At 36.9% G+C, this 230,686-nt stretch carries 195 protein-coding genes, 2 tRNA genes and 1 pseudogene (2 of these 198 cut by a window edge); 104 read left to right on the top strand and 94 right to left on the bottom strand.

Going from position 1 to position 230,686, the window contains the following annotated elements:
* The 5 genes from P176_RS19160 to panC all read right to left on the bottom strand — a co-directional run.
* Nucleotides 1–134, bottom strand: the 5' portion of a protein-coding gene (locus P176_RS19160; RefSeq protein ID WP_051605432.1) for an alpha/beta hydrolase. It extends 1,042 nt beyond the left edge of the window; 134 of the gene's 1,176 nt are visible here — the first part of the coding sequence; it begins with the start codon at nt 132–134; the stop codon falls past the left edge of the window.
* Between the two features lie 90 nt (nt 135–224).
* Nucleotides 225–1,361, bottom strand: coding sequence for an alpha/beta hydrolase (locus tag P176_RS0108200; RefSeq protein ID WP_026754253.1), 1,137 nt, complete (start codon nt 1,359–1,361; stop codon nt 225–227).
* 38 nt (nt 1,362–1,399) lie between these two features.
* Nucleotides 1,400–2,353: a lysylphosphatidylglycerol synthase transmembrane domain-containing protein gene (locus P176_RS0108195; protein ID WP_026754252.1), complete on the bottom strand. Its 954-nt coding sequence runs from the start codon at nt 2,351–2,353 to the stop codon at nt 1,400–1,402.
* Between the two features lie 4 nt (nt 2,354–2,357).
* On the bottom strand, nt 2,358–2,708 hold the full coding sequence (gene panD, locus P176_RS0108190) for an aspartate 1-decarboxylase (protein ID WP_026754251.1): 351 nt from the start codon (nt 2,706–2,708) through the stop codon (nt 2,358–2,360).
* Nucleotides 2,709–2,721: 13 nt separating this feature from the next.
* The gene (gene panC, locus P176_RS0108185) at nt 2,722–3,573 is read right to left on the bottom strand and encodes a pantoate--beta-alanine ligase (protein WP_026754250.1); all 852 of its coding nucleotides are present in this window, start codon (nt 3,571–3,573) and stop codon (nt 2,722–2,724) included.
* Between the two features lie 201 nt (nt 3,574–3,774).
* Between panC and P176_RS0108180 the strand changes: the two genes are divergently transcribed.
* The 7 genes from P176_RS0108180 (at nt 3,775) to P176_RS0108150 (ending at nt 14,787) form a co-directional block, all read left to right on the top strand.
* Nucleotides 3,775–4,584: a glycogen/starch synthase gene (locus tag P176_RS0108180; protein ID WP_026754249.1), complete on the top strand. Its 810-nt coding sequence runs from the start codon at nt 3,775–3,777 to the stop codon at nt 4,582–4,584.
* Between the two features lie 14 nt (nt 4,585–4,598).
* A complete protein-coding gene (locus tag P176_RS0108175) occupies nt 4,599–6,245 on the top strand; it encodes a DUF4270 domain-containing protein (protein WP_026754248.1) in 1,647 nt (548 codons plus the stop codon).
* Nucleotides 6,246–6,251: 6 nt separating this feature from the next.
* The gene (gene glmS / locus P176_RS0108170; RefSeq protein ID WP_026754247.1) at nt 6,252–8,099 is read left to right on the top strand and encodes a glutamine--fructose-6-phosphate transaminase (isomerizing); all 1,848 of its coding nucleotides are present in this window, start codon (nt 6,252–6,254) and stop codon (nt 8,097–8,099) included.
* A gap of 198 nt (nt 8,100–8,297) precedes the next feature.
* Nucleotides 8,298–11,045, top strand: a complete 2,748-nt coding sequence (locus tag P176_RS0108165) for a TonB-dependent receptor domain-containing protein (RefSeq protein WP_026754246.1) — start codon at nt 8,298–8,300, stop codon at nt 11,043–11,045.
* Between the two features lie 20 nt (nt 11,046–11,065).
* Nucleotides 11,066–12,712 carry a lipase gene (locus P176_RS0108160; protein ID WP_026754245.1) on the top strand — a complete coding sequence of 549 codons (1,647 nt, stop codon included), beginning with the start codon at nt 11,066–11,068 and terminating at the stop codon, nt 12,710–12,712.
* A 198-nt stretch (nt 12,713–12,910) separates the two neighbouring features.
* Complete coding sequence (atpD, locus tag P176_RS0108155; RefSeq protein ID WP_026754244.1) at nt 12,911–14,419, top strand: F0F1 ATP synthase subunit beta; 1,509 nt, start codon at nt 12,911–12,913, stop codon at nt 14,417–14,419.
* A gap of 74 nt (nt 14,420–14,493) precedes the next feature.
* Nucleotides 14,494–14,787: a F0F1 ATP synthase subunit epsilon gene (locus P176_RS0108150; protein WP_026754243.1), complete on the top strand. Its 294-nt coding sequence runs from the start codon at nt 14,494–14,496 to the stop codon at nt 14,785–14,787.
* A gap of 88 nt (nt 14,788–14,875) precedes the next feature.
* On the opposite strand, the gene P176_RS0108145 is transcribed toward P176_RS0108150, so the two are convergent.
* Nucleotides 14,876–15,082: a helix-turn-helix transcriptional regulator gene (locus P176_RS0108145; protein WP_026754242.1), complete on the bottom strand. Its 207-nt coding sequence runs from the start codon at nt 15,080–15,082 to the stop codon at nt 14,876–14,878.
* A gap of 2 nt (nt 15,083–15,084) precedes the next feature.
* Nucleotides 15,085–15,594: a DUF2975 domain-containing protein gene (locus P176_RS0108140; RefSeq protein ID WP_026754241.1), complete on the bottom strand. Its 510-nt coding sequence runs from the start codon at nt 15,592–15,594 to the stop codon at nt 15,085–15,087.
* Nucleotides 15,595–15,820: 226 nt separating this feature from the next.
* Here P176_RS0108140 and P176_RS0108135 point away from each other — a divergent pair, with 226 nt between their 5' ends.
* The 7 genes from P176_RS0108135 (at nt 15,821) to P176_RS0108105 (ending at nt 20,548) form a co-directional block, all read left to right on the top strand.
* The gene (locus tag P176_RS0108135; protein WP_026754240.1) at nt 15,821–16,348 is read left to right on the top strand and encodes a hypothetical protein; all 528 of its coding nucleotides are present in this window, start codon (nt 15,821–15,823) and stop codon (nt 16,346–16,348) included.
* Nucleotides 16,349–16,401: 53 nt separating this feature from the next.
* Nucleotides 16,402–17,628, top strand: a complete 1,227-nt coding sequence (locus tag P176_RS0108130; RefSeq protein WP_026754239.1) for an aminotransferase class I/II-fold pyridoxal phosphate-dependent enzyme — start codon at nt 16,402–16,404, stop codon at nt 17,626–17,628.
* Nucleotides 17,612–18,046, top strand: coding sequence for a DUF2007 domain-containing protein (locus tag P176_RS0108125; RefSeq protein ID WP_026754238.1), 435 nt, complete (start codon nt 17,612–17,614; stop codon nt 18,044–18,046). Before P176_RS0108130 ends, P176_RS0108125 begins: the two co-directional genes overlap by 17 nt.
* A 24-nt stretch (nt 18,047–18,070) precedes the next feature.
* The gene (bioD, locus tag P176_RS0108120) at nt 18,071–18,679 is read left to right on the top strand and encodes a dethiobiotin synthase (RefSeq protein ID WP_026754237.1); all 609 of its coding nucleotides are present in this window, start codon (nt 18,071–18,073) and stop codon (nt 18,677–18,679) included.
* Between the two features lie 16 nt (nt 18,680–18,695).
* The gene (locus tag P176_RS0108115; protein WP_026754236.1) at nt 18,696–19,013 is read left to right on the top strand and encodes a DUF3784 domain-containing protein; all 318 of its coding nucleotides are present in this window, start codon (nt 18,696–18,698) and stop codon (nt 19,011–19,013) included.
* Between the two features lie 126 nt (nt 19,014–19,139).
* A complete protein-coding gene (locus P176_RS0108110; protein ID WP_026754235.1) occupies nt 19,140–20,003 on the top strand; it encodes a cupin-like domain-containing protein in 864 nt (287 codons plus the stop codon).
* Nucleotides 20,004–20,056: 53 nt separating this feature from the next.
* Nucleotides 20,057–20,548 carry a DUF6646 family protein gene (locus P176_RS0108105; protein ID WP_026754234.1) on the top strand — a complete coding sequence of 164 codons (492 nt, stop codon included), beginning with the start codon at nt 20,057–20,059 and terminating at the stop codon, nt 20,546–20,548.
* Nucleotides 20,549–20,610: 62 nt separating this feature from the next.
* Here the strand turns inward: P176_RS0108105 and P176_RS0108100 are convergent, their stop codons facing one another.
* Entirely contained in the window at nt 20,611–21,084 is a 474-nt protein-coding gene (locus P176_RS0108100; RefSeq protein ID WP_026754233.1) for a regulatory protein RecX, read from the bottom strand.
* Nucleotides 21,085–21,200: 116 nt separating this feature from the next.
* On the opposite strand from P176_RS0108100, the gene P176_RS0108095 reads away from it, so the two are divergent.
* The 4 genes from P176_RS0108095 (at nt 21,201) to P176_RS0108080 (ending at nt 34,538) form a co-directional block, all read left to right on the top strand.
* Nucleotides 21,201–26,672: a GEVED domain-containing protein gene (locus tag P176_RS0108095; RefSeq protein ID WP_026754232.1), complete on the top strand. Its 5,472-nt coding sequence runs from the start codon at nt 21,201–21,203 to the stop codon at nt 26,670–26,672.
* Nucleotides 26,673–26,979: 307 nt separating this feature from the next.
* Nucleotides 26,980–29,553, top strand: coding sequence for a T9SS type A sorting domain-containing protein (locus tag P176_RS0108090; RefSeq protein ID WP_026754231.1), 2,574 nt, complete (start codon nt 26,980–26,982; stop codon nt 29,551–29,553).
* Between the two features lie 425 nt (nt 29,554–29,978).
* The gene (locus P176_RS0108085) at nt 29,979–32,285 is read left to right on the top strand and encodes a T9SS type A sorting domain-containing protein (RefSeq protein ID WP_026754230.1); all 2,307 of its coding nucleotides are present in this window, start codon (nt 29,979–29,981) and stop codon (nt 32,283–32,285) included.
* Nucleotides 32,286–32,681: 396 nt separating this feature from the next.
* Nucleotides 32,682–34,538: a T9SS type A sorting domain-containing protein gene (locus tag P176_RS0108080; RefSeq protein WP_026754229.1), complete on the top strand. Its 1,857-nt coding sequence runs from the start codon at nt 32,682–32,684 to the stop codon at nt 34,536–34,538.
* Nucleotides 34,539–34,946: 408 nt separating this feature from the next.
* Here P176_RS0108080 and P176_RS0108075 read toward each other — a convergent pair whose 3' ends face one another.
* The 4 genes from P176_RS0108075 to gdhA all read right to left on the bottom strand — a co-directional run bounded on the left by P176_RS0108075 (nt 34,947) and on the right by gdhA (nt 41,951).
* A complete protein-coding gene (locus P176_RS0108075; RefSeq protein ID WP_026754228.1) occupies nt 34,947–37,358 on the bottom strand; it encodes a TonB-dependent receptor domain-containing protein in 2,412 nt (803 codons plus the stop codon).
* Nucleotides 37,359–37,375: 17 nt separating this feature from the next.
* Nucleotides 37,376–38,095 (bottom strand): DNA repair protein RecO, encoded by a 720-nt coding sequence (gene recO, locus P176_RS0108070; RefSeq protein ID WP_026754227.1) that lies wholly within the window; start codon nt 38,093–38,095, stop codon nt 37,376–37,378.
* 15 nt (nt 38,096–38,110) lie between these two features.
* On the bottom strand, nt 38,111–40,477 hold the full coding sequence (locus P176_RS0108065) for an ABC transporter substrate-binding protein (protein WP_037348824.1): 2,367 nt from the start codon (nt 40,475–40,477) through the stop codon (nt 38,111–38,113).
* 130 nt (nt 40,478–40,607) lie between these two features.
* Nucleotides 40,608–41,951 carry an NADP-specific glutamate dehydrogenase gene (gdhA, locus tag P176_RS0108060; protein ID WP_026754225.1) on the bottom strand — a complete coding sequence of 448 codons (1,344 nt, stop codon included), beginning with the start codon at nt 41,949–41,951 and terminating at the stop codon, nt 40,608–40,610.
* A 229-nt stretch (nt 41,952–42,180) separates the two neighbouring features.
* On the opposite strand from gdhA, the gene P176_RS0108055 reads away from it, so the two are divergent.
* Nucleotides 42,181–43,002 (top strand): hypothetical protein, encoded by an 822-nt coding sequence (locus P176_RS0108055; RefSeq protein WP_051605431.1) that lies wholly within the window; start codon nt 42,181–42,183, stop codon nt 43,000–43,002.
* A gap of 76 nt (nt 43,003–43,078) precedes the next feature.
* On the opposite strand, the gene P176_RS0108050 is transcribed toward P176_RS0108055, so the two are convergent.
* The gene (locus P176_RS0108050) at nt 43,079–44,218 is read right to left on the bottom strand and encodes a cystathionine gamma-synthase (RefSeq protein WP_026754223.1); all 1,140 of its coding nucleotides are present in this window, start codon (nt 44,216–44,218) and stop codon (nt 43,079–43,081) included.
* A gap of 144 nt (nt 44,219–44,362) precedes the next feature.
* Here P176_RS0108050 and P176_RS0108045 point away from each other — a divergent pair, with 144 nt between their 5' ends.
* A complete protein-coding gene (locus P176_RS0108045; RefSeq protein WP_026754222.1) occupies nt 44,363–45,085 on the top strand; it encodes a DUF3298 and DUF4163 domain-containing protein in 723 nt (240 codons plus the stop codon).
* A gap of 29 nt (nt 45,086–45,114) precedes the next feature.
* Here P176_RS0108045 and P176_RS0108040 read toward each other — a convergent pair whose 3' ends face one another.
* The gene (locus tag P176_RS0108040; protein WP_026754221.1) at nt 45,115–46,383 is read right to left on the bottom strand and encodes a sodium:proton antiporter; all 1,269 of its coding nucleotides are present in this window, start codon (nt 46,381–46,383) and stop codon (nt 45,115–45,117) included.
* A gap of 5 nt (nt 46,384–46,388) precedes the next feature.
* Nucleotides 46,389–46,844: a DinB family protein gene (locus tag P176_RS0108035; RefSeq protein ID WP_026754220.1), complete on the bottom strand. Its 456-nt coding sequence runs from the start codon at nt 46,842–46,844 to the stop codon at nt 46,389–46,391.
* A 100-nt stretch (nt 46,845–46,944) separates the two neighbouring features.
* Between P176_RS0108035 and P176_RS0108030 the strand changes: the two genes are divergently transcribed.
* The gene (locus P176_RS0108030) at nt 46,945–47,304 is read left to right on the top strand and encodes an arsenate reductase family protein (RefSeq protein ID WP_026754219.1); all 360 of its coding nucleotides are present in this window, start codon (nt 46,945–46,947) and stop codon (nt 47,302–47,304) included.
* Complete coding sequence (locus P176_RS0108025; protein ID WP_026754218.1) at nt 47,297–48,190, top strand: DMT family transporter; 894 nt, start codon at nt 47,297–47,299, stop codon at nt 48,188–48,190. The genes P176_RS0108030 and P176_RS0108025 overlap by 8 nt, the downstream gene beginning before the upstream one ends.
* On the opposite strand, the gene P176_RS0108020 is transcribed toward P176_RS0108025, so the two are convergent.
* On the bottom strand, nt 48,182–48,658 hold the full coding sequence (locus tag P176_RS0108020) for a thioesterase family protein (protein ID WP_026754217.1): 477 nt from the start codon (nt 48,656–48,658) through the stop codon (nt 48,182–48,184). The two genes, P176_RS0108025 and P176_RS0108020, sit on opposite strands and share 9 nt — an antisense overlap.
* Nucleotides 48,659–48,771: 113 nt before the next feature.
* Between P176_RS0108020 and P176_RS0108015 the strand changes: the two genes are divergently transcribed.
* From P176_RS0108015 to P176_RS0108000, 4 genes are all read left to right on the top strand, one after another.
* Nucleotides 48,772–49,629, top strand: coding sequence for a YicC/YloC family endoribonuclease (locus P176_RS0108015; RefSeq protein WP_026754216.1), 858 nt, complete (start codon nt 48,772–48,774; stop codon nt 49,627–49,629).
* Nucleotides 49,630–49,708: 79 nt separating this feature from the next.
* Complete coding sequence (gmk, locus tag P176_RS0108010) at nt 49,709–50,281, top strand: guanylate kinase (protein WP_026754215.1); 573 nt, start codon at nt 49,709–49,711, stop codon at nt 50,279–50,281.
* A 2-nt stretch (nt 50,282–50,283) separates the two neighbouring features.
* On the top strand, nt 50,284–50,862 hold the full coding sequence (nadD, locus tag P176_RS0108005; protein WP_026754214.1) for a nicotinate (nicotinamide) nucleotide adenylyltransferase: 579 nt from the start codon (nt 50,284–50,286) through the stop codon (nt 50,860–50,862).
* 90 nt (nt 50,863–50,952) lie between these two features.
* A complete protein-coding gene (locus tag P176_RS0108000; RefSeq protein WP_026754213.1) occupies nt 50,953–51,291 on the top strand; it encodes a hypothetical protein in 339 nt (112 codons plus the stop codon).
* Here the strand turns inward: P176_RS0108000 and P176_RS0107995 are convergent.
* The gene (locus P176_RS0107995) at nt 51,288–51,647 is read right to left on the bottom strand and encodes a YraN family protein (protein WP_026754212.1); all 360 of its coding nucleotides are present in this window, start codon (nt 51,645–51,647) and stop codon (nt 51,288–51,290) included. The two genes, P176_RS0108000 and P176_RS0107995, sit on opposite strands and share 4 nt — an antisense overlap.
* Nucleotides 51,648–51,872: 225 nt before the next feature.
* Between P176_RS0107995 and P176_RS0107990 the strand changes: the two genes are divergently transcribed.
* Complete coding sequence (locus P176_RS0107990; protein WP_026754211.1) at nt 51,873–52,175, top strand: hypothetical protein; 303 nt, start codon at nt 51,873–51,875, stop codon at nt 52,173–52,175.
* A complete protein-coding gene (locus tag P176_RS0107985; protein WP_026754210.1) occupies nt 52,172–52,525 on the top strand; it encodes a hypothetical protein in 354 nt (117 codons plus the stop codon). Before P176_RS0107990 ends, P176_RS0107985 begins: the two co-directional genes overlap by 4 nt.
* Here P176_RS0107985 and P176_RS0107980 read toward each other — a convergent pair.
* Nucleotides 52,517–53,530, bottom strand: coding sequence for an LD-carboxypeptidase (locus P176_RS0107980; RefSeq protein WP_051605429.1), 1,014 nt, complete (start codon nt 53,528–53,530; stop codon nt 52,517–52,519). The genes P176_RS0107985 and P176_RS0107980 overlap by 9 nt on opposite strands.
* Before the next feature lie 36 nt (nt 53,531–53,566).
* A complete protein-coding gene (locus P176_RS0107975; protein ID WP_037348822.1) occupies nt 53,567–54,199 on the bottom strand; it encodes a hypothetical protein in 633 nt (210 codons plus the stop codon).
* Nucleotides 54,200–54,279: 80 nt separating this feature from the next.
* Between P176_RS0107975 and metG the strand changes: the two genes are divergently transcribed.
* The 10 genes from metG to P176_RS0107915 all read left to right on the top strand — a co-directional run bounded on the left by metG (nt 54,280) and on the right by P176_RS0107915 (nt 66,460).
* Nucleotides 54,280–56,346 (top strand): methionine--tRNA ligase, encoded by a 2,067-nt coding sequence (metG, locus tag P176_RS0107970; RefSeq protein WP_026754207.1) that lies wholly within the window; start codon nt 54,280–54,282, stop codon nt 56,344–56,346.
* A gap of 19 nt (nt 56,347–56,365) precedes the next feature.
* Nucleotides 56,366–56,827, top strand: coding sequence for a hypothetical protein (locus P176_RS0107965; RefSeq protein ID WP_037348820.1), 462 nt, complete (start codon nt 56,366–56,368; stop codon nt 56,825–56,827).
* A 155-nt stretch (nt 56,828–56,982) separates the two neighbouring features.
* Nucleotides 56,983–60,384 carry an isoleucine--tRNA ligase gene (ileS, locus tag P176_RS0107960; RefSeq protein WP_026754205.1) on the top strand — a complete coding sequence of 1,134 codons (3,402 nt, stop codon included), beginning with the start codon at nt 56,983–56,985 and terminating at the stop codon, nt 60,382–60,384.
* Nucleotides 60,385–60,389: 5 nt separating this feature from the next.
* On the top strand, nt 60,390–60,773 hold the full coding sequence (locus P176_RS0107955) for a TraR/DksA C4-type zinc finger protein (protein WP_026754204.1): 384 nt from the start codon (nt 60,390–60,392) through the stop codon (nt 60,771–60,773).
* Between the two features lie 113 nt (nt 60,774–60,886).
* Entirely contained in the window at nt 60,887–61,540 is a 654-nt protein-coding gene (locus tag P176_RS0107950; protein ID WP_026754203.1) for a lipoprotein signal peptidase, read from the top strand.
* A 916-nt stretch (nt 61,541–62,456) separates the two neighbouring features.
* Nucleotides 62,457–63,749: a hypothetical protein gene (locus P176_RS0107935; protein ID WP_156032988.1), complete on the top strand. Its 1,293-nt coding sequence runs from the start codon at nt 62,457–62,459 to the stop codon at nt 63,747–63,749.
* Nucleotides 63,750–63,914: 165 nt separating this feature from the next.
* Entirely contained in the window at nt 63,915–64,193 is a 279-nt protein-coding gene (locus P176_RS20375; protein WP_156032986.1) for a hypothetical protein, read from the top strand.
* A 282-nt stretch (nt 64,194–64,475) separates the two neighbouring features.
* Complete coding sequence (locus P176_RS0107925) at nt 64,476–65,129, top strand: hypothetical protein (protein WP_026754199.1); 654 nt, start codon at nt 64,476–64,478, stop codon at nt 65,127–65,129.
* Nucleotides 65,120–65,749, top strand: a complete 630-nt coding sequence (locus P176_RS0107920; protein WP_156032984.1) for a hypothetical protein — start codon at nt 65,120–65,122, stop codon at nt 65,747–65,749. Before P176_RS0107925 ends, P176_RS0107920 begins: the two co-directional genes overlap by 10 nt.
* Nucleotides 65,750–65,995: 246 nt before the next feature.
* Nucleotides 65,996–66,460: a hypothetical protein gene (locus P176_RS0107915; RefSeq protein WP_156032982.1), complete on the top strand. Its 465-nt coding sequence runs from the start codon at nt 65,996–65,998 to the stop codon at nt 66,458–66,460.
* Between the two features lie 99 nt (nt 66,461–66,559).
* Here P176_RS0107915 and P176_RS0107910 read toward each other — a convergent pair whose 3' ends face one another.
* The 4 genes from P176_RS0107910 to P176_RS0107895 all read right to left on the bottom strand — a co-directional run bounded on the left by P176_RS0107910 (nt 66,560) and on the right by P176_RS0107895 (nt 69,621).
* Nucleotides 66,560–67,129, bottom strand: a complete 570-nt coding sequence (locus P176_RS0107910) for a 5-formyltetrahydrofolate cyclo-ligase (RefSeq protein ID WP_026754196.1) — start codon at nt 67,127–67,129, stop codon at nt 66,560–66,562.
* Nucleotides 67,098–68,108, bottom strand: a complete 1,011-nt coding sequence (locus tag P176_RS0107905) for a succinylglutamate desuccinylase/aspartoacylase family protein (protein ID WP_026754195.1) — start codon at nt 68,106–68,108, stop codon at nt 67,098–67,100. The genes P176_RS0107910 and P176_RS0107905 overlap by 32 nt, the downstream gene beginning before the upstream one ends.
* A 172-nt stretch (nt 68,109–68,280) precedes the next feature.
* A complete protein-coding gene (gene rimK / locus P176_RS0107900) occupies nt 68,281–69,153 on the bottom strand; it encodes a 30S ribosomal protein S6--L-glutamate ligase (protein ID WP_026754194.1) in 873 nt (290 codons plus the stop codon).
* 3 nt (nt 69,154–69,156) lie between these two features.
* Nucleotides 69,157–69,621, bottom strand: a complete 465-nt coding sequence (locus P176_RS0107895; RefSeq protein ID WP_026754193.1) for a RimK/LysX family protein — start codon at nt 69,619–69,621, stop codon at nt 69,157–69,159.
* Between the two features lie 116 nt (nt 69,622–69,737).
* Here P176_RS0107895 and uvrC point away from each other — a divergent pair, with 116 nt between their 5' ends.
* The 10 genes from uvrC (at nt 69,738) to P176_RS0107845 (ending at nt 85,792) form a co-directional block, all read left to right on the top strand.
* On the top strand, nt 69,738–71,531 hold the full coding sequence (uvrC, locus tag P176_RS0107890) for an excinuclease ABC subunit UvrC (RefSeq protein WP_026754192.1): 1,794 nt from the start codon (nt 69,738–69,740) through the stop codon (nt 71,529–71,531).
* A complete protein-coding gene (locus P176_RS0107885) occupies nt 71,528–73,762 on the top strand; it encodes a patatin-like phospholipase family protein (RefSeq protein ID WP_026754191.1) in 2,235 nt (744 codons plus the stop codon). Before uvrC ends, P176_RS0107885 begins: the two co-directional genes overlap by 4 nt.
* A 136-nt stretch (nt 73,763–73,898) precedes the next feature.
* Complete coding sequence (locus P176_RS0107880; RefSeq protein WP_026754190.1) at nt 73,899–75,059, top strand: homogentisate 1,2-dioxygenase; 1,161 nt, start codon at nt 73,899–73,901, stop codon at nt 75,057–75,059.
* A 181-nt stretch (nt 75,060–75,240) separates the two neighbouring features.
* Nucleotides 75,241–76,401 carry a 4-hydroxyphenylpyruvate dioxygenase gene (gene hppD, locus P176_RS0107875; RefSeq protein WP_026754189.1) on the top strand — a complete coding sequence of 387 codons (1,161 nt, stop codon included), beginning with the start codon at nt 75,241–75,243 and terminating at the stop codon, nt 76,399–76,401.
* A 307-nt stretch (nt 76,402–76,708) separates the two neighbouring features.
* A complete protein-coding gene (locus P176_RS0107870; RefSeq protein ID WP_026754188.1) occupies nt 76,709–77,488 on the top strand; it encodes a DUF3108 domain-containing protein in 780 nt (259 codons plus the stop codon).
* Between the two features lie 9 nt (nt 77,489–77,497).
* Nucleotides 77,498–78,430: a tryptophan 2,3-dioxygenase family protein gene (locus P176_RS0107865; protein WP_026754187.1), complete on the top strand. Its 933-nt coding sequence runs from the start codon at nt 77,498–77,500 to the stop codon at nt 78,428–78,430.
* A 19-nt stretch (nt 78,431–78,449) separates the two neighbouring features.
* Entirely contained in the window at nt 78,450–79,733 is a 1,284-nt protein-coding gene (locus P176_RS0107860; RefSeq protein ID WP_037349208.1) for a peptidoglycan DD-metalloendopeptidase family protein, read from the top strand.
* Nucleotides 79,733–81,385, top strand: coding sequence for a glucose-6-phosphate isomerase (gene pgi / locus P176_RS0107855; RefSeq protein ID WP_026754185.1), 1,653 nt, complete (start codon nt 79,733–79,735; stop codon nt 81,383–81,385). Before P176_RS0107860 ends, pgi begins: the two co-directional genes overlap by 1 nt.
* Before the next feature lie 153 nt (nt 81,386–81,538).
* A complete protein-coding gene (locus P176_RS0107850; protein WP_026754184.1) occupies nt 81,539–84,082 on the top strand; it encodes a carboxypeptidase-like regulatory domain-containing protein in 2,544 nt (847 codons plus the stop codon).
* 12 nt (nt 84,083–84,094) lie between these two features.
* Nucleotides 84,095–85,792, top strand: a complete 1,698-nt coding sequence (locus tag P176_RS0107845; RefSeq protein ID WP_026754183.1) for a choice-of-anchor J domain-containing protein — start codon at nt 84,095–84,097, stop codon at nt 85,790–85,792.
* 75 nt (nt 85,793–85,867) lie between these two features.
* Here the strand turns inward: P176_RS0107845 and gldD are convergent, their stop codons facing one another.
* From gldD to mutY, 4 genes are all read right to left on the bottom strand, one after another.
* On the bottom strand, nt 85,868–86,449 hold the full coding sequence (gene gldD / locus P176_RS0107840; RefSeq protein WP_026754182.1) for a gliding motility lipoprotein GldD: 582 nt from the start codon (nt 86,447–86,449) through the stop codon (nt 85,868–85,870).
* An 87-nt stretch (nt 86,450–86,536) separates the two neighbouring features.
* The gene (locus P176_RS0107835; RefSeq protein WP_026754181.1) at nt 86,537–87,847 is read right to left on the bottom strand and encodes a gliding motility-associated protein GldE; all 1,311 of its coding nucleotides are present in this window, start codon (nt 87,845–87,847) and stop codon (nt 86,537–86,539) included.
* A gap of 23 nt (nt 87,848–87,870) precedes the next feature.
* Nucleotides 87,871–88,329, bottom strand: a complete 459-nt coding sequence (locus P176_RS0107830) for a single-stranded DNA-binding protein (protein WP_026754180.1) — start codon at nt 88,327–88,329, stop codon at nt 87,871–87,873.
* A 74-nt stretch (nt 88,330–88,403) separates the two neighbouring features.
* Nucleotides 88,404–89,450: an A/G-specific adenine glycosylase gene (gene mutY, locus P176_RS0107825; protein ID WP_026754179.1), complete on the bottom strand. Its 1,047-nt coding sequence runs from the start codon at nt 89,448–89,450 to the stop codon at nt 88,404–88,406.
* A 135-nt stretch (nt 89,451–89,585) separates the two neighbouring features.
* Between mutY and P176_RS0107820 the strand changes: the two genes are divergently transcribed.
* Nucleotides 89,586–89,876: an HU family DNA-binding protein gene (locus P176_RS0107820; protein ID WP_026754178.1), complete on the top strand. Its 291-nt coding sequence runs from the start codon at nt 89,586–89,588 to the stop codon at nt 89,874–89,876.
* A 362-nt stretch (nt 89,877–90,238) separates the two neighbouring features.
* Nucleotides 90,239–91,783, top strand: a complete 1,545-nt coding sequence (locus P176_RS0107815) for a ribonuclease E/G (RefSeq protein ID WP_026754177.1) — start codon at nt 90,239–90,241, stop codon at nt 91,781–91,783.
* Between the two features lie 91 nt (nt 91,784–91,874).
* Here P176_RS0107815 and P176_RS0107810 read toward each other — a convergent pair whose 3' ends face one another.
* The 3 genes from P176_RS0107810 to P176_RS0107800 all read right to left on the bottom strand — a co-directional run bounded on the left by P176_RS0107810 (nt 91,875) and on the right by P176_RS0107800 (nt 94,846).
* Complete coding sequence (locus P176_RS0107810) at nt 91,875–92,912, bottom strand: aldo/keto reductase (protein ID WP_026754176.1); 1,038 nt, start codon at nt 92,910–92,912, stop codon at nt 91,875–91,877.
* Nucleotides 92,913–93,083: 171 nt separating this feature from the next.
* Nucleotides 93,084–94,043, bottom strand: a complete 960-nt coding sequence (locus P176_RS0107805; RefSeq protein ID WP_026754175.1) for an OmpA family protein — start codon at nt 94,041–94,043, stop codon at nt 93,084–93,086.
* Between the two features lie 32 nt (nt 94,044–94,075).
* Nucleotides 94,076–94,846 (bottom strand): exodeoxyribonuclease III, encoded by a 771-nt coding sequence (locus tag P176_RS0107800; protein WP_026754174.1) that lies wholly within the window; start codon nt 94,844–94,846, stop codon nt 94,076–94,078.
* A 245-nt stretch (nt 94,847–95,091) separates the two neighbouring features.
* On the opposite strand from P176_RS0107800, the gene P176_RS0107795 reads away from it, so the two are divergent.
* From P176_RS0107795 to P176_RS0107770, 5 genes and pseudogenes are all read left to right on the top strand, one after another.
* Nucleotides 95,092–98,502 carry a hypothetical protein gene (locus P176_RS0107795; protein ID WP_026754173.1) on the top strand — a complete coding sequence of 1,137 codons (3,411 nt, stop codon included), beginning with the start codon at nt 95,092–95,094 and terminating at the stop codon, nt 98,500–98,502.
* A gap of 105 nt (nt 98,503–98,607) precedes the next feature.
* The gene (locus P176_RS0107790) at nt 98,608–99,156 is read left to right on the top strand and encodes a DUF3575 domain-containing protein (protein WP_026754172.1); all 549 of its coding nucleotides are present in this window, start codon (nt 98,608–98,610) and stop codon (nt 99,154–99,156) included.
* A 154-nt stretch (nt 99,157–99,310) separates the two neighbouring features.
* Nucleotides 99,311–99,700, top strand: a complete 390-nt coding sequence (locus P176_RS0107780; protein ID WP_026754170.1) for a hypothetical protein — start codon at nt 99,311–99,313, stop codon at nt 99,698–99,700.
* Nucleotides 99,701–99,777: 77 nt separating this feature from the next.
* Nucleotides 99,778–104,091: pseudogene (locus tag P176_RS19155) on the top strand (CusA/CzcA family heavy metal efflux RND transporter).
* Nucleotides 104,092–104,093: 2 nt separating this feature from the next.
* Nucleotides 104,094–105,239, top strand: a complete 1,146-nt coding sequence (locus P176_RS0107770) for an efflux RND transporter periplasmic adaptor subunit (protein ID WP_026754169.1) — start codon at nt 104,094–104,096, stop codon at nt 105,237–105,239.
* Between the two features lie 55 nt (nt 105,240–105,294).
* On the opposite strand, the gene P176_RS0107765 is transcribed toward P176_RS0107770, so the two are convergent.
* On the bottom strand, nt 105,295–106,833 hold the full coding sequence (locus tag P176_RS0107765) for a glycine--tRNA ligase (protein WP_026754168.1): 1,539 nt from the start codon (nt 106,831–106,833) through the stop codon (nt 105,295–105,297).
* Between the two features lie 65 nt (nt 106,834–106,898).
* Nucleotides 106,899–107,783 (bottom strand): hypothetical protein, encoded by an 885-nt coding sequence (locus P176_RS0107760; RefSeq protein WP_026754167.1) that lies wholly within the window; start codon nt 107,781–107,783, stop codon nt 106,899–106,901.
* Nucleotides 107,784–107,957: 174 nt separating this feature from the next.
* Here P176_RS0107760 and P176_RS0107755 point away from each other — a divergent pair, with 174 nt between their 5' ends.
* Complete coding sequence (locus P176_RS0107755) at nt 107,958–108,533, top strand: ComF family protein (protein WP_369793763.1); 576 nt, start codon at nt 107,958–107,960, stop codon at nt 108,531–108,533.
* A 144-nt stretch (nt 108,534–108,677) separates the two neighbouring features.
* Nucleotides 108,678–110,234: an Ig-like domain-containing protein gene (locus P176_RS0107750; RefSeq protein ID WP_231481211.1), complete on the top strand. Its 1,557-nt coding sequence runs from the start codon at nt 108,678–108,680 to the stop codon at nt 110,232–110,234.
* Here P176_RS0107750 and P176_RS0107745 read toward each other — a convergent pair.
* The 3 genes from P176_RS0107745 to P176_RS19150 all read right to left on the bottom strand — a co-directional run bounded on the left by P176_RS0107745 (nt 110,221) and on the right by P176_RS19150 (nt 112,108).
* Nucleotides 110,221–111,000 carry an amidohydrolase gene (locus tag P176_RS0107745; protein WP_026754164.1) on the bottom strand — a complete coding sequence of 260 codons (780 nt, stop codon included), beginning with the start codon at nt 110,998–111,000 and terminating at the stop codon, nt 110,221–110,223. The genes P176_RS0107750 and P176_RS0107745 overlap by 14 nt on opposite strands.
* Before the next feature lie 15 nt (nt 111,001–111,015).
* Nucleotides 111,016–111,558 (bottom strand): hypothetical protein, encoded by a 543-nt coding sequence (locus P176_RS0107740; RefSeq protein ID WP_156032980.1) that lies wholly within the window; start codon nt 111,556–111,558, stop codon nt 111,016–111,018.
* A gap of 79 nt (nt 111,559–111,637) precedes the next feature.
* Complete coding sequence (locus tag P176_RS19150; protein ID WP_037348811.1) at nt 111,638–112,108, bottom strand: very short patch repair endonuclease; 471 nt, start codon at nt 112,106–112,108, stop codon at nt 111,638–111,640.
* Between the two features lie 220 nt (nt 112,109–112,328).
* Here P176_RS19150 and P176_RS0107730 point away from each other — a divergent pair, with 220 nt between their 5' ends.
* Together P176_RS0107730 and P176_RS0107725 are read left to right on the top strand one after the other, a co-directional pair.
* On the top strand, nt 112,329–115,169 hold the full coding sequence (locus tag P176_RS0107730) for a TonB-dependent receptor (RefSeq protein ID WP_026754162.1): 2,841 nt from the start codon (nt 112,329–112,331) through the stop codon (nt 115,167–115,169).
* Nucleotides 115,147–116,175, top strand: a complete 1,029-nt coding sequence (locus tag P176_RS0107725) for a phytase (RefSeq protein WP_026754161.1) — start codon at nt 115,147–115,149, stop codon at nt 116,173–116,175. Before P176_RS0107730 ends, P176_RS0107725 begins: the two co-directional genes overlap by 23 nt.
* Before the next feature lie 106 nt (nt 116,176–116,281).
* On the opposite strand, the gene ahcY is transcribed toward P176_RS0107725, so the two are convergent.
* Nucleotides 116,282–117,598 carry an adenosylhomocysteinase gene (ahcY, locus tag P176_RS0107720; RefSeq protein ID WP_026754160.1) on the bottom strand — a complete coding sequence of 439 codons (1,317 nt, stop codon included), beginning with the start codon at nt 117,596–117,598 and terminating at the stop codon, nt 116,282–116,284.
* 81 nt (nt 117,599–117,679) lie between these two features.
* On the opposite strand from ahcY, the gene P176_RS0107715 reads away from it, so the two are divergent.
* The 9 genes from P176_RS0107715 to P176_RS0107675 all read left to right on the top strand — a co-directional run bounded on the left by P176_RS0107715 (nt 117,680) and on the right by P176_RS0107675 (nt 125,924).
* On the top strand, nt 117,680–118,309 hold the full coding sequence (locus P176_RS0107715) for a 4'-phosphopantetheinyl transferase superfamily protein (protein WP_026754159.1): 630 nt from the start codon (nt 117,680–117,682) through the stop codon (nt 118,307–118,309).
* A 15-nt stretch (nt 118,310–118,324) separates the two neighbouring features.
* Nucleotides 118,325–119,062, top strand: coding sequence for a geranylgeranylglyceryl/heptaprenylglyceryl phosphate synthase (locus tag P176_RS0107710; protein ID WP_026754158.1), 738 nt, complete (start codon nt 118,325–118,327; stop codon nt 119,060–119,062).
* Between the two features lie 51 nt (nt 119,063–119,113).
* Nucleotides 119,114–119,374, top strand: coding sequence for a thiamine-binding protein (locus P176_RS0107705; protein WP_026754157.1), 261 nt, complete (start codon nt 119,114–119,116; stop codon nt 119,372–119,374).
* On the top strand, nt 119,358–119,999 hold the full coding sequence (gene pnuC, locus P176_RS0107700; RefSeq protein WP_026754156.1) for a nicotinamide riboside transporter PnuC: 642 nt from the start codon (nt 119,358–119,360) through the stop codon (nt 119,997–119,999). The genes P176_RS0107705 and pnuC overlap by 17 nt, the downstream gene beginning before the upstream one ends.
* On the top strand, nt 119,951–120,526 hold the full coding sequence (locus P176_RS0107695) for an AAA family ATPase (protein ID WP_026754155.1): 576 nt from the start codon (nt 119,951–119,953) through the stop codon (nt 120,524–120,526). Before pnuC ends, P176_RS0107695 begins: the two co-directional genes overlap by 49 nt.
* Nucleotides 120,523–122,079: a DUF4301 family protein gene (locus P176_RS0107690; protein WP_026754154.1), complete on the top strand. Its 1,557-nt coding sequence runs from the start codon at nt 120,523–120,525 to the stop codon at nt 122,077–122,079. The genes P176_RS0107695 and P176_RS0107690 overlap by 4 nt, the downstream gene beginning before the upstream one ends.
* Nucleotide 122,080: 1 nt before the next feature.
* Nucleotides 122,081–122,488: an alternative ribosome rescue aminoacyl-tRNA hydrolase ArfB gene (arfB, locus tag P176_RS0107685; RefSeq protein WP_026754153.1), complete on the top strand. Its 408-nt coding sequence runs from the start codon at nt 122,081–122,083 to the stop codon at nt 122,486–122,488.
* Nucleotides 122,489–122,839: 351 nt separating this feature from the next.
* Complete coding sequence (locus P176_RS0107680) at nt 122,840–125,281, top strand: TonB-dependent receptor (protein ID WP_081820690.1); 2,442 nt, start codon at nt 122,840–122,842, stop codon at nt 125,279–125,281.
* 154 nt (nt 125,282–125,435) lie between these two features.
* Entirely contained in the window at nt 125,436–125,924 is a 489-nt protein-coding gene (locus P176_RS0107675; protein ID WP_026754151.1) for a hypothetical protein, read from the top strand.
* 48 nt (nt 125,925–125,972) lie between these two features.
* Here P176_RS0107675 and P176_RS0107670 read toward each other — a convergent pair whose 3' ends face one another.
* Nucleotides 125,973–126,395: a hypothetical protein gene (locus tag P176_RS0107670; RefSeq protein WP_026754150.1), complete on the bottom strand. Its 423-nt coding sequence runs from the start codon at nt 126,393–126,395 to the stop codon at nt 125,973–125,975.
* A 194-nt stretch (nt 126,396–126,589) separates the two neighbouring features.
* Here P176_RS0107670 and greA point away from each other — a divergent pair, with 194 nt between their 5' ends.
* Together greA and P176_RS0107660 are read left to right on the top strand one after the other, a co-directional pair.
* On the top strand, nt 126,590–127,063 hold the full coding sequence (gene greA, locus P176_RS0107665; RefSeq protein WP_026754149.1) for a transcription elongation factor GreA: 474 nt from the start codon (nt 126,590–126,592) through the stop codon (nt 127,061–127,063).
* Between the two features lie 159 nt (nt 127,064–127,222).
* Nucleotides 127,223–127,612, top strand: a complete 390-nt coding sequence (locus P176_RS0107660) for an HIT family protein (protein WP_026754148.1) — start codon at nt 127,223–127,225, stop codon at nt 127,610–127,612.
* Between the two features lie 6 nt (nt 127,613–127,618).
* On the opposite strand, the gene P176_RS0107655 is transcribed toward P176_RS0107660, so the two are convergent.
* Both P176_RS0107655 and P176_RS0107650 read right to left on the bottom strand, forming a co-directional pair.
* Complete coding sequence (locus P176_RS0107655) at nt 127,619–127,972, bottom strand: hypothetical protein (protein WP_026754147.1); 354 nt, start codon at nt 127,970–127,972, stop codon at nt 127,619–127,621.
* Between the two features lie 80 nt (nt 127,973–128,052).
* Nucleotides 128,053–129,258, bottom strand: coding sequence for a HAMP domain-containing sensor histidine kinase (locus tag P176_RS0107650; RefSeq protein ID WP_026754146.1), 1,206 nt, complete (start codon nt 129,256–129,258; stop codon nt 128,053–128,055).
* 178 nt (nt 129,259–129,436) lie between these two features.
* Here P176_RS0107650 and P176_RS0107645 point away from each other — a divergent pair, with 178 nt between their 5' ends.
* On the top strand, nt 129,437–130,306 hold the full coding sequence (locus tag P176_RS0107645) for a flavin reductase family protein (protein ID WP_026754145.1): 870 nt from the start codon (nt 129,437–129,439) through the stop codon (nt 130,304–130,306).
* A 38-nt stretch (nt 130,307–130,344) separates the two neighbouring features.
* Complete coding sequence (locus tag P176_RS0107640) at nt 130,345–130,719, top strand: DUF3127 domain-containing protein (protein WP_026754144.1); 375 nt, start codon at nt 130,345–130,347, stop codon at nt 130,717–130,719.
* A gap of 48 nt (nt 130,720–130,767) precedes the next feature.
* Here the strand turns inward: P176_RS0107640 and P176_RS0107635 are convergent, their stop codons facing one another.
* The 6 genes from P176_RS0107635 to P176_RS19985 all read right to left on the bottom strand — a co-directional run bounded on the left by P176_RS0107635 (nt 130,768) and on the right by P176_RS19985 (nt 138,982).
* The gene (locus tag P176_RS0107635; protein ID WP_026754143.1) at nt 130,768–131,097 is read right to left on the bottom strand and encodes a DUF4286 family protein; all 330 of its coding nucleotides are present in this window, start codon (nt 131,095–131,097) and stop codon (nt 130,768–130,770) included.
* Nucleotides 131,098–131,153: 56 nt separating this feature from the next.
* Nucleotides 131,154–132,929, bottom strand: coding sequence for a tetratricopeptide repeat protein (locus P176_RS0107630; protein ID WP_026754142.1), 1,776 nt, complete (start codon nt 132,927–132,929; stop codon nt 131,154–131,156).
* 441 nt (nt 132,930–133,370) lie between these two features.
* Complete coding sequence (serS, locus tag P176_RS0107625; RefSeq protein ID WP_026754141.1) at nt 133,371–134,639, bottom strand: serine--tRNA ligase; 1,269 nt, start codon at nt 134,637–134,639, stop codon at nt 133,371–133,373.
* A 51-nt stretch (nt 134,640–134,690) separates the two neighbouring features.
* The gene (locus tag P176_RS0107620) at nt 134,691–136,013 is read right to left on the bottom strand and encodes an HTTM domain-containing protein (RefSeq protein WP_026754140.1); all 1,323 of its coding nucleotides are present in this window, start codon (nt 136,011–136,013) and stop codon (nt 134,691–134,693) included.
* Nucleotides 136,006–136,938, bottom strand: coding sequence for a bifunctional riboflavin kinase/FAD synthetase (locus tag P176_RS19145; RefSeq protein WP_051605428.1), 933 nt, complete (start codon nt 136,936–136,938; stop codon nt 136,006–136,008). Before P176_RS19145 ends, P176_RS0107620 begins: the two co-directional genes overlap by 8 nt.
* Before the next feature lie 91 nt (nt 136,939–137,029).
* On the bottom strand, nt 137,030–138,982 hold the full coding sequence (locus P176_RS19985; protein ID WP_026754139.1) for a M43 family zinc metalloprotease: 1,953 nt from the start codon (nt 138,980–138,982) through the stop codon (nt 137,030–137,032).
* A gap of 405 nt (nt 138,983–139,387) precedes the next feature.
* On the opposite strand from P176_RS19985, the gene P176_RS20815 reads away from it, so the two are divergent.
* Nucleotides 139,388–139,450 carry a hypothetical protein gene (locus tag P176_RS20815; protein ID WP_156033225.1) on the top strand — a complete coding sequence of 21 codons (63 nt, stop codon included), beginning with the start codon at nt 139,388–139,390 and terminating at the stop codon, nt 139,448–139,450.
* A 57-nt stretch (nt 139,451–139,507) separates the two neighbouring features.
* Here P176_RS20815 and pth read toward each other — a convergent pair whose 3' ends face one another.
* The 3 genes from pth to P176_RS0107595 all read right to left on the bottom strand — a co-directional run bounded on the left by pth (nt 139,508) and on the right by P176_RS0107595 (nt 141,881).
* The gene (gene pth / locus P176_RS0107605; RefSeq protein WP_156032978.1) at nt 139,508–140,074 is read right to left on the bottom strand and encodes an aminoacyl-tRNA hydrolase; all 567 of its coding nucleotides are present in this window, start codon (nt 140,072–140,074) and stop codon (nt 139,508–139,510) included.
* Between the two features lie 177 nt (nt 140,075–140,251).
* A complete protein-coding gene (locus tag P176_RS0107600) occupies nt 140,252–140,914 on the bottom strand; it encodes a 50S ribosomal protein L25/general stress protein Ctc (protein WP_026754137.1) in 663 nt (220 codons plus the stop codon).
* 25 nt (nt 140,915–140,939) lie between these two features.
* Nucleotides 140,940–141,881, bottom strand: a complete 942-nt coding sequence (locus tag P176_RS0107595) for a ribose-phosphate pyrophosphokinase (protein ID WP_026754136.1) — start codon at nt 141,879–141,881, stop codon at nt 140,940–140,942.
* A 143-nt stretch (nt 141,882–142,024) separates the two neighbouring features.
* On the opposite strand from P176_RS0107595, the gene P176_RS0107590 reads away from it, so the two are divergent.
* Nucleotides 142,025–142,104, top strand: a tRNA-Leu gene (locus P176_RS0107590).
* Nucleotides 142,105–142,262: 158 nt separating this feature from the next.
* Here P176_RS0107590 and P176_RS0107585 read toward each other — a convergent pair.
* The 5 genes from P176_RS0107585 to P176_RS0107565 form a co-directional block, all read right to left on the bottom strand.
* Nucleotides 142,263–144,227 (bottom strand): DUF3857 domain-containing protein, encoded by a 1,965-nt coding sequence (locus P176_RS0107585; protein ID WP_026754135.1) that lies wholly within the window; start codon nt 144,225–144,227, stop codon nt 142,263–142,265.
* Nucleotides 144,228–144,230: 3 nt separating this feature from the next.
* Nucleotides 144,231–146,168 (bottom strand): DUF3857 domain-containing protein, encoded by a 1,938-nt coding sequence (locus tag P176_RS0107580; RefSeq protein ID WP_037349203.1) that lies wholly within the window; start codon nt 146,166–146,168, stop codon nt 144,231–144,233.
* The gene (locus P176_RS0107575) at nt 146,152–149,427 is read right to left on the bottom strand and encodes a tetratricopeptide repeat protein (protein WP_026754133.1); all 3,276 of its coding nucleotides are present in this window, start codon (nt 149,425–149,427) and stop codon (nt 146,152–146,154) included. Before P176_RS0107575 ends, P176_RS0107580 begins: the two co-directional genes overlap by 17 nt.
* Nucleotides 149,428–149,781: 354 nt before the next feature.
* Nucleotides 149,782–151,170: an exonuclease domain-containing protein gene (locus P176_RS19135; protein WP_051605427.1), complete on the bottom strand. Its 1,389-nt coding sequence runs from the start codon at nt 151,168–151,170 to the stop codon at nt 149,782–149,784.
* 45 nt (nt 151,171–151,215) lie between these two features.
* Nucleotides 151,216–151,986 carry a LexA family transcriptional regulator gene (locus P176_RS0107565; protein ID WP_026754132.1) on the bottom strand — a complete coding sequence of 257 codons (771 nt, stop codon included), beginning with the start codon at nt 151,984–151,986 and terminating at the stop codon, nt 151,216–151,218.
* 181 nt (nt 151,987–152,167) lie between these two features.
* Between P176_RS0107565 and P176_RS19130 the strand changes: the two genes are divergently transcribed.
* The 5 genes from P176_RS19130 (at nt 152,168) to P176_RS0107540 (ending at nt 159,407) form a co-directional block, all read left to right on the top strand.
* Nucleotides 152,168–155,236, top strand: coding sequence for a DNA polymerase III subunit alpha (locus tag P176_RS19130; protein WP_081820689.1), 3,069 nt, complete (start codon nt 152,168–152,170; stop codon nt 155,234–155,236).
* Between the two features lie 54 nt (nt 155,237–155,290).
* Nucleotides 155,291–156,508, top strand: a complete 1,218-nt coding sequence (gene dinB / locus P176_RS0107555) for a DNA polymerase IV (RefSeq protein WP_026754131.1) — start codon at nt 155,291–155,293, stop codon at nt 156,506–156,508.
* 68 nt (nt 156,509–156,576) lie between these two features.
* Nucleotides 156,577–157,167, top strand: a complete 591-nt coding sequence (locus P176_RS0107550) for a HupE/UreJ family protein (RefSeq protein ID WP_037348807.1) — start codon at nt 156,577–156,579, stop codon at nt 157,165–157,167.
* A gap of 170 nt (nt 157,168–157,337) precedes the next feature.
* Nucleotides 157,338–157,769 (top strand): dCMP deaminase family protein, encoded by a 432-nt coding sequence (locus P176_RS0107545; protein WP_026754129.1) that lies wholly within the window; start codon nt 157,338–157,340, stop codon nt 157,767–157,769.
* Nucleotides 157,770–159,407, top strand: coding sequence for a S41 family peptidase (locus P176_RS0107540; RefSeq protein ID WP_026754128.1), 1,638 nt, complete (start codon nt 157,770–157,772; stop codon nt 159,405–159,407).
* Between the two features lie 60 nt (nt 159,408–159,467).
* Here P176_RS0107540 and P176_RS0107535 read toward each other — a convergent pair whose 3' ends face one another.
* Nucleotides 159,468–160,229, bottom strand: a complete 762-nt coding sequence (locus tag P176_RS0107535) for an SDR family oxidoreductase (RefSeq protein ID WP_026754127.1) — start codon at nt 160,227–160,229, stop codon at nt 159,468–159,470.
* A gap of 35 nt (nt 160,230–160,264) precedes the next feature.
* Entirely contained in the window at nt 160,265–160,867 is a 603-nt protein-coding gene (locus P176_RS0107530) for an FAD-dependent oxidoreductase (RefSeq protein WP_026754126.1), read from the bottom strand.
* Between the two features lie 140 nt (nt 160,868–161,007).
* Here P176_RS0107530 and P176_RS0107525 point away from each other — a divergent pair, with 140 nt between their 5' ends.
* Nucleotides 161,008–164,061: a CHAT domain-containing protein gene (locus tag P176_RS0107525; RefSeq protein ID WP_026754125.1), complete on the top strand. Its 3,054-nt coding sequence runs from the start codon at nt 161,008–161,010 to the stop codon at nt 164,059–164,061.
* A 28-nt stretch (nt 164,062–164,089) separates the two neighbouring features.
* Here the strand turns inward: P176_RS0107525 and P176_RS0107520 are convergent, their stop codons facing one another.
* From P176_RS0107520 to P176_RS0107490, 7 genes are all read right to left on the bottom strand, one after another.
* On the bottom strand, nt 164,090–164,653 hold the full coding sequence (locus tag P176_RS0107520) for a hypothetical protein (protein ID WP_026754124.1): 564 nt from the start codon (nt 164,651–164,653) through the stop codon (nt 164,090–164,092).
* 12 nt (nt 164,654–164,665) lie between these two features.
* Nucleotides 164,666–165,343: a hypothetical protein gene (locus P176_RS0107515; RefSeq protein WP_026754123.1), complete on the bottom strand. Its 678-nt coding sequence runs from the start codon at nt 165,341–165,343 to the stop codon at nt 164,666–164,668.
* Nucleotides 165,344–165,380: 37 nt separating this feature from the next.
* On the bottom strand, nt 165,381–166,310 hold the full coding sequence (locus P176_RS0107510) for an RHS repeat protein (RefSeq protein ID WP_026754122.1): 930 nt from the start codon (nt 166,308–166,310) through the stop codon (nt 165,381–165,383).
* A 31-nt stretch (nt 166,311–166,341) separates the two neighbouring features.
* Nucleotides 166,342–167,937, bottom strand: a complete 1,596-nt coding sequence (locus tag P176_RS0107505; RefSeq protein ID WP_026754121.1) for a T9SS type A sorting domain-containing protein — start codon at nt 167,935–167,937, stop codon at nt 166,342–166,344.
* Nucleotides 167,938–167,974: 37 nt separating this feature from the next.
* Complete coding sequence (locus tag P176_RS0107500) at nt 167,975–169,015, bottom strand: hypothetical protein (protein WP_026754120.1); 1,041 nt, start codon at nt 169,013–169,015, stop codon at nt 167,975–167,977.
* A 64-nt stretch (nt 169,016–169,079) separates the two neighbouring features.
* Nucleotides 169,080–169,787, bottom strand: coding sequence for an anti-sigma factor (locus P176_RS0107495; protein WP_026754119.1), 708 nt, complete (start codon nt 169,785–169,787; stop codon nt 169,080–169,082).
* A gap of 1 nt (nt 169,788) precedes the next feature.
* Nucleotides 169,789–170,328 (bottom strand): RNA polymerase sigma factor, encoded by a 540-nt coding sequence (locus tag P176_RS0107490; protein WP_026754118.1) that lies wholly within the window; start codon nt 170,326–170,328, stop codon nt 169,789–169,791.
* A gap of 148 nt (nt 170,329–170,476) precedes the next feature.
* On the opposite strand from P176_RS0107490, the gene P176_RS0107485 reads away from it, so the two are divergent.
* Nucleotides 170,477–170,959: a DUF6252 family protein gene (locus P176_RS0107485; protein ID WP_026754117.1), complete on the top strand. Its 483-nt coding sequence runs from the start codon at nt 170,477–170,479 to the stop codon at nt 170,957–170,959.
* A 17-nt stretch (nt 170,960–170,976) separates the two neighbouring features.
* Entirely contained in the window at nt 170,977–171,444 is a 468-nt protein-coding gene (locus P176_RS0107480) for a hypothetical protein (RefSeq protein ID WP_156032976.1), read from the top strand.
* A gap of 87 nt (nt 171,445–171,531) precedes the next feature.
* Here P176_RS0107480 and P176_RS0107475 read toward each other — a convergent pair whose 3' ends face one another.
* Nucleotides 171,532–171,738 (bottom strand): hypothetical protein, encoded by a 207-nt coding sequence (locus P176_RS0107475; RefSeq protein WP_026754115.1) that lies wholly within the window; start codon nt 171,736–171,738, stop codon nt 171,532–171,534.
* A 10-nt stretch (nt 171,739–171,748) separates the two neighbouring features.
* Nucleotides 171,749–172,336, bottom strand: coding sequence for a MarC family protein (locus tag P176_RS0107470; RefSeq protein WP_026754114.1), 588 nt, complete (start codon nt 172,334–172,336; stop codon nt 171,749–171,751).
* Nucleotides 172,337–172,448: 112 nt separating this feature from the next.
* Here P176_RS0107470 and P176_RS0107465 point away from each other — a divergent pair, with 112 nt between their 5' ends.
* From P176_RS0107465 to P176_RS0107455, 3 genes are all read left to right on the top strand, one after another.
* On the top strand, nt 172,449–173,015 hold the full coding sequence (locus P176_RS0107465) for a DUF3109 family protein (RefSeq protein ID WP_026754113.1): 567 nt from the start codon (nt 172,449–172,451) through the stop codon (nt 173,013–173,015).
* Between the two features lie 486 nt (nt 173,016–173,501).
* A complete protein-coding gene (locus P176_RS0107460; protein ID WP_026754112.1) occupies nt 173,502–174,482 on the top strand; it encodes a ribonucleotide-diphosphate reductase subunit beta in 981 nt (326 codons plus the stop codon).
* 236 nt (nt 174,483–174,718) lie between these two features.
* Nucleotides 174,719–177,214: a ribonucleoside-diphosphate reductase subunit alpha gene (locus tag P176_RS0107455; protein ID WP_026754111.1), complete on the top strand. Its 2,496-nt coding sequence runs from the start codon at nt 174,719–174,721 to the stop codon at nt 177,212–177,214.
* Nucleotides 177,215–177,302: 88 nt separating this feature from the next.
* On the opposite strand, the gene P176_RS0107450 is transcribed toward P176_RS0107455, so the two are convergent.
* The gene (locus P176_RS0107450) at nt 177,303–177,965 is read right to left on the bottom strand and encodes an outer membrane beta-barrel protein (protein WP_026754110.1); all 663 of its coding nucleotides are present in this window, start codon (nt 177,963–177,965) and stop codon (nt 177,303–177,305) included.
* Nucleotides 177,966–178,025: 60 nt separating this feature from the next.
* Here P176_RS0107450 and P176_RS0107445 point away from each other — a divergent pair, with 60 nt between their 5' ends.
* Together P176_RS0107445 and P176_RS19125 are read left to right on the top strand one after the other, a co-directional pair.
* Complete coding sequence (locus tag P176_RS0107445) at nt 178,026–178,811, top strand: hypothetical protein (RefSeq protein ID WP_026754109.1); 786 nt, start codon at nt 178,026–178,028, stop codon at nt 178,809–178,811.
* A 146-nt stretch (nt 178,812–178,957) separates the two neighbouring features.
* Complete coding sequence (locus P176_RS19125; protein ID WP_051605425.1) at nt 178,958–179,473, top strand: RDD family protein; 516 nt, start codon at nt 178,958–178,960, stop codon at nt 179,471–179,473.
* 49 nt (nt 179,474–179,522) lie between these two features.
* Here the strand turns inward: P176_RS19125 and P176_RS19120 are convergent, their stop codons facing one another.
* Nucleotides 179,523–181,817 (bottom strand): inorganic phosphate transporter, encoded by a 2,295-nt coding sequence (locus tag P176_RS19120; RefSeq protein ID WP_037348800.1) that lies wholly within the window; start codon nt 181,815–181,817, stop codon nt 179,523–179,525.
* A gap of 297 nt (nt 181,818–182,114) precedes the next feature.
* Here P176_RS19120 and P176_RS0107430 point away from each other — a divergent pair, with 297 nt between their 5' ends.
* On the top strand, nt 182,115–182,477 hold the full coding sequence (locus tag P176_RS0107430; protein ID WP_026754108.1) for a toxin-antitoxin system YwqK family antitoxin: 363 nt from the start codon (nt 182,115–182,117) through the stop codon (nt 182,475–182,477).
* Nucleotides 182,478–182,554: 77 nt separating this feature from the next.
* Here P176_RS0107430 and P176_RS0107425 read toward each other — a convergent pair whose 3' ends face one another.
* Nucleotides 182,555–183,757 carry a hypothetical protein gene (locus tag P176_RS0107425; protein ID WP_026754107.1) on the bottom strand — a complete coding sequence of 401 codons (1,203 nt, stop codon included), beginning with the start codon at nt 183,755–183,757 and terminating at the stop codon, nt 182,555–182,557.
* A 42-nt stretch (nt 183,758–183,799) separates the two neighbouring features.
* The gene (locus P176_RS0107420; RefSeq protein WP_026754106.1) at nt 183,800–186,637 is read right to left on the bottom strand and encodes a TonB-dependent receptor; all 2,838 of its coding nucleotides are present in this window, start codon (nt 186,635–186,637) and stop codon (nt 183,800–183,802) included.
* A 180-nt stretch (nt 186,638–186,817) separates the two neighbouring features.
* On the opposite strand from P176_RS0107420, the gene P176_RS0107415 reads away from it, so the two are divergent.
* Together P176_RS0107415 and P176_RS20365 are read left to right on the top strand one after the other, a co-directional pair.
* Nucleotides 186,818–188,161: a deoxyguanosinetriphosphate triphosphohydrolase gene (locus tag P176_RS0107415; protein ID WP_026754105.1), complete on the top strand. Its 1,344-nt coding sequence runs from the start codon at nt 186,818–186,820 to the stop codon at nt 188,159–188,161.
* A 103-nt stretch (nt 188,162–188,264) separates the two neighbouring features.
* Nucleotides 188,265–188,438: a hypothetical protein gene (locus P176_RS20365; protein WP_156032974.1), complete on the top strand. Its 174-nt coding sequence runs from the start codon at nt 188,265–188,267 to the stop codon at nt 188,436–188,438.
* Here P176_RS20365 and dxs read toward each other — a convergent pair.
* Nucleotides 188,429–190,204 (bottom strand): 1-deoxy-D-xylulose-5-phosphate synthase, encoded by a 1,776-nt coding sequence (gene dxs, locus P176_RS0107405; RefSeq protein WP_026754104.1) that lies wholly within the window; start codon nt 190,202–190,204, stop codon nt 188,429–188,431. The two genes, P176_RS20365 and dxs, sit on opposite strands and share 10 nt — an antisense overlap.
* A gap of 41 nt (nt 190,205–190,245) precedes the next feature.
* Here dxs and P176_RS0107400 point away from each other — a divergent pair, with 41 nt between their 5' ends.
* Nucleotides 190,246–190,695, top strand: coding sequence for a nucleoside deaminase (locus P176_RS0107400; protein WP_026754103.1), 450 nt, complete (start codon nt 190,246–190,248; stop codon nt 190,693–190,695).
* Nucleotides 190,696–190,709: 14 nt separating this feature from the next.
* Nucleotides 190,710–191,162: a protease complex subunit PrcB family protein gene (locus tag P176_RS0107395; RefSeq protein WP_026754102.1), complete on the top strand. Its 453-nt coding sequence runs from the start codon at nt 190,710–190,712 to the stop codon at nt 191,160–191,162.
* 140 nt (nt 191,163–191,302) lie between these two features.
* Here P176_RS0107395 and P176_RS0107390 read toward each other — a convergent pair whose 3' ends face one another.
* The 10 genes from P176_RS0107390 to P176_RS0107345 form a co-directional block, all read right to left on the bottom strand.
* Nucleotides 191,303–191,494 carry a cold-shock protein gene (locus P176_RS0107390; RefSeq protein ID WP_026754101.1) on the bottom strand — a complete coding sequence of 64 codons (192 nt, stop codon included), beginning with the start codon at nt 191,492–191,494 and terminating at the stop codon, nt 191,303–191,305.
* Between the two features lie 181 nt (nt 191,495–191,675).
* Entirely contained in the window at nt 191,676–191,915 is a 240-nt protein-coding gene (locus P176_RS0107385) for a hypothetical protein (RefSeq protein WP_026754100.1), read from the bottom strand.
* 10 nt (nt 191,916–191,925) lie between these two features.
* Nucleotides 191,926–193,713, bottom strand: a complete 1,788-nt coding sequence (locus P176_RS0107380) for a chloride channel protein (protein ID WP_037348797.1) — start codon at nt 193,711–193,713, stop codon at nt 191,926–191,928.
* Nucleotides 193,706–194,545 (bottom strand): tetratricopeptide repeat protein, encoded by an 840-nt coding sequence (locus tag P176_RS0107375; RefSeq protein ID WP_231481207.1) that lies wholly within the window; start codon nt 194,543–194,545, stop codon nt 193,706–193,708. Before P176_RS0107375 ends, P176_RS0107380 begins: the two co-directional genes overlap by 8 nt.
* A complete protein-coding gene (locus tag P176_RS0107370; RefSeq protein WP_026754097.1) occupies nt 194,496–195,047 on the bottom strand; it encodes a hypothetical protein in 552 nt (183 codons plus the stop codon). The genes P176_RS0107375 and P176_RS0107370 overlap by 50 nt, the downstream gene beginning before the upstream one ends.
* A 46-nt stretch (nt 195,048–195,093) precedes the next feature.
* Nucleotides 195,094–196,848 carry an aspartate--tRNA ligase gene (gene aspS, locus P176_RS0107365; protein ID WP_026754096.1) on the bottom strand — a complete coding sequence of 585 codons (1,755 nt, stop codon included), beginning with the start codon at nt 196,846–196,848 and terminating at the stop codon, nt 195,094–195,096.
* Between the two features lie 79 nt (nt 196,849–196,927).
* A complete protein-coding gene (locus P176_RS0107360; RefSeq protein WP_026754095.1) occupies nt 196,928–200,467 on the bottom strand; it encodes an efflux RND transporter permease subunit in 3,540 nt (1,179 codons plus the stop codon).
* Nucleotides 200,457–201,650, bottom strand: coding sequence for an efflux RND transporter periplasmic adaptor subunit (locus P176_RS0107355; protein WP_026754094.1), 1,194 nt, complete (start codon nt 201,648–201,650; stop codon nt 200,457–200,459). The genes P176_RS0107360 and P176_RS0107355 overlap by 11 nt, the downstream gene beginning before the upstream one ends.
* Before the next feature lie 13 nt (nt 201,651–201,663).
* Nucleotides 201,664–203,010, bottom strand: coding sequence for a TolC family protein (locus tag P176_RS0107350; RefSeq protein ID WP_026754093.1), 1,347 nt, complete (start codon nt 203,008–203,010; stop codon nt 201,664–201,666).
* 9 nt (nt 203,011–203,019) lie between these two features.
* Nucleotides 203,020–203,628 carry a TetR/AcrR family transcriptional regulator gene (locus P176_RS0107345; protein WP_026754092.1) on the bottom strand — a complete coding sequence of 203 codons (609 nt, stop codon included), beginning with the start codon at nt 203,626–203,628 and terminating at the stop codon, nt 203,020–203,022.
* Between the two features lie 167 nt (nt 203,629–203,795).
* On the opposite strand from P176_RS0107345, the gene P176_RS0107340 reads away from it, so the two are divergent.
* Both P176_RS0107340 and P176_RS0107335 read left to right on the top strand, forming a co-directional pair.
* Complete coding sequence (locus P176_RS0107340) at nt 203,796–204,770, top strand: polyprenyl synthetase family protein (RefSeq protein ID WP_026754091.1); 975 nt, start codon at nt 203,796–203,798, stop codon at nt 204,768–204,770.
* Entirely contained in the window at nt 204,770–205,120 is a 351-nt protein-coding gene (locus P176_RS0107335; protein ID WP_026754090.1) for a hypothetical protein, read from the top strand. Before P176_RS0107340 ends, P176_RS0107335 begins: the two co-directional genes overlap by 1 nt.
* A 2-nt stretch (nt 205,121–205,122) precedes the next feature.
* Here P176_RS0107335 and P176_RS0107330 read toward each other — a convergent pair whose 3' ends face one another.
* Entirely contained in the window at nt 205,123–205,656 is a 534-nt protein-coding gene (locus P176_RS0107330; RefSeq protein WP_037349196.1) for a hypothetical protein, read from the bottom strand.
* Nucleotides 205,657–205,771: 115 nt separating this feature from the next.
* Between P176_RS0107330 and P176_RS0107325 the strand changes: the two genes are divergently transcribed.
* Nucleotides 205,772–208,546: a 2-oxoglutarate dehydrogenase E1 component gene (locus P176_RS0107325; protein WP_026754088.1), complete on the top strand. Its 2,775-nt coding sequence runs from the start codon at nt 205,772–205,774 to the stop codon at nt 208,544–208,546.
* A 91-nt stretch (nt 208,547–208,637) separates the two neighbouring features.
* Nucleotides 208,638–209,912 carry a 2-oxoglutarate dehydrogenase complex dihydrolipoyllysine-residue succinyltransferase gene (gene odhB / locus P176_RS0107320; RefSeq protein WP_026754087.1) on the top strand — a complete coding sequence of 425 codons (1,275 nt, stop codon included), beginning with the start codon at nt 208,638–208,640 and terminating at the stop codon, nt 209,910–209,912.
* Nucleotides 209,913–210,587: 675 nt separating this feature from the next.
* Here the strand turns inward: odhB and P176_RS0107310 are convergent.
* Both P176_RS0107310 and P176_RS0107305 read right to left on the bottom strand, forming a co-directional pair.
* Complete coding sequence (locus tag P176_RS0107310) at nt 210,588–211,226, bottom strand: response regulator transcription factor (protein ID WP_026754086.1); 639 nt, start codon at nt 211,224–211,226, stop codon at nt 210,588–210,590.
* A 68-nt stretch (nt 211,227–211,294) separates the two neighbouring features.
* Nucleotides 211,295–211,738 (bottom strand): retropepsin-like aspartic protease, encoded by a 444-nt coding sequence (locus P176_RS0107305; RefSeq protein ID WP_026754085.1) that lies wholly within the window; start codon nt 211,736–211,738, stop codon nt 211,295–211,297.
* Between the two features lie 172 nt (nt 211,739–211,910).
* Here P176_RS0107305 and P176_RS0107300 point away from each other — a divergent pair, with 172 nt between their 5' ends.
* The 8 genes from P176_RS0107300 to P176_RS0107260 all read left to right on the top strand — a co-directional run bounded on the left by P176_RS0107300 (nt 211,911) and on the right by P176_RS0107260 (nt 217,909).
* Nucleotides 211,911–212,678, top strand: a complete 768-nt coding sequence (locus tag P176_RS0107300) for a TatD family hydrolase (RefSeq protein WP_026754084.1) — start codon at nt 211,911–211,913, stop codon at nt 212,676–212,678.
* A 1-nt stretch (nt 212,679) separates the two neighbouring features.
* On the top strand, nt 212,680–213,711 hold the full coding sequence (locus P176_RS0107295) for an asparaginase (RefSeq protein ID WP_026754083.1): 1,032 nt from the start codon (nt 212,680–212,682) through the stop codon (nt 213,709–213,711).
* Between the two features lie 59 nt (nt 213,712–213,770).
* Nucleotides 213,771–213,858, top strand: a tRNA-Ser gene (locus tag P176_RS0107290).
* An 814-nt stretch (nt 213,859–214,672) separates the two neighbouring features.
* Entirely contained in the window at nt 214,673–215,476 is an 804-nt protein-coding gene (locus P176_RS0107280; protein ID WP_026754082.1) for a MotA/TolQ/ExbB proton channel family protein, read from the top strand.
* Nucleotides 215,477–215,521: 45 nt separating this feature from the next.
* Entirely contained in the window at nt 215,522–215,965 is a 444-nt protein-coding gene (locus P176_RS0107275; RefSeq protein ID WP_026754081.1) for a hypothetical protein, read from the top strand.
* A gap of 11 nt (nt 215,966–215,976) precedes the next feature.
* On the top strand, nt 215,977–216,582 hold the full coding sequence (locus P176_RS0107270) for a biopolymer transporter ExbD (RefSeq protein WP_026754080.1): 606 nt from the start codon (nt 215,977–215,979) through the stop codon (nt 216,580–216,582).
* A gap of 16 nt (nt 216,583–216,598) precedes the next feature.
* Nucleotides 216,599–217,081 carry a biopolymer transporter ExbD gene (locus P176_RS0107265; RefSeq protein WP_026754079.1) on the top strand — a complete coding sequence of 161 codons (483 nt, stop codon included), beginning with the start codon at nt 216,599–216,601 and terminating at the stop codon, nt 217,079–217,081.
* A gap of 99 nt (nt 217,082–217,180) precedes the next feature.
* Nucleotides 217,181–217,909: a porin family protein gene (locus P176_RS0107260; RefSeq protein ID WP_026754078.1), complete on the top strand. Its 729-nt coding sequence runs from the start codon at nt 217,181–217,183 to the stop codon at nt 217,907–217,909.
* Nucleotides 217,910–217,911: 2 nt separating this feature from the next.
* On the opposite strand, the gene P176_RS0107255 is transcribed toward P176_RS0107260, so the two are convergent.
* The 12 genes from P176_RS0107255 to P176_RS0107200 form a co-directional block, all read right to left on the bottom strand.
* Nucleotides 217,912–218,517: a hypothetical protein gene (locus P176_RS0107255; protein ID WP_026754077.1), complete on the bottom strand. Its 606-nt coding sequence runs from the start codon at nt 218,515–218,517 to the stop codon at nt 217,912–217,914.
* On the bottom strand, nt 218,517–219,983 hold the full coding sequence (rpoN, locus tag P176_RS0107250) for an RNA polymerase factor sigma-54 (protein WP_026754076.1): 1,467 nt from the start codon (nt 219,981–219,983) through the stop codon (nt 218,517–218,519). Before rpoN ends, P176_RS0107255 begins: the two co-directional genes overlap by 1 nt.
* A gap of 220 nt (nt 219,984–220,203) precedes the next feature.
* Nucleotides 220,204–221,634: an asparagine--tRNA ligase gene (asnS, locus tag P176_RS0107245; protein ID WP_156032972.1), complete on the bottom strand. Its 1,431-nt coding sequence runs from the start codon at nt 221,632–221,634 to the stop codon at nt 220,204–220,206.
* 29 nt (nt 221,635–221,663) lie between these two features.
* Nucleotides 221,664–224,069 (bottom strand): RND family transporter, encoded by a 2,406-nt coding sequence (locus tag P176_RS0107240; RefSeq protein WP_026754074.1) that lies wholly within the window; start codon nt 224,067–224,069, stop codon nt 221,664–221,666.
* A 72-nt stretch (nt 224,070–224,141) separates the two neighbouring features.
* Nucleotides 224,142–225,422, bottom strand: coding sequence for a hypothetical protein (locus tag P176_RS0107235; protein WP_026754073.1), 1,281 nt, complete (start codon nt 225,420–225,422; stop codon nt 224,142–224,144).
* 65 nt (nt 225,423–225,487) lie between these two features.
* A complete protein-coding gene (gene frr / locus P176_RS0107230; RefSeq protein WP_026754072.1) occupies nt 225,488–226,045 on the bottom strand; it encodes a ribosome recycling factor in 558 nt (185 codons plus the stop codon).
* Nucleotides 226,046–226,107: 62 nt separating this feature from the next.
* The gene (gene pyrH / locus P176_RS0107225; protein ID WP_026754071.1) at nt 226,108–226,815 is read right to left on the bottom strand and encodes a UMP kinase; all 708 of its coding nucleotides are present in this window, start codon (nt 226,813–226,815) and stop codon (nt 226,108–226,110) included.
* Nucleotides 226,816–226,948: 133 nt separating this feature from the next.
* A complete protein-coding gene (gene tsf, locus P176_RS0107220) occupies nt 226,949–227,914 on the bottom strand; it encodes a translation elongation factor Ts (protein ID WP_026754070.1) in 966 nt (321 codons plus the stop codon).
* A 113-nt stretch (nt 227,915–228,027) separates the two neighbouring features.
* The gene (rpsB, locus tag P176_RS0107215; RefSeq protein ID WP_026754069.1) at nt 228,028–228,849 is read right to left on the bottom strand and encodes a 30S ribosomal protein S2; all 822 of its coding nucleotides are present in this window, start codon (nt 228,847–228,849) and stop codon (nt 228,028–228,030) included.
* Between the two features lie 217 nt (nt 228,850–229,066).
* Nucleotides 229,067–229,453, bottom strand: coding sequence for a 30S ribosomal protein S9 (rpsI, locus tag P176_RS0107210; RefSeq protein WP_026754068.1), 387 nt, complete (start codon nt 229,451–229,453; stop codon nt 229,067–229,069).
* Entirely contained in the window at nt 229,453–229,908 is a 456-nt protein-coding gene (gene rplM / locus P176_RS0107205) for a 50S ribosomal protein L13 (RefSeq protein ID WP_026754067.1), read from the bottom strand. The genes rpsI and rplM overlap by 1 nt, the downstream gene beginning before the upstream one ends.
* Before the next feature lie 224 nt (nt 229,909–230,132).
* Nucleotides 230,133–230,686: the 3' portion of a ferritin-like domain-containing protein gene (locus tag P176_RS0107200; RefSeq protein WP_026754066.1), read on the bottom strand. The gene runs 265 nt beyond the window's last position; 554 of the gene's 819 nt are visible here — the last part of the coding sequence; the start codon falls outside the window, past its right edge; the stop codon is at nt 230,133–230,135.

The following is a 230,686-nucleotide window of genomic DNA, read 5'->3' as shown; positions in this document are numbered from 1 at the left end:
TAGTTTTCTGGAAGTTTGATCTTTAACTCGCGAGTAGAGTTAAGCTTTCGAGATTCGAATTGCTCACGTTTGATTTGAGAGCTTACAGCGCCACAGACCAAAAGCGAGAATGCAAAAAGTAGTACTTTTTTCATTTTCAAGTAGGTTTAGAATTGGGACTGTAAAGATAATAAAAGTAAGTTTAAATGCTAATTTTTTCGACGAAATGTAAAAAGTCGTAAGTTTTACTCCTTAAGATCATAGATTTTATCCAGCAACATGTCTTTATTTATAAATTCTGACTCTTGAAGTAAAAGCCCAGACTGATATTTTTGCAAGGCTTTCTTGATGTTGCCATCCATTTCGTAATAAAGACCGTTGTAGTAAGCGCTTATCATTGAATCAGAATATTCTTTGTCAGCTAATCTAGCTAGGTCTTTCATGGCGTCTAAATCCCCTTTTTTTCGAGCGGCTGCAGATATGGCTCGAATATCATTTTCAACCACTTTTTTCTCAAAGCCATAGAAGAATTCAATGTCTTCATATTTTTTCATAAGGTATTCATAAGGACTACCTTCATAAGTGAGGATCTTATCATTATATTCTTGTCTATTGATAGGCTTATATAAACCGAAGATTTCATTAATAGCTTTCGGAATGCCAAGTCCAACTAAGGAGTAGTGGTCTGCATCTTGAAAATTATCAAATCTGTAGTGAAGTTTAGGATTCTCAATCCCTTTTAAATTATTATCAAGTGCCGTTATACTTTCTTTTAATTGATCTACATCATTATCTCCAGTGGCCAAGTAATAAAATGTGTCTTCAGGTACAGATGATAAGCGTTCAGACAAACGGTTGGCCATTTCTGGCGATAAGTCGGGGCTTAAAGCTATATACCCACGAAAGAGTGGTTTTTCCTTAAACAAATAGTAGTTTAAAAAATTGGCGCTTTGATCGTGACCTATTACAATTCTGAAATTTGAGGTCAGATAACGTTCGTTCATATAAGGGATCACCTCCATACTTATAAATTCAAAGAAAAGGGCGCCTTCATCTGAAGGAAAATACGTCTCTCCACTATAAGAAAGATCGCTATCTCTAGTTTCGCTCTGATTGATTCCTACCACAATTGATTTTGGCATGTCGCCCCAATACGAATGGTAATCAACGTTACCTATTATAGGCTCAAACATGTAGTCGCCATCCATAACAACGATTAAAGGGTAAAGAATGTCTCCCTCTGGATCATAATTGCGGGGCAATTGAATTTTTATCTCTCTAGATGCTCCTAGTTTAGAAGACTCTATTGTTTCATATATAACTTGAGAATAAAATGTGCTCGACGTAAGGATTGCGGCAAAGAGGCATATTAACCTGTTCATGGCTGTAGGCATTTAGTTAATGACGGCAAGTTAAAAAATTATTTGATGCTATTATAAATGGGTAGGTAAATTAAAGATAGTCCTCCAAGAATAATAACCATTACCGTTTGTGAAGACCAGAGAATCCACCCCATAGCAATACTTGGATCTTCTGGAATATAAAATAGAGCAAAGGCGGCATAAACCGCAAGAGGGTAAGAACCAATACCTCCGTTAGTTGCGGCAATACTGAAACTAGCTGAAATGAAACCTATTAAAATAGCTGCCAATGGTAAGTTTGAAGTTTCAGGAAGTGCAAATGTAGTAACGTAAAACATCGCTACATACATTGTCCAGATAAATAACGTGTGAAAAATGAAAGCCCATTTGTGCTTCATTTTAAATATACTTAACATGCCTTCCATCAGGCCTTTGAAAAGTACCCGAAGTTTTGTGGCGATTTTCGATTGACTTTTTCTAATAAATATCAAAAATAAGCAGGTGATGATGATTAACACAAATACACCAATCAATAGATTAAGAGTATTAAATCGTCCTGTAAAAAACTGATAAATAAAATCAAACTCCAAAAAAAGAGTGAAACCAATAATACCCAGTAAAACCAACATGTCTGCCATGCGCTCAGAAACGATAGTACCAAACCCTTTTTCAAAAGGCACACCTTCATAATTGGTTAAAATTGTGGCTCGTGTAATTTCTCCAGCTCTGGGAATGGTATAATTTACCAAATAGGTGGCAAATACAGCCATCACACTATTAGGAAAGCGTAGGGAGTACCCTAAAGGCTCTATCATGAATTTCCAACGATAGGCTCTCGAAAGGTGGCTTAGTAGGCCAAAAAACAAGCCTAAAGCTATATAGCTATAATCAGCGTCTTTAAAATACCCTATTAAATTGCTTAAGGAAACTTTTGAAAGTGAATACCAAACCAAAATAACACCCAATAATAAAGGAATCGTTATTTTTAGGAGTTTAGAGCGCTTATTTCCCAAGATGTTAGTTTAGGAGATTTGTAGATTCTTCTGGGAAGACCAATGCAGGTTTGAAAGTCTTAGCCTCTTCCAAGTCCATAAAGGCATAGGTAATTAAAATGAGAATATCTCCAACAGCTACCTTTCGCGCTGCAGCACCATTTAGAGTGATTTCTCCACTCTTACGAGGACCAGGAATACAATAAGTTTCTAGGCGTTCACCATTGTTATTGTTGACTATTTGTACTTTTTCACCTTGAATAATATTAGCGGCTTCCATTAGATCTTCATCAATGGTAATGCTGCCTATATAATTAAGATCAGCGCCAGTACATTTTACTCTGTGAATTTTTGATTTTACGACTTGAATCTGCATACAGCAAAGATAATTAATTTAATGCGATGTTATCTATAAGTCTAACCTCGCCGGCATAAACGGCAATAAATGCGCGATATGACTTGTTTGTTGATTTTTGTTTAATAGTCTTAAGAGTTTCTGCGTCTGCAATTAAAAAATACTCTAAGGTGAGTAATTCATGGTTTTCAAATTGCTCTTGCATCCAATCTGTTATCTCTTTAGCACTATTTGTGCCAAACTTTGCTTTGGCAGCATTCAGGGTTTTATATATAAATGGTGCTGCAGCGCGTTGTGCTTTTGACAGGCGCTCATTGCGTGAACTCATAGCTAAGCCATCATCTGCTCTAAAAATGTCGCAGCCAATGACCTTGACTCCAAGGTCGTGTTTGCTCACTAGTTTTTTTAGAATCATTAATTGTTGGTAGTCTTTTTTGCCAAAATACGCCCTATCTGGTTTAACAATCTCAAAGAGACGCTTAACAACTGTACCTACCCCGTCAAAATGTCCTGGTCTAAAACGACCTTCCATTTCATGCTCGAGTCCATCAAAATCAAAATGTTCAGAAGCAATCTTTTCGCCATAAATATCAGATGCACGTGGGGAGTAAACTATAATTCTATCCTCTGAAATAGTTTGTAATAGGGAAACATCTTTTTCTAAAGTTCTGGGATATTTCTCGAGATCTTCGTTGTTGTTAAACTGGGTAGGATTCACAAAAATGCTAACTACAACATAGGTATTGTCTTGCAACCCCTCTAAGATCAATGAAGAATGTCCGTCGTGCAATGCACCCATTGTGGGAACAAAGCCAAGACTTAAACCCTTGCGTTTTAGCTCGTCCAAATAGGTGGTGAGCTCTCGTTTATTATCAAATACAATCATGCACTAACAAAAGTTTAACAGCGTGCAAACTTAAGATTTTACTGGCAATCTGCATAAAATTTTGTAATTTTGCATGTTTTTTATCTCGAATTCAAGGGATAATGAATAAAACCGTAAATCGATAAAAGGGATTGGTTCAAACGCCAATTTTGTTTTTTTAGACCGATTTGGAAGTTTACTAATTTGAATAAACCTTAAATAATGAAAGATAAGAGAATATTGTATGTGTCGTCAGAAGTTGTACCCTATTTGCCAGAGACTGAAATCTCTTCCATGTCTTTTGAGGCTCCAAAGATGGTGAACAAACAAGGCGGACAAATACGAATATTTATGCCTCGCTACGGAAATATCAATGAGCGAAGACATCAGCTTCATGAGGTTATTCGCCTCTCGGGTATTAATTTGGTGATTAATGATTTAGATATGCCTTTGATCATCAAAGTCGCCTCTATTCCGAAGGAAAGAATCCAAGTGTATTTTATTGATAATGAAGAATATTTCAAAAGAAAAGCGACCCTTACCGATGAGGATGGTAAACTTTTTGCCGATAATGATGAGCGCGCTATTTTCTTTGCAAAAGGTGTTATAGAAACAGTTAAAAAGTTGAATTGGGCACCAGATATTATTCATGTCAATGGATGGCTAGCAGCATTGTTGCCGCTTTATCTAAAAGAGTTCTATAAAAACGAACCTTTGTTTACAGAAAGTAAAATTGTAACTTCTGTATACAATCAAAGCTTCGAAGGCACGTTAGATAAGAACATGATTAAGAAAATTCAATTTGATAATTTAGATGAGGAGAGCATCAAGCCCTTAGAGAATCCTACCTATAATAATTTAATGAAAGTGGCGATCAATAATTCTGATGCCATAATTAAGGGTTCTGCTGAGCTTCCTAAAGAATTGGAAGATCATTTAAATGCTATAGAGCAACCTGTTCTTGAATACCTACCTATTGATGATTTTGCAGATCAATACACCGAATTTTACAACACCAAAGTACTTAATTAGTTAATTGCCCTCTAATGAAAAACTTAACGAAAGCTGGGAGAAACCTAGCGTTGATAGCCCTTGTTATTACTAGTTTTATAGCTTGTGATAAGGATTTTGCAGATATTGAATCTGATATCATCAATAACGAGAATGCAACACATTTTAATACAGCTTCACAGAAATATGAGGTCATTGCAAAAACAAAAGCCTTAGGGCCAGTTCAAACTAATGGTTTGCCAATTAACTCATTAGGCATCTATAATGATCCAAATTTCGGGCAAACTACGGCTACTATCGTTGCTCAGTTAAGATCGTCTACGTTAGATCCTGATTTTGGTGAAAGTACTGAGTTGGATTCAGTTGTGTTAACCATACCCTATTTTAGTACAGCCACTGAAGTTACAGCCGATGGTGAAACACTCTATGATTTAGATTCTGTCTATGGAACCGGTCCAATTAAGCTTTCTATATTTGAAAATAACTATTTCTTGCGCGATTTCAATCCATCTTCAGAAGATGTTTCTGAGCAGCAACTATATTATGCAAATAGATCTACAGGAATCGATAATATAAATACGCCTCAACTTGAGGGTACCCCAATTCTTCAATTGGAGGATGAGGAAGAAAACATTAATATAGTTGATCTTGATGCTTTTGTGCCAAGTGAAAGTCAAATAAAGCTTAAAGACAATGAGGACGTTATTTCAAGAATTGCACCTGCTTTGAGATTAAAACTTGAAAAATCATTTTGGCAACAAAAAATATTAGACAAGGAGGGTGAACCTGAATTGAGCAATCAGAATAATTTCAATAATTATTTTCGTGGAATTTATTTTAAAGTAGAAGAAGTTAATGGCAGTTCAGGAAATATGTCATTGTTAAATCTAGCAGCATCAGGGGCTAATATCACGCTTTACTATACTAGAGCAAATTCTATTGTAGGAGGAGATCCTGTCAACTCAACGTACGTGCTAAACTTTTCAGGCAAGCGCGTTAACTTTTTTGATAATGATTTTACGATACCAGATTCCAACGACGATGATGGTGATGAAATATTGCTTCTAAAGGGCCAACAAGGTGCTATTGCAGAGGTAAGTCTTTTTAATGGGGAAACCGCTGTTGGTGATAATGCATTTGAGGACTTTAAGGAGTTTTTTTCGGAAAGAAATCCTGACGGTTCTTTTCTGAAAAGTAAAAGATTGATCAATGAGGCGAATCTCGTTTTTTATGTAAATCAAGACCTTGTAAATGGCAATGAGCCTGACCGTTTGTATTTATATGATGTTACAAATAACAGGCCATTAGTAGACTATACTTTTGACAACGCAAATACAACGTTTCCTAGATTTTCAAGAACCAATCATTTAGGTCTTTTGCAAAGAGAGACAAGTACAGATGAGGGTATTAAATATAAAATGCGCATTACGGAACATTTGAACAATTTAATACTGAATGATTCTACAAATGTTAAATTGGGTATTGCCGTTTCAGCAAATATAAATTTAGAAAGTAGCTTTTTACCTTTAGATGTACTCACAAATAATGATGAGGATGCTAAGAGAGTACCTATCAGCTCGGTTGTATATCCGAAGAGCACCATACTCTACGGTAACAATACAAGCAATGAAGAGAAAAAGCTATATTTAGAAGTGTTTTATACAGAACCAGAATCAAATTAATTTAATATGTGTGGAATTGTCGGTTACATTGGCCATAGAGAAGCCTATCCAATTATTTTAAAGGGTTTAAAGCGATTAGAGTATAGGGGCTATGATAGCGCAGGAATTGCGCTATACGATGGAACAGATATAAAGCTTTGTAAAACCAAGGGAAAAGTAGCTGACCTTGAGGAGCGCTTGGAAAGAGAGATTTCTACAGATGGCACTTTGGGGATTGGTCATACGCGCTGGGCTACACACGGTGTTCCAAATGATGTGAATTCTCACCCTCATGTTTCTAACTCCGGGAATTTGGTAATTATACATAATGGGATTATTGAAAATTATGAGTCTCTTAAAATTGAGCTTATAAAAAGAGGTTATACTTTTAAATCTGACACAGATACAGAAGTATTGGTCAATCTTATTGAAGACGTCAAAAAAAATGAAAACATAAAATTAGGGAAGGCTGTACAAATTGCTTTGAACCAAGTTGTTGGAGCCTATGCTATAGCTGTATTTGATAAAAATAAACCTAACGAAATTGTCGTGGCTCGTTTGGGAAGTCCATTAGCTATTGGTATTGGTGATGATGAATTCTTTATTGCAAGCGATGCTTCGCCTTTTATAGAATATACGAAAAATGCAATTTACTTGGAGGATGAGGAATTAGCTATTATAAGAAGAGGTAAAGAGGTTAAGATTAGAAAAATCAAAGATGATTCGCTCGTAGATCCTTATGTTCAAGAATTACAATTAAATCTGGAGCAAATTGAAAAAGGAGGATATGATCATTTTATGCTCAAGGAGATTTACGAACAACCAAGCGCCATTTTAGATACCTTTAGAGGTCGTCTGCTCAGCAATGAGGGCATTATAAAAATGTCAGGAATTGAGGATAACATGAAACGATTTCTCAATGCTGATAGAATAATTATTGTTGCCTGTGGGACGTCTTGGCACGCAGGTTTGGTTGCCGAGTATATATTTGAGGACATTGCCAGAATACCTGTTGAGGTAGAATATGCTTCTGAATTCCGATACAGAAATCCTATAATAAACGAAAAAGATATCGTTATTGCTATTTCACAATCTGGTGAAACAGCAGATACTTTAGCAGCCATTAAATTGGCAAAATCTAAAGGAGCCTTTGTCTTTGGCGTTTGTAATGTGGTCGGTTCATCTATTGCTAGAGAGACCGATGCAGGCGCATATACGCATGCAGGTCCCGAAATAGGTGTTGCTTCAACCAAAGCCTTTACTACGCAAATCACAGTTCTTACCTTAATTGCTTTAAGACTTGCTCGTGCCAAAGGGACTTTGTCAAGTTCAGATTATAGAAATCATTTAATAGAATTAGAACTGATTCCTGAGAAGGTTAAAAAAGCTTTAGCATCTGATACTTTTGTAGAATCTATTGCTGGAATATATAAAGATTCTCGCAACTTCCTTTATCTAGGGAGAGGATATAATTTTCCTGTAGCTCTAGAAGGCGCCTTAAAATTAAAAGAGATCTCATACATTCATGCTGAGGGTTATCCAGCTGCAGAAATGAAGCATGGCCCTATCGCCTTGATTGATGAAAATATGCCCATTGTTGTAATTGCTACAAAAAAGGGGCATTATGAAAAAGTAGTGAGTAACATTCAAGAAATTAAATCTAGAAAAGGAAAGATTATAGGAATTGTGACCGAGGGTGACTCACAAGTAAAAGCGCTTGCAGACCACGTGATTGAGGTTCCCGAAACTATTGAGTCTTTAACACCGCTTCTAACAACCATACCATTGCAACTTTTGTCATATCATATAGCACTTATGCTTGGTAAAAATGTGGATCAACCTAGAAATTTAGCCAAAGCGGTAACGGTAGAATAGCCAAACTCTTACTGAATCTCATAATTTTAGCTGAAAATGTAAAATACTCATTTTCAGCTTTTATTTTTATGTTATCTTCAGTATCTACCCCTTGTTTTTGTTAAATATTATTATGCATGCATAATTTATTGCTGAATTTTCATCGCAATACGACATATTTATTTATATTGCTTCACGAAACTTAACTAATTCCCTAAAATGAAGACAATAATTAAAATGACGATGTTGCTCTGCTGTGCATTTACTTTTGCCCAGACAACAGTAAAAGGTAAGGTAGTTGATGATAGCGGGCAACCTCTGCCAGGCGCCAACATCATTGTTGTTGGTACTACTTCTGGTACTATTACAGATTTTGATGGTAATTATTCATTAACCATTAATCAAGAACCACCCTTTTCTATTGAAGTAAGTAGTGTTGGTTTTGATACGGTTACTAAAGAGGTAACAACCAATCCGCAAACGATTGATGTAACTATGGTTGAAGGGACGTTCTTAGATGAGGTCGTTATTTCGGCTTCAAGAACACCAGAACGTATTTTTGAGTCACCGGTGACTGTTGAACGTTTCGGACTTAAAGAAATAAAGAACACAGCTTCAGCAGGGTTCTATGATGGTCTAGAAAACTTAAAAGGGGTTGATGTAAACACAAACAGTTTGACCTTTAAGTCGGTAAATACAAGAGGTTTTGCCACATTTGCCAATACACGTTTTATGCAATTGGTTGATGGTATGGATAACTCTGCACCAGCACTTAACTTTCCAATTGGTAACTTAGTAGGTATGAACGAGACCGACGTTTTGAGCGTTGAGTTATTGCCAGGAGCAGCTTCTGCATTATATGGAGCGAATGCCTTTAATGGTATTCTTTTTATGAGAAGTAAAAATCCATTTGATTTTCAAGGCATCTCTGGATACCATAAGCAAGGAATCACCTCTCAAGATGCCGGTGGTGATAATACCTACAGAGATACAGGGATTAGAGCGGCTTATAAATTTAGTGAGAAGTTTGCAGCAAAAGTGAATTTCGGTTGGTTAAAAGGAACAGATTGGACTGCTAATAATTATGATGGGAAACCCGGGACAGGCTCCTCAAGAGCAAGCTTGAACTATGATGGATATAATATTTACGGTGATGAAGTTGGCACAAACATTAGAGCAGCATCGGGCGGGCTAGGTATTGTTCCTGATGTAGTAGTAACAAGAACAGGATACGAAGAAAGAGATTTAACCAATTATAATGCAGAAAGTATTAAAGCAGATTGGGGTCTGTATTTTAGACCATGGGAAAATGATTTTGAAATTTCCTACGTAGGAAAATACGGCACAGGAAATACGATCTATCAAGGAACAAATCGTTATAATATTAGAGGATTCTCTCAACAACAGCACAAATTAGAGGTTAGAAATGATAACTTCTTTGTGAGAGGTTATGTGGTGTCAGATAATGCCGGAGATTCTTATGATATGGTGTTTACGGGAATTAATATTAATCGCGCATGGAAATCAGATACGCAATGGTTTGGAGAATATATCAACACCTACGTAGGCGCAACCTTGTCTGGGGCTACAGATGCAGATGCTCATGCGGCTGCAAGAGCACAGGCAGAATCAGGTCGTTTTGAGCCAGGATCGCCAGAGTTTAATGCGGCATTTGAGCAAAGTGTAAATAATCCAGATTTAACAGTCGGTTCAAAATTTCAAGATCAGTCTAAATATTACCATTCAGATGCTAATTACAATTTCAGCCATTTATGGGATGTTATTGATATTCAAGTTGGTGGTTCTTACAGACAATATCAATTAAATTCTTCTGGAACGATATATACAGATTATGACGGTCCAATCGATTATTCAGAGTTTGGTGTCTATACACAACTTCAAAAGGATATCGACTTAGAAGGCGAAATGTCCCTTAAATTAACAGGTTCTGCACGATATGATAAATCTGAATTTTTCGACGGTTTTGTGTCTCCAAGATTTTCGGCAGGTTTAAATATCAATGATAATCACAATGTTCGCGCTTCTGCGCAAACAGGATTTAGAAATCCTACAACTCAAGATTTATTTATCGGCTTAAATGCAGGTAGAGCTATTTTAGTAGGTTCAGCTCCGTCCAATCTTGACAGATACGTTAGAAATTATAATATTAGTCCGCTTGGGCAGGCTTTGGGTCAACCAGCTACTATCTCTCAGTCTGGTGGAGCAGCTTATAACAATTCTTATCGAGCGTCTTCTGTAAGAGCCTTTGGCGAGTCAGAAAATCCAAACGATTTGGTGATTGGTAACTCTGATATTGTAAAGCCAGAACAGATCACCTCATTTGAGGTTGGATACCGAGGGAAAATTGGTAAAATAACAGTAGATGCAAGCGCATACTATAACCAGTACAAAGATTTTATTTCAGGAGAAGTTGTTATCGCACCTTTCTACGGAACTGTAGGTGATCAAAGCTTATCTGTTGCAGCAATAGCAAATGGTGATTTTCAAACCTACCAAACCTATACCAACACAGATGCAAATGTTAATTCTTACGGAGGCTCTATTGGTTTAACTGCAAAAGTGTTTAATGGTTTTGATCTTAGCGGAAGTTATACAAATACACAACAGGATTTTGACAGAGCTGCTTTTCCAGACTTTTTGTTGAGTTTTAATACTCCAGAGCATCGCGCTAAAGTGAGTTTTGCCAAGGAGGATTTATTTAAAAATTTCGGATTTAATGTGGCATGGAGATGGAGTGATACCTACTACTGGGAAGCAACCTTTGGAAGTGGTATTATACCTGCATACCAAACTGTGGATGCGCAAATTAATTTGAATGTGCCGGTGATGAAATCTTCATTCAAAGCAGGAGCAACTAATTTAATGGGTCACGAGTATTTTACAGCCATAGGAACTCCAGACATTGGCTCAATGTACTATTTGTCTTGGACCATCAATAACCTTTAAGAAATAAAAAATTAGTAGTCATGAAACATATTAAATATATAGTTATTTCTGCCCTATTTATAGGATTAACATCATGTAGTGATGATCCTATAGATCCATTTGAACAAGAGCCAGCGGCACCATTACCTGCATTAACTGCCGGTTCAGCCAATTTTTCTAAGTATGTGTCTCTAGGAAACTCCTTAACTGCGGGATTTACGGATAATGCATTATTTATTGCTGGTCAAGAAAATTCGTTTCCAAACTTATTATCTCAAAAATTTGCGCTTGTTGGAGGAGGAAGTTTCACGCAGCCTTTGATGGCCGATAATTACGGCGGAATTTCTATTGGTGGAAATAGAATTCTTAATCCAAGATTAGTGACCACTGGTGGTGCTCCTGTATCATTAGAATCGGTAATTGGACCAGTGACTGTTGGTACAGATTTATTGAATAACCCAACAGGTCCTTTCAATAACTTAGGCGTTCCTGGTGCTAAGAGCTTTCATTTATTAGCTCCTGGATACGGTAATTTAGCGAATGTTTCTTTGGGATTAGCAAATCCTTACGCGGTTAGAATAACAGGATCAACTCCAGACGCAAGTGTAGTGTCTTTAGCAGTTACTCAAGAGCCTACGTTCTTTTCTTTATGGATAGGTAATAATGATGTTTTGGGTTACGCACTCTCAGGTGGAGATGGTACAAACCCGATCACACCAATAGATGGACCTCCAGGTGTTGGATTTAATCAAACTTATGGTGCATTAATTCAAACATTAACTGCTGGTGGCGCACAGGGTGTATTGGGTAATATTCCAAATGTTACAAGTATTCCACATTTTACAACGGTTCCTTATAATCCGTTAGATCCTAGCAACCCTAGTTTTGGTTCACAAATACCAACACTAAATGGTATTTTTGGTCAATTAAATCAAGTGTTTGCATTTTTAGAAAGTCAAGGCGTTCCAAACGCGACTGATCGTCAAATCATTTTTTCTGAAACTGCGGCAAGCGCAGTGGTTATTAGAGATGAAAGTTTGGCAAATTTATCAGTTCAAATAGCATCTGTTTTACAAGGAAGCCCAACGTTTCCTGCCTTTGTTCAGTCTTTCGGATTACCGGCAGCGGCAGCACCATTGGTAGCTAATTTGTTAGGTGCTGTGTACGGTCAAGCAAGACAAGCTAATGAGAACGATTTATTTGTTTTGCCGAGTTCGTCAATAATAGGAACGGTTAATGACAATTCAGTTGATTTTTTAACATCGCAAGGTTTGCCTGAGACTTTAGCAAATCAGTTTTCGGTAGAAGGTATTTCTTTGCCTTTGGAAGACAAATGGGTTTTGATACCTAGTGAGCAGGAAGAAATTGCTACAGCTACCTCAGCGTTTAATTCAACCATTGCGGCATCTGCTGATCAGTCTGGATTAGCGGTATTAGATGCGAATATGGTCTTAAATCGAATTGCTGCTGGAACTATTTCTAGCGGAGATTTTACCTTGACCTCTAGTCTTGTTACTGGTGGCGCATTTTCTTTAGATGGGGTTCATCCAACAGCAAGAGGTTATGCCTTAATTGCTAATGAAGTGATGAAGGCTATCGATGCTACTTACGGCTCAAACTTTGAAGCCTCAGGAAATCTTTTAGACATTGGGGAGTACCCAACTAACTATTCTCCTATGCTACAGTAGATAGTAATGATAATTAAAGAAAAGTGCCCTTATCATAGATCATATGGTAGGGGTCTTTTTTTATACTAAAAAAGAGAAAAATAAGCGTTTTTTTTTAAATTAAAACTTATATCTTTGCAGCGCGAAAAAAGTGTGTTCTCTTAAAGAAAATGCACCTTATATTTCCGCAGAAATATCTAAAAATTAAACACATAAGTAATGTCAAAAGTTACAGGTAAAGTTGCTCAAATAGTTGGTCCGGTTATCGATGTAGAATTTGGTGCTGGCGCAGAGCTTCCAAAGATTTACGATTCTTTGGAAATCAAAAAAGCAGATGGTTCCATCTTAGTATTAGAGGTGCAATCGCATATTGGTGAGGACACTGTTCGAACCATTGCCATGGATTCTTCCGATGGTTTAAGCCGTGGTACTGAGGTTTTAGCAACAGGAGCACCAATACAAATGCCAATTGGCGAAGATGTTTACGGACGTCTTTTTAACGTTATTGGTGATGCAATTGATGGTATTGGTAATTTGCCAAAAGCTGGAGACAAAGGGTTGCCTATCCACAGACAGGCACCAAAATTTGAAGATTTATCAACCTCTACCGAAGTATTATTTACAGGTATTAAAGTAATTGACCTTATTGAGCCTTACGCAAAAGGTGGTAAGATTGGATTATTTGGTGGTGCTGGTGTAGGTAAAACGGTATTGATTCAAGAATTGATTAACAATATTGCTAAAGGTCACGGTGGACTTTCAGTATTTGCCGGTGTAGGTGAGCGTACTCGTGAGGGTAACGATTTACTTCGTGAGATGTTAGAATCAGGCATTATTAAATATGGTGATGATTTTATGCACTCTATGGAAGATGGTGGATGGGATTTATCTAAAGTAGATAAAGCAGCCATGAAAGAATCTAAAGCAACGTTTGTTTTCGGACAAATGAATGAGCCTCCTGGAGCTCGTGCTCGTGTGGCACTTTCAGGATTGACTATTGCAGAGTATTTCCGTGATGGCGCAGGTGAAGGTCAAGGAAAAGATGTATTGTTCTTTGTGGATAACATTTTCCGTTTTACGCAAGCAGGTTCTGAGGTATCGGCACTTTTAGGTCGTATGCCATCAGCAGTAGGATACCAGCCAACTTTGGCAACAGAGATGGGTGCTATGCAAGAGCGTATTACTTCAACAAAAAGAGGTTCGATTACTTCTGTACAAGCGGTTTACGTACCTGCAGATGATTTAACAGATCCAGCTCCAGCAACAACCTTTGCCCACTTAGATGCAACCACAGTATTGTCTCGTAAAATTGCAGAGCTAGGTATTTACCCAGCGGTAGATCCTTTAGATTCTACCTCTCGTATTTTAGCTGCTGATATTTTAGGAGCAGAGCATTATGATTGTGCAACTCGTGTAAAGGAGTTATTACAGCGTTATAAAGAATTACAAGATATTATTGCCATTCTAGGTATGGAAGAATTATCTGAAGAAGATAAAATGGCGGTTAACCGTGCACGTCGTGTACAACGCTTCTTATCTCAGCCATTCCACGTGGCAGAACAGTTTACAGGTATCCCAGGAGTTTTGGTAGATATTAAAGAAACTATTAAAGGGTTTAACATGATTATGGATGGTGAATTAGATCACTTGCCAGAAGCAGCCTTTAACCTTAAAGGAACCATCGAAGAAGCTATTGAAGCAGGAGACAAAATGTTGGCTGAAGCTTAAAAATTAGGAATTTGTTGTTAGTTTGCTTTGACGCTACTGAGAACAGATGACTATAAACTAAAGACTGAAAAAAGATGTATTTAGAAATTGTTTCCCCAGAAGCTACATTATTTAGTAGTGAAGTAGATTCGGTTATTGTTCCGGGACCTGATGGTGAGTTTCAGATGTTGAATAATCACGCTGCCATTGTATCTACATTGACCAATGGTACGATAAAGATTTATACCAATAGTCAATCTAACGCTAATTTAGATGATAGACATGCCCTAATTGTCCCAAGTAAGGACAATGCTAAAGTTTTGACGTTATCCATTACCTCTGGTACCCTAGAGATGAAGAATAATAAAGCGATTATTTTGGTGGATTAATTTTCTACGGAAACATAATAATAAACGCAAATGCCGAATCGAAAGATTCGGCATTTGCATTTTATAAAAAGATACTGATGTTGCTGTGCTAATCCTCACTGTATTCTAAAATATCTGCCGGTTGGCAGTCTAAAGCTTCACAAATGGCCTCTAGTGTCGAGAACCTAATTGCCTTGGCCTTGCCGGTCTTCAATATCGAGAGATTGGCAGGAGTAATACCAACAATGTCTGCTAATTCGTTGCTTTGCATCTTTCTTTTGGCAAGCATGACGTCTAGATTAATGATTATGGACATAGTTAAATGGTTAACTCGTTTTCTTCTTTAGTAGATTTTGCAACTCTAAATAGTTCGCTTAATACCAAGAAAAATAAGCCTAAGCATACACATGCTAGATAGGGTGTGACCCCTAAGGAAATTTCAAATTTATTTGCGAATACTAATCTATAAACAAAAAATAGAACAGACATTGAAATCCCCGATATAATTAGTATGCGACCTATGGTTTCAAAATTTTTAATAACCGTTAAGGCAAACGGCTGCCTTTTTTGAAAGGACCTCAGTGTTTTTCTAAATAGGTAGAATGCATAAATGAGCGCATAAGCCATTACAAAAAATAGCAAGACGAAAACTCTAGCTCCATTTAGCAAACCTTCAGAAAGATTAGAAGACATCTCAAGACTGTCTGAAATTAGGCTTGGCTCAATAAATATATATACTGCAAAAAACAGAATGATAGGAATTAATGGAATACAGGTAATAATCCAAATAAAGTCTACAAGGCTTTTAAGTATGGGTAATTTTTTCATGATTAAATGGTTAATTCGTTTTCAGGGTTTCAATGGATAACTAATGAATATCGAAAAAGACTTTATAATTATCGTTTTGCAATAACAAATCTAATTATAATTATTGAAAAACAATAATAAATTATCAAATAAGAATATATCTCTGTCTATAGATTTTCAGAATAGAGTATTAGCTTAACAAAGAACGTTACTTTATAAAATGAACTAGTTACACTATATTTAACGTATGGATACAACTATTAGCTATCAACAGCCCGTCTCTATATTTAAATGGATTTTCGGCTTTCTATTTTTATTAGTAGGCTTTTTGGGAATTATCTCCCTTTCTCTATTTGGTTTAATCCCTTTTGCTTTTGCTTATGTGCTTTTAAAATCAGAGGGTACCGAAGTTGATCTTGAAGCAAAAACCTACAGGAAAACAACGGCATTATTTGGCCTAAAATTCGGAAAATGGCAATCACTGGATAACCCGGCGTACATCTCGGTTTTTAATACCACAGAGAATATTACCGTGAGAGTGGTTACTGCGGAAACCACAAACTCAAGACCAATTATCGAACTGAATCTGTTTTTCGAGAATAACCGACAGGTCACCATTTACAACACAGAAGATGTGAGACATGCCTTTGACGTCGCCTCACATATTGCTGACGCGCTGATGATAGATCTTCTCGATGCTACAGAAAAAGGAAATTTTAAATGGGTTGATAAAGTACAATATCGAACCAATGGTGAGATTTTACACGTGGATTGAATATAAACCACGAGCAATTTTACAGTTTGTAGGGTCTAGACTATCTTTGGATCATGTTTCCTAAAAAACTTCAAGATAAACTCAAATTAAGAGCAGAGGACCAGTCGCTTCGTGCATTGAGAAGTGCCAACTCCTCTATTGATTTTTCTTCTAACGATTACTTAGGTTACGCTAAGTCTGAAGCTATTTTTAAAAATACGCATGACTATTTAGTAAAACATAACCTATTTTTTAACGGAGCTACAGGGTCTCGTTTACTCACGGGTAACCATCAACTCTATCCCGAACTTGAGCAGGCGATTGCTAATTACCATAGGGCAGAAACGGCACTAATTTTTAATTCCGGTTACGATGCTAATCTGGGCTTTTTTTCATCGGTACCGCAACGTAACGATATTATTTTGTTTGATGAATTTTGCCATGCCTCCATACGAGATGGGATCTCTATGAGCCATGCCAAATCATTTAAGTTTCGCCACAACGATATTAAAGACTTAGTGCAAAAAATCACTCGAAACCGTGCCAATATAGACGAGCATCAAACAGCTACCGAGCCACCAGAAATATACGTTGTTACAGAATCTGTCTTTTCTATGGATGGCGATTCGCCAGATCTTATTGCTTTATCCAAATTGTGCATGGATCATCAGGCCAAATTAATTATAGATGAAGCGCACGCTATTGGTGTTTTCGGAAAAATGGGAGTGGGGCTCACTTGTGAACTCCAACTTGAAAGTTCTGTTTTTGCTAGAATCATCACTTTTGGAAAAGCCATTGGCTGTCATGGTGCGGCAGTTTTAGGCAGTGAAGATTTAAAAGCATATCTGGTCAATTTTTCCAGACCCTTTATCTATACTACGGGTCTTCCGCCACATGCACTGGCAACAATCAAGATGGCATATGCTGAATTATCTGTGCATAGTGTTGGTAAAGTGCATGCTATTGAGTTGTTAAAACGAAACATTCATTTTTTTAAAACTGAAATGGAAAGACTTCAAATTCCGGCGTTGACTATGGCGAAAGTTTCCGAAGAAAAAGTGGGTTTTATAGCAAGCGATTCTGCCATACACAGTTGTATTATTTCGGGCAATTCTCGAGTAAAGACCATTTCCGAAGCATTAAAACTCCACGGTTTTGACGTTAAGGCCATTTTGTCTCCAACAGTGCCAAAAGGTAGCGAGCGACTAAGATTTTGCCTGCACAGCTATAATTCTCAGGTAGATATAACCAAAGTATTGCAACTCTTAGCTACTTTTGTTGCAGATGAGTCAAACGTTTAGAACCATAGCAAGATTTCAGTACACTTCTGAAGCGCAGATCATGAAGGGCCGCTTAGAGGCCGATGGGATCAAGGTGTTTTTACAAGATCACTTTACTATTGACACAGATCCTCTTGTGAGCAACGCCATTGGTGGTGTAAAACTAAAGGTCTTGGCAGATGATGCTTTAAGAGCACAGCATATTTTAAATAGCATGCACCAGTACGCGATGGACGATGAGGGAAAGGCGATGATTTGTCCAGCCTGCCAAAGCGATCAAGTGGAGTTGTTTTCTACCATTTCTAGCTTAAAATCGTTATTTGCCTTTCTCGTGGGCTTAATTTCTGGAACGCTGCCCATGCATATGCGTTATAAATACAAATGTGATGCCTGTGGACATGAGTTTCAATTGGATCCATCAAAAGACAAGTCTGCTTAAACACTATTTAAATTTTCTACGGAAATGAAAAAAACCACCTATTTTATTACAGGAATTGGGACAGATGTGGGGAAGACCATTGTCTCAGCGATAGTAACAGAAGCCTTAAAGGCCGATTATTGGAAACCCATTCAAGCTGGAGATTTAGAACTTTCAGATACGCACAAGGTGAAACGATTGGTCAGTAATACAAAGACAACATTTTATCCCAGCGCTTATGAGTTAAACACGCCCATGAGTCCGCATGCTGCCGCAGAAATTGACGGCATTACCATAGAAGTAAAAAACATAAAACCTCCAAAAACAGACAATCATCTGGTTATTGAGGGTGCAGGTGGTTTGCTCGTGCCCTTAAATCAAACAGAGACCATTTTAGACCTGCTCCAACCCAATTATAAGGTCATTGTGGTATCACGGCATTACTTAGGAAGCATCAACCATACTCTTTTAACCGTAAACCTTTTAAAGCAAAAGGGCTTTGATGTGTCCTTGATTTTCAATGGAGCCGAACACAAAACTACAGAAGCCATCATCTCTAAAATGACTGGTGTAACCATTTTGGGCAGAATTGATGAAGAGCCTTATTTTGACAAAAATGTGATTTTGGAATATGCCGAAAAATTAGTAATTTAAAGCTCAAAACAAGACTATGTCTCTCGCCGTCGCTATCCTTTTTATCCTTTTAGGCATCCTGATTAAGTATGGTAAACTATACTTTTTAATCGCTGGGTATAATACCATGGCAAAAGAGAAACAAGAGCAGTATGATATTGATGGCATTGCAACGGTATTTAGAAATGCCATGTTTGGGATGGCTCTCGTCATGCTCATTGGTTTTGCCATTTCAGAATTTACAGGCCATCCAGAGGTTGATAGATGGAGTTTTATTGTTGCTATGGTCATTGGGCTTCCTTATCTGTTGATTGTTTCCAATTCAGATGCCTATAAAATTGACAAACAGAAGTGATTTTTTTACTGTGTATGAGCATCTTTTTCTAAGGTCATAAATCATAAAAAACCTTAAACTTTAATAAAGGGATAATTCTGTTTGGTAACCTTTTCTTAACTTTGCGCGTTAAATATTTATGACCTTTTGAAACTTAATCTTCAAGACATTCCGCGGGTTGCAACCATTTCTAAAGCAGATTTTCTAGAGCAGTATTTCAAGCCGCAAAAGCCGGTGGTGATAGAACGCTTTATAGAAGATTGGCCAGCTTATGATAAGTGGAGTTTAGACTATATAAAAGAGGTTGCAGGAGATAAGGAGGTTCCGCTTTATGATGATAGACCAGTAGATTACAAAGATGGCTTTAATGAGCCACATGCTACAATGAAGATGAGTGAGTATGTTGATTTGCTCAAAACCAAGCCTACGAAATACCGAATTTTTCTTTGGAATGTTCTCAAGGAAATTCCGCAATTGCAGAAAGATTATTCATTTCCCGATTTTGGGCTCAAACTTATGAAGAGTTTACCCATGCTCTTCTTTGGAGGAAAGAACTCGCATACCTTCATGCATTATGACATTGATTTGGCTAATATTTTCCATTTTCATTTTGAAGGAAAAAAGCGTTGTATTTTATTTGATCAAAATCAGAATGACTACTTATACAAAATCCCTCACTCTTTAATTACACGTGAAGATATTGATTTTTCAAATCCAGACTTTGAGAAATGGCCAGCCTTAATCAAAGCCAAAGGGTGGATTTGCGAACTTAATCATGGCGAAGTGCTGTACATGCCTGAAGGCTATTGGCATTACATGAAATATCTAACACCAGGCTTCTCAATGAGTTTAAGAGCCATTGCCCGCCGTCCCAAAAATTTGGGCAAGGCTTTTTACAATTTACTCATCATGAGAAATTTTGATGGTTTGATGAGACGATTTAAAGGTCAGAAGTGGATTGATTGGAAAAACCAACAGGCTATTACCAGAACTCACAAGAGTTTTGAGTAATAACGCACTAGAACTAAAAACTTTAATATATTTACGCTCTAAAATTTAAAGACATGAAAAAGCTTATTTTGATTTTTGCACTAATTTCAGTTTCAATGATGAATGGTCAGGCCTACACGGGTCAAGGTGACCAAAAATTTCAAGTAGGGGCTAATATTCAAGATGAAGCTACCGGGATCAACGTCAGTTATGATTACGGTTTGGGAGAGAATATTTCTGTTGGGATTTCCTCTTCTTATGCTTTGGGGATTGATGACCGATTAGATGCTGATTTTGGTGATCGTTTTGATATTAAAGCCAGATTCAACGCTAACTTAGGAAATGTGATCAATGTTGATGAGAATTTTGACCTTTATCCTGGCTTAAGTTTAAGCACTAAAAATTTTGGCGGTCACGTGGGAGCGCGCTATTTTTTCACAAACGGTTTTGGGGTTTACACAGAAGCTAATTTTCCTTTGGCCAAGTACAGTAATGATGATACCGAAATAGGATACTATATCCATAATCAATTTACCTTAAATATTGGTGCGGTATTTAATTTGTAACAAGGCATTCTATTTTTAAGACATCATAAGGCGTTTCAAAACTACTATTGAAATGCCTTTTTCTATGGAACTAACTCAAATACCTTTTCATACACCATAGCGCTTTCCCACCCACGGTACAACAGATAATCTGCCAGTTTTTTTCTTTTTTTCTGCTTGTTAGTCTCTTTAATAGCCTCTGCTTTTTTTTCAGCTAAGGTATTAAAGGTGTCATAATAATCATTGTTGTCAATTTCTTTAAGTGCGACGGAGATGATGTTTTTGTGAATATTCCGTTGCTTTAATTCTTGCTGTAAACGCTGTCTTCCCCATTTTTTAATTCGGAATTTACCACGTACAAAAGTCTTTGCAAAACGTTCTTCATTAAGAAAGTTATGGTTGAGGAGGTGCACCACAATTTTATCCCGAGCTTCGGGAATCATGCGCATGTCGTATAATTTTTGCACTACTTCTTTGTGACAACGCTCTTGGTAAGCACAATAATGCTCCAATCTTTGTTGGGCTTCGTCGACGGTGTATGTTTTTGATGGATTCACACCCTAAAAATATAACATTTTGTTAATAAACGGATAACCTTAAGAATCAGAGAGATAGGAGGTTTTGATTATATTTGTAGTCCGCTTAAAAGTAATTAATTCATTCATTTCCCTCAATGATAAAAAATTATGCTTTCTGTTTGTTGGTGCTGTTGTGTACAGTTTGGTCTGGATTTACGCAGGTTAATGAATCGTTTTCGAATATTGGTACTGCATCATCTTCTTATTTAACTAGGACTTGGATAGGGGACGATAATTATGAATGGACAGCTAATGATGCAAGGACAGATCAAAATCTAACAGGAGAAGCTATTACCTTAAAAGAAGGTTCTTTATCAAACACCAATCCTATACCAAACGGTTGTGGCACGATTACCTTTGATTATAAAAAAGTTTTTAGTGGCAATTCAACACTAAAATTATTCATCAATGGGTTACAATATGGTGGTGATATACCTGTGACATTAACAACTCCTACAACATTTACCTTCGATGTTAATTTAAGTGGCTTAATTAATTTTGAATTGGAGAATAGTGGTAATAGAACTGTGGTTGATAATTTAACATGGACCACTTTTACTGCCTGCACACCCCCACCAAATCCCACAGGTACCATTTCTGGAATAACGCCTTACTGTAATGCTACGAATCTAAGCTATACAGGGCCTACACTTGCTAACACCATCAACTATTGGCAAACCAGCGCTACTGGCACTGCAACCACAAATAATACAGGTAGCGCCTATACCGTTACAGGTACAGGTACATATTATGTTAGAGCTTATAATACGGTAAGCTCTTGTTGGTCAACAGGAGCAGTAAGTTATGATGTCTCCATTAACACATTACCAATAATTTCAACACAGCCCAATAATGCCACACGCGTTATCCCAAATACGGCGAGTTTTTCGGTTACGGTAGCAGGATCGCCATCACCTACCTATCAATGGGAGGTTTCTGATAACGGTGGTAGTACTTGGACTAATGTCATAGGTGGCTCGGGGTCAACAAGTGCTAGTTATACGACTGTAGCAACATCAGCTTCCATGCATGCTAATCTATACCGTTGCGTCGTCACCAATACCTGTGGCGCTGTAACTTCTAATACCGCAACATTGACTTTGTCTAACCCTTCTCCTGTAAATGTTAATGACTTTATAGGTTGCTTTCAAGATACGAGCGTTGCGTTGAGCTGGAACCCGCCATCGTCTGGCACCACACCATCTGGGTATATTATTTTTGCTAAAGAAGGAGGTACAGATCCTGCAGGTTTAAAAACCGATGCTAATAGTTATACTGCAAATACAAATTTTTCCTTAGCGACACCTGTAACACCTGCGAGTTTGGGTAGAGTGGTTTACAAGGGCACTGGTGCATCTACTGTTGTTACAGGACTTGTTGAAGACACAAACTATTCCTTTACAGCATACTCCTATGTGGGAGAAACATTGACGGGCTGGGCTGGAGGCGCTACTAATGGTAGTACAATTACGAATGCCTTAGCTCAAGGCGATGTGAGAAATTTTGCCGCCACGCCTTTGACCAGCCAAGTCACCTTAAATTGGTTAAACCCATTGCCTACATCATGTTGGAATGATATTATAATTGTTGCTAATGAAGGAGCTGTTACGTTTACACCCACAGGAAATGGCTCAGCCTATACGGCCAATTCTGTTTACTCGGGCGCCAATTCAATTGTTTACAAAGGATCTGCAAATTCTGTTGCGATAACTGGACTTACCAATGGGACTAACTATTGCTTTAAAGCATTTATTAGAAGAGGTACTACCTGGACCGAAGGGGTAGCGATTTGTGCCGTGCCTTCTTTGACCTATTGTAATGCATCTGGAAACACCTCTTATGGTACTGGTATTACTGGAGTGGTATTTAACACTATAAATAATACTGGAACCTCTAGTACAAATGCCTATACCGATTTTACGTCCATTTCTACCAATGTTACTTTAGGTGCAAGTTATAATTTAGGCGTGATCGTAAATATTGATGGAGCCATTTCCGTATATACTAAAGTCTGGATTGATTGGAATCAAGATGGAAATTTTAATGGGGCAGGAGAAGTCTATGATTTGGGTTCTGATCAAAATACAAATGCTTCGGTTGATTTAAATACCGCGACTTCAAATTCACCAATAAATGTTGAAATTCCTAATAATGCAGCTATCGGTGCCACTCGAATGCGAGTTTTTACTCAGTATAATACAAGTCCGACACCTTGTTCTACTGGCAATAGTGGAGAGGTAGAAGACTATACTATTATTATTGATCAACCCGTTGGCGCTGAAATGAATATTAAAGGGAACACTATTTCTATTGCGAATGGCTTTAACGCGCCCTATGGCTTAAATAACACATTGTTTGGATCTACAAATGTTGGTGGTACTGGACCTGAAAAGACATTTTTAGTTGAAAATATTGGATTAACAAGTTTAAGCTTAACAGGAGTGCCTAAGGTTGAAATTATAGGAGCTAATCCAGCTGATTTTATAGTGACAATGCAACCAAGCACAGTCATTGGTGCTTCATCTAACTCATCTTTTAAGATTCAATTTTTCCCTATAGCCGACGGCACAAGAAATGCGACGGTACGCATTTTAAATACAGATGCAGATGAAAACCCGTATGAGTTTGATATTAAGGGAACAGGCGTATGTAGTGGGACTATAGCGAGCACTATTTTTCCAATAGAAGGCCCAGAAAACACAGAGGTTACCATCACGTCTCCTAACAATTTGACTAGCGCCTCTGCCACATTAAACGGAATAACGATGCCCACGGTTTCTTCCACAGCCACTGAATTAGTGGTTTTGGTTCCTGCAGAAGCTTCATCGGGGAATATACAGATCCTTTTTTCTACGGGCTGTTCTTCAGTAAAACCTTTTACTGTAATTGATAACTTACTTAATGGTTGTGAAAGCTCAACATCATCAGCGTTTTTAGAGGATCTATTTATTAGCAAATTATCTGATGCAACTACTGGTACGTCATCAATTATTGAAATATATAATGGCACATCCAATACGATCACGCTTGACGGTAATTATAGTATCCGCATTTTTAACAACGGCAATTCTTCACCGCAAAGTACAAATCCATTAACTGGATCTATTGCTTCTGGTGATGTTCATGTGCTCGCTATAGGGTCTACATCTTGTGATATTTCTGATGTGGACATAGATCAGTCCATTACAGGGATATCTGGTATTAACTTTGATTTCAATAGTTCAGATGCCATTGCTTTATATAAAAATTCGACATCTTCAGATATTGATATATTGGGGATTGCCTCTAGTGATTCTTGGGCAAATGGACTGGTTGCAGACGGTGATGGGGTAATTTTTAAGCGAAAAAACGACGCGTCACCACTGCCTAACCAAGGCGCTTTTAGCATTGACGATTTTGATTTGGTGGATTGGTCAACTTGTAGTGATTCTGATTATAGCGAATTTGGCGCTTATGACTTCTCTCTTGCAGCTTCGCCAACTGTTTTGGTCTTGAACAATCCACTTACCAATTGCTCAAATTTGATTCAGCTTTCTATTACTGCTTCCGAAGGTGTTCCTGAAGGATCAGGGCTCTCATATTCATGGTATTATTTAGTGCCTGGAAATACAAGTTTTGTCCCTATTCCAGATAATGATGATTTTGACGATGTAAACAGTTCAGATTTGAGTATTAACAATCCCTTCCTTTATGAAAGCTATCAGTTTTACTGTAGAGTTCAAGAAGGAAATGCCTCTTGTTATTCGGCGAGTAACGCTGTCAAACTCAGTTTTGATGTGATCACTTGGGATGGCGTTTGGTCATCGTCCCCAACGGGATTTGAAGTGGTTATTATAAACGCAGATTATGATACCAGTACTGATGTTGATGGTCAAACCAGCTTTACAGCCTGTAAGCTTATTGTCAATGCTGGTAGTGAGTTGACCATTGGCCAAGGAGATTATGTAGAAGTTGATAGCGATGTGACCGTAGATGGAGCAATTATTATAAAGCCAACAGGTTCTTTTGTGCAAGTTAATAATTCTGGACTGGTTCAAGGCGCCGTATTAGGAGATAGAACTAAAATTTCCGTAGAAAAACGAACCGCTCCATTGGCTACCTCTCAAGAATATACCTATTGGAGTTCGCCAGTTCAAGGAGAATCTATTATGAACGGGTTAAATGAAGCTTCAACGAATAGGCGTTATAAATATATTGCCCAAAACTATCTCGATGCCACCATGGAGTCTTCCAATAATAACGCGACATTACCAGGACAAGATGATGTTGACGATAATGGTGATGATTGGGAACAAGTATCTGGAACAGACGTCATGGAAACTGGTGTTGGCTATGCTGCCACCCATGGGAGTAGTGGTTTTATGCCAGGGCAATTCATTTATACTTTTGAAGGCCCATTTAATAATGGCGTCATAGAAGTACCTATTTATAGAAATGATGATGAGCTTAATGACAATAACTGGAATTTTATAGGCAACCCCTATCCCTCAGCTATTGATGCAGACGAATTTTTAGAAGCAAACGCAAGTATTGATCCCTCTGTAGGAGCCACTAATGGCGCCATTTACTTTTGGTCTCATCACACTATGGCAGATGATAATACCAATGGTAATGACGTTTTCAATTATTCGCAAAGTGATTATGCCATCATTAACGGCTCAGGTCAAACCGCTGGCGGTGATGAAATTCAACCCAGTCGAAATATTCCTTCTGGACAAGGATTTTTTATCTGCATGAGTAATGGCGTAGCAGCAACAGCTATAGGAGATAATATATTTACAACGAATGTTGTGTTTGATAATAATATGAGAGTTAGAGAAGAGGGTGATAATTCGCAATTTTTTAGAAGCTCAAGTAATGATGACAATAGACTGCATCTCAATCTCACCTCTGACAATGGCATTTTCAATCAGATTCTCATCGCTTATGTTGAGGGCGCGACCAATGGTGACGATGGCATGTATTATGATGCGCCTAAAAACTTATCATCAGATGCAAACGCTGTTTTTTACTCTACTATCAACGGTGATTCTGAGGGCAAGTTCGCAATTCAAGGGAAACCCACAAGTAGTTTAGATCCAGATGAAGTGATTCTCTTAGGGTTTTACACAGCTATTGAAGAGGCAACCCTTTATACCATTTCGATTGCACAATTAGAGGGTGAGTTTTTGAGTACGACTAGCATTTATCTTAAAGATAATTTCTTAAATACTGTCCATAACCTAAGTCTTAACGATTATAATTTTGCTTCGGAAACAGGAACCTTTAATGACCGTTTTGAAATTGTATTTTCACCAGCAACCTTATCTTCAAATCAGCAACGATTTATAAATAGTCTTCAAATTTTGGAGCTAAATGACGGTCGTGTTCAATTTTCAGTAGCTGAAACCATGAAAATGGACCGTATAGAAATTTTAGATCTTTTAGGCAGAACCCTCTACGATGTGAAATGCTCTTCTTTTATCGAAATTTTAGAACTCACTCAATTAAGTCAAGCCGCATATGTGGCTAAGGTGACACTGTCTAATGGGCAAGTTATTATCAAAAAAGCATTAAAACGGATGTAATAACTCGTTTCACTTAGCCGATTTCGTTTTTAGTTGAGTGTAGATCTTTTCAATCAGATTTTGATCTAAAGAAGTAAGGGAAGAGTCATCCGTTTCACTACCATAACAGATGGCTTTTTTAGGCTGTGATTCTCTCAGTCTCATAGCTACTTCTCAATCAAATGTGTTTAACTAGTATCTTAAATAACAGTATTTTACGGTGAATGTTGTTTTTATCGATTATAAACGATTTTCTTCGGTTTTATTCTTTAATGATGCTATTAATTGTTAATATTTGTAATAGCTATTAATTAATCTATAAACACTTATGAAAAATTTCACAAAATTTTTCATACCCGTTTTTTGTGGCGCTGCTGCATTAATTGGTATGGATGCAAATGCATTTCAAGATGACCCTGCAGGATGTTTCGCTGCAGAGGTCATAAATTTTAATCAAGGTCTTCAATCCAACGGCAATATGGTTTCTGAAAACCGCTCTGACGAAGGTATGGCTCTCGGCGAGCCAGACAGGTCAAATGCCCCTGGGGGATTTGTATCACTGGGGATTGATGGGTCTATTACACTACAATTTTCTGGTGCCGTTTATGATACTGCTGGAGCAGATATCAAGGTATGGGAAACTTCATTTGCTGGAGACGCCTGCTCAGGAAGTAGTGAAAGAGCAGAAGTAGAGGTGTCCCAAGACGGCTCAAACTGGATTTCAGCAGGAGAGGTCTGTAGAGATGGTGAAATCGATATCGCTGGTCTGGGTCTTTTTTATGTGTCTCAAATTAGAATTACAGATACTACAACTAGCGGTGGAGATGGTTATGACGTCGATGGGGTTGAAGCTTTAAACGGATGTCAGGATTTTCCAGGAGGAGAAGAAGGCGATGATGTGTGTTATGGTTCCGAAGCACTGAACTACTTTTCCGGTAACACGAAGAGTGGGAACGCAATAGCCTCTAACCGTATGGATCCTACCCAAGCTTTGGGTGAGCCAGAAAATGACGATACTATAAACTTTGTGTCTTTAGGATATGGAGGAGAAATAACCATTGGATTTGATGGTATTGTTTATAATGGACCCGGTGATGATCTTATGGTCTTAGAGACTACCTTTAACAATGCGACGTTTCAATCTTATCCAGAATCGGCCAGTGTACTTGTCTCTCAAGATGGGTTTCAGTTTTATGAGATTGGTATCAATGTGACAAATGAGTTTGCGTCTTTGGATATTAGCAATGCATCCGTATTCTTGCCATATATTACTCATGTTAAGGTTATTGATACCACTCCAGCAGAATCACAGTCAGAAGATGGCTTTGACCTTGATGGCGTTGTTGCACTAACGGGTTGCAATGATAATCCTAATGAAGAAACAGATGTCTGTAATAACTATGAAATGTTTTATACAGATAGTAGAGAAGGCGTAATTGGTTCTGAAATTTTTGGTGTTGAGTTTATAGGTAATGATGCGATGCTAAATTCAATAACAACAAGAGACTATTCTTTGCATTTGTCTTATGATGGTACAAATAACGTATTATATGCTATCAACAGCAACGGTTCTACCTTAGAAAGAATTGATCCTATAACAGGAACGTCTTTAGGGTTTATACCTCTACAAGGATTAAATACTGTAAGATGTAATGTGTTTTATGAAGGTAAAGTGTATTTAGCTTCCGAAAATCAAGATAGGATCGTTGAGGTCAATCCAATGGACGGATCTTATGTAAATGTGGCAACAGATGTACCTGTTGGTGGCGGTGATTTAGTTGTAAATGATGGTGATTTATACTTAGCCAGCAGAACAGGAAATCAACTGCTTTTAATTGCGGGAGGTTCTTCTTCTTTTGTTAGAACAATACCTGGAGGTGTCAACGGTTTGGCGCTTACACCTTCTAATGATCTATTGATGGCGAATTTTGGTGCAACAGCCTTTAATTTGTTTGATGGAGATGGAAATTTAACTGCAAACTATAATGTTATGGTCAACGGTGAATTATATACGCTAGAAAACGGAGATTTAGCAGCGGGTTGTAACTCTCTTAATGTTTCAGAACCCAATGATTGTGATCCAGAATTAGTTAATGGTGGTTTTGAACTTGAAAACACATTTAGCGGTCCATGGAAATATGTGCCCCAAGACGAGGTTCCAGGATGGAGTACAACTTCGGAATCGGGAACTATTGAAATTCAAAAAAGTGGAATGGTTAGCGGTAATGCTTCCAATTCAGGTGATTACCACTTTGAGCTAAATGGAAATGGTTTAAATACTTTGTATCAAGAAGTGTGTTCTACACCAGGAACAAATCTTGCGATTAGATTTTCCCATAAGAAACGTAGCTCAGGAGGTATTGATAAAATGGAATTATACCTTGGTGGAGATCTTGCAACAATAGAGAATAATGCTGCAATTCCTTACATCGCCAACGCAAATATGGAATGGAATGATAATGTATTTGTATATGAGGTTCCAGAAGGTCAAACATCTACTGTAGTCTACTTTAAGGCCATCAGCGGAACAAATAGTACCGTTGGTAATCTATTAGATGATATATCTGTAGAGGTTACCCTTGAGCAGCCAACAAACTTAGAGGAGCTTCTGGCTTTACTAAGCACACAAGAGCAAGAGATTTCTGTTAGTGATATCAGTATGTATCCGGTACCTGCAAAAGACCGATTGAATGTGACTCTAAATAGCCAAATGGGCGGACCGGTATCTTATGAGATCGTATCTGTTATGGGGCAGTCATTCAATAGAGGATCTGTAGAATCTTACTCTGGTCAAACAGAAATAAATACAGACATCTCTAATTTAGCAGATGGTACTTATTTCTTTGTAATAAACATGAATGGTAATACAATTACCAAGCAGTTTGTTAAGGCAACTAGGTAACACTTTAAAGTTTGATAAACTTCTGAAGCCAGCTCTTTTGAGCTGGCTTTTTTTTTATAAATAATTTTATTAAAAATAAGTACCGTTAGTCATTTGAAACAGCTTATTTCTTGTAGAGATCAATGGGAAATGTAAATGAGTAGATGAAACCGAATATCTGGATCGAGGATTCATAAAGAATAATGGTTTAAAAACTTTTATATAAGAGATTTTAGGTTGAGAAAATAGCCCTTTTTTAAACACTGAATTTTGTGCTCAATCGCAATATTTATTGACTCAAAAAGAGTTATATTGAACTAATAAACAGTTTGTTAAGAGCTTTATGTGCTTTGGTCGATTATTAATGATCTTCTTCGTTTTTCTTGTAATAATTCCATTTTTATAAATGACCTTTGTTATAGCTATTAATTAATCTATAAACACTTATGAAAAATTTTACAAAATTTTTATTGCCTGTTTTATGTGGTGCTGCCACTTTAATAGGAACGAATGCAAATGCATTCCAAAATGACCAAGAAGGATGCTCTCCTTCTGAGGTTGTAATGTTCAACCAAGGAATGCAATCCAACGGGAATGCTGTTGCTGGTGCTCGTTCTGATGCTTCTCAGGCATTAGGTACTCCAGATATGTCAAACGCTGCTGGCGGATTTGTGTCATTGGGTATTGACGGATCAATCACTTTATCTTTTACAGATGCTGTTCTTAACGGCCCTGGAGATGATCTTATGATTTATGAGACTTCTTTTTCAGGAGATACCTGTGGTGCTTCTGATGATGAATCAGCAATGATAGAGGTTTACAATTCGATTTCAGGATGGGTAGATGCTGGAACAATTTGTCGTGACGGAAGTGTAGACATTATTCTTCCATATGCAACTCAAATAAGAATTACAGACGTGACTACCAATGGTGGTGATGGATACGATGTTGATGGTATTGTTGCTTTAAATGGATGTGTTCTTGATTCTTCTGAAACAGATGGATGTTTTGCCATGGAAGTCGTTGCTTTTGAACAAGGTCTTGATAAAAATGGTAACCCAGTTGCAGCTGATCGTTCAGATGCTACTAAATCATTAAATGAGCCAGATAGATCAAATGCAGTTGGTGGATTTGTAACCTTAGGATTTTACGGTACAATTACTTTACAATTAAGTGGTGCTGTAGTTAATGGTGAAGGTGCAGATATCAAAATCTGGGAAACAACTTTTGCTGGAGATTCTTGTACAGATGTTAATCAAGAGACTGCTTTAATAGAGTTATCAGATGGTTTAACTTGGGTTGAAGCTGGTACTGTTTGCCGTGATGGAATGATTGATATAGAAGGTCTTGGTTTGCCTTTTGTCACCTATATTAGAATAACTGATTTAGGTACAAGCCCAAATGACGGTTATGATGTTGATGGAATAGAAGCATTATATGGTTGTACTCAGCCAGAGGAAGAAACTAACGAATGTTACGGAGCTTTCGCTATCAATTACCTACCAGGGACCAATAGTGCTGGAGAGCCATTTATGGTTGAAGAGCGTATGGATACTGATAAGGCTTTAGGTGCTCCACAGATCGATGAGACACTTAACTTCTTGTCTTTAGGATATGGAGGAGAGGTGACTATCGTTTTTGATGGTGCTGTTTATAATGCCGATGGTGCAGATATCGAGGTTGTTGAGACCACTTACGGTAACCAGTCTTTTGAATCTTACCCAGAGTCTGCTGACATCTATGTGTCTCAGAATGGGGTTGATTTTTATTTAATAGGATCTGTTCAAACAGATGAGGCTGATGATTTGGATATCAGCAATGCTCCAGTTGCCTTAGCGTTCATTACTCAGGTAAAAGTGGTTGATACTACTCCAGAAGGTTCTGTCTCTGGTGATGGATTCGATCTTGACGGTATCGTTGCTTTAACTGGTTGTTCTACTCCAGAAGATCCAGCTCCAGCGGGATGTTATGCAGCTGATTTCTTTAACTATGTTGAAGGTACTACCAAGAACGGTGGTGTTATCGATGCTATCAGAACAGAGACTCCTGAAAATGTTTTAGGGATGCCAGAAGGAACAGATGACTATGTATTTACAACTTTAGGATATGGTGGAGAGATCACATTGACTTTTGACGGTGCGGTATTAAACCAAGCAGGTCCAGATTTATTCTTTGTAGAAACATCTTTCAACAAGCCTTTAGGATGTGAGACTTATCCTGAGTATGCTGATGTTTATGTGTCTGCGGATAACTTTACATATAATTATGCTGGTACGGTTTGTAAATCTAATGCTACGATTGATATTTCTGATGCAGGAGATTATGATTATATAAATTATGTGAAGGTGGTGAACAACAACGATATGACTACAACTCCAGATGGATATGATTTAGATGGTGTTATTGCACTTGCGACTTGTGCAGAATTTGATATGGCAACGTTCTTTGCTAATCAACAAGCAGCGTTAACTGCCAATCAGTTAGAGGCAAACGATTTAGGCTTTGTGTCTTATCCAAACCCAACTACTGGTATCTCAAACGTAGAGTTTGTTGCTAAGACTAGCGGTAAGGTATTGATCGAGGTGTATGACATCAATGGTCGTAACATCGCCCAAGTATTCAACGGAGAGACTTTTGCTGGTCAACAGTACAAGGCAGACTTCAACGGAAGTAACCTTTCATCAGGTCTGTATATCTACAAGATTACAACTAACAACACTTCTATTACAGAGAAATTTATCATTTCTAAATAATATAAGTTAGTTATATAGTAAATTTTAAGACTGCCCGAAAGGGCAGTCTTTTTTTTCTCAAATTATTCTCAAAAGCGAGGAGAGACGTCGATTTAGAAAATTATGCTCTAGTCTTTTTAACTTAGAATTACGCTTTTATAAGATTTGAAATGGCTTAAATTTTTAGTGCTGTCATTGTTAATATCTGTTCGAATATTTTTAAAATCAAGATTTTTAATGAGCATTTAGTTATTATCTATTTTTAGTTGTAGGGAACTTATAGAGAATTAAACTACAGTTGTTTAGAGCTAAAATTGTGCTTTGGTCGATGAATATCGGTCTTCTTCGATAGTTTTGCTATTAATCCAATTTTATTAACAATCTTTGCTCTAGCTATTAATTAATCTATAAACACTTATGAAAAATTTTACAAAATTTTTATTACCTGTTTTATGTGGTGCTGCCACTTTAATGGGAACGAATGCAAATGCATTCCAAAATGACCAAGAAGGATGCTCTCCTTCTGAGGTTGTAATGTTCAACCAAGGAATGCAATCCAACGGGAATGCTGTTGCTGATGCTCGTTCTGATGCTTCTCAGGCATTGGGTTCTCCAGACATGTCAAACGCTGCTGGCGGATTTGTGTCATTGGGTATTGACGGATCAATCACTTTATCTTTTACAGACGCCGTTCTTAATGGTCCTGGAGATGATCTTATGATCTATGAGACTTCTTTTTCAGGAGATACCTGCGGTGCTTCTGATGATGAATCAGCAATGATAGAAATTTACAATCCAGTTTCAGGATGGATGAATGCTGGTACAATTTGTCGTGATGGTAGTGTTGACTTCGGTTCTTATCCTTTTATAACTCAAGTAAAAATTACAGATGTTACTACCAATGGTGGTGACGGATATGATGTTGACGGTATTGTTGCATTAAATGGTTGTGGTGATCCACAAGATGGGGAGAACGAATGTTACGGAGCTTTCGCTATCAATTACCTACCAGGGACCAATAGTGCTGGAGAGCCATTTATGGTTGAAGAGCGTATGGATACTGATAAGGCTTTAGGTGCTCCACAGATCGATGAGACACTTAACTTCTTGTCTTTAGGATATGGAGGAGAGGTGACTATCGTTTTTGATGGTGCTGTTTATAATGCCGATGGTGCAGATATCGAGGTTGTTGAGACCACTTACGGTAACCAGTCTTTTGAATCTTACCCAGAGTCTGCTGACATCTATGTGTCTCAGAACGGTATTGATTTTTATTTAATAGGATCTGTTCAAACAGATGAGGCTGATGAATTGGACATTAGCAATGCTCCAGTTGCTTTAGCTTTTATTACTATGGTAAAAGTTGTCGATACTACTCCAGAAGGTTCTGTCTCTGGTGACGGATTCGATCTTGACGGTATTGTTGCTTTAACTGGTTGTTCTACTCCAGAAGATCCAGCTCCAGCGGGATGTTATGCAGCTGATTTCTTTAACTATGTTGAAGGGACTACCAAGAACGGTGGTGTTATCGATGCTATCAGAACTGAGACTCCTGAAAATGTTTTAGGGATGCCAGAAGGTACAGATGACTATGTATTCACAACATTAGGATATGGTGGAGAGATCACATTGACTTTTGACGGTGCGGTATTAAACCAAGCAGGTCCAGATTTGTTCTTTGTAGAAACAACTTTCAACAATCCAATAGGATGTGAGACTTATCCTGAGTATGCTGATGTGTACGTTTCTGCGGATAACATCAACTATTATATGGCAGGTACGGTTTGTAAGACCAACGCTACAATTGATATTTCTGATGCTGATACCCCAGGTGGTGTTGACTTTGATTTCATCAACTTCGTAAAAGTGGTGAACAACAACGATATGACTACAACTCCAGACGGATATGACTTAGATGGTGTTGTTGCACTTGCGACTTGCGTAGAATTTGATATGGCAACATTCTTTGCTAATCAACAAGCAGCTTTAACTGCCAATCAGTTAGATGCAAATGATTTAGGCTTCGCGTCTTATCCTAACCCAACTACTGGTATCTCAAACGTAGAGTTTGTTGCTAAGACCAGTGGTAAGGTATTGATCGAGGTTTATGACATCAACGGTCGTAACATCGCCCAAGTATTCAACGGAGAGACTTTTGCTGGTCAACAGTACAAGGCAGACTTCAACGGAAGCAACCTTCCATCAGGTCTGTATATCTACAAGATTACAACTAACAACACTTCTATTACAGAGAAATTTATCATTTCTAAATAATATAAGTTAGTTATATAGTAAATTTTAAGACTGCCCGAAAGGGCAGTCTTTTTTTTGTCTATTCTCAACTCAATAAATAGATTGAAAGCGATAAGCAATGCTAGAATTAGATTGTTGATTCTCCCTTTTCAGAAGGCAGATCAATGAAGTCTTTAATTTGCATTCATCTTAAATGGATAATTTAAGGACTCTATTAAAAATGATAAGATACGATCTGATCTAAAGCTTCCCAAGTCTTAGAACTATTGGATAGTAGCTCAAAATAAAGATAGCATAGTTCAAAAGGTCAATTTAAAAATAAGAGTTGGATGCTATGAAGGTGGTAGAACGCTTCCTTTTTTAAAAGCGTAATAAAGACTGTTTCATTCGTTTCCGAAGTACAAATTACTAAGGTGCTTGTGTGTTTTTCTAAAGCTGATATTTAAAACTGAGAATCAAATTTCTACCGGCTGCTGCAATACCAGAAGAGTAGGTCTGGTAACGTTGATCTGTGATATTTTCTAAAGTAGCCGTTAAAATAAGAGCATCACTAAATTGATATTGTGATCTTAAATTAAGCGTATACCATGATGGTGCATACGGGTTTCCATTAGCATCTAAAGCATAAATATAATCTTTCTCCACCTCTGATGGGGCCAGCTGGTTATATGATAATTCGTTATTATATTCTGCAAAGGCATCTAATTTTAAATTGTCTTTTTGCCAAACAAAATGGGTGTTTCCAAAATAAGGAGCAATATGTCTAACAGGAACTTCAATACCGTTGTCTTCCTCTGTTCCGCCAATAATATTATATTGAGAAGTTAATTTTACTTTCTGAGAGACCCGAAATTCGATACCAGCTTCAAAGCCGTAAATCCAAGCTTTAGATGCGTTTTGAATGGCCTGAACATTACTCAATTCGCCATCATAGGTAATTTCAGCTGCACCATTAAGTTGGTAATCTCTTCTAACGAGTGCGTTATCTAAAAACGTGTAATAGGTAGCGAGATCAACCAAAAATCTATCATTGAATTTGAGAGACAATCCTAATTCACCTCCATAAGCATATTCTGGATTCAGATTTTGATTTGGGACCACAACAGACCCTGGTTCAGAATCAAATACCTTACCAATATCATCAATATTAGGCGCTCTAAATGCAGTAGAGGCATTTAAGCGCCATTGCATTATTGGGTTTGGTAACCAACTCATACCGGCAGTACCTGTTAGGGCACCAGTATTGATATTCGCCTCATTAAATGGAAGGTTTAAATATTGATTGTTTTCTGTGAGATCAGCATCAATTAAGATATGATTATACCGTAATCCCGATTGAAATATAAATACTTCATTCGGTTTATATTTGAAATTAGCATAAGCCGCGGCAGATTGCCATGTAGATCCGTTAGGGTATCTCGAGACTTTAGGTGAACTGGCGTTAGTTGAAATATCAGTTACGTTGCCAGTTGATTTTACCTTATCATAAACATACTCTATACCATAAAATATGCTGCTTTTTGAAGATGAATCTTTTTCAAAATCTATATTTAGAGAGTAGGCGTCCACAGCTTCTTCTCTAGTATTTCTTAAACTAGACTGAAAATCACGATCAAAGCGACTCTCTTGAAAATTTTGATAGGCTAAAGTGGCTTGTATTTTATCGTATAAATTTGAGCTACTACTTATTTTCGTGACTTGAAAATTTCCCATAAACCAACGTTGTGGTCCGTAATTCCATTCTGCAGAGCGTAACTCATCTCTACGATATCTAATCAATCGATCGTATCTTGGAAAATCTGAGGTCGTTGTATAATACAGGCCCAAGTCAAAGCTAAGATTGTCTTTTGGCTCGTACCGTACTTTTTGAAGTAAGTTAAGCTGGTTATATCCTGTGGGCACCTGAACACGAGGATTTTTATTTTCAACAATAACATCTTGGCTGTTTATAGACGTCACGTATTCTGGTCTTAGATATTCATCAGGACCATGTTTTCCCATTCTAAGATCATCAAAATCGGTATAACTGACGCTAGTGAGAAACCCCCAATTTTTTACACCTAAATTAATATCGAAATGACCTGTTTTCTCATGATTAGCAGAGGCGTATCTTGTAATAGCATTGGCGTCTAACCTCAAAGAATCTGTAAATGATAGTTTCGGTTTTTTTGTATAAAAACTCATTACCCCACCTATGGCATCACTGCCGTAAACAACAGATCCGGCACCCAAAGTAATCTCGGTGTTTTGAACTGTAAAGGGATCTACAGAAATTACGTTTTGTAAATTACCTCCTCTAAATATGGCGTTATTCATACGAACGCCATCTACAGTGATCAATAGTCTATTTGTAGAAAACCCTCTTATCATTGGACTGCCACCGCCAAGTTGACTCTTTTGAATATAAACGTTACCTGTGCTCTCCAACAGGTCTGCGCTGGTTTGAGGGTTTTCAAAAGCGATAGCGCTTGCACTTATATTCACTATAGTTTGAGGGATATCTCGCTTACTTTGTTCAAACCTTGAAGCCGAAATTAAAACCTGATCTAAACCTTCTACTTTCGGTTCGAGATACATAAGAAAGCCTGCGCTTTCAAGTTTTGACTTTTTAATAGATATTGTTTTGTAAAGTATATTCTGAAATGTAATCAATTCAGTATTTGAGAACAGATCAAGAGCGGCTTTCCCATCTAAATCTGTAATAACAGATGTTGTTTTTTTAACGTTGAAAATGGCAACACCCGAAATAGGTTCTTTAGATTCAGTATCTAGCACTTGTACTTGCTGAGAAAAAGATAAGCTCAAATAAAAAAAAGTTATCACTGAAAGAATGGATTTCATAAAATAGGATGGTACTTTTAATGGAAAACTTGATTAAAAATTTGAAGAGACTTGGGATTTTTAAAGCTGCCCAAATGTAATTCAAAATATAACAAAAGCATATTCAAAAAAGATTGTCTTTGTTTTGAACTTAACTTCAGGTCTTCTAAGTCATCAAATTTTATGCCCAATAACTGTTTTAAGACAGTTAAATTTTCTCCGTAGACACTGTAGGTATCTTTTTTAGTAGGTTCAAAAAGCCCGTTATTTAAGTTGAAGTATGCCTCATGGGTGTTTAAGGTATCTGGATAGAAACCGAGATGCTTTGTGAGATCCAGTAAAAACAGTAAATGAAAATTAGAAAAACTATCTTGAAGATCTAGCCATTGTAAGGTAGTTTCTAAATAGTTGTAAAGCTGTAGATTTTGCTCTTCCTCTTTTAAAACCATTGCCAAAACCTCGGCAACAAACATGGTAATAGCACTCTTTAACACATTAGTATGCAGGCTAATGTAAGCATAGTGAAGCTTTACCTCTTTAATATATTGTAGTGATTGATTTGCCCTAGAATTTTCATCAATTTCTAGCTGGGATAAGAGTTGATAATAGGCGGTTTGAGACGATCCTTTTCTGTTTTTTAACGCCCCTCTAACCAAATAACTTACAATACCATTTTGCTCAGTGAAACACTTTACAATGAGATCACTGTCGCGGTACTTGAGTTTTGAAATGACAATGGCCTTAGTTTTAATGAGCATAATTAAAGACCTCTTTTACCGTACAATCATTACTTTGAGCACCTTAGTTTCAAAAGAGTCCAAATCTGAGATGAGCATCAAATAGACCCCTGAAGCAACAACATTGCCTCTCAGATTCTTACCATTCCAAATGCCTGTTCCACCATCAATAGCAAAATTATATCCCGAACGTGATGACCTTTGATTGATTTGAGATTGGGCTTCGGCTACAAGGTTGCCCTCAATATCTGTAATTTTGATATTAACATTTTCAGTGAGTCCAGAAATTTTAATCCCATTATTGATGTTATTCAAATCATCAAACCCAAGAATATCATACTCAGGCCTTACGGGATTTGGATAGATATAAGCATCAGCCAATGTTTCTTGAGGTCTTGTTCCGCCTGAGCCAAAGGAGACCAGTCCTTTAGATGTAGAAATATATACCTTTCCAGAGACCTGATCAATGGATATGTCTGATATAGCATTAGATGGTAAGGGAGAATTTCTCGTTGTGAATTGGTATATGGTCTCTTGACCATCAGATGATAAATAGAATATTCCTGAATCTAGTGTACCAACCCATTTATTGTTTGAACCATCTACCTTTATGTCAGTAATAAATTGATTTGAGAGTAATTCTGTAGGTATGCCGTTTTCTAAAATTACAATGGTATTTACACTTGGGGTTGGGTCTGTTGTAAATTCAGAAGTATTAAATAAAACTCGTAATCCTCTATCGGTACCTATCCAAACTTGATTGTTATTATCTATAGCAACTGCTCTTGCTGTAGAAGCAGGCATATTTTGTTCTTCTGTACTAACATTGTTGATCTCGTTGCTGTTTGTGTCAAAACCAATTAATCCATTTCTATAAGATGCTATCCATATTTTGCCGTCATTACCGACATCAATATCACCGAAGCCTAATTCATCTTCTATTGGAGACTGTATGAGCTCCGAGAAGCTAAACGATTGCCACTGATCTGTTGTGGGGTCATAAGATTTTAAGGGTCTCTCAACCAATGAGGTTACAGTCCATAGAATTCCATTTTGGTCAAATTTAGAATCGGATACCCTAATACTTATAAAATTAGGATCGTTCAAAACAAGTGACTCAAGTCCACTGTTAGTCTGATCATATAGTATTGTGGGGGTGCCATTGTTAAATTCAAGTAATCCTCGTTGAAATGAGCTTACAAATACTTGATTAGGATTAAATGGATTGATTGAAATGTCACAAAGATTAGGTGCATTAAATAGACTATCGTAGGGAATATTTGACCATACCCCGTTGAGCAGACGACTTATGCCTCTTCTATTTAAAGGTCCTGGATTATAAGATGCCGTATATTCTCCATAAGACATCCAAAGCTCTTCATCACCAGCTTCTATTTTAAATCCTTGGTTACTTAAGGGGCCGTCTGGTCTGATCTCAAGAAATTCATCGACTTCGTTTTCAGCTTTCAAAACACCAAAACTTCCTGTTGCTATAAAGACAGCGCCATCATTTATTGTAGCTGCCAAAAAATTTGTGTCAAAATTATCATTAGGTGAATAGCTAGACTGTAGTGAAAAATTAGATGAATAGACAAACGTATTGTTTTGTGTTGTAACCACTAGCCTGTCCTCAACTGCTGTTAAATCATTCGGAAGGCTAGGATAAGTAAATAAGGGAATAAGGTTGTCATTTGTTATTTGGGACAATATGCTATTGGACTGCAAAGCATATAGATTGTTTGCAGTACTTTCAACTGCTGTGAAATTACCATCAGCAATACTAGTCCAATTCTCAAAATCTATAAGATTTGGGTTAGAAAGAGATGCTTTTCTTAACCCACTATTAGATCCACAGGCAGCATAAATATCATTGTTGATAATTGCAGTTTGATTAATATTTATTTGTGCACCTCCGTTTCCTATAAAAAAAGTGTCGCCAAACTGTAAGGTATTTAAATCATAAACTGAAATTCCGAAATCTGCTGAAATATAAACTAAACCGTCCTTTTCATTAAAATGATTTATCCTTTTTGAAATAGGGCTAATTGTTTCTTTTTCTAGAATATCGACTACAGATAATATATTATCATCAGATTCTGAATAGACTTCGATAAGTCCCGTTTCATAACCAATCAGTAATAGTTCAAAATCCTCTATAAAGGTTATAGTGGATATGATTTCTCCAGATAAGCCATTAATTGTAGTTAGAGTCGAAATTTCATTTGTAAGAACATCATAACTAAAAATAGCGTTCTCTGCTGCAGCGTAAATTTTTTCATTTCCCTGAGTAATGGCATTGATTTCGAAATACGAAAAATAACCTTCCCACTGGGATGGGAAATCTTGCGCCTGATGAATGAACGACATCAAAAGAAAACAAACAAGGATAACTTTTTTTATCATTATGTAATTAATTTATATCAAAGATATTTAATACTAACGATTAATTATGGGTTATCATATAACAGAATAAAAAAAGGCTTTCTATCCAAATACATTGAATAGAAAGCCTTTTACAATTTTAGGTCATAGCTTATACCACTCCCTGCGCTAACATAGCATCGGCAATTTTAACAAAACCAGCAATGTTTGCTCCTTTAACGTAATCTACGTGACCGTCATCATCTTTGCCGTATTCAACACAAGCTTCATGAATATCGTTCATAATTTTATGAAGTTTTTCATCCACTTCTTCTGCCGTCCAACTGAGACGTAATGAATTTTGGCTCATCTCTAATCCAGAAGTAGATACACCACCAGCGTTAGATGCTTTTCCTGGAGAAAATAGCACTTTTGCTTTATGTAGCACTTCAATTGCTTCTGCAGTAGTAGGCATATTTGCACCCTCTGCAACCGCAATGACATTATTCTTAACTAGCATTTTTGCTTCTTCTTCGTTAAGCTCGTTTTGAGTAGCACATGGCATAGCAACATCACAATTTACAGACCATGGTCTTTCTCCTTCGTGATAAGTTGCGCCTTTGTAGGTATCTAAATAGTCACTGATTCTTCCACGATCTTCATTTTTGATTTTCATAATGACCGCTAATTTTTCGGCATCAATACCATCAGCATCATGAATATAACCAGAAGAATCAGACATGGTAACAACTTTAGCGCCTAATTGTATTGCTTTTTCACAAGCATACTGAGCAACGTTTCCAGAGCCAGAGATAACAACGGTTTTCCCTTCGAAAGAATCGTTTTTAGTCGCCAACATATTATTTGCAAAATAAACACATCCGTAGCCTGTTGCTTCAGGACGCATTAAAGAGCCACCATAAGAAAAGCCCTTACCAGTAAGTACTCCTGTAAATTCATTTCTTAGTTTTTTGTATTGACCAAACATAAATCCTATTTCGCGTCCTCCAACACCAATATCACCAGCAGGCACATCGGTATTTGGACCAATGTGTCTAAATAATTCGCTCATAAAAGATTGACAGAAGCGCATCACCTCATTGTCACTTTTTCCTTTAGGATCAAAATCAGAACCACCTTTTCCACCACCCATAGGTAAGGTGGTCAAAGAGTTTTTGAACACTTGCTCAAAACCTAAAAATTTAAGAATACTCAAATTTACTGTGGGATGAAATCTTAAACCCCCTTTGTATGGGCCAATGGCAGAATTAAATTCTACTCTAAAGCCCCGGTTCACTTGGGTGTTCCCATTATCATCAATCCATGGTACTCTAAAGATTATGGTACGTTCTGGCTCAACCATCCGTTCTAATAACATTTTCCCTTTGTATTTAGGATTGTTTTCTATAAACGGTATTACAGTTTCTGCAACTTCATGAACCGCTTGTAAAAATTCGGTTTCATGACTGTTTTTTTCTTTTACAAGATGTATAAAAGCGTCTATTTTATCTTTCATCTATTAAATTATTAATAATCAATGTTGATTTTAAAAGCACAAAGATACATTATCTATAAAATTTAAGCTTATAAATTTTGATATTCTCATTGAAAATTAGCCGTTTTGATTATACGATAAACAAAAGGGAGAACGTTTTATTTAAAGGGGTGATTTACTTTTATTTGCAGGTTAGAGCAGTTTTTATATATTTGTTTACAAAAAAAAGCCCTCAACAATAACGCAAGCTATGATGCTTAACTATAAACACTTATCATTTATTTTCTTTTTTGTTATAGGAATGAGTGAAGGCTTTAGCCAATTTAGATTTTCCAATGAAATTGGTGTTGTTCTTGGTCCAGTCGCTTTTCAGTCAGATTTTGGAGAGCGTAAAGATTTTGAAACCAATGCAGGAAACACGAGTTTTGGCGTAGGGATTGTACATTACATGAACTTTACTTTTTTAAGAAGCTACAATAGCAGGTCGCGATCAAGTTTTTTTAATCAACATTTTAAGGTTCGAAACGAACTCTCTTTTTCTAAAATAAAATTGAATCATTTTGGGAAATGGGTTGACGAGGCAAGACAAAGCGAAAATGCAGAACGCCTGAGAAGACATTCTGGTAGTGCCCAAAATATAAATATAGGATCTCAATTAGAGTATTTCCCGCTAAGTATTAGAGAATTTGAGGCAATTAATTTTTCTTTTATGCCATATGTAAGCCTAGGTTTGCAGTATACTGTGTTTAGTCCCACTGTAGAGACTACTTATGGCAATGGCAGTATCAATGATCCTGACAATTTTTATCAACCTTGGGTTCAAGCTACAGATCCTAATTTTATAGAAGACAGTTTTTTGTTTGACGGCAGTGCATCAACAATATCGGTTGTTGGTAGTGTTGGTACAAGATATAAATTGACGACGCTTTCTGATCTTGTATTTGACTTAAAGTGGCAGTACTTTTTTGATGATAGGATTGATGGTTTAGACCATAACTTAAGATCAAATAAATCCAACGATTGGTTAGTCTGGCTAAATGTAGGCTATATTATTTATTTGGATAATAACTAGGGCATATCAAACGTATCAAACAAAAAAGACCAAGTGAAACTCACTTGGTCTTTTTAATTTATAGAAACTATATGTTTTAACCAATAGCCTGTTTGAGGTCATTTATTAAATCTTCTTGATCTTCAATACCAACACTAAGTCGTATTAAGGAATCTACAACTCCTGTTTTTTCACGTTCTTCTTTAGGGATGCTCGCATGGGTCATACTTGCAGGATGACCTGCTAAAGACTCTACACCTCCTAAAGATTCAGCTAAGGTAAACACCTTTAAGCGCTCTACAATGCTAATGGCTTTATCATAATCGTTGCCTTTTGTGGTGAAAGACACCATACCGCCAAAATCTTTCATCTGTGATTTCGCCACAGCATGATTGGGGTGACTTTCAAAACCTGGCCAATAGACGTCTTGAATGTCTGGATGACTCGCTAAATATTCGGCAACAGCTCGTCCGTTCTCACAATGGCGCTGCATTCTTACATGTAAGGTCTTTATGCCTCGAAGTGCTAAAAAGCTATCTTGAGGACCACAAACAGCCCCACTTGCATTTTGAATAAAATAAAGGCGATCAGCCAATTCCTTATCATTTACAACCAAAGCTCCCATAACTAGATCACTATGACCTCCAATGTATTTTGTAACAGAGTGCATCACAATATCTGCGCCCAAATCTAAGGGTTGTTGTAAATATGGTGTGGCAAAGGTATTATCTACTGCCAATAACACCTTATGTTTTTTTGCAATAGCTGCCGTAGCTTTGATATCGATGACATTCATCATTGGGTTGGTTGGTGTTTCTACCCAGATAAGTTTTGTGTTCTCGTTGATATAGTCTTCAATAGCTTCGGCATTTTCCATTCCTACAAAATGAAATGTAATCCCGAATTTTTTAAATATACTGTTGAATAGTCTATATGATCCGCCATATAAATCGTTGGTTGAAACCACTTCATCACCAGGCTCAAGAAGTTTGATCACAGCATCAATAGCTGCTAAACCCGAACCAAAAGCCAAACCATGGTTTCCATTTTCAATACTGGCAAGTGCATTTTCCAAAGCACTTCGGGTTGGATTTCCACTTCGTGAGTATTCAAAACCCTTATGTCCTCCTGGAGTAGATTGTGCGTAAGTAGACGTTTGATAAATAGGTGGCATCACTGCTCCATAAGCTGGATCTGGCTTTTGACCACCATGTATTGTTTTTGTATTAAATTTCATTGAATGAGTTTTAAGAAAGTGTTCGGTAGGTTAGCTACCAAAACCTTTAAATATTAAATAATTACTAGCAAATTTAAGGTTTAATTGGTGGTATTCAAATCTTAATAATACCTTTATGTTCCATTTAACAAAACAACAAATCTTGTGAAAAAAATAGCTGTAATTCTTGTTATGCTAACCTTTTTAACCTCTTGTAACGAAGAGGTCCAAATCTCTTTTGAAGATACGTTTATAGAAACCACAAAAGAAGCCAAAATATCTATTGATATCCCTAGGGCAACTGGCACCGCATCGGTTGCTAGTACTATTAATAAAGTTTTAGAAGCCCATGTGGCCAATCAAACCAACATGGCAAATGACTCTGTAAAGGATCAGTCCATAGATGATGCCATTCAAAAATTTAATTATGAGTATACCTCTTTTAAAAATGATTTTCCAGAAAGTCCACAACAATGGGAAGCATTAATTGATGGAGAGGTGACCTATCAAACGCCAGAGATCATAAGTATTGCCATTAACTCCTATTTAGATACAGGAGGAGCCCATGGCAATACCGTCGTTAAATTTTTTAACTTTAACGGTCAGACAGGAGCTCCTCTTGAGAAAAAAGACCTTATCAATAACATGGAAGCGTTTTCAAAGGTTGTAGCGCAACGCTTTCAAACCGAGACCAAGCCAAACAATGAACAGGAAACCATGGAAGATTTCTTTTTCGGAGAACAGTTTAAATTACCAGAAAGTATCGGTTTTAGTGATGAAGGTGTCGTTATTTTATACAATACCTATGAAATTGCCTCTTATGCTCAGGGCATCACAGAGTTTACTATTCCTTTTGCTGAAGTAGAAGCGTATTTAAACGTACGCTAATCATAACATCTGCTTCGGAAAAACCCGATTTATTCCGAAGGAATTGCTTTTTCTGCTGAAGGTTTTGTTAGTTTTTTAATTATTGGTCCTACAGTGAGTCCTTGACCAATGATAGAGAATACCACGATGATGTAGGTGATCACTAAAAACAGTTCACGGTTCATGTCTTGGGTTAAACTAAGAGCCAATGCTATAGATATGCCACCACGCAGACCGCCCCAGGTCATGATCAAGTTGGTGTGAGGAACAAATTCTAATTTCTTTGCAAAGAACTTTATGGGGAGCCAAAGCGAAATATAACGGCTCATTAACACCAGTGGCACTGCTATTAATCCAGCAATAATATAACTGGTCTCAAAACTTAAGACCAACATCTCCATGCCTATCAATACAAAAAGAATGGTGTTTAAAAGTACATCTACCAATTCCCAAAACTTATCAACGTAGGTCTCAGTGATTTTTGACATAGCAGAATTTCTTACCGTCTCATTCCCTACAATCAAACCAGCAGTAACCATTGCCAATGGGGCAGATAAGTGCCATTGATGCGCCAGCAAACTACCACCCATCACAGTGGCAATCGTGATGATCACCTCAACTTCATAATCATCTATAGAGCGCATCAATTTATAGGTAATGTAACCTAAAACAAGACCTAAGCCAATACCTCCTAATACCTCTTGGCCAAAGAGTTTTAATATTTCAGAAACCTCAATGGCCTCTCCTGGAGCAGATGCGATAGAGAAAATAGTAAGAAAGACCACAACTCCAACCCCATCATTAAATAAGGACTCACCAACAATTTTGGTTTCGAGTTTTTTGGGAGCATTCGCTTTTTTTAAGATGCCAAGCACAGCAATAGGATCTGTAGGAGAGATCAAGGCACCAAACAATAAACAATATATAAAGGCCACGTTTAAGCCTAATAGTTGTAACACATAGTAGGTAAGTGTGCCTACTAAAAAGGTAGAGACCAGTACCCCCAAGGTGGCAAAAACCAATACTGGCCAGCGCTGTATTTTTAATTGGTTAAAGTTGGTGTGTAAAGCCCCTGCAAACAACAAAAAGCTTAACATAATATCGAGGAGAACGGTTTCAAAATCTATTTCCGAAATAAGGGCTTTCTCCCTTAAAAGCAGGCTGTCATCAAACTGTGCAGTCACAATCACTAAAATTGTGAAAATAATGGTAATGAGCATTAAGCCAATGGTTATGGGAAGTTTTAAGAATTTGGCATTGATGTATCCAAAAACGGCAGATAGCACAATCAATACAGAAAGGATAGCATAAAATTCCATAATAATTATAAAGATTTTTTAAGGGCAAGAATATAGCCAAGATGGATGCCCTCGTGGTAGTTGTTAAATTCAATAGCTTCTAAAACGTTGGTAAGCGTATTTTTAGTAGTCACTGTGTATTGATGATAATTTTGGAAGATTTCATTGTCGTAATCTTCTTTGGTTTTTTCTATTGTAGAAAAAAGTAAGCCTTTGATCTCATCAACTTCAGCCTGTGACAAATCACGTTCAGGTTTAGTGCCTTTTTTGAAGCGATCAATCATATCTTCTGAAATGAGCGCAGGCAAGCCAGATAATTTATAAACTAAAGACTGTTGCACGGCAATAGTATGTGCAATGTTCCAAATGATATTATTGTTAAACCCTTCAGGAACTGTATTTAGATCTTTAAGAGAATGATTTTCTATCAATGATTTTAAAAACGCTCTATTTTTTAAGGAGATGTCAAATGCCCAGTTCATCAAATTTAATTTTTGTTTAAAAGTAACCAAATTTACTATGAAATCTGTTTTCTTTGCAAGCTAAAGCTCCCACTTTTTAAAATTTCCGAAGCTAAAAACTATGAAAAAAATATATCATTTAAGTACCTGCACCACTTGCAAACGCATTATTAAGGAGTTAAATTTAAATGATGATGTTGCGCTACAAGACATCAAATCAAACCCAATAACCGAGGTTCAGCTGGATGAATTAAAAACCATGGCAGGAAGTTATGAGGCTTTGTTTAGTAAACGTGCTCAACTTTATAAAAGTAAAGGGCTTAAAGATAAAGTTTTGACCGAAGCAGACTTTAAAAACTATGTATTAGAGCATTATACGTTTCTAAAACGTCCCGTAATGCTATTTGATGATCAAATATTTATTGGTAATAGTGCCAAAACTGTGGCTGACGCTAAAGCATACCTCTCTGCTCATGACTAAACGAACGCTGGCGCTAGGGGCTTTGTTTATGGTGCAATTGCTTTATGGCATTAATTACACCCTTGCCAAAGACCTTATGAACTCTAATTTTGTGCCTCCTTTTGCTTTAGTGGTCTTGAGAGTGGCCGGTGCAGCACTACTATTTTGGGCTTTGGGACTTTTTTTTAAAAGTGAAAAAATTGAACGAAAGGACTTTTTGACCATGTTTGCGGGTGCTGTTTTTGGTGTGGGCATCAACATGATTTTCTTTTTAAAGGGGTTGGAGTTGACCTCTCCCATCCATGCCTCAGTCATCACGACTATTGTGCCAATTCTTATTTTGATACTTTCGGCCATATTTCTCAAGGAAAAACTCACAAAACTTAAAATATTTGGTGTGTTTATGGGGTTTTGCGGTGGTGTACTGTTAACCGTTTTAGGAGAGTCTACCCGTGAAGGAGACAATATCGCGCTGGGGAATCTTTTTATATTTTTTAATGCGCTTTCTTATAGTATTTATGTGATCATCATTAAAAAATTAACCGCCAAGTACCATCCGTTTACATTTATAAAATGGCTCTTTCTCTTTGGTTTTTTCTTAGTGCTGCCTTTTGGCTATACCGATACTATGGCTATAGATTGGAGTGCATTTACCCCATTTATATGGTTCTCTTTGGGCTTTGTAGTTATAGGCGCCACGTTTGGCACCTATTTTTTCAATCCTTTGGCATTGCGCTCTTTAAAAGCATCAACAGTTGGTGTGTTTGTGTATTTACAACCAGTAATTGCTGGGATTTTTGCTTTGATTATGGGCGTAGACACGTTAAATGTTGTAAAGATTGCAGCCATGTGCCTTATCTTTTTTGGAGTCTACTTGGTCACTAAAAAGCCAAAGGTTTCAGCTTAGGTTTTTTGGTTTTTTTCCAGATTTTCGGGTGTCTTCTTTAGTAAGCGTTTTAAAATGTTCAGATTTTGGAAAGGTCTGCATCTTAGCCTTTAAATCTTCAGGAAGCTCCGTAAGACTTCGGGTTTTAAGATTGATCCAAGCTCCAAAAATATCGCAAGTAGCCAGATGTTTTCCGTTTTCATTGTAAAAGTTGTGCTCAAATTTAAAGAACATGCCATCTTCGCTTAGCCCTGATACTTCAAGAGTTACCGAAAGCTTCTGTTCTAAAAACGATTCCTTGAAATAGTAAATTTCTTCAGAAAACACAACCGGACCGACCCCATGCTTGATCAAACTTTTCATTGAAAAGCCGTTTTCATTTAAAAACCCAACACGGGTATGGCTCATAAAGTTCAAATAAGCCGAATTTGCCAAATGACCGTTGGCATCAACGTCACTCCATCTAATTTCAAAATCCTTTTTGTACATATCATTCCAATTTCAGTCATCAAAATTACAAAATATATGATGCACGCACAGTAAGTAAAACTTTTAATCCCTATTCTATTTGTTTACCTTTGCCCAACATTAAAAAACACTTAATGATACAATCCATGACAGGGTATGGTAAGTCTGTTCTGCAACTTCCAACCAAGAAAATTTCCATAGAGATCAAGTCGCTTAACAGCAAAAACCTAGATCTTAATACACGTATGCCTTCAATGTACCGTGAAAAGGAGCTCAATATCCGTAAACTCATAGCCTCAAAGTTAGAGCGCGGGAAAGTTGATTTTTCTTTATATGTGGAAATCACCGGTGAAGAAACGTCTACCCAAATTAATAAAACAGTTGTTACAGAATACATGAAGCAACTGCGAAATGTGGTAGAAGGAGATGAGATGGAATTGCTAAAAATGGCGATTCGGTTACCAGATGCCATCATGACTGAGCGTGATGATATTGATGAGGCTGAATGGAAGGAGATTTCAAAAGAAATTGATAGCAGTATAGAAAAAATACAGCAGTACCGTTTAGACGAGGGTGAAACGCTAGAACAAGACTTTAAAGAGCGTGTTGCTAACATTAAAACGTTGTTAGATGCCGTTATTGCTATGGATCCTGAGCGTATAGATGGCGTTCGTGAGCGTTTGAATAGAGGGATTGCCGATATCAAGGAAAAGGTAGATGAAAATAGATTTGAGCAAGAACTGGTCTATTATATAGAGAAGTTTGACATTACAGAAGAAAAAGTAAGATTGCAAAATCACTTAGAGTATTTTGAAAAAGCCTTGAAATCTAGTGATTCTAATGGTAAAAAATTGGCTTTTATAGGTCAGGAAATGGGCAGAGAAATCAATACCATTGGCTCAAAATCAAACTATGCACCTATGCAAAAGCTCGTAGTGCAAATGAAAGACGAATTAGAAAAAATAAAAGAACAGTTGCTTAACGTTCTTTAAAATTTACGCGCTTGCGTAACGAGAATAAGTTGTAGTAATTAGAAATATCAGTAATTTTTTGGAAGACCAACAGAACGCTATAAGTAAAGGAAAATTAATTGTGTTTTCAGCACCTTCGGGATCTGGTAAAACAACGATTGTAAGGCATTTATTATTAAAGGAAGAGTTGAACTTAGAGTTTTCTATTTCGGCAACGTCTAGAGCAAAACGAGGAGAAGAAGTCGATAGTAAGGACTATTATTTTCTAGATGTTCAAGAATTTAAAAACAAGATCAAGCACGACGAGTTTTTAGAGTGGGAAGAAGTTTACCGAGATAATTTCTACGGCACTTTAAAAGCTGAAGTCGAACGTATTTGGGCTAAAGGAAAACATGTTATTTTTGATATTGATGTTTCTGGCGGACTTCGAATTAAACGAAAATTTCCAGAGCAGACACTTTCCATATTTGTAAAGCCACCTAGCATAGATGAGTTAAAGATTCGTCTCAAAAAACGGAAGACTGAAACTGACGACAAGATCAATATGCGTATTGCCAAAGCTTCTGCAGAATTAGCTACGGCACCTCTTTTTGATAAAGTTGTTCTCAATGAACATCTAGAAAATGCATTGATTGAGTCTTATGACTTGGTATCCAACTTCATTAAGGAATAATCATGAAAATCGGACTCTACTTCGGTACGTTCAATCCTATTCATGTAGGGCATTTAACAATCGCCAATCACATGGCAGAGTACAGCGCTCTTGATAAGGTGTGGTTTGTGGTAACGCCTCACAGCCCGTTTAAAAAGAAAAGCACTTTGCTCGATAATAGGCAACGCTATGAGATGGTGTATTTGGCTACCAAAGATTATTTAAAGCTGGAGCCAAGTGATATAGAATTTACCTTACCACAACCTAATTACACTATAAATACTCTAGTATATTTAAAGGAAAAATATCCTGATTATGAGTTTTCATTAATTATGGGAGAGGATAATCTTAAGAGTCTTCATAAATGGAAAAACTACGAACAGATCATAGAGGATTATGAGATCTTCGTGTATCCAAGAATTTTTGAAGGAAAAACGGAAACCCAGCCTTTAGATCATAAAAACATCCATAAGATAGATGCGCCAATTATGGAGTTGTCTTCTTCTTTTATTCGGAAGGCCATCAGAAACGGAAAGGTGGTTAGGCCCATGCTACCCGAACATGTCTGGAGCTTTTTAGACGAAATGAATTTTTATAGATAAGTACAATTTATAAAAGAAAGAGACGTTATTTTTTATAAATAACGGGTTAAAATATACTGCAATCTCCCCTAATCTTAAATTAAGTTTTAAATGAATATTTTTTTGGTCTTTGGTATTGTATGTGCTGCCATTTTGATTTATAAATTAGTAGCATTTATGGAGCGTAACGCCTTATCTAAACTTGACAAAATCAAGTTTACTGTCTCCGCGAGCATGATAGGCGTCTTTATTATCACTACAAGACTGTTCCCTTTTCCTGAGAATTTATATTGGTTTGTGCTTTTTGCATTAGTTGTGTTGGCCGTTTTACTAACCTCTCGAATGATAAGACAAGAATTGAAACGCTATTGGAGTTTAAACCGAAAAGATCAAATTCTTAATCTTTTATATTATCCCTTATTAGTGGCAGTTATTGCAATTGTATTTTAAAAATGGTAAAAGGCATTTTCATAGTGCGTGAGCTCTTGTTTCGTTTTATTTTTTAGAATGGCAATGATATCAAAACGCGACTCTAATGAGATGTCGTTATCTGTAATATAGGCGTTCATTGCTTTGACGAGGTTTTTTATTTTTCCTGGGGTCACAAAATCCTGCGGGTCGCCAAAAAAATCAGAGTTTCTCGTTTTTACTTCCACGCAAATCATAAGGTCCGCTTTTTTGGCAATGATATCAATTTCTGCTTTTTGATAAATGTAATTACGTTGTATGATTTGGTAGCCTTTGTCCAATAGATACTCGACAGCTAGCTGTTCTCCAAATTTGCCTAGTTCATTATGGTGTGCCATAATCATTCAGTTTAATAGACTAAAATCATCACATTAAATGTGATGTATATCAATATACATAATTGCCTGAATTTTATAGGTTTATGATGCTGAAAAATATAAGATTTTGAAGTCCTTCTTTTACAGTCGCGTTATCTATCTCAACATCCCAACTAACAATTATTCTTTTGCGTTCAAAGGATTTTAAACTTAGACTTATCTTTATGCAACTGAAAAGGATAATACATGGCATCTCACATAAAATGTCCAGAATGTGGAGTTTTCAATACCAATAAAGAATTTTGCACTAATTGTGGTGCTCTTTTGTCTTCAGAAAAAAGACGAGAATTGGCATTTCAAAAAGCAGAAAAAGAGCGTCAGCAAAGGCGTCAACTTGAGAAAAAGAATGATCCATCTTTTTACGATAGGTATAAGGACCATCGTTTTTGGATTGTTCGTGTTTTTGCGAAAATCACGCGTTCCATTTGGTTAGTTTTTATGGCTATAGGTGTTTTTATTGCTTGGATTATTACAGCAATTGCGGCATGAGCATTTTAAAACATCCAGTATTTTATATCCCTGTGCTGTTGGGTATTGCACTTTATATTGCTGGTAAATTACAGCTACCCTTACCTCACTGGCTATTCTTTTATGGCAATGATTTTTTGTGCATGCCTATTGTTTTGAGCTTGTGTTTAGCGGCTATTCGACTCATAAAAAAGACCGAAAACCTCTACGTGCCCATGCGTGTAGTTTTGGCTTTGACGATTTATTTTGCTTTGTTTTTTGAATGGTTTATGCCACAAATTAGCGAACGATATACTCGCGACTTTAGGGATGTTGTGCTTTATTTTGCAGGTGCGACGTTATTTTTTGTGTTGCAGAAAAAGTTATTCTAAATAGCGAAACGTCGATTGTTCTTTAGTTACTGATAGTTCGACAACCTTACCAAAAACCATGGCACGATTGTCCTTTTCATGTCCGGCAGGCATATTAAAGGCAATCGGGAAATTATAATCTTCCAAGGCATCTAGAATCAATTGTTCAATTGATGTTCCCCATAGGGTTGTGTTTTTGCGAAGTCTACTCATGTCGCCCACAATGACACCCGCGCAATTCTCAAAATAACCGGCACGTTTTAAACTTTGTAACATTCGGTCAATGTGATATTTGTATTCACCAATTTCTTCAATAAAAAGAATTTTACCCGTAGTGTCAATGCCTGTTTTAGAGCCTAACATGGTGTGCAGTATGGTTAGATTTCCGCCAACTAAAGGCCCTGAAGCTTCACCTATTTTATTGTAATCAGATCCTTTTAAAGTATAATCTACGGGGTTTCCAAAGATTGTGGATTTAAAGGTAGAAATGGTCTCCTTAATAGTATTGAAGTCATTAGGCAAACTCACGCACATCAAGGCATGGATCGATTGGTAGCCTTCATTATGTACTTGATTGTGCAATGCGGTAATATCACTATACCCAATAATCCATTTGGGGTGTTTCTTAAAAGCAGTATAATCTAGCTTGTCTAAAATGCGTACCGTGCCGTAGCCTCCTCGTGCACACCAAATTGCAGCAATTTTGGGGTCGTCTAAGGCTTGTTGAAAATCCTCACAGCGCTGCGCATCAGTACCTGCAAAATGATTTGCTTGGCTAAACACATGTGTTCCAACCACAGCATTTAATCCCCAACTTTCTAATAATTTCACAGCCTTTTCGACCTCATCAGTTCTGTTTTTTAAAATACCAGAGGGAGCCACAATGGCAACGGTGTCGCCTAGTTTTAAATATGATGGTTGTATCAAAACAGATTGGTTTTTTGAGCTAGATGCGTTTTGAGCAATTACATTTCCAAAGAAAAGTAAAACCCAAAACAATGGTAATATCTGCGAAGTTTTTAACATAACGTAAATGTACAGGATATTTGATTAAGGCATTAATCATTGCTGGTACTTTTTGTGCCAACCGAAACCATAATTAATTCCCATTCCTACATAAGTAAATTTACCAATATTACCCACTAATTTAAAGCCAAAACTTCTTCCGAAGGATGAAGGCTTTCCAATAGGAATCAAACCATAATAGGCCCTAAATCTTCTTTTCTTCTTTTTGAACCATTTAATATTAGCCTCAAAAGGAAACCCAAAATATTGTATTGATTCTTCTGTCGTCATAGTATTATTGGGTTGTTTCACATCTGCATAATTGGTAGAGATCCCTCCCGAAAAACTAAAAGAATGCCCATCTTTGATGTAGCGTTGACCATAAAGTAAAGAGATTTCATGGTTATCTATTGTTTTTTCAAACGCGGGAAATCCAATAAAACCAACAGCAGTACCGGTAAGTTCGGCTAAGGATTGATAGCCATATTTTACCGTAAATAAATCTTTTTTAATTTGGTAATTGAGCTCACCGCCAATTACGACTCCAATTCCATTACCGCCCGCAAACCCCATAAATAATTCAGAATAAACTATCGGATTCGTTTTGCTATAAATCGTATCCTTTTCTTGCTGCGAATAACAGTATAAGATATTGCTAAGAAGAATAATTCCAAGAAGAATTAATTTCATGGTTTTTTACCAAATCTAGAACAAAGAAACATAGTATAAAAGAACTTAATAGTTATTTTTGCCTCAAACAATTAGAAGTCATGTCTCAAGAAACGCAACGTTTTACAATCACCGCAGCATTACCTTACACTAACGGTCCCATTCATATTGGGCATTTAGCGGGAGTATATGTGCCTGCAGATATTTATGCACGTTACCAAAGACTATTAGGCAACGATGTGGCTTTTATTTGCGGCAGTGATGAGCACGGTGTACCTATTACCATAAAGGCTAAAAATGAAGGTGTTTCTCCGCAAGATATTGTAGATAAATACCATGCTATTATCAAAAAATCTTTTGAAGATTTTGGGATTACCTTTGATAACTATTCAAGAACCACAGCTAAAATACATCATGATACGGCTCAAGAATTTTTCAAGACGCTTTATGATAAAAACGAGTTTGTAGAAGAAGTTACCGAGCAGCTCTTTGATGAAGAGGCCAATCAGTTTTTAGCAGATCGTTTTGTGACTGGAACCTGCCCAAAATGTGGAAATGAAGAGGCTTATGGCGATCAATGCGAAAGCTGTGGCTCAAGTTTAAATGCTACCGATTTAATCAATCCGAAATCGGCCATTACGGGCAACGTACCAACCCTTAAAAAAACAAAACACTGGTTTTTACCTTTAAACAAGCACGAGCAATTTTTAAAAGATTGGATTCTTAAAGGTCATAAAAAAGACTGGAAGCCCAATGTTTATGGGCAAGTGAAGTCTTGGATTGATGATGGGTTAAGACCAAGAGCCGTTACTAGAGATTTAGATTGGGGTATCCCCGTTCCTGTCCCTGGCGGTGAGGGTAAAGTGCTTTACGTGTGGTTTGATGCGCCTATCGGTTACATTTCGGCAACCAAGGAGTGGGCCGCAAGAGAAGGAAAAAATTGGGAAGATTACTGGAAAGATGAAAACACCAAATTGGTGCATTTTATAGGAAAAGACAATATCGTTTTCCATTGTATTATTTTCCCGAGTATGTTGAAGGCCGAAGGCTCTTTTATTCTTCCAGACAACGTGCCGGCAAATGAGTTCTTAAACTTAGAGGGCAATAAATTATCCACCTCCAAAAATTGGGCGGTTTGGTTGCCAGATTATTTAGAGGATTTCCCAAATCAGCAAGACGTTTTACGCTACGCACTTACTGCAAATGCTCCAGAAACTAAGGATAATGATTTTACTTGGAAAGATTTCCAGGCCAGAAATAATAACGAGCTCGTTGCCATCTTCGGAAATTTTATAAATCGAGTTGTTGTACTTACCAATAAATATTATGATGGGGTGGTTCCTGAGGCTTCAGATTTCTCTGAAGTAGACAAAGAAACATTGGCGGCTGTTAAAGCCTATCCTTCAGTCATTGAAAGTTCTATAGAGCGTTACCGTTTTAGAGAAGCCAGTCAAGAATTAATGAATTTAGCACGTCTAGGTAACAAGTACCTTGCTGATGAAGAACCTTGGAAATTGGTAAAAACCGACGAAGCGCGAACAAAAACCATCATGTTTGTCGCGCTCCAAATCGCTTCAGCATTAGCCACATTGAGCGAACCATTTTTACCTTTTACTTCAGAAAAGTTAAGAAATATTTTAATGCTGTCTTCAGAAGAGGTCAATATGCAGTGGAGAGATATTGCAACAAAAGACATTTTGATTGCTTCAGGGCATCAAATAGGCAAAGGCGAATTGCTCTTCAGCAAAATTGAAGATGATACCATCCAAAAACAGTTAGACAAGTTAGAGGCTAATAAAAAGGCCAATGAGGCTGCAAAAAAACAAGCAGAACCTCAAAAAGCAACTATTGATTTTGAAGATTTTACCAAATTAGATTTAAGAGTAGGCACCATTCTTGAGGCCGAAAAAATGCCAAAAACCAAAAAGCTCTTAGTCTTAAAAGTAGACACGGGGATTGATGTTAGAACAATTGTCTCTGGTATTGCAGAGAGTTTTACTCCAGAAGAAGTTGTAGGCAAACAGGTTACCGTTTTGGTCAATTTAGCACCTAGAGCCTTAAGAGGGGTTGAAAGTCAAGGCATGATTTTAATGACCGAAAGCATGGAAGGTAAGTTGGTGTTTGTAAAACCGGATACTACCGTCAAAAACGGATTGCAAATAAGTTAATTCAATAACAGTTCATACAATGAAAAAATTATGTTTATATAGTGTTGTTTTAGGGCTTATGCTGTCTTGCGGCCCTAAAACAACAGCCTCTAAGACCGAAGTGGTCAATACTACAAAAACCTATGTTTCTGAAGTGGAGAGCAACACGAAACTAAAGGCCATTACAAAGAAAGGCGCGCTAACAGATCTTGAGGGGTTACAGGACATCGGCTATTTTACCTATACCGAGTATGTAGATGCCGAAACCAATGCACTTTTGAGAATAAAGAATGTCGAAACGACCGATAAAACCATTACCGAAAATTATTATTTTAATAATGGCGAGTTGGTGCTCATTAAGTTATCTCCAAAAGGTCAGGCAGATAAATACATCTATACTAGAGGACAAAAAATTCTATCGGCAACCAACGTCAATGCCGTAGAAAAAGAACTCTATTTAAATAAGGCAAAACGATTTAAAAAGGCCTTCTACAAAGGCTAAGCACTTCATAAAAGGTAATCTTTTTACAATGGCGGTGGTTGTTACATTCCTCCACAAATGTCGTCGTGAATATCGTCCCCCTAGTTTTTAAGGAGAACCCCCAACAGTTTTCCTAAAATTCCTTAATTTCGCGACTTGATCAGAATACCCATAGCATGAGCGTTAAATTTCCTGAATATAAAGGACTTGACTTGCCAAAAGTAGCAGAAGAGATTCTTAAGTATTGGCAAGAACATCACATCTTCGAAAAAAGTATATCCACACGAGAGGGCAAGGAGCCCTATGTGTTTTTTGAAGGTCCACCGTCAGCAAACGGACTCCCAGGAGTACACCACGTTTTAGCACGTGCCATTAAGGATATTTTTCCTAGGTATAAGACCATGAAAGGCTTTCAGGTGAAGCGAAAAGCTGGTTGGGATACTCATGGTCTCCCCATTGAACTTGGGGTAGAAAAAGAATTGGGGATTACTAAAGAAGATATTGGTAAGACCATTTCCGTAGAAGATTATAACGCAGCTTGCCGTAAAGCCGTGATGCGTTATACCGACGTTTGGAACGACCTTACCCAGAAAATGGGCTATTGGGTAGATATGGAAGATCCCTACATTACCTATGAACCTAAATATATGGAGACGGTTTGGTGGTTACTTAAGGAAATTTACAATAAAAACTTATTGTATAAAGGATATACCGTACAGCCTTATTCTCCAAAAGCGGGAACAGGTTTAAGTTCTCATGAGCTTAACCAACCGGGCACTTATCAAGACGTTACAGACACTACAGTGGTTGCTCAATTTAAGGCAAATGCAGCATCACTTCCAGGTTTTTTACAAGATGAGGGTGATATTTTCTTTTTAGCTTGGACGACCACACCATGGACTTTGCCAAGCAATACCGCCTTAACGGTTGGTCCAAAAATAGAATATGTCTTGGTGGAAACTTACAACCAGTACACGTTTCAGCCTATGAACGTCGTGTTGGCCAAAAGTTTAGTAGCCAGTCAATTTTCTGGGAATGCATTCCAAGTAGAGACCAAACCAGAATTATTGGAGTATAAGAGCGGCGATAAAAAAATTCCTTTTTATGTAGTTAAAGAGTTCATTGGTAAGGATTTGGTGGGAATTACTTATGAGCAATTATTGCCTTACGCGCTTCCGCACGATCATCCAGAAAATGCATTCAGAATCATTTCTGGAGATTTTGTAACTACAGAGGATGGTACAGGTATTGTGCATACAGCCCCAACTTTTGGTGCAGATGATGCTTTGGTAGCCAAACAGGCATCGCCAGAGATTCCTCCAATGTTGGTTAAAGATGACAACGGAAATTTAGTGCCTTTGGTTGACTTACAAGGGCGATTTAGACCAGAACTAGGCGAGTTTGCTGGAAAGTACGTTAAGAACGAATATTACAATGATGGTGAAGCGCCAGAACGTTCAATAGATGTTGAGCTCGCTATCAAATTAAAAGAAGAAAACAAGGCCTTTAAGGTCGAAAAATATAAGCACAGTTACCCTAACTGTTGGAGAACAGATAAGCCAATTCTCTATTACCCATTAGATTCATGGTTTATAAAAGTGACTGAGTTTAAAGATCGTATGCATGAGTTAAACCAAGGCATCAACTGGAAACCCAAGAGTACGGGAGAAGGTCGCTTCGGAAATTGGCTGGCCAATGCTAACGATTGGAACTTGTCGCGTTCTAGATATTGGGGGATACCGTTACCCATCTGGAGAACAGAAGATCGAAAAGAAGAAATCTGCATCGGGTCTGTTGAAGAGTTAAAGTCGGAAATGGCAAAATCTGTTACAGCAGGATTTCTATCAAAAGATATTTTTGAGGAATTTGAAGTAGGGAACCTTTCCGAAGAAAACTATGCGAAAATTGATTTACATAAGAATATTGTAGATGATATTATCTTAGTTTCTGAAAGCGGAAAACCAATGAACCGCGAAGCCGATTTAATAGATGTTTGGTTTGACTCTGGTTCTATGCCTTATGCCCAATGGCATTACCCTTTTGAGAATAAGGATAAAGTAGATCAAACTTGGAGAAAGGCCGATTTTATAGCCGAAGGTGTCGATCAAACACGAGGTTGGTTTTATACACTTCATGCCATTGCTACCATGATTTTTGATGATGTAGCCTATAAAAATGTAGTCTCTAACGGATTGGTGCTAGATAAAAACGGACAAAAAATGTCCAAACGTTTGGGCAACGCCGTAGATCCTTTTACAACATTAGACACCTATGGTGCCGATGCAACGCGTTGGTACATGATTAGTAATGCCAACCCGTGGGATAACCTTAAGTTTGACCTTGAGGGCATTGAGGAAGTGAAACGAAAATTCTTCGGAACGCTGTATAACACCTACTCGTTTTTTACGCTTTATACCAATTTGGATAACTTCTCTTATGAAGAGGCCGATTTGGCATTAGAAGACCGCCCAGAATTAGACCGTTGGATTCTTTCTGAATTGAATACCCTAATTCAAAAGGTAGATGATTATTATGCCGATTACGAGCCAACAAAAGCCGCTCGTGCCATATCAGATTTCACCCAAGATTACTTGAGTAACTGGTATGTGAGATTGAGCAGAAGACGTTTCTGGAAAGGTGATTATCAAACCGATAAAATTTCAGCATATCAAACCTTATACACCTGTATGCTGACCATTGCCAAATTAGGAGCGCCAATTGCACCATTTTTTATGGATAGACTTTACCTAGATTTAACACGGGTAACCCATAAAGAAGGAGCAGAGAGTGTACATTTGGCTGATTTTCCTGAGTTTGATGAGACTTTCGTTAACAAGTCTTTAGAGCGCAAAATGGAAAATGCCCAGACCATATCATCATTGGTACTATCACTTAGGGCAAAAGAGAAGATTAAAGTGCGCCAGCCCTTGCAAAAAATAATGATCCCTATTGATAACGAAACGCAAAAAGCTGAAATTTTAGCTGTTGCCGATCTTATTAAATCAGAGGTCAATGTGAAGCTGGTTGAGGTCATGGAAGATGCCTCTGATATTTTGGTGAAACAGATCAAACCTAATTTTAAGGTTTTAGGGCCTCGTTTTGGTCAAGATATGAAAGCGGTTGCTAATGCAGTTAACAATTTTACAGATAAGGATATTAGTATCATAGAGCAAAACGGTAGCTTAGCAATTGAGATTAATGGAAAAAATATTATATTAGAACGCTCTGATGTAGAGATCACTTCTAAAGATATTGAAGGTTGGTTGGTTGCCAGTTCTGGGGCATTAACAGTTGCATTAGACGTTACGCTAACTGATGCATTAAGAAAAGAAGGAATTGCTAGAGAATTGGTAAATCGCATTCAGAATTATAGAAAAGATTCTGATTTTGAATTAACAGATCGCATCTCTGTAAAATTTCAAAAAGACGACCAAATCGCAGCTGCCATAGAAACAAATCTAGAATACATTAAAACCGAAACATTAACCGACGAATTATTAATTGTAGACCAACTTAATGAAGGCATAGACATCGCTTTTGATGATGTTCAAACGAAGTTGTTTGTAGAAAAAATTTAAAAATTATGGGAAAAGATACCACTGAAAGATACTCAGATAAAGATTTAGCTGAATTCAAAATTTTGATCCAAGACAAAATCCAAAAGGCACAACACGATCTTGAGTTGATCAAAAGTGCTTATATGAATGACGGTGATAACGGTACAGATGATACTTCACCAACATTTAAGGCTTTTGATGAAGGTAGCGCTGTAAGCAGCAAAGAGTCTAATTCGCAATTGGCCATACGTCAAGAGAAATTTATTCGTGACCTTAAAAACGCCTTAATTAGAATTGAAAATAAAACCTACGGGATTTGTAGAGTTACAGGAAAGCTAATTAACAAAGAGCGTTTAAAATTAGTACCACATGCCACATTGAGCATTGAGGCAAAAAACATACAGAAGTAATTTTAGCAGATTACTGGTGTTTTATATCCGCTTTTAAACTGCGGAAACTATTTAGTTTACAATTTTAAATAATCGCTTTGATTACTATTGAAGCGATTATTTTTTAGATCATTATGTCCTTAAAAAAAGCTACCATCTTTATCTTTTTGATTTTACTCGTTGATCAACTGAGTAAATTTTATATAAAGACCCATTTTGCGCTGCACGATAAAACCGTTGTTTTTAATTGGTTTCAAATTGCCTTTGTAGAAAATGAAGGGATGGCCTGGGGTACAAAATTAAGTGACTTTATCTCCATTATTTCAGACAGAACGGCTAAAGTGTCGCTAACGGTATTTAGAATTTTTGCCGTTTTTGGCATTGCTTACTGGTTAAAACGTGCGGTGGAAGGCAAAAATTCCAGACTGCTCGTATTTGCCATTTCGCTCATTTTTGCTGGTGCTTTGGGGAATATCATTGACTCTGTGTTTTATGGGGTGTTATTTGATAACAGTCAGGGCCAAGTGGCGACGTTTTTGCCAGATCAAGGCTACGACACCTTTTTTCACGGAAAAGTAGTAGATATGCTCCATTTCCCAATTTGGAGCGGGGTGATGCCCGATTGGATCCCGTTTTTAGGCGGTAAGTACTTCACCTTTTTTGAACCCGTTTTTAACGTGGCCGATATGGCCATTAGTACTGGGATAGGCATCTTGATTTTCTTTAATAAACGAGCCTTTCGGGACTCTAAAGAAGAAGAGGTTCAAGAGTTGGATGACCAGTTCTAAGCAGTTGTTTCACCAGGCAATACACTTAACACTATAAGAATGTCAATTGATTTAGAAGGATGGCAACACATTTTTTTAAAGCTCAGAGACCTTGCTATATTTAAAGACTACGGAAAAACCGTAAGCCAGGGCTTTTGCAACCTTATTTTTTAACAAGTGTTTTAACATTGTTTTGGCAAATTTAAACTAATTTGAGAGACAGCACGGCGAAGCCGTTCCATGTTGAACAAGATAGACCCTTCCAATGTCCAGATATAGCCAAACCAAAACATCCCTAAAACGATATCTCGTGCCAATGCTCGTTATGTTGGTGTTTACCAGCTGCCAAAGGGACGAGACCGTACCCTTAGAAGATAGCACTGAGACGGCCAATAGTGAAATTAGCGTAAAGACACTTACACTGGAGCAGGCTGGTGCCGACTTCCAAGATTTGATGGAACAGCTTGGGCTTTCCTCCAATTTGAGCCCCGACAATCCCAATGGGTTGCAGCAGGCCAGAGGCACCATGGACACCTTGGGGCTTACCGTATCCACCGATATCATTAAGCAATATACCCGGGGCAGTTACACCTCCTATACCATGGAGCTGCTGGGCGGCCGCGACCCTGCGGTATTCTATAATCTTACTATCGAGTCCAACGGGCGCTGGAACGGGATGTTCGCCACAAAGTACAGCCCCACCACCCGTTGGATGGACACCAAGGCCGGCCCCTACGAGGGCGAGGTACAGTCCGCCCGTGTCAATGCCCTCACCCAGTATACCGTACCCGATGATGCCTTTGAAGAGGGCGTCATCTATAGCGGCGTACCCGATTTCAGCCCCGGCAGCGGTGGCGGCACACCCTCCAACGCCTCGCCCTACTACCCCAGCGATTGCGGCGGTATCGTGGGCGTATTCTACGAGACTATAACTGTTATGTGTGGATGTGCAGAACCTCCTCATTATCCAGGAGGTTGCAGAGATTGTTCCAGCCCTGGATATTATGCCGATATCCCCTATTACTACTGCCAGGAGTACAACCCCAACGAGGTAGACTGGCCCGGGGACAGCGGTGGAACGGGTGGGGTATCTATGCCCGACCTGGCCGACCTGCCCTCGGTGGCCGTGGCCATACGCCCAGAGGAGTGCCTGCAGCGCATCCCGGGCGACCTTGACGGCAATTGCCAGCGTGACGCCTATGAGGTTTGTATGCTCGATGGGCATGGGCATGATGTTTGTGCGTGCGTGGCAGATGGTGGCAATTTATACGATTGCTCAATAGAGAACTGCCTTGGGTACATGCCGCAGAACAACCTGAGTTCTGCGCAGATCCAATCCATATATGACTTTCTTGATGACAATGATTGCAGCGACGAGGCAAAGGCTTTTACCGAGCTGGCCCTTGAAGCCCTGCCCGATGGTGAGGTGGATTATGTATTGGAGATTATATTTGAAATTACAGAAACTATTGAATTTCAAAACCAAACTTGTTTAAAATCAATCAAGGATGAGGTAGTTTCAACTGGCGAAATGAAAAAAATCGCCAAAAAATTTCAACCTACCCATCCAGTATTAGATTTGGAATGGGGTATGTTTACTAATACCAATTGGGGAAACACTGGCAATACAGGACTCAATGCAAATCAAGATGGAGCATTTATAAACCTAAATACCGAATCGTTGTCTCACGTCAATAATATAGTGATGGTCCAGACTATTGCTCATGAACTAATACATGCGGAGTTATATAGGAAACTCAAGGAATTAGTTGATGATTATAATTTGATTTCTTTATCTGAATATAATGCTCTACAGGATAATTTTATGGGAATTGCTGATTATACGCTGAGATACGGAAATGTAATTTTTGAGGAAACTGCTGGTCAAATTATCGCCTGGGGTTTAGACCCAGATTTATCTTTGGCTCATCATAATCAAATGGCAGCATTTTATAGACAATCAATAATAGATGCTATGAAAGCATACGATTTATCTGAAGGAATTATCAGGCTCAATGCAGAGGAATTTTACGAAGCTCTTTCATGGGCGGGTCTTCGAATTACTTCAGATGAAAATGGCGAGAACAGTCAATATACAGATGTTTGGAGAAATTTTAAGGACCAGATTGATATTGAAGAAGCAGATATACCTGAAAGTGATAGGACTTATAGTCGCTACTTGGATATTATCAGTCAAGAGTATAACGGAAGTGGAATAAACTGTAATTAAATTATGAAAAGAATTGCTCTCTTAATTATTATAATGTGCTTTTCGTGTCAGGAAAAACACAAATCCAATCATTGCTCGGAAATCGAAAAAAGTTATGATAGCCTACTCAAATCGAAAAAAGAAATCGATAAAATTCCATTTAATAGGTTTTCAAACATTCTAAATATGGAAACGGGCACTGCCAAAGATTCCATATTAATTGCTAAATATCAAACTATAATGGGAAATGATAGTTTAGTTGATTTATATATCTGGGATAGAATTCATACTATAAACCAAAATATGACTCAATTAAATGTATATAATAGCTTTAAAGGAGTCTATCGATTAAAACAGATTCACAATAAAAAGTATGCTCAATTAACAAAAATAATTATTAAAAAAGATAGTTGCTATTTATTCAAAGGAGAAAATTTATTAATTAAAAAAAATTTGAACTCATAAATTCATCAAATAAATTCATCAAAGGAAAATTGAGATTGAGAAATTACAGGTTACGGCTAGATGATGCAATACAATCAAAACCGATTATACATTTAGATGATAATAGTTGTATGGATTGTGAGGAATTAGAGTTTTATAGAGAAGGATCAGTTGAGTAAAAACTGTATGTCCTGATTTGCACAACCCTAAAGGTTGGTCATAAAAATATGGCTTGATTTCTATCATGATGGGAGGAAAGATATATTGGGGTAGATCCCAAAGGTAAAAACACCAAGGCTTTTGATGAGCTTAGCCCTTCAGACCTTGCCTGATGGTGAGGTGGATTATCCAAATAAAGTAATCTTAGACTCAAGTTTTGTCAACAATGTAAAATTAAAATGTGCATATGACAAATTAACATCAGACAATAATCCTCTATTTAGAAATACAGTTGGTGCTTTTATAGACGACCCTAATTTCAATTTGACTTTCGAGGTTGGTGAATGTTCTCAAACAGAAGATCAATGTACAAATGATTCAGATCCCAACAATATTGTAATCACATTTGAAGATATTCCTAATAGTCCTATTCAGATTGCTCAAGCAATCCTGCATGAATCTATACATGCAGAACTCGCGAGATTTGTCAAACAGTATCAATTAGGAAGTATAGATGTAAATAACCGACCTTATTTATTTGATTTATATAAATACTATAAAGAGCTTTTAGGTGGCGGTGACATTGACCACATTTATATGAGTTATAACTACATAAACCCCATTTCTGAAGCTTTAAGAGAATACGATAATAATAACTATTCCATAGATTATTATAAAGCGTTTTCGTGGGATGGATTAAGGGCTTGGGACCAAGCAGCACCTCTGTCTGATGCAGATGATAGTCTATATGAGTCTTATAGAGCAATAGTTAATCAAAATACAACTGTATGCGACTAAATTTTTATATCCTAAGCTTAATTTTATTGATTTCTTCTTGTCAAGGGCATGCAGATTTTCAGGACAAGTTGCAAATACTAAAGGTAATTAATGAAACGATTCCAAGACAATTACCTTTACCACCTCCTCCAGATCATGAAAAGCATAAATTAGATTCTCTCTCTCAAGATTATGGAATTATGGAATTTAATTATGCTATTTACCCCAATTATTTCGTTTTGGATGAAGATATTAATTTTTCTTCAAAGTTCTGGAAAGAAAGAGGTTCTCAAGCTAGGTTCGGAAAAGCAGAGATTGATTCAATTGACTATGAAACCCTGAAAGGTTTGTTAAAATTTGAAAAAGAAGAAACGATAAATAAAAGGCTTATCGAAAATTTATTTAAAAAGGAAATTCTGCAATTAAATCAAAGAGTTATTAACCAAATGGAGAAAAAAGAATTTGGGGTTGATGGTATTATCAGTTTTACAAATATAGCCTTTAGTTCAAAGAAAAACTTAGCCGCAATTGGTTTAGGCGTTCATAGAGGGAGATTAGATTCATACTTCAATCTATATATATTGGAAAAGATAAACGGTAATTGGATTATCAAATATTTCAAAACAAAATCCTATTCTTAATATAGTAGTTTTGATTTTAAATTCAATATGCTTAATTCACAAGAAAAAAATTACTAATAGGGATTCTCTATCATTAATCAGTCTATTTTTTGTTTATTCACATAATAAAAAATATGTTAAATTTTGAGGTTCTACTCCCAAGGAATCAATGCCATGAGAATAATAATCTATTTGTTTTTGATTTTATTTATTTCTTGTAGTTCTACGTATAATCATCTTGAAAGTGATTTTTATACCATCATAAACATGCAAATTGAAAGAAATTTAGAAAATTTTAATGGTCAAAAAGTGAATATTAAAACTAATCTTGATGATTATATAGTCAGATATTTTGATAAAATAGATACGGATGACTTCACTAATTGCGCTCTTCGAGAAAAATTAGGTAATGCTGTTTTTTCTCAAATTTTTCAGGATCAAAATTTACAATTTTTAAAAGGTCAAAAAGGTAATGAGATGCTTGATTCAACTTTGATCAAGGTGGCTGATAAATTTGAGGTCAGTTGGAATTCAAATAAAATCTCAAGAACGTATTTAAACTCTTCATTTTCTATTAATGTATCATCTCCAAAATTTACAAGCAAAGAAAATTATGCACTAATAGGTTTTGCTTATGGTTACGAGGAAGCCATGGAGGGAGGTATAAGTGTATTTTTGAACAAAAATGGTGAATGGATTTATTACACCTCTTTAGATGCTTGGATTGAGTAAAACGATCCTGAAGTATCGATGTATGAAAGCAAATAACTAAAGGGTAATGTTCGATGTCCATTATATTATTTGTGTTTTATAGTAGTTTTAAGAGGGCTCTTATTCGCTGAACTTATAAACCGCCTCAGGCGTCACGCAAAAATCTAAACCGATATCATGTTGAGAGATATCGCTAAAAGCTGTTTCGGGTTTAAAAAATGAGAGTCCGATTTTAAGCGTTTCGGGTTTGCACTGGCTTAAGAACATATCGTAAAAGCCTTTGCCATATCCAATTCTATGGCCAGATTGGTCAAAAGCCAATAAGGGTACAAAAACCACTTCAATTTTAGCGCTGTCAATTTCTATACCGTCTACAGGCTCGGGGATGTTGTATTCATTTTTCTTGATTCGGGTACTATCGGTTAACAGATAATGTGTCATTTTATGGTTGCCGAAATCACTTTTTGACAGCACAATGTTTTTGTCTTTGCCCGACAAAATGTTAAGGATGTAATCGGTATTGACTTCATTATATTCTACAATACTCAAAAAAATATGATAGAAGCTTTTATCCCAGACCTTCATGGTGAGCAGTTGGTTGGCGATTTTTAAGCTAAGTTCCTCTACATCTTCAGATGAGAGGCCTTTTCGAAGCACTTTATAGGCTTTCCGGAGTTGGGGTTTTGTCATCAACGATAGCAAGTGTAATATGAAAGATAGCATCACCTTGGTATATAATAGGCGACTCATTAATATTGAAAATATAACCGGCATTCGGTGCTTTAACAAAATGATTAAAGCTTCCGTAGGGATCGGTTATATTACCCAAAACATCCCCTTTCTCTACATAAGAATTAATGGTTATGGTAGATTTAAACATCCCTGAAAATTTCGCACGAATCCATTTACTGTCTTTAACTACAATACAGGCTTCTTTTGGTTTTGAGGTCTTAAACTTGCTGTTGAGCATGCCCATATGGTTGAGAACTCGTTTAGCACCGTTAACCCCTGTGTTGGTAATGTTATTATCTATGTTAAACGACTTGCCGCCTTCAAATAGTAAGATGGGAATGCCCAGTTTATGACAGGCATTTCTAAAGGATTTGCTGAGGTTTTGGGAGTATAAAATAAAGGGTGCACCAAAGACTTGCGCATATTCATATAATAAAGGCTCATCTTCAATAATACGAACTTGTGCCGCATTAAAACGACCAGCACCTCCGGTATGAAAGTCCATGATAAAATCAACATGAGGTAGGATCTCTGTGACCAATTGAAAGGCCACACGACTAGCCAAAGACCCGCCCTGAATACCAGGAAATACCCGGTTAAGATCTCTTCCATCGGGAAATTGCCGGTCCATATGGATAAAACCAAACACGTTGATCACCGGGATACAGATGATTGTTCCCTTTTTTGGGGTATTAATTCCCTTAGCAATAATTTGTCTTACGATTTCAACACCGTTGATTTCATCGCCGTGAATGCCCGCAGTCATTAAAACAGTAGGGCCAGGTTTTCTAGATCTTGAAATGATAATGGGAACGTCAATGCTATTCTGGGTGTGTAGCTTGGCAACATTAAAACTTAAGGTGGTTGTCTTTCCTTTGGCTACAGACTCTCCTAAAATAATAAGATCATCAACGGTTTTTTCCTTAGTATCACTCATGCATTGCTATGTTTATTCTTGAATTTGATGATTAATGATAATGAATCAAAAAGATCAATTCGAAATCAAAAAATAAAATTTTATTTATCATTGAAACTAAAAAGACTTTAAATTCTATGATTAGAAACCGATCTTAAGTGATGAAACGACAGTTGAAAATCGAGAAATTCAATTAAACATTACGCTCAATATATCTAATGATAGTTTTTGCAATATCTTTTTTAGTAGCGGTTTCAATACCCTCCAAACCAGGTGAAGAGTTTACTTCTAAAATTAATGGTCCTCGAGCAGATTGTAACATATCAACACCACAAATTCCTAAGCCAAGAGCTTTTGCAGCTCGTAATGCAGCATTTTCTTCTTCGTCTGTAAGTTGAATCACGTTGGCACTTCCTCCTCTGTGAAGATTTGATCTAAATTCACCTTCCTTCCCTTGGCGTTTCATAGCCCCAACAATGTTGCCATCTACTACAAAGGCCCTAATATCAGCTCCTTTAGATTCTTTGATAAATTCTTGAACTATTACTCTTGCTTGTAGTCCATTAAAAGCTTCAAGTACAGATTCTGCTGCGTTATTGGTTTCGGCTAAAACCACGCCCAATCCTTGAGTACCCTCAAGAAGTTTGATGACTAAGGGAGCGCCACCCACGTATTTAATGATGTCTGAAACATCTTTTGTGTAGTTAGAGAATACCGTTTTTGGCATTCCTAAGCCTGCACGTGACAAGACCTGAAGACTTCTTAATTTATCACGAGATCTTACTAAAGCTTGTGATTCAACTGTAGAGAAAATTTTCATCATCTCAAACTGTCTTACCACTGCCGTGCCATAAAACGTAACAGAAGCTCCAATTCTTGGAATGATGGCGTCAACGCCTTCAATCATTTTACCTTTATAAACAACTCCGGGATTTTTTTTCTCGATGATGATCTCACATTTTAAGGGATCAACAATTTCAACAGTATGCTTACGCTGTTTTGCAGCATCTACCAATCTTTGGGTAGAATACAAATGAGGATTTCGAGACAAAATGACAATATTCATGCGCTATGATTTTTTTGTATTAACGGTATCGGGAGTTGTCCCAGATTTTATTTTCTTTTGATGAGATAGGTTTTTTAAGCTCACATCTACCACAAATTTTTTCAATAAAAATTTACGCCCTATCAAAATAGGAAACTTCATATCATCCCTATCGCTCAAGGTCAAATGTATACTATATTTTTTATTGAAAATAATGATCGATGTTTTTACTTTATAGCGTTGCTGTACAATGCCATTACTACTTTTAACTCTAGTGGTAGAGAAGTTTTTAAAAACAATCTTTTTACCATTGTAATTAGGATGCTCCTTATCGTAAAAAAGACATTTGAGCATACCGTCTTCTTCATAAAATTTATGGCAATGTATCGATGAGGTATAGGCCCCAGTATCGATTTTGATATCAATATCAGACAAGTCGAGCGTGGGGAAATCTGCTTTATCTATTCTGCCAATTACTTTTTTGGGCATCTTTTGAATTAAATGAACATGCAAGTTAGTGAAAACTCCATATGACCAAGGACTTTAACGAATGTTTTTTTAGAGGAAAGCCAAGCAAATAAAATTGAAATAGTACCTTTACATTGATGCAAAACCCTACGCTAGATATCCAAATTAAGACCCTTCCTCAACAGCCAGGCGTGTATCAATATTTTGATAAGGAGGATAAATTGATCTATGTAGGCAAGGCTAAAAACATTAAGAAGCGCGTTAGTTCTTACTTTACCAAAACCCATGATAATGGTAAAACCAGAGTACTGGTGAAGAAGATTGCCAAGATCAAGCATATTGTGGTAGAGACAGAAACAGATGCCCTGCTGCTTGAAAACAATTTGATCAAAAAGAACAAGCCGCGTTATAATGTGTTATTAAAAGATGATAAATCCTACCCTTGGATTTGCATCAAAAAAGAACGTTTTCCCAGAGTCTTTCCCACTCGACGCATATTTAAAGACGGTTCAGAATATTACGGTCCTTACACAAGTATGAAAACAGTTTGGACACTATTAGACCTTATCAAAGGGCTCTACCACTTACGAACGTGTAATTTTAATCTTTCCGAAGAAAAAATTGAAGCAGGAAAATACAAAGTCTGTTTAGAATATCATTTAGGCAATTGCGAGGGCCCTTGTGAAGGTTTTCAAGATGAAGAGGAATACAACGCTAACATAAAGGCCATACGAGAGATTATAAAGGGAAATTTTAAGGATTCACTTTCTCAGTTCAAGACCCAAATGAAAGATTTGGCGGCCAACATGCATTTTGAGGAAGCACAACGTATTAAGGAAAAAATAGAGGTTTTAGAAAACTACCAATCTAAGTCTACCGTTGTTAATCCCAAAATTAGCAATGTTGATGTGTTTAGCATCATGAGTGATGAGGGTTATGGCTATGTCAACTTTTTACAATTGTCCTACGGAAGCATTATCAGGTCACATACCTTAGAGATCAAAAAGAAATTAGACGAAACGGATAAAGAACTTTTAGAGTTAGCAATAACTGAAATACGACAACGTTTTAACTCCAATTCAAGAGAAATTTACGTGCCTTTTAAAGTGGATCTAGGTGAAACGATTAGAGTCACCATTCCCAAGTTAGGCGACAAGAAAAAGATATTGGACTTGTCACTTCGGAATGCAAAATACTACCGTATGGAGCGCTTTAAGCAAGTGAAGATTGTGGATCCAGATCGCCATGCCAATCGTATTATGGCACAGATGAAGGCCGATTTGCGATTACCAGAAGAGCCACGTCATATCGAATGTTTTGATAATTCGAACATACAGGGTACAAATCCGGTTGCGGCTTGTGTGGTTTTTAAGGATGGAAAGCCGAGTAAAAAGGATTACAGGCATTTTAATATAAAAACGGTGGTAGGTCCAGACGATTTCGCCTCAATGGAAGAAGTGGTCTACAGACGTTACAAACGTTTAGTTGAAGAAGAGCAATCTTTACCACAGCTTATTATTATTGATGGCGGTAAAGGGCAACTCAATTCAGCATTAAAAAGTTTGGATGCTTTAGGGCTTCGAAACAAAATTGCCATTATTGGTATTGCCAAAAGATTGGAAGAGTTATTTTACCCAGATGACCCCATCCCGCTGTATTTAGATAAAAAAAGTGAAACGCTTAAAGTCATACAGCATCTTAGAAATGAAGCCCATCGATTTGGTATAGAGCATCATAGAAATAGACGAAGCAAAGGTGCCTTAACTACAGAATTGGAAAGTATTTCGGGTATTGGTGAGCAAACTGTTGTAGCTTTGATGAAACGCTTTAAATCCTTAAAACGAATTAAAGAGGCAAAACAAGAAGATTTGGAAGCTGTAGTAGGCTTATCTCGAGCTCAAAAAATTAAAGCCTTTTACAAAAAAGAATGAAACAGATCATTATCATCATGTCGCTTCTGGTCTGTGTTTCATTACACGCCCAAGACCTTCCACGACAACAACAAAAAAAAATTGGTTTGGTTTTAAGTGGAGGAGGCGCTAAGGGGTTTGCTCATATTGGAGCGCTCAAGGTAATTGATAGTTTGGGCATTAAGATAGATTATGTAGCAGGTACCAGTATGGGGGCCATTATAGGGTCTTTATATGCTTCTGGATACTCCGGAAAACAATTGGACTCTATTTTTAAAAGTCTTGATTTTGATAACGTGATTAACGATATTCTTCCCAGATCGGCAAGAACCTTATATGAACGAGAGAATAACGAGAAGTATGCGGTGATTTTACCTTTTGATAAGTTTAAACTAAAATTACCTTCAGCGCTCTCTCGAGGTCAAAATGTGTTTACCCTCTTATCCCAATTGACATTGCATGTGAGTGATGTTACAGACTTCGATAAATTGCCCATTCCATTTTTTTGTATTGCCACAAATGTAGAAACTGGTAAAGCTGTTATATTAGATTCAGGCAGTCTCCCACTGAGTGTTACTGCTAGTGGCGCTTTGCCGTCTTTATTTCAGCCCGTTGAAATTGACGGCAAATTATTGATTGATGGCGGTGTTGTTAATAATTATCCAGTCGATGAGCTCAGGGCAAAAGGGATGGATGTCATCATTGGTGTTGATGTTCAAGATGGTTTAGCTGCCAGAGAAGATATGGCTTCGGCTTTGGATGTGTTGGTGCAAATCAACAACTTTAGAACCATTAATGACATGAAGCTCAAAGCTGAAAAAACAGATATTTATATCAAACCCGATATTGCAGATTTTAGCGTGATTGCCTTTAGTGAAGGGGAAAAAATTATTGAAAACGGAAAAAAAGCGGCACTTGAAAAATTAGATGCGCTTGAAGCATTACCGCGACAAACAATAGATCGATCTCGATTAGACGTTAATCTTAGAGCCTGTGATAGTATTCGTATCAATTCCATTGGGATTTCGGGAAATAAGCGTTACACACGCTCCTATATTTTAGGAAAGCTCAAGCTTAAAACAGATGAAACGGTGAGCTATAAAGATTTCAATAAGGGGATCAATAATTTAATAGCGACTAATAATTTCGAAAGTTTTACCTACGTATTGCATAAGGATCAGGATAAAAAAGGATATAAGTTAGAAACTCAAGTAAAAGAAAGTAAAACAACTACATTTTTTAAGCTGGGCCTGCATTATGATGATGTGTATAAAAGTGCAGCACTTATAAATTTGACAAAAAAACGGCTGTTGTTTAATAATGACTTTGCGTCTTTAGATATTGTTTTGGGAGACAACGTGCGGTATAATTTTGAGTATCTTATTGATAAAGGGTTTTATTGGAGTGTTGGCTTAAGATCACGGTATAATCAATTTGAAAAAGACATCAATCCAGAATTATTTTTGAGTGATGAACAATTGGCCTCTACAAACGTTAATAGAATAGACGCAAAACTTAGAGACCAGACCAATCAATTTTACATTCAAACCTTATTTAGAAAGGACTTCGCGTTGAGTTTGGGAGCAGAACATAAACGGTTGACCGTTAAATCTGAAACCATCACGCTTAATGATGAAACCGATGAGTTCTTGTTTGAAAACACAGACTACTTTAGCGTTTTTGGGACGTTGAAGCTGGATACGTATAATGATAAATATTACCCATCTAACGGTGTTTACTTTAGTGGTGATTTTCATACCTATTTATTGGCTTCAGATTTCAATGCCGATTTTAATGAATTTTCAATAGCCAAGGCAGATATGGGTTACGCCTTTAGTTTAAACGATAAATTTGCCATAAATATAAAAACTGCTGGAGGTTTTTCTTTAGGAGGAGAAAACAGTGAGGCGCTTGGTTTCGCACTTGGTGGATATGGCAATAACTTTATAAATAACTTCACACCGTTTTTGGGATACGATTTTATAGCGTTAACTGGCGATAGTTTTGTGAAGGCTTATGCCTCATTGGATTATGAGTTATTCAAAAAACACCACATCACGCTAGAAGGCAATTGGGCCAATATAGACAATGAGATTTTTGAAACCGGAGAGTGGCTCACGCTACCAGAGTATAGAGGCTATGCCTTAGGTTATGGTATTGAGACCTTTCTTGGTCCAATACAAGTGAAGTACAGTTTTTCTCCAGAACAAGAGGATAATGTCTGGTATTTTAATCTGGGATTCTGGTTTTGATACGGCAACCTGTCTATAACAGTAAAAATGCTCTGGCTCTTTTTCTTTTGTAAACCCTTCTATATTTGTATCTTTAAAACAGAATAGAAATTGGTTCTAATCTTCTATTCATTAACACATCATAATACAGTTACAAATGCCTTTTTATCATAAATTAGGGAAAATCCCTCCAAAACGCCACACGCAATTTCGTAAAGAAGACGGGAGTTTATATTACGAACAATTGTTTGGGACCATCGGTTTTGATGGGATGTCTACCAATAGTTATCACGAACAGCGACCTACGCAGGTCAAGACCATTAAAAAGCAATATAGCGTTGCGCCAAAGATTGCAAAGGCCAATCATATACAATCATATCGCCTAAGAGGCTTTCAAGTAAAGCCAGAGCAAGATTTTTTAGAGAGCAGAAAAGCGATTTTGACCAATAGTGATTGCACCATTATTTTAGCGTCACCAAAAGCATCTACAAAAGATTATTTCTATAAAAACTCTGATGCCGACGAGCTTATTTTTATTCATAAAGGTTCAGGTAAACTGCGTACGCATTTAGGGAATCTTGATTTTAAATACGGCGACTATTTGGTCATCCCAAGAGGCGTTATTTATAAAATAGATTTTGATCAAGAAGACAATAGGTTGTTTATTGTAGAGTCTCGACGCCCTATTTACACACCAAAGCGTTATCGCAATTGGTTTGGGCAACTGCTGGAACACTCTCCGTACTGCGAACGTGATTTAAGACGTCCGTATGAATTGGAAACCAATAATGAATCGGGAGAGTTTTTAATGAAAATTAAAAAGCAAGGTGATATTTTTGAAATGGTTTATGCTTCACATCCTTTTGATGTCGTAGGGTATGACGGTTACAATTATCCCTACGCATTTTCCATTCATGATTTTGAGCCCATTACTGGTCGTATTCACCAACCGCCACCGGTACATCAAACCTTTGAGACCGATGCTTTTGTAGTGTGCAGTTTTGTACCGCGTTTGTATGATTACCATCCAGACAGCATTCCTGCACCATATAATCACAGTAATATTGATAGTGATGAGGTGCTGTACTATGTTGATGGTGATTTTATGAGCCGTAATGATATTGAGGCAGGCCACATTTCCTTACACCCTGCAGGGATTCCGCATGGTCCGCACCCGGGAGCTACAGAGCGCAGTATAGGAAAGACAAAGACCAAGGAATTAGCGGTTATGGTAGACACATTTAAGCCTTTACAGCTCACCGAGGAAGCTATGAAAATTGCTGATGAAGATTATTTCAAATCATGGTTAGACCATTAAATGATTAAGGCTATTAACCGATGCTTTAAATTGAGGGCCATTATTCCTTAATAGATATTCTTCGGAAATTTTAGCCTAAAAGAAACACATTATAAATAACTAAAAACAAGAATAAATTCTAAACAAGGTCCAAGTTTGGAGGCTCTTTAAAACAGAGTTTAAATCGGATAACTTATTAATTATGGCAAAAGAAGTAAAAAGCGTTGATTACGGATTGGAAAAGATCTTTGACAAAGCCCAAGATTTTTTACCATTGTTAGGTACAGATTATGTTGAATTTTACGTTGGCAATGCCAAACAATCTGCTCATTTCTATAAAACAGCGTTCGGCTTTCAATCTTATGCTTACAGAGGTTTAGAGACAGGTTCTAAAGATTCGGTAAGTTACGTGCTCAAACAAGATAAAATACGTTTGGTGTTGACCACACCTTTAAGCAGTTCGTCTCCAATAAACGACCATATCGTTAAACATGGTGACGGCGTAAAAGTGGTTGCCCTTTGGGTGGAAGATGCCCGTAAATCTTTTGAAGAAACCACCAAAAGAGGCGCAAAACCTTTTATGGAACCAACCGTTGAAAAAGATGAGCATGGTGAAGTGGTTCGTGCGGGGATTTACACGTATGGCGAAACGGTTCATATGTTTGTAGAGCGTAAAAACTATAATGGCACGTTTATGCCAGGTTTTAAGCCATGGGAATCAGACTACAATCCAGAATCGGTAGGATTAAAATATATTGACCACATGGTGGGCAACGTTGGCTGGGGCCAAATGAACAAATGGGTCAAATGGTATGAGGATGTTATGGGTTTTGTGAACTTTCTGTCTTTTGATGATAAGCAAATCCATACCGAATATTCAGCACTCATGAGTAAGGTAATGAGTAATGGTAACGGACGCATTAAATTCCCTATCAATGAGCCGGCAAAAGCGGCTAAAAAATCGCAAATAGAAGAATATCTCGATTTTTACGAAGATTCTGGTGTTCAGCATATTGCAGTAGCTACAGATGATATTATAGGCACTGTGGCGCAATTGAAGTCTCGTGGTATTGAGTTTTTACCGCCACCGCCACAATCGTATTACGATATGATTCCTGAACGTTTGGGAGCGCATCGAGATATGATGAAAGAAGATATTTCAAAATTACAGGAACTATCTATCCTTGTAGATGCTGATGAAGAAGGCTATCTACTCCAAATCTTTACCAAGCCACTAGAGGACAGACCGACCTTATTTTTTGAGATCATTCAAAGAATGGGTGCAAAAGGTTTTGGTGCTGGTAATTTTAAAGCTTTGTTTGAGTCTATAGAACGCGAACAAGAGAAAAGAGGCACACTTTAAATTTTAGATTTTCATATCAAATAGACCTGAATGTTTTTTAAAATGTTCAGGTCTTTTCTATACGTACCATTGAGAATTGTTCAAATTCTGTCTTTTGAAAAATTGAATTTTGGCTCACATTTCCGAAGAAAAAAAAAGGTGTTTTCTAATACTCATATTGACTTATTTAATAGAAAATCTAACATAACTATAACACCTTTATTTATAGCCATTTCAATTTAATTTCTATTTTTGGAATAGTAATTGTAAAAGTACCTACTATACACGAAAACGCAACCTCTAAGTTGTGTTTGTAATAATTACTATGATGAAGAATCTGTTACTATTTATGACTTTGATTTTGGCTTTTGAGACCGCCTCGGCTCAAGAGCAAATGGCGTATCAAGATGGCGAATGGTTTAAATTTGAGATGAGCTACAGTAACTTTCTTAAAGCTGGTAATGCTACTTTAGAAGTCAATGAATCGAGTATCAATGGTAAACCGGTGTATCATGTTGTTGGTACGGGTTGGACCACTGGTGCAATTAAGTGGTTTTTTAAGGTTAAAGATCGCTATGAGACTTATATTGACAAAACCACCGGAATGCCCTACAAGTTTATAAGAAAAATTGACGAGGGCGGCCATACTAAAGATATTGAGATTGATTTTGATCATGCCAAACAAGAGGCTTTAGTAGAAAACAAAAAACATAAGACAAAAAAAATTATAGCTACTGAGAAGGATGTACAAGACATGGTCTCGGCATTTTATTATCTTCGCAATAATTATGACACAAAAAGCATCAAAGAGAACGATGTTGTAGCACTCAACATGTTTTTTGATGAAGAAAATTTTAATTTTAAACTAAAGTTCCTTGGAAGGGAAACGATAGATACCGAGTTTGGCAGGGTAAAAACCTTAAAATTTAGACCTTACGTTATGGCAGGTCGTGTGTTTAAGGAGCAAGAAAGCTTGACGCTTTGGGTTAGTGCAGATGACAACAAAATCCCACTTAAGATCAAGGCAGATTTAGCCGTCGGTTCGTTGCAAGCTAATCTCGAAGCCTTTAAGGGCTTAAAACATTCCTTTCAAGTAGAATTTGACTAACAAACCAGCATGCACGATTTACATAAGTTTGACGACGTCGTCAAACAGCTTCAAGAGAAGTATATAAAAATTGATCAAAATACAGATGATCATCTCTATGGCTTGCTTTACAGCAAGCCAATTACGTATTGGGACTATATTCAAACCGATGCGTTACTAAACCTTCAAATACAACGCACCACCTTGCCAGACGAGATGGTGTTTATTTCTTATCATCAAATCAATGAGCTCATTTTTAAAATGATTCTTTGGGAAATTGATCAGGTGGCCCAAAAAGAAGATTTAGATGTTTCTTTTTTTGAGAATAAGATCATGAGGGTAAGTCGGTATTTTGATATGCTAACAACCTCTTTCAACATCATGAGAGAAGGGATGGACATAGAGCAGTATATGAAATTTCGATATACCTTAACTCCAGCAAGCGGATTTCAAAGTGCACAATACCGTATGATTGAATTTGCTTCTACAGAATTAATCAATCTTATTGATTTCAGATTTAGAAAAACCATAGATAGAAACACCCCTTTTGAGCATGCGTTTGAGCATTTGTATTGGCAAGCCGCAGGGAAAGATTACGAAACCGGTAAAAAGTCGACCTTATTGGTCAATTTTGAAAAACGTTACAAAGGCGATTTTATTCGTTTCATGCAAACGTATAATACCAAAAACCTCTGGTCAAGATTTAAAGAGTTGCCAAAAGAAGATCAAGAAGATGAGGCTTTAGTTAAAGCGATGCGTCATTATGATTATACGGTAAACGTAACTTGGGTAATGGCACATTACAATGCAGCCAAGCATTATATCGAAAGTGGTACTGGAGATGGCGAGGCTACGGGAGGCAGTGACTGGAAGAAATATATGCATCCAAAATATCAAAAACGCATATTTTTTCCTGAACTTTGGAGCGATGAAGAATTGGAAAATTGGGGAAATAATGTTTAAGACTAACGCGTTGAAACCTTTGAAATATTTAGTTATACTACTCTTTTTAAGTGTTGCAGTAACCTCTTGCAAAGAGGATGAAAAGCAAGAAGATGTTGTTATTACAGAGCCAATAATTGAACCAGAACCGGTTAAGGAATTTGGTTTTGTTCTCGATGATTATGTTGTAAAACGAGATACGGTAAAAAATGGCGACAGTTTTGGCGAAATCCTAGAACGGAACCATATTGGGTATCCTAAAATTTTTAATATCGCCGAAAAGGTTAGGGATACATTTGATATTAGAAGGTTGCGAGCAGGTCAGCCCTATATGCTGCTTTGTGCAAACGATTCTTTACAGACCCCAGAAACATTCATCTATCAAGAGAACAGCATTGATTATGTTGTGATTAATTTTAAGGATTCGATTTCAGCATATAAAGATAAAAAACCCATTACCATAGTTGAAAAAGAAGCCTCTGGTATTGTAATGAACAACTTATCTGAAACCATGGAGAATCAAGGATTACCTTATGCTTTGATCAATGACATGAGTGATATCTATGCTTGGACGATTGATTTCTTTAGATTACAAAAAGGAGATCGATTTAAGATTGTTTATAAACAGCGTTTTATTGATGACTCCATTTATGCAGGGATCGAAAGTATTGATGCTGCCTATTTTGAGCATAAAAATGAACCGTTTTATGCGTTCAATTTTGAAGTGGATAGCACCAAGCGTATTTCTGATTATTTTGATGAAAACACTAAAAGCCTTCGTCGAACATTCTTAAAAGCACCAGTACAATTTAGCCGTATTTCATCACGCTATAACCTCAACCGTCGTATTGCTTACTACGGTTATAAGTTGAGACCACATAAAGGCACCGATTTTGCGGCACCTATCGGAACACCTATTTTGGCAACGGCAAATGGAACGGTAGAAGAATCTACAAGACGCGGTGGTAATGGCAAATATGTGAAAATCAAACACAACGGTACTTATAGCACTCAATATTTGCACATGAAAGACCAGAAGGTGAAAAAAGGGCAGTATGTAAAGCAAGGAGATGTGATTGGTTGGGTAGGAATGACTGGTAATACAGGAGGTCCTCATGTTTGTTATCGTTTTTGGAAAAACGGTAAACAAGTAGATCCATTTAAAGAAAAATTACCTGAAGCAGAATCAATACCCGAATCTTTAAAGTCGAAATACGTCGAATTTATTGAACCACTAAAATCAAAATTAGATGGAATTCAATTTGACGATCATAACACAAATTCTACTTCAGAAGAAAACATAGTAACCTCTAACATCCAATAATGGCATTACCAAACATCAATCCAACAACAACAAAGGCCTGGAAAAAATTAGAATCCCATTTTGAAGCCATAAAAAACCATCAGGTTAAAAGCTTTTTTGAAGATGATTCTAACAGAGCAAAAGATTTGACCATTAAATGGGAGGACTTCTATGTGGATTATTCTAAAAACCGCATCACTGGTGAAACGGTGAAGTTGCTATTAGAATTAGCAGATGAGGTTGGACTAAAAACGGCGATGTCTCAATATTTTGGAGGCGAAGTGATTAATGCTACAGAAGGCCGTGAAGTATTGCATACAGCTTTGAGAAATCCTAAAACGGCACAGGTATTGGTTGACGGTAAAGATGTAATGCCTGAGATCTATGAGGTGAAAGATCAAATCAAGACCTTCTCCAAAAAAGTTATTAATGGAGAAATTAAAGGATATACCGGTAAATCTATTACCGATGTTGTAAATATAGGTATTGGAGGATCAGATTTGGGACCTGCCATGGTTGTAGAAGCCTTAACCTATTATAAAAATCAGCTTCAAACACATTTTGTAAGTAATGTTGATGGAGATCATGTTAATGAAGTGATCAAGTTGTTAGATCCTGAAACGACCTTATTTGTAATCGTTTCAAAAACATTTACCACACAAGAAACACTGTCCAATGCCAATACCATTAAGGCGTGGTTTCTTGAATCGGCAAACGAAGAAGCAGTTTCAAAACACTTTGTTGCGGTCTCTACAAATATTGAGAACGTGAAAGCTTTTGGTATAGATGAAAATAACATTTTCCCCATGTGGAATTGGGTAGGAGGTCGTTTTTCACTTTGGAGCGCGGTCGGACTTTCGATTAGCTTGGCCGTAGGTTTTGATAATTTTGATAAGTTGCTATTAGGTGCTCATAAAATGGATGAGCATTTCAAAAATGAGTCATTTGATAAAAACATCCCAGTCATTTCAGCCATGCTGAGTGTCTGGTATAACAACTTTTTTAAAGTTGAGACAGAAGCCGTCATTCCTTATTCGCAATATCTTAATCAATTTGCTACCTATTTACAACAAGGTATAATGGAAAGCAATGGTAAAAGCGTGGATAGAAATGGAGATAAAATCGAGTATCAAACGGGTACCATTATCTGGGGAGAACCAGGTACTAATGCTCAGCATGCCTTCTTTCAATTGATCCATCAAGGCACAAAGTTAATCCCGGCAGAATTTATTGGTTTTGCAAATTCACTTCATGGCAATCAAGATCATCAAGACAAACTGATGTCTAATTTCTTTGCACAAACCGAAGCGCTTTTAAATGGGAAGTCAAAGGAAGCGGTTATAGCAGAATTTAAAGCGCACGGTGTTTCCGAAGAAATAAGAAAGCAGCTCACGCCTTTTAAAGTATTTGAGGGCAATAAGCCTACGACTACCATATTGATAGATAAGTTGAGTCCTGAAAGCTTAGGGAAGCTTATAGCTATGTATGAGCATAAGATTTTTGTACAAGGTATTGTATGGAATATTTATAGTTATGATCAATTTGGTGTAGAATTGGGTAAACAATTGGCTAGTAGTATTCTGAACGAAATCAATGATGATAGCATTAAAACAGTGCATGATGCTTCTACAGCAAATTTATTGAGTTACTATAAGGATATAGCTCAACAATAGCGGAGATAAGTATCTGTTATTCAGAAAACTAATTAAAAACGATACTTTTTATATTTTGAAAAATTTTGTTTTTCTTAACATTAAGTTAATATAGGATTGTTTCTTTGCACCTACTTTTGCGCAAAATTAAAACTCTTAAATTATTCTTAATCGATGAAAAAATTTTCAAAGTGTTTAATGATGTTTGTGGTACTTCTTTGTACTGCAATAGGATTTTCCCAAGGTACAATAACGGGAACTATTATTGGTTCAGACATGAATGAGCCTTTACCAGGTGCCAATGTTATTGAAAAAGGTACTACTAACGGAACCACTACAAATTTTGATGGTGAGTTTACTATCAAGACTCAGTCTGCTTCTGGTGAATTAGTGATTACTTTTGTAGGGTATACCTCAAAAACGATTTCCTTTTCTGGAGATCAAGACTTAGGTCAAATCATGCTAGAGTCTAGCGAGGTTGGTCTTCAAGAAGTACAGATTATCGCATCGGTAGCTGTGGATAGAAAAACGCCAGTGGCGGTTTCTACAGTAAGAGCGGCAGAAATTGATTTAAAACTAGGAACACAAGAGTTTCCCGAAATTTTAAAGTCTACTCCTGGAGTATATGCTACTAAGACTGGTGGTGGTTTTGGAGACGGCGAAATAAGACTAAGAGGTTTCTCCTCTGAAAACGTTGCCGTAATGATTAATGGTGTTCCTGTAAACGACATGGAAAATGGTGTGGTTTATTGGAGTAACTGGGCCGGTTTAGGAAGTGTTACTAGCTCTATGCAAGTTCAAAGAGGTTTAGGAGCATCCAAAGTAGCGGTGCCTTCTATAGGTGGTACAATTAATATCATCACTAAGACTACTGATGCTGAAGAAGGAGGAAACGTGTTTACGTCTTTAGGTAATGATGGCTACAGAAAAGTAGGTATAACGTACTCTACAGGATTAATGGACAATGGTTTTGCTGCAACTGTTTCTGCCGATAAAACGGATGGTGACGGTTATGTAGATGGTACACCATTTAACGCAGTTTCCTATTTTGTTAATGTGTCAAAGGAAATTAATGATAATCATAAATTATCACTAACTGCTTTTGGAGCTAAGCAACGTCACGGCCAAAGACAAAACCCACATTTAATAGAGACTTTTAGAGCTAGTGAGAGTGGAAGAAAGTATAACTCTGATTGGGGTTATATGAACGGACAGCTTACAAGCGTTGAAGATAACTTTTATCACAAACCACAAATCTCTTTGAATCACTATTGGACTATTAGTGATAAAACCAGCTTATCAACTGCAGCTTACGTATCTTTTGGTACTGGTGGTGGCGGTGGATTCAGTGGTGTTAATAAATTTGCATTCGATAATGACGAATATAGAATTGGTAATTTAGGACCACTTGATCTTGATAAAATTGTTGATGAGAATGAAGCATTAGGTGTTGAAGGCTCAGAGAGTATTTTAAGAGCATCTCGTAATGACCATAATTGGTACGGCCTTCTTTCTACCTTGCAGACAGATCTTACTGATGATATTGTATTTTTAGCAGGGTTAGACGTAAGAGGTTATACAGGAAAGCACTTTACAGAACTGACCGATTTATTAGGAGGTGAATATTACTCAGATGATTCTGATGTAAACAACCCTAATAAAATGGCTAAAGTAGGAGATAAGATTTTATATGATAATGATGGTAAAGTTGGCTGGTTAGGCGGTTTTGCACAGATTGAATATGATATTCAAGATAATTTAAATGCGTTTGTAGCGGTAAACGCTTCAAATACATCTTACCAAAGAATAGATCGTTTCTTATATTTAGATAGTGATCCACTACAAGAATCAGACACTTACAACTTCTTTGCTTATGGTGCAAAAGCAGGAGCAAGTTTCCGATTTGACGGAGAAAATAACGTATTTGCTAATCTAGGATATTTCGAAAGAGCACCTTACTTTAACTCAATTTTTGCTAATAGAAATAACACGGACGTCAATGCTGATGCAGAAAACCAAAAAATTACGAGTTTCGAAGTGGGTTACGGACACAGAGGAGAGCGCCTTTCCGCTAATGTGAATGTATATCACACGACTTGGAATGATAGAACAGAGTTTGTAAGTTTTCCTGGACAAGAAGAGGGAACGCGTAACTTTGCCAATGTTTTGGGAGTTAATGCCGTTCACCAAGGGATTGAAGTAGATTTTGTTTATAAGGCTACAGACTTTTTAACTGTTACTGGTATGGCGTCAATCGGAGATTGGAGATGGCAAAACAATGTTGAAAATGTTCCAATTTTTGATGAAGAAAATAATCAAGTTAGTGAGGTCAATATTTTTATTGAAGACCTACATGTAGGTAACGCGGCTCAAACCACATTTGCTTTAGGTACAAGTTATAAGTTTACACCCAAAACCACTTTTGCTATAGATTATAATTATTATGGCGATATTTATGCCGATTATGATCCAAGTAACCGTACAGAGCCAGGCCCTGATGCATGGAAAATGCCAGATTTCGGTCTTTTTGATGCAGTGATTAGACATGGTTTTGATTTTGGTAGTTTTGATGCTCAGCTTACAGGTAGAATTAATAATGTTTTTGATACTGAGTATATTTCAGATGCTCGTGATGGGGCTAATTCAGATGTGTTTACATCAAGAGTTTTTTACGGTTTTGGAAGAACCTTTAGTGTTGGAGCAAAACTTAACTTTTAAAAAAAATTGAAAATGAAAAAAGTAATTTATTTATTCGCTTTTATGGCAGCAATTTTTACAAGTTGCGAGCCATTAGAAGATATCAATGCAGAAATTGATGCTTTACCAGAAGAACCGAATATTGGTGTATTTGAATATACCCTTACCGGAGATGATTATGCGAGATTTGATCTTGGATTTGGTAACTTCAATTCGGAGCAACAAGCAAAGGATTCAATTCCTTCACTACTGTCAGATTTGTACCCATTATACGGTCAAGGGTCTTCAGTTCTAGTTACTTATGACTTATTTGTAGGTAATGCCGAAGGTGTTAGTGATTTTACAGGAGCAGATGTTTATTCATTAAGTAGTGAAGATTATTTTTCTACAGGAAGTGATGCGCCTGGATTTTATCCAAACGTAGATCCTACTCAAGAGATTCCAAGTATTTTAAATGATCAAATTGATGCACCTGTTGAAGGACAAATTGTATTGGCACAGTATAGTCAGTATACAGAAACACCTGAAATTGGTTTAGCTAATTTTTATCAGGCAATTTTTCCTGGAGACTTTGGAGATTTTGAAGTGATATCTGTTTCTGGTGTTGCAGATTTAGGATGGTCTGCAGATGCAGGAAATATTGTAGGAAATGGATTTAATGGAGATCAAGCTGCGGTTGAAGAATGGATCATCTCTCCTGAAGTTGATTTAACAGGTGAAACAGATTTATTATTTCAAATAACCCAAGAAATTGATTTTCTTGGAGACCCTGAATTAATCGATATTCTTATTTCTACTGATTATACTACAGGAGGAGATGTTGATGCTGCTACGTGGACGGCTTTTGAGTTTGATAAAACAGCTTTTGGTAACATGACGCCTTCTGAAGATTTAGATTTTTCCGCTTATGATGGAGAAACGCTTCATGTAGCTTTAAGATACATCTCAATAGAGGATGATCCAGCTACTCCAGATGATGAAGGAGATGCAGCAAGATGGAGAGTAGAGTCATTTGCTATTAAAAATATTGGTATTAGTGGAGATACAGATGCTAAGGGAGAATACTTTGTATATCAAGGCGGTTCTTGGGAAGCAGCAGAAGACGTTTACTATTTGAGCAATTCAGATTATGACTCTATGGGTGAAGGTTCTGGTCAGCCAGGTCAGTTTAATAACTTTAGTAGTTCTACTCCTGCAGACAACTATGTTCCTGCTTTTTTAGGGCTTAAATATCCTTTTGCTCAAGAAGAGGATCAAATTTTTGTTATCTATAAGTATTTTTCTAGCTCTTCTGGCGCAAGCATAAGAGGTAACCTGTATACTTTTGCAAATGGATCATGGATGGCAAGCCAGAGTGTGATTACAACCTCACTTCAGTTTGGTTTTGATAATGGCGTTTGGGTACCAGATAATACCATAAGATATACTGTTTCTCAGCCTGAATTTGATTATATAGCTGAGAACTATGCAACAGATCCTATTTATGCGGCAGCAGTATCAAGTATGGCTAACTTTAGCAACTTCGATAGAAGACCTGCTAATGCAGCCTACTGGAGCGATGAGATGATATTGACTGTTTTTGCAGATTTGCTTAATAACGTTATTGCTCCAGGGGCAGAGAATGAGCAGAAATATGTGATGATCGTAGATATATATGATGGTAGTAACGGAACAGAAGAGTTTAGTTTGATAAAATTAGACGGAGCATGGGTATATAATACCGAAGAGTAAATAATCAATAGATTTCAAATAAAAAAGCCCATCAATTTTTTGATGGGCTTTTTGCTATTATCATATTTTGGACTATTACTCCTTCCACTCAATACTTTCCATTAAGTGCTTGATATCGTTTTTGAGATAAGAAGCAGCGGGATAGATAGAATCATAATTGGGTTTAGCATAAAAATAAAGAGAACCACTTAAAAAATGGTTAATGCTGTCGGTCACGTAAAATTGAGATTGAGATGCAGCATTACCTCCAACCTCATAGTACATTCCAAAAACGCGTTTGCTGGGGTTTTCATAAAGATCGCCCTCAATTTCATCTGCTTTAATAGCGTGTTTTTGTGTAAGGTTTTGGGCGTCGGTGAGCAGTTGTACTAAGTTATCGTCAGTCACCTTCTTATAGGTTAAATAGATGGTGCCCTTCATGGTAGGGTAGGTAATGTCTATACCAGAAACATCATTGACCCCGTCTAATTTTAATTCTGAAATTTCATTGGAGAGTTCATTCCGTTCAAAAGTAAAGGGCAATGGCACATCTACTTTTTTGTATTCAGGCTCAGGATACTCTAAGCGTAACATCCCTTTGGGCTTAGGTAAAGGATCATTTCCGCAGGACAAAAGCACCGAAGCTAACATGGGAAGCATTACTGTTTTTAACGTCATCTGTGGGTTTGTTTTTTGTGGACCTTAGGTTTTTTACTAAGTTCTAATTTTACATGGCCAAAATCACAATAGAGAAGGCGCCGTTGGTTAATCTAATATGGTGAATTTTACTTGCTTGATGCGCTTTTTATCAAGCGCCTCAATAGTAAAAACGTAATTTTTAAAATTTATTTTACTGTGTCTTCTTGGGAAGATCCCAGACACCTCTAAAATAAAACCTGCAATGGTTTCGGCTTCTCCTTTATAATCTTCAAAATCGGCCTCGCTCTCAATACCAATTATTTTATAAAACTGTTTTAAGGTCGTTTTTCCTTCTAAAGAATAATTCTTGTCATCGATCTTTACAAAGTTGACATCTTCATCATCAAACTCGTCACTAATATCTCCAACGATTTCCTCAATAACATCTTCTAAAGAAACCAAACCAGAAGTCCCGCCATATTCGTCTACAACCACAGCAAGATGCACTTTCTTCTCTTGAAACTCTACCATGAGGTCATCCAATTTCTTGTTCTCAGGTACAAAGAATGGTTCTCTCATTAAGGTGGTCCAATCAAAATGTTTACGATCTATAAAGGGAAGTAAATCCTTAACGTATAAAATACCGGTAACGTGGTCAATGCTCTCTTTGTAAACGGGAATTCTTGAATAGCCATTTTTAATGATATCGGGAATGATCTCCAAATACTTTTGATCTTCGTTTATGGCAAAAATATCCATACGTGGTCTCATGACTTGCTTGGTGTCTGTATTTCCAAAAGAAACAATGCCCTGCAAGATTTTATGCTCTTCTACAGAGGTATCACTATTATGGGTCAACTCTAAAGCTTGAGACAACTGATCTACACTTAAATTAGATTTCTGTTTCCCCAATTTGTTGTGGATGGTTAAGGTCACAAAACGCATTGGTAAACTAATTGGTGAGAAGATCACGTCTAACACGCGTAAAGGAATAGCCATAAACACAGAAAACTTAATACGATTTCTACTCGCATAAATTTTAGGTACAATTTCGCCAAATAGCAAAATTAAAAAAGTGATGACGACCACTTCTAGCAGAAAACGAACCCATGACAATTCAATATTGGCAAATAACGTCTCGCCCAAATAAGCAAAGAGGATAACCACGCCTATATTTAAAAAATTGTTCGCTACAAGAATTGTGGCCAAGAGCTTTTTTGGTCGTTCTAATAATTTCGCAATAATCTCAAAAGCCTTTTTCTGCTCTTCAAGACCTGTGTCTATATCAGATTTCACTAGAGAAAAGAAGGCGACCTCTGCGCCAGAAACTAGAGCAGAGCAAAACAAGAGTAGAAAAAGTAAGGTAAGCCCAAAAATAAAGGCAAAATCAAAAGAAAGTAAGGCTGTTAAAATGATACTCGGGGGTTCAGGATCCACAATTAATAAGGTATAGAGTTGATTTAGAAAGGGAGATCGTCGTGATCGTTTTCATTTGATGAACTACTAACCGGTGTTGGGTTAGCGCTTTTTTGATGGTTTTGTTGCTGCGGTGTTGCTTGGGTATTTACATTTTGACTATCATTTTTTGTGGTCAAAAAGGTAAAATCGGTACACTGTATTTCTGTAGAGTAGCGTTCTTGACCCTTATCATCTTGCCATTTTCTGGTCTTAAGTCGGCCTTCAATGTAAACTTTATCACCTTTACTTAAGTATTTTTCGCATATTTCTGCAGCCTTATTGCGTACCACAATATTGTGCCACTCGGTATTGGTAACCCGCTCATTGGTCTGTTTACTTGTATAGGTTTCGTTAGTGGCAATAGGAAATCGTCCAATACAGTTACCACCTTCAAAATAATGCATTTTCACTTCATCACCCAAATGCCCAATCAGCATCACTTTATTTAATGTTCCAGACATAGTTTTTTATTTAATTCACAAAATTAGTCATTTCGAAATCGTCAACTTAAAAGTAATGAAAAATTGTGAGTTCTTTAGGAGGCCATGTTGAAGTCTTCAAGAAAATTACCAATTAAAATAGGTGTTGGGTAGGTTTTTACTTCGGAAATGGGAATGCCTTGTTCTTGAAGTTGCTTCATTTCAACAATCCAAAACTTTGTGTATAGATGTTGATGGGATAATTTATGAACAAGCGTTTTGGTGTTATATAAGCTGAAGCTATAATCTACATCTTTAAAATAGGACGTGATTTTTGGATGTGACCTAAAGTCTTCGGCAATAAGTTCGGTTTTAGTTTCCACAAGTGGGAATTGATACAGATTTTGCCAAATTCCTTTCTTAGTTCGCTTTTCAAAAATGGTCTTTCCGTCTTCAGAAAGAACAACCAAAAAGTTGAAGTGTTTGTTGGTCACCTTTGTCTTTTTAAGTTTTACAGGCAACGCATCAACCTTCCCTTTTTGCAATGCAACACAACTGTCTTTTAATGGGCAAACCATGCAATAGGGGTTTTTGGGTTTGCATTGGGTAGCGCCAAACTCCATAACCGCCTGATTATAATCTCCAGGATGTGCTGTGTCAAGAAGTGTAGAGGCCAGTGCTTTAAATTCTTTAATGCCTGGAGTGCTATTTATTGGAGTATCAATTCCAAAATATCTAGATAATACCCTATAAACATTGCCATCAACAACAGCTGTAGGTTCATCAAAACAAATGGAGGCTATGGCGCTTGCCGTATAATCACCAACGCCTTTGAGTTTTATGATTTCAGAATAAGTCGTTGGAAATTTGCCATTGAGCTCGTAGGCAATGTGTTTTGCAGAGGCATGTAAGTTTCTGGCTCTTGAGTAATAGCCTAGACCTTGCCAAAGTTTTAATACGGTTTCCTCATCGGCTTCTGCAAGATCAAAAACTGTTGGAAATCGGTTAACAAAAGCTTCATAATATGGTGAACCTTGCTTAACTTGGGTTTGTTGCATGATAATTTCAGACAACCAAATGAAGTATGGGTTTTTAGTACTTCTCCACAGAAGATTGCGCTTGTTTATTGAATACCAATTGGTTAAAATCTTCTTAAAATTCATAAATTAAATGTAACTGCCACAAAAATAATTCTTTATGGGGTTAAATTTTAATTAATTACGCTTGAAATATTGAAATTTAAATACCTATATTTGCATCCCTTATAATTAATAGATTAACCCTAAAAATTAATAGCAATGACAAAAGCTGATATAGTAGCTAAAATTTCCGATAAATTAGGAATGGAAAAAGGAGATGTTCAAGCCACGGTTGAGACATTCATGGAAGAAGTGAAGTCTTCATTAGAAGGAGGAGATAATGTTTACCTTAGAGGATTTGGAAGCTTTATAGTGAAAACTAGAGCAGAAAAAACTGGACGTAATATTTCTAAAAACACTACTATTAAAATTCCTGCGCACAACATTCCAGCGTTTAAGCCTGCAAAAGTATTTGTTGAAGGTGTAAAAACGAATGTTGAGGTTAACTAAGAAATTTGGTTCTCTAGAACTTTCGGTATTAAACTAACATTAATTAAAACATAAGAATTTATGCCAAGTGGTAAAAAAAGAAAAAGACACAAGGTAGCGACGCATAAGCGTAAAAAGAGAAGACGCGCTAACCGTCACAAGAAAAAGTAAATTGAAAAAGTAGTTTTTTAACTACTTTTTCGGTTTTAGAACGACGTTCTTTGATATAGAATTCATGTATTTATTTGCGTTTTACCTTCGCAAAGCATGGGTTCGCTGGAAATTCCCGTCCCGATTCTTCGGAGTTAGTCGGGAATCCTGTGTCAAATTAAATGAGTATCCATCTGTTTTGAAATGAATCAAAACGGATTAAAATTAACAACATGGAAAAAGAATTGATTATTAGATCTAGTTCTGATATTGTTGATTTTGCCTTATTAAAAGATGGAAGACTTGTCGAGTTGCACAAAGAGGAAGAAGCTAACAACTTTGCGGTTGGTGATGTGTTCATTGCCAAAACCCGTAAAACGTTACCTGGTCTTAATGCCGCATTTGTAAATGTTGGCTATGAGAAAGATGCATTCTTGCATTATCATGACCTAGGTCCAAAGTTACCTTCTCTTTTAAAATTCGTCAAGCGTGTAAGCACAGGTAGACATACCGATTTTTTACTGAAAAATTTTCAGTTTGAGAAAGATATTGACAAAAACGGTGGCATTGCCAATGCGTTAAAGTCAAATCAATCTCTTTTAGTACAGATTGTTAAAGAGCCAATTTCAACCAAAGGTCCTCGCATTAGTAGCGAGTTGTCCATAGCTGGTCGTTATATTGTCTTAGTACCATTTTCTGATCGTATTTCAATTTCTCAAAAAATTGAATCTAAAGAGGAAAAAGAACGTTTAAAACGTTTGGTCAAAAGCATTACCCCAAAAGGTTTTGGCGTTATCATTCGTACTGTCGCAGAGGGCAAAAAAGTTGCCGAACTGGACAAAGATTTACAGAATTTGCTGGAGAGATGGACAGCAATGTGTAAAAAATTAAATAAAGCGCACCTACCAAGTAAGGTGTTGAGCGAGATGAACAAGGCATCCTCTATCTTAAGAGATATCTTTGATGATTCGTTTTCAAGCATTACTGTAGATGATGAAGTACTTTATGCACAAATTAAGGACTATGTTCAAGAAATTGCACCAAGCAAAGAATCCATTGTGAAGCTTTACAAGAATGGCGTGCCACTTTATGAAAAGTTTGGTATAGAGCGTCAAATCAAGACTTCTTTTGGTCGTACGGTCTCTATGGCTAGAGGCGCCTACTTGGTCATTGAACATACAGAAGCAATGCACGTTATTGATGTTAATAGCGGAAACCGATCTAACAAACAAAAAAATCAAGAAGATACTGCACTAGAGGTCAATATGATTTCGGCTACAGAAATTGCCAGACAATTACGCTTGCGTGATATGGGTGGTATTATCGTTATCGATTTCATTGATATGAGATCTGCAGAGAATCGAAAAAAATTGTACAATCACCTCAAGAATGAAATGAGTGATGATAAGGCAAAACATAAGATTTTGCCGCCAAGTAAGTTTGGTTTAGTTCAAATTACCAGACAACGTGTTCGTCCAGAACGTAACATCAAAACAAAAGAAGAGAATCCTAATGGCGTTGCCGGTAGTGAAATTGAAGCACCAATCAAGGTAATTCAAGACATCACCCAAGACCTAGAGCGATTGTTGAAAAAAGACTATAAAAAGATAACGCTTAATGCGCATCCCTTTATAGCGGCCTTTATAACCAAAGGGTTTCCATCAGTACGATCCAAGTGGTTTATGGATCACAAAAAATGGGTAAAAGTTTTACCCCGAGATGCTTACACTTATCTTGAATACCGTTTTTATGACAAAGACGGTAAGGAAATCAAATAATATCTAAAACCCCTTTATTCTTCTGAATAAAGGGGTTTTTTCGTTTGATTATACCGGGCGAGATGCTTTATGTTTTTTATCAAAGTCTAAATCAAGTCGCAGGATTCGGAATCTCCGCATGTACTGCATTTATAGCTTCTAACATCTCATCAGTGATGGTACAATTGATGCTATCAATATTTTCCTCCAACTGTTTTAAATTTGTTGCGCCAATGATATTGCTGGTCATAAATGGCCTGTCGGTTACAAAGGCCAAAGCCATTTGCGCTAAAGTCATATTATGATCTTCAGCAATTTTTAAGTAGCGTTTTGTAGCCTTAGTACAATTTTCACTGCTGTATCTAGAAAATCGTGGAAAGAGGTTTAATCGAGATTGATCTCCTGCATTACCCTTGATATATTTTCCCGATAACACCCCAAAGGCCATAGGCGAATATGCTAATAGACCTATGTTTTCTCGCATTGAAATTTCTGCCATATCCCCTTCGAAAGCTCTGTTCAATAAAGAGTAAGCATTTTGAATGGTAATCATTCGGGCCAAATTGTTGGCTTTAGATGCTTCTATAAAGCGCATGGTACCCCAAGCCTTTTCGTTGGAAATACCAATATGACGAACCTTACCAGAGGCTACGATATCATCTAAAGTATGGAGTACCTCATTAAAATTATCGGTCCATTGGTCATCGGCATCATGTACGTAATCTCTAGTGCCAAAAGTGTTCGTGTTGCGCTCTGGCCAATGTAATTGGTACAAGTCAATATAATCTGTTTTTAATCGTTTTAAACTTTGATTAACGGCATCATTTAATGCGGCTTTACTAAACCCATTAGTTCTAATGTGAGCGGTGTAATCTCCAGTACCGGCAATCTTTGAGGCCAATACCACTTTATCTCGGTTTCCAGTTTTCTCAAACCAGTTACCAATAATACGTTCTGTCTCGGCGTAGGTTTTTTGTTCGGCAGGAACAGGATACAATTCGGCAGTATCAAAAAAGTTGATGCCCTTATCAAGCGCCATATCCATTTGGGCAAAACCTTCTTCTTGACTGTTTTGGTTGCCCCAGGTCATGGTGCCTAAACAAATCTTACTGACTTTGATATTTGTGGTTGGTAGTGTGGTGTACTTCATCTGTATGGCCCGTATAAACAGGAATGTCTTTTTTGTTAAACTGAACTCAGGTTAAAGATAGAAAGACCTTTCCCGTTTTTAAAACTTGAAAGGTCTTTATTTCTATAGTTGCTACCGGTTTTTAGGTAACAATAAATGTTTAAAAGCTATTTTGAATAAAAATGCAGTGCTCTAGATCTCATTAAGAAGTTTAGAGATCTCGTCAAGTTTTGGTGTCAAGATCACTTCAATCCTTCTGTTTTTTGCTTTTCCTTCAGCAGAATCATTTGAGGCTATTGGTGCAAACTCGCCTCGACCCGCTGCTGTTAAATTCTCTGGTTTTATGGCATTGTTCTCTCTAAGAATATTAACAATGGCCGTAGCTCTTTTTGTAGATAAATCCCAATTGCCACTTAATTGCGCATTGCCTTGATAAGGCACGTTATCGGTGTGGCCTTCTATAAGTATGGCAATCTCAGGATTGTCTGCTAAAACGGTTCCTAATTGCTTTACGGCTTGTCTTCCCTGAGAGCCAACAGCCCAGCTTCCGCTTTCAAACAGTAATTTGTTTTCCATAGAAACGTACACCTTACCATTGCGTTGCTCAACCGTTAACCCTTTTCCTTCAAAATTGGTCAAGGCTTTTGAAACGGCATCTTTAAGCTTAGACATGGCTGCATCTTTATTGGCGATAACGCTTTCTAGTTCTGCAACACGCTGTGATCTGGATTCTAATTGTTGTTTCAGATTTTCAAGTCTGGCGTTTTCCGCAGCAAGTGCTTGTTCTTTAGATTCTAATTGTGCGAGCAGTTCCCTGTTCTTCTTAGAGTTATCAGCAATAGCAGCAGAGCTGTTTTTTTCTAAAGCGTCGTAAGATGCTTTTAAATTTTCTAGGTTAGATTGTATGGCATCATATTCTCCCTGTAACATATTCCGTTCAGAAAAGGTTTTATCGTATTCCATTTGAAGCTTGGCCAAATCGTTTTTAGATTGGTTGAGCATGGTTTTGAGATCGGTATTCTCATCTGATAGGGTGCGATTCTCTTTTTTAAGATCTGCATATTTATCCTCTAAATCGGTATACAGTTTTTTAGAGACACAAGAGGTAGAAAGTAGGGTTACTACCAGTAATAAAGACAATTTTTTAAGCATGGGGTTTTAGTTTTGGTTCGTCAATTTAATAATTATGCAACACTGCTTTCAATTTCAATCAAGATTGGACAATGGTCACTGTGTACTGCTTCGGTAAGGATAACGCTTCGTTTTAATTTTTCTTGTAGTGGCTCGCTAATCATTCCGTAGTCTAAACGCCAACCTTTGTTATTTGCTCGGGCATTAGCGCGGTAGCTCCACCAACTAAATTCTTGTCTCTCAGGATGCAAATGTCTGAATGAATCAATAAATCCACTCTCAATAAAATCTCCAAGCCACTCTCTTTCTTCGGGTAAAAAACCAGAAACACCTTTCATTTTTGGGTTGTGAATGTCAATTTCTTCATGGCAAATATTATAATCCCCACAAACGACAAGATTGGGGTGCTGTAGCCTTAATTCGTTTAAATATTCATGAATCATGTTCATGTACTCAAATTTATGAGACAACCTAGCATCGTTTGTGCCAGAGGGCAAGTACATGCTCATCACGGAGATGTCGTCAAAATCTGCTCTCAAATTTCTTCCTTCGTAGTCCATAGATTCAATACCGGTTCCATAGGCAACATGAATTGGCTCAATCTTACTTAAAATAGCCACGCCACTGTATCCCTTTTTTTGAGCACTAAACCAATAATTGTAGAGATAACCAGCATTTTCTATGGCTTCAATATCGACTTGCTCTTTCATAGCCTTGATTTCTTGAAGGCATACAACATCTGCATTTGTAGCTTTTAACCATTCAATTAGGCCTTTGTTCATTGCGGCTCTTACGCCATTGACGTTGTAGGATAGAATTTTCATAAAATAGGATTAAGTATTGAGAACATAGTATTGTGCATAATTTTCCAATTGTTTCTTGCGCCCTAAAACGATGTCAAGGCATAAATTTTATGGTGTACGATGATTTACCATGTTAGCTTTGGTACTTTGTATGCTCTTGTTTCGTTTCTTTCAGCTAAAATAAATAATACTGTACTTTTACACGACTAATCGACCGTCACTTTTAAGCATAAAATAATTTAGGCTTTTACAAGTTTAATTAGTGAATGAAAATTACTATCGCGTTTCTGTGTTTTATAATAGGCTGCTCTGTCTTTGCGCAAGAGCCAAGCACGAATTATAGAACCAAAACAATAGCGGTTCGGGACGCTATTCAAATTGATACGGTAAGCATCAATCCTTCTTGGTTTTTAGTAAAACTTAAGGATAATTCTACAGTCGACACCACTTTTTATAGTATCGATTTTAAAACAGCGCTTTTAAAGTTTAAGAGACCCATAGAGACCGACTCAGTTAAAATAGATTATTTACGCTACCCAGAGTTTTTAACCCGAAGTTATTTTCAATTGGATGATAAGGTGGTGGTTGAAAACACAGATAACCTTCAACGACTCTACAAACTCAATCAATCTAACCTTCAAAACACCTTTACACCTTTTGATGGCCTGAGTACTTCTGGTAGCATCTCTAGAGGCGTCACGATTGGCAATAACCAAAACTCGGTGTTAAATAGTGAGTTAGACCTTCAAATTTCAGGAAAAATAAGCGAGAAGGTGTCTTTAAGAGCTTCCATTCAAGATGCTAATATTCCGTTGCAAGAAAGTGGGTATTCCCAGCGTCTCGATGAGTTTGATCAAGTATTTATTGAGTTGTTTAGTGATCGTTGGAACATTAGGGCAGGTGATATTGATTTGGTAAACGATAACAGTTATTTTGCGCGTTTTACCAAGCGCGTACAGGGGCTGTTGGTCAACGTCAATTTGGGAGACGAGGATGCCACAACCAACCTATTTGCAGCGGGAGCATTGGTGCGTGGGCAATTTACCACAAGCCAATTTACGGCTCAAGAAGGCAACCAAGGACCTTATAAATTACGCGGCCCCAATAATGAACTGTTTGTGCTCATTGTTTCGGGCAGTGAGACCGTTTATGTTAATGGTGTGCCATTAGAGCGCGGTGAGAACGAAGATTATATTATTGACTATAATGCTGGCGAAATCATCTTTAACTCTACATTCCCCATAACTTCGGAAATGAGAATCACGGTAGACTATCAATTTAGCGAGCGTAATTATTCTCGATTTACGGCCTTTGGTGGCGGTAATTACACCACGGAAAAATTAAAACTAGGGGTTTCGGTCTATTCTGAAGTAGATGCCAAGAACCAACCCCTTCAACAAAATCTTTCTACGGAACAAGTAGGCATTCTTGCCGATGCCGGAGACAATATCTCTCAAATGGTGGCTCCCTCTGATGTAGAGCAGGCCTATGATGAAAACCGAATTCTCTACCGAAAGGAACTCGTGAACGGGGAAGAGGTGTTTGTGTTTTCAAATGATCCAGAGGATCAGCTTTTCAGCGTCAAGTTTACCCAATTAGGAGTCAATCAAGGCGATTACATGCTCATCAACAGTAATGCTGTTGAAAACATTTATGAGTACGTAGCGCCAATTAATGGCGTGCCACAAGGTAATTATGCGCCCGTGGTGCAGTTAGATGCTCCAGAGAAATTGCAGGTTGCGGTAGTTAACGGCAGTTATAAGCCAACAGAACGAACAGATGTTTATTTTGAGTTGGCAGGAAGCAAAAATGATCTCAACCTATTTTCAAGCTTAGATGATGGTGATAATAATGGCTTTGCGGGCCGTTTAAGTGTTAAGCAAAATCTCATTAAAACAGATAGTCTTTGGAACTTGAATCTTTATGCAGACGCAGATCTCATTCAGGATAATTACACCACCATCCAACGGTTGTATCGGGCCGAGTTCAATAGGGATTGGAATTTGGATAACCCCTTAGGTAATCAAAGCCTTTTGTCTTCTGGAGTAGAATTGATGCACCCAAAAAAGGGTACAGCGAGCTATAAGTTTGAGCATTTAAATTATTCAGAAAATTTCAATGGGAATCGGCATAATCTCTTGGCAAACCTAAGGTTAAACCGTTGGCATTTATTTTCAAACTCTAGTTTTTTGAGCAATAATAGTCGTGTGTCTACTTCTACATTTTCTCGCTCTTTTAACCGCGTAACCTACAGTTTCAATAAGCAATGGGTGGGTACAAGAATTGCATTTGAGGATAATGAACAGCGGCAAAAGGAAACTGATCTATTGACCAACTTGAGTCAAAGATTTAACTCTTATGAAGCTTTTACGGGCTATGGCGATAGTACGGGTGTTTTTGTAGAGCTGGGCTATAAGTATAGGGTTAACGATAGTTTGAGAGCGAATAAGATGGAGCGCGTCAATACCTCTAATACCTATTATGTGAGATCAAAATTGATTCAGAACACAAATACCAATTTAGGCATCTATGCCAACTATAGAAAATTGAACAGTAAAGATGAGAGCACTGAAGATGAACGCTCTTTAAACTCACGGATCAATTTTAATCAAAAATTGTTCAATAACTTGGTCATTTCCAATACCATTTTTGAGACCAACAGTGGTTCTTTGCCCCAGCAGGATTTTACTTATGTTGAGGTAGAAGCAGGTCAAGGAAGTTATACCTGGATTGATTATAACAACAACGGTATTCAAGAGCTTAACGAGTTTGAGGTGGCGCAGTTTTCAGATCAAGGAAGTTTTATAAGGGTGCTTTTGCCCAATCAGGTCTTTGTAAAAACCCATCAAAACAGGTTGAGCCAGTCTTTGACGATTAATTTTCAACAATGGTCCACTTCCGAAGAAAAAACCAAACAGGTCTTTTCTCATTTTTATAATCAAACGTCGTATTTGGTCGATAGAAAAACGAGGCGAGAGGGCAATACCTTTGATCTGAATCCTTTTGCATCTGCAGATGATAACCAACTCGCCTTGAACAATAGTATTAGAAACGTACTATTTTATAACCGCGGAAAACAAAATTACACCACATCTTACACCTATTTAAATAATACCAATAGAAGTGTACTTTCCATTGGCTTTCAAGAAAATAAATTGAGCAGTCATCAACTGCAATTCAATCACCTTATTGCTAAGAGCTGGCTCATCAATTTAGAGTCGAGCATTGAAAAAAATGAAAGTGAAAACGAAAATTTCGCCTCTCGAAATTATGAGTTGGATGAACTGCGTTTTCAGCCAAAACTATCCTATCTTTTTAATGAGAATGCGCGTTTTGATGTGTTTTACCAATACACTTCAAAAGACAATGGTATTGGTGATATGGAGCAGCTTTTACAAAATAATTATGGCATTTCATTTACCTATAACAGCACCAATAAAATAGCACTAAACGGTGCGGTCAACTTCTTTAAGAATGAATTTACGGGCGATGCCAATACACCGGTATCCTATCAGATCTTAGAGGGGCTTCAACCGGGTAATAATTTTACATGGAGTCTCTTGGCTCAAAAAAAGCTTACCAAATTTTTAGATTTAAATTTAAATTACTTCGGAAGAAAAACAGAAACCTCAAAAACAATTCATACGGGAACGGTACAATTGAAAGCCTATTTTTAAGTCAGTATTTTTTTATTTTTAAAGCAACCTTTTTAGTAACATTGCATCTATATTTTGGTATGACAAACCCTACCAAACCATTTAATAACCCTAACTCTAAATAACATGAAAAAAATAGTTTTTTGTGCGCTTATGTTGTGTGTAACGCTTTCTGCATTGTCTCAAGAAGATACGACTGCACCTGATGTTTATGAAAAATATAACGAAGTAAAAATTAATGGTATATTTCTCTTGATTGGAGCCATTGAAGCCAGTTATGAGCGCAATTTATCCGAATCCTCTTCTGTAGGGATTTCTGCATTTGTACCCTTTGATGTTGACATTGACCTTAATTATTATGTCTCGCCATACTACCGTGTGTTCTTCGGAAACAAATATGCGGCGGGTTTCTTTTTGGAAGGCTTTGGAATGTTAAATTCTGTAAGAAATGAAGAGTATTATTTTATAAGTAATGGCGATTCGGTAATTAGCTACAGCGAAGGTGAAGATTATACAAATTTTGCTTTAGGCTTAGGTGTTGGAGGCAAATGGGTGGTTAAAAACGGATTTACTTTTGAGCTTGTTGGTGGCATAGGACGTAATTTGTTAGATACTAAAGACTCAGATGTCGAGATTGTGGGCAAACTTGGCTTTAATTTAGGGTATCGATTTTAAAAAAATAAAAGACATAAACTGTTAAGGCGCTCAGGTTCTGAAAAGAACTTGAGCGTCTTTTTTTTATGGACGTTTAATTCAATAGATTTAATTTGTAATGTGATTTTTGATTTTCGGTCATCAATTAAAGATTCTTTTTTATAACTTTGAACATATGCAAAAAGCGTTTGCCATAGCATTTTCTTTACTGGTGCTTGTTCAAAGCCTAAAAATCGGTGTTGAAGACATTTCAAATCTCAATGTCTTGCTAAACCATGCCGAATTTCACCAAAATATGTACGGCGATTCTTTTTTTCAGTTTTTAGCAGAGCATTATGGGGATGCTGTAGATAATCACCCAAGTGATCATAAAGACCATGAGAACTTACCGTTTAAACATCACCATCAAACCTGTGTGCACTCGTCTATAGCCTTTACGTTTGAAACCTCTTCTTTTGATTTAGATCAACAACTATTTATAGATATTCCTTTTAATTTCTTCTACGAGGAGTCGAGCTCTTTGTTTGAAAAACTATCCGTTTTTCAACCGCCAAAAATGGCATAATTCAATTTTTTAGATTTTTAATAAGACGTGCATTTTTAAAATGCGCTGTCATTAACTCATCTTTTTATATATGAATTATGTTAACCAATATTATCAAGTTTAGCTTAAATAATAAGCTCATCGTTTTTCTATTTACCGCCTTTATTATTGGATTCGGATTTTTCTCATTGACTCAAATTCCCATTGGAGCAGTTCCCGATATTACCAATAATCAAGTGCAAGTGATCACCACATCACGAAACCTAGCAACACAGGATGTTGAGCAATTTATTACCTATCCTATCGAATTGGAAATGGCAAATTTGCCAGGCGTCAAAGAGATTAGATCGGTCTCAAAATTTGGGTTGTCTGTTGTAACTATTGTTTTTGAAGACCGTCTAGGCACATATTTGCCAAGACAGCTTATTGCAGAAAAAATCAGTTCTGCCTCAGAGCAAATTCCAGACGGTTTTGGTACTCCAGAAATGGGACCAATTACCACTGGTTTAGGCTAAATTTACCAATACATCCTCGATGTAAAGCCAGGTTACGAAGATCGCTATACCACTACCGAGTTGCGAACCATTCAAGATTGGATTGTAAAACGGCAATTATCTGGAATTCCTGGTGTTGTTGAGATCAATACTTGGGGAGGGTTTTTAAAGCAGTACGAAGTTGCTATCAATTCCAACAAATTGACGGCCATGCAAATTTCAATTTCAGAAATTTACGAGGCTTTAGAAAAAAACAATAGCGTTGCAGGAGGTGGCTATATTGAAAAGAATGACAAGGCCTTTTTTATTAGAGGAGAAGGTTTAGTCGGCTCTATCGAAGATATCCAAAACATCGTGGTTAAAAACGATGGCGTCCCCATTTACATTAAAGATGTTGCTCAAGTTGGTTTTGGAAATGCAACCCGTTTTGGGGCTATTACAGGCAATGGAGAGGGAGAAAAAGTGTTGGGTCAAGTGATGATGCTTAAAGACGGCAACTCCAAAGAGGTGATTGATACCGTGAAAGAACGGGTAGCAGCCATACAAAACACATTGCCAGAAGGCGTGTACATCAATGGGTTTTTAGAGCGCAGTGAATTGATAGGGAAGACCACATTTACCGTTGCCGAAAATTTAATCTTAGGGTCGTTGATTGTCATTTTTGTCGTCGTTTTGCTCCTCGGAAATTGGCGCTCGGGTTTGGTAGTGGCTTCTGTAATTCCACTGAGTTTATTGTTTGCTATCATTTTGATGAACGCGTTTGGAGTTGATGCCAATTTGATGAGTTTAGGGGCTATCGATTTTGGAATCATTATCGACGGAGCAGTGATCATTGTAGAGTTTACGGCATTTCAAATCATGTCTAAATCGAGTCAACTTAAGACTGTTGACAATTCTGAAAAACAGACGAAAATTGACGAGATTACTCTAAAAAGTGCTTCAAAAATGATGAGTTCTGCCATTTTTGGGCAATTAATCATTCTTATTGTATTTATTCCTATTCTGTCGTTAAGTGGTATTGAAGGTAAAATGTTTAAGCCAATGGCCATGACCTTTAGTTTTGCTCTTATTGGCGCGATGCTGCTTTGTTTAACCTATGTGCCCGTGGTGTCTTCCTTGTTTTTAAGACCAAGTAAGCAATCTGCCAATAACATTTCAGTAAAACTAATGGGTTTTATAACAAAACAGTACCAACCTGTGATCAATTGGGCATTACTGCACAAACGGTGGGTTGTAGGGCTTTCAGCCATCTTATTGACTGTGAGTTTTTGGATATTCAGTACCATGGGCGGTGAATTTGTACCCACATTAGATGAGGGAGATTTTGTGATTCAGCCCATATTAAAGACAGGAACCTCATTGGGGAAAACCATAGAAATCACGACAAGAATTGAAACGATTTTATTGGATAAATTTCCAGAAGTAGACCAGGTGGTATCGAGAATTGGAGCTGCAGAAGTTCCAACAGACCCCATGTCTATGGAGCAAAGTGACATTATAATCAAACTGAAACCTAAAGATGAGTGGGTTTCTGCAACGAGTAAAGATGAGTTGGCCGATAAATTTAAAGAAGCCCTTACCATAATCCCAGGAATGGAGGTGGAGTTTACACAGCCCATTGAAATGCGTTTTAATGAGTTGGTTACAGGTGTGAGGGCAGATGTAGCGATTAAGATTTTTGGAGATGACCTAAGTGTGTTAGCCACTAAGGCCGAAGAAATCAAATCCCTAATTCAAAATGTTGAAGGGGCTGCAGATATTTCGGTCGAAAAGGTAGAGGGTTTGCCTCAAATGAGCGTGGCGTTCAATAGAAGTAAAATTGCACGCTATGGATTAAATATTTCAGATTTGAATCGCATCATTTCAATGGGTTTTGCAGGAGAATCAATGGGAAGTATTTTTGAAGGTGAAAAGCGATTTGACCTTGTGGTGCGTCTGCAAGAACAGAACCGAGAAAATTTAGCAAGTCTTCAGAATTTGTATATAGACACCCCTAACGGAACTAAAGTTCCGCTTAGTGAACTGGCCGACATTAGTTATACCACAGGTCCTGCTCAAATTTCTAGAGACAACACCAAACGCCGAATTGTGGTGGGTATCAATGTAAGAAACCGTGATCTACAATCTGTGGTAAACGACGTGCAACAGATTTTAGATAGCAATCTCAAATTGCCTGTAGGCTATACAATAACATATGGCGGTCAATTTGAAAACTTACAAAGTGCTAAAGACCGCCTACTTGTTGCTGTACCGGTCGCTCTAGTACTCATTTTTATTCTGCTGTATTTCGCCTTTAATTCGGTAAAGGAAGCCTTAATTGTATATTCTGCCATCCCTTTATCTGCCGTTGGAGGCATCCTTCTACTCTGGATAAGAGATCTGCCCTTTAGCATTTCCGCAGGTGTGGGATTTATAGCGCTATTTGGGATAGCCGTTTTAAACGGAATTGTACTTATTGAACACTTTAAGGCGCTTAAAGCAGAAGGACATGCCAATATTGAGGATCGTATTAAAAAGGGAACTACAGAACGGCTTAGGCCCGTATTGTTAACGGCAATGGCAGCTGCTCTAGGATTTTTACCAATGGCCATCTCTACCAACGCTGGTGCCGAGGTACAACGACATTTGGCAACGGTGGTTATTGGCGGATTGGTAACCGCAACACTGTTGACCTTAGTGGTTTTGCCCGTATTGTATGCTTGGTTTGAAGAAAAAAAAACAATAAAGATGAATAAAACTGCTATAACAACAATTATAGTCCTACTGTTTACCTTTTCGGTAAGTGCACAAAATAAAGCATTAACCGTGCAAGAAACTTTGGCCTTAGCTAAAGCGAACAATGCCAACTTAAAAGCAGAAGATCTAAAAATTGAAGAATCAAACGCTTTAATAGGTTCGGCGTTCAATTTTGACAAAACCAATATTTATTATCAGTATGACGAAAATAATTTGGCAATCAATAACCAACCACTTAAAGTGTTTGGAGTATCCCAAGACTTTAAATTTCCTACGGTTTACTTTGCCCAAAAGCAGGTGAATACCTCAAAAGTTGGTGTGCAAGAGGCAAGTTATGTATTGCAATTGCAGCAGGTAACCAAGCGTGTCTATTCTAATTTTTATGAGCTACGGTATACCAAGCAAAAAGCTAAAGTGTATCGCTTTTTGGACAGTCTTTATCAAGACTTCGCTAAAAAAGCAGAACGTCGTTTTGAGTTGGGAGAAACCAATTATCTTGAAATGATCACCGCTCGCTCCAAACAGAAGCAATTGGAGACGCTTTATAAACAATCTTTAAGGGATGTGGTTTTGTCTAACGAGCAATTAAAAAAAATAGTTCAAGTAGACAGTATTGATATTAAAGAAGAGGCGCTTGAAAAGCTACAGCTTGAGAATTTATCGGTAGGTGAAAACGTAGGTTTAAGGCTCTATGACGCATCAATACAATACCAACAAGCAAAGACCAAATTAGAGCGGCAGGGGTTTCTGCCAGATTTGAGTGCCGAATATTTTCAGGGGTCCAATAGTCAATTAAATCAAAATCTCATCGGCTATAAATTTGGTTTGAAGATTCCTATTTTATTTGGTGCCCAACGGTCTAAAATTAAGGCTTCAAAACTATCAGAAGCTATTGTCATCGAACAAAAGAACGACTATCAAAAACAATTGGATGCAGAGTACCAATCGCTTTTGGCAACACTTAGTCGTTATGAAGACGGTATTCGTTATTATGAGACTCAAGGCAAAACACTTTCTGAGGAAATCGTCAAGACCGCAACACGAACATTTAAAGAAGGGGAAATTGACTTTTTTCAATACATCCAAAGTTTAGAGACTGCCCAAACCATTGAGTTGACTTACTTGGAGCAGCTCAATCAATACAATCAAACGATAATTACAATCAACTATTTAACTTTATAAAGATGAAACGTATATATATCCTCATAATTTCAATGGCTCTAGTAGCTTGTGGAAATTCAGAAAAACAACCAGAGCAAAAGGAAGGCACAAATGCTCATGCAGAAGATGTGTCTATTACAAAAGCCCAATTTGAAGGTGAAGACATGGCCTTTGGCACCTTAGTCGAATTTGATTTTAATCAATCAATAAAAGCCAACGGGATGATTGATGTGCCACCTCATAATAAATCTAGCGTAACTACTTTTGTTGCTGGCTATATTACTAAGACACCTTTATTGGTTGGAGATAGGGTTAAAAAAGGACAACTTTTAGTGACTTTGGAAAACACGGAGTTTGTGGAAATTCAGCAGAATTACCTGGAAGTTGCAGAACAATTGAACTATTTGAAATCTGAATTTACGCGTCAGAAAACGCTATATGATGAACAAATTACTTCAGAAAAAAATTATCTCAAAGCTGAAAGTACCTATAAAAGTAATTTGGCTCATTACAACGGATTACAGAAAAAATTACAAATGATGAACATTAATCCGTCAAACGTCTTGGCCGGAAATATCAGCACAACCATTAACCTTTATGCGCCAATTGATGGTTATGTTACTAAGGTAAATGTAAGCAACGGGACTTATGTATCCACAAGCGAAGTGATCATGGAAATTGTAGATACCGATCATATTCACTTAGAGCTATCGGTTTTTGAAAAAGACATCATGAACGTAAAGAAGGGACAAAAAATTCTATTTAAGATTCCTGAAGCTTCAGGAAAAAGTTTTGAAGCAGAAGTACACTTGGTGGGCACCACAATTGACGATAAAACAAGACGTGTTAAAGTGCACGGGCATTTTGATAATGATCAAGAAAATTTTATTGTTGGAATGTTTATAGATGCAGAAATTATCACTGATACTCAAAAGCAGCTGGGTTTGCCAAGAGAGGCGGTCATTGAGGTCGGTGATAATGCGTTCGCTTTAGTTTTAGTGGAGCAAAATGAGAACGGCTTTAATTTTGAGAAAGTAAAATTGGAGTTGGGAAACCAAACCGAAAACAGCTTTGAGATTTTAAATGCTGAAGCTTTAAAGGATAAGCAAATTGTAATTAAAGGGACGAGTATGTTGCTTAGTGATAGTGGTGGAGAACATAATCATTAAAAAAAAGCGCCAAGGTAGCATTACCTTGGCGCTTTTTTTATTTATCAGGAACAAATTACATTTTCATTAACCACTCCTTAACATCAACTTCTTTCTTGATGATGTCTTTGAGATCATCAATCTTAACCCGTTGTTGCTCCATAGTATCACGGTGACGAATAGTGACCATGTGGTCTTCTAAGGTGTCATGATCAACGGTAATACAAAATGGGGTACCATTGGCATCCTGTCTTCTATAGCGTCGTCCTACGGCATCCTTTTCGTCGTAAGTGACGTTAAAGTCCCATTTCAATTCTTCAACTATTTTTTGGGCAATTTCTGGTAAGCCGTCTTTTTTGACCAGTGGTAAGATGGCTGCTTTTGTTGGAGCTAAAACAGCTGGCAATTTAAGTACTGTTCTCACACTGCCATCTTCAAGAGTTTCATCTTCCAGTGCATTTGAAAATACTGCCAAAAACATGCGGTCTAATCCAATAGAGGTCTCTAGAACGTATGGGGTATAGCTGGCATTTTCTTCATGGTCAAAATACTGTAGCTTTTTGCCAGAGAATTCTTCGTGTTGTTTCAAATCAAAATCAGTACGGGAGTGAATGCCCTCTAATTCTTTAAATCCGAAAGGAAATTTGAATTCAATATCTGTAGCGGCATCGGCATAATGGGCTAATTTCTCATGGTCATGAAAACGATAGTTGTCAGATCCCAAGCCTAAAGATAAATGCCACTTCATTCGTGCCGATTTCCAATGCTCAAACCATTCTTTTTGTGTGCCTGGTTTGATAAAAAATTGCATTTCCATTTGTTCAAACTCGCGCATTCTAAAAATGAATTGTCTTGCTACAATTTCATTTCTAAAGGCTTTTCCTGTTTGTGCAATTCCGAAAGGAATTTTCATACGTCCTGTTTTTTGAACGTTGAGGAAATTGACAAAAATACCTTGAGCCGTTTCTGGTCTTAAGTACAAATCCATCGCGTGCTCTGCGGAAGCACCAAGCTTAGTGCCAAACATTAAGTTAAACTGCTTGACATCTGTCCAATTACGGGATCCGGTCATTGGATCTGCAATTTCCAACTCTTCAATCAACGCCTTGACATCTGCTAAGTCTTCATTTTCTAAAGATTTACCCAGACGTTTTAAGATGCTGTCTATTTTTTCAAAATAGCCAACAACCCGAGGGTTGGTGGTTACAAATTCTTCTTTATTAAAGGCCTCACCAAAGCGTTTTTCGGCTTTAGAAACTTCCTTATCTATTTTGCTTTCAATTTTAGCACAATAGTCTTCAACCAAAACATCGGCGCGGTAACGCTTTTTAGAGTCTTTGTTGTCTATAAGCGGATCGTTAAAAGCATCAACGTGTCCAGAAGCCTTCCAGGTGGTAGGGTGCATAAAGATAGCAGCGTCAATCCCGACGATGTTCTCATTCATTTGTACCATGGCTTTCCACCAATAGTCTCTAATATTTTTTTTGAGTTCTGCGCCATTTTGGGCATAGTCATATACTGCGCTTAATCCGTCATAGATTTCGCTGCTTTGAAATACGTAACCATACTCTTTTGCGTGAGAGATTACTTTTTTAAATTGATCATCATTTGCCATGGCACAAAAATAAAAAACCGCTTCAATTAAATGAGCGGTTTGATTGAAATTATATTTCTAATGGATTATCTTAAATTCAGTTGGGTACCTCCCAATCGTCTTCCGTCTTCAAAAACAGAGATAAAATAGGTGCCAGGAAGCAGTGGTTTTTCGTTAGCTTCAGCCTTAACGTCTAAACAAACATCAATGTCATCGTTTTTGTAATCTACAATCAATTTTTGACTGTAGATCAAATGGTCTTTGCCAAAATTAATCACGCCTTTATCGGCAACAACATTATTTTTTGGATCAAGGATTTGAATGTAGAGGTTCTTTCTTCCGGACGCAGCCAATACGTTTTCTGCAAGTGCAAAACAGACCTCTATACTAGAAACGTGTTTCGCTTTTTTAGAGGCATTTCTGATTCCAATATCATGACTGTATCCAATAGCCTTAAAACTATTGGCGCTAATTAGTGATGCTTTCTCGATATCTCGATTTAAGGAGGCATTCTGCCTTTTTAAGCTGAGGTTTTCGTTTTTTTCGCGACGAAGTTCAGTATATGCTAAGTGCTTTTCAGATTGTAAATCGCTGTTGACGTCATCTAAAGAATCTATGGTGCTAAATAAAGATTTATTAGTAACTTTAAGATAATTAAGCTGTTGCTTTAGTTTGGAAAGGGCTGAGAGATCTGTTTTGACCGTTCTCAACGAGTCCAAAGCCAATTGCGCGTCGCTTTTAGCGTCCAGAAGTTGGGAGGCGATTATATTATTAGTTAGGAAGGTTTCGTCATAGCGTTCTATCATTTCAGATAATTCGCCTTCGACAAGATTTTTTTCCTGTTCTAGAAATTGTTGTTGGGCCTCAATGGATTGATAACTTGTAAAACTAAATACCGTTAAAAGGGTGACCGCAACTATTAATGAACCAATAATTAATCTGTAGTTAAAAAATTGAGGGTTAACTATCATTTTAATTTTTCAAATGGTAAAGCGCGAAACTATAGAATATACATGTTCTAATTAATTTTTTTCGTTGAAATGGTAAAAAACTTGTTGAACTTATTTTTTCCAGATGTTTGTTACGCATGTAACAGTCTTTTAACTGATAACGAGCTACATATTTGTACAAATTGCAGACATGAAATGCCATTAACTAACTTTCACGACGATTCAAATAATGCCGTCCATAAGACCTTATACGGTCGTGTAAAATTTGAAAATGCAACGGCCCTTTTGCATTTTTCAAAGAAAGGAATTGTTCAGCAACTCATGCACAATTTGAAATACAGAGGGCATGAGACTATTGGGGTGGTTTTGGGACAATGGCTGGGTGAAGAATTAAAGACTCTTGAAGGCTATAGAGCCATAGAAGTCGTAGTGCCTGTTCCGCTTCACAAAGCAAAACTCAGAAAAAGAGGCTATAATCAAGTTGATAAATTTGCCTTAGCCCTCTCTAAGGCCTTGGATGCAGAATTGAATACCACAACATTGGTAAAAATTACAAATTCTAAGACCCAAGTTTTCAAAGACCGATTAAAACGAAGTAGTGACATCAACTCAAATTTCACGGTTGTAGATCTTGACAGCCTAAGAGGAAAACACGTGCTCTTGGTTGATGATATCATTACAACTGGAGCTACAATAGAAGCCTGTGCTAACGCCATGAACAAGATACAAGACATCAAATTAAGCCTAGCGTTAATGGCCATAACAGACTGAGCATGGGGTGACCTTGTCAAAACCGCGTTAATTTTTTGGCGTTTGCTACAAATTAATTGTTTATTTGCTTAACATTGAAAAAAGAGCTTCTATAGCATGCAACGTATCTTCCTGCAAATTTTTGTTTGTTTAATTATTGCTTTAATGGCAATTAATTGTGCCAGTAGAGGTACGCCAGACGGTGGAGCCAAGGATCTTGAGCCGCCAAAAATCATCAGGGAAACGCCTAAAAACTATTCAACGAACTTTAAGGGGAAAGAAATTAGAATTTATTTTGATGAATACATTAAGGTGAAAAACTTGCAGAAGCAATTGATTGTCTCGCCTCCAATGGATCCTCCTCCTACAACCACACCATTAAGCGTTGCCAGTAAGTACATTCAAATTATTATCAATGATACGCTTGATGATAATACCACTTATGCCTTTAACTTTGGGCAGAGTATTGTAGATAATAATGAAGAAAATCCATACGATTATTACCGTTATGTATTTTCTACGGGAGATTATATAGACTCATTACGCGTCACGGGAACTATTTTAGATGCCGAAAAACGCCAGCCAGATGCCTTTGTATCGGTCATGCTTTATGAAATGGATTCTACCTATACAGATTCTACCGTTTACAAGGAACGACCAAAATACATTACCAATACCTTAGATAGCCTTACCATTTTTAGCATTGATAACATCAAGGCAGGTAAGTACAAAATGATAGCGCTCAAAGAGGAAAATCCAAATTATACCTATCAACCAAAAACAGATAAGATAGGGTTCTATGAAGGGGTGGTCACTGTACCAACAGATTCCTTTTATACCATTACCATGTTTCAAGAAGTTTTAGATTTTGAATCTGAACGACCAAAGCAGATTGCTGGCCAAAAAATAGCATTTGGCTATGAGGGAGATTATCAAGATATGGAAATTGAAATGATAGGCGATACGCTTCCTACCATAGAAAAACGTATTACTAAAGATCCTAAGGCCGATTCTCTCTATTATTGGTACAAACCCAAAATTGAAAGGGATTCTGTTCTTTTTGTGGTAAAGAATAAAACCTATGTAGACACGTTAACCCATAAATTCAGGGATTTGGAGAGAGATTCTTTAGTGATTACAGCATTGTCATCAAGTACCTTAAGTTTTAGGGAAGACTTTCAAATTAAAGGCTCGGTACCTTTTGTAAGGTTTGATGAGAAACAAGTCACTGTTTTAGACAAAGATTCTCTAGAAGTTCCGTTTACCTCTACTTTTTCTGAACTGAAAAATGTCTATAACCTATCTTTTGAAAAAGAAGAATCCCAAAAATATAACATCACGGTGCTCCCTAACGCATTTGAGGATTTCTTCGGAAATGTCAATGATACCTTGAGTTATAATGTGAACACCAAGACATTTGCCGATTATTCTAACATAAGGCTCACCCTTAGAAATGCAGAGTACCCTATTATTGCTCAATTGGTAACAGACAAGGCAGAGGTTAAATATGAACAAGCTATTGCCAAGGAGCAGCTTATAGATTTTAGAAATCTCGCTCCTGGAGCCTATTATTTGCGGATTATTTTTGATGCCAATGGCAATGAGAAGTGGGATACTGGTAATTTCTTAAAGAGTACACAGCCAGAGCACATTAGTTACTATCCTGAGCCCATTGATGCCCGAGCCAATTGGGACCCCATTATCGATTTTACTTTAAAATAAAGTCGTCCCTATCATTTAAAAATCCCAATTTATGGCGATACTTCTCAATATGCGATTTATCTAAAGTAACTATCTCTATAGCGTCTTTAGTGACTAAGGCGGTATCTAATCTATTACCAAGCACATCATAAGCTGCAGAATGTCCTGAATATTCATGGCCATTGCCATCTAAACCTACCCGATTTACACCAATACAATAAGTCATGTTTTCAATAGCTCGCGCTTTTAAAAGAGTGTCCCATGCCGAGATTCGAACCTTTGGCCAATTGGCGACATAGAGCAATAGGTCATAATCTGTATCATTTCTAGACCATACCGGAAAACGCAAATCATAACATACCAACGGGCAAATTTTCCAACCTTTATAATCTACCAATAAACGCTCTTTTCCTGCGGAATAGACGTTTTGCTCTCCCGCTAAAGTGAAGGTGTGTTTTTTATCATATTTTAATATGGTGCCATCGGGATACACAAAAAGGAGTCTGTTGAAAAAATCGTCTGACGCTTTAATGACCAAACTCCCCGTAATGGCGGCCTGTTTTTCTTTAGCAAGAGCAATCATCCATGACACGGTTTCGCCATCCATGGTTTCGGCAACCGATTTTGCATTCATTGTAAAGCCAGAATTGAACATCTCTGGGAGTACAATTAAGTCAATTTCCGAAGAAATTTGATTTAGTTTTTCAAGCAAGTTGATACGATTTTGCTCGGGATTTTCCCAAAATAAATGCGTTTGAACAACTGCAACGTTTAAGGTTTGGGCCATACTGATAAGCGTCTGTTATTTATTGAGAGCGTCCATTTTTTTCTTGGTTTTTTCAATGTCCTCGTTCAATTCGGTAAATCGCTCTTGCCACTTTTCCTCATCATTTGGTGAAAGTTTCCCTTTCTTTTTTAGACGCTCATATTTTTCTTTTTGGTCTACAAGTTCTTTTTTGGCTTCCAGATAATTTTCACGGGCCTCAGCTTTTTCTTTAAGTTGACGTTGTAACGTTTCTTGCTTTTCAATGAGCTCATCCCTTTTTTTCTGGGCTTCTTTTTGTGCTTTCTCTAAATCACTTTGCTTTTTCTCTAACTCTTTCTGTAATTTTTCAGCCTGTTTTTTAGCATCTTGTTGCTTCTCTACAAGCTCTCGGATATCTTTCTTTTCATCTTCGGTAAGTGTTTCACTAACATCTTGACCTTTATTAGTAATAACATTTCCTTTAATTTCGTAAACAGAGCCATCTGCTGTAATCACTTTTTCAGAACTTCCGCAGGCAACAAGAGCGAGTGCCATACCAATATATAATGTGTTTGTTAATTTCATTTTTTTAGTTTTCAAGTTTTCTTAATTAAAGCAAATTTCAGCGATTATAGGCCATAGTTATTACAGATTTAACATTTGACTCAACGATGACAGCTCAATTATAATCGCCTGTTTGTAAATATACCATTACATCGTTGATGCACGTTTTGAGATTGGTTTTAACTTCAGATTCCCAAAACCGAAACACTGTAAATCCAAGAGTCTCTAGTTGCGCATTCACCTCTCTATCGCGCTGCATATTTCTTTCAATTTTTGGAATCCAAAACCCCCGATTGCTTTTTAGCTTAGCCTTGCGTTCTTCCCAATCATAGCCATGCCAGAATTCGCCATCAATAAAAACAGCCAATTTGTGTTTTTTAATAGCAATGTCAGGTCTTCCAGGGAGTCGCTTGTTGTCTATTCTGTAACGCACATCTTGGGCCCAAAGCGCTCTTCTAAATAACAGCTCTGGTCTGGTGTTTTTGCCACGAATCTTACTCATTATTTTTGAGCGTTTTTTAGTGGTATAAAACCCAGACGCCTCATTGAATCTTGGCACTTTTATTTTTTCTTCGGAATAGGACATCGCCCAAACAAAATACTAAATTCTTTAAAAAATCGGGAGCTCTTAAGCCATTTAAAATAGCTGTTATGCCCTTCATTTAGCGTAATGATTACCTCAATGTTAAGCGAGCATAAAGTCACCATCAAAAAGATCAAAGCGTAACATTTTCGTAAAACCGAGGTAAACCGTTTAAAATACGCATGCATTTATTTTGGGAAACTAATTAATCAACCCTCTTATTATGAAAAAACAGTTAGTTTTATTCATCACTTCACTTTTGTTTTGTGGTATTGCTTTCGCGCAAGAAGGCAACATTCAAGGTGTGATTATTGATGAACAAGGACTCCAAATTCCGTTTGCAACCATTAGTCTAGAAACCCTAAAAAAAGGAACAGTCTCAGATATTAACGGTAAATTTTTAATATTAAATGCTCCAGTAGGTAGTCAAACCTTAAAAATCGAATATCTAGGCTATGCCGATCAAGAGGTTACAGTAGAGGTCAAAGAAGATCAAACCGTTGAAGTCAATGTAACGCTGGTTTCTATGGCAGAATCTTTACAGGATATTCTAGTTATTGGTCAAGCTAGTGGTCAAGCTAAGGCCCTGAACACACAAAAGAATAAGCAAAACATTACCAATATTGTGTCTACAGATCAAATTGGTAAATTTCCCGATGCTAATATTGGTGACGCTGTAAAGCGTATTCCTGGGATTACCATGCAAGTAGATCAAGGCGAAGCTCGTAATATTATTGTAAGAGGTTTGGCGCCACAATTAAACTCTGTAACTTTAAACGGATCGCGAATTCCATCTGCTGAAGGTGATAACAGAAACGTGCAAATGGATTTAATCCCAGCAGATATGATCCAGATCATAGAAGTTAATAAAGCCGTCACGCCAGATATGGATGCCGATGCCCTTGGAGGTTCTATAAATTTAGTAACACGTACTGCGCCAGAGGGATTCAGGCTCTCTGCAACAGCAGGCTCTGGGGTTAGTTTTGTAACCGATAAGCGCATCTTAAACGGCTCATTTCTATTAGGTGATCGAACAAAAGACGGCAAGTTTGGCTGGATGGTGTCTGCCTCTTTAAATGATAACGACTTTGGATCTGACAATATTGAAGCCGAATGGATAGATGAATTTGAATACAATTCTGGTCAAAATGATGAGGACGGCGAACCTATTTTAGAAGCTGTAGATGTCAACCCTTACACCAATGTTTTTGAGCAACGCACCTATATTATTCAAAGGGTGAGACGAAGCTTTTCTGCTAATCTAGATTATAACTTCAACGCTAATAACAACATTTATCTAAAAACAATGTACAATTGGCGTGATGATCGCGAAAACAGATATGCCTTTGCTCAAGAAATGTTGGATGCAGAAGATATTGCTGCCGGCGATTTTGAAATCAATGATAACAATATCCCTGTTAGATTTCCTATAGAAGCGGCAAGAGAAACCAAAGCCGGTTTGAATAATGATCGGAATAAGAACACGCGTCTTGAAGATCAACGTATGCAAAATTATAGTCTTGGTGGCAAGCACCTCTTCGGAAATCTTCAATTTGATTGGATGGGCTCTTACGCCAAAGCTTCTGAAGAACGGCTTAACGAAAGATATGCCCAGTATGTTTCAGAATATAGCATCATCAACAATCCGTCTTTGCCCGAGTTTCCATTATTTACTCCTGTAAATCCAGAGCAGGCCAACAATCTTACAAATTATGAATTCGACGAGGTTACAGAGGAAAACCAATACACCGAAGAAGAGGACATTAACATGTTCCTCAACTTTCAATTACCGGCAAACTTTTTTGATCAAGGTGACGGTTTTGTAAAATTTGGAGCAAGAGGTCGTTTTAAAAAGAAATATAGAGATAACAACTTTTTTGAGTTTGACCTTGCAGATACCTATCCAACCTTGGCGGATGTGCCAGCTCGAGATATTTCGGATCCAGATTTTTTAGCCGGTAACGAATATCAAGCAGGTTTTTTTGCTGCCCCAGAGTGGTTGGGAAGTTTAAACTTAAACCCAGCAGATGGAGAAAGTGTGCCTGATGAGTTTTTAAGAGCGAATTACAATGTTGAAGAAAACGTGTATGCCGCCTATGCTATGATTAGTCAAAAGGTGTCCACTAAATTTACCGTACTTGCCGGTCTAAGGGTAGAAAACACCCAAATTACTGCCACAGGAAACGATATATTAGATGAAGAAGAGGTGATAGGTGAAATATCAGATGAAAGCTCCTATACCAACGTGATGCCGAGTGTGCATTTAAAATATGATGTCACTGATAGAGCAGTGTTACGTTTTGCCTGGACCAACACCTTGGCAAGACCTAATTATGAAAACCTAGTTCCTTCGGTAGATGTGGTTGCTGAAGATGAAGAAATCTATGTAGGAAATCCCGAATTGGATCCTACAACGTCTATGGGTTTTGATCTTATGGGAGAATACTACTTTCAAAGTGTGGGGATAGTATCAGGAGGCGTCTTTTATAAAGATATCGATAAGTTTATTTATACGTCTCAATTTGAAGACGCCGAAACTGGTTTTGATGTATTTCAGCCACTTAATGGGCAGGGTGCTACCATCTTTGGAGCTGAGTTTGCCTTCCAGAGAAAATTGGATTTCTTGCCAAGCATTCTTAAAAACCTAAGTGTTTATGTCAACTATACCTATTTAACTTCAGATGCTAAAGGGATCAAAAATGAAGATGGTGAGGAGCGTGGTAATCTCGATTTGCCTGGGACGTCGCCAAACATGTTTAATGGCTCTTTAGGTTACAATGACAAAAAATTCAACATTCGCTTTTCAGTTAATTTTTCAGACGCATATATCGATGAGTTAGGAGGAAGCGCTTTTGAAGATCGCTATTATGACCAACAGGTCTTGGTAGATCTTAACGCCAGTTATGCCATCACGCCTAATCTTAGGGTTTATGCAGATTTGAATAACATTACAGACCAGCCTTTACGCTATTACCAAGGCATTAGCCAAAGAACTGCTCAAGCAGAATATTATGGAAGACGTTTAACTTTTGGATTGAAATATGACTTATTTAAGAAAAACTAGCCTCGCAATTTTAGTCACAAGTATGCTTTGGTCTTGTGGGCCAAAGCTGCCTGAAATCAAGCCGACATTGATTACAGAGAAAACGCCGCACGATACTGATGATCCAGCAATTTGGGTCAACAAAAACGATCCTGGGCAGAGCATTGTCTTCGGTACCGATAAAGACGAGGTTGACGGGGGTGTTTACGCTTTTGATCTCGACGGAAAAATCATTAGGGAGAAATCCATCACAGGGTTGAGTTATCCTAACAATGTAGATTTGGCTTATGATTTTAAGCTGAATGATTCTACAGCCACCGATATTTTAATGTTTACTGAAAGGGAAAAAAACAGAATCCGATTGTATGCTATTCCAGAGATGACACCTTTGGATGGAGATGGTTTTCTGGTGTTTGAAGATGAAGAGGACATCAACAATAGAAGGCCAATGGGTATTGCCATCTATACCAATCCAGATTCTCAAAGAACCTATGCTTTTGTAAGTCGAAAAATTGGTCCAACCACCGATTATCTTTACCAATACGAGATTGTATCAGATAGCTTAGGAGTTCAAGCCAAACTGGCGCGCAAATTGGGCCGTTTTAGTGGCAGTAAAGAGATAGAGGCCATAGCCGTAGATAATGAACTTGGTTTTGTGTATTATGCAGATGAGATGGAATGTATTCATAAATATTATGCAGATCCTTCAAAAGGCAGCGAGGAGATTTCATGTTTTGGTCGGGACTATTTTAAACGCGACATAGAAGGTATTGCCATTGCAAGATATCCTGATGGCTCCGGAGCAATCATAGTCTCTAACCAACAAGCACACACGTTCTCTGTATTTGATCGTGAGACCAATGCCTTTATCAAGGAAATCAACTTAGGCACGCTTGAGACCGATGGTTGTGATGCTACTACCGAAGCTTTGGGCAATCAATTTCCTAATGGTTTATTTGTCTCCATGAATGATGAGAAAGACTTTTTTTTCCACGATTTAAAAAGCTTGGAATTAGAAGCAGAGTAATCTAAAAACAACCCAATAAAAAAGCCCCGTCTCAATTTTGAAACGGGGCTTTTTTGTTTAGTTGATGGTTTCCATCTTAAAAGGGAAACATCAACAATATATTTAATTAGTATCTATAGTACTCTGGTTTAAATGGTCCTTCAACCTCTACACCAATATACTCAGCTTGCTCGTTACGAAGTTCAGTAAGCTCTACACCAATTTTTTCTAAGTGTAATTTAGCTACTTTTTCATCTAAAATCTTAGGAAGCATGTAGACTTTGTTCTCGTAAGAATCTCTGTTGGTCCATAATTCTAATTGAGCCAAAACTTGATTTGTAAACGAGTTACTCATTACAAAACTTGGATGACCGGTAGCACAACCTAAGTTTACCAAACGACCTTCTGCAAGAATAATAATATCATTCCCGTTTACAGTATACTTGTCAACTTGTGGCTTAATTTCCACATGAGTAGATCCGTGGTTTTTCTTTAACCAAGCCATATCAATCTCATTATCAAAATGCCCAATGTTACAAACAATGGTTTTGTCTTTCATGGCTTCAAAATGACGCGCTTGAACGATGTCCTTATTTCCTGTTGTAGTAATTACAATATCAGCATGAGGAGCAACCGTTTCTAATTTTTTAACTTCAAAACCATCCATTGCGGCTTGTAGCGCACAAATAGGATCAATTTCGGTTACAGTTACAATACTCCCCGCACCTTTAAAAGACGCAGCAGTACCTTTACCAACATCGCCATAGCCACAAACAACAACACGCTTACCAGCAAGCATCACATCTGTAGCACGACGAATAGCATCTACAGCACTCTCACGACAGCCGTATTTGTTATCAAACTTAGACTTAGTTACAGAATCGTTGACGTTGATAGCCGGCATAGATAAAGTGCCTTTTTTCATACGCTCATATAAACGGTGCACTCCTGTTGTGGTTTCTTCAGAAAGTCCGTTAATACCTTTCATTAATTCTGGATATTTATCAAACACCATGTTGGTTAAATCACCACCATCATCTAAAATCATGTTCAGTGGTTTGCGATCTTCTCCAAAAAACAAGGTTTGTTCGATACACCAATTGAATTCTTCTTCATTCATGCCCTTCCAAGCATATACCGGGATCCCTGCATCAGCAATGGCAGCAGCAGCTTGATCTTGGGTAGAGAAAATATTACAAGAACTCCAAGTCACCTCTGCGCCTAAAGCTTTTAGTGTTTCAATTAAAACAGCAGTTTGTATGGTCATGTGCAAACATCCTGCAATACGAGCTCCTTTAAGAGGCTGAGAAGCCCCATACTCTTCGCGAAGACTCATAAGTCCTGGCATTTCTGCTTCTGCTAATTCAATTTCTTTTCTTCCCCAAGCAGCAAGAGACATGTCTTTTACTTTATTAGGAACGTAAGTCGTGGTTTTTGTATCCATAATTATATATTTGTGTCTAAATTTTTCTTCCGATATCTCGGAACAGATTGCAAAGTTAATCATTACGATTCAGATAATTAAATGCCACTTTATAAAACCATACAGCCTAATTCCCAAACTACTGTTAAAATCTGGAAGATTGAAGAATCTTACGAGGATTTAATGTATCCGTTAGAATTAAAGCCAGAAAGTTTAACCCGTGTTTTGGGTATGAAAAGTGAATTGCACCAACGCGGATTTTTAAGCGTGCGCCATCTTTTACGTGAATTTGGGTATACCGATCAAGATTTATATTACGATACTAACGGGAAACCCCATTTAAAAGACGGCAAATACATCTCCATTACGCACTCTTTCACCTTTTCTGGAGTGATTGTTAGTACCCAGCAAGTGGGTATTGATATTGAGAAGCAACGTGAGAAGATTGCCATAATAGCCAAGAAATTTGTGGAATATGAGTTTAATTACTTAACAAAAACAGAGGAGGACTACGTCCGTAAATTAACCGTGATTTGGGGCATTAAGGAATCGCTTTACAAATTATTTGCGACGCCAGGAATGTTGTTTAAAGCCCATTTTTTAGTTATTCCATTCATGTTGTCAGATGGCGAGACCGTTGCTTGGATTGATTATAAGAATCTAAAGCACCGGTACAACAGCTATTTTTTAGAGTTTGATGGCTTTACCTGCGCCTATGCGCTTGGAGATTAATTTAAGTTTTAAGTTTTGGCCAAAACACATTCCATTTACAGTGATTTATTAGCGTCCATTTCAGAAGGAAAACGACTGCTTGCCATATTGATAGATCCAGATAAAATGGCTTTAACAGCTTTGGCCGGTTTTGCAAAAAAAATCAATGCATCTATCGCGACACATATTTTTGTTGGAGGCAGTGAAGTTAATGAGTTGGCTACTGAAATGTTAGTTTCAAATCTTAAAGCGCTCACCCAATTACCCATTGTACTATTTCCTGGGGACGTCACACAAATTTCAGATAAGGCAGATGCGTTATTGTTTTTGTCTTTGATTTCGGGTAATAATCCACAGTATTTGATTGGTAAACATATTGAGGCAGCTTCAAGCCTGCGCAATTCAAACTTAGAGATTATCCCAACAGGTTATATATTGATTGAAAACGGACGAATGACTTCCGTAGAAAAGGTGACCCAAACCACTCCGTTGCCCAGGCAAAATACTCAGCATATTGTAGATACGGCCAAAGCAGGGGAGCTCTTAGGTATGAAACTGGTCTACCTTGAAGCAGGAAGCGGTGCCTTGCATCCCATCCCTAAAGAAATCATTAAGTTTGTGAAGCAAGATGTAAACATCCCATTGATTGTTGGAGGAGGGATTAGATCCATAGATCAATTACATGAGGCGTATCGGTCTGGAGCAGATGTCGTGGTCATTGGAACTGCGTTTGAAGAGAATGAAGCATTTTTTGAAGACATTAAAAGAGCATAAAAAGTGTCTTGAAGGCATTATAAAACATAATTTTAAACACTAAAGAATAGTATGAACATATCGGTAGAACTTACATTAACACCAATACAGGATGATTATGAACCTGCCATCATCCAACTCATCAAAAAATTACGTGCTTCAAATTTAAAAGTTCTAGAAAATCCGCTGAGTACTCAGGTTTATGGAGACTATGATGAGGTGATGCGTGTTCTTACGGTTGAAATCAAAGAAGCTTTTGAATTGATTGAGCGTGGCTTGTTGTACATGAAGATTGTAAAATCTGATCGTTACGAGTATGAGCCGCATTTTTGATTTTCTTTTCGGACAATACCAAGGTTATGCCACGTTAGATATTGTTCTAGAAATTGTTGCGGTGGTTTTTGGCTTTTTGTCGGTTTGGTATTCAAAACAGAATAAGATTTGGGTATTCCCAACAGGAATTATCAGTACCCTCATTTTTGTGTATTTGCTTTTAAAGTGGGAGCTTTTGGGAGATATGATGATCAATGCTTACTATTTTATCATGAGTGTTTACGGGTGGTATATTTGGACCCGAAAAGTAGATAGCGAGCACGTCACCCCCATTTCTGCAACCACTTCTAAAGAAAAGCAATGGAGTGTTGCTATATTTATGGCAACCTTGGCCTTTGTGTTTTTAGTGTATCATTATTTTGATAAATGGAACAGTTGGGTCGCTTATATTGATACCATTACCACGGCTATATTTTTTGTGGGGATGTGGCTTATGGCCAAACGAAAAATTGAAAACTGGCTGTTCTGGATCGTTGGAGATCTTATTTCGATACCACTATATTTTTACAAAGGATTTACGTTTACCAGTATACAATATCTCATTTTTACGGTAGTGGCCGTTTATGGTTATATCGCATGGAAGAAGAACTTAAACAATCTCAAAACCTTGGAGCAAACCTTGTAAAGGTGGTGTTCTTTGGACCAGAATCTACTGGCAAGTCACTGCTTTCTGAAGCATTGGCGGCACATTACCATACGGTTTTTGTGCCTGAATATTCTCGAGTATATGCGGAGTCTAAAGTAGCGCAGAATAAAATGTTAACCAAGGCCGATGTGCTTGACATTGCTGCAGGACAAATGCAAAATGAGAACGCAGAACTTAAAAATGCCAATAAATTATTGATATGCGATACCGATTTACTGGAAACCAAAGTATATTCCGAATATTATTATGATGGCTTCTGTCCTAGTGTTTTAAAACGATATGCTGTAGAGAACAGCTACGATTTATATTTTTTATGTTATATTGATACGCATTGGGAAGCAGACGGAATACGAGATCGGCCAGAGCATCGGCTCGAACTCTTTAAGCGGTTTGAAAAAGCACTTCAAACCCATAACAAGCCTTATGTGACCTTAAAAGGTTCATTTGAAGAAAAACGAAGCACCTGCATCAGGCACATTGATCAACTATTAAAACAAAAGACGTGAAGTTCACAGAAAAAGACCTAAAGCAAATTGATAAAAAAGGATTGACCACAGAAAAAGTGGAACAGCAAATTGAAACCTTCACCTCGGGGTTGCCCTTTTCAAACTTAGTGGCGGCCGCAACTTTAGAGGATGGTATTATGAAGTTAACCGATGACGCCATAAAAAAGTACATCGCGCTTTTTCAGGATAAAAAAAATCACAGTTCCATCTTAAAGTTTGTTCCAGCATCGGGTGCAGCAACCCGTATGTTTAAATTTTTGTTCGCTTTTTTAGAAGATTATGATCCTGAGAAGGAGAGTGTAAATTCTTATATCAATAATCATAAAGAGGAAAGCTTATCCATGTTTTTTGTGGGCTTAGAGAAATTTCCGTTTTATGATATTGTCATGAACAATCTTAAGGAACGGTTTCCAGATTTTGAAAGCAAACCTACCAATGAGCAACGTCTGTTATTTGTGAAAGCGATGTTAGACAAGGATCAGTTGAATTATGGTAATTTTCCTAAAGGGCTATTGCCTTTTCACGAGTATAAGAACCAGATGATCTCTACCGCTTTTGAAGAGCATTTGTATGAGTCGGCACTCTATGCTGCGGAAGATAAACCAACAGCACTACACTTTACTATTTCAGCAGATCATGAAGATAAATTTGATGAAGAATTTAAGCGTATAGAGGAGAAGGTAGAGCAGGAAACGGGTTCAAAATTTGATATTTCGTTCTCATTTCAAAAAGAAAGTACAGATACTATCGCCGTTACTCCCAAAAATGAACCTTTTAGACTTGAGGATGGGAGCATCTTGTTTAGGCCTTCTGGTCATGGTGCGCTCGTAGAAAATTTAAATGAACTAAAGGCAGACGTTATTTTCGTCAAGAACATTGATAATGTTGTGGTGAGCAAGTATAAAGACGAGGTGGCCAAATACAAAAAGGCACTTGCCGGAATTTTGCTTGATGTGCAAGAACGCGCATTTGAGTTTTTAAACCAATTGGCATCGAGTCCTATTTCCGAAGAAGAATTGAAGACCATTTCACAATTTTTGGAGGATGACATGAATGTTAAAATAAGTGCGGAATTCGAAAAATATTCCAACAAACATCAAGTGGCATATTTGGTCGAAAAATTAAACCGTCCGATTCGTATCTGCGGAATGGTAAAAAATGAAGGAGAACCGGGAGGAGGTCCTTTTTGGGTAAAAGATGAACGTGGTACGGTCTCACTGCAGATTGTAGAAAGTGCGCAGATTGACAGCAAGAACAAACAACAACATAAGATTTTAAAGGAGTCTACCCACTTTAACCCTGTGGACATCGTGTGCAGTACGAAAAATTATAAGGGTGAGAAATTTGATCTTTTAAAGTTTGTTGATGCTAGAGCGGCCTTCATTACAGCTAAAACGAAGGCAGGAAAAGATTTGAAAGCATTAGAGCTTCCTGGGTTATGGAATGGCGGTATGGCCAATTGGAACACCATTTTTGTTGAGGTGCCATTAATTACGTTCAACCCTGTAAAAAACGTCAACGATCTCTTAAAAGAAACGCACCAAATAAAATAACATGTTTGATGATGCCGCGTTAATTCTTGAGTTGAACTTTAAGGCCATTCGCAGTTCTGGTGCGGGCGGGCAACACGTTAATAAAACGGCGTCTAAAGTAGAGTTAAGCTTTGATCTAGAAAATTCTCAAGCACTTTCTTTTGAGCAGAAAGAAACGCTCAAAACTGGATTGCAATCACGATTGTCCAAAGCACATGTTTTGATGTTGCAATGTGGCGAAAGTAGGAGCCAGCATAGAAATAAGTCCATTGTTATCAAACGATTTCTAGAATTGTTAAGGACAGAGTTGGCTGAAGATAAGGAGCGGATTCCCACTAAAATTCCAAGAGCAGCTAAAAGAAGGCGTTTAAAGAATAAACGCGTACGATCAGAAAAAAAAGCGAACAGAAAGCCTCCAGAGATAGACTGATGTTCCTCTTTATAAATCTAAGGCTGTGTTTGCTAAGATGCTCATGAATTGAAATGCCCAAATTTTCTAATAATCATGATCGGCAACTCAATTTTCCTTATTACTTTTGCACCGTTCTCAATAAAGGGGTGCTCGAGTGATTTAAAAATGACTTTGGCTGAGATCATACCCATTGAACCTGGAACAGGTAATGCTGTTTAGGAAACGAACGTTGAATACATATCCATTGGATATTTTAGGAGGTGTTAAATCAGCCGCAGCTTTTTTCCACTTGCGTTATTAACGTTCAATAAAAATCAATTTTAACCAGAATAATGACCTCTTTTTATTCGATTATAAACCATAATCGTAATGAAAATTTTATTCAACAATTCGTCGCAACAATTCCGTTGGCGACAAATCAAAACACCATTTATTTTTACTGTGTTTCTTTTGGCTGGCCTTTTGGGTTTTGCTCAAGAGCAATTTACCGTTTCAGGAACGGTCACCATGAATGATAATCCTTTGCAGGGTGTCAATGTTATTATTAAAGGCACTAAATCTGGCACTCAAACCGGTGTCGATGGGGTGTACAAATTACAATTAGATGAGGGGAATTACACGCTCATGTTTAGTTATGTTTCTGCTCAAACCGTCGAGAAATCTTTTAGCCTTAATCAAGATTTGGTATTGGATGTTGCTATTGAAGAAGCCGCAGAATCCCTAGACGAGATTTTAGTGAAAAGCATTCGCGTAGATGCCACTTCTCCAATTACGCATACCAATGTGGATAAAGAGGCACTTGAAAAGCGAAATTTAGGTCAGGATCTTCCGGTATTGCTCAATTACTTGCCTTCTGTGGTCACGACTTCAGATGCTGGTGCGGGTGTTGGCTATACGGGTATTAGAGTGCGTGGTATTAATGCGCAATCTACCAATGTAACCATCAATGGTATCCCTTACAATGATGCCGAATCCTTAGGGACATTTTGGGTAAATCTAAGTGATTTCGCCTCTTCTGTTGAAAGTTTGCAACTACAACGCGGTGTGGGAACGTCCACCAATGGTGCCGGTGCTTTTGGGGCAAGTATCAATGTGTTAACAGATAATGTCTCTAATAAGGCTTCTGCTGAAATTTCTAATTCCTTCGGAAGTTACAATACTAGAAAACATACGGTAAAATTCAGTACAGGATTGCTTAATGACCATATCGAAATTGCCGGACGCTTATCAAATATTAAGAGTGATGGGTATATTGATAGAGCCACTTCAGACTTGAAATCTTATTTTTTACAGGGGTCTTATAAAGATGACAACACATTGATTAAGGCGATTACTTTTGGTGGAATTGAATTAACATACCAAGCATGGAATGGTATTTCTGCAGATTCTTTACGTACAAACAGAACGTTTAATCCGTCAGGTCAATACACAGATAACGATGGTAATATCCGTTTTTATGACAATGAAGTAGACGACTACAAACAAGACCATTACCAACTGCATTGGAATGAGCGGTACAATAGCCAATGGACCTCTACTGTAAGTTTAAATTATACCTACGGAAGAGGGTTTTTTGAACAATATAGAGAAGCCGAAGACTTTGCTGATTATGATTTGACACCATTAGAAATTGGAGGAGAAACAGTTAGTAGTACAGATTTAATTCGTCGTCGTTGGTTAGATAATGACTTTTATGTCTTGAATGCCAATGCCAATTACAAGCAAGACAATTTGAACATGTCTTTTGGAGGTTCTTATAGTTATTATGATGGCGACCATTTTGGCGAAATTATCTGGGCAGAATTCGCTAGTAATTCTGAAATCAGGGACCGCTATTATGAAGGAAACGCCAAAAAAACAGACTTCAACACCTTTGCAAAGGCTACATATCGTTTAAATGATAAGTTTAGTTTTTACGGGGATTTACAGTTACGTTTGTTAAGCTACGAAACCTCTGGTTTGAATTCTGACAGAATTCCATTTAATGTTGATGAGAATTTTAGCTTCTTTAATCCAAAAGCAGGATTAACCTATCAATTGGGTACAAATAGCGATCTTTATGTTTCATATGCTCGTGCCAATCGTGAGCCTAATCGCGATGATTTTGAAAACAATCCTAATGTGCAACCAGAACAGTTAAATGATTTTGAGTTGGGATGGCGTTATGATACAAAATCAGCAAGATTATACGTTAACGCGTATTACATGCTTTATAATGAACAGTTAGTGCTAACCGGTCAAATTGATGATGTAGGAAGCCCCATAAGAGCGAATAGCGGTGATAGTTATCGCTTAGGTTTAGAGGTAGATGCGGCTCTTGCCATCACAGATCAATTTTCTGTTCAGCCTAATTTCACGATAAGTTCCAATAAAAACAAGGAATTGTTCACGTCTGTAAACGGTGAAATTTTAAACTTAGGAAAAACAGACATTTCATTTTCTCCAGAGTTTATTGCAGCGAATGCCTTTGTGTTTCAACCAAAAGAGGGCTTTCAAATATCACTGTTAAGTAAATATGTTGGTGAGCAATTTATGAGTAATACGGAGAACCCAGACTCTAAGTTAGACAGTTATTTTGTTAATGATTTTAATATCACTTATGAGTGGAAGCCAAAGTCTGTTTTTAAATCGGTAGTGTTTTCAGGGCTCGTTAATAACATTTTTGGAGAGGAATACGTCTCTAATGGTTATTTTGGCTCTTTTGATTACGAAAATCCAGATAGTGCTACAGGTGTTTCTACAGATTATTTTGCAGGATATTATCCCCAAGCAACTACAAACTTTTTAGTTGGTGCGACGCTTAAGTTCTAAAAATTCGATAATATAACTAATTATTTAAAAGCTCTCAGATCGATATTCTGGGGGCTTTTTTTATAATCCTATAAAAATCATATCATTATGTTAATTGATAGTGTGGCTATCTCCTAGATGTTCTAATTTAATGACTTCAAAAATCTCTATTTAAATGAAATGGTTTATCAGTTTTTTTGCGGTGTGTTCAATCAGCTTCTCACAGGTGGAAGTAGACACAACTAGCGCAAGCAAAACTATTGGCTTGTTGGGCTACCAGTTCCATAATGGGCAACTTGGTGTTACGTCTCTAGGAAAAAATACCTATTTGCAAACGGGAATTCTGCAGATTAAAACTGCGGATGCTTTGGTGACTGAAATGCCAATTTTGTTCAAAAAACAAGTTGCAAATGATTTCGCTTTGTTTTTTGGAACGAAACTAAATTTGGTTCAAAACCCATTGTTTTCAGTATTAAATCAAGGCAATCCCCAACAAGATTATGGTGCTTCTATAGAGGCAGGCTTACAATACGACATTAAACAAAATATGATGTTAGAACTTCGTTATTCTGTGCCTTTAATAAAAAATAAGGGATTCTATCCTACCGTTCCAACCATTGATTATTCGCCGATGCTAAGATTAGGTACAGGTATTAAGTTTTGACCATGACTCAATACTATATAGCATTAAATAGGATAAAACGTATTTATATTAATTGCTAACGGTTATAACATTTCCAGATCGGGTGGCTCTATATTCTTGTAAACCACAGGGGAGTTGTGTTCCGAGAGATGTTCCAGTTGCTAAAAGATATTTGTTTTCATCGGCACAGCCGCAGGTTACTTCTAGTCCATTGAGTTCCATAAATGAACATGTATCAGGAACATGGTTTGGGTCGGCAGCATCAAAAGCACGGAATCCAGTTCCAGTATTTATAACGTAGATCCCTAAATTACCTTCATTGGGAACATAGACAACATTGTTGGTAAACATCAATACATTATTTTCTGGCAAACTAAGATTTATTGTTCTGTCAATTGCAACATTCAATAAAAAATTACAGTTGTTAATGGAGTCATCGTTGCTACAAGTGGTTAAAAACAAGAAAGATAATATCGCAATAGAGGTTCTCATGAAGTTTTCAATTTTAGTAGGCAATTTACAATTATTTAAAGCATGATATAAATATTTTGTATCTTTGAATTGTAAATCTCGTGTGTGCGGGATTTTTTCGTTAGTCCCGAATTCTTGTACAGAGCATTGTCAAAGTACGTTCGGGATATTTTGAATCTAACGATCAAGGATTACAGTATCTAAACGAATAAATTATGAGTAAAGTATCTTATTATACTCCTGAAGGATTAAAAAAATTACGTGACGAATTGAGTCACTTAAAGGATAAAGAACGCCCAAGAGCATCGCAGGCTATTGCTGAAGCGAGGGATAAGGGAGACTTGAGTGAAAATGCCGAATATGATGCCGCTAAAGAAGCGCAGGGCATGTTAGAAATGAAAATTTCAAAACTTGAAGAAACCTTGGCCGGTGCAAGAGTGATTGATGAATCTCAAATGGACTCGTCTAAGATTTTGGTCTTGTCTAAAGTGAAGATCAAGAACCAAAGCAATGGTGCCGAAATGAATTACACCCTTGTTGCAGATGGTGAGGCCGATTTGGCATCAGGTAAACTTTCGGTCAATTCTCCAATAGGGAAAGGTCTTTTAGGCAAAACCGTTGGTGATATTGCCGAAGTACAAGTTCCAAATGGTGTTATTAAATTCGAGATTTTAGAGATTAGCAGATAGAAATCTGCCTTTAGCAACAATTTTAGCATCCTAAAAAATTAAACTTATAAAAGATTCCCCAAAACGGGAATCTTTTTATATTTACATAACTACCTTTTGTTAGGCGCTACCACTATTTGGTTGTAGATTTCTTAGAACTATATATAAAAACGTTTTTTCATGGCATCCCTTTTCACAAAAATAATTACTGGTGAAATCCCATCTTATAAAGTTGCAGAGACCGAGGACTACTTGGCCTTTTTAGATATCAATCCTAATGCCAAGGGGCACACACTTTGTGTTCCTAAGATAGAAGTAGATAAACTGTTTGATCTTGATGAAACCACCTATCACGGACTCATGGAGTTCTCTAGACAGGTAGCATTGGCTCTCAGAAAAGCGATTCCTTGTAAAAGAATTGGGATGTCGGTTATTGGTTTAGAAGTGCCACATTGCCACGTTCATCTTATCCCATTAACAACCATGGATGATGCTCGTTTTACAAGTAAAGTAACCTTAGAGGATTCAGAATTTGAAGCTCTAGCCGCTAAAATAGCATCTTTTCTTTAAAGGGTTCTAAATAGCAACAATCCCAGTAGCAAAAAGCACAATAGCCAGAACAACGACTATAATGATACCGATAAAAAGCCAGGCCATAGAGGTCACTTTTGTGTTGGTAGGTTTGGGTGAAATGGCTCTTCTATGATAGGCAACTACCTGCTCTATTTCGCGAGTCCACATCCCTGAGAAAATTGGCGTGTCACAGGTGTTGCAGTATAAATCAGTTGAAATATCATCGGTGATAGATTTGTAGAAAAAATGTTCTGCAAATCCTTGCTTAAAAGTAAGCTTCAAACCTTCCTTAGAATAACATTCAGGACAATGGTTACTTAGTGATACTTCCTTTAGTGTAAAATACTTAGGCGTCATTAATAATGTATTGCTTTAGATATCTTTAGATCTTATTGTGTGACCATTAAGAGGGTGTAAAGATCGAATAGATTTTAATACTAAGATACTTTTTTTAATGAAATTTGCATGGTGGTCCCTTTTCCTATTTCAGATTGCAACACTTTTATTCTGCCATTGTGATAATCTTCTACAATACGCTTGGCAAGAGATAAACCTAGGCCCCAACCTCTTTTTTTACTGGTATAACCCGGTTGAAAAATAGTGTTGAATTTAACTTTAGAAAGCCCTTTTCCTGTATCTGTAACCTTGATCTTAACGTGATTTTCATCTTCGGAAATGACAAGTTTAAGTTTGCCTTTACCTCTCATGGCATCAATGGCATTTTTAACAAGGTTTTCAATGGTCCAGCTATATAACTGCGCGTTTAGATTTACAGTTATGGCTTTACTTGGGGCATCTAGTTCAAAGTCAATCAGTTTTGAGGAGCGCGCTTTAAGGTATTCATAGGACGCAATGGTTTCTTCAACAATATCTGCTTTTTTGAGCGTAGGAATAGAGCCTATTTTGCTGAAGCGATCGGTGATGGTCTGGAGTCTGTTAATGTCCTTTTCAATTTCAATCAAATAATCAGGATCTACGTTTTCGGATCGTAAAATTTCAGTCCAACCTACCAAAGAGGATAATGGTGTGCCAATTTGATGTGCGGTTTCCTTTGCCATTCCCGTCCACAATTTATTTTGATCTGCTGTTTTTGAGCTTTTATAAAAGAAATAGGCCAATGCCGCAAAGAGTACAATAATGACTAAAAGTGCCAGCGGATAATATTTTAATTTGTTTAGTAGTGGCGAATTTCCGTAGTAAAGCGTTTGGTTGAGGTTCTCTAGGATTACGGGTGGATTCTCTTTTGAAAAGCGTTCTATTAGCGCTTTGTAATTATCCTGAACATAAGCAGAATCAATTTTTAAATCTCTTGTGTCATTGCTGTTTGCGTAGGGCGTAATGTTTCTAGAACTTATAATTTTATCGTTTTTGCCTAATAATAACAAAGGTGTAGTTAGCGTGGTATCTATAACAATACCTTCTGCCACTTTATTGATTTCAATATTGTCAGTGCCTGAAATAATGCTATTCACATCATTAGAAAATTCAACGTAAGCATTGGTCCAAATTTTCATTTTTGCCTGTTCTTCAGACTTGAAATATTGAAAAAACACATAGGTATTCCAAAGAATGAGCGAAATGATAATAAAGGAAGTGATGATGATGGCCCATCGGGTATAATTTCTATTGATATGCAATGCCATTGATGAATGGTTTTAATTTAAGACCTGAAGCCCTTCAAGGCTTTTAAATATAAAGCAATTATGTTGATAATATTGTGTTGGTCTACCGACAAATCGTTTTTATAACAAAATCAATATCGTTACATTTGCAATCACACTTAGAAAAATCAAACTAACAAATTAGAATAGAGCGTATTGCATGGTTTCATTTGATCCAAAAACAATTTCTACAGCAACACTGCACGGTCACTTATTAAGTGCCGTTGCGCCTAGGCCTATTGCCTTTGCAAGTACTATAGATAGCGATGGAAAACCAAATCTTTCGCCGTTTAGTTATTTTAACGTGTTTAGTTCCAATCCACCAATATTGGTTTTCTCTCCAGCACGACGTGTTAGAGATAACACGACAAAGCATACATTAGAGAATGCTGAAGCCACAAAAGAAGTGGTGATCAATGTGGTGAGTTATGATATTGTGCAGCAAATGTCATTGAGTAGCACAGAATATGGAGATGGGGTCAATGAATTTGAGAAGGCAGGCTTAACGATGCTTGCATCAGATGTGGTAAAACCATTTAGGGTAGCAGAGTCTCCTGTGCAATTTGAATGTAAAATCAATGATATCATCTCTTTAGGAAATGAGGGAGGTGCGGGTAATTTAATCATTTGCGAAGTGGTCAAATTTCATGTATCGCCAGATGTTTTGGACGAGAATGGGATTATAGATCAAAAAAAATTAGACTTAGTGTCTAGAGCCGGAGGAAGTTATTACAGCAGAGCTAAAAAGGGCTTTTTTGAAATTCCTAAACCGCTATCCACCTTAGGAATTGGTGTTGATGCCATGCCAGATGTGGTTAAAAATAGCATGATTCTTACCGGTAATGATTTAGGAATGTTGGGTAATGTAGAAACCTTGCCAAGTGAAGACGAGATCTCTACATTTATCAAAACAGTAAGTGAGCGCTATCCAAATATAGCAGAGATGACACAGCGAGAAAAGCATAAAATTGCCAGAAATTATTTAAGCTTTGGCGATGTTGATAGTGCATGGAAATTGCTCTTGTCATAAATAAGAAAACAGAATAATTAATTATAAGTAAAGATAACATGGAAGTACAAGGAAAAATCAAAATGATAGGAGAGACCCAAACATTTGGAAGTAATGGGTTTAGAAAAAGAGAATTGGTCGTGACTACAGAAGAGCAGTACCCACAGCATATTTTAGTTGAATTTGTTCAAGACAAAACCGATTTATTAAATGCTTACCAAGTTGGTCAACCCGTTAAGGTGAATATCAATTTAAGAGGTCGCGAATGGGTTAATCCACAAGGTGAGACTAAGTATTTTAACTCTGTTCAAGGATGGAGAATTGAAGGCGCACAAGCGTCTCAAGGAGGCAATGTGCCACCTGCCGCTCCAAATGAAGCATTTGAGCCTGCAACCAATCTAAATGAGGAAGATCATGACGATCTGCCTTTTTAAATAAGGAATATACTTTTACAAAAAAGCCACCAATTTTGGTGGCTTTTTTTATGAATTGACCTCAATGTTATATTCGTCTACAATTTCTAGCTCCGTTCTAAATGAGAGCATTTTGTCTGCAAATTTTTTAAGTCCTTCGTTTCTTAGCTTTTCGGCGTGCTCTTTATAATACGCATCCAGAGCTGCTCTTGAAAAGGCGCGGTATTGCACTGAGTAGGTTTTGCCACCCATATCTTCTTCGACCAAGACTTGCGAAAATGTGGCATTATTAAATTTTCCTGTTCCCAGTACTTGTGGGATGTGCTCGTTCTTCATCCAAGTGAGCCATTCATCATGGGCGCTATCGTCTATATTTATGGTAACGTTATATATAATCATAGTTGGTAAATTTCGAAAAGTTTAAAATTGAATTAAAGAAATTGCTCTAAATTGTTTTAGTTGATGGCATCGCCTCGCAACATTCTAAAGCGTTTTCTGGCCTCTATAAAATAGATGCTGTCTTGATGATTAAAAAGAATGTTCTCATATAAAGGTTTCGCTTTTTCAGGGAGCCCTAATTCATTTTCATATAGTTCTGCTAGATAAAAATAGGCGTCGTCGGCAAGAATCTCATCTCTATAATTAGCAATGATATACTCATAATTAGAAGCTGCTTTTTCCCATTGACCCTTTTTTTCGTAAAGCTTTGCCTGCTTAAATAATGCTTGATCTTCAATGGTCTCGCCTTTATGCTCTGTCAAAATTTTGCTTAGTAGGGCAATGGCGTCATCATTTTTATTCTGAAACGATAACAAATCAGACTTTGCGTATAGTTTTAAGGCGATTTGTAAAGAGTCTTCATCTTTATTATCTGAAATGAGCAGTTTTAAATCAAGCGCATCATTAGCAATTAATTGCGAGGTAGAAGATTTTAATATTTTAAGCTGTGATTCTGCCCATTCAAAATCGCCCTTGTAATAACTGGTTTTAGCAACTTTAAATCGTGCTTCTTGAGCAATGGTACTATTTTTTAAGTTGGCTTGAATTTGAGAGTAGTAAATAAGTGCCTCATTAAAGCGTTCTTGTAACACAAGAATGTCAGCCAGTTTTAATTTTACGGTCGCTTCTTGGTAATTGGATAGCGGTAATTTTAAAGTTTTTTTAAGGAACTCACTGGCTTCCTTAGGTTGGTTATCATAGAAAGCGAGAAAATTTCCGTAGGAAATTTGAAGGGATAAAGTTGGCTCGAAAGTACCATACTTTTCAAAAAGCGATTGGTATTTAGAATCAATAGACTCAAAATCCGAAGCTTGTGCAGCCTCCACTTGCATGTCTAAAAGGTATTGATGGGCCGTTAAGAGGGTTTCAATGTCTTGTGAGTTTTCAAGAATAAAGTTAAAGATATCGGTCGCAGTCTCTTTTTCTCCTGCGTGATTGGTGGTAAGTGCAAGATCCATGATTCTGCTCAAGCTTTCTTGATTTCTTCTATAGAGTGCTTTTTCTTGAATGAAGGCCTTATCAAAATCTTTTTGTTGTACATAAAGCCAACTCAGTAGATCATACCAATACTCATCTGGTTGGGCTTGTAGTTTTTTGAGTAAGAGCTTTCTTAAGAGTTGATTGTTTTCACTTTCTCCATTTTCTGAAACAAAATCACTAAACGCTCTTTTCACGTTATTTAGAAAATTAGGTTTAGTATCTATATAGTCCATATAGCTTGAAAATAAGAGCTCAATATTGCCTTGCTCTCCATAAATTCTCGCCATTTGACGACTAAAATCATAATCGGGATTAAGTGCCATCCCTTTTTTGTAGACAATGATAGCCTGGTCTAAAAGCGAATAATCTTCAAACCGTCTTGCTACGCCGTAAGAATAATTGGGGTTTTCGTCTATTTTATCAATAGCTTGTTGATAGTAGCTTTCTGATAGGCTCGTACTGTCTTGAAGTTGATAGTTGTACCCTAGTTCCACAAGTACCGATGGGTAATTGATTTTTACCAAGCGGTCTTTAAGTAAGCTATCTGATTCTTGGTAGCGCTCCAACTGCTGAAGCGATTCGATAATTTTATCAAAATATTTGGAGTCGTTTTTCTTCTGATATAAACTTTGGTAACTTAAAAGCGCTTTATTGAACTCTCCACGATTAAAATAATCTTCGGCCAATTGCTCACTCTGGGAAAAGGCCAAGGTGCTCAATAATAAACAAAGGATTAGGTTTAAGCGCGTCATTTTATTGATTTTAGGTATCGATAGGTTCAAAGATAACAAAGGAGCGCAGTTCTTATTGTGAATGTTTTTATAAATCACAAAAAATGCCCAAACTAATGTTTGGGCATTATCAACAAAATAAATGGCTATTAATCGATTTCTATAAACTGATTTTTTATTCTGCTAATAATTATGATAACGTTATTTCTAGAGTGCTAAACTTTAGAAAATAGATCAATTAAGGTCTTTAAAAAGTATTATAAAAATACTTTACTTGCCATAACAATTAGGACAACAAGCAGAACAATGCGTTTGATATTTTTCATGATAAGTAGGTATTTCGGGTTCTACGTTCAATATTCAAAAATATTGTCGAAAACACAAAACAAAAAGGGATAAAATCGTCAAACAGCATGAAATTTTAGCATTTAAACGATTAATTAAAGTAAAATTCCTACAAAATCAAATTTTAGAGAATCCAGTATAAGGAATCAGTACTTCTGGGATATTGATGCCGTCTTCGGTTTGGTAGTTCTCTAGAATTCCCGCAAGAACTCTAGGTAATGCCAGTGAGCTTCCGTTCAAAGTATGGCACAATTCTGTTTTACCTTCTTGATTTTTAAAACGCAGTTTCAAGCGGTTGGCCTGAAAGGTTTCAAAATTAGAAACGCTAGATATTTCTAACCAGCGATCTTGTGCTGTTGAAAACAACTCAAAATCATAAGTTAAGGCAGAAGTAAAACCAAGATCGCCACCGCACAAGCGTAAGATGCGATAAGGTAATTTCAGTTCTCTTAAAATCCCTTTAACGTGATTGACCATATCCTCCAAAGCTTCGTAAGATTTAGACGGATGTTCTACCCTTAAAATTTCGACTTTATCAAATTGATGCAGCCTGTTTAGTCCTCTAACGTGAGCGCCATAACTTCCTGCTTCTCTTCTAAAACAAGGTGTATATCCAGTGATTTTGACCGGTAAATCGGCTTCAGCTAAAATATCGTCTCTGAATAAATTGGTCGCTGGAACTTCAGCGGTAGGGATGAGGTATAAATCATCTATTCCCACGTGATACATTTGGCCTTCTTTATCTGGCAACTGTCCTGTACCGTAACCAGAAGCTTCATTTACCAAATGCGGTAATTGATATTCTGTGTATCCGGCTGCTGTATTTTTATCTAAAAAATAGGCAATAAGAGCACGTTGTAATCTAGCACCTTTTCCTTTGTACACAGGAAAGCCTGCACCTGTAATTTTAGTGCCCAACTCAAAATCAATGATGTCGTATTTTTTAGCGAGTTCCCAATGCGGTTGGGCGCCGTCATATAATTTTGGGATATCACCCTCACGAAACACCTCTTCATTGTCTTCGTCAGAATTTCCAGAAGGCACAAGAGGATTGGGAACGTTTGGTATTTTATATAAAATCTCGGTTAACGCACCGGTGGTTTCTTGTAAGTCATCAGAAAGTACTTTAGAGTCTTCCTTTAGTTGTGTGGTTTTTTCCTTGAGATTATTGGCCTCTTCTGCTTTTCCCGATTTGTAAAGATTTCCGATTTCCTTAGAAATACTGTTGGCTTCAGCTAAAGTAGCATCCAGTTGGGTTTGGATGGTTTTTCGTTTTTCATCTAGAGAAATAGCATCTTCTATCATCGCTTTGGCATCAATGTTTCGTTTAGCCAAACTTTTGATGATGTCGTTCTTATGTGCTTTTATAACTGCAACTTGTAACATGTGTTTCTGAAATTTTCGTTGGAAATGTGAGACTGCGAATTTAGCGATTTGTCACTTATTTTCGTCTGGTACGGATGGTAAAATCCAATCATTATGCCTTAAATGTTGCCATTCTACTGAAGACAGGTCTACTTTAGGATCAATTAATGGCTGACTTTTCTTCCCGTTCACACTTATATAGGACCGTACGTACACTTCTACGTCTTCTCCTTTTTCGGCATAAATAGACTTTAGGCGTTGCGCAAATTGCCAAATCACGTCTGGTTTTGAACTGGCAGAGCGTATCTGCTTTTTGGTAAGGTAGTCACTCATTCTAATCGGGGTCACTTTACCTGTTGTTTTGTTCACTACCCTATAGCTCGTGCTACCACTTTTAGAGCGCAGCATCATGCGCCACGAGAGTCTGTGGCCTTCTTCTGTCCATAGCACATCATCGGGCAGGAGGTGCTGTCTTAGAGGCAATACGGCCTGGATTATAAAATATGCGGTAAATAAGGCCATAAAGACATTGGCGTGTCTGGGCGCTTTTATTTCGGCCGCGTCATAATAAGGTTTTCGTTTTAAAAATATTTTGTGAACGGTCTTTGGGCCAAAAAAGAACAAAGCAAAAGCCAGGGATAAGTAAGGGAATATACCTACTTGAAAAACAAAGGAATTGAATAGATGAAAGAAAATAGAGGCAATAAACGCAAATTTTCGGGTTGGTTTCCAAAGTAAAAGTGGGATCACAAGACCGTCAAACAGAATTCCACCATAGGCAATTAAATAGTGTATCCAATGCTGTTGTAGCAGGTCTCCAATGAGAAAATAGTCTTTCTTGCTCTTCATTAAGAGCTCTGGCACAGTGAGATTAAGCCAATCGGGATATATCTTGGCTTTGGCAGCATAGGTGTAAACAATAACCATTTGTATGATAAATATCCATCGGCACCAATTAGGCATCGAGACTGATTTTAGACTTGGATTTTGCCTAGCATCAACAGAGCAATATTGATGAGCGGGAACAATGGTCATCATGGCACTCAACAGCATCAATAAATAATAATGGTTATTGTAAGATGTTTTTTGCATTAAGTATACGGCGCTCCACATTACAGTAAAAGACAGCATGCTCCATCTGTACTTGTAACCTATCATGACCATCAATCCAAAGAGTCCCATAAGCGCATAGTAGGCGTACATCCAATTACCGGGTAAGGGTTGTAAAAACTCAAATCCAATAAAATTAAATGTAAAATCAGGCTCAATTAAGGTGCGTTTGATCCAGCCTGTAAATATGGCGCCAACACTTTCTAGAAAAATTAGAGCACCAAAAATAATTCTGAAGATTACTAATGCGCTATTGTCTATATGTTTAAAAAGAAATTTACGCATGGGTTTTAATGAAGTGTTTGGCTTCAACTTTATCTTTGTCGAGCTGTAATTTGAGTTGCTCTAGAGAGTTAAACTTATGCTCATCTCTAAGTCTCAAATGCATTTTAACGACAAGTTCTTTTCCATAAAGATCTTGGTCAAAATCAAAAAAATGCACTTCTATAGATTGGGTATTTTGATTGTTAACGGTTGGGTTGGTGCCTATATTCATCATCCCGTAAACAGGTTTTGAGTCAATCTCTGATGAGACAACATAAACTCCATTTTTAGGAATAAGTTTGTATTTGGCTTCAATGTGGATGTTGGCAGTAGGAAATGAGATGGTTTTGCCTAAACCTTTTCCTTTAATAACTTGGCCTGTTAAAAAGAAGGGATAGCCTAAATAAGAATTTGCCGTTTGTAAATCGCCATCAAGCAAAGCCTGTCTTATTTTAGTAGAACTTACGGCAACCTCCTCTATGTCCTGTGCGGGAATTTCGGCGACTTCAAAATTGAATTTTTCTCCAAAAACCTTAAGATCATCAATATTTGCGCTCCGGTTTTTGCCGAAGTGGTGATCGTATCCAATGATAACGTGTTTCACCTTGAGCTCCATTACTAGAATCTGCTCAACATAATCTAGAGCAGACAAACTAGAAAAAGCCTTTGTAAAAGGCTTTACAACCAATTGATCCAATCCAAAACTTTTGAGCATAATTTCCCGCTCTTCAATGGTATGTAAAAGTTTAAGATCATAATCTGGCTGTAGCACCATTCTTGGATGTGGAAAGAAAGTAAGGATGACAGATTTGAGCCCTTTTGAATTAGCGACAGAAATTATTTTCTTGATAATTTTTTGATGACCAATATGAACACCATCAAAGGTGCCTATAGTCGCCACTGCATCGCCAAAATTATGTGATTTGGAAGTATTTGAAATGCTCACCCTTCATTTTTTTGTAAAAGTAGCTATTAAAGGGATTAAATTAAAAAGAGGGACCAATTTAATAGTCCCCCTCTTATAAATTATGTAACTATTATTGTTTGACTAAGCGCAATACATTAAAGGATTGTTCTTTTGTAAGCTTTATAAAATATACCCCATTGCTAAAATTAGAGGCATCAATATTTAAATCACTTAAATCTCGTATTGTTCTTTTGCTTATAGATTGTCCTAGCATATTTATAATTTCGAAGCTATCTGGTAAATTGATGGTGTTCGATAATTTAATCTCTACAAAATTATTGGAAGGATTGGGAAACAAGTACATATCATTATTACTAAAATAATCATTTACTCCAAGTGTGTTTGCCACAAAACTAAAGTTGTCTTGACTATCAAAATTGCCACCCTCAAAAATTATGTTTCCATCTATATCATTTTCTCTCAACTCGAAAGACCCTAGTCCGTATAGACAGCAAATACCATCTGAGGCCGCATCATTAATTACGAAGCTATAGCATTCTCCCTCATTGATTGGTATGGTTGCAGTAAAGATTGTATTGTCTTCAGAAGTGCCATTGTAAGGTCCGCCCGAAGCAACAACTTCACCTGACCCATTGGTAAACTCCCAAACGGTTTCATCCGAATAATCATCAGTAGTTATTGAAAAGAATAAATTTTCAGCTCCTACTTCCGTAACTTCTGTAATCTCAAAAACACTGCTATCGCTATCATTACAAACTCTTTGATCGGTATTTGTTTGAATGACAGACGCATCTAAAATATTTACTCCTAATGGACCATCAATCTGAGGGAGATTAATGATTGTGGATACTCCTTGCGCTATGGAGCCTGTCCAATTTAAGGTAGTACTAGCTCCTTCATTAAAAGAATAATTAATAGTTGCAGAGGTCAATTCTTCTGTACCATAATTGGTCAATTGAACGTTAGGGACTTTTGAACCACAAACGTCATCAAAACCTAAAATTTTAAGGCTAGCATCATAGGAAACTTCAGGCAAAGGAATTTCAGGAACATCACTCGAAACTAATCCAGATCTAGAAGTAGATAGAACGGCTTGAATTCTTGAATTTTGACCATTGGTAAAAATGTTCATACAAGCATCATCAGAATAATCCATATAGTTTTCAATTGGATCATCACCTGTGGCGGCAGGACAAGTATCTGGAATAACACTTGGACAACCATAGTTCGGTCCAGCTTCAAATGGCGTGTCGGCTACCAAATCGCCTTGAGGCCCACAACCTCCTTGAAAGGTGTGTAAAAGCCCCAAATAGTGGCCAAGTTCGTGTGTGGTAGTTCTTCCTAGATTATATACACCTCCTATGTTAACTCCCGCGGCATCATTAGAACCAAAATACTGATATCCCATTACAACGCCATCAGTCATTGGATCTCCACCAGGAAATTGTGCGTATCCTAATAATCCACCACCTAACTGCAAGACCCACATATTTATATATTTCGAAGAATCCCAAATGGTAGCGGGTTTTATGTCGCTATCAATATCACCTCCTCCATTGGGAAGAGAGCTTCTAAGCACGCGATGTATACCATTGGTTGGATTACAATCAGGGTCTTCTTGAGCCAGAAAAAATTCAATTTCAGTATCTGCCCCTAAAGGATCTGTATTAAAACCATTAGTCCCCTCTAATTTTCTGTAATCCTCATTTAGCACTTGTATTTGAGAAAGTACCTGAGCTTCTGAAATATTGGAATTAATCCCAATGGGTTCTCCTGCATGAACTACATGAACAACTATAGGTAGTCTTACGACTAAACGTCTTTCGTTTGTGTTTGAAATTTGTTGTATTCTTTGTTGGATTGTTTCTTCGAAACGCTCACTACCCATCATTTCTGGGTATTGTTTTAAGAGTTGCGTATTATATTCATCTGAGGCACACTTGATGATTCCATTCACTGGTTCTGGAAGATTTTTAAAAAAGTTTGTTTTTTCTTGAGCGTTGATGAGAACTGTACCGAAAATGAAAAGAAGAAAAAAGAAAAAGAGGGTATTTTTATTCATAGAATGGATTAATTAAATTAAAAAATAATAGCTTTAAAACTATGAATTTTTTTCAAGTAAAAAAAATTTTACTAGTTTCTTGATAATTGAGTTATTTTTAATTACAATATTTCGTCGGTTTTTTAAATTTAGATATTGATAAGTTGAGAGAAATAGTGTAAGAAAAACATTAGAGAAGTCAATTCATTCAAAATTTCAATGTGACAGTTGCATTTATCAACTTTGATGATGTCATGAAGGAAGATCGCATTGTTGAAACAGCTATATTTTTTATCTGATTAGGAAGTAAATAATCATTCAAAGATAAAGACATATTTAGGATGGATAATTGATAAAAATTGAGAAGGTATTTGGCTTAACGTTACTTTATAAAGATAAAAGCAATAATTTCTAATCTAGACAGGAATGTATTTAGTAAATGTAACAGATGGTCAAAAATCATCAACTAAGAAGATTATTATTGAATAATAGTGAGCTGTATATATGTTAATTAAAAAGAGAGAGCATAACCGATCTCTCTTTTTTTTATGCACCATTATATGTGTTCATAGTGTTATTAACACCCGCAGTTCCAAAAGATTTTATAAGTTCTACAGATTTTTGAAGCCGTGTTTTAAGCGCTTGGTTTTCTTCATCGGTCCACTCTCCAAGCACATAATTAACTTGCTTTCCTTTGGTGAAGGCGTCACTAATGCCAAATCTAAATCTGTTATATTGGTTGGTCTGAAGCTTGTCTTGTGTGTCTTTTAAGCCGTTATGGCCGCCGGCACTCCCTTTGGTTTTAAGTCTAATGGTTCCAAATGGAAGGTTGAGGTCATCTGTAATTACTAAGAGGTTTTCTAGAGGAATCTTTTCTTTTGTAAGCCAGTATAAAATAGCTTTACCACTAAGATTCATATAGGTGTTTGGTTTGAGTAAGATAAAGGTTCGGCCTTTCAGTTTATAGGTCGAAATGTCCCCTAATTTTTGAGTTTCAAAAGTAAGGTCTTCGGCTTGAGCAAGCGCATCCAAAATCTTGAAACCAATATTGTGTCTTGTATTGGCGTATTCTGCACCGATATTTCCTAATCCGACAATTAAAAATTTTTTCATGGGTGTTTCACTTGCTTTTGCTGTGGATTCCTGCTTAGCGCTAGGATTCAAGATTTTTATTAATTTTTTAAGGTAAAATATCATGACAGCTATTAAGTTTCCTAAAATAAAAAAAGCATTCTAAAACTCGAAATACTTCGGTTCAGAATGCTTTTTAATGAGATTGATAAATGTCTATTACTCCTTAACAGCAGCAACATCATCTGTTTCAGTTGAAGGAACATCTCCTTCAGCTGTTCCTTCTGCTCCTTCTTCAAGATCTTCATCTTCATCTTCGTCATCAATAACGACAGCTGTTCTTGCAGTTTTAATCTGGCAAACAACAGTGTTATCAGTGTGAAGTAGTGTATAATCGCTACCTTCTAGAGAGGTAACAAATAATTTGTCACCAATTTTTAGAGGCGTAATATCCGCTTCTAAGAAATCAGGAAGGTTTTTAGGTAAAGCTTTAACACGTAGTTTACGTCTGTTTCTTCTAAGAATACCACCGGCAAGAACTCCTTTAGAAGTACCAATAACGTGTACTGGAATGTTCATTGCAATTTCTTTGTCTTCGAAGAGACGGTAGAAATCCACGTGAAGGATTCTGTCGGTTACAGGGTGAAACTGGATGTCTTGTAATACAGCATCATAAGTTTCGCCATTGTCTATAGCAATCACAACTGTATGCGCATTAGGCGTGTATACTAGTTTAGAGAATGCCAATTCTGGTGCAGAGAAATGCATAGTTTGGTCTCCTCCGTATAATACGCAAGGAACCTGACCAGCATTACGTAAGGCTTTTGTTGCTTTCTTGCCCACGCTTTCTCTTTGAGATCCATTGATTGTAATTGATTTCATTGTTTGTGTTTATATTAATATTTAATTACATTAAAAATTTTGAGCTGATAGATCTGTTGTAATGCACATTATGCATTACGCCTGCAAAAAGATCGGCACAGCTAAGTACTCTTATTTTATCGCTTTTTTGTTTTAGCGGAATAGAATCGGTGACGATCAATTCTTCTAATTTAGAGTTCTCTAGTTTTTTATAAGCATCACCAGATAATATAGGATGGGTACAAATCGCTCTTACGCTCAAAGCACCTTTTTCCATCATAAGATCTGCAGCTTTGGTCAACGTCCCAGCGGTATCTACCATATCATCTACTAAAACAACATTTTTTCCTGTAACGTCACCAATAAGTTCCATATGAGAAATCACGTTAGCCTTAGCGCGTTGTTTATAACAGATAACCACATCGCTTTCTAGTGCTTTTGAATAGGCATATGCTCTTTTAGAACCACCCATGTCTGGAGAAGCAATGGTTAGGTTATCTAATCCTAAATTTTTGAGATAAGGTAAAAAGATGGTAGATGCAAACAAATGATCTACAGGTTTTTCGAAAAAACCTTGGATTTGATCGGCATGCAGATCCATCGTAATAATACGGGTTGCACCTGCGGCTTCTAGCATTTTTGCTACTAGTTTTGCAGCTATTGGTACTCTCGGTTTATCTTTTCTGTCTTGTCTTGCCCAACCAAAGTAAGGTAAAACAGCTGTGATGTGTCTTGCTGACGCACGCTTTGCAGCATCAATCATCAAGAGCATTTCCATTAAGTTTTGCGGACCAGGATGGGTTGAACCGATGATAAAAATTCTCGTACCTCTTATAGATTCTTCATAAGATGGTTGAAATTCACCATCGCTATAAGTAGAGGTAATTACATTGCCTAAAGGTGCACCAAAGGTCTTCGCAATTTTTTCTGCGAGATCCTTACTTTGTGTACATGCAAAAATCTTTGCTTCTGTAGCTGCTTCTGGCATAGGTAATGGTTTGTTTTAAAACGAGTTAATCGGTTTTCCTGAAACGAGGTGCAAATTTATGAATTTATTCCAACAGAAAAAGTAAAAAGCTAGTATTTTTGATTGTTTGTAATAAATAATTTTATAATTTTGCAGTCCGAATTGCTCAAGTGGCGGAATTGGTAGACGCGCTGGATTCAAAATCCAGTTCTTCGGAGTGCGGGTTCGATTCCCGCCTTGAGTACAAAAGGCTTTAGCAGAGATGTTAGAGCCTTTTTTTTATGGGTTACACTTGAATAAATATGTTTAGATGATATATGACTATTTTTCCTAACTTTTTTAGGCCTTGATCTAATTTCTATGGTGTTTTTTTAGACTCTCCTTTAACACAGCAAAAGGGATTTAGATAGGTTCTAGAATTAATGTTACTTTATTAAAATCGGCAGCACTATTAATTACTGATCTGTATTGCTCATAAACTTTAGTTTCAATATGGTTGATCTTATAAAATTCATCGGCTTTAATACTGAGTATATTATCATTTAAAGAGTATGAGGACTCAAAGCTCATCAGATCTTTTCCATCTATAGAATAACTTTTTTTAATTGAAATATCTTTAAGGTTAACTATTTTGTAACCCTTTGGGATTTCTAGATTAATAGTTCTAATATAGCTTCTTTGGAACTCGTTTTCGACCGGTAGTATTCTCTCTTTCTCTTGATAGAGCTCGGACTGCCTTCCTATCAATTCTCCTATTTTTATTAGATATTTTTGCCCAGCTTTTTCAATAAAAGCTTCGGAATTAAAATTAATTATAAACTTAAGAGGTTTTATGCCAAATAGCTCAGGACTCTCATTTTCTATAACCTTCTCTTTGATAATGGCGTTCTCATCTAGGTTTTTGGCGTAGCTTTCTAAAACCTCCTCTTTATCCTCTGGGTTAATCAAATTCATGAAAGGATGCAAATACATGGCATAGTATCCACTCATTTCCTTTTCTAATTGTATATCTAAAATAGATAGGTCTTGATCGTCAAAAGAGACGTCAATGATCATCTTATCTATACTCTTTTCTGCTTCTATAGACTTTATGAAATCGATTTTTCCGACGGCAGATTTGAAATCACCTATGGCTACCTCTGAAATAAAAAGCCCATAAGTGTCAGTTAAATAGCCTGGGGGAAAGGGGTATCTAGAATCTGTTTCTGTAGGAGATAAATATTTATCTGTTTCAGGAAAATAAATCAGGATATCTCTTAAAAAATTATTAGCCTCAAAGGATTTGTCAAAGTTCATGTAGTCTCTGTCGCAAGTATATACGAGTTTATATTCAATTTGAAGTTGTTCTAAAAGCGCTACATATAATTTGACAATACCACTCTCGTTTGCTACTTTGTCTTTTAAAACATCGCTAAGAGTTGCTAATTTCTCATTCTTTCCTTCAGTAATAAAAAAGTTGGTTTTTAAATAAAATTCAATAGCGCGTATTTTGGTATCTGTTTTATCACTGTCTTTAAGAACTATATTTTTTAGGTTCTTTTGTAGTTGAGACCGGGTTTTTTTTGGAATATCTTCTTTGTAAAACTTGTAAATGTTTTGAGCAACACTAGCATATGAGCTTATTTCTTTAACATTGGTGGCAGTGTTTTCATCTAAAGCATAAATTAAAAATTTTTTACCTGCTTCATAGGCTGAAAGAGATTCTGGTTCCAATAGTTCTACTTTTGGAATTTCTAAATACCAGCGTTGTTTGTTTTCTATTAATGTGTCATGTTTTATTTCATTCAAGCCATTATAGCTTTTAAACTTGAACAATAAGTTATTCGGGGAATAAACATCAAATTCAATATTATTTTTTGTGAATGTTGATTGAAAATCAATACGATTTCCGCTATAAATAGGATAGCGTTTCACAACGTAGATATATTCTATAAATCCGCCCTTTTCTATTCCTTCAAATGCAAAATACTTATATGTTTTATTGGTTTCTTCATTTGTGGCCGTCAATATTTTAGACTCATCAAGATTAATAATCGTTCCATTTTTTGTAATAACCCTAGCCTTATTTAGCATTAGTTCTGAACTTGAAGAGTAGGGCAGGTATACCTTATTATAGGATTCTATGGTTTCGTCAGAATTTAAAAAATACACCTTATGTTCTAAAAAATATTCTATCAAACCACCCTCATCATTGAAATAAAATTCTGAAACGGTTTTTTCCTTAAGAGAAACCATATCTTGATCGGCTAAGTCCTGGTTACTGTATGTTGGTTGGTCTTCCCAATCATAATTCTTGTAAAAAGGTTGAGCGCATAAAAGCTCTGTATTTATAATAAAAAACAGGACTATGAATGAAAAATACTTCATGAGTTAGGATTTTTTAAGAATGACTATGTCTTTATAATTTTTTTCTACCAGCTTAATCGCTTTATTGTTTTCTTTCTGCTGCTGACCATTAAGATTCAAAAATTTCATCTCAAGCTTATGCTCGTACGTAATGGACGTTTCATTGATTGTGTAGCTTATTGAGCAATTAAAATAATCGGTTTCTAAAGCAAAATTCTCTGGGATATATTGTACACGATATCCCTCGGGGATGTCTAAGATGGTTGTGTATTCATAATAGGCTTGATATTTCACTTCGGAGTCATTTTCTCTATCATCCTCGGTTCTATAAGCGGATATATCTTGTTTTAGATTTAAATTGATATATATTTCATCGTTGAAATTTTTGGTATAATCCCGTATATTAAATTTGTAATCTACTATTAGGTTATTGTTATAGTCAAATTTGTTCTTTTCTGAGATACTGTCTATTAAAAACTTGTTGTTTCCCTTGCGTAGCTTTCTGTTGTAGTATTCCTTTATTTTATTAGTTGTGTTTTCATTTTCTAATTGATTAAAGAAATCAATTTTATAGTATCCAGAAAGCTCTGTAGTGCTTTCACCTTTAAGTTGATCTCCGTCTATATAGAGTTTACTCAATTCTTTAAAACTATTAGTCTTTGCGGGTACAATTGGAACGGTCTTAATTTCAAATGATTTAGGGTCTTTTGAGATTAAAGCTTCTTTACCTTGAATAAAAGAGGATGGCATGTCTATAGGTAAATAACGTCCGGTAGCATCAAGAAAGTAGGTTTCGTTATCAATAGCTATAGAGAGAATCATGTGATTATCAACCATAGGCGTTGGAACTTGATTGTAAGTGTAGGGAATTGTTCTAGTTCCTATCCAAGTTAAATTTCCTTCTAATCCAGCTATTTTTAGCATTTCATACAAAATACTTGAATTGTCTTTACAATCACCATACTTTTTTTTAAAAACATCGTTCGCCTCTCTTGGGATAAAACCGCCTAAAGCATACTCAAAAGCAATATATTTAATGTTTTTCTGGGTCCAATAATATATCGCTTTAGCTTTTTCTAGATCTGTTTTTTTATCCTTAATTAAGTTATTAACTAGAGCAACGAGCTGCTTGTCTGTTTCAGACTTATTAATATCTTTTATTAGAGAATAATACCAACTATAAAGGTCTGAAACATCTTTTAAAACATTAATTGTCTTGCCTTCTGATTTATAACTTGAGATTATAGGTATAATATGTGGTAAGAGGCGATTGTAGCTAGGTATGTTCTGCTCACTTTTAAATTTATCAATATCTGAAAGCTCCCATGTGTAAATAATGTTGCCTCTTTTTTCTTCTTTTTGAAATTTAATTTTATAAGCCTCGGTGTTAAATTCTTCAAACCGAAACTCAATGTCCTTATCTGCTATTAGAGTTACTTTTTTATGTTGAATTGGAAAAAAATCACCAAAATATATAGGACTTAGAAATCTCGGATTTTTGACAATTTCTGTATATTCTAGCTTAGTTTTACTCCCGATAGATAAATTGGGATAAATAAAGTTTAAGGATTTGCTGTCGTCATGGAATGAATTTTCTAATTCGTCCTTTTCTACAAAATCTTCTACCTTGTAGGTTTTGTACTTTCCATCTTTATATTCGTAAGAGGTGGCTTCTACCGATTGTAACTCAAAAAAAGAAGAAAAATTTAAAGCTCTTTTTGAACCGTATATTGCAGATTCATCTAGAAACAAATCTTCTTCAATAAAAGATTGTGCAATCTCCAAATCATTGTTTTTTAATTTTATGGAGATTACTTCCTCGTCTAATAATCTCACGATGTTAGACTCTGGATATTTTTCTTTATTAGTTTTAAATTCAGCAGAATACTGCGAGTAGCCGTTAAAACAAATGAGGACTAGAAGTATCAGGGAGTAAGCGTCTTTCTTATTTTTTAGTAGCATAGATGGAGCCGTTTGAGTAATATTCTGTATTAGTAATTTTACCTGTTTCATCGTAATATTTTGCTTCTCCATGTTTTTCGTTATTCACGTAGGTTACAGATTCTTTGACTTGACCGTTGGAGTAGAATTTCTCTGAAAGGCCATGACGCTCTCCATAAACCATAGTTTCTTTAGATTTTATTTGTCCGCTTTCATAGTAGCTTATATCCGTACCATTAAACTCATCATTATCGTAATGAGTTTTGTTGTCAATTGCTCCATTATAATAGTAGGAATAATAGTCGCCTTGCAAAAGGCCATTTACATAAGACATTGTTCGAGAAGGTTTGCCATTATCATATAGTGCTTCTATCTTAACCGTGCCATTAACAACGGGAATAGGCTCTTTTTCTGATCCCTCCTTATTTAAATATGTATAAGCTACCAAATTGTCTTGGTCATAAATGCGTATGAGTTGGAGCTGACCTGATGGGCTATAAAACGATTTTTTTCCATGTACAAGGTCATTTTTGTACTCTGTGGAGTTTGAGAGTTTTCCGTTTTCGTAGTAAGATAGCCAAGTTCCTGTTTTTTGACCAAAATCATAATTGTAATCATCTTCAATTTGACCAGATTGATAATAATATGCTATTTTACCATGACGACTACCGTTTTCATAGTGTTCTTTAACCCTTACATTTCCATTTTCAAAAAACCATTTCCATTCGCCTTGCATATTCCCGTTATTATAATTCCCCGTAATTTTTATATTTCCGTAGAAATCATAATAGATATACTTGCCGTGCATTATTCCATTAATATAATTGATCTCTGTTTCAGGTTTTCCATTGATATAGTGGGTGGTTAATGTATAGGTGTTATTGTCTTTTTGTAAGTTGAAGGTTTCTAAAAGTTCTCCTTTATGGTCAAAAAATGACTCTTCTAACAATGTCCCATATTCGTAATTTGTAGTACGTTCTAAAATACCATCTACCCTAAAATCTTTCTGAACACCATGAAATTCTCCTTTGTGATAAAAATTGATGGCATCTAAAGTGCCATCCATAAAATAAAAGCGCCATTCACCGTGAAGTTCATCGTTTTTGTACCAACCCTGGGTTTGCATTTGTCCGTTTTTATAGAAATCCTTAAAATAAGTAGTCCCTGTCTCGATATCAACGTCGGTAAAAGATTTTATTGACCCTGAAGGATAGTAGGTCTTGTGTTCGCCGGTAGCAACATCTTCTATGTATTCACCTTCTTGTGTTAAGACTCCGTTGTTATTATAAAATTTCCAAGGTCCGGTTTTGCCTCCTTTTACATCATAAAGTCCTTCTGCGGCTTTTACAGCATTTGGATGATAGCCTTCGTAAAAGAACTCGCCTCCTTTTTTTCTTCTGTCAGATAAAATATTACCCTTTTTATCATAAAATTTATAACTTATAATTTCTCCTTTTCGATATTGAAATTCTGAAATTAAAATCCCATCAATGTCATAAGTTTTATAAAGATCATCTAATTCGCCGTTATTATAGTTTAATTCAGATTTTAGAATGCCATCTTCATAAAAAAATCTCCACGGGCCATCAAAATAGCCATCAACGGCTTGACCAACATTGTCTTTATTGCCATTACTATGATAATTAATGTAAGTGCCGCTGAGCTGATCATCTTTATAGTTAGCCTCTAATGATTTGTTTCCATTAGGGTGATATCTTATTTCTTTTCCATTTCGCAAGCCATCTGTAAAATTAATGACAGAATAGATGTTTCCATCTGCATAATACTCTGTGAGATCCCCTGCAATATTGCCTTCTTCGTAGTTTGCGTCAAATTCAACTAAGGATTCACCTACATCAAAAAATGCCAGGTACTTTCCTTCAAGCTTCCCATTTTTGAATTGTTTTTTTTGCTTGAGCCCTCCCTTTTTTAGATAATATTTATACTCTCCTTGATACTCCCCGTTTTCTGAGTTTGCTAACACATATGGTTGGCCATTATCATAAAAAAGTTTATTTTTTCCGCTTGTCTTTCCATCATCATAGTAGGCGATTTCTTTTATCTGTCCATTGTCATAATACCAAATCCATTCTTTTTCTCGCTTTCCTTTTTCATTATAAAATCCCTTTCCTGAAAGTTTTCCGTTATCGTTGTAAAATAACCAATCACCAACAGAAATATCGTTTTTCATTGGGCCAGCCGCCTGATATAATCCATCAGCATAATAATACGATATTTTATCATTACCATTTTCAGCTAATATTTCATACCATTTGGGAATGTATATTTTTATAAACTTTTTAATATCATCGTCATTTTTGGAAATGATTTTTATATACTCTTCATTTTTAATAGTATAATTTATGGTATAAGTGAACTCATCGAAATAGTCATTTTCGCTTATCCAATTATAAAAGGGTAAATAATATTTATCCCAAAATCCGCCATTGCCCTTAATAGTCTTTAATTGCTCTAAAAGAGCGTGATTTTGCTTCACAAGTGGAATAGTAATGCTATTTCCTGTTGTATAATTTTCGTTTAATACTATTCTATTGTCCAAGATTAGATTGAGTTCAGTAAACGCATCATCATCTGGAGACACAGATAAATCGCTGATGGGGCTATTCTCATTCTTGTTAGCTGCAATTTCATTTGCATATTTGAGCAATGCAAAAGCTCTTTCTGTATCAGGTTCTAGCAGTAGACTCATATTATAGCACATCAGCGCTTGTGCCATTAAATTTTGTCTGTAACATATGCTTCCCAGTTTTAGATGCGCGTTTCTAAATATGGGATTATAAATTATGGCTTTTTGGTAGGCTTCGATAGCTTCTGGAATTTTATCAAGACTCTCCAGAGCAATTCCTTTATTATACCACAGTTTAGAGTTGGTTGGAAATAAGGCGATTCCTTCTTGATATACTTTTAACGCTTCTAAAAAATTATTTTGACTAGAATAGCTTACCCCTTTATTCATTAAGAAAAATAGCTTTGAAGAACTATCACAATTTTCTGCTAAGCCTTCATTGGTTATTGCAATTGCTTCATCATATTTTTCTTGAGCTATTAAATAATAAGATTTGGTAGTGAGTGTTGAGCAGTAAGTAGAGTCATTCTTATGAATACGATTTAACTGCCGTAGAATTTCATCATAATCTTCTTTTTCTTCACTTTCTCTTACCAGATCAAATATTATCTCATAATCTAAGTAAGGAAGTTTGTCTTGACCAAATAAAAGGGTGCTGCAAAGAATGCATAAAAGAGCCAGGTAACGTTTCATTAGTTTAGGGGTATTCAATTTGAGGACAATATAATATAGTTCTTAAAATTATCATAAAAAAGAGTAATTTAACTTACTAAATTTTTATGTTTTTTAGTGTAAAAGCTTAGATATCAATATTTAATATGTGTCAAAATGATACCCTGTATTTTTTTGTCTCAAATTCCCATGATTACAAGATCACAGTTTTAAAATCGTTCTTTAAATTTTAATAGTTATTTATAGCCCTATCTCAGATCTGATTCCTTATAACGGTTAAGCATGATGAGAAGATATATTTTGCTTCAATTCAAAAAAAAAAGGAGATTTTGAATGGATGCAGGCCTGGTAATTTTCTTTTTAAAAGAATTTATATCAAAACTCTACCGTAGGCATACTACTAATATCCTTACTCATCGCTTTAATCATTTCCTTTTTTAAGATGCGCTGTACATCACCATTATCTTTTTGTTTGATGAGATGATGTTCTAATGCGTCATTATGTGAGATTTGGATGTCTTTATCAATAAACCCGTAGCCTTGATATAGCCCGTCCTTGACCATAATAAAGGCATGCTCTTCATCGTGTCTGCCGTTCTGTTTGATCACCATGTTTTGAGACGCACTTGATATATGATCAATGGCCAATTGCACCCGTTCATTATAACGCTCAACCGTCTCTTCTGTTTTGCAAATACCGCGACAGGTATCAATCCAAAAATGAGAACACTCTTGAACATTTTCTTGCAAGTGGCAGTATTTTGGGCAAAGCTCAAACAAAGTGCACAACTGTTCCAAATACAAACGGCAGTCTCTTAAATTGTAAAAGGTGATCAAGGGGTTTGGAGCCGATTTGAAATTATTAAAAGCCAAGTGCCAAATACCTCCTCGGTCTTGATAACTAAAAACAGCAAAGCTTTTAGTAGGTCGTTTTGAGGCCTTATTGTATTGAGGGTAATAGTGTTTTATGGCAGCATCTTCCATAAGCAAGGCGATAAGTTCGGTGCCCGACAATTCAAAATCAATATCTGCGGTTTCCCTACACAAATCGAGTTCCTTGTCAGACTTATCGTAAAAATGCCCTAAGACTCGCTTTTTAAGATTTTTTGCCTTACCTACGTAAATGACTTTTCCGTTTTTATTTTTGAAATAGTAAATCCCAGTAGCATTAGGGATGGCATTAAAGATAGCGCTAGGCAAATGTGGTGGGAGCGTCGCTTCTTTTGAATCCCGTTTCAGAAATTTTGTAAAAACAACTTCAGAATCCTCATGATTTAATAAACGCTCAAATAGAATCACCGTGGCTTGGGCATCACCTTTTGCCCGGTGCCTATCTAAAATTTCTATAGATAAGCTATTGCACAATTTGCCTAAACTATAGGAGGGGAGACCAGGAATTAAACTGCGCGAAAGTCTTACAGTGCATAGTTTTTTTCTTCGGAAATCGATACCAATGGCTTTGAACTCGTTGCGGATGATGTTATAGTCAAAATTGACATTATGGGCCACAAAAATGGCGTTTTCTGTTAAGCGCAAAATGTCATCGGCAATCTCCTCAAATAGGGGTGCATCGGCAACCATACCATTATCAATACCAGTAAGTGCGGTGATATGGGTTGGGATAAGTGCATTGGGATTTACTAGAGAAGTAAACTCATCAACAACTTGGGTTCCATCATACTTAAAGATGGAAATCTCTGTCATTTTATTGCCTTGTCCTGTCGTTTCTACATCAATGATGGTGTAGATCTGTTTATCTGCCATCTGTAAATTTAGTAATTAGGGGGTTCGTTTTTAAAACCATAATGCTCATGCCATCTTTTTTACAGCTTCAAGTTCTATTTTGAGTTCTTGAAACATGCTCATAATACTACTCATTTTTAGCTCCTTTTCATCATATTCTTGAGTGTTGATACAGCAGGTAAATTCCCAGAGCTCCAATACATTTTGAATGGGGACTTCATAAGGCTTGTACACTTTATTGTCGCTGCTTAGAAGTAACGATTGTTTCTCATTAATAAGATTTTGCACACGTTTATAAACTAAACCGTCTTCTTTGGTTAATATAATGTAGGTTCGGCCGTTTTTAATGTCATTAACATCTTCCATGAATTTAGCCACAATAAACGAGCCGTCTTTTACCGGTAACATCGAGTCTCCCTTAATGGGAAATGCGCGATGAGTTCCCGTTGGTAAAAAGGGCAGTTTTATTTTTTGAAGTTGCTCAATATATTCGGGATCATCATAACCAGATAAGTAACCTGCAGATGCTTTAGCAGGAATAATTTCAATGAGATCTTCGTTGGCTTCGCTCACCGTTATTGGGAATAGTACCCGCTGACTCCCAATTTGGATAAATGAGGTGTCCTTCGCTTTGCGTAAATCATTTTTCACCAAAATATCGATAGGGAGCTTAAAATAGTTAGAGAGGTCTATTAATCGGTCAATAGGAGGTTCAGAACGTCCCTCTTCGTAAGACCCTACCATAGAGCGAGACCATCCTAACTCATCGGCAAAGCGCTCTTGGGAAAATTGTCTCAGTGAACGTAAGTGTTTGATATTAGCTTGTATATTCTTCATTTTTATAGAAAAAGCAACTGTTTTTTTTAGGGGATAAATTCCTTTTTATCAGGTTTACTACAAATGTAAGCAATACCAACTACATATAATAGCTAGATTTGTTAATCCAATTAAATTTTGCAGAATTAAAATCTTAAAGATTCTTTTTTCTGAAGAAATTATAAACAGAAAACCCCATAATATGTACCTCAATTGCCACAGTTATTTCAGCTTACGTTATGGCACGATTCCTCCAGAACAACTGCTTGCTATGGCTTCAAAAAATGATATAGATACTATAGCGCTTACCGATATCAACACAACTTCTGCGTGTTTGGACTTTGTAAGACGCTCTCAAAAATTTCACGTAAAGCCTATTCTTGGGGTCGATTTTAGAAATGGAGCTCAGCAACAGTTTGTATTAATTGCCAAAAACAACAAGGGGTTTCAAAACATCAACAATTATTTATCCTTATTTCTTCATGATCATGAGCTAGCTATACCTTGCCGGCCCGAGCAAGAGATTAGGGATTGTTTTGTGGTATACCCGTATCAAAAAGGAAAGGATTATGATTTAAAGCACAATGAGTTTTTGGGCATCAAACCCAAAGATCTTAATGCGCTTAAATTTTCGCGTTGGAACCAATTTCAGCATAAACTCGTCATCCTTCAAACCGTGTCTTTTCAAGATAAAAAGAACTTTAATACCCATCGGTTGTTGCGTGCTATTGACAACAATACCTTATTGAGTAAACTTTCCAAATCTGAAGAAGGCGAAAGAACAGATATTATGTTGCCTTTTCAATACCTCTGTGACTATTATAGAGAATTTCCGAAGATTATAGAAAACACCAAAAAGCTAATGGAAGACTGTTCCATCAGTTTCGATTTCACAAAAAAAGAAAGTAAAAATCAAAAAACAGTAACCCAAAACGAAGCATCAGATTATGAGCTATTGGAGAAATTGACCTACGAGGGGATTGCTTATCGTTACAAAGATGAAGATTTAAATGAAACCATCTATAAACGTATTGAAAAGGAGCTCGCCATTATCAAAGAAAAGAGATTTGTGTCTTACTTTTTAATCAATTGGAAAATCTTAACCTATGCCCGAAGCAAAGCTTATTTCTATGTGGGGCGAGGTAGTGGTGCCAATAGTATTGTTGCGTATTTATTGCGTATTACAGATGTGGACCCTGTAGAGTTAGACTTGTATTTTGAACGGTTTATCAACGTGTTTCGGCAAAACCCGCCAGACTTTGATATTGATTTCTCTTGGAAAGATCGGGACGATATTACCCGTTTTATCTTTAACAATTTTAAACATACCGCTTTAATCACAGTGTATAATACGTTTAAGTTTAAAGCCTCTGTTCGGGAGTTGGGAAAGGTGTTTGGGCTGCCAAAATCTGAAATGGATAAGCTTACAAGAGGAAAATACCAACTCAAAGACTTAGATCAACTCAGTCAACTGGTTATCAAATACAGTACTTATATTCAGGGGTTTCCCAATTACTTGGGCATTCATGCGGGTGGGATTTTGATTTCTGAAAAACCAATTCATTATTACGGCGCCACATTTATGCCTCCAAAAGGCTTTGCTACCACTCAATTTGACATGGTAGTTGCTGAAGATATTGGCCTCAATAAATTTGATATTTTGAGTCAGCGCGGACTCGGGAAAATAAAGGAGGCTACAGAGATCATTGCTTATAACCATCCTGATAGTTCGCCTATAGATATTCATGATATTAAACGTTTTAAGACAGATGAGCGCATTAAAAGCTTACTTCGGAATGCGAAAGCTATTGGCTGTTTTTATGTAGAATCTCCCGCCATGCGTATGTTGATGCGAAAGTTGCAGGTAGATACCTATTTGGGTTTGGTGGCGGCAAGCTCTGTAATACGGCCAGGTGTTGCCAATAGCGGGATGATGCGTGAGTATATCTTGCGCTATCGCTATCCAGAACGCCGTAATGATGCTCCCAAAGCCCTGCTAGAAATCATGCCAGAAACGTACGGTGTGATGGTCTATCAGGAAGATGTCATTAAGGTGGCACATTATTTTGGTGGACTTGATTTGGGTGAGGCCGATATGTTACGACGCGGGATGTCGGGTAAATTTCGTTCGCGAGAGGAGTTTGCAAAAGTCAAACAACAGTTTTTTGATAATTGTAAAGCAGATGGAAAACCGCAGGAATTGGTCGCTGATATTTGGAGACAGATCGAAAGCTTTGCGGGCTATGCGTTTGCAAAAGGACATTCGGCTTCTTATGCGGTAGAAAGTTATCAGAGTTTGTTTTTAAAAGCCTATTTCCCTTTGGAATACATGGTGGCAACCATCAACAATTTTGGCGGATTTTACAGTACAGAGCTTTATGTACATGAAGCTAGAATGCACGACGGCCATATTGAGTCACCATGCGTAAACACCAGTTTTACCCAAGCCATCATTAAAAAGACAACTATTTTTTTGGGATTTATGTTCTTACAATCCTTTGAGTCTAAATTGATGAAGCAATTAGTTTTGGAGCGTTCTAAAAATGGACGGTTTGAGAGCTTAGAGGATTTTATTGATAGGGTGCCCATTTCCATAGAACAAATTTCAATTTTAATTAAAATCAACGCCTTTAGGTTTACAGGGATCAATAAGCGCGAACTCCTTTGGGAGGCACATCTTAAAATTAGTAAGATCGTAGTTCAAGAGCAGGTAATGACCTTGTTTAAAACAGAAAAAATAAATTATAAAACACCAAGTTTATCAAGCACAGACCTTGAGAATGCTTTTGATGAAATGGAGTTGTTGGGGTTTCCGCTTTGCAACCCTTTTGATCTTTTGGAAACGCCCTCTAAAAACCCGTTACGTGCTAAGCATTTAGAAGCGTATCTTGAGAAGACAATTACAATTGAAGGCTATTTAATTACTCTAAAAAACACAAAAACCTCTAATGGTAAATTGATGAATTTCGGTAACTTCTTAGATCGCGATGGTGATTTTGTAGATACGGTTCATTTTCCCATCATAGCTGCAACATACCCATTTCGCGGAAAAGGGATTTACACCATTACGGGTAAAGTGGTGGAGGAGTTTGATTGCATCACCATTGAGGTGTCCCATTTGCAACGTGCCGCAATTATAGAAGATCCCCGATACTCAGTGAATTCTAAAAATGCCACGTTTCAAATTAAAAAGAGTTTTGAGGATAACAAAAAAAGGCTTCAGAATTCATCTCACAAGGAAAGCGTCTCAGGATTTCGACATCCAGCCTAAAGATTTAAAACAGTTAGAAACAGCTATATAATTTTAAAAATCACTTTAACATCAATGAATCATAACCGCTCAATAGTACACATGGATTTAGATACTTTTTTTGTGTCTTGTGAACGTTTGCTTGATAGTAGACTAGATGGAAAGCCTGTGCTTATTGGTGGCACTAGTGATCGTGGTGTGGTTGCCTCTTGTAGTTACGAAGCGCGAAAATTTGGGATACATTCTGCTATGCCCATGCGTTTAGCAAAACAATTGTGTCCTGAGGCAGTGATTTTAAGAGGAAACTCAGGAGTATATACCAAGTTTTCAGAAAGCGTTACAGAAGTCATTAAGGAAAGTGTGCCGTTATACGAAAAGACGTCAATCGATGAGTTTTACATTGATCTTTCTGGAATGGATAAGTTTTTTGGCTGTCATAAATTGGCTTCAGAATTGCGTCAACGTATTATCAAGGAAACTGGACTTCCCATTTCATTTGGGCTATCACTCAATAAAACGGTATCTAAAATTGCAACGGGAGAAGCGAAACCCAATAATGAAATTAGGATTCTTTCAGGTAACGAAAAACCGTTTTTAGCGCCACTTTCAGTTAAGAAAATACCCATGGTTGGTAATGTTACCTATAAAGCGCTCTGTGATTTAGGGGTCAAGCAAATTAGAACCGTACAAGAAATGCCCATGGAACTCATGCAAAAGGTCTTGGGTAAAAACGGACTTTCCATCTGGCAAAAAGCCAATGGAATAGATAATAGTCCGGTGATACAGTACCACGAACGCAAATCAATTTCTACAGAGCGTACCTTCAATAAGGATACTACAGATGTTCTAAAATTAAAGGGCATCGTTATTGCTATGGCCGAAAATTTGGCCTATCAATTACGTCGTGGCAATAAATTAACTGCATGTGTGACCTTTAAGATTCGTTATTCAGACTTTCAAACCCACACGCAACAGCAGCGTATTCCATATAGTTCTATGGATCATAACATTATTCCTATAGTTTTAGACCTCTACAATAAGCTGTATAACCGCCGCCTTTTGGTACGATTGGTTGGGGTAAAATTTAGCCATTTGGTAGAAGGTGGGCATCAAATTCATTTATTTGAAGATGATGAAAAATTGCTTCATCTTAGTCTGGCCATTGATAAAATGCGGGAGCGCTATGGAGATAGAGCGGTTATTAATGCTGCTGGGATGGAGGCCAAAACCATTAGTAGATGGAACCCTTTTAATGGCGAACCACCACCACTTTTGGCTAATAGACGGCAATAGCGTAACGTTAAATAGTTTTCATCTTAAATTATAAGCCGTAACTTTGGTTCAACCCAAACCATGTTACTATGATTGACGCATTTTTGTCAAACTTTAAAGATGGTGTTTATCACGTCCTAAATCTAAATGCCTACCACCATATTCTGTTCTTGGTAGCGCTTACTGTCCCATATTTGTTCAAGGATTGGAAACGCGTATTCATGCTCATCACCGTGTTTACTTTAGGCCATTGCGTGTCTTTAGGGTTGACTACTTATAACGTGATTAATGTAAATTCTCGATTGATCGCATTTCTCATTCCTCTTACCATCTTGATTGTAGCGGTTTATAATATTTTTACATCAGGAAAAAAAGCACAAAGTGATAAAGTAGGACTTCTGTTTTTTGCAGCACTCTTTTTTGGACTCATCCATGGCCTTGGTTTTGTAGGTGTTTTTGAGCGTATGGTTTCTAATACTGAAAACAAATTTGTGGCTCTACTGGAAATGGGTTTAGGTATTGAGGTAGGTCAAATCGTTATTGTATTCATCATCTTGTTCATCAGCTTTCTATGTCAAACCATATTTCGATTTTCTAAACGGGATTGGGTTATTGTGATTTCTGCAATTGTTTTGGGCTTTGTTCTGCACATTTTATTGCTCAGTCAAGTGTTTTCTTGATTACATTAAGACTTCTGCATACGTTTTGATAAAATTTTAACGTTATCAAATTCCTAAAGTCTACCGTACAGGTTTTAGAATTATTACATTTGAAAGCTAGCGAAAGTGCTAAGTCACATCGTTATTAATGTGTTTTCTTCGGAAAAAATACCGACCATCAAACGAGATCAATGCCAAAAAAAAAGCAACTAAGATATGATAAGGCCTATTTGCGCATTGCGCAAGAGTGGGGCAAATTATCACACTGTAAGCGCAAACAAGTGGGAGCCCTTATTGTAAAAGACCGAATGATTATTTCAGATGGATATAATGGTACACCAACAGGCTTTGAGAATTACTGCGAAGATGACGAAGGTTATACCAAGTGGTATGTCTTGCACGCAGAGGCTAACGCCATATTAAAAGTAGCGTCTTCTACCCAAACTTGTAAAGGTGCTACACTGTATATTACACTTTCACCTTGTAAAGAGTGTAGTAAGCTCATTCACCAAGCAGGAATTATTAGAGTGGTCTACAGTCAGGATTATAAGGATAATTCTGGATTGCAATTTTTAGAAAAAGCAGGGATAGCATTAGAGCTCATTGAAGATGTAAACGCATAAATGAAACTTCACAAAAAATACATACCGTTATTATTAGGTCTCGCAATGGCGGTGGGTATTTTTATTGGCGGAAAATTGAATTTCACAGACATCTCAGACCGTTTATTTACAACCAACAGTAAAAAAGATAAACTTAACCGTCTCATTGATTATATTGACTACGAGTATGTTGATGATGTTAATACGGATAGTATTGTTGATGTTACCGTTAATGGTATTTTAGAGAACCTTGACCCGCACTCTACGTATATTCCCAAAAGTGATTTAGAACGAGTTACCAATAATATGAAAGGTGATTTTGTAGGTATTGGTATTAATTTCTATACCTATAAAGATACGGTTACTGTAATTAGACCCGTATCTGGTGGACCTAGTGATAAAGCAGGGATCAAGGGGGGAGACCGTATCATTATGGCAAACGGAGATTCTATTTTTGGAGGCCATTGGACCAATGATGAAATCATTGATAAGTTAAAAGGGGAAGAGGGCTCCAAAGTAACACTCAAAATTAAAAGAAAAGGTGTCGATAAACTTCTAGAGTTTAAGGTGAAACGAGGTATTATACCCATTAAGAGTGTTGACGCTGCATATATGCTCACTAACAATTTGGGTTACATTAAAGTCAACCGCTTTGCGGAGTCTACTTACAAAGAATTCAAAAAGGCATTAGATAAATTACAAGAGCAGGGCGCCACCAAATTAGCCTTGGATTTGCGCGATAATCCTGGAGGGTTTTTGGGCATTGCAGAACAGATTGTGGATGAATTTTTAGAAGATGATAAGCTCATCTTATTTACAAAAAACAATAAGGGTAAAATTGAAAAGAGCTTTGCAACTGGAAAAGGCGATTTTGAAGAAGGTGAGGTGTACATTTTAATTAATGAAAGTTCAGCTTCTGCAAGTGAAATTGTAGCTGGAGCTCTTCAGGATAACGATAAGGGAACCATTATTGGCCGAAGAAGTTATGGAAAGGGTTTGGTGCAACGCGAAATGTCCCTTGGTGATGGAAGCGCCATCCGTCTTACTGTCTCAAGATATTATACACCTACAGGTCGTTCGATACAGCGACCTTATGATTTGGGAAATAACAAAGAGTATTATAGTGATTATTATAAACGATTAAGTAGCGGAGAATTAGACCATCCCGAAAGCATGAAAATTGCAGATTCTCTAAAATTTACAACACCAAAAGGCAAAGTGGTCTATGGAGGAGGAGGTATCATTCCTGATATTTTTATTCCACTCAATACATCGGCACAAAATGAAACGTTGAATTACATTAAACGTCGGGGGTATATGAGCAACTTTGTATTTGAGGAATTGGATCGTGACCGTCAGGTTTATGATGGATTGGATGCTAAAGAGTACATCCAAAATTTCTATATCACCGATGATGTCATTTTAAAATTTCAAGATTATCTTAATCTTAAAGAGCAAACCAATTTGACCTTTGTGGCTTATCATGACCAAATACGGCGCATGATCAAATCTGAGTTAGGTGCTCAACTCTACGGCTCTACCGTAGCTGAAAAGATTCTTAATGAAGACGACGAGATGATAGAGGAAGTCATTTTATTAAGCCGTGGCGCAAAGGATTTTGGCCTTCACATTTTCGAAGAGGAAGACGTAGAGGAGTAAACCGAAACCGAACAATTCTTTTCAAAAGGAAAACGAAAGGTAATTACGACATCGTGAAATTTAAAGCATAATTCCTCCAGAAACCTCAATACGCTGTCCGTTGATCCAATAGGCGTCTTCGGTACATAAAAAAGCAACGACCCCACCAATATCCTCAGGCTCTCCTACGCGGCCTAAAGCGGTATTGCTAGAAATAATATCAATTTTTTTCTCGTTTGTTTTATTTTCGCCACCGCCAAAATCTGTAGCTACCGCTCCAGGAGCTACCACGTTAGCTGCAATTTTACGATGCGCTAACTCTTTAGCTAAGTATTTGGTAAAGGTCTCTACGGCACTTTTAGCCGAAGCATAAGCAGAGGAATTAGGAAGGGAGAATCTTGCCAAGCCTGAAGAAATATTAATAATTCGTCCGCCGTCATTAAGCACTGGAACCAATTTTTGAGTTAAAAAATACACCCCTTTAAAATGGATGTTGACCATTTCATCAAAATCGTTTTCTGTAGTTTCTAAAAAGGGTTTGTAGATTCCGGTCCCTGCATTGTTGATCAAAATATCTAAGCGCGGATTGCCGTAAACTTCAGAAAGATAAGAAGACAGTTTCTCGACAAAGGCATCAAAACTATTTATATTGGTGGTATCTAATTGAAAAGCAGTTGCTTTTTGTCCGTTGGATTCAATTTCACTTACAATATCATCTGCAGCAGAAGAGCTGGAGTGGTAAGTAATGATGACATCTATGCCCTTTTGAGAGAGCTTTAGGGCAATGTTTTTGCCTAATCCACGACTTCCGCCAGTAACCAAAGCAACTTTATTTGTTTTCATAATAGGTATTTTTTTTCAGGTGAGGTATTACTAATCTAGACTTTATCGTGAATTTTGGCATGCTTGCCATTGTTCCAAAGCGTTAAAATATCGGTGGCTACTTGGGCACCACTCCCGGCGGCAATAGCAAATTGACTGCGCCAACCCGCCATAGTTCCTGCAACATAGAGTCCGTCATCTACCAAATGATCTTCGTTTTTTAGCCAGATACGTTCCTTTTCAATGGCTGTTCTTGGGTGTGGTTCTAAATAAGATTGGAGTCCGTCAATATTGACAAGGTTGGTGTAACCCACGGCAATAACCACTATTTTAGATTGGTAAGTATTTTTATTGGTGATTATGGTAAACCCTTTAGGAGTTTTAAAAACAGACTTTACTTTTTCCTTTTCAATCTGATTTACGTGAGGATATAAGGTTTTGAGTTGTGTTTTACCGTTCTCTAAGATCTCAGACCCTAGAGTGCCGGCAGCAAGACCTAGCACATTATTAAAAAGTGCGCTTTGCAGATGAGAAGCGCGCTGATGCATAATGATACCAATATATTTGTTTGTAGCGAAGGCTTTAGGTTTTGCTGAGCCAAGCACCAGAGCACAAGACATTCCTGCAGCGCCTCCTCCAATAATGAGCGTGTCGAACATGGGATAATCTTTATAGTACAAAGTTAGAATTTAAATCTGGAAGAGCTATTGAAATTTGGTCATTACCAAACCATTTAAAATCTAAAAAAAACTTACTTTAGTGTTGAAATTACTGATTCAGTAATAGTTAAGTCAATTTCATGAAAATTATACATCAGATACGTTTTGCCATTATATGTTTTGCATTACTTAGCGTATTATACAATTGTAAAAAGAAAGACCTTGAACAAAACGTTGAGCCTACGCCCGTTGAGGTAATTCAACCGAAATCAGAATTGGATACTAGTCAAGATAGCTTAAATATCGTTAAAACTAGTGCGCTGTTTAAAAAGTTCAAAAATTGGCAAGACTTAGGTTTGAGTTCCAATTCACAAGAGATTTTACTAGATAGTGTTTTTCAAAGTTACCAAAAGGTCGCTCACAAGACATCTGATTATGCTTATGAGCTTTACCGATTGGCTTGGGATTTTTACATGGATCGCAATAACCATGAAAAAACAATAGCATCCATCGAGGAATTTATAGCAATATGTGAACAAGATAAAGGACATAACAAAATACAGCTTTTAGAGGCCTATTCTTATTTAGGAAGTGCGTTAAATTATTCTGGACAGTGTGATTTGGCAATAGAAAAGAGCTTTATTCCTTTTCTTGAACTCATGAGCGCGCAAGTTGACTTAACGACTGACCCTGATGAACTGGGTTTTTTGAAAACAGGTGAAATAAGTACTTATGTTGGGTATTTAGATTGTGCAAGTCTTTTGGGAGACGGAAATCTTCAGAAAAAAATATTAGCAATTTCTGAAAAACTTGTGGAGGAAACGCATGATGACATTCCTTGGTATAATGTGTATAAATCAGATTTATTGGGAATGATGTCCACTATTTATATGACCATGGGCGATTTTGGTAAGGCTAAAATTTTCTTAGAGCTTTACGAAAAATACATGGAGCCTCAAGACATCATTGATCATATGTTGCTTACAGATCGTAAACTCTATTTTTATTCGGAAGTTAATGATGTAGAAAATTTTAATTCTGAATTTAAAAATTCTTCAGTTTACTATATCAAGGCCTTACAACGATTTCCCCCCAATACACATGAGCATTTTTTAGCGGTTCATAACCGTCGATTGGCGTTTGAGCGACTCGCTATGCTAAAAGCCAAAACAAATGAAGTCAATCCTGAAATTTCAGAGGCTTATCATAAAAGTATGAGGTTGATTGACGGTTTTGAATATGACAACCGTATTAATCCTTTAAATGCGTATCGCGGTATGATATCTTATTTTAACAGCGCATCAAAAAGAGACAGTGCAAGATATTATTTAAATAAATATCGAGTATTGGCCAATGATCTCAAAGCCATGGATGATATAAGGGACGCTCAAATTTTTTATTTGGAACAGTTTCTTTCAGAAGAAAAATATAACCGTGTAGATTCATTACTCAACAATCATTTGGAAGCTTCTAACATAAAGAATATTCAAAAATTTCTATCAGAAAAAAAGGTGCCTCAGGATGTTTTAGCTAATGAAAAAACAATTGCACGAATGTTAAAAATAGCCACGTTATTACAGGAGCATTCTCAATCCCATCCAAGTTATTCACTTAAAAAGGCCAATCAATTTTACTTACTCTCGGCTTCCTTGTTAAATGCATTTAAGCAGAACCAGTGGTTTAATCCAAAGGAGGTTAGTCAATTACAGAAAATAAATGCAGGTATTTTGTCTACCAGAACAGCAGGTACGGAAAATGACCATCTGATCATTAAATTTTTGGAAAGTAATCATTCTTTAGAAATGTTACAGAAAAATGCCAATAGTAATATCATATTGAATGAAAATGATGCGCTAAATTCACTTACTAATCAACGGAACCTGATATCCAGAAAGATTTTAAATCTTACAAATCAATATCTCCAAGAGGAGTTGAACCCTAAACTAAAAGAGCAAAACACTTATATCAAGCTTTTAAATAAAAAAGACAGTCTCAGTGAGAAAATTAAAGAGGATTATCCCGATTACGTCTTTTATACTTCTCCAAACTTTGATTTATCATCTTATCGTGCGAATTTGGATGATGATACGATTAGCGTACGATTTTACCTTACCGAAAAGCACTGTTATGCTTATCTTATATCAAATAGGGAATTAAAATTTGTTGTGTTGGGCCCTCGAGAAAATGTAAAAAACTTAACAGATATTTATATCAGCCAAATTAAGGCCAATCAAGATATATCAAAAATCGTGATGTCTTTAAATAGCTTTTTGACCCCATTAGTTTCAGGTATTGAACCATATAGGAATTTGAGAATCATTCCGCATGAGGAATTAAACTATTTACCATTTGAAACATTTTTTGATGAGTTTTCGAAATCTAATAAGGTAATTAGCTATAATACATCTTTAATTTTGGACGGACACAATAATGATGTTAGTAATTCGGCGACCTTTGCTGCTTACGCTCCAAATTACAATAATGATGAAAAGGTGTCCAAAAGCAGAATAGTTGCTGATCTAGAACGTTCGGGAAATTATCAATTGCCCGATGCCTTTGAAGAAGCGGTATATATTTCTAAATTATTTAAAGGAACTCTTTTTGCAGATAGAAAGGCAACAAAACAACATTTTACAGAACATGCCAATGAATTTTCGGTATTACATCTTGCCATGCATGCTGTAGAAGGTGATTCACAAAATAATAAGGATGCCATGCTTCTGTTTACTGGTGAGACAGAGGAGGACTATCTGAGTTTAAACGAGGTGTACAATCTCAATTTATCGGCAGAGCTAACAACATTGAGTGCGTGTAATACGGCCTATGGGGAAATTGACCCAGTAGAGGGCGTTTTGAGTTTGTCAAGAGCATTTCAATATGCTGGTAGTAAGGCTACGGTAACAAGTTTATGGCGGGTGCCAGATAAGGAGACTTCAATTATAATGAAGCGGTTTTACGAGTATTTAAAATTGGGACAGGAAAAGCATATTGCCTTAAAAAATGCCAAATTAGACTATTTGAAAACTACTGACGATCATAACCTGAAACACCCTTACTATTGGGCGGGGTTTGTGCTCACGGGTGATACTTCTGCCATTGTTGCTTCAACAAATTATTGGTGGTATGTAGGTTTGGTTTTGGTAGTCATGCTAATTTTGGGTTGGTCAATTAAAAAACGCCTTAAAGTTAATTAAGACGTTTCATATATTAAATAGAAATTAATTACCAGTTGGCAACCTCTTTTTTCCAAAATAAACCTTTGATGATTTGTCCGTCTCTAGTAATCTCGAAACTACCTACCATATCCAGTACATCATTAAGATAAGATACATTTCTTCTTATTTCTAATGTGCCCAAAAATTGATTTCGTTCCTGATTTTCTGTAGTGTACATCTCAACAATAACACTATCTAAGTTTTCGGTATCTATTAATTGTAATGTGGAGCCACTTAAACCATGTGAGCCAACAGCTGCTTCTATAAAATCGAGATTACTTGGTACAGAAAACGTTAGGTATAAAGTTTCGAAATCATCGTGTAGTAATCGTAAGTTTTTAGAGTAGTTTAAATTTAATAGCGAAGCACCTCCCCAGCCCAATACATTAGAGCCAGTAAAAACAAGATCTTCGTCATTTTGAGTAACCTCAATTCTGCTACCTTCATCACCAGAAATGTTTGATAAATCTGAAAAGGTATCGTTAGTACTTGCATTTTCGTTGGTATCATCTTTACTGCAACTAAATAAAGTGGACGATGTTAGGATTAATATAAATACTATTTTTTTCATAATAAATTTGTTTTAATTGTTTGTTGATGAATTAATTAAAGTCACTTCAAAATCACCTTGGGAATCATTTGCACCATGGCCATTATGCCATTGGCCAACATAAAAAGCGGTTGTTCCAACGCTTAAAGTACCAGATAATGATACTTGGATATTATTCTCGGGATTGGTAAGGTCTACCATTACTGTTGTACCATTTTTTGTCCATGTCCCATTTGCTGTTGGTGGACTACCTGAGTCTTCAGTTCTTACAATGACAGTTCCATCTGAGAAAAATTCAACTTCAAAATAATTAGTATTACCATCTTCGATAGTACCAGTAAAAACACCTTGAAAAGGGTTTTTTATACTTATGTTTGCTGTAGTTTGTCCAGCGCTATTTGTAACGATAACTTGTAAGTCGTGTGTACCAATAGGTAAAGTTTTATCCCAGCTCATGACACCATTTACGGTGTTAATACTTGATCCTGTTAAGGGTGCTGCCATGGCAAAACTACCTTGGCTACCATTCCAGTGTATTGAAGGAGCGCTTGAGGTGCCTGCTTGAAAAAAGGTAGCATCAAAAGTAGAGACAGAATAGTTTACAGTAGGTATTTTGGTTGTGGGAACATCTTCATCTTTACTGCATGCTGCAAAAGTTAAAAAAGGTATAAGTAAGAGAATTAGTTTTGATTTGAAAAGTACTGGTATCATTAGTTTTGGTATTAATGTTTACAAAAATGTAGATGTTTTAATCTGTAGTGTATTCCCAAGAGAGTTGTGTAGTAGATGGTGGGAAGACTTGTGGATTAGCAATAAATGTCCTTTCTCCATTAACTGGGTAATCTCCATCCAATTGATAATTAAAAGTTGTTGTTCTAGAAATATTTCCGGTAGGGCTAATGTTAGTACGAACCACATTTAATGGGCTATTTTTAGATATATAATACAGGGTACCTGTGCCATTACCTATACCTACTGTTAATTGTATATCTAAATTGCTAGAATAAAAAGGCGTAAAATTAGACGTTACACCCATACTATTGTAAAATAGTCTTAAAGGGTTTTTAGATGTATCATAAATTATATCAATCGTCAAATCTGGACTGAATGTAGCACCATTATCAAAAGACGTTTCTGTGTCTTGTTTTATTAGTTGTCCATTAGCATTGTAAGTAAATTTTGATTTTGTAATATCTGGTACCGAAATAATATTAGGATCAATATTATCTATACTAGTGACTTCTGTGAGTTGACTTTCGTTATTATAAGTGAAGTTGTATATAAAGCGCAAGTCTTCCATATTAATGGTAAGGTTATTATTGTCATATTGAAGTACTTCTTGTGTTATAATGCGCCCTTGGCTGTCATAGGTAAATTCAGACTCACCACGTGCGTTGGTTATGTTAGCTATTCTACCAGACGCGTCGTAAGTATAGGTGTCTTCATTAAACAAAATAACATTACTATCACTATTGTAATTGATGGGTATAATGGTATTGTCTGGATTTATAATGGCTTGCGGTTTTTCGTTTTCTAAATAAGAAATTTCAGATGTATCTAAACCTTTGTTAACCTTTGTAAGTTTTAATGTTTGTGAAGGTTCTGTGCCATCATCATCACTGCTACAGCTAAATAGCGTAATTGTAAATATGCCCAAAATAAACAACGCTTTTTTCATTTTAATTAATTTATAGTTTATGTTTTAAAAATTACTTTTTTATAATTTTAAAATCTTGTGGTGAGTTTTTAGAGTGAATACTTAATAAGTAAATTCCATTCGTAATCAGAGACAAATCGATGCTGGGATTTGAGGTTATTATATTTCCCTGCAGGATTAATTTTCCATATAAATCGTATAAAGTATAATTTGCCTTTTCTTTCAAGTTAAAAACGGTAATCTCCTCTTTCACAGGATTCGTAACTTTGAGCTTTACTGAAGAAAAAGCGTTAGTTGATAAAGTGGCATTAGTGTCATAAACATAAATAGCTCCTGGACTAACAGTACCAGAAAGAATTAAATTTCCATCTATATCTCCTCGATCTGCATACACCCCAACAGCCAATTGATTTCCGTCCCATGACGTGATGTAACCGAACTCATTAGTAGTGTCTGGAAATGGCGGCGCGATAGTAAATTTATTGGTTACTTGACCACTGTTATCTAGAGTTATTTGTTCTACTAATCCAGAATTTCTAGTAGAACCATTGTATGGCACTCGGCCGCCCTCATAACCAATAAAGACGATGTTATCTTTTAAGTTTATTGAGGAGCCGTAATTGGCGTTGAACTCAACTGTTGGAGGTATTATCGATGCAGTTTGGGACCAGGTTGAACCAATTTTTTTAAATATGTATGCCACACCACAGTCAGCTACGTCGCTTGTTCCTGGAACCATACTTACTTCACCAACGGCGCCAACGGCCAAGGTGTTGTTGTAGATATCAAGTCCCTCTCCAAAATTGGCAAAAGCTACTCTTGGATTAGGAAGAATTTTTTGTTGCAGGTTATAAAAACCTAGATCATCTTTTTCAAATATATAAACGGCGCCAGCATTAGTAAGTTGATTAGTTCCGTTTTCATCTAGTTGTTCTCCTCTTGCACCCACAGCTAAAGTGTTTCCAGATAGAGCTATTTCAGAACCGAAAAAATCGTGAGAAGTGGGCTCAGGATTATCAACCCCTTGGTTATAGGTCACGTTTCCATCATTATCGTAATCGTAAATATGAACTTTGCCAGTTCTAAGAGCATTAACACTAGTATTCTTATAATATATTTCAGAAATAAATAGTTGTGTATCTGTGATTAATAATCGCCATCCAAACTCGTGAAATAATAAGCGGGTAGGGGCAAAAATTTGGTTGACTAAATCCCACTGACTAGTATTCGTATTATATTTATACAAAAATACAGCACCAGCCTTATTTACAATTGGTAAGCCACTGGTCGTATTGGCAAATTCGTACCTCGAAGAACCTACAGCAATAAAATCACCGTTTATGGCTACATCTGTGCCATAAACATCCCCTGCCTCTAATAAAGGAGCTTTAAGTTTTTGTTCAAATTCAAAATTGCCATTATTGTTTTTTCTGTATATATAAGCTGCCCCAGTACTTGGTACTGCCCCATTAAGGTCTGAAGGATCAGAGCCAACAAGGACGGATTCTTGTATGTCTACAGATACCCCAAAGACACTACTAAATTCTTCGCCTGGTGTTAAAATTTTTTCTGAAAATGTTACGTTTTGAGAAAATGAAAGCACTACTGTAAAAGTAAATGCGCTAAAAAAGAAATATGTATTTTTCATGATTAATTTTTTTATCGTTAGGTATAGAACGCTTAATTCATTTCTCAATGCGGAATATAGTCTTCCCGTCTAATTCTATGGGGATGTCAAGGGTGTTTTCAAAGGTTTTAAACACAATCGCAGTTTCTGAACTTGCAGCGTAATAAAGGTCATTATTTACTTCTTCTAAAAACAAGGCTCTGACAGTGCCGTCAATAGTTTCTACTAAAGTTTCCTGAAATAGTCCATTTTTCCACAACTCTACCGCTCTTGTTTGATTTCCGTTAACTAATTGGCTGGTAATTAGAAGGGTGTAAATATCATTTTGAAAGTTGGTGATTTTACCTATTTGACCACTTTTACCTTGCGCTAACGCGAAGGTCAAAATAACGCCATTTTTATCCCAAACGGTTGGTTGAAACCTCCCATCTATGCTTTTGTATCCTCCATATATTGGGTTTGTACCATTATTATATAAGCAGTAAGCTATATTACCAACCAATTCAGATCCATTTGGATGAAATAATATATCGTTTTCCCAGACAGAAGCAGTGCTTGGGCTCAAAGGTTGTGAATGCCATCCTGCAACCGCGATTAAGCTATTACTAACCATAATGTCATTGGCAAAGGATTTGTCAGAAATTTTTGGTAGTACCTTATAGGTGTTGTCACGCCAATAAGCAGCGTCAATTACATTGCCATCATATATTCGTCTTCCAGCCAAGTAGATATCTCCATTGTCTATAGCTATGGCTTCAACATAGCAATGGTTTGAATAGGTAGGTGTGTTAGTATCTAAGACACCATTTTTCCATAATGCTATGTTCCAAATGTCATTAATTTTTTGATTACCGGCTGCATAAACGGTATTAGCATCAATTGTAATATCCTTAACAATGACATCACCGTTATCTGAATTTAAAGGAACAACTTCGCCATTGTGGTAATAGCTTACGGCATCCGTGGTTGCGTCATAAAGTAAAAAAGCAACTTGATTGACTATATGGGTGCCTGCTGAGCCAGTGTCATTATCGTCGTTCTTGCTACAATTTGTAAAAATTAATGCTATGAGGCATAAAATTAAGTGCGTTGTTTTCATTAAATGTATATTCATTAATAGGCTCTTTTCTATTAATGACCACTTTATGAAAAGGTAAACTTATTTATTTTAATTTTTCGAGAATAGCTTCTGCATCCCTATATTTAAAAGACTTTTGAGCAATAATGTTTTGTAGTAAACTTTTGGCGTTCTTCAATTTATCGACCTTTAGGTAAGCTAATGCCAGATACCAATCTGTTTGTGTAGATAATTTATCGCTGTAGTTCTTGTGGGATTGTAATAAGGAGATTGCGTCTTGGTTGTTGCCAAGATCTAGCTCGCAAATGCCTTGATAGAACAAATAGTAAGGCTCTTGTGTTTTATTGTAGAGATTTTCAAATAGAGGCGATGCGCTTTTAAAGTCTTCCGAATCGTAAAGTCTAAAAGCCAAAGATCTATCATTTTGAACTTCATTTCCTCGGGAAGCGGGCTCAATAATATTGGCGTAAGGCTGGTAATATTGAGCAAATAACTCTTGATTAGAAGTTTCTGCTGTGGGCTTTAGTAGGGCAAATAGCCCTAACGCTACAATTAGAGATGCAGCAATGGCTAGAATATAGTATCGAGATTGGGGTTTTGGTTGTTCTAAACCTTTAAGTTTGGTTTGAAGTGCCTCTTTTTTAGTAGAAATAATAGCCTGCTTCACCTGTTTTTCAAAGGTAAAACGGGCTTGGAAATCAGGATCATTTTGAAGTAAATCTTCAAAACGTGCCGTTTGGATAGCGTCGAGCTTTCCTTCAAAATAAAGTGCTATTAAGTCGTCTTTTTTCATATTATGAATTTACCAGTTGCCTCAACTTTTTGAGACATCTGGATTTCAGGCTTTTGACCACATCTGTGTTTTCATAATGTTCAACTCCTTTAATCTCATTAAGCGTTCTTCCTTGTAAATAGAAGAGTTCTAAAATTAGCTGACATTGTTTTCCAAGCGTTTTAAAGTGCCTATTTACCAACATTTCTTGTTCGGTTAGTTGTTCATTCTCTAGATCTAAATGATCTACTGTAATTTCGGGATTTACGGGTTGATCTATAAGCTTTAATTTAGAGGACCTCCTATGGTGCTCATAGATCTTGAATTTACCGATACTAAAAATATAGGTCTTGATGCTACTTGTAAATTCAGTAATCTTTCCATTCAATAAATTTTCATAAAAGCTCAAAAACGTGTCTTGATAAATATCTATAATAACATCATCCTTCAAAGAAAATTTTCTTGCAAATGCTATAAAATCAATCTTATAGTGATTATAAAGAACTTCAAAAGCTTGATCTGGGGCTTTTAGCAAGTCGTCTATGGAAGGCTCTTTTATCATTTATGTTTTTGAGGCTGAAAAGTAAACTCAAAGTTAGAAAAATAGTTGAAATGTGAAGAATGTAAAAATTCTTTCGTTTCTGATGTTTACTTTTTTCTATGGTTGTCATTAATTCTTAAATCACTAACAATTAAAACTTAATTTAAAAATGAAATTATTTAAAATTCTTTTCTGTTTTGCATTCGCTGTTTTGGCAGTTTCTTGCAGTAATGATGATGATTCCAATGATGATCAAAGTCCAATAACCGAACCTTTTTTTGTTAAAGTAAATGGGCAGGACTTTACTCCTTTAGAAATTAATGCAACTGTAGCTGGTTCATCAATACTTATAGAGGCTATCAATAGCCAAGACAAGGATGTGGTTATTGGATTTTCAGAAACCGTAGAGGCTAGAGATGTATTAAGCGCAGGGGTTTTTGGCTCTAATGGAACAGCTATTTTTATGCCTATATATGATTCAGACAATGGAGGCTTTTTTGCAACTAATGGCACCTTAACCATTGCCTCTCATAATAGAGAAACTAATGAGATATCGGGAAGATTTAATTTTTCGGGTCCAGACCCAGACAATTCGAGTAGCACCATCAATTTTACTGAAGGTGAATTTAAAGTGACTTACGTTAATCAATAATCTAAAATTTATTTAAAATGAAACTAGTAACATCAATTTTATTTATGCTATTTGCCCTATTGTCAACATCTTGCGGTGGAGATGACGACTCATCTAATAACAACGGGAGCAATAACGCCTTCTCTGTTAAAATGAATGGCGTAGATTATAATCCAGCCTTTATTGACGGATTTATTATAGGGGGGAATAATGCCATTACAATTAGCGGCAGCGAATCAAATGGAAACAACGTGGTTTTGAACTTTCCTATTTCAGTTGAGGCTGGCGATACATTCCCAGCGGGCATAGAGTTTATCGCAAGCTTTGATTCTAGCGATGGGGGAGGTTGCGTATCTCAAGAAGGAACCCTAAATATCACGTCGCATGATGTTTCTGCTAAAAGAGTAGCGGGAAGTTTTAATTTTAGTGGACAATCGCTAAATCAAGATGGACCAGACTGTATGTTTACAGAGGGATCATTTGAGGTTACCTACTCTAATTTATAAAGGCATAAGGAGCAATACCCCAATTGTTCTTTCTTTTTGTTTTAAGCCTAGGTGTCTTCTTTTTGAGAGTTAGTCCAAAAAGCACACTTAGGCTTTACTTTGTTTAGCTCGCGCCTCAATTTTTTTTGAAATTCTTAAAATCTGCAAAAGCAAAATAGCGCAAAGTGATGCGAAAATTGTGATTAGGGCGGCAACACTTTGACCAACCAATAGGTTGTCAAAATCTAATTTTGTGAGGTTAAAAGCAATAAGCCCTAAAGCCATGACTGTAGCTATAATATTAAAAATTTTCATACTTTATAATTTAGACAATTTCAAATAACGCTTTGATATTGTGGGCAAATAATTTCACAGCAATGGCCAATAAAACAACGCCAAACACTTTTCTAATAATATTGATGCCGTTTTGACCTATCATGCGTTCTATTCTCGCTGAGGTTTTTAAGACTATAAAGATAATGATAACATTTAGGATAACCGCAATGATGATGTTTTCAATACGATATTCGGCTCTTAAGGATAGTAATGTGGTTAAACTTCCTGGGCCTGCAATAAGTGGAAAAGCCAGAGGGAAAACAGAAGCGGTCATGGCGGCGTTTTCATCTTCCTTATATAAGGTAATGCCCAAGATCATTTCCAAAGCAATAAAAAACAGAATGAATGCACCGGCAACAGCAAATGAGTTCACGCCAATACCAATGAGCGACAATATGGTTTTTCCCAAAAATAAAAATAAGACCATAATGATACCTGCTATTATGGAAGCCTTTTCACTTTGAATGTGTCCCGCTTTCTTGCGCAGATCTATGATTATAGGGATGTTGCCTATAATATCTATTACGGCAAAGAGTACCATGAATGTGGTAACAATTTCCTTGATGTTTAACTGGATATCCATGTTTTTCAAATTTTCGGCAAAAGTACTGGATTGGCATAGATTCATAACGTTAAAAAGTGGTAAAGTTTAGCTATTTTTGAAGTCTAATAATTCATCAAAAAAAATCATGTTTCAACTAGGAAAAACGATTGTTTCAGAAGATATTATTGAAAAGGATTTTGTATGTAATTTATCGGCTTGCAAAGGGGCCTGTTGTATTGATGGAGATGCCGGTGCGCCTTTAGAAGCAGCTGAAACGCAGATCTTAAAAGACATTTACCCGAAAGTCAAACCATTTTTAAGAAAGGCGGGTATAGAAGCTATCGAAAGCCAAGGAACGCATACCACCAATGATTTTGGAGAGCACGAAACCCCTTTGATTAATGGGGCTGATTGTGCCTACGTTATTTTTGATAATAAGAAAACGGCGCTTTGCGGTATTGAAGAGGCTTATAATCAAGGAGAGATTTCATGGAAAAAGCCAGTATCTTGTCATTTGTATCCAATTCGTGTAAAGGATTATTCAGAATTTTCAGCCATAAATTATGACAAATGGGAAATCTGCGATGATGCTTGTACCTTAGGTAAAGAATTACAAGTGCCCATTTATAAATTTGTCAAGGAGGCGCTTATTAGAAAATTTGGTGAAAATTGGTACACTGAGCTAGAGAAGGTGGCAAAGGATTACAAATAGGTTTTTCTTGCTCACTGTTTTTTGTTAGACTAATGTTGACTCTTTTTAGTGACGCTCAATCTAATTTTAATTGCCTTCAAAAATAGCTATACATATTTCTGTTGATCAAAATCAAAAACTCATTTATTTGAATTTTCTTAAAATCACGGTTTAACTGTTAAAAATAACGGATAGAATGAACGTGTCGTGTAAGGTGTTTAGAACTTGATTTTTTAAATGTTAATATGTAGAAAACATCGCTTGCGAGCCGTTGTTTAATAGGATAAAACCTACATCATAATTTATTCGTAATAAACTGTTAATCAGCATTTAAAAAATAAAATTAACAATTCGTTTTATTTTTTTCTTAAGAGTCCGTTGTTAAAAACTTGTTGAAAAGGTTTGCCTGAATCGTTCGATTTATCGCTTCTATTTTTCAATCTTTGTTAGTCCCGAGTCGAACACTATTTTCAGACCGAATTTCACGAATAAAAAACAAAAAGAAGCATGTCTCAAGCCACAGAACCCATTTTACAAGAAAACAAAGATAGATTTGTCATTTTCCCAATTCAACACCATGATATTTGGGAGTGGTACAAGAAATCTGAGGCTAGTTTTTGGACTGCGGAAGAAATCGATCTTCATCAAGATCTTACCGATTGGAAAAATAAGCTCAACGATGACGAGCGTTATTTTATCAAGCACATTCTAGCATTTTTTGCTGCTAGTGATGGCATTGTTAATGAAAACCTTGCGGAAAACTTTGTGAATGAAGTGCAATATAGTGAGGCTAAATTTTTCTATGGTTTCCAAATTATGATGGAGAATATCCATAGTGAAACCTATTCGCTATTAATTGACACTTACGTTAAGGACGAGAAAGAAAAAGATATGCTTTTTAACGCTATTGAAAACTTTCCTGCGATTAAGAAAAAAGCAGATTGGGCATTAAAATGGATAGATTCACCAAGTTTCGCTGAGCGATTAATTGCTTTTGCTGCGGTTGAAGGTATTTTCTTTTCGGGAGCTTTCTGTTCTATTTTTTGGTTGAAAAAACGCGGACTTATGCCAGGATTGACCTTCTCTAATGAGTTGATCTCAAGAGATGAGGGTGTTCACGCAGATTTTGCGGTGCACTTGCACAACAATCACCTTATTAATAAAGTTCCTAAAGAACGTATTAGAGAAATTTTAATTGATGCGCTTAACATTGAGCGTGAATTTATTACAGAGTCCTTACCGGCGAGTTTGATTGGTATGAATGCCAAATTGATGTCTCAATATTTAGAGTTCGTAACCGATAGATTGTTGAGCGAGCTAGATTGTGAGAAAGAATATAACACCGCTAATCCATTTGATTTTATGGATATGATTTCCCTACAAGGGAAAACAAACTTCTTTGAAAAACGAGTGTCAGAATATCAAAAAGCTGGCGTTCTTAACAAAGAAGAAGAAAAAGATAAATTCAGTTTTGACGCTGATTTCTAAAGATTAAAATAGTCCAACTTACCAACACTGAAAAGTTTTTAGAAGTAGGGTCGTTAGTATAATTCAAATTGATTTTAAGTTACATTTTAAAAATTCCCACATCGGGAAGTGGCAAACTTATCCTTAAAATTAAGCAAAGTATTGGATTTCAAGAGTACCCATGACATCCAATTTAATTGATAACCAAGAGTTCTGAAATGGCGTATTTCAGAATGATTTAAACAACGTGTAAAATTATGTATGTATTAAAAAGAGACGGCAGAAAAGAGCCAATGATGTTCGATAAGATTACGGCTAGAGTTCGTAAACTTTGTTATGGACTTAATGAATTGGTAGATCCTGTAAAAGTTGCCATGAGAGTTATTGAAGGGCTTTATGATGGTGTCACTACTAGTGAGTTAGATAACTTAGCGGCAGAGATTGCTGCAACTTTAACAACAGCTCACCCAGATTACGCAAAACTTGCAGCACGTATCTCTGTTTCAAATTTACACAAGAATACTAAAAAGACCTTTAGCGAGGTCATGCATGATCTTTACACATACGTTAATCCAAGAACGGGTAAGGAAGCACCATTATTATCTGATGAGGTTTACAAAGTCATCATGGATAATAAGGAAAAATTAGATTCTACCATTATTTATAATCGTGATTTTAGTTATGATTATTTTGGGTTTAAAACTCTAGAGCGTTCCTATTTACTAAAGATTAATGGTGAAATTGCAGAACGTCCGCAGCACATGCTTATGAGAGTGTCTATTGGGATCCATCTTAATGACTTAGAAGGAGCCATAGAGACTTATGAACTCATGTCTAAAAAATATTTTACACACGCCACGCCAACACTTTTTAATTCAGGAACACCAAAACCACAAATGTCTTCATGTTTCCTGTTGACCATGAAAGATGATAGTATTGATGGTATTTATGACACGTTAAAACAAACCGCTAAAATCTCACAATCTGCAGGTGGTATTGGCTTAGCTATACACAATGTTAGAGCCACTGGAAGCTATATTGCAGGTACAAATGGCACCTCTAACGGGATTGTACCAATGCTAAAAGTGTTTAATGATACGGCGCGTTATGTAGATCAAGGAGGGGGTAAGCGTAAAGGAAGTTTTGCGATTTACGTAGAAACTTGGCATGCTGATATTTTTGATTTCTTGGATCTTAAAAAGAACCACGGAAAGGAGGAAATGAGAGCAAGAGATTTGTTTTATGCCATGTGGATTTCTGATTTGTTCATGAAACGTGTTCAAGATAATGGTGAGTGGACCTTAATGTGCCCTAACGAATGCCCAGGATTGCCTGAAGCGCATAGTGAAGAGTTTGAAGCCTTATACTTAAAGTATGAAGCTGAAGGCAAGGGGAGAAAAACCATTAAAGCACGTGAGCTTTGGGAAAAAATTCTAGAATCCCAGATAGAAACAGGAACGCCTTACATGTTGTACAAGGATGCGGCAAACCGTAAGTCTAACCAAAAGAATTTAGGAACCATCCGCTCTTCAAATCTTTGTACTGAGATTATGGAGTACACGTCACCAGATGAGGTAGCGGTATGTAACTTAGCGTCTATTGCATTGCCAATGTTTGTGAAGAACGGAGCATTTGATCATAAAGAACTTTATAAAATTACCAAACGCGTCACAAAAAACCTTAACCGTGTAATTGATAGAAATTACTACCCGGTTAAAGAAGCCGAAAACTCTAATTTTCGTCACAGACCAGTTGGATTGGGTGTACAAGGATTGGCAGATGCCTTTATCAATCTAAGATTACCTTTTACAAGTGACGAGGCTAAAAAATTGAATCAAGAAATCTTTGAAACGCTTTATTTTGCTGCCGTTACTGCGAGTATGGAAGAAGCTAAGGCAGACGGTCCTTACCAAAGTTATGAAGGCTCACCAATTAGCCAAGGAGAATTTCAACATAATCTTTGGGGAATTAAGGATGAAGAGCTTAGTGGCCGATGGGATTGGGAAAAGCTTAGAGGTGAGATTAAAAAACATGGCGTACGTAACTCGTTGTTAGTAGCACCTATGCCTACTGCATCTACGTCGCAGATTCTAGGAAATAACGAATGTTTTGAGCCATACACCTCCAACATCTATACCCGTCGTGTATTATCTGGAGAGTTTATTGTAGTAAACAAGCATTTATTAGAAGACTTAGTAGAATTAGGACTTTGGAATGATGGTTTAAAACAAGACATTATGAGAGCTAACGGTTCTATTCAAGGTATTGAATCCATTCCACAGGATATTAAAGAGCTTTATAAAACAGTTTGGGAGCTTAGTATGAAGGATATTATTGATATGTCCCGTCATAGAGGTTATTTTATTGACCAGTCACAATCCCTAAACTTATTTATGGAAGGTGCTACCATGGCCAAATTGACGTCTATGCATTTCTACGCTTGGAAGAGCGGATTAAAAACAGGGATGTATTATCTAAGAACGAAGAGTGCCGTAGATGCTATTAAGTTTACCTTAGATTATAAAAAGAAGGAAATGCCTTTAGCAGAAGTTGTTAAAGTTGCAGAACTGGAAGATACCGTCGTTGCTACTAAACAACAAGAGCACGCAGCTAAGACGGCCGAAAAATTTGCAAGTAAAAAACCATCATCAGTAGATGTTGATGTAGAACCTATGAGCGCAGAAGAGATGAAAGCATTAATTGCTCAAGCTAAGGACGCCGAAGGTGATGATTGCTTAATGTGCGGGTCTTAACGCACTAAGTACTATTGAAATAACAAATCCCGTTGCAAGCTTTGCAACGGGATTTTTTTTATGTTTTTATAGGAAAAAGTAATAGGGTTTATAAAAAGAAGTAAGTCACTGCAAAGGCAAAGTAAGAATCTTGTCCCGTAATTTCATCCCTGGTACCAACAATAGGAGCTTGTCTATAGGGGTCTGTTATGCTGCGATAATACTTAAGATTGGCCATGATGATCTCATCATATTGAACACATAAACCTACGGCAGCGAAAACATTAAAAGAAACTTTTTCATTATAAGTATCGAATCTTAGGTTATCAGGTGACGCATAGAGTGGGTCTAGAACATAACTTGATTTGGCATCGTCAACCAATTTAAATTCATGACCAAAATGTAATGATGGACCAGCATTAACTCCAAATTTAAAGTAATTAGCTTCATGAAAAAACCAGTTGAATGTTAGTGGAAGACTAAATTCTTGAAGATTAAATTTTACATCTTCAGGATCTGCTAGCTCATTTTCCCTTCCAATCAGTTTGACCGAATGTTGATTGTAGTTCATTTCTAAGACAAAAGTAAAATTTTCATTAAACTCCGAAATACTCATGACCCCAAAGGTAAATCCTTTACCAGATTTAGAAGATAATAGATTGGTATCTGTGATATAGTTTGTAGCGCCTAATGTTAGACCGATCTTACCATTGTATTGTGCAATTGATAGCCATGTAGCGCATAAGAGAAAAAGGGTAAAATAATATTTCATAGGTTGGATAGAGTTTAAGCAAATATATATAATTACTATATTTGTCAGAAATATTATACAATGAAAAGAGTATTACTACTTTCCTTATGTGTGTTGGTTTTTAGTTGTGAAATTGAAAATATAAGCACTACCGAACCCTACATGGTGACTTATGCACCAGAAAGTGTGTTGACAAACACTGCTGTATTGAGCGGAAAAGTTTTAGGCGAGGGCGGAAGTAATATCACAGAGTATGGCATTGTTTGGAGCGAGAATTTTCCTCCCACAATTAATGATACCAAAATGATAGAAGGTGATCGTATTGGGTTTTTTAGCGAAAGCTATAGTGGTTTTAGCGCTAATACCACATATTATTGTGCGTCTTATGGCATTAATACTATTGGTGTGGGCTACGGTGATATTTATGAATTTACCACAACAAGTGAGCCTACCTGCGAGCCAGTAACAGACAACTTTATAGATCTAGGGGAGAGCACTTATTCTATAGATAATGTGACATATGAAAATCCTTCGGGATTTAATGATGGTAATGTAGAATTTACAACAAATTCTAATTGGTCAACCTTGTATATGTTTCTAAGGTTTAATGAGATAAACGGAGATTTGCCTCTAACGGGTGAGTATACTACAGTATCTCAATATGACAATCAGTCTATCAAATCAAATGGTGAAATTGTTGTATCTATACAGGATTTCGGTTTCGGAAGTTTGGGAGGAGGCTCTGCCCAGATTGATCAGAAGGTTTATGTTGAAAATGATGGCGCAAACAACATTACTTTTACCTTCTGTGGTATTACAGTTTCAGACGATTATGAGTTAGTTGGTAAGTTTACTTACAACCCTTAATCTATTCTCTAGGTCTTTATTTGTAAAGGGATACAAATCTTTGATATTTTATGAAATAAGAGACTATGCCATAATTTTTGTACGATTGTTAGCGATTTTGCATTTTATAATTAAATTTGAGAGACTAACCCCAAGTTAAACTTCAAATGAATACATCTTCCGTAACAGTTTCTTCCGAAGTTTTAGCCAGTAAAGGCAAACGTTTTCTCAATTATATTATAGACTATGTCGTGCAATTGTCATTAGTAGCACTTTTTGGTATTGCAGTCGCACTTATGGCAGAGCTTAGCGGCAATTATACACTATATGATATTGTTGTAGAGTCTGAGAATAGCGCCTTAGACTATTTGATAGGTTTTATCATCCTCCTTATTTACTACATCATTATAGAAACGTTTACAGCACGATCTATTGGTAAATACATTACCCAGACCATGATTGTTCTAGAAGATGGCTCTAAGCCTTCATTTACAGATATTCTGAAACGGTCATTTTCTAGAATTATCCCTTTTGAGCAATTTTCATTTCTAGGAGAAGATGCACGTGGCTGGCATGATTCTATATCAAATACCTACGTTGTAGACCTTAAGAAGTACAACGAGAAAAAAATTGCAGAAGACCAAATAGAGGAAATAGCCCAAATAGGTACGATAACGCCTTAGTTTCTAAAAAGGTGTATTTAAACTTTTATTTTGAAATCTTAAGACCAGACTATTCTTCCTCTAGGGAAGGATCAGCCGAACCAGGTAATCTGGCAGGCGCTACTTTCTCATCGTGTGCAGAGTGATACTCTTCTAAAAGATTCATCGTTGCATTTAAAAGATCTTTAGTCTCTAACAGCATGCTGAAGTATAAGGTCGTGTTTTTTGGACTCGATTCTTCGCTTCTGGTACGCTCTACTTGTTTCTGGATCTTTTCAGTAACCAAATTGATAATGGATTTCTTTTCGGCCAAGATTGTGCCAATTTCAGTAAAAGAATTGGAAGCAAAAGCAGACTTGATATCTCCAAATAGTGTTTCCATAACGGCATCAATTTCCTGTAGCTCCTTGATTTGTGTAAACTTCAGTTTTTTATGATTATTATGGATGTGCTTATAACTCACACTAGAGATGTAGTCTAGAGACTGCGCCATATCCTGTAAAAAGCTTAGGATGTTAATATAGAAATTACTGGCCGCTAAACTGGGTTCTTCTAAATTCTTGATGAAATAAAAGATGTTGTCCCTAAGGTCATCAATTTCATTAGATAACTTAGTGATGTTCTTCTTGTTTTTCTTAAGTGCTTTTAAATCTTGAGTAGCTAAACCGTTTATGGCACTAGAGTAAATTTTGTTCCCTCTTTTAACAACATTACTAATATTTTTAGCACTCTCTATAATCACACCTTGAGTAGAACTGCTTTCTGATCTTTCAAGACTATCGGCTTCTTTTTGTTCTCGAGATTGTTTTTTATGACTGAGATAATTTTTTATCAAAAGTACAATAGCTAAGATCAATAGGCCTGTAAGGGCATAAACTCTTCCGTAGTATAATACAATGGCCATAATGGCTGCGGCAACAAATGCACTTAATGCTGTAAAAAACCAGCCGCCTATTACATTAAGTACACCAGCAACTCGGTACACAGCACTTTCACTGCCCCAAGCACGATCGGCTAAAGAAGTTCCCATAGCTACCATGAAGGTCACATAGGTAGTTGATAACGGTAATTTCATGGAGGTTGCAAGCGAAATCAGAATACTTGCCACCATTAAGTTAACAGCAGCACGCACAAGGTCAAATGCTGGCATATCTTCAGATTTGGTTTTTAAGGCCTGCACTGGTTTTGCAAATTGTTTATCAATAAAACGCTTGGATCCTGGTGTTAGCAGACTGTTGAATTTCTCTGAAGCTGTCATACTTAATCTTACGATACTTCTAGACAAAAAATTAGGTTCAAAACGCTCTTTGACATTGTCTTGACGAGATAAGTCAACCGATGTTTTTACAACTGCTTTAGCCTTACTAGAAAACCACAGCGTTAACACCATGATCAACCCAGCAATGAGCAATAAAATGGGTTTTGTCCCAACGGGCTGATTTAGGGCAACCATGGCATAGTTTGAGGGTAAAACACCACTAGCAGACCAAGCTTCATAAGAGTTGAAGGCCGCGATTGGTACACCAATAAAATTAACCAGGTCATTACCTGCAAAAGCCACAGCCAAGGCAAAGGTGCCTATAATAATGATAATGGTATAAATGTTATTTTTAGTAAACTTTATAATGAGATAAGAGATGACCGTAAATAATAAGAAGCTTACACCAATTACTTGAAATGGGCTGCTAGACACTAAATCCTTGAGAGTGTCTGGCATAAAAGTGGCATTTTTCACACCCTTAACCAAAATGAAATATAAAATGGAGCTTACGGCAATACCGCTAAAAATAGCACCGTACCATGAAGGCTTATTCTGAAAGTTAAAACTCAATAAGAGTCGTGCAAAAAATTGAATAATGGCCCCAATACTAAACGCAATGACTACAGACAATAGAATGCCAAGAATAATCTCTAAGGCCTTAGAGTTGTTGATATATTCTCCTAAATGCAGCAAACTTTGTGAGTCGTCTGCAGAAATCTTTAAGATGGCAATACAAACAGAAGCCCCTAACAATTCAAAAACAATAGAGACAGTTGTTGATGTAGGGAGACCAAGCGTATTGAAAAAATCTAACAGTAATATATCTGTAATCATGACCGCCGTAAAGATGATCATGATCTCATCGAACATGAACTCTCCAGGATTAAAGATGCCCTTTCGTGCCACTTCCATCATACCGCTTGAGGATAGTGCTCCTAAGGCAACCCCTAAACTGGCAACAATCATTATGGTTTTAAATGAAATGGCTTTTGAACCAATGGCAGAGTTTAAGAAGTTAACAGCGTCGTTACTCACACCAACTACAAGATCTGCAACGGCTAAAAATGCCAGCGCAATCAGCATGTAGATATATATGTTATCCATAGAGATAAAAAGATTTATTGTGAACAAATTTCATGTTTTAAATTGAACTCAATGTTACCTAAATGTTATGTTCTAATTAGGATGTTTGTTTAAGATCATATCTCAAATAGCAGCGTATCCTTCAAAAACATAATGAAACGACATAATGAAAATTATTTTTAAACACAAAACTCTTAAAAACAGATGATTGAGTATTCAATGTTAACTTAATGTTATGTAAATGTTACTAAACTGTTTGATAATTGTAAAATAAACATTAACTTTGAATTGTATTAACAATCTAAAATTAAGAAAGCTATGAATATGACAAGGATTTTTACAGTAGTATTACTGTTTACAGCAAGTTTCGCTTTCGCACAAGACCAGTTAAAGCCAAAAGTAGAAAAGATGGGTGACCTAACTGCAGTAACTTATTACCATGATAATGGTGCTATTGCACAATACGGAACATTTAATCAGCAAGGAAAATTGCAAGGTGTTTGGACGAGTTTTGATGCCGAAGGAAACAAAACGATGGTAGGTAACTATGACAACAATAAGAAAGTTGGGAAGTGGTTATTATGGTCAGACAATACGCTAAGAGAAGTAGAGTATGTTGACTCTAGAGTAGCATCAGTAAGCGAATGGCAAGATAAAGTACAGCTAGCAATTAATAACTAATTTTTAGTTCATTGCTGAATACAAAGCAAAAAAAATCCCCAAACGAAAGTTTGGGGATTTTTTTATGATATAAAAGCTTACTCAATTGTCCAACCGGCTCCCCAAGTTGCATAATCAGTAGCAGTACCATTTCCTATTCCTGATATGAAATCAGCATCAGTAAATGTTTCTCCTGTATCATTCTTAACCATTAAAGTCACATCATCAAAAGTAACATCAGTAACGTCAAGATCACCGTTTAATACACCAGTTCCAGTTGGATTAGAGCTATCAGCACCTGCATCTCCGTCCAAATCAAAACCTTCTTCAAAACCTTGAATGTAAACATTGTTAAAGATCCCTTGAGTTCCAGCTCTTAAACGAATAGCTTCGTTACCAGTTCCAGAACCATTTCCATAAATAGAAATATTATTTACAGTAGGCTTAGAGAAAAAGATAGGGCTTGAGTTGTTACCTATATCTGTATTGTAACCATCAGCTTCAATACCTTTATCGTGTTCTGCACCATGCAAGACATATGCATTAGTGATTGTTCCAGAATACCCTTCAGTCCAGTCAATAGAATCATCTTGAGCATTAACTACAGACACGTAATCTACATTAACTGTACCTCCAAAAAACTCAACACCATCATCTTTACCTTCAAAAGCTTGAATGTACTCTACAGTAGTTCCATTTCCTAGACCGTAAAAAGAAAAACCATTATTTTCTGATTGTCCGTCAGCAGCACCTCCAGAGTAATCAACACGTACATATCTCATGATCCCAGAGTTATCTGCAGCATCAGTTCCACCGTAAGGTAAACTTGCAATTTCAGAAGTAGAAGTAGCACTTCCTGTTACTGAGTTGATAGGAGCTTTTCCTAAAAGAATAATTCCACCCCAATCACCAGCTGCTGGGTTAGCTGAATCAGATGTAAAAATTATTGGGCAATCTGCTGTTCCGTTTGCGATAATTTTCGCTCCTTGAGAAATAGCAATGTAAACGTTTGCTCCAGCAGCTAAAGCTTCAATAGTCATACAGGCAGGAATTTCTAAAGTTGTTCCAGCTGCCATAATTAAAGAGCCGTTAACTTTATACGTGTTGTTAGCATCTAAAACTAAATCTTGTGTGTAGGTTCCTGATAAAAAGATAGTTCCAGGATCTGTTGTTCCGTTTCCACCACCGTTATTGTTTGTAACGCTATTATCATTGATAATAATGTCGGCAGTATCGTCAGAAGTACAGGCGCTAAAAAGCAATGCGATTACTGCTAGTCCTAATATTAAATTGTTTTTCATTTTTTTGGTTTAATTAAATTATTATTTATGATTATTATTTAGTTAAAATTTATACTTGAGTTGTAAGGTTAAATCAATGCCGCGCTCATAATTTGTGACATCTTTGCCGTTTGGAGAAGTCACTAAAACATCGCCAATAGAAGTGCCTTGTCTTAGATATTGAACTGTTGGATTGATAAGATTTCTTGCTGAAAAATTGATTTCGAATTTATCTGAAATTTTATTTTGAATGATCAAATCAAGATTTGCTAATCCCTTTTCTATAACGTTACCTAATTGGCCAGATCCTAAAGCATCAATTCTATCTGAGAAGTAGGAAAACACGAGGTTGGCATTCGGTTTGTAATTACCAAAAGTTGGAGAATAGCTAATGTCTGCATTAATGATAAATGGAGAGGCACCTTGCAATTCTTCTTCGGAAGTATTAGGAAAACTCACATCAAATAAGCTCCCGTCTATAGATTCATACAAATCTTGTTTGGTGTGTATGTAAGTTGCATTTAAACCAACAGATAGTTTAGGGTCTTGATTATCTTCATTATTCTCCATGATAATATTTTTGCGTATTTCAGCTTCAAACCCTAAAACTTCAGCTTTGTCACCGGTTCTAAAAAACCGTTGTGTACCTGTAGCATCAAAAGCGACTACTTGGTTGATAGGGTCATTAATTTCTTTATAAAAAGCAGCAACAGATAATATTTCGTTTTTGCTCATAAACCACTCATACTTTAAGTCAAGATTGTAGATTTTAGAATATCCTAAAACGTCTGGATTACCTCCAATCCTTTGGGATACGCCTTCATATACAAAGGGAGCTACTTCCTTAAATTCTGGTAAGGACATGGTTTTACTTGCCGTAAATCTTAAATTTTGATCCTCATTTAAGGCATATTTAATGTTTAAACTAGGTAAATAAACCACATCTGAAAAAGAACGGCTTCCAATACCACTATTACCTTGGTTGATGACGTCGTAATTTATCTCTTGTGTAAAAGATTCTACACGTATTCCAGGGACAAAAAGCCATTTTTCACCAGCCTTTAATTCGGTATTAAAGTAGCCAGCATAAACATCAAGTTTTCCTTTATATGTATTTTCCTTTAAACCAGGTCTATTGGTGTTGCCTAAAGTTTGATTTCCATCGGCAGATGTTGGGATAGGTCTAAAAACTTTGATTTCATATAACCCTTGACCACTAGGGTTAATCTGAAGGTTATTTAGTGAAAAGAAATTATTAAAATTATTGACATCTTCAACTTGAGAAGCTGAGCTTAAGATGTCATAACCATAACGGCTATTGTCAAAATCGCGCTCTTTGTTACGACCATTGTATCCAAAGTTTAATTTGATTTTCTCCGTTGGAGTATAGGCGAGATTGATTCTTCCGTTTAATTCTTCATCCTTAATGTTTTGAAAATACCTTTGGTTGTCAAAATCAACGTTACTGTAGAAGGTTGGGTTCGTATTTGGATCATTATCAAATAAGGTATCATAGTTCTCTAAAGAGATACGTTTTCTGTCTGGTTCATGTGCATTAACAACGTTAGCGCCAATACCCCAATCAACCTCAAGATCATCAAATTTGTGATTACCAGTAAGCTGATTTACATAAATTAGATTTTGATTGAATTGAACGTTCATTTGATAGAAACCTTCATCTGTACTTACAATACCATCTCTATTTCGTCCTTGTCCATCGATACCAAAGTAGCCTACCTTATCTGATGAGCTGTTGATAAACAATGAATTGAATTTTAAAGAGTTTGAGCTATCTATTTTGTAGTTTACAGTAGCCATCCCGGTGGTTTGGGTTGTATATTCATATTCTTCAGAATCTCCGAAAGATTTTTTCTCAACATTGGTGTAATCTCTTGTAAGACCTCTTCTGTACTGGTATCCGTTAGAAAAAGACCCTGTACCATAAAAGCTCAAACGAGAATTTTCTCCCAAGTCAAATGATTTACCAAACGATCCTCCGTAATCAACACCAATTGGTGTACCTCCCTCAACTGGATCCACCCCATGTGAAAGCACTACTGCAAAAGGATTATTGTCATATCTATTATAGTATCCAAAATAGCTGGTGCCTTCGCTTTTAACAAAACTCTTGTCTACAGCATTGGTGTTTATTGATGACCCTACTCCAAAATCGAAGAAACCATTTCCTTTGTAATCTTTTGATGTGATGTCAACATTTCCTGCAGAGAAATCGCCATAGAAACGAGAAGAATAGGCCTTGCTTATAGATACATTCTCTATAATGTCTGTAGTAAATAAATCTAAATTAATGTTTTTCTTATTGATATCATTAGACGGTAAAGACAAGCCGTTAAGTGTTGTGTTTTGGTAACGATCTCCTAATCCACGTACATATACGTTGCTAGATCCCTCTTGTTTGGAAACCCCAGAGATCTTGGCAATTGCTCCTGCCGCGTTACTTACCCCTTTTTGAGCCAATTCTATAGCGCCAATACTTTGTTTGATTTCGGTCGCTTTCTTTTGGTCTAGCAATAAAGCTGCTTGACTCTCTTTTCTAGTGGTTGTGGTAATAATAATTTCATCCAAAGAAGAATTTGCACCCATAGGCACATTGACTTCGGTTACCTTTCCTGCAACTACATCAACTGTGATTTCTTGGGTCTCATAGCCTACAAAACTAAACACCAATGTATAGCTTCCTGGATCTAATTTTTCAAATGTATAGAGTCCGTCAAAATCAGAAGTAGTCCCCGTAGTGGTTCCTTTAATTAAAACATTAGCAAAAGCTAATGGCTCATCATTGTATTCTTTATCGGTTAACTTTCCTACGATAGAACCTTCGTTTTGAGCTAAAGTAACTGATGTTATTAGTAAAGCAAAAATTAAGTATAGTGTCTTCATTATTGGTTATAAATTTACGTTGCAAAGAAACCACGACTTTGTAAAGTATGGGTTAATTAGACATTAAACCTAAGTGATAAAACCGTTATGTCAACGTTAACTAAGTAGGGACGTTTTTATAGATTAGGAAACATTAATTTAACATTCAAATACTTATCTTGCTTCCCCAAAAAACAAAGCATGAACTGGGAACAATTACTGTCTTTAAAACGTTATGGTGATAAAAATAAGCGACTTAGAAAAGAACAAGACGAGACGCGATTAGGTTTTGAAGTAGATTACGATCGCATCATTTTTTCTTCGGAATTTAGAAGCTTACAAGATAAGACTCAGGTCATTCCGTTATCTAAAACAGATTTTGTACATACCAGATTGACCCATAGTTTAGAAGTAAGCGTTGTGGGACGTTCTTTAGGTAGAAAGGTGGGACAACGGGTTTTAGAGAAACATCCGCAACTGCGAGATGTACACGGTTACCAGATCAATGATTTTGGAGCAATAGTAGCTGCAGCCGCGCTAGCTCATGATATTGGGAATCCTCCTTTTGGACATTCTGGAGAAAAAGCAATTGGTCAGTTTTTTAAAACAGGAGAGGGGCGGTATTTTGAAGATCAATTGACCAAAAAGGAGTATCAGGATTTATGTGATTTTGAAGGCAATGCCAATGGATTTAAGATTTTAACAGAGAGTCGTCGCGGTCGTAACGGCGGTCTTCGATTGAGCTATGCTACGCTTGGTGCCTTTACAAAATACCCTAAAGAATCCCTTCCGAAGAAACCCTCATCTCATATTGCAGATAAAAAGTACGGCTTTTTTCAAAGTGAGAAAGATCAATTTGAAGATGTGGCTAATGAGTTAGGGCTTATCAAAAGAGGAGATGGTGAGCACTCCAGTTATTGTCGTCACCCCTTAGCTTATTTGGTAGAAGCTGCAGATGATATTTGCTACACCATAATCGATTTTGAAGACGGGATTAATCTAGGGTTAATCCAAGAAGAGTTTGCATTGGAGTATCTTATTAATTTAGTGAGATCATCCATACAAACAAAAACCTATAATGAACTGCAAAATACCCAAGATAGACTAAGCTACCTCAGGGCTTTAGCCATAAATACACTTATTAACGAAGCGGTAGAGACCTTCATGGCAAATGAGGATGCTATTTTAGCGGGAGAGTTCTCAAAGGCACTTATGGATTGTAGCCAATATGAAGCGCAAATCAAGGATATTATTAGTTTGAGTGTTTCTAATATTTATCAATCGGATGAAGTGGTGCGTAAGGAAATTGTAGGTTATAAAATTATTGAGGAACTTTTAAATAATTTCATTAAATCGTCATTTAATAAGTTTAATGGTGAAACCTCGAGCTATGATAATCTCATTTTAAAATTAGTGGAGAACCATATAGATGCCAAGCAAAAAAGTGTTTATGATTTGCTATTATCAATTTGCTTATATGTCTCTAAGATGTCAGATAGTAATGCGATGCTCACTTACAAGCAATTAAATGGAAGTCAATTTTAAATTCAGATCATCATTAACTATACAACATATGCATTTCATCGAATAAATTTGCATATGAGCGACATTTCAATATCTTTATAATCCCAAATCTAATATACCTACTATGAAAAATGTCACCACTCGTGCCGTAGTTTTCGCAATGGTACTTATTGCACTTATCGTTGTAGTGCAAGATATCAAGCGTAATGGCGCATTAGAAAATCAAAGTGCTCAAGTTGAAGTTTTGCCAGCAACATCAGAAGCAAATTTGGCTACAATTGATATTGATCAAGAATAGAGCGATATTTCTTGATTGATTATCTTTTTGAGGTTTTCAGAATCTAAACCCACTAATTTTTGTAGTTCATGAATAGATCCATGTTCTATGAAAACATCTGCGATACCCATCACCTTAATGGGTAGTTGATAGTGATGATGTGATGCAAATTCTAATAGAGCACTTCCGAAGCCTCCAGCAGCGACTCCATCTTCAACTGTTATAATAGACTTGTGATTTTTAAAAATAGTGTGTAATAATTTTTCGTCCAAAGGTTTTATAAAACGCATATCATAGTGCGAAATGTTATCGGGATGTTCACTCATTTCAATAGCCTCGGAAACCGCATAAGCAATTGGCCCCACCGATAAAATAGCCAATTGAGAACCTTTTTGAAGTTGAACGCCTTCACCAATTTTAATTTTAGAAAACGATTGTTTCCAATCAATTATAGAGCCTCGTCCTCTTGGGTATCTAATGGCAATGGATTGACCTAATCCTAATTGAGCCGTATACATAATATTTCTTAACTCCACCTCGTTTCTTGGTGCGGTAATAATGAGGTTTGGGATACAACGTAAATAAGCCAAATCAAAAACACCGTGGTGTGTTGCACCATCTTCGCCCACTAAACCGGCACGGTCCAAACAAAAAATAACAGGCAGATTTTGCAGAGCCACATCGTGAATGACTTGATCATAAGCACGTTGTAAAAATGTAGAATAAATGTTACAGAAAGGGATTAAACCTTGCGTTGCCATACCTGCTGCTAGCGTAACGGCATGTTGCTCTGCAATCCCTACATCAAAAGCACGATCGGGAATTTGTTCCATCATATATTTTAAGGAACTTCCAGTGGGCATTGCCGGTGTTATCCCTACGATGTCTTTGTTTTGTTGGGCTAATTCAACAAGCGTATGCCCAAAAACATCTTGAAATTTTGGTGGCTGAATCTTGTCTTCCTTCGAAAAAAGATCGCCGGTTACAGAATCAAATTTACCAGGGGCATGGTATTTTACCTGATCTTCTTCGGCTTGCTTTAAGCCTTTGCCTTTTTTTGTGATAACGTGCAAAAACTTAGGGCCTTTTACAGACTTTAAACGTTGCAGTTCTGAAATTAGTAAAGGTAAATCATGTCCATCTATAGGGCCTGAGTAATCAAAATTCAAGGCTTCGAAGATGTTGTCTTGTTTTTCATTTCCTTTTTTGACGTTGGTAAGATATTGCTTAAGCGCTCCAACACTCGGGTCGATTCCAATGGCATTATCATTTAAGATAACAAGAAGATCAACAGTTGTAACACCTGCATGGTTGAGCCCTTCAAAAGCCATTCCGCTCGCAATAGAGGCATCGCCAATAATGGCCACATGGTGTCTATTATTGCCTTTTAATTGAGAAGCGATGGCCATTCCTAAAGCCGCAGAGATAGATGTAGAGGAATGTCCTACGCCAAACGTATCATAAATACTTTCGTTGCGATTAGGGAAACCGCTAATACCACCAAACTGTCTGTTGGTATTGAATATGCTTTTTCTTCCTGTTAGTATTTTATGGCCATATGCTTGATGACCAACATCCCATACTAGTAAATCGTCTGGTGTATGATATACATAATGTAAAGCAATTGTAAGCTCAACAACTCCAAGACTCGCTCCTAAATGACCTTCTTTTGTTGCAACAATATTGATAATAAAATCCCTGAGCTCTTTGGCGAGTTTTGGGAGTTGACTAAGACTTAATGTTCTTAAATCCTCCAGACGATTTATTTGATCTAATATTTTTAGCATTGCATAGCAAATGTACCACTTGAAAACTTATTTTTACAGCTATGGAGACACCTTTTAACGATACTTATTTTATGAAAAGGGCCTTGCAAGAGGCCGAAATAGCTTTTGATAAAGGAGAAATACCGGTTGGAGCAGTTATCGTAGTCAAAGACCGGATTATCGCAAGAGCGCACAATTTGACCGAATTGTTAAACGATGTTACAGCTCATGCCGAGATGCAAGCGATTACTGCTGCTGCTAATTTTTTAGGCGGAAAATATTTAACCAACTGTACGCTTTATGTCACCTTGGAACCCTGTCAAATGTGTGCTGGAGCTTTATATTGGAGTCAAATCTCAAATATTGTCTATGGTGCAAGAGATGAAGAACGCGGTTGCTTAAACTTAAATACCGTTTTACATCCCAAAACTATGGTTACTGGAGGTGTTTTAGCTGATGAAGCGTCTCAATTGTTAAAGCGATTTTTTATACAAAGGAGGAATTTAAATTAAAAAATATATTCAGAATGAAAAAAATGGTTGTAGTCTTAATTTCTATGGTTTTACTGCAATGTAAATCAAATGTAAATCAATCAAACATTAATAATTTAGATGAGATGCTTATCGCTAAGGGAAATCTTTACGGTGCGGGAGCCGAAGGAATAAAAAAACAAAATGAAATCATTACCAATACTGAAGAATGGAGCAGCTTAATGTCTAAGATGGATACAGTAAATAAAGTGTCTGAGGAATTTTCTGAAACTGACATTGATTTTTCCGAATATTCCATTATCGCTGTATTCGACGAGGTGAGGAATTCTGGAGGGCATGGCTTAGATCTGGAGATCATAAGAAATTCTGAAGATATAGTAATAGAGGTTATTTATGACGGTCCTGAAGGAAATGCAACTATGGTTATGACACAGCCTTTTTATATTGCTAAAATCAAAAAACAAGACTTGCCAATTACCTTTAAATAGTTTTTAATTAAAATAAAAAGTTCAAGATCATGCAGTTGCAATTCGTGATTTTTGAATCTGCATTACTAATTAATTAAATATTTTGTAAAAAAAACGCCCAACCTATAGTTGAGCGCTGAAACTGTAATATTGTATATTACTTAGAGAACTTCCACATTAGCGGCAACCATCCCTTTTCTTCCTTCTTCTTCTGAGTACTCTACATGATCACCTTCGCGTAATTCTACACCGTTAAGGTTAGATACATGTACAAAAATGTCTTTTCCTGTTTCTTCGTTGGTAATGAATCCAAATCCTTTTGAATCATTAAAAAATTTAACTGTTCCAGTCATGGTAAAAAATATATTAATTAATACGTAAAAATAAAATTTTATACCATATGCTATGTTAAGGAATTGTGATTTTTTAAAGAATTGAAGTTTAGGTAATTGAAGCGCTTAATTTTTGAGAATCTTATATTTTACCCCTAGTAGAATTTGATAGAATTCATCAAGCCGCCTTAGGCTTATCATCTTATTGATCTTTTTCTTTTTTTTGACTCTTCCGCATCTTATCGAGATTTTCTTGATTGAGCATGTAATCCTTCAGGCTTTTATCTTTCCATCGGTAGTAGATAAATAGAGGAAATGCCACCATAAAAAGGCCTACGGTACCAAAGCCAATAAGTTTTTCGGAATACTCCACCTCTAGCAGAGCGCCAAGAGCAATTGAGCCTAAGGATGCCAAAAAACAAAAAATAATGAGGTATTTCATAAGTTGAGATTTAATGGGTCAATGCAATTAGTTTTCTTCGGTAGGCGGTCAATAGCTTAGATTTGGAAATGAAGCCAATATAGATCCCGTCTTTCACCACGGGAAGATTCCAGGCATTGCTATCTTGAAATTTTTTCATAATCACCGTCATCTTATCTTTTTCAAGATCTATAACGGCAGGGGGACTGTGCATGACGTCACTTGCCTTAACTTCCTTATAAAGGGTTTGGTCAAACATAATGGATCGGATATCATCTAAAAGAATAATGCCTTCTAATTTTCCTGTTTTTTCAGAAATTACGGGAAATATATTTCGGCTAGATTTGGTGACGGCATCATGCACAATTTCTCCTAAATTCATTGTAGAGCTCACTTTCTTAAAGTTGGTTTCAATCACAGAGTCAATATTCATTAAGGTAAGCACGGCATGATCTTTATTGTGCGTGATGAGATCTCCTTTACGGCCCAATTCCATAGTATAAACAGAATGTGGTACAAAATGTTTGGTCACACTAAAGGCTAGGGCAGAGGTAATCATTAAGGGGATAAACAAATCATATCCACCTGTAAGTTCTGCTATAAGAAAGATGGCAGTTAGCGGTGCCTGTAGTACTCCTGCGAGCAGACCTGCCATTCCTACTAGGGTGAAATTACTTTCAGAAACTTGATTGGTCACCAAACCACTAAGATTAATAATTTTTGCAATACAGTTGCCCATAATGCTTCCCATAAAAAGTACTGGGGCAAAAATACCTCCAACACCACCAGCACCAAAAGTAAGTGCGCTGGCTATAATTTTAAAAAACACCAACCCAACAAGTAAGGCAACAACAATCCAAACGTTGGAAAGATCCATATCTAGAAAATTGTTTTGCAAGGCCTTTTCAGGATTTCCTGCGACGAGATTATTTATCACTTCAAAACCTTCACCGTATAGCGGGGGAATCAAATAAACCAAAATACCAATAGAAATGCCGCCGATAGCGACACGTTTAAAAGGCGAGTCGATCTTATCAAAAATCTTCTGGATTCTATCATAAATTTCAGTAAAATAAATAGAAACCATAGCAGCCACTACACCCAAAATAGCATAAAAAGGGGCATCTGAAGCCTTAAACTCATCGACTACTTCGAAGGGCAAAAGAACGTCGCTCCCAAAAAAGAAGTAGGATGTTAGTATTGCCGATAGGGATGCAAGCAATAAGGGAAGCATTGAAGCAATAGTGAGATCTAGACTAAACACTTCAATTGCAAAAATAATAGCAGCAATAGGCGCTTTAAAAATAGAAGACATAGCGCCTGCCGCAGCACAGCTCACCAATAAGTTACGTGTAGATTGATTCATGTGAAACAATCTCGATATATTAGAACCTAATGCGGCACCTGTTGCTACAGTTGGCCCCTCCAAACCAACCGAACCTCCAAAACCAACTGTAATTGGAGCGGTTAATATAGAACCGAACATTTGATAACGGGGCATAAGACCTTTGCGTTTGGCAATAGCGAAAAGCGTAGAAGGAATACCGTGACTCACTTTTTGCCTGATCACGTATTTCATGATCAAATAGACCAGAGTGAAACCAATAATAGGAAATACAAAATAAAAGGCCTGCTGGTAATATTGCACCAGTCTATTTTCTAAAAGGTGCTGAATAAAGTGTGTTGCATTTTTTAAAACTACAGCCCCAACTCCAGAAGTAAATCCTACCACTATACTCAACAAGTACACAAACTGCTTTTGTGAGACATGCTTAGCCCTCCATATTAAAAAGCGTTTGAATATTGGTTTTTTAGGCATTTTCAGTTTCTATATTTAGTTGTAATGCTTCTAAATCTTCCAAATAAATTTGACGTAAGGTTTCCACATAGGGTCTGTTGTTGAAGTAGCCGTTTTCAAAATCTTCAATAGCAGAATCTATCAATGTTTTAGCTAAGATTAAATCACCCTGTTTTTGGGCAATGAGCGCTTTGTAATATTTAGCGTCTGCACTTAGATTTCTTGAGTATTGAAGTTGTTTATCAAAGTTAATAAGCGCTTCGTCATACTGTTGCTTTTCAAAATAAGCAATGCCTCGGTATAAAAATGTAGTTAATTCTACCCAATCTTCACCAGACTCCTCCGTTTCTTGTTTAACATACTTGTCAAAATAAGTAATGGACGTATCATAGTCCTTAAGCCCAAGATAAGCGATGCCTCGCCAATAATCAACGCTGTGCCCTTGGGGTTGATCTATGAAATTAGGCGTTAGCTTGTCTGATGCATCAAAATCTGCAATAGCTTTTTTATAATCTCTATAAAACCAAAGGTAAAGATAACCTCGCCATGGAATTCTTTCAACCGAGTCTAATAACACTGCTTTGTTATATTGTGGTTTCCATTTATGGGGTAGGCCTCTTTTTAAGTAGGCCACAGAAAGTTCATAGACCGCTTGTTGGTAGGTAGAATCAATTTCTGTTGCTCGTTTAATCCCGTTCAAGCTCATCATTGATCCTTGAGGATAATGAATGGCTCTTTTATAAACGGCTTCGGCGTGCTCCCTTTTAGAATCACAAGATAAAGCACTGCATAAAAAAAGGATACTAAGGAATAATTTCAACAATCTCGCCATGTTCAATTCGGTATGAAACATACATATATGCATCTTTAGGGTCTTCACGTAAAATGGTGGGTTTCCAATCTTTTAATTCTGAAGTCAATTTAAAAAGCTGATCTACTAAATCTTTATTGAAGGTTTTTGGTTCCAGATCCAAATTATTCTCATGAATTACAAATCGACCTGTATCTCCTTCACAATTGATAATGAACCTTATATTTAAATAACCGGAATCTGAATAATTTCGGTTTTCATAATTGGAATTGATGTAGGTTCTAAAACCATTTTTTCCATTGGGATATGGAGATGCGGGTGTATTGTAATATTGTGCTATATAAGTGTCATCACAAACTTTAAAACCATCATTAAGAAGTGCCGTATCTGGATTGATATAATGCGCGGCATATTCAAACGGTTGCTTTTCTGGCATTAGGCTACTGTCAAACATATAATATCCATACCCGATGACGCCAGCAACGATAAACATGATTACCCCAAAAGTAATCCCTAATAGCTTTAAAAATTTACCAAATCCCATAGAATAAATCTAATAAAAAATCCTGCTAGAAGCAGGATTCATTTTTTTATTTTTTCAAGTTTAATTTTAAACTCAGTTCTGCCAGTTGTTCATCATCAATTGGTGCTGGTGCATCAATCATAACATCACGGCCGTTGTTGTTTTTAGGGAAAGCAATAAAGTCACGTATGGTTTCTTGTCCGCCCAATATGGCAACCAATCTGTCCAATCCAAACGCCAACCCACCGTGTGGTGGAGCGCCGTATTGAAAGGCATCCATTAAGAATCCAAATTGTGCTTGGGCTTCTTCTTTAGTAAAACCTAAGTAATCAAACATGAGAGCTTGAGTTTCTCTATCATGAATACGAATAGAGCCACCTCCAATTTCATTTCCGTTGAGTACTAAGTCATATGCATTGGCTTTAACAGCTCCGGGATCGGTTTTTAAAAGTTCTAACTGTCCTGGTTTTGGAGACGTAAATGGATGGTGCATGGCGTGGTAGCGCTCTGTGTCTTCATCCCATTCTAATAATGGAAAATCCATGACCCACAGTGGTGCAAAAGTTTTAGGGTCTCTAAGGCCCAATTGCGTTGCCAATTCCATTCTTAAGGCACTTAACTGTGCTCTTACTTTATTTTTATCTCCGGAAAGTACGCAGATTAAATCACCGGCTTTAGCACCAGTAACTTCTGCCCATTTCGCTAAATCTTCTTGGTCATAGAATTTATCTACTGAAGATTTATAGCTACCATCGTCATTACATCTTGAGTAGACCATGCCTAAAGCACCAACTTGTGGACGCTTCACCCAATCAATCAATTTGTCAATTTCTTTTCTGGTGTAACTATTTCCGCCAGGAACGGCGATGCCTACAACTAATTCAGCAGTATTAAACACTTTAAAATCCTTGTGTTGTGCTACAGCGTTAAGTTCTCCAAACTCCATCCCAAAACGGGTGTCTGGTTTATCATTTCCGTAGAGACGCATGGCATCATCATACAGTAATCGCGGAAATTTTTCAACGGCAACACCATTGACTTCTTTAAGCAAATGACGGGTCAATCCTTCAAAAGCATTGAGGATATCCTCTTGCTCTATAAAGGCCATCTCACAATCTATTTGAGTAAACTCTGGCTGTCTATCGGCACGAAGATCTTCGTCACGGAAACATTTTACAATTTGGAAATATTTATCCATACCACCAACCATAAGCAATTGCTTAAAGGTTTGTGGGGATTGCGGGAGGGCGTAGAACTGACCTTCATTCATTCTTGAAGGCACTACAAAATCACGCGCACCTTCTGGTGTAGATTTGATAAGGTAAGGTGTTTCTACTTCTATAAAGCCTTCTTTAGAAAGGTAGTTTCTTACCTCTTGGGTCACTTTATGTCTAAAAATCAAGCTGTTTTTTACAGGATTACGACGAATATCCAAGTAGCGGTATTTCATTCGTAACTCTTCTCCGCCGTCAGTTTGGTCTTCAATAGTAAATGGTGGTAATTTGGCCTCATTTAATACCGTAAGTTCCTTTACTAAAATCTCCACATCGCCAGTAGGCATGTTCGGGTTTTTTGAAGCACGCTCAATCACCTCTCCTTTAACTTGAATTACAAATTCACGACCAAGATCTTCTGCACGAGCCATCATTTCTTTTGGTGTGCGCTCTTCATCAAAAACGAGTTGCGTGACGCCGTAGCGATCGCGAAGATCTACCCAAACGATAAATCCTTTGTTACGTGATTTTTGAACCCAGCCTGCAAGTGTGACTTCTGTTTGAATATGTGATGCTCTTAACTCACCACAATTATGACTTCTGTACATATCAATTTATTAGAATTGCAAAAGTAAAAAATCCGAAGTCAAAACTCCGGATTTTCTACGTTTTAAAATAAGCTTACTATTATTTGTCTAGGGCAACTTTACCATGACCAATAGATTCAATTTCTTTATCGTTGGAATCCCTTAATTCTTTAGAACTAAATTTTGCTCTTTTCCACATTTTAAGTTTTGTGCTTAAAAAGTATAAAATAGGAACTACAATAAGCGTAAGGAAGGTCGCTATAAGTAATCCGTAAATCACGGTCCAAGCTAAAGGACCCCAAAAGACCACGTTATCTCCACCCATATAAATATTGGCATCGAGCTCTGAAAACAAGGTAAAAAAGTTAATGTTCAGACCTATTGCTAATGGAATCAATCCTAAAATAGTGGTAATTGCCGTTAACAATACAGGTCTTAAACGCGCTTTACCAGCTCTCACAACACATTCAAAAAGATCTTCGGTCTCGAGGTAATCATCTTCTTCTAGGTCCAGATCATTTTTCTTTCTGTCTACTAATAACTGGGCATAATCCAAGAGCACCACCCCATTGTTAACTACAATCCCTGCCAATGAAATAATACCAACCATGGTCATCATGATCACGAAGGCACTTCCAGAGATAACGATACCTCCAAATACTCCAATAAAACTTAAGAAAATAGCGATCATAATGATGGCCGGTTTTGAAACCGAATTAAACTGAAATATCAAAATAAAGAAAATCAGTCCCAAACCAGTAAAGAATGCTCCAACCAAGAAGGCCATTTGCTTATTTTGTTCTTCAATTTGACCTGTGTAATCAATATTGATATCTTCTGGAAGCCCCTCAAAACTTTTCATTTCATTTTGAATTTGGGTCACAATAGCACCAGCATCTGTAAATCCTGGAGCCAAGGCAGAATACACTGTTACCACACGCTTGGTGTCTTTGTGTTTAATAGCGCTAAACCCCGAATTGTTTTTCTGTTTTGCTACGGCAGACAAAGGCACTTCCTTGATTTGACCAGTATTATCTCTAAAGGTTATGTTCTGGTTAAATAAGGCGCTGGTATTATATCTGTTCTCTTCGTTAAAACGCACGTAGATATCAAAATCGTCACCATCCTCTTTGTAGATTCCTGCCTTAGCTCCAAAAATAGAATTTCTTAACTGCTGTCCTACTTGAGAGGCACTAATGCCTAATTCACCTGCTTTTTCACGATCAACCTGAACAAGCATTGTTGGCTTATCTTTATTGACATCAATCTTGAGCTCATCAATACCAGCAATGTTTTTCGAATTGATAAACGCTCGCATCTGTTCTGCAGCACCAATAAGTTCATTGTAATCATTACCCTGAAGTTCAATGTTAATTGGAGAACCAGCTGGTGGACCATTGGCATCTTTTTCTACGGAAATTAGTACCCCTGGATAAATACCAACAAGTGCTTCTTGAACTTTTTGTCTCAATAACTCACTGTCCTCACCACGTCTGTACTTATACTCGCGCATAGAAGCTGTTATTTTTGCTTTATGGGGCATTTCTGCAGCAGAACCGCCATCGGTTTGTGGATTTCCAGCGCCTTCGCCAACTTGAGAAACCGCACTTTCTACTAAGAAGTTTCTGCCATCATCCATGTACTGACCTTGATTGATCACGTCATAAACCCGCTCTTCTATTTGCTTTGTAATGGCATTTGTTTTTTCTATAGCGGTGCCCTGAGGGTATTCTATATAGACAATAATCTGGTTGGGTTTGTTGTCTGGAAAAAATTCCACTTTGGTACGCTGTGTGCCCAAGGATATGCCAAAAGCAATAAACGCGGCAATTAATAATACAACTGTGCCTATGGTTAAGATGTAAGGACGCTTTTTAGAAAGTGCACCTCTTAGCATGCGCTCATACCAGTTTTCTAAAGAGACCAGTGATTTGTTCTGAAAACTATTGGCCCAGTTTCTAAGAAATAGGCGATAGGCCCAGAGTAAAATAGCGGTAAAGATCATTACAGATCCCAATGCGCTGTAGGCTCCTCCAAAAATAAGAATGGCCACCCCAATTACGGTCATGATGGCCGTTGTTCTAATAATCTCTTTTAATGGCATTTCCTTATCATCAATTTTCATGTATTGAGACACCAAAACGGAGTTGAAAAATATGGCCACAAATAGTGAGGATCCTAATACTACAGATAAGGTAATTGGTAAAATCTTCATGAACTCTCCCATAATACCAGGCCAAAGACCTAAGGGCACAAATGCCGCCACCGTAGTTAAGGTCGAAATGATAATAGGGAAGGCAATTTCACCAATGCCTTTTTTAGCGGCTTCAGTTCTACTCATACCTTCATCTTCCATCAAACGGTATACGTTTTCTACAACCACAATACCATTATCCACCAACATACCAAGTCCCATAATAAGGCCAAAAAGCACCATGGTGTTTAAGCTATAGCCCATCAGGTTTAAGATCATGAGAGACATGAACATAGACATAGGGATTGCAAAACCTACAAATAGGGCATTTTTAAATCCTAAAAAGAACATTAAAACAGTGACAACCAAGATTACACCAAAAATGATATTGTTAACCAGATCATCTACTTGTCCAATGGTCTTTTCAGATTGATCATTGGTTATAGATACATTTAAATCTTGCGGAAACTCATTTTCAATGGCATCTTGAACAATCACTTGGATTTGCTCTGCCGCTGCCACCATGTTTTTACCAGCACGTTTTTTAACGTCTAACATGACCACAGGGTCACCAGATTTTCTAGCAAAAGTGGTTTTGTCTTCTTCATGGAAGGTTACAGTGCCAACATCTTTAAGGTAGATAGGATTGCCATTTTCTGCCTTTACCACAAAATTCTCTAACTCTTCAGGATCATCGATCTCTCCTAAAATTCTAATGGTACGTCGTTGTCCGCTAGCCTTCAAATTTCCAGCAGACATGGTGGTATTGCCTCCGTTTATGGCATTGATGATATCTGTAAACGTGACCTTAGCGGCCATCATTTTGTAGATGTCAACAGCAACTTCCACCTCTTTATCTTGAGCACCTCTAATGTCTGCCTTTTTGATTTCTTGCAAATCCTCAATTTCATCTTGAAGGTATTCGGCAAAATCTTTTAATTTTTCTACAGGGTAATCTCCGGAAATATTAATGTTCAAGATAGGCTGTTCTTCAGATAAACTCAAGGCAAATACATCTGGTTCTACTTTAGCACCATTAAAGGTTGGCCAATCTTCACCAGAAGTTTCACTATCAATTTCATCTTTGACTTTTTGCTTAGCTTCTTCAACAGTGATGTGCTCATCAAACTCTACCACCACTATAGAATAGTCTTCTTGAGAGGTTGAGGTGATTTCTACAACATTACTCACTGTTTTGAGCTGATCTTCTAAAGGATCAGTGACAAGCTTTTCAATATCTTCCGCGGTATTACCGGGAAAAATGGAGCTTATATAAATCTTTGTTTCATTAACCTCTGGGAAGTTTTCCCTGGGCATGCTGAAAAACGCAGAAACGCCTAAGTAAAAGAATACGAGAATAAGAACATACATCGTGGTTTTGTTGTTGATTGCCCACGAAGACATCCCAAATTCCTTGTCTACAAATTTTTTCTTTTTAGTTTCCATTGACTTGGGTTTCTTTATAGTTAATAACTTCTACAGATTGGCCATCTCTAACGCTTCTTGCGCCTTCTTCAATAATCTCGTCATTTTTTTCTAGGCCGCTTAATACTTCAATAACATCGCCTTGGGTACGTCCAGTTTCAATAATAACACGTTTGGCTGTACCGACATTTTTAGAATTTTTATCTTTAACTACGTACACATATTGATCACCTTCAGCATTTTCTGAAATCACACTTTGTGGAATCAAAATGGCATCTTCACTGGTATAGTCGTTTATTTTCAATCTCGCGGTTAAGTTGGGCTTGATGCTTTTATCCTTATTAGGGATTTCGACCTCAACCTTAAATGTTCTGTTGGCAGGGTTGATGAAATTACTTGCTTGGCGAATTTCAGTATCTACCGTTTTTCCAAGAACAGGAAGTTCAACTTTTACATTTTTACCTTTTACAACATCAGAGACATAACGCTCAGGTACTTCGGTTTCAATATACATGTCATCAAGGTTAACAATGCGCATCAATGGTGTTTGGCCTGCAGCAACAACACTTCCTTGCTCTGTAATAACATCGTCAATGGTTCCTGAAAAAGGCGCCTTGATCATTGTTTTAGCAACTTGCTGCTGTTGTTGGTTTACAGCCTCTTGTTGAGACTCATAAGTAGATTTTGCTTGTAAATATTGAATCTCACTACCAATGTTTTGCTCCCAAAGTCTCTTTTGACGCTCATAGGTGGTTTTAGCCAATTCGGTTTGAATTTGTAATTGTGCAACCTGTTGGCTTAATCCGCCATCATCAATTTTGGCAAGTAACTGACCTTTAGTTACTTTTTGACCTTCTTTAACGTAAACATTGGTCAAAATACCGTTGTACTCTGGTGTAATGGTAAGAAGGTTTTTGGTGGTAACATTACCTTGAAGCTCAAGTACGTGTTTAAATACTTCTGTGTCTACCTTATGCGTAGAGATGAGAGGAATGTTCTTGGTAGTGTCTATGGTCTTTATTTTATCATCTAAAAGTTTGATGTCATCATTGAGCGCTTGTCTTTCGTTAACAAGTTCTCCACGTTTTTTTCTAAGTGTTTCAATATTACCGTTTTCTAAAACGTTCTCTACCGAGTTCTTTTTCTCTCCAGAACACGAGACCACGATAAGGGCTAAAATAAAAATTTGAAATATATGTTTCATTTGGATTGGATTTTTAATTGTTGATTGGTGAATTTAATACGGTTTCTAATGCCGCTTTAGAATTGATGACATCCAGCATGGCTTGAAGCAATTCTTGTTGTGCGGTATATAATTGGGTTTGAGCCTGTCTCAGTTCAAAACTAGAGCCGATACCTTCAAAGAATTTAGTTTGGTTTTTTTGCTCGATGCGTTCTGCGAGTGCGAGATTTTCTTTTTTATTATTGTAATCTTCAAGAGCAAACTGGTAGTCACTTTTAGCAGATTCAATTTCTAGCTTTAAGCGCTGTTCTGTTTGATTCAGCTCGGTTTTAGATTTTTCCAAATTTATTTTTGCACGTTGGGTTGAGGCATGTCGCATTCCTGAACTAAAAATAGGAATACTGAGATTGACACCTATTAAAGATGAGCCGAACCAGTCTTGCTCTTTTTTTAGAAAATTGAAGTCATCTTCAAAAGCAGAGTAGCCCCCATTTATAAAGGCATTAAGCGTTGGGAGTGCCTTGCTTTTTTCAAGTTTTAACTGAAGCTCTTTGGCTCTAGTGTCATTTTCGGCAATTTGATAATCAATCGTAGTAGACGGATTATTATCTGCTTCCAATAAAGCTAAAGACTGATTGGCTTGCGCTAGTGACTCTAGATCATCAGTAAGCGATAGATTATGATACACATCTATGCCTAAATTAATATTGAGCATTTGATAAGCTAATTTCTTAAGGCGCTGCGTATTATTGAGGTTGCTTTGAACACCCGATAAGGTAATTTGAAGTTGCTCTACGCTCTCTTCTTCTTCCAATCCATTTTCATAGATTTTATTGGTTTCATAAAGATTTTTCTCAAGCACTTCGATATTACGTTCCAAAATAGTGACGCTTTCTTCTGCTAAAAGCACATTTCCGTAGGCATCAATTACCGATTTTCTAACTTCTAGATCGGTCTTGATTTTAGAATTTTTTGAGATGTCTAAAAATACTTTGGCAGATTGTAACGCCACGATATAAGAACCATCAAAAATTTGCTGATCTAATCGTGCAAAAGCATTAACGCTTTGCTTTGTGCCAAATACCACTTCTGCAAATTCGCCTTGAACACCACCAAAAAACTCTGCAGGAATAACCTGTACTTGTTGTTTTAGATAATTTTGATAGTCAACACTTGCACTTATTTGTGGAAGTCCGCTTGCTGTGGTTTCCCATTTTTGTTGTTCGGCGGCGTCAATATCGCGTGCGGCATTAATGGCCGTACGGTTATGTGTTAACGCATAGTCTATAGCTTCTTGCAGGGACAGGCTTGATGGCACTTCTTGTGCCAAACCCAGGTTAGCAGCGAGTAAAACCGCTAAATATATAAAATACTTTGTCATTACTTTTAATTAATTGGTTGGTTTTAATTGATTTAATGATAATAAGAATTCAACACCTTTGGGTGAGCAAATGCCTCGAAGGTGATATTCTAAATAGTGCTCCATAAGCGCATTCATAGAAAACTTTTTAAGAGGGAATAGCTCCTGATCTTTTAGTGCGAGCATGCCGTTGAAATAAATTCTTGATACAAACTCAATATTTATGCTATCTCTATAAAGGCCTAGTTCAACACCACGCTGTAAATTTTGTTTGACACAACTTTGCATTACCTCAAATTGCTTTATTCTTAAGCCAGCATATATTTTAGGATAATATTTTTGAAGCTGGTACTGTGGCGACGATTTTTCATCCTTTAAATGCTCCATTACAAATTGCTTGATCTTAAATATTTCTTCAATAGGATTGACATTAAGTTCGCGAATGTGGTCTATACCACAGGCAACATTCTCAAAAACGTGGAGCATCGCTGCTTCTACCAATTTGGTTTTATTGTCAAAATGCTGATAGATGGTTTTTTTGGAAATACCCATCTCATGAGCAATGTCATCCATAGTAACGCTTTTGAACCCTAGGTTTAAAAACAGATCTGCAGACTTTATTATAATTTGTTGTTTCATTTGTAGGTCTTAAAAAAATAGTGGTACTACTTTTTAACGATGGCGCAAATGTACAACAGGAAACTTTAAAAACAAAAATAGTTTCCTTAGTATTAATGTTAATTTAACATTGGCACTTCTCCCTATTATTTATTGAGTTTAAAAACAATTTCGATTATTTTTGCAGGATGCAGCACATTAAGACTTATCACGATGCTTTCGTGAATTATCTCAACACTTTTGTCAAGCCTCAAGAACCTAGCTCTCTATATGATCCTATTCATTACATCCTGCAACTGGGAGGTAAGCGTCTAAGACCAGTCTTGACCTTAATGACTACAGAAATCTTTGGCGGCAACTATAATAATGGCTTAGATGCAGCCTTGAGCATTGAAGTGTTTCATAATTTTTCCTTGGTTCATGATGATATTATGGACGATGCCCCTTTGCGTAGAGGTCAAGAAACCGTACATGAAAAATGGGATATTAATACGGGCATTCTCTCTGGAGACGCCATGTTGATTATGGCTTATCAGTTGTTTGAAAATTACGAGCCAGAGGTGTTTCAAGCATTAGCAAGATTATTTAGTAAAACGGCTTTAGAAGTTTGTGAAGGTCAGCAATACGATGTTGATTTTGAGTCTAGGGACGATGTCACTATTGCTGAATATCTCAAAATGATTGAATTCAAAACGGCAGTACTCGTAGGCGCTGCCATGAAAATGGGTGCGATTGTGGCCAAAGCATCACCACAGTGTCAACGTGCTATTTATGACTTCGGAAAAAATCTAGGAATTGCTTTTCAGTTACAAGACGATTATTTGGATGCTTTTGGAGATCCAGAAACTTTTGGAAAGCAAGTAGGAGGGGATATTATTGAAAATAAGAAAACATACCTGTACTTAAAGGCAGTAGAGTTTTCTAATACAGCAGACCAAAGACAGTTGATGCACCTATATGGTATTAACCCCACCGATGCCACCGATAAGATAGAGACAGTTAAGCGTTTATTTGAGTCTAGTGGGGCGGCAAATGCTACCAAGCAAGAAATTGAAAACTATACCCAGTTGGCATTTTCTGTGTTAGAGGATCTTAAAATTTCAGAAGAAAACAAAACAGCGCTCAAAGCTTTTGGAAACCAGCTTATGAATCGAACGGTCTAATGGTATTACCATCCACTTTTGATGCTTTGATACAAGAAGCTCAGCAATCTGATTTGTATACAAAGTTTGTTGAACAGCTCAATAAAGACTTTCTACTTGCTAATATTGACTTAGATTTTGATCTCGAAATTCTTCCCACAAGTCTAAAGGTGATGTTGCATGAAGTGGTCTATAAGTTGATTCAGCAAAAATTTGCAGAGTATCTCAATGTGCTTTACATCATAGATGTTTCCGAAGATAAAATTAAGCAACTCGATGGTAGTGATATGTTTAAGCTCTCTGAAGACGTCACGTTTTTAATATGCCAGCGGGAGTGGCAAAAGGTGTGGTTTAGAAAGATGTATTCTTAAACTTAAAAATAGAACCTCACAAACGGTACAAACGGATCGATGTAAATGCTTTTATCCTTATCATATAATAGATCGTACCTAATTCCAAAAGTCACATTTTTAGAACTATAGCCTACACCTACAAAAAGTGCAGGATACCAGTAATTTTCATCATTCAAGATCTCGCTATCAAATTTACGGTTGACGTTGAGCTCTTCAAATTCTGCTGAAAGTTGAATTTCATTTATGGGATTAAATAGGCCTATAATACTCCCTCCAAATATCGTCGAGCTATAAGCGTTTTTTAAGCTGTTGTAGGTACCATTTAAACCCACACCTAAAGCAAAAGGTGCTTCAAATTGATAAATAGCACTTGGGGCCAAGCTGGCACTAAAAAAGCCATCACCAAAACTTAGACCTAAACCTCCACCAAAACGAACATGTCTCCAAAATTGAGAGTTTTCTTCTTGATTTTGCGTAAATGAAGCCAAGCTAAGTAGGCTACAAATCATAAAAACTGTTAACGTTTTTGTCTTGATGGCTATTGAAAGGTTCATATCGTAAAAATTGAAGTCTAAAACTGCCATAAATATATCAAAATCACCACTGTTTTTAGTAAAAGTTGTATTTTTGATTAAATTTTGTTGAAGCGAAAACGATTCAAACCCCATAATGGATAAATATTCCTTTTTAAACGCAGCACATACGGCTTATTTTGCCGATTTATACGACCAATATTTAGAAAACCCAGACTCCGTTGAACCTAGTTGGCGCGCCTTTTTTCAGGGCTTCGATTTTGGTAGCGAAAGTGTTGGCAGCGATGATTACGTTGTTGAAACTAATGCTGGAGAAAAAGCGACAGCTCAAGTTCCCGAGCATGTGCAAAAAGAGTTTCAAGTGGTTAAATTGATAGACGGCTATCGTAATCGAGGCCATTTATTCACCAAGACCAACCCCGTTAGAGCCCGTAGGCAGTACGAGCCTACTTTAGCTCTTGAAAACTTTGGACTTTCTAATTCCGATTTAGATACCGAATTTGATGCTGGTGATATTTTAGGTATTGGCAAACAGTCTTTACGTAAAATCATTGAGCATTTAGAGAGTATTTATTGTGATGCCATTGGAGTTGAGTACATGTATATTAGAAATCCAAAGGAAATACAGTGGATTCAAGATCAACTCAACATCAATGACAATCAACCTAATTTTTCTGCTGAAGAAAAAAAGCATATTCTCAAAAAGTTAAATGAAGCTGTTTCTTTTGAAAGTTTCCTTCATACAAAATACGTTGGTCAAAAGCGATTTTCATTAGAGGGTAACGAATCTTTAATTCCTGCCTTAGATTCTCTTATTGAAAATGCGGCCAAAAAAGGGGTTAAGGAGTTTGTAATGGGCATGGCCCACCGTGGTCGTTTGAGTACCTTAACAAATATCTTCGGAAAATCTGCTGAGGATATTTTTAGTGAATTTGACGGAAAGGATTACGAACAAGAAGTATTTGATGGAGATGTTAAGTACCATTTAGGTTGGACGAGCAATCGCAAAACAGAAGGTGGCCACGATATCAATTTGAATATTGCACCAAACCCTTCGCATCTAGAAACTGTAGGTGCCGTTGTTGAAGGGATTGTTAGAGCTAAACAAGATCATAAATATAAAGATGATCCTTCTCAAGTGTTACCAATTATTGTACATGGAGATGCCGCCATTGCTGGGCAAGGTGTTGTTTACGAAGTGGTACAAATGGCTAACCTTGATGGTTACAAAACCAATGGGACCATTCACATTGTAGTCAATAACCAAATTGGATTTACCACAAACTATCTTGACGGAAGGTCTAGTACCTATTGTACAGATGTTGGTAAAGTAACGCTGTCACCAGTATTGCATGTTAATGCCGATGATGCAGAAGCTGTGGTACATGCCATGTTGTTTGCGCTTCATTTTAGAATGACGTTTAAACGCGACGTGTTTATTGATCTATTGGGCTATCGTAAATATGGACATAACGAAGGAGACGAGCCGCGTTTTACGCAACCTAAGTTGTATAAAGCCATTTCAAAACATCAAAATCCAAGAGACATCTATGCTGAAAAATTGATCGCCGACGGCGTTATTTCAGACGATTATGTTTCTAAACTAGAAAAAGATTACAAGGAAAAACTTGAGGAGAACCTTGAGGATTCCAGAAAAATAGATAAAACAGTCATCACGCCTTTCATGCAAGACGAATGGGAAAACTACCATAACGTTATTGAAGACAAGATGATTCAAGATATAGATACGACGTATTCTAGGGAAGGTTTGGCTAAAATCACTAAGGTGATCAGCAACTTGCCAGAGGATAAGAAGTTTATTCGTAAAATAGAGCGCTTAGTACAATCTCGACAAACCATGTTTGATGAGAATAAATTGGATTGGGCCATGGCAGAACATTTGGCTTACGGAACTTTATTAGAAGAAGGTTACGATGTCAGAATGTCTGGACAAGATGTTGAACGTGGTACTTTTTCTCATAGACATGCCGTAGTTAAAGTGGAAGATAGCGAAGAGGAAATCCTACTGCTCAACCAAATTAGCGAGAAACAAGGGAATTTTTATATTTATAATTCGCTTCTTTCAGAATATGGCGTTGTAGGTTTTGATTATGGTTATGCCATGGCAAGCCCTAAGACACTTACCATTTGGGAAGCTCAATTTGGAGATTTTAGTAATGGCGCGCAAATTATGCTCGACCAATACATTTCCGCAGCAGAAGATAAATGGAAGCTGCAAAACGGATTGGTGATGTTACTGCCTCATGGGTATGAAGGCCAAGGAGCAGAGCATTCTTCTGCAAGAATGGAACGCTACCTTCAATTATGTGCTAAAGACAACATGTTTGTGATGGACTGTACAACACCTGCTAACATGTATCACTTGTTGCGCAAGCAGATGAAGGCCGAATTTAGAAAGCCATTAATTATTTTTACACCTAAAAGTTTACTGCGCCACCCGTTGGTTGTATCTACTGTTGACGAGTTTGCAAATGGTAGCTTTAAAATGGTGATCGATGATGAGACGATAAAGGCAGATGACGCAAAAACCTTAGTTTTTGTCACTGGTAAGTTTTATTATGATTTGCTAGAAGAGCGTGGCCAATTAGAACGAAAGGATGTGGCCTTGGTAAGAGTGGAACAATTATTTCCTTTGCCTGCTGAGCAAATTAAGGCAATGATTAAAAAATACAGTAAGGCCAAAGATATTGTTTGGGCTCAAGAAGAACCAAGAAACATGGGGGCTTACAGTCATATGTTGATGCATCTTGACGAAGCTAAAACGTTTAGAGCTGCAACAAGACGACCTTATGGTGCTCCTGCTGCAGGTAGTGCCGTGAGATCTAAAAAACGTCACCAAGAAGTCATTGATTTTGTTTTTGATAAAAGCAAGGACAATCAACAACGTTAAGCTGCCAGATCAATAGCGATTAGGAGATAACAATAAAGCAAAAAAAGAATAGTTTCCCACAACAGGAATAAAAGTATAAACAACAAAACGTATGATTCTAGAAATGAAAGTGCCTTCGCCAGGCGAATCGATAACCGAAGTAGAAATTGCAGAATGGTTAGTAGAAGACGGGGATTATGTAGAAAAAGACCAAGCAATTGCTGAGGTTGATAGCGATAAAGCCACATTAGAACTTCCTGCAGAAGCGAGTGGGATAATTACCCTTAAAGCTGAAGAAGGAGATGCGGTAGAAGTAGGTCAAGTGGTTTGCTTAATTGATACTAGTGCCGAAAAGCCAAGTACCGATGCGGCAAAAGATGAGCCAGATACTTATAAAGGAGGAGATGAAGGTGGCAACTCTAGCGCAGAAGAAGACGTTGCTAAAGACCAAAAGGCTACACCAAATGAGGAGAATCATGCAAAAGCGGATAATCCTGCAGAGAAAACTTATGCTTCTGGCACGGCTAGTCCGGCAGCTAAAAAAGTATTAGCAGAAAAAGGTATGGATGCTTCTTCAGTTTCTGGGACAGGAAAGGACGGACGCATTACAAAAGACGATGCTGTAAATGCTAAGCCTTCTATGGGAACACCTGGTGGTGGAAAACGTGGAGAGTCTAGAAGTAAAATGTCAATGCTGAGACGTAAAGTCGCAGAGCGTTTGGTAGAAGCTAAGAATACTACAGCCATGCTAACTACTTTTAACGAAGTAGATATGTCACCTATTTTTGAATTGCGTAAGCAGTATAAAGAAGACTTTAAGGCAAAACATGGCGTAGGACTTGGGTTTATGAGTTTCTTTACCTTAGCTGTAGTTCGTGCGTTAAAAATGTATCCTGCTGTAAACTCAATGATTGATGGCAAAGAAATGCTAAGTTATGATTTTTGTGATATTAGTATTGCGGTATCAGGGCCAAAAGGATTAATGGTACCTGTTATTAGAAATGCAGAAAACTTGAGTTTTAGAGGTGTTGAAGCAGAAGTTAAGCGTTTGGCACTAAGAGCTCGCGATGGTAAAATTACTGTTGATGAAATGACTGGAGGAACATTTACCATTTCTAATGGAGGTGTTTTTGGATCGATGCTATCCACCCCAATCATTAACCCACCACAGAGTGGAATTTTAGGAATGCATAATATTGTAGAGCGTCCTGTTGCTATTGATGGTCACGTAGAAATTAGACCTATCATGTACGTAGCGCTGTCTTATGATCATAGAATTATTGATGGTAAAGAATCTGTAGGGTTCTTAGTAGCCATTAAAGAAGCACTTGAAAATCCAACAGAATTATTGATGGATGGTGATGTTAAGCGTGCCTTAGAGATGTAAACTCTATTTCAACGATATAAAAAAAGCGCAATACCAATAACTTGGTTTGCGCTTTTTCGTTTTTAACTAACAGGTAACTAACTAAAAGAAATTAACAAGAACATTTATTGCGATAATTAAAACGGCACTTAAGATTAAGCCTACAATAAATGTTTTATTGGTAATGCTGTCTTTGTCTTTCATGGTTTCCATATATTTTCAATTTTATAGAGTTCTGAGTTTTTTATTAAAAGCCTTAGAGGTTTGAAATCTAAGGCTTTAAAATCCCTTAATTCATAAAGGATAAAAACTAAGAATGATTAATAGCTTAGTGTAAATTTCGACATTATATAGATGCGCCACAATACGTAGAACTACGTATATTTCAAATTTTAAAACCTAAAATACTGAAATACAGTTATTTATTAATTTTAAAAACTCTATTTTTAGAAGATTTCGTGAAATTATGCTCTCAAGATGTTCTTAGCTTCCTAAGTTTTATGCGATTTGCACTTGAAATAGCGGTAAAGCGCATGAGCAGAGATTGGGTGGTTTTATGATCTGTGCTTTTGAAAAATAACAAAAAAAGAAACCCGAATCAAAAGAATGATTCAGGTTTCAGAAATATAATTCTCCCTAAAGAATTAATAGCCTTACAAAGTTGCACAATTAATTCGAGGATGTCAATACGTAGTTCTACGTATATTTTAATAAAAATGCTTCATATTCTTTTGCATAAATGGCCATGCTCTGCATTTTTGAAGATAAATTAAGTTTTGTTCTAATATGACTTTTATGTTTTTCAACGGTTCTATCAGAGCAAAACAGCAATTTTCCAATTTCTTTGGCGGTTTTATTCTCCAAGACCAATTTCAAAATTTTCAATTCGGTGTCGGTAAGTGTCTTTAATTCTGCTGGAATCTCTTTTTTTTCAAGGTAGTCAAGTAGTTCAGGACTAGAATACCGGCGTCCCAATAAAACCTCAGCAATACAGTTCTCGATTTCTTCAATAGCAAACTCTTTTAGAATATAACCATAGGTATTACTATTAGACATGGCTTCCTTAAATATAGTTTCACTTTTCTCGAAGGTAATAAGAATGATTTTTGTTGAAATATCAGATGCTTTGCACTGCTTGGCGACTTCAATACCTGTGAGAAATGGCATTTGTATGTCTAAAACCGCTATTTCAGGTTCATGAGCTTTGATTAACGTTAGAGCGTCTTTGCCATTTTTGGCCTTGGCAAGAACATCGTATTTTTTTTCAGTTAAAAAATCGTTTAACCCTTTAAGGATTAAAGGATGATCGTCTGCAATTACTATAGAGGTAGGCATTAATGCTATTAATCAGAGGGATTATGCATTAAAGATAGGTAGATTTTAATTAAAATGCCATAAAACCCTTACAACTTGAGGTAAAGATATTTCTTTTCGTAATCAATAATGGCCTTTCCTTTTTTAAGAACGTCTGCGCCTATGATGCCATCAACAGGTTTTGAATTATGGCTGGTTAAGGCCGTATTAACGTGTGTAAGGTTAAATAAGATAAGCGCTACTTTTTCTTTCTTCCATTTCCCGATTTTAAGGGTATTTTTCTTAGACATTTGAGTGAGCATATCTGTAGCTCCAGCGCCTGCCGCTTTAATAGGAGAATCGGTGGCGATGAGCTTAAAGGTTTTGATGGCCTCAAAACCAACACAAGATGTAGATGCTCCGGTATCTAAAATAAAAAGGCCTTTAATGCCATTGATAACGGCTTTGATCTCAAAATGATTGGTCTTGGTCAATTTCAACTTGACCTTGGTGTATCCTCTGTTAATGAGAAAACTTTGTAACTCTTGCTCCATAATTCTTTAAGAATTTACACAAATATAAAACGATAGGGCTTAATGTACTGAAGTGGCCTTATTTTATTTTAAAACAATCAACTTAGTTTTCAATCAAACTGATTTTTATTCTTCTAGCAGATTATGCGGTCACGAATTCAGCGAAGCCAATAAAATCAATTAATTTTGTGGTATGATAATTACAGATACCCATACCCATTTATATAGCGAAGCCTTTGACGAGGATCGATCAGAAATGATTGAGCGTGCCTTGGCAAAGAATGTGAAACGCTTTTTTATTCCTGCAATTGATTCTACCTACACAAAATCTATGTTGGAGCTCAAGAACAATTATCCTGATCATGTATTTTTAATGATGGGATTGCATCCTACCCACGTTAAAGAAAATTATAAGGAAGAGCTTGAGCATGTTGAAGAGATGTTAGACACGCATACATTTTATGCGGTTGGTGAAATTGGAATTGATCTATATTGGGATCAATCAACGTTAGAAATTCAACAGTTGGCCTTTAGACATCAAATAGTCTTAGCTAAAAAGCATGGTTTGCCTATTGTAATTCATTGCAGAGAAGCTTTTGATGAGGTTTTTGAAATTTTAGAGCAAGAGAAGGATGACCGTCTCTTCGGAATTTTTCACTGCTTTACAGGAACTTTAGAACAAGCAAAGCGCGCTATTTCGTTAAATATGAAACTTGGTATTGGTGGCGTGGTGACCTTTAAGAATGGAAAAATTGATCAGTTTCTGAATGAGATTGCCCTAAAGCATATTGTCTTAGAGACAGACTCACCTTATCTAGCGCCAAAACCGTTCCGTGGAAAACGTAACGAAAGTGCCTATGTGGTCAATGTTTTAGAAAAACTGGCTGAGATATATAACATTTCCGAAGCAGAAATAGCAGAGATTACGACAAAAAATTCAGAAGAAATTTTTAAGATTTAAGATGCCTACAACCCAACCTAACATATTATTGATCTACACCGGTGGCACCATTGGTATGATTAAAGATCCTAAAGATGGCGCATTAAAAGCTTTTGACTTTAAAAATCTTTTAAAACGAATACCAGAATTGCGTTTATTGGATTGCGACATCGAGACGGTGTCTTTTGAAGATCCCATAGATTCTAGCAATATGAATCCTGATTATTGGATAAAAATTGCTGAGCTTATAGAGGACAATTACAACAATTTTGAAGGTTTTGTGGTGCTTCATGGCAGTGATACTATGAGCTATTCGGCCGCTGCTTTGAGTTTTATGTTAGAGAATTTAGCAAAGCCCGTTATTTTTACAGGATCCCAATTGCCAATTGGTGATCTTCGTACAGATGCAAAAGAAAACCTGATCACATCGATACAAATGGCATCCTTACAGCGATATGGGAAGCCGGTGATCAAAGAGGTCGGCCTGTATTTTGAATATAAATTATACCGCGGAAATCGAACCACTAAGATCAATACAGAGCATTTTGAAGCTTTTGAATCATTAAATTATCCGTTTTTAGCGGAATCTGGCGTTCATTTAAAGGTGAATAACGATCGGCTCTTTAAGCCAAACTCTAAAAAAAAGTTAGTGGTGCACAAGACCTTTGAAACCAATATTCTATTGATTAAATTGTTTCCAGGCATTTCCCAGCCTATTGTAGAAAGCTTGTTTGGCATTGATACTATTAAAGGATTTGTTTTAGAAACCTATGGATCGGGCAATACTATGACCGAGCCTTGGTTTATTGATGTTTTAAAAACCACTATTAAAAAGGGAACTCCTATTATAAATGTAACACAATGTGCTGGTGGGAGTGTTGCCATGGGACAGTATGATACCAGTACACGTCTAAAAACCATTGGCGTCATTTCTGGCAAAGACATTACTACAGAATCCGCTTTGGCCAAATTGATGTACATGCTTGGGGAGAAAGTATCTTTTGGAAGTTTCAAGACCATCTTTGAAACCTCTTTAAGAGGAGAGATGTCTTAGAAGTTGAGATTTAATTTTTTTTACTTTGAATTGCGTTGTACATTTGCGCATTCAAAATTAGAGAGGTGGCCGAGTGGTCGAAGGCGCACGCCTGGAAAGTGTGTATACTCCAAAAGGGTATCGAGGGTTCGAATCCCTTCCTCTCTGCAAAAGGAAACCTGCAACTGAAGTTGTAGGTTTTTTCATTTAAAAAAGTTGCTAAGCAATTGCTTGAAGCATAATTTTTTAAATGGAAAAAGCAAACACCTATTTAGGTGTTGAGGTTTCCATGCTTGGCCAGGAATCCAATTTGGTATGCACGGAGTGAATCCCTTCCTCCCTGCTTCATTAAGTCCCGATTTGCATTATGCAGATCGGGATTCTTGTTTTTTAAGGATTATAGTTACCAAACTTAGATGTCTTTAAATAAATTACGTTCTAGATTTATATGTAATCTTTTGCCATCATCAAGATAAAAACACTCTTTTTGAACTTCATATCTGAGGTTTTTGTGATGATGCCTTTAGAATTTGGTGTTTTAAAGGGGTCTTTTTTGCGTTCCGTTCACAGATTGAATGTGTTTTTTTAATAACTGATCAATTTTGAAACGTATTTTTAGTCATACTGTAAATAAGAGGATTCTTGTCCGAGAAATGCAGGCAGAAATAAAACGGTTATTGATAACCAATTCATTAAAGCCATAGATGCTGTAATCTAAGAGCGATTGGAGTGTTTTTTATTTAGAAATGGCAGGATCAATTATGAGAAATTTTACTAAAAACTAAAGATTCTAAAGGCAATTGAGAAGATTTTTGAAAGTTGTACCCGAATATCCAAAACATTTTATTTAAATTCGTCGCATCTAAAATGCAAAAAAAGTTAAACATAGTTAAACCTAGTTGGGCGGTTTGCATTTTTATTTTTTAGTAATAAATTTTTTATATCTTTAACACTTTAACTAATAAAATTAAGAACAAGAACGATGAAAAGACTATTTTCTATCTTAGCCATAGCAACTATAATGGCTTTCGGAACTGTAAATGCAAGTAACAATGCATATGCAGTAGAAGCTGCAACTACAACTGCTGTTGCGACTACATTTCAAGAGGCAGATGATGCAACCGATGAGGTTGTTGAATTGTCTTTTACTGAAAAAGTAAAAGAACGTTTTATTGAAGGTGGTCCATTTTTTATGGGTATTGTATTGCTATGTTTGATTTTAGGTTTAGCGATTGCTATTGAAAGAATCATTTATTTAAATCTTGCTACCACAAACACTAAGAAGTTAACTCAAAATGTTGAGGATGCTTTAAATTCTGGTGGTATCGAGTCAGCTAAGGAAGTTTGCAGAAATACAAAAGGTCCTGTTGCCTCTATCTTTTATCAAGGTTTAGACCGTGCAGATGAAGATATTGATGCTGCTGAAAAAGCTGTTGTAGCTTACGGTGGTGTTCAAATGGGACAACTTGAGAAAAACGTATCATGGATTTCATTGTTTATAGCATTGGCACCAATGCTTGGTTTCATGGGTACTGTATTAGGTATGATTGATGCCTTCGATAAAATTGAAGCAGCGGGTGATATGAACCCATCTTTAGTAGCGGGTGGTATTAAAGTGGCACTTTTGACTACAGTATTTGGTCTTATTGTTGCTATTATCTTGCAGATTTTTTATAACTATATTATTGCGAAAATTGATAGTATTGTTAATGATATGGAAGATGCCTCTATTACTTTAATGGATTTATTGGTAAGGTATAAGCAAAAAGGCGGCCGTACTGTATAATTGCAGATAAGCGTATAGAGATCAATTTAATAAATCATATTACATATGACTATTCAAAAAATAATTAAAATAATAGCTTTAGTAATTGGGTTGATTGCTGTGTTTTTCTTGGTGAGAATCATGATGATCGGTGATGAGGCAATTGAGGCAGATGTTGCTAATCAAGGCGTGTTATCTAGTTTTGCAACTTTAGCCTATATTGTTTTGGCAATTGCAACAATTTCAGCAGTGTTATTTAGTTTGATTAATCTGGTGAGTAGTCCAGAGAAATTGAAAAAATCACTATTGTCATTCGGTGTTTTTGCAGCAGTATTGCTTGTAGCATTCTTTATATCTTCTGGTGAAGCCAGAGAATTGAATGATGGCACAACATTAACAGCAACACAATCACAAATTATTGAAGCAGGAATCAAGGCATTTTATATCTTAATCGTATTAGCAGCAGGTTTAATGTTGGTATTTGGGGTTAAGAAAATGCTAAGTAAATAATAAGATAAATTATGGCGAAACGAGCAGCACCAGAAGTGAATGCAGGTTCTATGGCAGATATCGCATTCTTGCTTCTTATATTTTTCTTGGTAACAACAACCATCCCTAAAGATTCTGGAATTAACAGAAAGCTTCCTCCTATTGAAGAGAATGATGAGGATGTTGTGATCAAACAGAAAAATATCTTTACTGTTTTGATTAACAAAAAGGATCAACTGTTAGTCGAAGATGAAGTGACAGAGCTTAAGGACGTGAGATCATTGGCCATTGCATTTTTAGATAATGGTGGTGATGGTAGCTGTGCTTATTGTCAGGGAGAAAAGGATCCTAAATCTTCAGATAATCCAGATAAAGCGATTATCTCATTGAAGAATGAGCGTGAAACATCATACGCTGCATATATTTCAGTTCAAAACGAATTGGTAGCGGCTTATAATGATTTACGTAACAGAAGAGCAGAGCAGATTGGCCCAAAACGTGGTTTTCCTGATATGACTTTTGTGGAGATGGAAAAGAATTATGGAGATCCTAAATTTAACGGAAACAAAGACAAACTTAAGGATGTGATTGATCAAATCAGAAATGAATATCCTGAGAAGTTGTCTGAAGTTCAATAAGAAAAATCTAAGTTAGATGTCTAAATTTAAGAATAAAAAAGATAATGCATTACCAGCTGTAAATACGGCGTCTTTGCCAGATATTGTATTTATGTTGTTATTCTTCTTCATGGTGGTTACTGTGATGAGAGAGGACACTTTGCTTATCGAAAACAAGTTGCCATTGGCTAACCAAGTCGAAAAGTTAGACAAGAAAAATCCAATTAGTTATATCTATATGGGTAAGCCGGCTAAAGGTTATGAAAAGTTTGGTACAGAAGCAAGATTACAGTTAAACGATAAGTTTGCCCAAATTGATGAAGTACAATCTTTTATTAATGCCGAGCGTGCAGCTCTAAGAGAAGAGTTGATTCCTTATTTAACGGTATCGCTTAAAGTAGATAGAGATGCAAATATGGGTATTGTTGGTGATGTGAAGCAAGAATTAAGAAAAGCAAATGCATTAAAGATCAACTATACTACTGGTACAGGTGACGCACTAGATAACATGAATAAATAATATTCAAATTAAATTTTTAATTAAAAGCATTCTGAAAAGGATGCTTTTTTTTGTTTATAGCATTTCTCAAATACTTGGTTATTCACTTATCTTTGAGTTATGAAAGAAGTGTTATTTATTTTAATTTTTATATTCTTAGGTGCAGGTCTTTCAGCACAAGAAGAAGGCGATCCAGTGACGTTAGCTATAGAGAATGACACGCTAAAGGTCGTAGACAATCGTTATCGCGAAGATCAGTTCTATGCTTCCATTACGTATAACCTATTAGGAAATAAACCTATTGGCGTATCTCAAAGCGGGTTTTCAACAGGATATCACTTCGGTTTTATTAGAGACATGCCTATTAATCCTCGTCGTAATGTAGCTATTGGTCTAGGGCTAGGAGTATCTACCAACTCTTATAATAATACCTTGTTGATCTCTGAGAGCATTAGTGGTTACGAGTATACCGTTCTTGATAGCGATATCAGTTATGACAAGAATAAGTTTACAAATTATCTGGTTGAAATTCCTTTAGAACTAAGATGGCGAACGTCAACGGCAACAGAATATAACTTTTGGCGCATCTATACTGGTTTTAAGTTGGGATATGTGGTTTATAATTCATCCAAATTTAACAGTAGTCTAGGAGATGTTAAGCTTTCTCAAATTGAGGATATCAATAGACTTCAGTACGGCCTTACCTTTAGTGTTGGCTATTCCAATATCAGTTTTCATATTTATTATGCCTTAAACACCATGTTCAATTCTGATGCTATTGTTGCTAATAATGGCGAAATGGTAGATATGAACGCCATTAAAATTGGATTGATGTTTTACATCTTATGAGACTAGATCCAATAGTTTAGGATGAGTAGTTGGGGTAATAGTCCCACAAAAAAGCCAATCACAAGTTCAATGACGGTGTGTGCCTTAAGATGAAGCCTTGAGGTGGCAATGGCTCCCATAATGATGCACATTAAGGCCATAGTGCCATTAATGTTGATCTTAAAATGAATGCTAAGAGCAATGGCGAACATAAAGAATCCAGCCGCACCAATCATATGAATACTCGCTTTAAAATTGACGAGCGCTAAGGCAAAACAGGTAATTGTTGATATTAAAATTCCTAAGAAAAAGTAATACAGTTCTGGTATGTCATCTATGGGTAACACTCTATTGATGATTAATAAGATCAAAATACCATTTATAAATAGGGGCAGACGACGTTCATTGGCAGTTGCTAAGTGTATGGACTCTACCTTTTTTATAGTTTTTAATAGAAAGTAAAGCAGAATGGGAAGCAATACGGTCAAAATGCTCAAGGAAAAAACCTTGGCATAAACGACGGTTTCTGGAATAAAACGCGGGGTTTTATGAAAATAGAAAATCACCCCAAGCAATGGCATCAATAAGGGGTGGAAGATATAGGATATGAGATTCAGTAAACGATTCATCAAATCTTTTTACGCAACCTAGCCACAGGAATATCTAACTGTTCCCGATATTTAGCAACTGTCCGTCTTGCAATAGGGTAGCCTTTTTCTTTAAGAATCTTCGCTAATTTTTCGTCGGTTAAGGGTTTGCGTTTGTCTTCATCTTCAAGCACCGTTTCCAAAATCTTTTTGATTTCTCGTGTGGAGACTTCTTCGCCTTGATCATTGGTCATGGATTCACTAAAAAACTCTTTGATGAGTTTGGTGCCATAGGGTGTGTCCACATATTTGCTATTGGCTACACGAGAAACGGTTGAGACATCCATTTCAATCTCATCAGCAATATCCTTTAAGATCATTGGGCGTAATTTACGCTCATCACCTGTTAAAAAGTATTCTTTTTGATAATGCATAATCGAGCTCATGGTTACAAATAGCGTTTGTTGGCGTTGTCTAATAGCCTCTATAAACCATTTTGCGGCGTCTAATTTTTGTTTGATGAACATGACCGCATCCTTTTGTGATTTGCTTTTATCCTTGGCCTCTTTATAGCCTTTCATCATGTTGCTATATTCTCGAGAGACATGAAGTTCGGGTGCATTTCTGCCGTTTAAGGTCAAGTCTAATTCGCCATCTACAATTCTAATGGCAAAATCAGGGACCACATGTTCTACAATGCGATTATTTCCAGAATAGGAGCCACCTGGTTTTGGGTTGAGATGCTCAATGGCTTCAATGGCATCTTTGAGTTGTTCTTCGGTAATGTCAAATTTATGCAGTAATTTTTTATAATGCTTTTTAGTAAATTGATCAAAGGCTTTATCAATGATATCTATGGCCAATTCTACATCGGGGTGTTTTTCCTTTCGGTGAAGCTGTATGCTTAAACATTCCTGGAGATTACGTGCTCCAACTCCGGCAGGATCCAATTCATGAACCTTATGTAGTACTTTTTCTATTTGCGCCTCTGTTGTAAAGATGTTTTGCGTAAAGGCAAGATCATCCATAATATCACTAAGGGAACGTCTGATGTAACCACTTTCGTCAACACTTCCCACTAGAAACTCGGCAATATCGCGCTCGTCGTCAGTAAGTCTAAAGGTGTTGAGCTGATTATTTAAATGCTGGGTAAAAGAGGTTCCTGCGGCATAGGGTACGTGCTTTTCCTCATCATCGGCACTGTAGTTATTAGCTTGGGTGCGGTAATCGGGGACGTCATCATCACTTAGATATTCATCAATGTTGATGTCTTCAGCTTCAATCGTATCATTATCATTGTAATCATCTTCAGAGTTGTCAAACTCATCAAAATTATCGTCAAACTCATCGTTATTTTCTTTACCGGTCTCCAAGGCCGGATTTTCCTCCAATTCTTGTTTTAGGCGTTGTTCAAAAGCTTGCGTAGGCAATTGTATCAACTTCATCAACTGGATTTGTTGAGGCGATAGCTTTTGTGATAATTTAAACTGAAGATATTGCTTAAGCATGTGTTAATTGAGATAAACTGTATGAGTAAAGTTAAAAAAACTATTGAGATTAGGGGTTTTGATAAGATTCTTTTAAGAGTTAGATTTAAGTCTTTAGTCGAAACAGCATCTTGAGTTCAGAACATTTCTGAAGCAATCATCCCCAAAAAAACCGTTCTGTGGGTGCAGAACGGTTATATCAATTAAAAAGCGGATGTCTAGTATATTTTAATAGCAGACATTAGAACTCTGCATTTTGTGGTGTTCTTGGGTAAGGAATGACGTCACGAATGTTGCCCATACCAGTAGCAAACATCACCAATCGTTCAAAGCCAAGACCAAAGCCAGAGTGAACTGCTGTACCATATTTACGTAAATCTAAGTACCACCACAATTCTTTTTCATCAATGTCTAGAGCCTTCATTTTTTCTTTTAACACTTCTAAACGTTCTTCACGTTGAGAGCCTCCTACCATTTCGCCAATACCAGGAAACAAGATATCCATAGCGCGAACGGTTTTGCCATCCTCATTTAAGCGCATATAAAAGGCCTTGATGTTTGCTGGGTAATCAAACAATATCACAGGACATTTAAAGTGTTTTTCTACCAAGAAGCGTTCGTGCTCACTTTGTAAGTCGGCACCCCATTCTTCAATAATATAGTTGAATTTTTTCTTCTTATTGGGTTTGCTGTTTTTTAGAATATCAATAGCCTCTGTATAGCTAACGCGTTTAAAATTGTTATCTACAACAAATTTTATTTTTTCAATTAGGCTCATGTCTGAACGCTCAGCCTGAGGTTTGGTTTTCTCTTCGTCTAATAGGCGTTGTTCTAGAAACTCCAAGTCTTCACGATTGTGCTCTAACACGTAATTTAAAACCGACTTCATAAAGGCTTCTGCCAAATCCATGTTACCTGCCAAATCCATAAAGGCAACTTCTGGCTCAATCATCCAGAATTCGGCCAAATGGCGAGAGGTGTTTGAGTTTTCTGCTCTAAACGTAGGGCCAAATGTATAGACCTTACCAAGTGCCATGGCGTAGGTTTCTGCTTCCAACTGTCCTGAAACTGTTAAGTTGGTTTCCTTTCCAAAGAAATCTTTTTTATAGTTAATGTCGCCGTTATCTTTTAACGGTGGGTTTTTAGGATCTAAGCCGCTCACTCGAAACATTTCGCCGGCACCTTCAGCATCACTTCCGGTAATAATAGGCGTGTGCATATGGTAAAACCCATTGTCATTAAAATACTTATGAATGGCAAAAGAAAGTGAAGATCTTAAACGCATCACGGCACTAAACGTACTTGTTCTTGTGCGTAAGTGCGCATTCTCACGAAGAAATTCAAAGGAGTGTTTTTTAGGTTGTATAGGGTATTCATCTGGATGTGAATCTCCCAAAATATCTAATGAGGTCACTTGAATTTCTACTTTTTGGCCTTTTCCTTGACTTTCTACCAATTCGCCTTTAATGTGAACGGCAGCTCCAGTCGTAATACGCTTTAAAGTAGCTTCATCTGTGTTTTCAAAATCTACCACACATTGGATATTATGTAGGGTAGAACCGTCATTTAGTGCAATAAAACGATTGGCTCTAAACGTTCTTACCCAGCCTTTGATTTCTATAGGCTGTAGGTTAATATCTTTAGTCAATAATTGTGAAACAGAATAGGTCATTACCATTGATTTTTTTTGCAAATATAATTTTATGAATTTGATTTTTCCTCAGAATCGTCGTCGTCCTCTGGGATGATATTGATAGTTGGTTCTCGCATGACTTCCTTATTGGCAATGCTGCGTTCTAACGCCAATAGAAGTGCAGGAAGCAGTAGTAAATTGGATAGCATGGCAAAAAGTAGGGTCGTAGAGACTAAGGCCCCTAAGGCAACAGTACCTCCAAAACTGGATATGGTGAAAACACTAAAGCCGAAGAACAGCACAATCGATGTATAAAACATGCTTACACCCGTTTCTCTAAGGGCTTTAAACACCGATTTACGAATCTTCCAATGATTGGCCTGTAATTCTTGACGGTATTTTGCCAAAAAGTGAATGGTGTCATCTACCGAAATACCAAAGGCGATGCTAAACACTAAAATAGTAGAAGGTTTTATCGGGACCCCGACATAACCCATAAGGCCAGCGGTAACTACCAAAGGCAGAATATTAGGGATAAGCGATACAATAATCATTTTAAAAGACCGGAACATGTAGGCCATAAATAACGAAATCAATAGAATAGCGAGCGATAATGAAATGGCTAAATTCTTGACCAAATACTTGGTGCCTTTTTGAAACACCAAAGCCTTACCGGTTAAGATGACGTCATAACGGTCTTCTGGAAATTCTTTATTGATCTTGGCTTGCAGATCTTCTTCAATACGTTCAATACGTTCAGTACTCACATCCATAAGAAAGGTGGTGATGCGAGCATATTGACCAGTGCTGTCCACCAAATTTTTAAGGAGGTTAACATCTGATGACGAGTTTTTAGCATAGCTTAAGATAAAGCTGTTCTCTTGTCTCGTTGGAAGTTGGTAGTATTTGGGATTACCGTTGTAATAAGCCTGTTTGCTATACTTTACGAGACTTACTATAGAAATAGGTCTGGATAGCTCAGGAATCTCTGAGATGAGCTCCTCTAAGCGTTCCATACGCTCCAAAGTACTTAACTTCATAACACCTTTTTTACGTTTGGTGTCTATCATGATTTCTAAAGGCATAATGCCATTGAATTCTTTTTCAAAAAAGCGGATGTCCTTAAAAAAGGGTTCTTCTTGGGGCATGTCTTCAATCATGCTTCCAGAAATCTTGATTTGGTAGATGCCTATAATTCCTGCAACGACAAGAATGAGGGCCGAGGCGTAAATCGCAATTTTTTGCTCTTTTACCATCATGACCGTCCAATCTACAAAAGTGCCAATCCATCGTTTGTTTAAGTGCTCAAGATGACGGTCTTTAGGGTAAGGTAAAAAGGTATAAATGATAGGGATTACCAACAGGCACAAGAAAAATATGGCCAAAATACTCAAGGAGGCTACTATACCAAACTCTTTTAAAAGGGTGCTTTCTGTTAAGATGAAGGTGGCAAAACCTGAAGCGGTAGTCACATTTGTCATCAATGTGGCGTTCCCAATTTTGGTGATGACCCTTTGAAGCGATTTTACCTTATTGCCATGTAACTGGACTTCGTGTTGGTATTTATTAATAAGGAAAATACAGTTTGGAATCCCGATAACAATAATGAGTGGTGGGATTAAAGCCGTTAAAACGGTGATCTCGTATCGTAATAATCCAATGATGCCAAACGTCCACATTACCCCAACACAAACTACGATTAAGGAAATGAACGTAGCCCGAAATGATCTGAAAAACAAAAAGAAAATCAGTGAGGTTACCAACAGTGCGGCACCTATAAATAGGCCGATTTCGTCAACAATATTTTGTGAGTTAAGGGTCCTGATATAAGGCATGCCAGAAACTCTAACATCTAAATCATTGACCTCTTCAAAGGTCTTAATCCTTTTTTCTAAGGTGTTAACAATAAAATCTTTACGGGCCTCGGTGTTAACGATATCTTTTTTGAGGTAGATAGCGGTCCTAACCGTTTTGTTTTTTTTGTTGAAGAGAAAATTGTCGTAAAATGGATATTGCTCAAAGAGTTCCCTTTGCAACTCATCAACTTGGGCTTGAGAGGATAGGCTGTCCTTTATAAAAGGTTCCAAATCAAATTTTTGGGCAGAAGTATTCTTGACCAGTTTTTGAAGATCTTTTATAGAAACTACAGTTTCTACCGCATCATAAGCTTTAAAGTCATCAGAAAGTTGGTTCCAAGCATTTAGCTTTTCCGCCGTAAAAAAAGAGGAGTCTTTAACCCCTAAAACAATAAGGTTACCTTCTTCTCCAAACACTTTGAGGAAATCGTTATACACGATATTGACCTCGTGATCATCTGGTAATAAATTAGCCTCAGAGTAGGTGAATCGCATGTATTTCCACTGAGAACTAAAAAATATAGTAGCGAGAATAATGACGAAAAGGATGCCGATTTTATTGCGAAGAATTATTCGCGCGGCAATCTCCCAAAATCTAGTTGTAAATAGTTTAGACATTTTCCTGTTGAAAGAACCGTAAAGGTAGAAAAAAGCTGAGGATAAGGCTTATAAAATAAAGATATATTATTGCTACTCTAAACTAATATTAAAGGTAAATTTTAAAGCAATATTATCTTCAAATACAGGAAGGTGATAACTTCCATATCTGTAGGCAAAGCTCAAACCAAAGCCTAAGAGTAGTTTGTTAAGCTCAAACCCTGCTTCAGAATAGCCTTTGGATAGGGTGCCAAAGCTAATATTTTGATGGCGTTCAATGTCGTGCATATTACCTATGGCATGCCTTGAGATGAGTACCAATTGCGGTTGGTAGCTGTCTGTAAACTTAAAAGGCTTTACAAAATGTTTTAATTGAAGGATCGCAAATCGATCTGAGAAAAACTCATTAAAATACATAGTTTCAAAACTGTTGATTCCTGCTACAGAAAAACGTTGTAAAATCGTTTCTTTATTGATATTGTTTGGATACGCATGGTATAAATGAGCCAAAGGCGTCTTTCCCGTGGCAATACCACCAGTGACAGTGGCCTCTGTAAATACCTCATCATTATATTGAAACTTGTGGATGGTTCTAAAATCTGCCTTAAAGAAGTTGAAATCACCCTTGGCCACATCCTTGAAGCTCTGGGTCAATTGAAGCGTAAATTTTGGATAGCCTGATGTTGCTTCGGAAACCCCCAAATCATTAACCTCAAATTTGTCGAATGGGCTCCATTGTAACGACATCTTTGCCGTAGAGATATCCCAGGACCTAAACGCTTTATCGTCTACATTAAAAGCATAATTGTAGGTGGGGCTTACTTTGCTAATGGCAAATTCTGTCTCAGAAAGCAGATGTTTGGTAATCTCATGTTCTACAGAAACGGCCTTTGTGATGTGCTTGTGAAAAAGGTCGATATTGAGAAGGCGTGGTTCAAAAAATGAGAAAAACCGTTTATCTGTCATAAAGGTATAGCTCCCAGTTTCAGTCAAATCATCGGTGTAGGAAAGGTTGACCCACGTATTGGTCGATTCACTAACTCTAAAACCACCGCCAATGCGATATTTAAAGCGATGATCTTTAAAACCGTAAACCACATAACTATTGATACGGTATTTTTCTGAGAAGGCATCATTGGTAACGCCGCCCAATCCAGACCTTAAGCCTTCATACTGGTTGAATTTAACCAAGTACCTCAAATCAATATTTAAAAACTTGGTAGGAAAATACCCGTTGCCAAGCTGTTTGAGGTAACGCTTTTTACTTAAAGAATCGTTATCAACACCGGCAGAATCAATTTCAGTTGTGGGTACTTGAGCGTACATCACAAACGAAGAACAAATTAAAAATAGCAGAACTACCAGTTTATGCATTGAGGGACGGTAAGGGGAGATTAATTAATTGCAAAAAAAAGCGACTTTTTTAGTCGCTTTATGTTTTAAACGGTCATGATTTCTTTTTCCTTGACCTCATAGACTTCATCAACTTTCTTAACGTACTTATCTGTTAATTGTTGTACGTCTATTTCTGCATTTGCTTTTAAATCTTCAGAAGCATCTTCAAGATCCTTGATATCATTATTGGCGTCTTTTCTTGCTGCGCGAATACTCACTTTAGCATCTTCTGCTTCTGCTTTGGCCTGCTTAGAAAGGGTTTTTCTACGCTCCTCAGTTAAAGGTGGTACATTGATGATGATGAGATCTCCGTTATTCATTGGATTCAATCCAAGATTGGCGTTCATAATGCTACGCTCAATTTCTTGAAGCATGTTTTTTTCCCAAGGTTGTACGGTTATGGTTCTACCATCTGGGGTATTCACATTGGCAACTTGACTTAACGGTGTTTGTGAACCGTAATAATCTACCATAACACTTCCTAACATGGCAGGACTGGCTTTACCGGCTCTAATGTTTACAAATTGTTTTTCCAGATGCTTTATCGCGTTCTGCATAGATTCCTTAGTGGAATCGATTATAAATTTAATGTCTTCGTTCATTGTATTTTAAATTTTGATTGTTCTAAAACAACAACTTTAGTGTCTATTCTTGAGTGCAAGACTTAAAGATTGACTTTGGTGCCAATATTTTCGCCAGTGACCACTTTCATCAAATTACCTTTCTTGTTCATATCAAACACAATGATGGGTAAGTTGTTCTCTTGGCTTAAGGTAAAGGCAGTGGTATCCATCACCTTTAATCCTTTTCTAAGTACATCATCAAAGGTAATATGTTCAAATTTAATGGCATTGGTGTTTTTTTCAGGATCTGCGTCATAGATGCCATCTACGCGAGTGCCTTTTAAAATCACATCGGCTTCAATTTCTATAGCTCTTAAAACGGCGGCAGAATCTGTTGTGAAATAAGGATTTCCTGTGCCACCACCAAAGATAACGACGCGTCCTTTATTAAGGTGGCTCATTGCCTTACGTCTAATAAACGGTTCGGCAACTTCATTAATTTTAATGGCTGTTTGCAATCTCGTTTTTACTTCAGCATCTTCTAAGGCATTTTGCAATGCCAAACCATTGATTACTGTGGCCAACATGCCCATGTAATCTCCTTGAACCCGATCCATACCGTTCATGGCGCCAGCGACCCCACGAAAAATGTTTCCACCGCCAATAACAATGGCAACTTCAACTCCTAGTTCTGTAATTTCCTTAATATCTTTGGCATACTCTGATAAACGATCTGGGTCAATGCCGTATTGCCTTGATCCCATGAGTGCCTCGCCAGATAATTTTAGGAGAATTCTTTTGTATTTCATTTTAAATGTCTTTCGGAGTCTGTAAAACTTAGATTAAGCAAATATAATCATAATTGCAATTTACAAAAGTAGATATTAGACATAAAAAAACCTCTCGGTTAAGAGAGGTTTTTTTTATAAAGGGTTTTAAGAATTAACCAACGGTTACTCTTTTGAATCCTGTAACTTCAACATCACCGTAAGTCTTCACGTATTCGGCTACGGTTAGCTTATCATCTTTAATGAATTTTTGGTCTAAAAGACATTGTTCTTGATCTAATGTCGTGTTATCAGAGATGAAACGCTCCATTTTTCCTGGAAGAATACGATCCCAAATTTGCTCAGGCTTACCTTCAGCTTTAAGTTCTGCTTTAGCAGCTTCTTCAGCTTCTGCCATAACTTCTGGAGTTAATTGTGCCATAGAGATGTATGATGGTACGTTTTTTTGAGTTTTACCCAAACGTCCCAACTCAATATTATCTTTTTCGATCTCTGCAATTCTAGCTTCAGTTTCTGAAGCGATGTAAGCAGGATCAAAATCTTTGTAAGACAATGTTGTCGCGCCCATAGAGGCTACTTGCATTGCGACATCTTTAACTAGCGTCTCAACATTATCAACAGATTTAGAAAGACCTACCAAAGCTGCAATTTTATTGATGTGCACGTACTGACCTACGTAAGGGGCATCTAATTTTTCAAAAGCTGTGATGTCTAATTTCTCACCAATCACACCAGTTTGTTCTGTTAATTTATCAGCAACGGTCATTCCTTTAAAATCAGCATCAAGAAATGCTTCTTTAGTACTAAAGTTTAAAGCAACGTCTCCCATGTCATTTGCCAATGCTACGAAGTTCTCGTTTTTTCCAACGAAATCAGTTTCGCAACCTAACACGATAGCAACACCAGAAGTGTTGTCATCATTAATATTAGCTATAGCTGCACCTTCAGAGGAATCTCTATCGGCTCTTTTCTCAGCAACTTTTTGACCTTTTTTACGTAAAACTTCGATAGCTTTATCAAAATCACCTTCAGCTTCAACCAACGCTTTTTTGCAGTCCATCATACCTGCACCAGTTGCTTGTCTTAATTTATTTACTTCTGCGGCTGTTACTTTAACCATAATGTATGTTATTTTGAATTAAAAAAAGTCGTTTAATTTTTTGACTTTGCTGGCTCTGGGCCAAAGTGCAAAGAAAAGAATTAAACGACTTTTAAATGTTTTGAAATTGTTATTTATTCTTCTTCTTCGCTAGATACTGCTTTTGCTTTTTTAGGTTCAGCTTTAGCATCATCTTTTGATTCTGATTTTACTTCTTTTTTAGCAGCTGAAGATTTTTCGCTCTTCGCTTCTTTTTCAGTTTTCTCAGATTTTCTTTCAGAAAGACCATCTGCAACTGCTGAAGTTACACAAGACATGATTTTCTCGATAGATTTAGAAGCATCGTCATTAGACGGGATTAAATAATCTACTTCGCGAGGATCTGAATTGGTATCCACCATTGCGAAAATTGGAATATTTAATTTTTGAGCTTCTTTAATGGCAATATGCTCACGTTTGATATCAACTACGAACAAAGCACCTGGTAAACGTGTCATGTCAGAAATGGAACCTAAGTTTTTTTCTAGTTTAGCACGTTGACGATCTACTTGTAAACGCTCTTTCTTGGAAAGGGAATTGAACGTACCGTCCTTTTTCATTCTATCAATAGAGGCCATTTTCTTCACCGCTTTTCTAATAGTGATAAAGTTGGTTAACATGCCACCAGGCCATCTTTCTGTGATATAAGGCATATTAACATTGCCAGCTTTTTCAGCAACAATATCTTTTGCTTGTTTTTTTGTAGCAACAAAAAGAATTTTCTTTCCAGAAGCCGCTATTTTTTGAAGAGCTTCTCCAGTTTCTTGAATTTTTGCTGCAGTCTTGTAAAGGTTGATAATATGGATACCATTACGTTCCATATAAATATAAGGAGCCATGTTTGGATCCCATTTTCTTGTAAGGTGACCAAAGTGTACACCTGCTTCAAGTAAGTCTTTTACTTCTACTTTTTCCATGTTGTAATTGTTTACGTTCTGTTAATTAGCAATGATCAAGTGGTCACTTTCGATCGCCTCAACCATTTAGATGCTAAACTTTTTTGCTCCCGAATTGATTCCGGAATTTTTTTTAAAAGACATCTACTTCTCAATATATTATTGAGAAATAGATGTTTTGTTTTGATTGAACCAGATTGAGATTATTGCAGAGCAATACCCAATTGATTGGTAAATCTTAACGTTTAGAGAATTGGAATTTCTTACGCGCTTTCTTCTGACCGAATTTCTTACGCTCAACCATTCTTGGGTCTCTTGTTAATAATCCTTCTGGCTTTAATATTAATCTGTTTTCTGCATCAAGCTCACACATAGCGCGAGATAATGCTAAACGGATCGCTTCTGCTTGGCCGGTTACCCCACCACCAAAAACGTTTACTGTAATATCAAAGTTGCCATCATTGTTAGTCATGGCTAAAGGTTGGTTTACTTTGTACTGCAATGTTGCAGTAGGAAAATAAGCCGCCACGTCTTTTTTGTTCACCGTGATTTTGCCGTTTCCTTCGGCAAGGTACACACGAGCAACAGCCGTCTTTCTACGGCCGATTTTGTGAATTACTTCCATTAGTTAAATTCGTTTAAATTAATTGTTTTTGGTTTTTGAGCATCGTATTTGTGCTCTGAACCAACAACAACATTGAGATTACGGAATAATACTGCACCCAATTTGTTTTTCGGCAGCATTCCCTTTACTGATTTTTCCACGAGCCTTGCTGGATCTTTTCCAAACAGTTCTGTCGCAGTTAAACTTCTTTGACCACCTGGATAACCTGTGTGACGAATGTACGTCTTGTCTTTCCACTTGTTTCCGGTTAAGTTGATTTTCTCTGCGTTGATAACAATGACGTTATCTCCACAATCAACATGTGGTGTGAAGTTTGGCTTGTGTTTGCCTCTTAAAAGTATCGCTACTTTAGAAGCTAAACGCCCTAGCGTTTGATCTGCAGCGTCAACCAAAACCCACTCTTTATTAACAGTAGCTTTGTTTGCTGAAATCGTTTTGTAGCTTAATGTATCCACACGTATTGATTTGCATCACGCCTTGTGACGTGATTAGTTAAACATTCCTCTTTCCAAAAGAGTTTGCAAATTTACGATTATATATTTGATTACCAAATAGCGGGCTTTCGAAATTTTGAAATATTTCTTATGATAGATAGTCATAGCGATCAATTTGTTAAAACTTCATGTCAGGGCAAAAAAAAACTGCCGTGTAGGGCAGTTTTTTAATTACGAAACAAAAATTAACTAACAATGAATAAACTTGCAATTGCTGTTGCTTCAGCTCCAGTTAAAATTTCATCATAAGCTTCGGTTGAAGCATCTACTGAAAATGGTAATCCATCGCCAAGTGTGGTTACATCTAGACCACCTTGCATCACATTCTCTTCGCCATCATATACGGCTTGTGTTTGTGTAGGCATGCCAGCACCGCGCTCGTCTCTTGTAATCCATCCTTTTAGGCCTCTAATTCTTCTAATTTCTGAAGCATGTCTGGCTTCAACAGAATGTATTTGTAAACCAGCTGTTAAAAATGCAGATCCCTGCAGGTTTCCTGCTTGTCCTTTATATGCTCTTACACCAGTATCTTCAAAAGCTTGTGCTAAAGCTAAAAGCTGAGCATAGGCATTTGGATTATCGGGATTGAATGGATCGAATAAACCTCCAGCGGTAAAGTCAAATTCTGGTTTTTCAATGGGTGTAGCACCTGCATTGGTCAATCCAGCAATTAAAAAGTCAACGTGCGCTTGCTCATGCTGGGATATTTTTTGGTAGACGGTAATCACATCAGGATCTG

The sequence above is a fragment of the Sediminibacter sp. Hel_I_10 genome (genome assembly GCF_000688335.1).
Taxonomy (GTDB): Bacteria; Bacteroidota; Bacteroidia; order Flavobacteriales; family Flavobacteriaceae; genus Psychroserpens.
Note: the sequence above shows the minus strand (reverse complement) of the source record. Positions and strands in the feature narration are given on the sequence as shown.

Coding starts and splice junctions, on each gene's coding strand:
- panC (WP_026754250.1), bottom strand. CDS start 3,573: ATGATTGTATTTGATAATAAACGAGAGCTCACCACCTATTTGGACGAG.
- P176_RS19125 (WP_051605425.1), top strand. CDS start 178,958: ATGAATACATCTTCCGTAACAGTTTCTTCCGAAGTTTTAGCCAGTAAA.
- P176_RS0107965 (WP_037348820.1), top strand. CDS start 56,366: ATGAAAAAATTATGTTTATATAGTGTTGTTTTAGGGCTTATGCTGTCT.
- P176_RS0107270 (WP_026754080.1), top strand. CDS start 215,977: ATGGCGAAACGAGCAGCACCAGAAGTGAATGCAGGTTCTATGGCAGAT.
- P176_RS0107300 (WP_026754084.1), top strand. CDS start 211,911: ATGATAATTACAGATACCCATACCCATTTATATAGCGAAGCCTTTGAC.
- P176_RS0107465 (WP_026754113.1), top strand. CDS start 172,449: ATGTTTCAACTAGGAAAAACGATTGTTTCAGAAGATATTATTGAAAAG.
- tsf (WP_026754070.1), bottom strand. CDS start 227,914: ATGGTTAAAGTAACAGCCGCAGAAGTAAATAAATTAAGACAAGCAACT.
- P176_RS0107645 (WP_026754145.1), top strand. CDS start 129,437: ATGGTTTCATTTGATCCAAAAACAATTTCTACAGCAACACTGCACGGT.
- P176_RS0107915 (WP_156032982.1), top strand. CDS start 65,996: ATGCAAATTGAAAGAAATTTAGAAAATTTTAATGGTCAAAAAGTGAAT.
- P176_RS0107730 (WP_026754162.1), top strand. CDS start 112,329: ATGAAAAAACAGTTAGTTTTATTCATCACTTCACTTTTGTTTTGTGGT.
- atpD (WP_026754244.1), top strand. CDS start 12,911: ATGTCAAAAGTTACAGGTAAAGTTGCTCAAATAGTTGGTCCGGTTATC.
- P176_RS0108115 (WP_026754236.1), top strand. CDS start 18,696: ATGTCTCTCGCCGTCGCTATCCTTTTTATCCTTTTAGGCATCCTGATT.
- rimK (WP_026754194.1), bottom strand. CDS start 69,153: ATGAATATTGTCATTTTGTCTCGAAATCCTCATTTGTATTCTACCCAA.
- bioD (WP_026754237.1), top strand. CDS start 18,071: ATGAAAAAAACCACCTATTTTATTACAGGAATTGGGACAGATGTGGGG.
- P176_RS20365 (WP_156032974.1), top strand. CDS start 188,265: ATGAAAAATGTCACCACTCGTGCCGTAGTTTTCGCAATGGTACTTATT.
- P176_RS0107480 (WP_156032976.1), top strand. CDS start 170,977: ATGAAACTAGTAACATCAATTTTATTTATGCTATTTGCCCTATTGTCA.
- P176_RS0108105 (WP_026754234.1), top strand. CDS start 20,057: ATGAAAAAGCTTATTTTGATTTTTGCACTAATTTCAGTTTCAATGATG.
- gldD (WP_026754182.1), bottom strand. CDS start 86,449: ATGACGTTAAAAACAGTAATGCTTCCCATGTTAGCTTCGGTGCTTTTG.
- P176_RS0108130 (WP_026754239.1), top strand. CDS start 16,402: ATGTTTCCTAAAAAACTTCAAGATAAACTCAAATTAAGAGCAGAGGAC.
- P176_RS0108160 (WP_026754245.1), top strand. CDS start 11,066: ATGAAACATATTAAATATATAGTTATTTCTGCCCTATTTATAGGATTA.
- hppD (WP_026754189.1), top strand. CDS start 75,241: ATGGCAAAAGAAGTAAAAAGCGTTGATTACGGATTGGAAAAGATCTTT.
- P176_RS0107240 (WP_026754074.1), bottom strand. CDS start 224,069: ATGTCTAAACTATTTACAACTAGATTTTGGGAGATTGCCGCGCGAATA.
- P176_RS20375 (WP_156032986.1), top strand. CDS start 63,915: ATGGAAACGGGCACTGCCAAAGATTCCATATTAATTGCTAAATATCAA.
- pyrH (WP_026754071.1), bottom strand. CDS start 226,815: ATGAAATACAAAAGAATTCTCCTAAAATTATCTGGCGAGGCACTCATG.
- P176_RS0107635 (WP_026754143.1), bottom strand. CDS start 131,097: ATGATTATATATAACGTTACCATAAATATAGACGATAGCGCCCATGAT.
- P176_RS0107460 (WP_026754112.1), top strand. CDS start 173,502: ATGTCTCAAGCCACAGAACCCATTTTACAAGAAAACAAAGATAGATTT.
- recO (WP_026754227.1), bottom strand. CDS start 38,095: ATGCTCATTAAAACTAAGGCCATTGTCATTTCAAAACTCAAGTACCGC.
- P176_RS0107705 (WP_026754157.1), top strand. CDS start 119,114: ATGAACATATCGGTAGAACTTACATTAACACCAATACAGGATGATTAT.
- P176_RS0107780 (WP_026754170.1), top strand. CDS start 99,311: ATGCAAAAAGCGTTTGCCATAGCATTTTCTTTACTGGTGCTTGTTCAA.
- rpoN (WP_026754076.1), bottom strand. CDS start 219,983: ATGCTTAAGCAATATCTTCAGTTTAAATTATCACAAAAGCTATCGCCT.
- P176_RS0108015 (WP_026754216.1), top strand. CDS start 48,772: ATGATACAATCCATGACAGGGTATGGTAAGTCTGTTCTGCAACTTCCA.
- P176_RS0108050 (WP_026754223.1), bottom strand. CDS start 44,218: ATGAAATTTAATACAAAAACAATACATGGTGGTCAAAAGCCAGATCCA.
- P176_RS0107565 (WP_026754132.1), bottom strand. CDS start 151,986: ATGAAGAATATACAAGCTAATATCAAACACTTACGTTCACTGAGACAA.
- P176_RS0107585 (WP_026754135.1), bottom strand. CDS start 144,227: ATGAAGTATTTTTCATTCATAGTCCTGTTTTTTATTATAAATACAGAG.
- P176_RS0108030 (WP_026754219.1), top strand. CDS start 46,945: ATGAAAAAAATATATCATTTAAGTACCTGCACCACTTGCAAACGCATT.
- P176_RS0107670 (WP_026754150.1), bottom strand. CDS start 126,395: ATGAGAACCTCTATTGCGATATTATCTTTCTTGTTTTTAACCACTTGT.
- P176_RS19135 (WP_051605427.1), bottom strand. CDS start 151,170: ATGGCAGATAAACAGATCTACACCATCATTGATGTAGAAACGACAGGA.
- P176_RS0107545 (WP_026754129.1), top strand. CDS start 157,338: ATGCCAAAAAAAAAGCAACTAAGATATGATAAGGCCTATTTGCGCATT.
- P176_RS0107880 (WP_026754190.1), top strand. CDS start 73,899: ATGCCTTTTTATCATAAATTAGGGAAAATCCCTCCAAAACGCCACACG.
- P176_RS0107355 (WP_026754094.1), bottom strand. CDS start 201,650: ATGAAACATATATTTCAAATTTTTATTTTAGCCCTTATCGTGGTCTCG.
- P176_RS0108090 (WP_026754231.1), top strand. CDS start 26,980: ATGAAAAATTTCACAAAATTTTTCATACCCGTTTTTTGTGGCGCTGCT.
- P176_RS0107955 (WP_026754204.1), top strand. CDS start 60,390: ATGGGAAAAGATACCACTGAAAGATACTCAGATAAAGATTTAGCTGAA.
- P176_RS0108055 (WP_051605431.1), top strand. CDS start 42,181: ATGATGCTTAACTATAAACACTTATCATTTATTTTCTTTTTTGTTATA.
- P176_RS0107950 (WP_026754203.1), top strand. CDS start 60,887: ATGTCCTTAAAAAAAGCTACCATCTTTATCTTTTTGATTTTACTCGTT.
- P176_RS0108145 (WP_026754242.1), bottom strand. CDS start 15,082: ATGTCCATAATCATTAATCTAGACGTCATGCTTGCCAAAAGAAAGATG.
- P176_RS19150 (WP_037348811.1), bottom strand. CDS start 112,108: ATGTCCTATTCCGAAGAAAAAATAAAAGTGCCAAGATTCAATGAGGCG.
- P176_RS0107400 (WP_026754103.1), top strand. CDS start 190,246: ATGGAGACACCTTTTAACGATACTTATTTTATGAAAAGGGCCTTGCAA.
- P176_RS0107660 (WP_026754148.1), top strand. CDS start 127,223: ATGGCATCCCTTTTCACAAAAATAATTACTGGTGAAATCCCATCTTAT.
- P176_RS0108125 (WP_026754238.1), top strand. CDS start 17,612: ATGAGTCAAACGTTTAGAACCATAGCAAGATTTCAGTACACTTCTGAA.
- P176_RS0107870 (WP_026754188.1), top strand. CDS start 76,709: ATGAAGAATCTGTTACTATTTATGACTTTGATTTTGGCTTTTGAGACC.
- P176_RS0107260 (WP_026754078.1), top strand. CDS start 217,181: ATGAAAGAAGTGTTATTTATTTTAATTTTTATATTCTTAGGTGCAGGT.
- P176_RS0107895 (WP_026754193.1), bottom strand. CDS start 69,621: ATGCCCAAAAAAGTAATTGGCAGAATAGATAAAGCAGATTTCCCCACG.
- P176_RS0107820 (WP_026754178.1), top strand. CDS start 89,586: ATGACAAAAGCTGATATAGTAGCTAAAATTTCCGATAAATTAGGAATG.
- P176_RS0107530 (WP_026754126.1), bottom strand. CDS start 160,867: ATGTTCGACACGCTCATTATTGGAGGAGGCGCTGCAGGAATGTCTTGT.
- P176_RS0107725 (WP_026754161.1), top strand. CDS start 115,147: ATGACTTATTTAAGAAAAACTAGCCTCGCAATTTTAGTCACAAGTATG.
- P176_RS0108075 (WP_026754228.1), bottom strand. CDS start 37,358: ATGAAATCCATTCTTTCAGTGATAACTTTTTTTTATTTGAGCTTATCT.
- mutY (WP_026754179.1), bottom strand. CDS start 89,450: ATGAATTTTAAGAAGATTTTAACCAATTGGTATTCAATAAACAAGCGC.
- P176_RS0107815 (WP_026754177.1), top strand. CDS start 90,239: ATGGAAAAAGAATTGATTATTAGATCTAGTTCTGATATTGTTGATTTT.
- P176_RS0108040 (WP_026754221.1), bottom strand. CDS start 46,383: ATGGAATTTTATGCTATCCTTTCTGTATTGATTGTGCTATCTGCCGTT.
- P176_RS0107650 (WP_026754146.1), bottom strand. CDS start 129,258: ATGGCATTGCATATCAATAGAAATTATACCCGATGGGCCATCATCATC.
- P176_RS19130 (WP_081820689.1), top strand. CDS start 152,168: ATGTACCTCAATTGCCACAGTTATTTCAGCTTACGTTATGGCACGATT.
- P176_RS0107620 (WP_026754140.1), bottom strand. CDS start 136,013: ATGCGTAAATTTCTTTTTAAACATATAGACAATAGCGCATTAGTAATC.
- P176_RS0108095 (WP_026754232.1), top strand. CDS start 21,201: ATGATAAAAAATTATGCTTTCTGTTTGTTGGTGCTGTTGTGTACAGTT.
- P176_RS0107335 (WP_026754090.1), top strand. CDS start 204,770: ATGGTATTACCATCCACTTTTGATGCTTTGATACAAGAAGCTCAGCAA.
- P176_RS0107845 (WP_026754183.1), top strand. CDS start 84,095: ATGAAAAAAGTAATTTATTTATTCGCTTTTATGGCAGCAATTTTTACA.
- nadD (WP_026754214.1), top strand. CDS start 50,284: ATGAAAATCGGACTCTACTTCGGTACGTTCAATCCTATTCATGTAGGG.
- serS (WP_026754141.1), bottom strand. CDS start 134,639: ATGTTACAAGTTGCAGTTATAAAAGCACATAAGAACGACATCATCAAA.
- P176_RS0108165 (WP_026754246.1), top strand. CDS start 8,298: ATGAAGACAATAATTAAAATGACGATGTTGCTCTGCTGTGCATTTACT.
- P176_RS0108150 (WP_026754243.1), top strand. CDS start 14,494: ATGTATTTAGAAATTGTTTCCCCAGAAGCTACATTATTTAGTAGTGAA.
- P176_RS0108025 (WP_026754218.1), top strand. CDS start 47,297: ATGACTAAACGAACGCTGGCGCTAGGGGCTTTGTTTATGGTGCAATTG.
- P176_RS0107765 (WP_026754168.1), bottom strand. CDS start 106,833: ATGGCAAATGATGATCAATTTAAAAAAGTAATCTCTCACGCAAAAGAG.
- P176_RS0107715 (WP_026754159.1), top strand. CDS start 117,680: ATGCCACTTTATAAAACCATACAGCCTAATTCCCAAACTACTGTTAAA.
- P176_RS0107885 (WP_026754191.1), top strand. CDS start 71,528: ATGAAACAGATCATTATCATCATGTCGCTTCTGGTCTGTGTTTCATTA.
- gdhA (WP_026754225.1), bottom strand. CDS start 41,951: ATGAAAGATAAAATAGACGCTTTTATACATCTTGTAAAAGAAAAAAAC.
- P176_RS0107485 (WP_026754117.1), top strand. CDS start 170,477: ATGAAATTATTTAAAATTCTTTTCTGTTTTGCATTCGCTGTTTTGGCA.
- aspS (WP_026754096.1), bottom strand. CDS start 196,848: ATGTACAGAAGTCATAATTGTGGTGAGTTAAGAGCATCACATATTCAA.
- P176_RS0108000 (WP_026754213.1), top strand. CDS start 50,953: ATGAATATTTTTTTGGTCTTTGGTATTGTATGTGCTGCCATTTTGATT.
- P176_RS0107745 (WP_026754164.1), bottom strand. CDS start 111,000: ATGGCCCAAACCTTAAACGTTGCAGTTGTTCAAACGCATTTATTTTGG.
- P176_RS0107810 (WP_026754176.1), bottom strand. CDS start 92,912: ATGAAGTACACCACACTACCAACCACAAATATCAAAGTCAGTAAGATT.
- P176_RS0107535 (WP_026754127.1), bottom strand. CDS start 160,229: ATGAAAACAAATAAAGTTGCTTTGGTTACTGGCGGAAGTCGTGGATTA.
- odhB (WP_026754087.1), top strand. CDS start 208,638: ATGATTCTAGAAATGAAAGTGCCTTCGCCAGGCGAATCGATAACCGAA.
- P176_RS0107595 (WP_026754136.1), bottom strand. CDS start 141,881: ATGCCAGAAGCAGCTACAGAAGCAAAGATTTTTGCATGTACACAAAGT.
- P176_RS0107500 (WP_026754120.1), bottom strand. CDS start 169,015: ATGAAAACAACGCACTTAATTTTATGCCTCATAGCATTAATTTTTACA.
- ileS (WP_026754205.1), top strand. CDS start 56,983: ATGAGCGTTAAATTTCCTGAATATAAAGGACTTGACTTGCCAAAAGTA.
- P176_RS0107755 (WP_369793763.1), top strand. CDS start 107,958: ATGCCATTAACTAACTTTCACGACGATTCAAATAATGCCGTCCATAAG.
- P176_RS0107305 (WP_026754085.1), bottom strand. CDS start 211,738: ATGGAGCAAGAGTTACAAAGTTTTCTCATTAACAGAGGATACACCAAG.
- P176_RS0107600 (WP_026754137.1), bottom strand. CDS start 140,914: ATGAAATCAATTACAATCAATGGATCTCAAAGAGAAAGCGTGGGCAAG.
- P176_RS0108135 (WP_026754240.1), top strand. CDS start 15,821: ATGGATACAACTATTAGCTATCAACAGCCCGTCTCTATATTTAAATGG.
- asnS (WP_156032972.1), bottom strand. CDS start 221,634: ATGACCTATTCTGTTTCACAATTATTGACTAAAGATATTAACCTACAG.
- P176_RS0107350 (WP_026754093.1), bottom strand. CDS start 203,010: ATGACAAAGTATTTTATATATTTAGCGGTTTTACTCGCTGCTAACCTG.
- P176_RS0107235 (WP_026754073.1), bottom strand. CDS start 225,422: ATGCATAAACTGGTAGTTCTGCTATTTTTAATTTGTTCTTCGTTTGTG.
- greA (WP_026754149.1), top strand. CDS start 126,590: ATGAGTAAAGTATCTTATTATACTCCTGAAGGATTAAAAAAATTACGT.
- P176_RS0107905 (WP_026754195.1), bottom strand. CDS start 68,108: ATGAGTGATACTAAGGAAAAAACCGTTGATGATCTTATTATTTTAGGA.
- P176_RS0107280 (WP_026754082.1), top strand. CDS start 214,673: ATGAAAAGACTATTTTCTATCTTAGCCATAGCAACTATAATGGCTTTC.
- P176_RS0107525 (WP_026754125.1), top strand. CDS start 161,008: ATGAAAATTATACATCAGATACGTTTTGCCATTATATGTTTTGCATTA.
- ahcY (WP_026754160.1), bottom strand. CDS start 117,598: ATGGATACAAAAACCACGACTTACGTTCCTAATAAAGTAAAAGACATG.
- rpsB (WP_026754069.1), bottom strand. CDS start 228,849: ATGGAAAAAGTAGAAGTAAAAGACTTACTTGAAGCAGGTGTACACTTT.
- P176_RS0107770 (WP_026754169.1), top strand. CDS start 104,094: ATGAAACGTATATATATCCTCATAATTTCAATGGCTCTAGTAGCTTGT.
- P176_RS0107520 (WP_026754124.1), bottom strand. CDS start 164,653: ATGAAAAAAATAGTATTTATATTAATCCTAACATCGTCCACTTTATTT.
- P176_RS0107640 (WP_026754144.1), top strand. CDS start 130,345: ATGGAAGTACAAGGAAAAATCAAAATGATAGGAGAGACCCAAACATTT.
- P176_RS0107415 (WP_026754105.1), top strand. CDS start 186,818: ATGAACTGGGAACAATTACTGTCTTTAAAACGTTATGGTGATAAAAAT.
- P176_RS0107515 (WP_026754123.1), bottom strand. CDS start 165,343: ATGATACCAGTACTTTTCAAATCAAAACTAATTCTCTTACTTATACCT.
- P176_RS0107830 (WP_026754180.1), bottom strand. CDS start 88,329: ATGTCTGGAACATTAAATAAAGTGATGCTGATTGGGCATTTGGGTGAT.
- dinB (WP_026754131.1), top strand. CDS start 155,291: ATGAATCATAACCGCTCAATAGTACACATGGATTTAGATACTTTTTTT.
- P176_RS0107490 (WP_026754118.1), bottom strand. CDS start 170,328: ATGATAAAAGAGCCTTCCATAGACGACTTGCTAAAAGCCCCAGATCAA.
- P176_RS0107655 (WP_026754147.1), bottom strand. CDS start 127,972: ATGACGCCTAAGTATTTTACACTAAAGGAAGTATCACTAAGTAACCAT.
- P176_RS0107360 (WP_026754095.1), bottom strand. CDS start 200,467: ATGGAAACTAAAAAGAAAAAATTTGTAGACAAGGAATTTGGGATGTCT.
- P176_RS0107575 (WP_026754133.1), bottom strand. CDS start 149,427: ATGAAACGTTACCTGGCTCTTTTATGCATTCTTTGCAGCACCCTTTTA.
- P176_RS0107540 (WP_026754128.1), top strand. CDS start 157,770: ATGAAACTTCACAAAAAATACATACCGTTATTATTAGGTCTCGCAATG.
- P176_RS0107445 (WP_026754109.1), top strand. CDS start 178,026: ATGAAAAGAGTATTACTACTTTCCTTATGTGTGTTGGTTTTTAGTTGT.
- P176_RS0107630 (WP_026754142.1), bottom strand. CDS start 132,929: ATGACGCGCTTAAACCTAATCCTTTGTTTATTATTGAGCACCTTGGCC.
- P176_RS0107330 (WP_037349196.1), bottom strand. CDS start 205,656: ATGAACCTTTCAATAGCCATCAAGACAAAAACGTTAACAGTTTTTATG.
- P176_RS0107680 (WP_081820690.1), top strand. CDS start 122,840: ATGAAAATTTTATTCAACAATTCGTCGCAACAATTCCGTTGGCGACAA.
- P176_RS0107750 (WP_231481211.1), top strand. CDS start 108,678: ATGGCAATTAATTGTGCCAGTAGAGGTACGCCAGACGGTGGAGCCAAG.
- frr (WP_026754072.1), bottom strand. CDS start 226,045: ATGAACGAAGACATTAAATTTATAATCGATTCCACTAAGGAATCTATG.
- P176_RS0107255 (WP_026754077.1), bottom strand. CDS start 218,517: ATGAATCGTTTACTGAATCTCATATCCTATATCTTCCACCCCTTATTG.
- P176_RS0107980 (WP_051605429.1), bottom strand. CDS start 53,530: ATGTTAAAAACTTCGCAGATATTACCATTGTTTTGGGTTTTACTTTTC.
- P176_RS0107390 (WP_026754101.1), bottom strand. CDS start 191,494: ATGACTGGAACAGTTAAATTTTTTAATGATTCAAAAGGATTTGGATTC.
- P176_RS0107505 (WP_026754121.1), bottom strand. CDS start 167,937: ATGAAAAATACATATTTCTTTTTTAGCGCATTTACTTTTACAGTAGTG.
- P176_RS0107795 (WP_026754173.1), top strand. CDS start 95,092: ATGAAAATTACTATCGCGTTTCTGTGTTTTATAATAGGCTGCTCTGTC.
- P176_RS0107935 (WP_156032988.1), top strand. CDS start 62,457: ATGTGTGGATGTGCAGAACCTCCTCATTATCCAGGAGGTTGCAGAGAT.
- P176_RS0108020 (WP_026754217.1), bottom strand. CDS start 48,658: ATGTACAAAAAGGATTTTGAAATTAGATGGAGTGACGTTGATGCCAAC.
- P176_RS0107850 (WP_026754184.1), top strand. CDS start 81,539: ATGAAAAAATTTTCAAAGTGTTTAATGATGTTTGTGGTACTTCTTTGT.
- P176_RS19985 (WP_026754139.1), bottom strand. CDS start 138,982: ATGAATAAAAATACCCTCTTTTTCTTTTTTCTTCTTTTCATTTTCGGT.
- pnuC (WP_026754156.1), top strand. CDS start 119,358: ATGAGCCGCATTTTTGATTTTCTTTTCGGACAATACCAAGGTTATGCC.
- P176_RS0107985 (WP_026754210.1), top strand. CDS start 52,172: ATGAGCATTTTAAAACATCCAGTATTTTATATCCCTGTGCTGTTGGGT.
- P176_RS0108180 (WP_026754249.1), top strand. CDS start 3,775: ATGAAAGATAAGAGAATATTGTATGTGTCGTCAGAAGTTGTACCCTAT.
- P176_RS0107790 (WP_026754172.1), top strand. CDS start 98,608: ATGAAAAAAATAGTTTTTTGTGCGCTTATGTTGTGTGTAACGCTTTCT.
- P176_RS0107265 (WP_026754079.1), top strand. CDS start 216,599: ATGTCTAAATTTAAGAATAAAAAAGATAATGCATTACCAGCTGTAAAT.
- P176_RS0107385 (WP_026754100.1), bottom strand. CDS start 191,915: ATGAAATACCTCATTATTTTTTGTTTTTTGGCATCCTTAGGCTCAATT.
- P176_RS0107975 (WP_037348822.1), bottom strand. CDS start 54,199: ATGAAATTAATTCTTCTTGGAATTATTCTTCTTAGCAATATCTTATAC.
- panD (WP_026754251.1), bottom strand. CDS start 2,708: ATGCAGATTCAAGTCGTAAAATCAAAAATTCACAGAGTAAAATGTACT.
- P176_RS19120 (WP_037348800.1), bottom strand. CDS start 181,817: ATGGATAACATATATATCTACATGCTGATTGCGCTGGCATTTTTAGCC.
- P176_RS0107275 (WP_026754081.1), top strand. CDS start 215,522: ATGACTATTCAAAAAATAATTAAAATAATAGCTTTAGTAATTGGGTTG.
- P176_RS0107580 (WP_037349203.1), bottom strand. CDS start 146,168: ATGCTACTAAAAAATAAGAAAGACGCTTACTCCCTGATACTTCTAGTC.
- P176_RS0108175 (WP_026754248.1), top strand. CDS start 4,599: ATGAAAAACTTAACGAAAGCTGGGAGAAACCTAGCGTTGATAGCCCTT.
- P176_RS0107325 (WP_026754088.1), top strand. CDS start 205,772: ATGGATAAATATTCCTTTTTAAACGCAGCACATACGGCTTATTTTGCC.
- uvrC (WP_026754192.1), top strand. CDS start 69,738: ATGCAAAACCCTACGCTAGATATCCAAATTAAGACCCTTCCTCAACAG.
- P176_RS0107495 (WP_026754119.1), bottom strand. CDS start 169,787: ATGAAAAAAGACGACTTAATAGCACTTTATTTTGAAGGAAAGCTCGAC.
- P176_RS0107450 (WP_026754110.1), bottom strand. CDS start 177,965: ATGAAATATTATTTTACCCTTTTTCTCTTATGCGCTACATGGCTATCA.
- P176_RS0107370 (WP_026754097.1), bottom strand. CDS start 195,047: ATGGGATTTGGTAAATTTTTAAAGCTATTAGGGATTACTTTTGGGGTA.
- P176_RS0107695 (WP_026754155.1), top strand. CDS start 119,951: ATGGAAGAAGAACTTAAACAATCTCAAAACCTTGGAGCAAACCTTGTA.
- P176_RS0107925 (WP_026754199.1), top strand. CDS start 64,476: ATGAGCTTAGCCCTTCAGACCTTGCCTGATGGTGAGGTGGATTATCCA.
- P176_RS0108080 (WP_026754229.1), top strand. CDS start 32,682: ATGAAAAATTTTACAAAATTTTTATTACCTGTTTTATGTGGTGCTGCC.
- P176_RS0107805 (WP_026754175.1), bottom strand. CDS start 94,043: ATGCTTAAAAAATTGTCTTTATTACTGGTAGTAACCCTACTTTCTACC.
- P176_RS0107995 (WP_026754212.1), bottom strand. CDS start 51,647: ATGGCACACCATAATGAACTAGGCAAATTTGGAGAACAGCTAGCTGTC.
- P176_RS0107475 (WP_026754115.1), bottom strand. CDS start 171,738: ATGAAAATTTTTAATATTATAGCTACAGTCATGGCTTTAGGGCTTATT.
- rpsI (WP_026754068.1), bottom strand. CDS start 229,453: ATGGAAGTAATTCACAAAATCGGCCGTAGAAAGACGGCTGTTGCTCGT.
- P176_RS0108200 (WP_026754253.1), bottom strand. CDS start 1,361: ATGAACAGGTTAATATGCCTCTTTGCCGCAATCCTTACGTCGAGCACA.
- P176_RS0108065 (WP_037348824.1), bottom strand. CDS start 40,477: ATGATAAAAAAAGTTATCCTTGTTTGTTTTCTTTTGATGTCGTTCATT.
- metG (WP_026754207.1), top strand. CDS start 54,280: ATGTCTCAAGAAACGCAACGTTTTACAATCACCGCAGCATTACCTTAC.
- P176_RS0107800 (WP_026754174.1), bottom strand. CDS start 94,846: ATGAAAATTCTATCCTACAACGTCAATGGCGTAAGAGCCGCAATGAAC.
- P176_RS0107455 (WP_026754111.1), top strand. CDS start 174,719: ATGTATGTATTAAAAAGAGACGGCAGAAAAGAGCCAATGATGTTCGAT.
- P176_RS0107310 (WP_026754086.1), bottom strand. CDS start 211,226: ATGCCTACCTCTATAGTAATTGCAGACGATCATCCTTTAATCCTTAAA.
- P176_RS0107345 (WP_026754092.1), bottom strand. CDS start 203,628: ATGAAACAACAAATTATAATAAAGTCTGCAGATCTGTTTTTAAACCTA.
- P176_RS0108140 (WP_026754241.1), bottom strand. CDS start 15,594: ATGAAAAAATTACCCATACTTAAAAGCCTTGTAGACTTTATTTGGATT.
- P176_RS0107420 (WP_026754106.1), bottom strand. CDS start 186,637: ATGAAGACACTATACTTAATTTTTGCTTTACTAATAACATCAGTTACT.
- P176_RS0107510 (WP_026754122.1), bottom strand. CDS start 166,310: ATGAAAAAAGCGTTGTTTATTTTGGGCATATTTACAATTACGCTATTT.
- P176_RS0107295 (WP_026754083.1), top strand. CDS start 212,680: ATGCCTACAACCCAACCTAACATATTATTGATCTACACCGGTGGCACC.
- P176_RS0107375 (WP_231481207.1), bottom strand. CDS start 194,545: ATGTTTCATACCGAATTGAACATGGCGAGATTGTTGAAATTATTCCTT.
- P176_RS0107910 (WP_026754196.1), bottom strand. CDS start 67,129: ATGACAAAACCCCAACTCCGGAAAGCCTATAAAGTGCTTCGAAAAGGC.
- P176_RS0107395 (WP_026754102.1), top strand. CDS start 190,710: ATGAAAAAAATGGTTGTAGTCTTAATTTCTATGGTTTTACTGCAATGT.
- P176_RS0108085 (WP_026754230.1), top strand. CDS start 29,979: ATGAAAAATTTTACAAAATTTTTATTGCCTGTTTTATGTGGTGCTGCC.
- P176_RS0107425 (WP_026754107.1), bottom strand. CDS start 183,757: ATGAAAAACAATTTAATATTAGGACTAGCAGTAATCGCATTGCTTTTT.
- P176_RS0108035 (WP_026754220.1), bottom strand. CDS start 46,844: ATGAACTGGGCATTTGACATCTCCTTAAAAAATAGAGCGTTTTTAAAA.
- P176_RS0107380 (WP_037348797.1), bottom strand. CDS start 193,713: ATGCCTAAAAAACCAATATTCAAACGCTTTTTAATATGGAGGGCTAAG.
- P176_RS0107760 (WP_026754167.1), bottom strand. CDS start 107,783: ATGATAGTTAACCCTCAATTTTTTAACTACAGATTAATTATTGGTTCA.
- P176_RS0107920 (WP_156032984.1), top strand. CDS start 65,120: ATGCGACTAAATTTTTATATCCTAAGCTTAATTTTATTGATTTCTTCT.
- P176_RS0107675 (WP_026754151.1), top strand. CDS start 125,436: ATGAAATGGTTTATCAGTTTTTTTGCGGTGTGTTCAATCAGCTTCTCA.
- pgi (WP_026754185.1), top strand. CDS start 79,733: ATGGCATTACCAAACATCAATCCAACAACAACAAAGGCCTGGAAAAAA.
- P176_RS0107990 (WP_026754211.1), top strand. CDS start 51,873: ATGGCATCTCACATAAAATGTCCAGAATGTGGAGTTTTCAATACCAAT.
- arfB (WP_026754153.1), top strand. CDS start 122,081: ATGTTTGATGATGCCGCGTTAATTCTTGAGTTGAACTTTAAGGCCATT.
- P176_RS0107865 (WP_026754187.1), top strand. CDS start 77,498: ATGCACGATTTACATAAGTTTGACGACGTCGTCAAACAGCTTCAAGAG.
- glmS (WP_026754247.1), top strand. CDS start 6,252: ATGTGTGGAATTGTCGGTTACATTGGCCATAGAGAAGCCTATCCAATT.
- P176_RS0107430 (WP_026754108.1), top strand. CDS start 182,115: ATGAATATGACAAGGATTTTTACAGTAGTATTACTGTTTACAGCAAGT.
- dxs (WP_026754104.1), bottom strand. CDS start 190,204: ATGCTAAAAATATTAGATCAAATAAATCGTCTGGAGGATTTAAGAACA.
- P176_RS0107340 (WP_026754091.1), top strand. CDS start 203,796: ATGCAGCACATTAAGACTTATCACGATGCTTTCGTGAATTATCTCAAC.
- pth (WP_156032978.1), bottom strand. CDS start 140,074: ATGAAAAAATTTTTAATTGTCGGATTAGGAAATATCGGTGCAGAATAC.
- P176_RS0107550 (WP_037348807.1), top strand. CDS start 156,577: ATGATTGACGCATTTTTGTCAAACTTTAAAGATGGTGTTTATCACGTC.